Raw genomic sequence first — 230686 nt, 5'->3', positions numbered from 1 at the left:
GCGTACGGCCCCCGCCGGGGTGGCGGGGGCCGTACGGAACAGGCCTGGCGTCAGCCCATGTGGACCGGGGCGCCCTCGGTCTTGCGGCCGGCCTTGACGAACAGGGCCAGGGCCGCCGCGACGAGGGCGACCGCCGTGCTCACGATGAAGCCGAGGTGCAGGCCGTCCATGAAGGACAGGTGCGCCGCGTCGGAGAACGTCTTGGCCACCTGGGCCGGGAGCCCGGGCGGGGCCTGGCCCACCGAGGCCAGGGCCTTCAGCCCCGCCATCTCCGCGGGCTTGACGCCCTGCGCCACCGGGCCGAGGTATCCGGGCAGCACGTCGGCCACCTTCGCGGACACGACCGCGCCCAGGATGGCGGTGCCGAGGGCGCCGCCGACCTGCATCGCGGAGTTCTGCACGCCGCCTGCGACGCCGCTCAGCTCCTCCGGCGCGTTGCCCACGATGATCTCGGTGGCGCCGACGAACACCGGCGACAGGCCGAACGCGAGCAGCACGAACGGGATCGCGCTGTCGGCGAAGGCGGCCTCGACGCTGAGCCGCGACATGAGGAACATCGCGAAGGCGCTGATCACCATGCCGCCCGCGATGGTGATCTTCGGACCGAGCTTGCCGATGAGCATGCCCGCGACGGGCGAGGCGACGATCATGCCGGCGCTCATGGGCAGCATCCGCAGACCGGAGTCGAGCGGCGTGAGCCCGTGCACGCCCTGGAAGAAGAACGTGAGGAAGAACATCGCGCCGAACATCGCGAACGACATGAGGACCATGAGGACGGTCCCGATCGAGACCGAGGCGTTGCGGAACAGGCTCAGCGGCAGCAGCGGCTCGCGCGCCTTCGACTGCCAGAACAGGAACACGGCCCCGAACACCACGGCGCCCGCGAGGAAGAGGATCGTCTGGGCGTCGCCCCAGCCCAACTCGGGAGCCTTGATGATGGCCCACACCAGATCGAACATCACCCAGGTCAGCAGCACAACGCCGAGCCAGTCGACCTTGGACAGCGTCTGCGCCTTGCTCTCCCGCAGCGTCCACAGCCCGAAGGCCAGGGCCGCCGCGCCCACCGGCACGTTGATGAAGAACACGGACTGCCAGCTCACGTTCTCCACCAGGAGGCCGCCGACGATCGGGCCGGCCGCGCTCGACAGGCCGATGATCGCTCCCCAGGCGCCCATCGCCATGTTCAGCTTCTCACCGGGGAAGGCCGAGCGGAGCAACGCGAGCGCGGCGGGCTGGAGCAGCGCGCCGAACAGGCCCTGCAGCACGCGCAGCGCGATCAACACGCCCACCGAGGACGACAGGCCGATGGCGAGCGAGGTCAGCGCGAAGCCGGCGACACCGATCAGGAACACCCGCTTGTGCCCGAAGATGTCGCCGAGCTTGCCCGCGGTGATCAGGAAGACCGCCAGCGCGAGCAGGTAACCGCTGGTCACCCACTGCAGGTCGGACAGCGACGCCTTCAGTTCGACCTGGATCACCGGGTTCGCGATCGCCACGACCGTGCCGTCGAGCATGACCATGATGACGCCGAGCGAGACGGCGAGCAGCGTGAGCCATGGATGCCCCTGGCCTCGTCCTGGAGGCGCGTCGGCGTCCACCGATACGGCTTGAGTCATGGAGATTCCCCCTTAGCACCACTGTGTCGACCGGCAGTAATTTATGTCAGTCGATGACAGATGACAAATCCTTTTATCCGACATACGGTGACATCTGAGAGTTTGTGAACCGACAGTTTCGAGGAGGTGACCGCCGTGGGTCTACGCGAACGCAAGAAGCAGCGGACGCGGGACGCTCTGATCGACGCGGCCCTCGACCTCTTCCTCACCAGGGGCTACGAGGCGACGACCATCGACCAGATCGCCGCCGAGGTGGAGGTCTCGCCCAGGACGTTCTTCCGGTACTTCGCCTCCAAGGAGGACGTGGCGCTCTCGCTGACCGCCGACGAGCAGCGGATGCTCCTCGCGGAGCTGGCTTCCCGCCCCGAGTCGGAGTCGCCGTTCACGGCCCTGTGCCAGGCGATGCGCTCGTTGCTCCAGATCCTACGAGAGGCGGATGAGACGGAGGCAGGCAGGTACCTGCGTTGCCAGAAGGTCGTGCACTCCACGCCCGCCCTGCTCGCGGGGACCATGCGGCTGGTCAAGGAGAACGAGCGCAAGCTGGTCGCCGAGGTGGCCCGCAGGCTGGGAGCGGACCCGTGCGACCTGCAGCCGCAGTTCATCGTGGCCGTCTTCGTCAGCGTGGCCCTCGCCTGCTTCGACGAGCGCACGCAGGACCCCGCCGTACTGGCCCGGCGGCTGGAGGACCTGCTCGCGCTGGCCGAGCGATCCCTGTGTCCCGGCTGGGACCAGCCCGTACGCTCCGGGGCGGCCGAGCCCGCCTCAGCCCCGCGCTGACACCTCGGCGCGTCCTCACAGCAGGACGACGCAGCCGCGCTCACGCAGCGGGCGGACGCAGGCGGGGACCTCGTCGAACTTGATCCAGCGCAGGTCGAGCTTCTCCAGCCGCGGCAGCTCCGCGAGCCCGCCGGGCAGCGTGGAGAGGCGGGTCGCCCGCAGGTCGAGGTGGGTCAGCTCCGTCAGGCGCACGACGGAGCCGGGCAGCCGTTCCAGGGGGTTGCCGCGCAGGTCCAGGTGGCGCAGCGCGCGCAGCCCTCCGATCGCCTCGGGCAGCGCGACGAGGCGGTTGTTCCTGAGGTGCAGCTCGCGCAGCCCGGTCAGGCGCCCGATCGTCTCCGGCAGCGTGGTCAGCCGGTTGTCGTGGGCCCGCAGCTCGTGCAGGCCGGTCATGCCGCCGATCGACGCGGGCAGCGCGGCCAGCCGGTTCTCCGCCAGGTTGAGATAGCCGAGCCGGTCGAGCCGCCCCAGCGAGGCGGGCACCGACGTGAACCCGTTGTCGCTCAGGTAGAGGTAGTCCGTGAGACGGGGCAGGTCGCCGATCTCCGCGGGCACCTCGCGCAGCCGGTTGTGCCCCAGGTCGAGCATGCGCAGCTCGCGAAGGCGGCCGAGGCCGGGAGGAAGGTCGGCGATCTCGTTCTCCGCCAGGTTGAGCGACCGCAGTCGGCTCAGCCCCCACAGTGCGTCCGGCACCGCGGTCAGGGCGTTGCGCCCGGCACTGAGGTGTTCGAGTGAGGCGAGGCGGCCCAGTCCGGGCGGGAGGGCCGTGATCCGGTTGCCGTAGAGCAGCAGGACCCGCAGCCGCTCCAGGCCCCCGATCCAGCCGGGCAGCGTCGTGAGCGCGTTCCCGTCGAGGTCGATGTGGCGCAGCGTCGTCATGTCGCCCACGGCCGCGGGCAGCGACGGCAGCCCCGCACCGGGCGCCACCAGGGCGACGGGCACGCCGCCGGCGAACCGTACGGCGCCCGGGGGCGCCCAATGCGGTTCGGGCACGCTGAGATCGGGCATGGCAGCCGACTCTACAGACGGCCTCCGCACGCCCCGCACAGCGGCCGATCGGTGAACGTTTCATCGGGATGACGCGGCCCAGGTGAGGGCCCGCGACCGGAGATCGCGCTGGTCCGATGGCACGCGCTGCCGAACCGGTTCAGTAGGGGCGTGCCCGTCGGTGCGCGTGCGAGAGCCGTCTCCTGTACGGTCCCGGCTCCCCCTGCCTATGGTGCGTGCGGCGCTTCCATCGGCGCCGAATCCCCCCACCCGAGGTACAGAATGAGAACACGTTTCATCGCCGCGGGCGCGGCCCTCCTCGTCCTCCTGATGTCAGTGGTCGCGACGACCCAGACCGCGCAGGCCGCCACCGGACTCCATGTCAGCGGCACGAAGGTGCTCGAAGCCAACGGAAACCAGTTCATCATGCGGGGCACCAGCCACGCCCACACCTGGTATCCGAGCCAGACGAGCTCGTTCGCGAACATCAAGTCCCTGAGCGCGAACACCGTCCGCGTCGTGCTGAGCGGCGGCCGCTGGACGGCCAACTCGGCGAGCGACGTCGCCAACGTCATCTCCCTGTGCAAGCAGAACCGGTTAATCTGCGTGCTCGAGAACCACGACACCACCGGCTACGGCGAGCAGAGCGGCGCGTACACGCTCGACCAGGCGGTCGACTACTGGGTCGGCCTCAAGAGCGTGCTGACCGGCCAGGAGAACTACGTCGTCATCAACATCGGCAACGAGCCGTACGGCAACAACAACCCGTCCGCCTGGACCAGCGCGACCAAGAGCGCGATCAGCAGGATGCGGGCGGCCGGCTTCCAGCACCTGCTGATGGTCGACGCGCCGAACTGGGGCCAGGACTGGCAGTTCGTCATGCGCGACAACGCCGCATCGGTCTTCGACAGCGACCCCCAGAAGAACACCGTCTTCTCGATCCACATGTACGGCGTCTTCGACACGGCGGCCGAGGTCACCGGCTACCTCCAGGCGTTCCAGACCGCCGGCCTGCCGCTGGTGATCGGCGAGTTCGGCAACATGCACTCGGACGGCGACCCCGACGAGGACACGATCATGTCGCAGGCTCAGTCGCGGGGCGTCGGCTACCTCGGCTGGTCGTGGAGCGGCAACGGCGGCGGCGTCGAATACCTGGACCAGGTCACGAACTTCAACGTCAACCAGCTCACCTCCTGGGGCCAGCGGCTCTTCAACGGCGCCAACGGCGTCAAGCCGACCGCCAAGGAGGCGACGATCTACAGCGGCCAGCCGCCGGTGAGCCCGTCGGCCAGCCCGTCCGCCTCCCCCAGCCCGTCCGCGTCCCCCAGCGCCTCGCCGAGCGCGTCCCCGAGCCCGAGCCCCAGCCCGTCCCCGAGCGGCGGCGCCAAGGGCTGCTCGGCGACGTACAAGGTCGCCAACCAGTGGGGCGGCGGCTTCCAGGGCGAGGTGACCGTCAAGGCCGGCTCCAGCGCCGTCTCCGGCTGGACCGTGACCTGGACGTACGACAACGGCCAGACGATCACCCAGGCGTGGAACGCCACGGTGACGTCGAGCGGATCGTCGATCACCGCCAAGAACGTGAGCTACAACGGCGGCCTCGGCGCCGGAGCGTCCACCTCGTTCGGGTTCCTCGGCTCCTGGAACGGCACCAACGCGGTGCCGGCGGTGAGCTGCACCGCGAGCTGAGACGCCTCACCCATATGGCCGGGCGCGCTCCCCGCGCCCGGCCTCCGCCTGTCACCGCCTGTCACCGCCTGTCACCGCGCGGCCCGGGCGGGGCGTGCCGGGGGGATCAGTTGAGCAGGGGGTCGTCGGGGAAGGTGGCGACCAGTGCGAGGTCCCCCTTCTGCCTGCGCAGCACGGTGCGCCACAGCGTGGCCGGGTTCGGGTGGAAGGTGTCCCCCGGCTCGGAGTCCACGACGTACCAGGCGCCCTCCTGGAGCTCGTTCTCGAGCTGTCCCCCGGTCCAGCCCGCGTAGCCCGCGAAGATCCGCATCTGGGAGATCTCCCCCGCCAGGATCTCCGGGGGCGCGTCGAGGTCCACCGTGCCGAGGCGCGAGACCGCCGCCCTGCCCTGCAGCCGGCGCCAGCCCAGCGGCTCCTCGCCGCTGAGCACGACGGCGAGCGCGAGCGCGCTGTCCGTCTGCACCGGGCCCCCCTCGAACAGCACCGGAGGACCCGTGACCAGGGCGTCCCAGGATGGTAAGACCTGGGTCACGGCGATCTCGCTGGGCCGGTTGAGCACCACACCCAAAGTGCCGCCGTCCTCGTCGTGCTCCAGGACGAGCACCACGCTACGCCGGAAGTTGGGGTCGTCGAGCAGTGGCGTCGCTACAAGCAACCCGCCGACGTAGATCGCCTCCGCCATACATCCCATCATGAGGGAGGATTGCGGATTCGTGTACGCCGACCCCGGTTTGCCGCGTCATATTACTTATCGTGACGACGACGTCACCGATCGGGTGCCGATCATGCCTCGGTGAAGCCGCGCGCCTTGCCCCCGGCCGACTCTCGTACGGCCGCCGCCACCGCGTTGGCCACGTCGGGGTGGAAGACGCTGGGAATGATGTAGTTGGGACCGAGCTCCTCGCTCGTCACGACCGCGGCCAGCGCGCGGGCCGCCGCGAGGAGCATCTCCGGCGTGACGCCGTCCGCCTGGGCGTCGAGCAGGCCGCGGAACACGCCCGGGAACGCCAGCACGTTGTTGATCTGGTTGGGGTAGTCCGACCGGCCCGTGGCCACGACCGCCGCGTGCTCGCGGGCGTCGTCAGGGGAGACCTCCGGCTCGGGGTTGGCCAGCGCGAACACCACCGCGTCCTTCGCCATGGCGGCGACGTCGTCCCCGGTCAGGATCCCCGGCGCGGAGACGCCGATGAAGACGTCGGCGCCCTTGACCGCGCCGCGCAGGTCGCCGCCGTACCCCTCGCTGTTGGTGTGCTCGGCGATCCACCGCAGCGAGTCGTCGAGGTCGTCGCGGCCGAGGTGCACCGCCCCGCGGTAGTCGCAGACGACGACGTTCCTCGCCCCGGCCGCCATCAGCAGGCGCAGGACGGCGGTGCCGGCCGCGCCGGCGCCGGCCATCGCGATCCGCACCTCGGAAAGCTCCTTGCCGACGACCTTCAGCGCGTTGGTCAGCGCGGCGAGCACGCAGATGGCGGTGCCGTGCTGGTCGTCGTGGAAGACCGGGATGTCGAGCAGCTCACGCAGCCGGCGCTCCACCTCGAAGCAGCGCGGCGCCGAGATGTCCTCCAGGTTGATGCCGCCGAAGCCCGGCGCGATGGCCCGCACGGTCGCGACGATCTCGTCCACGTCCTGCGTGTCGAGGCAGATGGGCCAGGCGTCGATGCCGGCGAACCGCTTGAACAGGGCGGCCTTGCCCTCCATCACCGGCAGTGCCGCGGCGGGGCCGATGTTGCCGAGGCCGAGGACGGCCGAGCCGTCGGTGACGACGGCGACCGAGTTCCGCTTGATCGTGAGGCGCCGGGCGTCCTCGGGGTTGCGCGCGATCGCCAGGCTGACCCGCGCCACCCCCGGGGTGTACGCCATCGACAGCTCGTCGCGGTTACGTAGGGGGACCTTCGACTGCATCTCGATCTTGCCGCCGAGGTGCATGAGGAAGGTCCGGTCGGAGACCTTGTGGATCGCGACACCCTCGACCGCGCCGAGGCTGTCCACGATCGCCTGCACGTGGTCGGCGTCCTTGGCCGCGCACGTCACGTCGATGCGGAGCTTCTCGTGACCGGCGTTGGTCACGTCGAGGGCGGTCACCACGCCGCCCGCGTTCTCCACCGCGTGGGTGAGCAGGCTGACCGCCTTGCCCCCTGCGGGCACCTCGAGGCGCACGGTGATCGAGTAGGACACGCTGGGCACGGTGGCCACGTCTATCCGCTCCTTTGCGGTGATGCCTGGCCGTGCTCTCCCGGCTGCTCCAGTGGGGCGCGGCCTCCGCGTGGCGGCCACGCTCGCGCATCCGGCTGGACGGCTCATGGGTGCTATCCATCGTGCCATCCCCGGCGGGGTGTTTCAGCCCGTGCCCGTGCTGTTCCGCCACGCGCCGTGCCCGGCCCGCGCGCCGCCGTGCCCCAGGGGCCGGGCGGGCACGGGCGGGCGCGGGCGGGAACCGGTCAGAAAAGCGCGCTGGCCAGCGCCCTGCGCGCCCGCGTCACGGACGGGTCGTCTGCGGGCAGCGCGTCGAACAGCCCCAGCAGGTGGACGCGCGCCTTGTCCCTGTCGGCGCCCCGGGTGCGCCGCACGAGCGCGACGAGCCGGTCGAACGCCTCGTCCACCTGGCCGTTCACCATCTCCAGGTCGGCGGCCTGCGTCTGCACGTCCACGTCGTCGGTGTTCGCGGCGGCCCGGCGCAGCACGTCGGCCGGATCGAGGTCCTGCGTGCGCCGCAGCAGCCCGACCCCCGCGAGGCCGATCTTCGCGCCCTCGTCCGACGGCGACCTCGCCAGCAGGCGCTCGTACGCCGCGGCCGCGGCGTCCAGGTCGCCCTTCTCCACGGCCTGCTCGGCCGCCAGGAGCTCGGGGTCGAGCGGCGGCTCGGCGGGCTGGTCCTCGCCCGGCGCGGCCGGCTCCATGCCGAGCTGCTCGAACACCTGCGCCAACGCCTGCCGGAGCTGCGACTCCGGCAACGGGCCCTCGAACAGGGGCATGAGCTGCCCCTGGAAGGCCAGATAGACGGTGGGCACGGTGCGCATCCGCAGCGCCTGGGCGAGCTGCGGGTCGGCCTCCACGTCCACCCTCGCCAGCACCCACGCGCCCGCCGCCTCCGCGGCCAGCTTCTCCATAACGCCGCTGAACTGCCGGACCTGCTCGGCCCTGGTCACCGTCGCCTCGACGATCACGGGAACGCTCAGGGAGCGCTCCACCACGTCGGCGTTGAAGGTGGCCGAGGTCACCTCGATGACGTCCGCCGGGGCGGCTCCGGACGGCCCGGCGGCCTCACGCCGCGCCTGGGCCTCGAGTGCCTGCTTGCGCGCGCCGAGGTCCACGGCGCCGTAGAGCGATCCAGGTCGAGAGAACTCCGCTGCCATACCCCCAATCCTGCCGTACCCGCCCGCGTGATCCGTGCGATCCCCGCCGCCTTCCTCCGGCGATCGAGGCGGACCGGCGCCCGCCGTAGGGTGAACGACGCACAAAACGCCATATGGAGGGAGCAGGACATGGCAGTGGAACGCATCGGCCCGCCGACTGTCGCCGGTGAGCGCGAGATGCTGCGGGCGTTCCTCGACTACCACCGGGCCACGCTCGCGCTGAAGTGCGACGGCCTGACGGACGAGGAGCTGCGCCGCAGGTCCATGCCCCCGTCGACGCTCACGCTGCTCGGCCTGGTCAGGCACATGGCCGAGGTCGAGCGCGCGTGGTTCCGCCGCGTGATCGGCAAGGAGGACGTGCCGCTCGTCTGGTCGGAGGAGGGCGACTACCAGGCGGCGTACGACCCGAGCGGGTCCACCGGCGCGGAGGCGTTCGCCGCCTGGCAGGCGGAGGTCGAGCACTCCCGCAGGATCGAGCGCGCGGCGGAGTCGCTCGACGTCACCGCCTACCAGTCCCGGTGGGATGAGGAGGTCTCGCTGCGGCTGGTGATGCTGCACATGATCCACGAGTACGCCCGGCACAACGGCCACGCCGACTTCCTGCGCGAGGGCGTCGACGGGACCGTGGGCGTCTGAGACCGACCGTCCCCGCCCTTCAGCCGACCGGGCCCTGGACGGTCCTGCGCTCGGTCCGGAAGATCAGCGTCGTCTCCAGATGGACGATCTCCGGGCGGACCAGGATGCGCTCGAGGACCAGTCGGTGCAGGTGATCGGCGTCGGGCACCGCGACGTGCACAAGGAAGTCCTGCGGGCCGGCCACGTGGAACAGCGCGATCGTCTCGGGGAGCCCGAGCACGAACGCCCGCAGCGGGTCCACCAGCTGGCTCGTGTGGGGCCGCACGCGCAGCGCCAGCAGGGCCTCCAGCGGCCGTCCGAGCGCCTGGGTGTCGACCTCCGCGCGGAAGGCCGTGATCAGGCCGCGCCGGCGCAGCGACCGCACGCGTTCGAGAGCGGTGGAGGGGGCGACGCCGACCTGCTCGGCGAGATCCTTGTTGGGCAGCCGCGCGTCCTTCTGCAGCAGCTCCAGGATCTTCCTGTCGGTCGAATCCAGTTCGGCGCTCACGCCTTCTTCCCCTCGTCGATTCGGCGTCTATGGCGGATGGTCATCCGCAACGACCATCATCGCGGTATGACGCCGAATCACGCCTGGGACATCGACGACTTCGTCCACGCCGCGGAGGCGACCGTGCAGGGCCTCGCCGCGTACGTCCGGGAGAGCCAGGACGGGGCGGCGCCGGTGATCCGCCGCAGGCCGCCCGGGGAACTGGCCGGGCGGCTCGGGCTCGCCGGCTGGATCCGGGAGGGCGGCATGACCCCGGAGAGCTACCGGGAGTGGCTCGACACCTATCTCGCGGAGAGCACGCGGCTGCATCATCCGGCCTACCTCGCCCACCAGACGGCCGCGCCCGACTTCCCCGCCGCGCTGGCCGACTTCGTCCATGGCGCGATCAACAACCCCATGGCGATCTACGAGATGGGCGCCGCGGCGGCGACCGTCGAGTTCGAGGTGCTGCGCTGGATGCTCGGCAAGGTCGGCTTCCCCGAGGGCGGCGGCGTGCTCACCCACGGCGGGTCGCTGGCCAACCTGACCGCGCTGCTCGCCGCGCGGGCCGCCGCCGCGCCGGACGCGTGGACCGAGGGCGTGCCCGGCGATCTCGCCGTCCTCGCGCCGCCGTCGGCGCACTACTCGATCACCCGGGCGGCGGCGATCCTCGGTCTCGGCGAGCGCGCGGTCGTGCCGCTCGACGTGGACGACCTGGGCAGGATCGACGCGGCCCGGCTGGCCGAGGGGCTCGACCGGGCGCGGCGGGCCGGCCGCCGGCCGATGGCCCTGGTCGCGGCCGCCTGCGCCACCGGCACCGGCCTGTACGACGACCTGCGGCCCATCGGCGAGTTCTGCGCCGAGCACGGCCTGTGGTTCCACGTGGACGGCGCGCACGGCGCGTCGGCGCTGCTCAGCGACGAGCACCGCCACCTGCTCGACGGCGTCGAGCTGGCCGATTCCGTCATCTGGGACGCGCACAAGATGCTGCGCACCTCGGGCCTCGTGGCGGCCGTGCTCGTCCGGCGCGAGGGCGACCTGGACGCCGCGTTCCGGCAGCGGGCCAGCTACCTGTTCTACGGCGACCAGGGGTTCGACCTGATCGGCAGGACCGTGGAGTGCACCAAGGCCGCGCTCGGGCTGAAGGTCTTCCTCAACCTGGCCTGGCGGGGTGAGCGCGGCCTCGGCGAGCACGTGGCGCGGCGGTACGCCACCGCGCGCCGTTTCTGGGAACTGGCCCGCGAACGGCCCGGCTTCCACTGCCCGTACGAGCCGGAGAGCAACATCGTCTGCTTCCGGTACGGCGACGGGGACCAGGCCGCCATTCGCGAGACCCTGCTGGAGGAGGGCTCCTTCCATCTGACCTCGGCCGAGCTCGGGGGCGTCCGCCACCTGCGGGTGACGGTCATGGCCCCGGCCACCGACGACAAGACCCTCGAAGCCCTCCTCGACCGCGTCTCCGCCCTGTCCTGACTCTGGAAACCGCCCTGGCCGGACTTTAGAAAGCGGCGGGCTCGGAGTAGGTGCCCCACTCCTCGCGCAGGACGTCGCAGATCTCGCCCAGCGTGGCCTCGGCCCGTACGGCCTCCAGCATGGGCGGGATCATGTTGTCGTCGCCCTTGGACGCGGCCCGCAGGGCGGCCAGCGCCGCGTCGACGGCCCCCTGGTCCCGCGCGGCGCGCCGCTCGGCCAGCACCCTGCGCTGCTCGACCTCGACCTCGTGGCTGATCCGCAGGATCTCCAGCGGCTGCTCCACGGTCGAGGTGTGGCAGTTCACGCCGACGATCCGCTTGTCGCCCTTCTCCAGCTTGCGCTGGTAGTCGAAGGCCGACTCGGCGATCTCCGACATGAACCAGCCGTCCTCGATGCCCCGCAGGATGCCGGCGGTCATCGTGCCGTCGCCGCCCATCTCCCGGATCCTCGCGAAGGTCCTCTCCGCCTCGGCCTCCAGCCGGTCGGTCAGCGCCTCGACGTACCAGGAGCCGCCCAGCGGGTCGACGACGTTGACGACCTCCGTCTCCTCCATGATCACCTGCTGGGTGCGCAGCGCGATCTCGGCGGCCTTCTCCGACGGCAGCGCGAGCACCTCGTCCAGCGCGTTGGTGTGCAGCGAGTTGGTGCCGCCCAGCACGGCCGCCAGCGCCTCGATCGCGGTGCGGACGACGTTGTTGTCCGGCTGCTGCGCGGTCAGCGACACCCCCGCCGTCTGGGTGTGGAAGCGCAGCCACTGCGCCTTCTCCGTGCGCGCGCCGTACACGTCGCGCATCCAGCGGGCCCAGATGCGCCGCGCGGCGCGGAACTTCGCGATCTCCTCGAAGAAGTCGATGTGCGCGTCGAAGAAGAACGACAGGCCCGGCGCGAACACGTCCACGTCGAGCCCGCGCGACAGGCCCAGCTCGACGTAGCCGAAGCCGTCGGCGAGCGTGAAGGCCAGCTCCTGCGCGGCCGTGGCCCCCGCCTCGCGGATGTGGTAGCCCGACACAGACAGCGGCTTGTACGCGGGGATCTCGGCGGCGCAGAACTCCATCAGGTCGCCGATCAGCCGCAGGTGCGGCTCGGGTGCGAACAGCCACTCCTTCTGCGCGATGTACTCCTTGAAGATGTCCGTCTGGAGCGTGCCGTTGAGCTTCCCCACCGGCACGCCCTGCCGCTCGGCCGCGACCACGTACATGCAGAAGATCGGCACGGCGGGCCCGCTGATCGTCATCGACGTGGTGACCTCGCCGAGCGGGATGCCGTCGAACAGCAGGTCCATGTCGAGGGCCGAGTCGATCGCCACGCCGCAGTGGCCCACCTCGCCGAGCGAGCGGGGGTCGTCGGAGTCGCGGCCCATCAGCGTCGGCATGTCGAACGCCACCGACAGGCCGCCGCCCCCGGCGCCGAGGATCATCTTGTAGCGCTCGTTGGTCTGCCTGGCGTTGCCGAACCCGGCGAACTGCCTGATGGTCCAGGGACGGCCGCGGTAGCCGGTGGCGTACAGGCCGCGGGTGAAGGGGAACTCGCCCGGCCAGCCGATGCGCTCGAACCTGGGGTCCTCCCCGGGCGGCCCGTAGACGGGGTCCACCTCCAGCCCCGACAGGGTCCGGAACTCGCGGTCCCGTTTGAAGGCGGCGTCGTACCGCGCCTGCCAGCGGGCCCTGCCCGCCTCCGTCGCCTCGGCGCTCGTCGCATCCGGCTTCATGTACCCCTCCCCGGGTCTCACTCTCCGAGAAAATACTAGGACGTCCTAATAAATTCGGCCACCACCGCTCCCCCGGCCGACCGGCCGCCTCCCCGCACTCATGTCACACGTTGGTCGCGAATTGTCACGGACCTTTGACAGAGCGAGGAAATCTTCAACCATGGTCAGCGCCCTCGAAGTCCACACGGAGGTGGATGTGAAGCGCTTGACAGTCGTCGCCGCGACCGCGGCGATGGTGGCGGCAACCCTCGTCACACCCGCGCAGGCCGAACCAGCGGCCGCCGGGTCGGCGGCCCAGACCGAATACGTGGTCCTGTACAAGGAAGGCGCGGCCGCCGCGGACGCCCAGAAGGCGATCGAAGCGGCGGGCGGCAGCGTGATCAAGGTGAACACCGAGGTCGGACTGGCCACGGTCAGCACCACCAATGCCGACTTCGCGGCCGCCCTGCAGGGTGCCGCGGCCATCGAAGGTGTCACCCGCAACCGAGTGATCGGCAGCGTGCCGGACGACGCGAAGGCGTCCGCCGCAGCACGGAAGGCCGTTGCGAAGGCGGCCAAGAGCAAGGCCGTGGAGAAGGAGGGCCGGGGCGGCGCCACGGGCCCCAAGTGGGGCCGCGACGTCAAGGACGAGCCGCTCGCCGGCCTGCAGTGGGACATGCGTCAGATCCACGCGGACCAGGCCCACAGGTTCGAGCAGGGGGACAAGGGCGTCCTCGTCGGCATCCTCGACACCGGCGTCGACGGCTCGCACCCCGACATCGCGCCCAACTTCGACCGCGGGCTGAGCCGCAACTTCACGGTCGACGTGCCCGCGGACGCCAACGGCGACAACATCGACGGGAAGTGCGAGGACGACCCCGACGGGTCCTGCACCGACCCGAACGACGTGGACGAGGACGGCCACGGCACCCACGTCGCCTCGTCGATCGCCTCACCCATCAACAAGCTGGGCATCTCGGGCGTCGCACCCAAGGTGACGATCGTGAACCTGCGGGCCGGCCAGGACTCGGGCTACTTCTTCCTCCAGCCGACCGTCGACGCCCTCACGTACGCGGGCGACATCGGCGTCGACGTGGTCAACATGAGCTACTACATCGACCCGTGGCTGTTCAACTGCGCCGACAACCCGGCCGACAGCCCCGAGGAGCAGGCGCAGCAGCGGCTCTACATCGCCGCCACCCAGCGGGCGATCGACTACGCGCACGCGCACGGTGTGACGCTCGTCAGCGCGGCCGGCAACGAGGCGATCGACTACACCAAGACCAACGTCGACGCGGTCAGCCCCGACTATGCCGGCTTCCCGGGCCAGGCGGTCAGGACCCGGACCGTCCCCGCGTCCTGCGTCTCGCTGCCGGCCGAGGCCGAGCACGTGATCTCGGTGTCCTCCACCGGCATCAGCAAGCGGAAGGCCTACTACTCCAGCTACGGCAACGGCTACATCGACGTGGCCTCGCCCGGCGGCGACGTCTACGACACCCCCGGCGACACGAGGGACATCACCAAGGCGACGCTCTCGGCCTATCCCAAGGCGCTCGCCGTCGCCAACGGCGAGATCGACGAGAACGGCGACCCGACGGTGCCGTATGTGGTGAAGGACTGCAAGGGCTCGGCCTGCGCCTACTACCAGTACCTGCAGGGCACCTCGATGGCCTCACCGCGCGCGGCCGGCGTCGCGGCGCTGATCGTCAGCCGGTACGGCAAGCACGACCGCGCCCACGGCGGCCTGACGCTGGACCCCGACAAGGTGGAGGCGATCCTCAAGGGCACGGCCACCAGGACGGCCTGCCCGAACCCGCCCGCCTACACCTACACCCGCCACCTGCCGGACGGCACCACGGCGACCGCCACGCACACCTGTGAGGGCGCCGCCGACAACAACGGCTTCTACGGCAGGGGCATCGTCGACGCCCTGCGCGCCGTCGGCCACTGATACACGCTCGCCGGTGGCGCACCCCGTGTGATAGTGCGCCACCGGCCCACCCGGGCGGCGCGGATCACGAACCGCCGAGACAGGCGAGGACCGCGCCGCGCTGGAGGAGAATTCGGCCGCGCCCGAACTGCCGGCCCTCGTCCGGGGCTCGTTCGGGATGCCGGCGCAGGGCCGCGTCAGGAGCTGAAGTCGCCCGCGGCGACGCGCAGGGTCCTGAGCAGGCCGAACATCTCGTCCAGCTCGGCGTCGTCGTACATGCCCAGGCAGAAACCCGCGTTCATCAGGTCGGCCGTGGCCCGCCGCACGATGTCGCGGCCCTCGTCGGTGATCTCGGCGAGCACACCGCGGCCGTCCCGCGGGTTGCGCATGCGGCGGACCAGGCCGGCCCGTTCGAGGCGGTCCACGGTGTTGGTCACACTCGTCGGGTGCACCATCAGCCGCTCGCCGATCTTCGACAGCGGCAGCGAACCGGCCCGGCTGAACGTGAGCAGCACGAGCGCCTCATACCTGGCGAAGGTCAGGTCGTACGGCTTGAGCAGCGTGTCCAGTTGCGCCAGCAGGATCTGATGGGCTCTCATGATCGAAGTGACGGCGGCCATGGCGGACGACGGCCCGAACGTCGAACGCCAGGTCTCGGCAGCCCGCTCGATCGGGTCGAACGGGAGCTTGAGCGGCCGGGGGCCACCCGTGGGCGGTGGCTCTGAGCTGGGCGGAACGGACACAGCGATATACGGTAGCGCGACGCCCGCCAAGATCGACCGGCGCACCGAGCGTAACCGGATTCATTCCTTGACCCCAGAACTCCCCCCGTACGGGTCACGCTCCGTTATGGTTGCCACGTCGAAAGGTGAGGCGGCGGCAAACCCGGCGGCACGGGGAACCCCGTCTGCTAGAGGACGTCTCGCGGACGGGGGTCCGCGGGGGACGCGTCCGACAGCGGGCGAGGCGAGGCCGACCGGCGAACCAGCGCCACGGGGAACGGCGTGGGTTCGCGCACCGCTCACACAGACACGGGGGAGATTCTCAATGGACAGCATCGCTGTCCCGGCGCCGCATGCGCGCCGGACTTCGGCGGCGTGGCCGGGGGCCGCGCCCCGCTGTGGGTGAGCATAGGGGCGGTTCACGCGGTGAGCTGAGACACGGCGCGCTGGTCGCGGCGACCGTGCTGTTCGTGCTCGCGCTCGTCGCCGCGTGGAGCGTCCTCATTCCCGGTTTCATGGACTGGGACGACATAGTGGCGGCCGTCATCGGCTCGCTGCGCCTGACGGGGCCGCTCGGAGCCGCGTTCGCGGCCTGGGTCGCGCTCCGCAGGCGCCGCGCGGAAAAGGGCCGTGTCCTGACGCCGTGGCGGGCCGCCAGGGCGCCGCTGTCGATCATCGCGGTCGTCACCGGCTCCTTCGGGGCCACCGTGCTGCTGCTCGGGCTGCGCGCCGCGCTGACCGGGCAGGGCGGGCCGCTGCTGCCCGGCGGTCTCGCGATGTCCGTCGCCGGGCTGGGGCTGTACGTCGTGGTCGGCTGGATCCTCGGCTGGCTCGTGCCGGTCGTCGTCGTCCCGCTGATCGCGGGAGCCGGCACGTTCGGGCTGTTCACCTGGCTGGCCACCGGGCCCAACTGGGGCGACCGGCTCGCGCCCGCCACCGGGGAGCCGTACGACCTGCTCTCCGGCGTCAGCGAGACCGCCTACGCGGACCAGACGCTGTGGCTGCTGGGTCTCAGCACCGCGCTGCTCCTCGGATGGGTGGCCCTGGTGACCCGGCGGACGCTGGCGCTGGCCGCCGCGGTGATCGCCGTGCTGGCCGCCGGGACCGGCGCGGCCCGGCTCGTCACCGTGCCGCGGACGATGACGGTGAGCGAACGCCTCGTCTGCCAGGAATGGCCGATCAGCGTCTGCGTGCATCCGGCGCTGCGCGGGGGCCTGGCCGAGCTCGCCAGCGTGTTCACCAGGCTCGCGATAAAGCTGGACGGCACGCCGGCCGCCTTCAAGAGGGTCGAGCAACGGGCACACGGCGAGGAGGACCCGGCGGGGCGAGGAGTGGTCGTCGTCCACATCGACGACCTCGGGTCCGGGTACGCCCAGCGGGCGGCCACCGAGTTCCTCGACCGCCTGGCCCGCCCCTGCCCGGGAACCGTGGCCGCGGGCTACCGGGCCATCGTCGTCGCCTGGCTGCGGGATGTCTCGCTGCCCGGCGGACCGTTGCGCGAGCACCGCGAGGCGGCCATCTGGTTCTCCGAACTGAGCGACGGCCAGCGCCGCGACTGGCTGCGCATGTTCTACTCCGACTTCGTCTCCTGCGGCCTGCAGGCCAAGCACTTCGGCGGCGGCACCCGGCCCGCCGACCCCGTCGCGTCGGGTTATCCGGTGAACCCCACTCCCGCGTACGCGCCGGGCTATCCGGTCGAGCCGTCTCCTCCGGGTGCGGTCGTCGCCACCGGCATGCCGACCGGCCCCGACCCCGGCTGGGAGCAAGGCACGGACCCGCGCGGCGAGACCGGTCCGGGATGGACCGGCCCGAGTCCGGCCGCCCCGGCATGGCCGTCTCCCGCCGCGAGCGCCGCCGGCCAGGATCCGGCGGGTCAGGGCCCGATGGGTCAGGGGCCGATGGGTCAGGGGCCGACGGGCCGCCCGGGTTACCCGGGTCCGTGGGACACGCCGAACGGCGAAGGCGCCCGGAGAGGCGACCCCTGGGCCCCCGGCCCGGGACGGTCGCCGCACCCCTGGCGGCCCGGAAGGACCGGCAGGCCCGGTGACGCCGCATCCCCGGACCGGCCCGGAACACGGGAAAGGCCCGGTGCGCCCGGAACACAGGAAAGGCCCGGAACACAGGAAAGGCCCGGTGCGCGCGGCGCGCAGGAACGGCCCGGCGGCGTCGGCGCGAGCCCCTCACCTGTCCAGGACCACCGGCCCGGCCGTCCGCGGTCCGGCGGCACGGTTCCCGGCCGGAACGGGCACGACGGGCGCCCCGGACACACCGCCCGCCCCGGGGGACGTGACGGCGGTCGAGTCGTCGATCGTGACGGCGACCGTGACGGCGACCGGGCCGGTGGTCGCACGGACCCCGCCCGGCCTGCCACGGACGACGCCGACGCCCGCGACGCGAGCCCCCAGGACGACCCCGGCGTGGCGGGCGTACCCGGCACGCTTCTGGCCCCCGCCGCATAGTCCGCGCCCCGCGCCGGGGCGTGAGCGTGGCGGCGGAGGCCGTCCGGCCATCGGTCCGGACGAAAGACTGGTTTGGGAGGACCGAAGCATGGCCTGTAGACAGAACTGATCTTGTCGAACGTGAGATCGCGGGAATACCGGGAAGATTCTCCCCGTGGACCGTCAGACTCGTCCCTCGTTCGCGCCGGCCGACGCCGGCGCCGCCACCGACGCCACGGCGAGCGCCGGGGCCCCCGCACCCCGCTCCCGGCGCGGCTGGCGGGTGCTCGCCGGCCTGCTGTTCGTGATCCTGCTGCTCGTGGTCGGCGCCCGGTTGACCTGGTCCTGGCTCAACCCGCTCGGCGAGCAGACCATCGACCGCAGCGGCCCCGCGCTGCTCCGGTCGGTGCAGAACCTGAGCCGCTTCGAGGCCGCGACCGGCGACTTCCAGGTCATCGTCGACCTGGAGAAGGACGCGAAGTTCCTCCCAGACGCGATCAAGGGCTCCCGCACGCTCTTCGTGGGCGCCGGCACCGTGGACGCCTACGTGGACTTCTCCACGCTGCCCAAGGACGCCTTCACCGTCTCCCCCGACCGCACGGCGGTGACGGTGCGGCTGCCGCACGCAGAGCTGGAAAAGCCCAACCTCGACAACAAGCGGTCGTACGTGTTCGCGCAGGAGCGGGGCATCTTCGACCGGATCTCCGACTTCCTGTCGTCCTCGCCGCAGAACCAGCAGGAGCTCTACGTGCTGGCCGAAAGCAAGATCGCCGACGCGGCCACCGCCAGTGACCTGCGCTCCCGGGCCGACCAGAACGCCAAGGCCATGATGGAGGGCATGCTGAAGTCCCTCGGCTTCACGACGATCAAGGTCAAGTACAACGGCGAGCCCTGACCCGTCGGCCGCCGCGATGCGAGAGCCGTACGGGCCGGGGCTCGGCCCGGCACCTCGGCCCGGCACCTCAGCCCGAATACTTCAGCCCGAATACTTCAGCGCAGTGCGGCGATGAGGTCGTCGGCGGCGGCGTAGGGGTCGGTCTCCGCGGCGAGCAGCCGCTCGGCGAGCGCGTCGAGGCGGTCACCGTGGAGCACGGCGAAGCGCGACCGTAGCTGGGCCAGCGCGATGGCCTCGATCTCGTCCCGGGCCCTGGCCAGCCGCCGCCTGCGGGCCTCGCCGGACTCCTCCAGGTATGCCTGGTGCTTGTCCAGCGCGGCCAGCAGGTCGTCCGCGCCCTCGCCCTTGGAGGCGACGGTCGTGACGATCGGAGGGCGCCACGGCGTCTCGACGAGGCCCGTCATGTTCCGCAGCTCCCGCACGGTCGTCTGAACGCCATCGCGGTCGGCCTTGTTCACCACCAGCACGTCGGCGACCTCGAGGATGCCCGCCTTGGCGGCCTGCACGCCGTCGCCCATGCCCGGCGCGAGGATGACGACGGTCGTGTCGGCCAGGCGGGCGATCTCCACCTCGGCCTGCCCGACGCCGACCGTCTCGACGAGGATCACGTCGCACCCGGCGGCCTCCAGCACGCGCAGCGCCTGCGGCGTGGCCCACGCGAGCCCGCCCAGGTGCCCCCGGCTCGACATGCTGCGGATGAAGACGCCGGGGTCGGTCGCGTGGTCCTGCATGCGGACGCGGTCGCCGAGCAGGGCGCCGCCGGTGAAGGGGCTGGACGGGTCGACCGCCAGCACCCCCACCGTGCTGCCGCGCCTGCGGAACGCCCGGATGAGCATGCCGGTCGAGGTCGACTTGCCGACGCCGGGAGAGCCGGTCAGGCCGATGACCCTGGCGGGGTGCGGCCGGGCGGCCCCGGTGGCGAGCTCGGCCATCGCCTCGCGCAGCGTACGGCTCGCCGCCGCGGGCGCCGCCGGGTCTCCCCCGGCGGAACCGGCGGCCTGCGCGGCGTTCGCGGCGTTCTCGGCGTGTTCGACGGCGTTCTCCACCAGCGAGATCAGTCGCGCCACGGCGCGCGGCCGTCCCTGTCGCGCCTGACCGACAAGCTCACGGACGTCCACCTGCGGCTCCGATCAGGCGCCGGGCGCGGGAACCCGGATGATCAGCGCGTCGCCCTGGCCGCCACCGCCGCACAGGCCGGCCGCGCCGAGGCCGCCGCCGCGCCTCTTCAGCTCGTGGGCCAGCGTCAGCACGATCCGGGCGCCGGACGCGCCGATGGGGTGGCCGAGCGCGATGCCGCCGCCGTTGACGTTGACCTTGTCGAGCGGGACGCCGAGCTCCTTCGCCGACTGCAGCACGACCTGGGCGAACGCCTCGTTGATCTCCAGCAGGTCGAGGTCGTCGACGGTCAGCCCCTGCTTGGCCAGCGCCTGCGTGATGGCGTTGGCGGGCTGGGACTGCAGCGAGTTGTCCGGTCCGGCCACGTTGCCGTGCGCGCCGATCTCGGCCAGCCATTCGAGGCCCAGCTCCTCGGCCTTGGCCTTCGACATGACGACCACGGCGACGGCGCCGTCGGAGATCTGCGAGGCCGATCCGGCCGTGATGGTGCCGTCCTTGGTGAACGCCGGGCGCAGCTTCGCCAGGGCCTCGGCCGTGGTGTCCTTGCGGATGCCCTCGTCGGCGGAGAACAGCACCGGGTCACCCTTGCGCTGCGGCAGCGGCACCGGGACGATCTCGTCGTCGAACAGGCCCTTCTCGGTGGCCTCGGCGGCGCGCTGGTGCGACCGCGCCGAGAACTCGTCCTGCTCCTCCCGGGTCAGGCCGAGCCTGGCGTTGTGGCGCTCGGTGGACTCCCCCATCGCGATCTGGTCGAACGCGTCGGTGAGGCCGTCGTAGGCCATCGCGTCCAGGATCCCGGCGCTGCCGTACTTCACGCCCTTGCGCAGACCCGGCAGCAGGTGCGGCGCGTTGGTCATCGACTCCATGCCGCCCGCGACGACGATGTCGAACTCGCCCGCGCGGATGAGCTGGTCGGCCAGCGCGATCGCGTCGAGGCCCGACAGGCAGACCTTGTTGATGGTGAGGGAGGGCACGGTCATGGGGATGCCGGCCTTCACCGCCGCCTGGCGCGAGGGAATCTGACCCGCCCCGGCCTGGAGCACCTGCCCCATGATCACGTACTGGACCTGGTCCGGGGAGACGCCCGCCCGCTCCAGCGCCGCTTTGATCGCGATCCCGCCCAGCTCGACGGCGGACAGGTCGGAGAGCGAGCCGAGGAGCCGTCCGATCGGTGTACGTGCTCCGGCGACGATGACGGAACCAGACATTGAGACCCTCCACTACGAGATCGGGGCGACGGTGTCACCATACCCAGGAGTAGTAAGGCCGCCCGGAAGCGGGCGGCGGGACGGGAACGGCGAGGGGAGACGGCGATGCTGCTGCGAATCGACCACGTGGGCGTGGCCTGCCACAACCTGGAAGAGAAAATCGAGTTCTACGAGTCTGTCTTCGGCCTGACCGTCGTCAGCCGGGAGGTGAACGAGGAGCAGGGCGTCCGCGAGGCCATGCTGCACGTGGCCGACGGCGACCAGGGCGCGTCGTATGTCCAGCTCCTCGAACCGCTGCACCCCGACACCGCCGTGGGCAGGTTCCTCGCCAAGCGGGGCGAGGGCGTGCATCATATCGGGTACGGCGTGGCGGACGTCACCAAGGCCCTGGAGGAGATCGGGGCGAAGGGCGTGCGCCTGATCGACGAGCGGCCCAGGCATGGGTCGATGGGAGCCTCGATCGCGTTCCTGCATCCGAAGGACGTGGGAGGGGTTCTCACCGAGCTCGTCGAGACGTCCAGGCGCTAGGCAAACGCAAGAAACGTTCATTCGTAACAAGTCGCGCAGAAAGTCGGAGGGGACCTCCAAGGCGGCAGTACCGGAGTACGCTGGCGTACCACCGGACGTGGACGCCAGACCGGCTTCCTCGCCTCGGAACCGACCCCCCGTCCGGCCCCTGTAGCCGTCTCGACAACCAGGATCGAGCCTCATGCAGTCCGACATCGACGCCCAGCTCAACAACTTCTTCGAGGACGCCCCATCTCGCGAATTCGACGTGGTGCTCCGGGGTTATGACCGGCACCAGGTCCACGACCACCTGAAGACCCTCGACACCGAACTGCGTCAGGCCAAGGAACAGGTCAGCGCCCTCCAGCGGGAGCTGACCGACTCGCAGCGCCAGTTGCAGGAGCAGGAGCGGCCGACCTACTCGGGTCTCGGCGCCCGCATCGAGCAGTTGCTCAGGCTGGCGGAGGAGCAGGCCACCGAGCTCGTCCAGGCGGCCAGGTCGGAGGCGAACGAGATCCGCGCCGCCGCCAAGGTGGACGCCGCCGACCTGCGGGCGGCAGCGGAGAACGAGGCGGCGGAGAAGCGGGCGCTGGCGGCGCGCGAGGCCGAGGAGATGCGCAGCACCGCCGAGCGCGACGCGGAGGAGATCCGGTCGACGGCCAGGCGTGAGTCCGACGAGCTGACCGCCACCACCGAGCGCGAGGTCGCCAAGATCCGCGCCACCGCCGACCACGAGGTCGCGGAGAAGCGGGCGGACGCCGAGCGCGAGATCGCCAAGCTGCGCACCACGACCGAGCGCGAGGTGGCCCAGCTGCGGGCCTCGACCAAGCGCGAGCGCGACGAGGTGCTCACCACGGCCAAGCGTCAGGCGGACGAGATGCGGGCCCAGGCGCAGCGGATCCTGGAGGAGTCGGAGGCCAAGCGCGCCCAGGACGAGGCGGAGTTCGAGATCCAGCTCGCCGCCCGCCGCGAGGAGGCCGAGCGTCAGGAGGCCGAGCGGCACGCCACCGCCCAGGCCAACACCCAGAAGCTGGTCGCCGAGGCCGAGCAGCGCGCCGCCACCGCCGAGCAGCGGGCCGCCAAGGCCACGCAGCAGGCCGAGCAGACCCGCCGCGAGGCCGACACCCACGCCAAGCAGCTGCTGGCCAACGCCCGCAAGAACGCCGACCAGCTCGTGGCCGACGCCAAGACCAGCGCCGACACGATCGTGACCGAGGCGAAGACCGAGGCCGAGCGCACCCGTACGGCGATGCAGCGCCAGGTGGACGAGCTCACCCGCCAGCGCGACAGCATCACCAGCCACCTCGCCCAGCTCCGTCAGCTGCTCGGCGGCGCCCCGCTGCCGGGCATGGACCCGGAGCCGGCGCCCGTCACCGCGGCCCCGCCGAAGCCGGCCCTGTCGGCTCCGCCGGTCGTGGAGAAGCCAGCCGTGCCCGCCACGCCGTCCGTCGAGCCGATCAGCTCCACCAAGAGCGACGACGACGCGGAGTGGTGGCAGGAGTAGTCACTGGCGCATTCGGGGAGTCTGACGGCTGAACGAACGGGGCCCGGCACCGCCGGGCCCCGTTGTCGTGTCCGCGCTCCCGCTTCCCGGCTCAGTCGAGTCCGTCGACGGACTTGACGAACTCCGCGACGACGCGGTTGAACGCCTCTGGCTGCTCGATGGCGGACAGGTGGCCCGCCTTCTCGATGACGGCGAGCCGTGCCTGCGGGATGGCCTCCACCATCGCCTGGGCGTCCGGGAGCGGCGACAGCTCGTCCTCGTCGCCGACAACGACCAGCGCCGGAACGGTCAGGGACTCCAACGTGCCGAACGCGTCGGGCCGCGCGGCCATCGCCCGCTGGGCCCACGCGACGGCCGCGGGTGGCGCCGCCTGGACGAGCCCGCGTACGCGCCCGAGAACCATCCCCCTGCGCTCCCTGGTGGTCGCGCCGAGCATCGGGGGCAGCGACTCGGTCACGAGGATGCCCGTGCCGCTCTCCAGGACCGCGGCGGCGATCCGCTCTCTGTTCGCCCGGGCCGGCTCGGGGTCGGCCTGGGCCTTGGTGTCGGCGAGGACGAGGCCGCGTACGCGGTCCGGGTGGCGGCGGCACAGCGCCATCGCCACGTAGCCGCCCATGGACAGGCCGCCGACCACGGCACGGTCGACGCCCTCCTGGTCGAGCAGGTGCACCACGTCGTCGGCCATGAGGTCGATCGAGGGCTCGTCGTCACCGAGCATCGTTCCGCCGAAGCCGCGCAGGTCCGGGGTGATCACCCGGCAGACGGGCGCGAGACCCTCGCGCTGGGCGAGCCACATCGCGGAGGACAGGGGGAACGCGTGGAGCAGGACGACTGGCAGGCCGCTCCCGGCGGATCGCGAGTAGAGCTGCATCAGGTCACGGTAACGCGCCGCGCGCCCGCCGCCGCCGTTCGTCACCGATTCGCGACCCCAGCCGGCCCGCCCGCCACGCTCAGACCGTGGTCGGCAGCGGCGCGGCGGCCGGGTTCACGCGCTTGACGATCTCGTTCAGCACGATCCGCACGTACGGCTCGCCGACCCACAGGTGCTTGGCCCCCTCCACCCCGACGACCTCCGCCTGCGGCGCCGCCGCGAACCGGCGTGCGGCCTCCTCCGGCCGCAGGTAGTCGTCGTGCTCCGGCACCAGGGCCACCAGAGGGCGGCCGAACTCTCCCCAGGCGACGAGGTCCTTCTCGCCGGCCCGCTTCAGCGGCGGCGACAGCAGGATCGCGCCCCGCACGATCGGGTCGCGGCCCCACTTCAGCGCCAGCTCGGTGCCGAACGACCAGCCGATCAGCCAGGGGTTCGGCAGGTCGTGGAAGTCGGCGTACTCCAGGGCGGCGGCGACGTCCCACCGCTCCCCCTCGCCGCCGTCGAAGGACCCCTGCGAGGTGCCCCGGTCGGAGGTCGTGCCCCGGGTGTTGAAGCGCAGCACGGCGATGTCGGCGAGTGCGGGCAGCCGGTAGGACGCCTTGCGCAGCACGTGGCTGTCCATCATCCCGCCGTGGGTGGGCAGAGGATGCAGGCAGACCAGCGTCGCCACCGGCGGCCGGCTCTCCGGCGACGCCACCTCGCCGACGAGAGTGAGCCCGTCGGCCGTCTGCAGCTCGATGTCCTCGCGCCGGGCAGGCAGCACCGTGGACGCCCTGATGTCCATTCCCACTCCGAAAGCTCGTGTCAGTAACGGCTGCGGCCCGGACCTCGGTTGGCCCGGTTGCGCCAGCACGTGGTGTGCCAGTGCCGCCGCTCGTCCTCTCCCCCGGACCAGGCCGGCCAACTCACCACGTGCGGCAGCCCGGGCCTGATCTCCTGCTCGCACCCCGGGCACCGGTAGGCCTTGCCCTGGGCGGCGCCGGAGACGTTGCGGACGACCCACTCGCCGTCGTGCGCGCTCTCCACGCGGTCCACCCCGGCCACCTGCGGGCCCACCGGCCGTACGGCATGGCCGTCCTGGCGTTCGAACGGGCCGCGGCGGCGGGCACGGCGGGGACTCACGGCGGGCATCCTTCCGGGGGGTTCATGTCAGGCAGAACGGGAGATGACGGCCCATTCTTCCAGCACCGGCTCGGCCGGCGTACGCGCGGATGCCCCGGACGCGGGCCGTGACGGGCCGCCGGACCCGGCGATTTCGAGCGCCCGCGACGTCTATGCCATGCCGGACAGTGTCCCAGAACGCCTCCGGACCTCCGCAACCCCGGTAGGGTTGGCGCACATGCGGCTGGTCATCGCGCGGTGCAGCGTGGATTACGTGGGACGGCTCACCGCCCATCTCCCCATGGCACCTCGGCTCATCCTGATGAAGGCGGACGGAAGCGTGTCGATACACGCCGACGACCGCGCGTTCAAACCCCTGAACTGGATGAACCCTCCCTGCAAGGTCCGCGAGGAGACGATCGACGGGGTTGTCACCTGGTCGGTCGTGCACGGCAAGACCGGTGAGAAGCTCGTGCTGACGATCGAGGAGATCCTGCACGACTCCAGCCACGAGCTGGGCGTCGATCCCGGCCTGCGCAAGGACGGCGTCGAGGCGCACCTGCAGGAACTGCTCGCCGAGCACATCACCACGCTCGGGGACGGCTGGACGCTGGTGCGCAGGGAGTACATGACCGCCATCGGCCCCGTGGACATCCTGTGCCGCGACCACCTCGGCGGCGCGGTCGCCGTCGAGATCAAGCGGCGCGGCGACATCGACGGCGTGGAGCAGCTCACCCGCTACCTCGAACTGCTCAATCGCGACCCGCGCCTGGCCCCGGTCAAGGGGATCTTCGCGGCCCAGGAGATCAAGCCGCAGGCCCGCGTGCTCGCCGCCGACCGCGGCATCGAGTGCGTGACGCTCGACTACGACGCCCTGCGCGGCATCGAGCCGGAGAATCCGACGCTCTTCTGATCCGGGCATGTGGCATCCGCCGGTTGTCCTCCGAAAGGAGGACAACCGGGTCCACCGGCCGTTGGTGTTCCACGAGCCGTACGGACGCGAATCTTGAGTCATGACGACAGCGGTGAGAGTGCGCGGGCTGGCCAAGCGCTACGGCGACGTGCAGGCGGTCGGCGGCATCGACCTCGACATCCAGGCGGGCGAGGTGTTCGCGATCCTCGGCCCCAACGGGGCCGGAAAGTCCACCACGGTGGAGATCCTGGAGGGCTACCGGCGCCGGGACGCCGGTGAGGTGAGCGTCCTGGGCACCGACCCGGGCCGGCCGACGCGCGAGTGGCGGTCCCGGATCGGCGTGGTGCTCCAGACGGCCAACGACGTGGCCGAGGCGACCGTGCGGGAGACGATCCGGCACTTCGCGGGCTACTACCCCAACCCGGCGGACCCGGACGAGGTGATCGAGCGGGTCGGCCTGACCGACAAGGCCGGCAAGCGGATCAGGCAGTTGTCCGGCGGCCAGCGGCGCCGGATGGACGTGGCGCTGGGCGTGATCGGCAACCCGGAGCTGCTGTTCCTGGACGAGCCGACCACAGGCTTCGACCCGGAGGCGCGCCGCCGGTTCTGGGAGCTGATCCAGGACCTGGCCCACCAGGGGACCACGATCGTGCTGACCACCCACTACCTGGACGAGGCCGAGGCGCTGGCCAACCGGGTGGCGGTGGTGGCCCGCGGCCGGATCGTCGCAGAAGGCACGCCCGCGACCCTGGGCGGGCGGGCCACCGCCAAGGCCACGGTCCACTGGGCCGGCGGTTCGGAGGAGACCGACACTCCGACGAAGACCGTGCTGGAGCTGAGCCGCCGCTTCGACGGCGAGATCCCCGAGCTGGCCGTGATCCGGCCCTCCCTGGAGGACATCTACCTCCGCCTCATCGAGGACTGAGCCTCCGCCGGGCACAGCCGCCCGCCCGGCGGCGACTCCCCCGGCACACCCGAGGTATGCGCACTCCCGCGTAGGACGGGCCCCTTCTTCCCTCCCGCCGGTGGTGGACCCCGCCGGCTCCCCCCATACAGCCGAGGACTGCTGACTGCCATGACCGAAATCGCCGCACCGAGGGCCGCGACGGCCGCCCCCGCCCGAATGCCTTCCACCCTCCGCGTGGGACTGTCCCGGGCGGCCCTGGAGACGAGGATGTTCTTCCGGGAGAAGGACGCGGTCCTGTTCACCTTCTCGTTCCCGATCATCCTGCTGGTGATCTTCGGGTCGATTTTCTCCGACCAGATGGAGGGAACCGGGCTGAGCGTCTCCCAGCTCTACGTGGCCGGACTCATCGGCTCGGCCACCATGACCGGTTTCCAGAACCTCGGCATCGGCATCGCCATGGACCGGGAGGACGGCACGCTCAAGCGGCTGGCCGGGACGCCGATGCCGCCCGCGGCGTACTTCATCGGCAAGGCGCTGAACACGCTGCTCGTGTCCTTCCTCCAGGTGGCCATCCTGCTGGCCATCGGGGTGGCGATGTTCGACCTGGAGTTGCCCTCCGCCGCATCGAGCTGGCTGACCTTCGCCTGGGTGTTCGTGCTCGGAGTGCTGGGGTCGTCGCTGCTCGGCGTCGCGGTCAGCAGCCTGCCCAGATCCGGCAAGAGCGCGGCCGCGGTGATCACGATGCCGTTCGTGGTGCTGCAGTTCATCTCGGGGGTGTTCATCCCGCTCAGCCAGCTTCCCGACACGCTGGCGCGGATCGCCTCGTTCTTCCCGCTCAAGTGGATGTGCCAGGGTTTCCGGTCGGTCTTCCTCGGTGACGCCGGTGCCACACTGGAGCTCGCCAAATCGTACGAACCCGGCCGGGTCGCCCTCGTCCTGGGCGCCTGGCTCGTTGGAGGGCTGGTGCTGTGCCTGACGACCTTCCGCTGGAAGGGGCGGCGCGACGGTTGAGCGGACCGGCGGAAGGGCAGCGCCGCCGCGCGCGGCCCATCCGCCTGTTCACCCGTCAGCGCCCGGACCCGGCCGGGCCGCATGTATGGCACCGGCGGCTCGGCTGGGAGCTGCTGCTCGCCGCCTCGACCCTGCTCCCGGCCGTGTTCATCGCGGTGGACGACCTCCCCCCGTGGCAGCGGATCCTCGCCGCCGGGTCACTGGCCGCGATCCCCCTGCTCTACGTGTTGTTCGGCCGGCCCGCGATCAGGAACGGCGACCGGCGCCGGGGCGTCGTCTACATCGTCCTGCTCGTCGCGTTGTTCACCCCGGCCGTGCTCATCGAGCCATCGGCGTCGATAGCGCTCTTCGGGCTCTGCTCGCAGTGCTTCATGGTGCTGCGAGCACGCTGGGCGATCGTCGGCCTGATCACGCTGAACCTGCCTCTGGTGGTGCGCTACCTGGTCCAGGAAGACCAGCGGAGCTCGTTCAACTTCCTGGCCATCATCACCACTGTGATCTTCTTTTCCTCGCTCTTCGGCATCTGGATGGAGCGGATCATGGAGCAGAGCGAGGAGCGGGCCGCGCTCATCCAGGAACTGGAGGCCCAGCGGGCCGAGGTGGCCCGGCTCTCGACCGAGCACGGAGCCATGGCCGAGCGGGAGCGCCTGGCCGGGGAGATCCACGACACCCTGGCCCAAGGGTTCACCAGCATCATCATGCTGCTCCAGGCGGCCGAGGCGCAGCCGGACCCGTCCCGCCACCTGGCGCTGGCCGTACGGACCGCGCGGGAGAACCTGGCCGAGGCCCGAGCCCTGATCAGCGCACTCAGCCCGGCCCCGCTCGACGGCCCGAGCCTGGACGAGGCGTTGCGCCGGCTGACCGACCGGCTCGGTGAGGAGACCGGGATCGAGACGGGATTCTCCGTCACCGGCGAGCCGCGGCCGCTGCCCCGCCCGGCGGAGGTCGTGCTGCTCCGGGCGACCCAGGAGGCCCTGGCCAACGTACGCAGGCACGCGGAGGCGGGCCGGGCCGAGGTCACGGTGGCCTACCGGCCGGAGTCGGTCGCCCTGGAGGTCCGCGACGACGGGCGCGGCTTCGACCCCGCGGCCACCGGCGGATACGGCCTGCGCGGGATGCGCGCTCGCGTCGAGCAGGCCGGCGGCTCCGTGACGGTGACGAGCTCGCCCGGCGCGGGCACCCTCCTGGAGGTCGCCCTGCCGACCGGCCCGGCCCGTCCCTGCGCCGCTCTCCCCGGCGCCGCTCTCCCCGGGGCGACGGCGACGGCGGCGGCGGCCGCCGCGGGACCGGCCTCCGTCCCTCCCGCCCGTACGGCGCCTGCCGTGGTAACAGCCGACGCCCACCCCACCGAGTCCGGAGTGTGACCCGATGCTGCGCCTGATGATCGTCGACGACCACCCCGTTGTGCGCGAAGGACTGCGCGGCATGCTGGAGTCCGACCCCGGGATCACGGTGGTGGGCGAGGCGGCCTCCGGAGACGAGGCGGTGGTCCGGGCCGGGGAGCTCACACCCGACGTGATCCTGATGGACCTGCGGATGCCGGGCGGCGACGGGGTGAGCGCGACCACCCGCATCCTGGCGGACCGGCCGGAGAGCCGGGTGATCGTGCTGACCACCTACGAGGCCGACCAGGACATCGTGCGCGCGGTCGAGGCCGGGGCCGCCGGCTACCTGCTGAAAGACACCTCCCGGGCGGATCTGCTGGCCGCGATCGTCTCGGCGGCGCGGGGCGAGACGGTGCTGTCGCCGTCCGTGGCGACCCGGCTGGTGACCCGGATGCGGGCGCCGGTGACCGAGACGCTGTCCCGGCGTGAGACGGAGGTGCTGGCCCTGGTCGCGCGGGGGCTGACCAACGCCGAGATCGGCAAGGCGTTGTTCATCAGTGAGACCACGGTGAAGACGCATCTGCTGCGGGTCTTCACGAAACTCGGCGTCTCCGACCGCACCGCCGCGGTGACGACCGCCCTGGCGCGCGGGCTGCTGTAATTGCCGATGCAATTGCAGCAAGGTCTGTGTATCTCAATTGGTAAGCGTGCTGACCTCTTGACGGCCTTGTCAAGCTAATGACCGTCTTTGGCATAGCCCGAAAGTGCTTATTTCTCAGCACTTCCGCAAAAAGGATCTTGCGTTCATAATGGGGACTTCTGGGGGGACCATGACAGGGTGAGGTGAAAAGTGGCGGGACGGGACTATCGGGGGATGTCGGCTGCCGAAAGGCTTGCAGACAGGAGGGAAAGGCTCATATCGGCCGCATACACCCTGTTCGCCCAACCCGGCTTCCACGCCACCACCATCGAGAGGCTGTGCGCGACCGCGCGCATCTCCAATCGCGCCTTCTACGAATGCTTCTCCAGCCGTGAGGACCTGATGCGCGCGGTTTACGAGCGGTGCATCGAGGAGACGCTCGCGTCGGTCACCGAGGCCATCGACACGGCCCCGCCCACGCTCGACGACCGGATCGTCGCCGGCATCGCCGAATACATCCGCTTCGTCACCAAGGACGTGCGGCGCGCCCGTCTGATGCACCTGGAGGTACGGCGGGCGGGCAACGTGCTCAGCGGCGCCCGTCAGCAGGCGGTGGCGTCGTTCACCAAGGTCATAGAGTCCTCGGCGCGGGGCGCGGCCCGCATGCCTCCCCTCGACCTCCACCTGCTTGCGCTCGGCCTCATCGGCGCCATCACCGAGTTACTCATCGAGTGGGTGATGACCGAACCGTCCCCACCCACCGAGCAGCTGATCGAGACCGCCGTGTACATCTTCCGCCGCACCTTCTCCTCCGACGGTCCCCTGGCCGCCTCCACCCAGTGACCCGTGGCGGCCTCCGCCCGACGAAGCAGGGCGCACGGCTACGCTGAGCGGCATGACCCGAGCCGACAACGACAAGCCGGTCGTCCTTTCCAAGATCTACACGAAGACGGGCGACGACGGCACGACCGCACTGGGCGACATGAGCCGCACCCGCAAGACCGACCCCCGCCTGGCCGCCTACGCGGACGTGGAGGAGGCCAACGCCGCCATCGGCGTCGCTCTCGCCACAGGCGGCCTGTCCGAGGACGTCACGGCCGTCCTGAGCCGGGTGCAGAACGAGTTGTTCGACGTCGGCGCAGACCTGTGCACCCCGGTCGTCGAGAAACTGGAATTTCCGCCGCTGCGGGTCGAGGAACCGTACGTCGCCTGGCTGGAGGAGCAGTGCGACCGGTTCAACGCGGAGCTGAAGCCGCTGCGCAGCTTCATCCTGCCCGGCGGCGCACCCGCAACGGCCTTCCTCCACCTCGCCCGCACGGTCGTACGCCGGGCCGAGCGCTCGGCCTGGGCGGCGCTGGAGGCGCACGACGACGTGAACCCCCTGACGGCCACATACCTGAACCGCCTGTCCGACCTAATGTTCATCCTCTGCCGCGTGGCCTCCGCCGGCGACGAGATCCTCTGGAGGCCCGGCGCCACCCGCTGAGCGTCACGCGGCGTCGAGGTGGGCGCTGGGCGGGGCGGACTCCAGCCAGGCGAGGAAGCCGGTGAGGGCGTCCTCGCTCATCGCGAGGGACAGCGGGCCGCGCTCCGCGGAGCAGACGACGGTCCAGTAGCCGGCGGGGCCCTCACCCGTGCCGAGCATCCTCCGGCTGGAAACGGTGAGGCCGCGCCTCGCGATCGCGTGGCGCGGCCTCAGGCCGAGTCCCAGGAACGGGATCCAGTGGAGCTCTCCCCCTGCGTAGCGGGCGACCCCGCTCTTCCAGCCCCCCTGGCCGTCCCGTACTCGGCAGACGATCGTGCCCCGGGCCCGTGCCAGGACGAAGCCCCGGATGACGAGGAGCGCGGCCACGGCGAAGACGCCCGTGAGTATCCCAAGCGCCGCCACTGGCCGCCCTCCTCCTGTCGTGTCAGACCTCTTCGCCGGCCGCCCGCAGCCGGGCGGCCGCACGCTTGGCCTGCAGTCGTGCGTCCGCGTCCTCCTGGTCGGCCTCTATCGAGGCCTGAGCACGCTGCAGCGCGTCCTTGGCCCGCGCGACGTCGACCTCGGAGCCGAGCTCGGCCGCCTCCGCCAGGATCGACACGTCGTTGTCGGCGACGGAGATGAATCCGCCGTGCACCGCGGCCACGAGGTCGCCTTCGTCGCCGCGCTTGACGCGCAGCACCCCGCCCTCGACGAGGACACCGAGAACGGGAGCGTGGTTCGGCATAATACCGATCTCGCCGTCTACGGTCTTGGCAATGACCATGTCGGCCTCGCCCGTCCAGATCTCACGTTCCGGCGACACGACGCCCACGCGAAGCTTTGCCACTTCTCAGCTCCCTTTCGACGGACGCCTGTACGACGCGGCCGCTGCCGTGCCGTACAGGCGTCGAAGGCGTCCTAGCGCTCGAGTTCCTTCGCCTTGGCGATGGCCTGCTCGATGCCGCCCACCATGAAGAATGCCTGCTCGGGCAGGTGGTCGTACTCGCCGGCGCACAGGCCCTTGAACGAGGCGATGGTCTCGTCCAGCGGCACGAACTCGCCCGGCTGGCCGGTGAACGCCTCGGCGGCGTACATCGGGTGGGACAGGAACCGCTCGATGCGGCGCGCCCGCTGAACGGTGACCTTGTCCTCTTCGGAGAGCTCGTCGATGCCCAGGATGGCGATGATGTCCTGCAGTTCCTTGTACTTCTGCAGGATTCGCTTGGTCTCCTGGGCGACCGCGTAGTGCTCCTCACCGATGATCTGCGGGTCGAGGATCCGCGAGGAGGAGTCGAGCGGGTCCACCGCGGGGTAGATGCCCTTCTCCGAGATCGGCCGGGACAGAACGGTCTGCGCGTCGAGGTGCGCGAACGCGTTGTGCGGCGCCGGGTCGGTGATGTCGTCCGCGGGCACGTAGATCGCCTGCATGGAGGTGATCGAGTGACCGCGGGTGGAGGTGATGCGCTCCTGGAGCACACCCATCTCGTCGGCGAGGGTCGGCTGGTAACCCACGGCGGACGGCATGCGGCCGAGCAGCGTGGACACCTCGGAACCCGCCTGGGTGAAGCGGAAGATGTTGTCGATGAACAGCAGCACGTCCTGCTTCTGCACGTCGCGGAAGTACTCCGCCATGGTCAGAGCGGACAGCGCCACCCGCAGACGGGTGCCCGGGGGCTCGTCCATCTGGCCGAAGACGAGCGCGGTGTCCTTGAGGACGTCCGCCTCCTCCATCTCCAGCCACAGGTCGTTGCCCTCACGGGTGCGCTCGCCGACGCCCGCGAACACCGAGGTGCCCGAGAACTTCAGCGCGACGCGGCGGATCATTTCCTGGATCAGAACGGTCTTGCCGACGCCCGCGCCGCCGAACAGACCGATCTTGCCGCCCTTCACGTACGGCGTGAGCAGGTCGATGACCTTGATGCCGGTGGGCAGCATCTCCGTACGGGCCTCGAGCTGGTCGAACGCCGGGGCCGGACGGTGGATCGGCCACCGCTCGTTGACCTCGATGGAGGCCTTGGGCGCGTCCAGCGGCTCGCCCAGCGCGTTCCACACGTGGCCCTTGACCGCGTCGCCGACCGGCACCGAGATCGCGGCGCCCGTGTCGGTGACGGCCGCGCCGCGGACCAGACCGTCGGTGGGCTGCATGGAGATGGCCCGGACGATGTTGTCGCCGAGGTGCTGCGCGACCTCCAGCGTCAGGGTCTTGGTCTCGCCGCCGAGCTCGACGTCGACGGTGAGCGCGTTGTAGATGTCCGGCATGGCCTCGACGGGGAACTCCACGTCGACGACCGGACCGGTGACGCGGGCGACACGGCCCACGGTGGTCTCAACAGTCTGTGCGGTCATTTCACTCTTTCCCCGCTGCGGCGTCAGCCAGCGCGTTCGCGCCACCGACGATCTCGCTGATTTCCTGGGTGATCTCGGCCTGACGCGCCTGGTTCATCTGCTGGGTGAACACGCGGATGAGCTCGTTGGCGTTGTCGGTGGCCGACTTCATCGCGCGGCGCCGGGCGGCGTGCTCGGAGGCGGCCGACTGGAGCAGCGCGTTGTAGATGCGCGACTCGATGTAGCGCGGCAGCAGCGAGTCGAGCACGTCACCGGCCGTCGGCTCGAACTCGTAGTAGGGCGGGATGCCCTCCGGGGGCGTCTCCGCCTCCTCGACTTCGAGCGGCAGGATCCGCTTGACGATCACGTTCTGCGTCAGCATCGAGACGAACCCGGTGTAGACGACGTGGATCTCGTCGATCCCGTCCTCCGCCTTGAACGCCGTGATGAGCGCGTCGGCGATCTCCTTGGCGTTGGCGTACGTCGGGTTGTCTGAGAAGCCGTCCCACTCGCCGAACATCTCCCGGCTGCGGAAGCGGTGCCAGGTGAGGCCCTTGCGGCCCACGACGTACGGCTTCACGGTCAGGCCGCGCTCGGTCAGGTGGCCCTTCAGCGCCTCGGCCTCACGGAGGATGTTGGCGTTGTAGCCGCCGGCGAAGCCGCGGTCGCTGGTGACGATCAGGACGCCGGCCGTGGCCGGCTGCTCCTTGGCCACCGTGAGCGGATGGTCGACGTTCGTCGTGTTCGACAGGACCGCCGACACCGCGTGGGTGATCTCCCGCTCGTACGGCACGGCCGCCTGCATCCGCTGCTGCGCCTTGACGATGCGCGACGAGGCGATCAGCTCCTGCGCACGGGTGATCTTCGCGGTGGACTTGACCGACTTGATCCGCCGCCGCAGCTGTCGAAGCTGGGCACCCATGGGTTACTTCGCCTCGGCCTTGCGAACGTGCTTGACGACCTTCTCCTGGCCGACCTCGCTGGCGTCCAGCGCCTCGACCGGCTCGTCGTTGACGAGCAGCTCACCGCTGGAGGTGGTGAAGCCCTTCTTGAACTCCGTGATGGCGTCCTTGAGGGTGGTCACCGTGTCGTCCGTCAGCTCCTTGGTCTCGCGGATGCTGTCGAAGACACCCTTCTGGGCGGTGCCGAGGTAGTCGAGGAACTCGGCCTCGAAGCGGCGGATGTCCTCGACCGGCACGTCGTCCAGCTCGCCGGTGGTGCCGGCCCACACCGAGACGACCTGCTTCTCGACCGGGAACGGGCTGTACTGCGGCTGCTTGAGCAGCTCGACCAGGCGGGCGCCGCGCTCCAGCTGGGCGCGGGAGGCCGCGTCCAGGTCGGAGGCGAAGGCCGCGAAGGCCTCCAGGTCGCGGTACTGGGACAGCGACAGACGGAGCGTGCCGGCCACCTTGCGCATGGCCTTGACCTGGGCGGAACCGCCGACTCGGGAGACCGAGACACCGACGTTGATCGCCGGGCGGACACCGGCGTTGAACAGGTCGGTCTCCAGGAAGCACTGGCCGTCGGTGATGGAGATGACGTTGGTCGGGATGAAGGCCGACACGTCGTTGCCCTTGGTCTCGATGATCGGAAGACCGGTCATCGAGCCGCCGCCCATGTCGGCCGAGAGCTTGGCGCAGCGCTCCAGCAGACGCGAGTGGAGGTAGAAGACGTCGCCGGGGAACGCCTCACGGCCCGGCGGACGGCGCAGCAGCAGCGACACGGCGCGATAGGCGTCGGCCTGCTTGGTCAGGTCGTCGAAGACGATCAGCACGTGCTTGCCCTGGTACATCCAGTGCTGGCCGATGGCCGAACCGGTGTACGGGGCGATGTACTTGTAGCCCGCGGGGTCGGAGGCCGGAGCGGCGACGATGGTGGTGTACTCCAGCGCGCCCGCCTCCTCGAGGCGGCCCCGCACCTGGGCGATCGTGGAGCCCTTCTGGCCGACGGCGACGTAGATGCAGCGAACCTGGCGGCTCGGGTCGCCGGAGAGCCAGTTCTCCTTCTGGTTGAGGATGGTGTCGACCGCGATCGCGGTCTTGCCGGTGCCGCGGTCGCCGATGATCAGCTGACGCTGGCCGCGGCCGATCGGCGTCATGGCGTCGATCGCCTTGAGGCCGGTCTGCAGCGGCTCCTTCACCGGCTGGCGCTGGACCACCGAGGGGGCCTGCAGCTCGAGGGCGCGGCGGCCCTCCGCGGCGATCGGGCCCTTGCCGTCGAGCGGGTTGCCCAGGGGGTCGACCACGCGGCCGAGGAAGTCGTCGCCGACCGGCACCGACAGGACCTCGCCGGTGCGGCGCACCTGCTGGCCCTCCTCGATGCCGCTGAAGTCGCCCAGGACGACCGCACCGATCTCGCGCACGTCGAGGTTCAGCGCCAGGCCGCGGGTTCCGTTCTCGAACTCGAGCAGCTCGTTCGCCATCGCCGAGGGAAGGCCGGAGACATGGGCGATGCCGTCGCCGGCGTCGACGACGGTCCCGATTTCCTCGCGCGCGGCACCTTCCGGCTCGTACGCCTGGACGAAGCGCTCAAGGGCGTCCCGGATCTCGTCCGGCCGGATCGTAAGCTCCGCCATCTGTTTCTTGTCTCCCTATTCGCCTCAGCCGGCCAACCGGCGGCGGACTTCTTCGATACGTCCGGCGATCGTGGTGTCGATGTAGTCGTCTCCGACCCTCACGGAGAACCCACCGAGCACCTCCGGGTCCACCTCGACGTTCAGGTGGACGTCTCGCCCGTAGGTGGTTCGCAGCCAGGCCGCGAGCCGCTGCTTCTGCTGCTGTGAGAGCGGCACCGCGCTGCGGACCACGCCCACCAGGCGCTCGCGCGCCCGCGCGACGATCCAGCCGAACTCCTCCAGTGCCGTCTCCAGGCTACGTCCCCGCGGGTGCACAACAGCCTGCGTGACGAGCCGGACAGTGGAGGGCGCGGCCTTCCCGCCGAGCAGCGTGACCAGCAGTTCGCGCTTGCGCTCGGCCGGGATGGCCGGGTCGCTGAGCGCGCGGCGCAGCTCCGGGTTGGCGGCGAGGATGCGGCTGAAGCGGAACAGCTCGTCCTCGACGTCGTCGAGGCGGCGCTCCGACTCGGCCTCGGCGGCCGCGGACATCACGCCGACGCGCTCCAGGGCGTCCGGCAGGTCGCCGGCCCTGGACCACTTGGCCCTGACCCCGGCGACCGCGATCTCCAGCGCGGCCTCGCCGACCTTCCCCTGCAGCAGGGAGCGCAGGACGCTCTCCTTCTGCTCCGCAGGGCGCGAGGGGTCGGAAAGACCCCGGCGCAGCCCGTGCTCGCGGTCGAAGAGGTCGGCGACGGCGAACAGCTCCTCGGCGAGGGCGCCGAGGTCGGCGGTCGCGGCGGCGGTGTTGAACCGCTCCTCGACCTCCGTGAGGGCGGTCCTGCTGAGGCCGCGCATCAGCGGACCGCCTCCGGACGGCCCTCGAGCTCTTCGAGGAACCGGTCCACGGTGCGACGCTGGCGGGCCTCGTCCTCGAGCGACTCGCCGACGATCCGGCTCGCCAGCTCGGTGGACAGGCGCCCGATCTCACCGCGCAGCTGGGTGAACGCCTGCTGGCGGTCGGCCTCGATCTGGGCGTGAGCCGCCTCGACGATGCGCCGTGCCTCGGCCTGGGCCTCCTCGCGGAGCTCGGCCTTGATCGCGGCGCCCTGCTCGCGGGCCTCCTCGCGGAGTCGAGCCGCCTCCTGGCGGGCCTCCGCGAGCTGCGCCCGGTACTGCTCCAGAGTGCGCTGGGCTTCGGCCTGGGCGTCCTCGGCCTTCTTGATGCCGCCCTCGATAGCCTCGGTCCGCTCGGCCAGCGTCTTCTGGATGCGCGGGGTGAGGATCTTTCCGACGACGAGGAAGACGACGAGGAAGGCGAAGCTGCCGACGACCAGCTCGTAAGCGTGCGGGATGAGGGGGTTCTCCGCCTCCTCGGCCGCCAGGAGCGTAGCTGCCAGAGTCATATGTGCAGCCTTCCTTCAGAGTGGGTACGTCAGCTCTTGGGGTAGATGAAGGGGGCGACGAGGCCGATGAGGGCCAGCGCCTCGGTGAGGACGAAGCCGAGCAGCATGTTCTGCCGGATCAGGCCGTACGCCTCGGGCTGGCGGGCGATGGCCTGCACGCCCTGGCCGAAGATGATGCCCACGCCGATACCGGGGCCGATGGCGGCCAGGCCGTAGCCGATGGCACCCAGGTTGCCGATGACGCCGGCGGCCTCAGCGAGAATGCTCATTGGTCTTTTCCTTTACTGGTCGGCCGGTGAGTGTCGTGTCACCGGTCTGGTCTACGTAAGGGGCGGGTCTCAGGGATCCGTCAGTGGTCCGCGTGCAGCGAGCCGCCGATGTACATGGCGGCCAGCAGGGTGAACAGGAAGGCCTGCAGGAACTCGATGAACATCTCGAAGCCGGTCATCGCGATCGTCATGATCACGCCCACGACACCGAGGCCCGCCCCGAGCGGGGTCGGCTTCTCGAAGAGGAACCAGAATCCGACGGCGCTGAAGAAGGCCAGGATCAGGTGTCCGGCGAACATGTTCGCGAAGAGTCGGACGGCGTGCGTGAAGGGCGCGATGATCAGGTTCGACAGGAACTCGATCGGCGCGAGCAGCACGTAGATCGGCTTCGGCAGTCCGGGCGGGAACATCATGTTCTTGAAGTAGCCGCCGAGACCCTGGTGCTTGATGCCCAGGTAAATCTTGATCACGTAGATGGTGACCGCGAAGACGATGGGGAACGCGATGTGCGACGCGACCGGGATCTGGATCAGCGGGACGACACCGAAGAGGTTCCACAACAGGATCAGGAAGAACAGGCTGAGCAGCAGCGGCATCCACCGCTCCGCGTCCTTGCCCAGGAACGGGCGGGCGACCTGGTCGCGGACGAACTGGTAGCCCATCTCGCCAATGTTCTGCATGCCCCGGGGCACGAGCTTCGGATTGGCGAAGGCGCTCCACGCGAGGGCGGTCACCACGAGGGCGCCGAAGATCGCCATGAGCGCTGGCTTGGTCAGCCAGGACGGGGCACCCTCGTACAGCGGAGGGAAGTCGAAGATGGACGGTCCCGGCGCCGTGAAGTCCTCGGCGACGAGCATGAGGGGGGTCACTTGGCCACCTCGCCTGCCTGCTTGGGGCCGAATGCCCGAAGCATGTGCTTGTTCGTCCGTTCGCTACGCTCGCGCACGGGCGTTCCCTTCAACGATTGGATCAACAGAAGAGCGTGGGAAGCGGGCCGGCTGTCAGCGGCCGTACTTCAGATAGACGAGGTAGGCAGCCAGCCCGACCCCGAGAATGACGCCTATGGGGATGAACGCATGCACGCCGGTCCACCAGCTCAGCAACCAGCCGAGGCCGCCCCATACCAGGATCCCGGACAGCAGATAGCTCGGGACCGACCAGGCGGCGTCGGCGAAGTCGCGGCCGTCGGTCTCGGGCCTGCGCTCCTGTTCGCTCATCGCGCCATGACGATAGCAGGAGCCATGCGGACTAGTCATATCGGGCTGCCCCGTACGCGTGGTCATCCGCGGCCCTGCCCGGGAACCTTCGCCTCAGGCTCCACATAAAGCATCTTCAGTTTCATGAATCCGCGCATCTCACCGATAGTCCAGGCGAGCGTGCACGCGATGACGCTCAGCGCGAACACCCGGGAGTCGAACGCGGTCGTGCCGGAGAAGGCGTTCATCATCGCCATGATCGCGAGGATCTTGACGACATAACCCAGCACGGCGGCCGCCATCATCGCCATGGGCGAGACTCGGCCGGCCCAGGAGACGACGACCAGGCCGACGGTGAAGAAGGCGGCGACGAGGACGAGACCGATGCCGGCGCCCAACGCACCCTTGGCCCCGGTCGTGAACACCGCGACGAGCGCGGCGAGGAGACCGACGATCAAGGTCGGCACGGCGGCGCCCTTGAGAACGCGCACGTCGTTGGCCTGCATGGGACTCCAGATCGGTTGTCAAACGAGCGATTGCTACCTGCTGGGGCGTCGTTGGCCTTGCCCCTTGCTAGTGAAAGCTATCACAAGCCCCGGAGTGCCACCTTTACCTGGTGTTTCGGGTCGTCGCCGACCTGCGGGGACGGCTCAGAGGAAGGTCCCGGTGTCGGCGCGGGAAGTGGTGGGAGGGGCGCCGGGGGAACCGGGGGCGCCCTGCCCGGGGTAGGGATGCCGGCCCGGCGCCGGGAGCCTGGCGGGGACCGCCTGGCCGGAGGCGGCGGGAGCGGCCTGACCCGGGGTGACGGGCGGGGCGGGCGGGGGGACGACGGGGTAGACGAGCGTGTCGCGCTCCGTCGTCCCGCGTCTGGCGGGGCCGGGGCCGGACGAGCGGCTCCCGGCCGGACGCGCTCCGATCTTCTGGTCGTCCTTGGAGTCCTGCGTCGCGGTGCGGCGCGACCGCCACCGCGGCAAACCCATGATCACCAGCACCGCCACCGCGAGCACGATCGTCAGGGGGAACACGATGAGCGGCACGCGGCCGATCGACAGGCCCACGATCGCGAAGGCGAACAGGAACGTCCACGCGTACATGATCAGCACGCTGCGCCGGTGGGAGTGGCCGATGTCGAGCATCCGGTGGTGCAGGTGGCCGCGGTCGGGGGCGAACGGGGACATCCCGGCCGACGTCCGCCGGACGACCGCCATGATCAGGTCGGCCAGAGGGAGCACCACGACCGCGATCGGCAGCACCAGCGGCAGGATCACCGGGAATCGGTTGATCTTGCCGACGACCGCGTCCGGCTCGACCGACGACAGGCTCGTGATCAGCGAGGTGGCGAGCAGCAGGCCGAGCAGCATCGCGCCGGTGTCGCCCATGAAGATCTTGGCGGGGTTGAAGTTGTGCGGCAGGAAGCCCGCGCACATCCCGATGAGGATCGCCGCGATGGCGGCCGTCCCGTTGATCCGCGAACCGCTCGCGGTCTGCTGCAGCACGATCGAGTAGGCGAAGGTCGCCATCGCCGCGATCCCGACGATCCCGGCGGCCAGGCCGTCCAGCCCGTCGACGAAGTTCACCGCGTTGATCACGACGACCACGATCATGATGGTGAGGATCGTGTACAGGGTCTTGTCGAGGGCCTGGGAGCCGCCCATCGACTGCGGCAGCGGGAGGAACTGCAGGTACACGCCGAAGTTGACGAGCAGCCCGCCCGCCGCGATCTGGCCGCCCAGCTTGACGAGCGCGTCCATGCCGAGCCAGTCGTCCAGGAAGCCGGTGACGACGATCAGGCCGCCGGCCGCGAGAAGGCCGATGACCGTCTGGCCCGTCTGGCCGCTGTCGAACGCGCCGCCGACGTACGGCAGATTGCTCGCCACCAGCAGCGCCGCCGCCATTCCGCCGAACATCGCGAGCCCGCCCAGACGCGGGGTGGGCACCTTGTGCACGTCCCGCTCCCGCACCTCGGGCGCCGCGCCGATGCGCAACGCGAACGCCCTGACCGGCGGCACCAGCAGGTACGTCACCGCGGCCGCCACGAGCGCCAAGAGGAGATATTCGCGCACGGACCTAGTTTCCTGGATAGGCGGATCGGTTGTGACGGGCAAAAGACATAGATCGCCCTATCCCTAACGGGGATATGCCGGATGCGTCGCGGTCAGCCCCTTTACCCGTTCGAGGACCGACGTTATCGCACCCGGCTGCCGGATGGCCCGGACGACGAGAGACGCGATCTCCCTCATTTCCGCCGCGCCCATGCCCTGGGTGGTCGCGCAGAGCGTGCCGACCCTGATCCCGGAGGTCACGGTCGCGGGCGCCGGGTCGTACGGGATCGCGTTGTGGTTGAGCAGGATCCCGGCCTCGGCGCAGCGCCGCTCCGCCTCCGCCCCGCTCACCCCGGCGCCGCGCAGGTCGACCAGCGCGAGATGGGTGTCGGTGCCGCCCGACACCGGGCGCAGCCCCTCATCCGCCAGCCCCTCCACCAGCGTCCTCGCGTTGTCCACCGCCGACGCCGCGTAGGCCCGGAACTCGGGGCGCAGCGCCTCGCCGAACGCCACCGCCTTGGCCGCGACCACGTGCATCAGCGGCCCGCCCTGGCTGAAGGGGAACACCGCCCGGTCGATCCCCGACGCCAGTTCGTCCGTGCACAGCACGCCTCCCCCGCGGGGGCCGCGCAGCGACTTGTGGGTCGTGAAGGTCACGACGTCCGCGTACGGCACGGCCGACGGAATGGCCCGGCCGGCCATGAGGCCGATCTCGTGGGCGACGTCCGCCAGCAGCCAGGCCCCGGCCTCGTCGGCGATGTCGCGGAAGGCGGCGAAGTCGATCAGCCGGGGATACGCCGTGGCACCGCAGACGATCACGCGGGGCCGGTGGCGCAGCGCCAGGTCCCTCACCTCGTCGTAGTCGATCGTCTCGGTGTCCCGCCGCACGCCGTAGGAGACGACGTGGAACCACCTGCCGGAGAAGTTGGCCTTGGACCCGTGGGTGATGTGGCCGCCGTGCTCCAGTGCGAGCGCCAGGACGGTGTCCCCCGGCTGCAGAAGGGCCGCGTACGCCGCCAGGATGGCCGTGGTGCCGCTGTAGGGCTGCACGTTGACGTGGTCGGCTTCGAACAACCGCTTGGCCCGCTCTACGGCGATCTGCTCGGCGCGGTCGGCCACCTCGCAACCGCGGTAGTACCTGTGGCCCGGGTAGCCCTCGGCGTACTTGCCGTTGAGCGCCGAGCCGAGCGCGGCGAGGACGGCGGGCGAGGACAGATTCTCGCTGGCGATGAGCTGGAGCCCGCCGCGCAGCCGGGCGACCTCGTCGAGCAGCACCTGGGCGACGTCCGGGTCCTGCGCGGCGAGCCGGGCGAAATCAGGCCCGTAGAACGGCTCCGAACTGTCCATGGAACCGGCTCACAATCCCGTGGCGGTCTTCGCTCCAAGAGTAGACCGCCCGGAGCCCGTCGCGCGGGCGTCGTCGCTGTTCAGAAGGTTGTCAGAGGTCGCCGGTCGTCGCTCAGGAGGTGAAGGCGTGCGGTGCGCCGGCCTTGCCCGGAATCCAGCGCGGCGTGTCCGCCGCCTGGTCGCTGATCGCCGTCAGCACCGCCTGACGGTACATCCCGAGGCGGTTGCGCCATTCGGCCACGTCCTGGACGTACCGTTCGGCGACCGGAGCGTCCCACACGTCCCTGCTCCGCGCCATCTCATACGGTTTGTCCAGAGACTTGGTGAGCTGGTCCATCAGCGGAACCACCTGTAGCCACAGGTCGACGAGCTTCTGGTACTCCGGGTTGAACACCCATCCCGTCGGCTGCCCGCCGGGCGAGAGCAGGTCGGTGCTCGACGGCGCCGGCGGGGTCTCCCCCGGCTGCAGCGGAGTCGGCGCCGGCGGGTCGACATAACTCACGATCACGCCTCCTGTGCGAAGCCGGCCAGCACGCCGGCGTTGGTCGTCGCCTGCCCTGCTCCGAGCACCCCGGGGGGCCGCCGCCCGGCTCTGCGCATCCGGTCGCCCCGCCCCGCACCGTCGTCCGGCCCGGCCGCCCGAGTCGCACGGAGGCGGTCCCTGGGAGGCGGGCCCTGGCGGCGATCCCGCCCGAGCGGGAACGTCACTCGCACGCGTCACTTCTCCGGCTTCTCGATGACGACCTCGACGGCTTCGACGCGGTCGGCGGGCCCGTCGGGCTGGATCTTCCTGGCCACCCAGTCGCCCTTGCCCCACTCCCCTTCCGGGACGCCGACGTCCGGCATGTCCATGGGCTCGATGTCCCGATGGTGGTTCACCAGCATGCGCGGCACGGCCTCGTCATCCGAGTGGCGAGCGGGGTAGGTGAGCACGTCACCGGGCTGCGCGGCGGCGAGTGATCGGGGATCGGGAGCCGGAGCCTGGCCGGTGTCCGGCGTCCCCGCCGCACCGTTGGTCCCCGCGTTGTTCGTTCCCGCGTGATGTGCCGCCGCACCGTGTGCGCCATGACCATGCGTTCCCGCACCGTGCATGCCATGACCATGCGTCCCCGCACCGTACGCGCCGGAGTCATGCGTCGCCGCGCCGTCCCCGGCTGCCCCGATCGCGCCCGTGGCGGCATCGTTGTCGCACGCTCGCCCGTTCGTACCGGCCGCGCCGTCGGCCCTGTCGCTCACACCGGTCGTCCCGGTGTGGCCCGTCGCGCCATCGCCGCCGGCCCCCGTCGCGCCATCGCCGCCGGTCCCCGTCGCGCCCGCGGCCCCCACCGTCCCGGCCACGTGGCCGTCTCCGGCCGCCGTCCCCACCGCGGGCAGGCTGCCGGTCACCGTGCCGGTCGTACCCGCCGCGTGCCCGGTGCCGGGAGCGTCCACCGCCTGCAGGCTGCCCGTCACCGTACCCGTCGCGCCTGATGTCGCGGGCGCCGCGTCGGTCGTGCCCGTGGCACCTGCCGTCCCGGCCACGTGAGCCGCGCCGTTCGCCGCATTCGTCCCCGCAGGTGCCGCGGGTGCCGCGTCGGTCGTGCCCGCCGGGTGAGCGGTCCCGGTCGCCCCGGGCGCCGCATGGGTCGCATCGGCCGTACCGGTGGCACCCGCCGCGGTCGCCGGATGCGTTGTCCCGGTCGCCGTACCGCTTGCGGCCGTGTCGCCCGTGTACGCATGACCGCCGGCGCTCGCCGTCACCGCGCCGTGGCCGGCGGGAGTCCCCTGCACGGCGTTCGGGGTGTCGGCCGCGAGCGGATCACCGGAAAGGTTGTCCGCGGGCGTGCCGACGTAGGCGCCCATGGGATCGCCGGGCGCGAGGCCGGGTTGCGGAGGCTGGTTCGCCGCCGGGTTGGTCGGCTCGGCGGGTGGCACCAACCCGGGCGGCCCGTCCGGGTGCGCACCGGTGGCGCTCGCCGTCTGCGCGTCCACGCCGGGCGTGTCGATCGGCTGGACACCCTGCGGGTGCTCGGCGCTGGGCTGGTTCATCGGGGTGCTGACGACCTTGACCCCGTCGACGACTGTCACCTGCCGACCGGCGGGGTCGATGTCGTCCGGGTGATCCTTGCCGGGGGTGTCGTAAAACGCCGAGTCGTTTCCGCCCGTGGAGGGTCGCTCCCCGGCCGCTTTCGGATCGACCGAAGTCCCCTGCCCCGGGTTCTGGTCCTGCCCCTGGGCGACGGGCTGCGCGTGGTTCGCGCCCTGATCCTGACCCACGATCTGATCTCCGCCGGCAGGCTGACCCGGGCCTGCAGGCTGGTCCTGGCCCACGCCCTGCCCCACACCCTGACCATCGCCGACCGGCTGCCCCTGGCCGGTGGGCTGGTGAACCTGGCCGGGGTCGCCGCGGGTCGCGCCCGTGTCGCCGGTGCCGCCTGCGGCGCCGTCGGCGCCCGCCTGGCCCGCACCGGAGCCGGTCCCCGCACCGGTGTCGCCGCTCGCGCCGGTGGCCGGAGGCGTCCCCGCGCCCGTACCGGTGTCGGCGGGGTGGGCCGGACCGTGTGTCGAGGAGGGCATCTGGGCGAGGGAACCCTCGACGGTGCCGTAGGAGGGCTTGCCCGCGAGCTCCCCTTCGGCCACGCCGCGACCTCCGCCGTTGCCGTTCGCGCGGGTCGCGCCGTCGGCGGCGCTGTGCGCCCGGTGGGAGGCCTCACCCTTCGCTGCCGTGCCGGAATCGCCGGAACCATGCGACGACGTACGGACGGCGTCGTGCTTGTCGTGGGCCGCCTTGCCCTCGAGCTTGGCATCCGGCTTCGCGTCGGACTTGCCGTCGGTCTTGTGCTCGCCGGTCTTCGCGTCGGCCTTGTGTCCAGATGTGCCGTCGGCCTTGTGGTCGGCCTTGTGGTCGGCTTTGTGGTCGGACTTGCCGTCGGACTTGCCGTCGGCCTTGTGGTCGGGCTTGGCGTCGCCCTTGTCGCCCTGCGTGCCGGACTTCGGCGCCGGATCGTCCGCCGGCGCGGTGGTGTCCCTCTCCTCCGTGAAGGAGGCCCCGCGGGCCGTGGGGGCCTTGCCCGTGCTCTGCTGTTTCTCCTTCTTCTCCAGCAGGGTCACGCGGTTCGTGACGTCCTTGACCATCGTCGAGCACGCGTCGGCGACCTGCGACGGCCGGTGGGTCACGTGCACGGAGACGCCTGCCGTACGCGTCAACTGGGTGACCCGGGCCTCGATGCCGTCCATCTGCTTCGCGGCGTGCTGAACCTCCGACAGCAACTCACGGACGAGCTTCGGATCCATCCCGTCGAGCTTGGCCATGGGCGCGCGCCTCCACAGAGATATCGGCGCACTTCACGGTAGCCGGGGTGGCATCAGTAAAGAAGCCCGATAGCCAGACGGCATCGATCGCCCTGATCAGAGCCCCGACGGCGTCTCACCATATGAGACGCACGCTCGGATCGCGGTCACTCCTCGGTCGCGAGGTATCCCACGAGGCCACGGATCTTGTCGACGGGAATCGCGCCCTTGCGCAGCACCCGGGGCACGGCGGTGGTCAGGTCGACGATCGTGGACGGCACGTTGTCGTCGCGGGGGCCGCCGTCGAGGTAGACGTCCACCGACTCGCCGAGCTGTTCTTCGGCCTCGTCGACCGTGGTGGCCGCCGGGTTGCCGGACCGGTTGGCGCTGGAGACCGCCATCGGGCCGGTCTCCTTGAGGAGGTCCAGCGCGACCGGGTGCAGCGGCATGCGGACGGCGACCGTCCCCTTGGCGTCGCCGAGGTCCCACGACAGCGACCGGTTGGCCCTGAGGATGAGCGTCAGCGGCCCGGGCCAGAAGGCGTCCACCAGGTCCTGCCCGTACGTCCCGAGGCTCTCCACGAGGGCGTTGGCGGCCCGTACGGTGCCCACGAGGACGGGCACGGGAATGTCCCTGCCCCGGCCCTTCGCCTCCAGCAGCGCGTTGACGGCGGAAGGGGTGAAGGCGTCGGCGCCGATCCCGTAGACGGTGTCGGTGGGAAACACCACGAGCTCGCCCCGCCGTACCGAGGAGGTCGCCTCGGCCAGTCCGGTCATCCGCTCAGTCTGGTCGGCACAGTCAAACCGTCGGCTCACGAAGCCATCCTTCCACGTGTCCCGCCCGGCTCCGCCGCCGCGTGGCCCCGCCGGGCCGCTGGAGTCAGTCCTGGGTCAGCCGGGCCGTGACGAACCTGTCCCGGCCGGTCAGGTCCTGGCGCAACCGCACGTCGCGCCAGCCGTTCTCCTCGGCGAACAGCCAGTAGACGGCGTTGCCCTGCTGGTCGGCGTGCTCGACCACGGCGAACCCGCCCGGCCGCAGCAGCCGCCGCGCCGTTCGCTCGACGGCTCTCACCTCGTCCAGCCCGTCCTCACCCGACCCGTACAGGGCCCGCGAGGGATCGTAGTCGCGCACCTCGGGGTCGCGCGGGATCGCTCCGGGCGGAATGTACGGCGGATTGGAGATGACCAGGTCCACCTGGCCGTTCAGTTCCGGCAGGCAGTCGGCCAGATCCTCCGGATGCAGGGTGGTGCGGCCCTGGCCGTGTTCGAGGATGTTGCGCTTGGCCCAGCCGTACGCCACGGGGTCGATCTCGACGGCGTGCACCTGCGCCAGCGCGACCTCCTGCGTGATCGACAGCGCGATGGCCCCGGAACCGGTGCCGAGGTCGACCACGATGGGAGAGGCGACGTCCATCTCGCGCAGCCGGTCGATCGCCCAGCCGGCCACGACCTCGGTCTCCGGCCTGGGCACGAACACGCCCGGGCCCACCTCGAGGGAGAGGTAGCGGAAGTAGGCCCGTCCGGTGATGTGCTGCAGCGGCTCGCGTGCCTCGCGCCGGGCGACGCCCTCCCAGAACCGCGCGTCGAAGTCGGCGTCCTTGATCGTGTGCAGCATGCCGCGCGGGACGCCGTGTACGAATGCCGCGATCTCCTCGGCGTCCGTTCGCGGTGACGGCACTCCCGCCTCGGCGAGCCGGGCGGTGGCGAGGGCGATTTCGTCGAGCAGGAAGGTCATGGTCTCTTACAGCACGGTCCTCGCGGCGTGGCCTGGGAATCGTCGGTCATGGGCAGACGGGCCGCCGGGACGGCCCACCGTCGTTCGACGACCCACGTCCATCACCGTTTCTCCCATCGTCCCCTCATCAGGCTCGCGGCGGGCTCACGAATGAGCGGCCAGCTTCTCCGCGAGTTCGGCGTCGAGCAAAGCCTGTATCACCGCGTCGAGATCGCCGTCCAGGACTTGGTCCAGGTTGTAGGCCTTGAAGCCCACGCGGTGATCCGAAATGCGGTTCTCCGGGAAGTTGTAGGTGCGGATGCGCTCGGAGCGGTCGACCGTGCGCACCTGCGACTTGCGCTCGGCCATCGCGGCCGCCTCGGCCTCCTCCTGTGCCATCACCAGCAGCCGGGCGCGCAGGATGCGCAGCGCCGACTCCTTGTTCTGGAGCTGGCTCTTCTCGTTCTGGCAGGAGACGACGACGCCGGTCGGCAGATGGGTGATCCGCACGGCCGAGTCGGTCGTGTTGACGCTCTGGCCGCCGGGGCCGCTGGAGCGGAACACGTCGATGCGCAGGTCGTTGGGGTCGATCTGGACGTCGACCTCCTCGGCCTCCGGATAGACGAGCACTCCGGCGGCCGAGGTGTGGATGCGGCCCTGCGACTCGGTCACCGGCACCCGCTGGACGCGGTGCACGCCGCCCTCGAACTTGAGCCGCGACCAGACGCCCTCCCTGCCCTTGATGGCGACGGTGACGTCCTTGTAGCCGCCGAGGTCGGAGTGCTGCGCGTCGATGATCTCGGTCTTGTAGCCGATCCGCTCGGCGTACCTGAGGTACATCCGCAGGAGGTCTCCGGCGAACAGGGCCGACTCCTGGCCGCCCTCGCCCGCCTTGATCTCCATGATGACGTCCTTGTCGTCGTTGGGGTCGCGCGGGACCAGGAGACGGGTGAGCTTCTCCTCCAGCACCGGGATGCGGCCTTCGAGCTCGGCCGCCTCCTCCGCGAACGCCGGGTCCTCCGCCGCCAGCTCGCGCGCGGCCGTGAGGTCCTGCCGTACGCCTTCGAGCTCCCGGTAGGTCGCGACGATCGGCGTGAGCTCCGCGTAACGCTTGCCGTAGGTCCGCGCCTTGCTCTGGTCGGCGTGCACGGCGGGGTCGGCGAGCCGCAGTTCCAGATCCGCGTACTCACTCATGATCTCGTCGAGGTTCACCGCACGCTCCTTTGCTCAAGCTCCTCGGTAAAGGCCGTAATCACCAAGAACGCCGACCCGGAGACGCCCCAAGAGAGGGGCGCCCCCGAGCCGGCGTCCTGGAGGAGCTACTTGCTCTGGGCCTTCTTGCCGAAGCGCGCCTCGAAGCGCGCCACCCGGCCACCGGTGTCGAGGATCTTCTGCTTGCCCGTGTAGAAGGGGTGGCAGGCGGAGCAGACGTCGGCGTGGAGCACGCCGTTCTTGGCGGTGCTACGCGTGGTGAAGGTGTTCCCGCAGGTGCAGGTCACCTGGGTGACCACGTACTCCGGGTGGATGTCGGGCTTCATGTCTCAGTCCTAACGCTAGGCGCGGTCGCCGGGTCGCTCCGTCTGTCACGGCCTGCGCGCATCGGCACACCTGTGATGCGCGGTGCGGGAACCGGTACCGCTGCGGTTCGGCTACCAGTGTGCCAGATCCTGCAACCATCCCAGGCCATGGGCTATTCCCGGGGCCGGCCACCGTGGTGGCGGGCGGCGGATCGGCGGATCACGCCGACGCCCCGGACGGCGCGGCCGTCCGGGGCGTCGGTCGAAAGGGCGTCAGTCGCGGTCGTTGCTGACCGTGGTCTTCTGCACCTGGAGCAGGAACTCGGCGTTGGACTTGGTCTCCTTCATCTTCTCGAGAAGGAGCTCCAGCGCCTGCTGCATGTCGAGGGCGTGGAGGACGCGGCGGAGCTTCCAGACGATGGCCAGCTCCTCCTTGCCCATCAGGATCTCCTCCTTGCGGGTGCCGGAGGCGTCCACGTCGACCGCGGGGAAGATCCGCTTGTCGGCCAGGGAGCGGTTGAGCTTGAGCTCCGCGTTGCCGGTGCCCTTGAACTCCTCGAAGATGACCTCGTCCATCTTGGACCCGGTCTCGACGAGGGCCGTGGCGAGGATCGTCAGCGAGCCGCCGTTCTCGATGTTGCGGGCGGCGCCGAAGAACCGCTTCGGCGGGTAGAGCGCGGTCGAGTCGACACCACCGGACAGGATGCGGCCGCTCGCGGGCGCCGCGAGGTTGTAGGCGCGCCCGAGACGGGTGATCGAGTCGAGCAGGACGACCACGTCGTGGCCCAGCTCCACCAGCCGCTTCGCCCGCTCGATGGCGAGTTCCGCGACGGTGGTGTGGTCCTCGGCCGGGCGGTCGAAGGTCGAATGGATGACCTCGCCCTTGACCGACCGCTGCATGTCGGTGACCTCTTCCGGACGCTCGTCCACGAGGACGACCATCAGGTGGCACTCCGGGTTGTTGCGCGTGATCGCGTTGGCGATCGCCTGGAGCACCATGGTCTTGCCGGCCTTGGGCGGCGACACGATCAGGCCGCGCTGACCCTTGCCGATCGGCGAGACGAGGTCGATGATCCGCGTGGTCAGGACGTTCGGCTCGGTCTCCAGGCGCAGCCGCTCCTGCGGGTAGAGCGGCGTGAGCTTGTTGAAGTCGGGGCGCTGGCGGGCCTGCTCCGGGTCCATGCCGTTGACGGTGTCGAGGCGGACGAGCGCGTTGAACTTCTCGCGCCGCTCTCCGTCCCTCGGCTGCCGGACGGCGCCGGTGACGACGTCGCCCTTGCGCAGGCCGTTGCGGCGGATCTGGGCGAGCGAGACGTAGACGTCGTTCGAGCCCGGCAGGTAGCCGCTGGTCCGCACGAAGGCGTAGTTGTCGAGGATGTCCAGGATGCCGGCGATCGGGATCAGGACGTCGTCCTCGCCGATGACCGGCTCGTTGCCCTCGAAGCGGTCGCGCCCGCGGCGGCCACGCTCGCGGAAGCGGCCACGGCGCCCGCGGGCGTCCTCGCCCTGCTGGTCGCCCTTGCCGTCGGCGCGGCTGTCCGTACGGCTGTCGCCGCGCCCGTCGGAGCGGCCGTCACGACCGTCACGACCGTCGCGGCCGTCGCGACCGTCACGGCCGTCGGCGCGGTCACCGCGGTTGTCGCCGCGGCCCTGCTGGTCACGACGGCCCTGGCCGCCGTCTCCAGCGTCGGCGGCGCGCTGGTCACCGCGCTGGTCACCGCGGCCGTCGCGGTCGCGTCCTCGCTCGCCCCGCTCGCCGCGCGTGCGGCGCTCGCGGCGGTCGCCGCGCTCGGGCCGCTCGGCGCGGGTCTCGGACTGGGCGGCCTCGGCCTGCGGCTCAGCGACGGCGGCGACGCCGTTCTGCGCGGCCTCGGCGGCCACGGCCGGCGCGGCCTCGACCACGGGACGCTCCTCACGAGCCGCGACGACGGGCTCGGCGGCAGGCGTGGCGGCGGGCGCGGCCTCGGGTGCGGGCGCCGCGGCGGCGCGGGAACGTTCCCGGCGGCCACGGGCGGGTCGCTCGACGACGGCGGGCGCTTCGGCGGCGGCCTTCGGCTCGGCCGCGGCCTCTCCCGATCCGCCCTGCTTCTCCTGGATGGCCGCGATGAGCTGGCTCTTGCGCATCCGTCCGGTCCCCGTGATGCCGAGGCTGGTCGCCAGGGCCTGAAGCTCGGGGAGCACCATGCCAGCCAGGCCGGTGCCGGAGCGACGTCGCGGACGGGCCGGGGCGGAAGTGGGGGTGTCGCCGGCGGCCTGGCCGTCGGAGAGGAGTTCGGTGGTGTCGCTCAACTAAGGGTCCTTCCCAGGGGTCGGGCGCCAGAATCGTGCGTCCAGGCGTCCCGGTGATGCGACCCGGCGGGACAGACCGGGTCGGGCTTCGCGAATCTCATGTGTCGGTGACCCTCGGGATTCGCGAGCGGTAGGTGCCCGGGGGCGATCCCCCGGATTGCCGCCACCGACCAGATGTCTTGGTGGTTCGAACGCGCATGTCTCCGAGAACGCCGCCTCCGGCCATGCCACCCGAAGGTGTGCCGACTGGAGGAAACGGTTTCGGGGAAATCGCCCTGCCCGCGTCGAAGGACGCGAGGCGAAGTGCAGCGATGTGCGAATGACAAGCACGCACCCAACACGGGGGCACCTGGTGCGGCTATCAGCCTAACATCACCAGCGCGCACAGCTATTCCCTGAAGGTCGAAGAAGCATCAGCGTGTCTCGGGAAACCGAACGTACGCACCAAGCGGGTCGACGTTCATTGGCTGGATGTGCCAGTCATTACCCACTTCTGGCGCGATCAAATCCTTGGTATCCCGTGTCGTCAACGCGAGAACCGTCGGACCGGCCCCCGAGACGACGGCGGGCACCCCGGCCTCGCGGAGCCGTCGCACCAGTTCGGCGGTGCGGGGCATCGCGGGCGCGCGGTACCTCTGGTGCAGGCGGTCTTCGGTGGCGGCGAGCAGGAGATCCGGTTCCGGTCTCTGCGTGAGCGCCGCGACGAGCAGAGCCGCCCGCCCCGCGTTGGCCGCCGCGTCCGAATGCGGTACGTCCTTCGGCAGCAGCCCCCGAGCCTCCTCCGTGGACAACCGGAAATCCGGGATCAACACCACCGGCCGGACGTCCTCGTGCGGAGTCAGTTTCACCATACTCGCCGCCCGCGACTGGTCCGTCCAGGCGATGGTGAGACCGCCCGCCAGGCACGGCGCCACGTTGTCGGGATGCCCCTCCAGCTCCGTGGCCAGCGCGAACACCTCGGCGTCCGGCAGATCCCCCGCGCCCCGCCCGCGCGCGAGGGCGCGGGCCGCGAGGATGCCGGCGCAGATCGCCGCCGACGACGAGCCGAGCCCCCGCGCGTGCGGAATGCGGTTGTGGCAGCGCAGCGCGATGCCGTCCGGCTGGGCGAACCCCATGCGGTCGAACGTCGCGCGCATCGTCCTGACGACGAGGTGACCCTCGCCCTCGTCCAGCTCACCGGCGCCCTGGCCCTCCACGGAGATCCGCACGCCGGGCGAGCCGGAGATCTCGGCCTCCACCTCGTCGTACAGGTCGAGCGCGAGGCCGAGGCTGTCGAAACCGGGGCCGAGGTTGGCGCTCGTCGCCGGCACGCGGACGACGACGCCGTGACTGTCCGTCAATTCGTCACCTGAACCCTTTGATGGGCGGGAATGAGAGGGCCGGTCAGGCGAGTCCCAGCGCGGCCGCGGCGGCGTAGGCGTCGATCGGGATCGTCACGGGCGCCGGAGCGCCGGAGATGGCCCAGTCGGGGTCCTTCAGGCCGTTGCCGGTCACGGTGCACACGACCCGCTGCCCCGGCGTGAGCAGGCCCTGCTCGTGTGCCTGGAGCAGGCCGGCGACGCTCGCGGCGGAGGCGAGCTCGACGAACACGCCCTCCTCCTGCGCGAGCAGCTTGTACGCCGCGGCGATCTGGCGGTCGGTCACGGCCTGGATGTCGCCGCCGGACTCGTCGCGCGCGGCCTCGGCGAGCCGCCACGAGGCGGGGTTGCCGATCCTGATCGCCGTGGCGATCGTCTGCGGGTGGGTCACGGGGCTGCCGCCGACCAGCGGCGCCGCGCCGCTCGCCTGGAATCCCAGCATGCGCGGCCGCTTGGTGGCCACGCCGTCGTCGGCGTACTCCTTGTAGCCCATCCAGTAGGCCGAGATGTTGCCGGCGTTGCCGACCGGGATGCAGTGGACGTCGGGCGCGTCGCCGAGCGCGTCGACGATCTCGAAGGCCGCCGTCTTCTGGCCCTGCAGGCGGTGCGGGTTGACGGAGTTGACCAGCGCGATCGGGTAGGTCTCCGCGAGCTTCCTGGTCATCTCCAGGCAGTCGTCGAACGAGCCCTCGACCTGGAGCAGCCTGGCGCCGTGCACCAGGGCCTGGGCGAGCTTGCCCATCGCGATCTTCCCGCGCGGCACGAGGACGGCGCAGGTCAGCCCGGCCCGTACGGCGTAGGCGGCGGCCGAGGCGCTGGTGTTGCCGGTGGACGCGCAGATGACCGCCTGGGCGCCCTCCTCCACGGCCTTGCTGATCGCCACGGTCATGCCGCGGTCCTTGAAGCTGCCGGTCGGGTTGAGGCCCTCGACCTTGAGATGGACGTCACAGCCCGTGATCTGGGACACCCGCCTGGCCGGGACGAGCGGCGTACCTCCCTCGAGCAGGGTCACCACGGGCGTCGTCGTGGAGACCGGCAGACGGTCGCGGTACTCCTCGATCAGGCCACGCCAAGCCCTGAACATTGGTCGCTCCTCCCACGCGCGCACACGCGTGTCACCAGGGGTATCGGTCACCGAGTCTACGGCCAACCGTTTGACGTGCGGACTCCGTTGTCCACCAAATGGACATATTGGGCGTCACCATAGGGAACCGTCAGCGGGTTTCGCTAGTGTGGACCAGCCCTTTGACCATCGCTGTAGAGGACGAGGATTGGCCCACCTGACGGGCGTGGAGCCCCGGCCGAGGATTCGCCACAACGACTACTCTCCGCTCACGCCGCCACCCATCGGCGGCTGGACGCCCACACTCGGCGCGAGTGTCGTCATCCCCGCGCACGGCGGGCAGCACCGCCTCGACCTGACGCTGGCCGCGCTGGCCGCGCAGACCTATCCCGCGCACCTCACCGAGGTGATCGTGGTGGACGACCGCAGCGACCCTCCGCTGCGCCTGCCCGATCTGCGGCCGGAGAACACCCGTGTCGTGGTCGTCCCACCCGGCGGATGGGGCGCCGGGCACGCGATGAACGCCGGCATCGCGGCGGCCGAGGGCGAGATCGTGCAGCGTCTCGACGCCGACATGGTGATCTCGCGGGAGCACCTGGAGGCGCTGTTCCGCTGGCATCACCTCACCGACTACCTCGTCACCATCGGCGGCAAGAAGTTCGCCGAGGAGCCGGCCCTCACCCCCGGGCAGGTCCACGAGGCCGTACGGCACGGCTCACCCGAGGACCTGTTCGATCCGTCGGCGCTGGTGTCCAGTTCCACCGAGGAGACCATCCGCCGCCTCGACGGCCTGCGGGCCAGCAAGAACCCCTACCAGGTCTGCACCGGCCCGACGGTCTCCCTGCGGCGGGCCCTGCTCGACGAGGTCCGGGGCTTCGACCCCGAGGTGGTGCGCGGCCAGGACACCGAGTTCGCCTACCGGCTCGCCCAGGCGGGGGCGGTGTTCGTCCCCGACATGGAGGCCCGCGCCGTGCATCTCGGCCTGCCGGCCCAGCGCGGTGAACACGGCAAGTCGATCGTCCGGCTCGTCGAGGCCCACCTGGCGCACCGGGTCCCGCTCCGCCGCGACCTGCGCAAGGAGCCCGGCCGGCGCTGGCTCGTGCCGTACGTCGAGGTCGTCTTCGACGTGACGGGGGCGGACGAGCGGCGGATCGTCGCCGCGGTCGACGCGGTGCTGCGCGGCACACTCACCGACGTCGTGGTGACGCTGGCCGGCCCCTGGTCGTCGCTCGAAGGCGGACGCAGGTGGGCGCCGGGGACCGGCGCGTTCGACCTCGCCCTGGTCAGGGCGGCGTTCGGGCACGACGCGCGGGTGCGGTTCGCGGAACGGGCTGCGCCGACCGCCGCGCCCGTCCCCTTCCGCTACACGGCGCCCGTCGACGCCCCGCCGGCTCCGGCGCTGCTGGAGCGGGCGGTCAAGGCGATGTCGGAGGAGCGGATCGGCCTGCTGGTCCTGGATCTGCCCGGTGGGGGCACGGCCACCCTGGAGCGGACCGAGGCCGTCGCGCGCGCCCGCCGGCTCGCCACGCCGGGCGAGGACCGGGCCGACGTGATCGCCCAGACCCACGGCGTGCGGCACGGCGCGGCGAGCGAGTTCGAGGAGCTTCCCAGGACGCCCGCGAAACCGGCCGTGTCCGCCGCGCCGCGGACCGCCCCGGAACCGGCCGCGGCCCAAGCCCCGCAACCGGCGTCGGCTCATGCCCCGCAACCGGAGGCCACACCGGCACGCCGCCGCGGCCTGTTCCGCCGCTCCTGACAGGACGGGGCGGTCAGGTCTTCTTGAACGTGAAGGGCCGGCTGAAACCCCGGGCGATGCCACGCAGGCCGCGGGCGCGGTGCAGCGCCGAGAGCTGCCCGCGCAGCGCCGAGACCTGCCGCCGCAGGGTGCCGATCTCCCGGCGGAACTCGACGGCGGACTTGCGCCACCGCGCCGCCTCGTCGCGCCATCTGGTCACCTGTCCGCGAAGCCGCTCGACCTCCTTGGTCAGGCGCTCGACCTCGGCCTGCGCCTGCACCCGCTTGCGATAGGCGGTGCGCGGATTCACATAGGCCGGGGCCTCCGCGGCGGCCCGGAAGCCGAAGGTCTCGCCGTCGACCCAGTATGTGCCGAACATCTCGTCGACGGCGTCGTCGAGGTCCTCGCCCTCCTCGGCGACGAGGGCGGCGCGGGAGAACGCCTCGGTGCGTTCCAGGCGGGCGGCGGTGACACCTTCGGGGTCCTCGGCCAGGAGCACGCTCACCAGTCCGCGTTCCCGCCCGCGCAGCACGTCGAGCAGCCGTCCGAGGCTGTCCTCCTCCGGCACCCAGCCGGGCGGGACGCGCAGGCGGTACGGCGACTGGGTGTCGGACGCCGTCGTGGCCAGCCGCACCCGGCCCTCATGGGTGTAGTGGGCCCGCAGTAGCACGAGGTCGAGGCGCGGGTCCTTGAGCGGCGCGCGCTGCTCGGGCGCGAGCTCGTCCCATGGACCGGTCAGCACCACGGCGAGGTCGGTCAGCGTGCCCGCCAGCACGCCGTCCACGGTGGCCCTGACGTCGTCGTACGACCCCGCGGTGGCGTCCACGAGGACCTCCACCTGCGGGACCTTCCACTGCCGCGAGGGATGGGTGCGCAGCCACCGGTAGCCGGGGACCCGGTCGGTGACCAGGGCGTGGCTGACCCGGCTGATCGGCGCGCTGTCGCGCATGCGCATGGACGGGCCGAGATGGTAGGCCCTGGCCTGCGGGTCGGGGATGAAGACCGCGCCCGCCTGCGCGAGCCGGTAACCCATCTCGGTGTCCTGGCCGAGGATCATCGCGGGGTCCATCGGCCCGGCCCGCTCGAACAGCCGGGCGGAGACGGACGACGCGCCGCCGATGTGGATGCTGAACGGCCGCGGCGAGCGGAGCAGCCCGTCCGACCGCTGCACCAGGTCCTCGATCCAGGCGTGCGGCTCCGCCGGCTCGAAGAGCTTCGCCAGGTCGTCCGTTCCCGCGACGTCCGCGGGGCAGGGCAGCGGGGCGGTGGTGAAGCGCAGGTAGGAGGTGACCGACAGATAGGGCGCGAGGTGGTGCCAGCGCATGTGCGCCTCCACCTCCTCCGGTTCGGGAACGACGTCGGAGTCCATCCAGTGGATGACGTCGCCCGTCGCGGCGGCCAGCCCGGCGTTGCGCGCCCTGGCCCGGCCCGGCGCCGCGCAGACCAGCAGCCGCGTGTCGCGAGGCCGGATCTCCGGCAGGCGCAGCGGCGGCTCGCTGCCGTTGTCGACCACGATCACTTCGAGCAGGTCGGCCGGGTACGTCTGCCTGGCCAGCCCGGCGAGCGTGAGATCGAGCTTGACCTGGTCAGCGTAGGCGGGGATCACCACGCTGACCCGCAGGCGGGGCGTCCAGGACGACCCGAGGGCGGGCGGCTGGAGGACGGTGTAGTCGTTTCCCCTGATGCGTGGCGTCATCGTGCTTCCAAAATCACACTCGGGCGAAAGCCGCGCCACTGGTTCGCGGCGACTCGCAGGAAGTGGGCAAGAGGAAGGTTCCAGGTGTGGTCGGCGCCGACCGATCGCCGCAGGACGTAGCCCAGGCCGTGGGTGCGGTAGACGCGGCCGCCGGCCGCCTCGACCGCGCGCAGGAGGTGCGCGTCCTCCCCGCGGTCCCGCGGCCCGAAGCCGCCGGCCTGCTCGAAGATCTCGCGGCCGAGCAGGATCGTGCCGCCCGCGACGTGGTCGGCCCACACCTCGCTGCTGTAGTCGACGCGGCGGATCGTCGTGTGGAGAGGTTGGAGGTAGAAGAACTCCGGCGCGGTCCCGACCAGCTCCGCCCCGGAATAGGCCATGGCCAGCAGCAGGTCGGCCAGGTGCTCGGGGCCGTACCAGTCGTCGTCGTCCCATTTGGCGACGATGCCGGTGGACGCCCGTGCCGCCGCCATGTTGAGCACCGTCCCGAGCGGCGCGTCCGGCTCGGCCTCGATCACCGTTATCGGGTGGGGGAACTCCTCGACCGCCTCGCGCACCCGCGCGGCCGGGAACCCGTGCAGGGCGACGATCGCCTCCAGACCGACGCCGCGCTGGCGGGCGAGCTGCCGCAGCGCGTGGCCTACGTAGTGGGGCCGCCGCGTGGCCATGACGACGGTCACCGGGGCGAGGCCGGTGCCGACACCCCTGGCCCGCAGCGCGTGCCTGCGCAGACGCACGCTGTGCTCTTCCCTGCGCAGGTCGGCGACCGAGTCGGGCCTGCCGTCGTCGGCCTCGGGGGTCCAGGCCGCGGCCAGGCCGGCGAGCACGGGATCGGCCTCGCGCACCCACCTCGGCGGATCACGAAAGGTGAGCGGCACCCCCGCGGCGGCCAGGCCGCCGACCGCGTCCAGCGCCTCGGCGGCGGGCTCCTCCGGCCACTCCACCCGAAGCCCGCGCAGCGGCCGGAGGGCGGCGACGTCGACGGCCTGCGGGGGGACGGCCAACGGCCGGCCTCCCATCGTCCACCGGCCGTCGCTCCAGGACAGCGTCGCGGTCTCCTCGGTGGGACTGCGCGTGAAGCCGTACGGCGAGCACATGCCGGTCGTCACCGTCACGGTGTCCCTCCCGCGCGTCCGTTTTTACAGGCTGGTGAACTTTTATCAGCCGAACCTTGTGAATCCCTGTGACCCTTGCGGTCAACCTGACGACTCGCTGTGGCCTGGCGCGGCAGCCGAGATCACGGAACGGGCGACACGCCCCCGCCGACGAGGTCGCCCAGCGTCCTCACGTCGATCTTCTTGGCTTTCCGCTGCCGGGCCACCCAGTCGATGAAGGCGGCGAACTCCTTGGGCGCCGTCGCGTACTTGTCCCCCGGCTCGTCCTTGATCTCGTGGAACACGAAGGTCACCATGCCTGGGCCGCCCTCCCGCTGGGCGCGCGTGACGAACTCACGCAGCGTGCGGGCCGTGCGCGGCAGGCGGGTCTGGCTCGTGACGCGTACGGCGGCGAGGTCCGCGGGCGGAATCGTCTCTGTGACCGGGCAGGCGCTGCAGCTGTCCGGCCGGTACAGGCCGTTGATGTCGCGCGCGCTGTTGTAGCCGCAGCTCATCGCGATCCGCTTGCTCGACTCGTCCGAGGCACCGAACGGATAGGCGAACGACCGCACGGCGAAGCCCATCTTCAGCAGCGCCCGCCTGTCGTCGCAGATCTCCGTCTGCTGCGCCGCGTCGAACATCTCCGGCAGGTGCGGATGCTGAAGGGTGTGGCCGCCGATCTCGTGGCCCTCCTTCGCGATGGCCCGCAGCGCGGCGACGCTCAGGAAGCCGCGCTTGCCGAGGCGGCCGCTGTTGACGTAGAAGGTGCCCTTGAGGCCGCGCCTGCTCAGCATTCCGGCGACGGCGAGGTGGTCGGCCGTGCCGTCGTCGAAGGTGAGGACCACGGTCGGCACCTTGGCCGCCCGCGCTTGCTGTCGAGCCACGTGCGCGGGGGCCGCCGCCTGCCCGAGGACGGCCGATCCGGCCGTCGCCGCGGCCGGATGCTGGAGTCCCGCGATCGACGCCGCGGTTAGGAGACAGGCAGGCAGAAGTCTCTTCACCGTAAGTCGCATGAAGAGAAACTTTACTCACATTTGGCAATTACTCTTTCGCGCGATGTCCAACCGTGATGAAACGGTCCACAAATCTCAGCCCTTGCCGCGCACGCGCTCGAACAGTGCGACGGTCAGGCCGGGCAGCTCCGCCGAGTGCCAGGCCGTCGAGAGCCGATATCCGGCCGCGCGCACGGCGGCCACCTTGGGAATCTTCTTCCCCGTCAGCCCGGCCTGCTTCGTCCCTCGCCAGACCACCCAGACCCGGCGGCGCCCCGCCAGGGCCTCGGCGAGGTCGTCCCGCTCCGCGTACTCGAAGGCCGGGCCCGGCCCCCTGAGAAGCACGTCCTCGGGGAGGCCCTCGCGGCCGTAGTAGACGAAGCCGGTACGCAGCCGGCTCTGGCCGTACACGATGGCGTCGCCGGGGCGCTCCCGCGCCCGGATCACGCCGACCGCGCCGGGGAAGTCGTCGTAGTGGCCGTTGCGCTGCCGGTAGTCGGCCTGTGCGGGCAGCCCCAGCAGCGCGACGGCGAGGACGACGGGCGCGCAGACCAGCGCGAAGGGGACGGGGGCCAGGCGGACCGAGGCCAGGGCCACGCCTCCCGCCAGGGCCAGGGCGGGCGCCGCGACGAACACATAACGGTCCACGTACGCCGGGGTCACCAGCGCGTCGATCACGAGCAGCAGCACGGGCGGGAGGACGAGCCAGCCGCCGGCGAGGACGCCCCAGGGGACCGACCTGCGCAGCAGGATCACCACCCCCACGACGGCGAGGGCGAACAGCGGCGGCCCGGCGAGGTCGGAGCCCGCCGCGTGCTTGGGGAACTTCAGCAGCACGTCGGGCCCGTGCGGCTGGATCCAGCTGATCGCGTGGCGCTCGCCCCAGCCCACCAGGGCGAGGATCGCGAGGGGGACGCACCCCACCGCCGTCGCGGGGACGATCCTGGTCAGGAACGTACGGCGGGGCAGGACGAGCAGGGCGGCCAGGAACTGGGCCGGAAGCACCAGGACCGAGAACAGGTGCGTGCAGCCGAGCAGCGCCACCGACGCCGCGTACCAGCGGATCCGGGAGCCTGTGGGCGCCTCGGCCACCCGGTGCAGCGCCCAGGCGGAGACGACGGCAGCCGCCGCCGCGAACGCGTACGGCCGGGCGTTGGCGCCGTGGTAGGACACCGACGGCAGGACGGCGAACAGCGCCGCGGCCGGCACGCCCGCCCGAGGACCGGCCAGCCGGCGGCCGAGGTCGGCCAGGAAGCCCGCCGCCACACCGGCCGCGAGGGCCGAGGGCAGGCGCAGCCACCACTCGGCCTCCCCGAGCCATGACCAGACATGGATGAGCAGGTAGTAGGGCAGAAAGTGGCCGTCGATCTGCTGGACGAGTCCCCACAGCCCGCTCAGCGGCCGGGCCACCGCGGCGCTGTAGGTCGCCACCTCGTCGCCCGACAGCGACGCCGTGGTGCCGGAGATGGCGACACAGGTGGTCAGCAGGCCCGCGAGCAGCGGGGTCCAGCGGGGCCAGTCCTTCGCGTCCGCACCCGTCCTCCGGCCGGACGTCCGGACCGCCTCGCCCGTAACCACGCTTCCCCCAAAGAACTGATCATTTCAGGCCGCATCAAGGACATCGAACACGCACGGACGCGCGGATCGGCGGGCCGTTATCCGATCGAGTCGTTGCCCGCGACCACCCCGCGCTTCCGGACATGCCGGGCTCCACCGTACGAGATCTCAATGGGGACTCCTCGCGGAACTGCAGTGGCGTCCGTCGCCATGTTCATGCACTACGGGCGCTGGCCGGAGTTGCAGCGCTGGGTGACCGCGAGTTCCCTGGCCATGGGCGTCTCCATGGGGGCGTCGAACGGTTTCGCGGTGACGGCGCTGATCGACGCCGAGCACCCGGTGCCGCGACAGGTGTGGGCGACTCCGGCGGAGATCGCGCCCAGTCAGCGGGCCGTCTACGCCGTGACCACCTGGCACCGCGCCCCGCTGCTCCAGGGCACGGCGTTCCTCGCCCTGGCCTGGTTCTGGGCTCCCGACTTCTCGTCATCCTGGCAGCCGCCCACGATGGCGGCGATTCTCGGGGTCTTCCTGATCCTCCAGGCCCGCACCCGGCTCCGGGTCGACGGCCGGGGCGTGGAGGTGAGCCTGCCCTGGCTCGGCGGTCTGCGCCGGACCCTGCCGTACGATGCGGTGCAGTTCGCTTCGGCGCGGCCGAGAGGACCCGGGATGGGCCCCGGCGGCCTGATCGGCGGCGGTAAGGGGTGGGGATACGTGAGCGGCCGTGGTCCGGTGCTGGCCCTCCGGCTCACCGACGGCCGGGAGTTCCTGTACTCGACCCGGACCGCCGATACGGCCGCCGCGCTGGTGAACGCGTCACTCGCCTGTGTCAGGGGAGCCGCCGGGTGCTGATCGTCGTCGATCCGTCCTCCGCTCAGCCCCTGGCCGACCAGGTGGCGGCCTCGGTGCGCGCGGCGGTCGCCAGGGGCGCGGCCGCCCCCGGCGACAAACTGCCGTCGGCGCGCGCCGTCGCGGCGGCGCTCGGCATCAACCTGCACACCGTGCTACGCGGCTACCAGCAGCTTCGCGACGAGGGCTTGGTCGAGTTGCGCCGGGGTCGCGCGGCGACGATCACCGATCTCGCCGCGCAGGGCGGTCGCCTGCGCCTGCGCAAGGCCGCCGAGGAGTTCGCCGGCGCCGTGCGACACCTCGGGGCCTCCGAGGATGAGGCCCTCGACGCGGTCCGCAGGGCTCTGGCGGAGCACTGATCCGCCCCTCGCCGGGTGTGGTGCCCGTACGGGCCGGGCCGGCGAGCGGGTCAGGCCGCCTCGCCGTCCAGAGGGCGGCGGCGGAACCGGCGCAGGTTCACGACCAGGAGGACCGCGGCGGCGAGGGCCGCGGCGGCGCAGGCCGCGAGGACCGGCACACTGGGGTCGCCCTCCGCCGCCGCCCGTTCTCCGGCCGGGGGGAAGGTGATCGTCCCGCCGGTCGTACGGCTGACGCGGCCGCTGCGCAGGGTGAGCCGGAACCTCCAGGGCCCGGCGGGCAGGTCGTGGCCCAGCAGCACGGTCACCTGACCGTGGCCGCCGGGAGGCAGGGTGGTGGCGCGGGTGCTGCGGAACGGCCCGGCGCTGAGCGCGCTCGGCCCCTCCGACAGCCGCACCTCGCCCTCCAGGTCGACGGCGCGCTCCCCCGTGTTGCCGACCTCGGCCACCAGCCGCGGCTGCCCGCCGTCGGTGCGCCCGGCGGTCACCTCGCCGATCCGGAAGCTCGTCGGCGGTTCGCCGCCCGGGCCCACGTCCAGGTAGGTGCGGACGCCGATCCGGTTGACGAGCGCGACGTTGCCCGACGGGCCGGGCGAGGCCGAGGAGATCTCCGCCCAGATGACGGCGTAACGCTCGCCCTTGGAAGCCGTGGGCGGCACCGCGACGGTGGCCGTCACCGGGACGTGACCGTGCGGCGGCAGGTCCACCGCCGAGCGGTCGAGCGTGATCCATGAGGTCAGCTCGTTGCCGGTGCGCGCGGGGGCGAACGTGAAGCCCGCGTCGCCGACCCGGGCCGCAGCGGGATACACGTTCACGTGCTGCCGCTCCGACGAGGTGCTGAAGACCTCGAGACGCCGGGTGAACGTGGTGCCGGGATTCACGTGGTCGACGATGAACGCGTGCGAGCGCGGATCGTCCAGGCGGTTCTCGGGAATCTCCAGCAGCCGGATGCCGAACCTCTCCGGGCGGTGCCGGCGCGGGTCGCCGGCAGCGGCCGCCGGTGCGACGGCCGCCGCGTGCAGCACGATCGCGAACAGGCCGGAGGCGATGGCCCTGCGGGCCGGGCGGTCAGGCAACGGAGTGGTTCACCGTGCCGGTGTAGGTGCCCGCCACGGCCTGGGCGGGGACGTTGACGACGATGGTCGGGTTCCACGTGGCGGAGTTGTCGCCGGAGCCGCTCGTCTTGCTGAACGCGGTGCGCGACACGTCGAGCGACTGGGCGTCCGCGGCGGTCGCCTGTCCCGGACTGAAGTCGGCGGGGACACCGCCGGTGGTGGCCGTCGCCGGCCCGGACCAGTAGAGGACCGCGGTGTTGGGAACGGTCTCCGCTGGGGTGCCGCCGCCGGTGGTGAAGCCTCCCGCGGCGGCCGACACCGTGGCCACCCACGTCGCGGTGAGCGCCGCGCGCTGGTCGGACACCGTCACCGGGCCCAGGAGGCCGCTGATCTGGCCTCCCGGCGCACCGCTGCCGATGTTGACGGGACCGTCGGGCACGCTGATCGTCAGGCCGTCGGGGGCGTTGACGGTGAAGGTGACGGTCGTGGGGCAGGTGGTGGAGGCGGGGCACGTGCCCGCCAGAGCGGGCTGCGCCGCCGGCGTCATCGTCAACGCCGCGACCAGCGCCAGTCCTGCGGCACCCGCCGACGGCGCGGCGACACTCCTCTTGCCCATCTGCCGATCTCCTCCCTCGCTGCGATGCCCCGTCCGGGCCTCGGTCGGTGACATCCTGGCCGGTCAGAGGCGTACGACACGGTTCTTCCGCCGGCGTCTGGAGACCCTTTGTGATCAGATGACGACCGGCGGAGACGTGCCGCCCGATGTCCACGGTTGCGGCTGGTCTCGGCGTGGCGACGGCCGGACGCCGCTTCGGCGCCCTAACCTGCCGTGGGTCGTTCACGGGCGAGATCGGCCGCGTGGCGGCGGAACGACGGCAGGGCGACGAGGAAGGCCACACATGCGGCAGGTCGGTGCGGGCATGGTCGTGACGGCGACGCTGGCCGCGTCGATCGCTGCGCCGGTCGCGCTGCCCGCCTCGCTGCCCGCCGTGCCCGGCCTTGCGGCGGCGGCGCGGGCCGACACGGGAACGGCGCTGGTCCCCCTGCGGGCCGACCCGCTGACGATCACCGTGCCCGGCTCGGTGAACCTCGGCAGCGTCGCGCAGGGCGGCACGATCAGCGCGTCCATGGGCACGGTGACCGTGGCCGACTCCAGGTCGGGAATCCCTCCCTGGACGGCGACCGTGTCCGCCACGAACTTCACCACCGGCAGCGGCACGCCCACGCAGACGATCACGACGGCGAACGTCTTCTACTGGTCGGGACCGGTCACCGCGTCGTCCGGGGTGGGCACCCGCAACCCCGGTCAGCCCACCGCGGCCAGCCGGGTGGCCCTCACCTCGCCGGTCACCGCGTTCAGCGGGCGCAAGCAGGCGACGCCGATGTCGACGAGCTGGCAGCCCACCTTGGTCATCGCCATCCCGTCCAACGCGGCGGCCGGTGTCTACACCGGGACCATCACCCACTCGGTCGCCTGATCGTCCTCGGTCGATACAGGAGTTGGCGGTCTCGTGACCCGCCACGGACGCGGCGGGTCGGCGCCCGGTCAGGCAGGTCGGCCATAGTGAGGCCCGCCGGGCCGGCGGCGCGGCTTCCGATCCGGCGTCTCGTGTCGCTCCTCAGCCGAAGGGATGCCATGCCCCGCTTCTCACGACACCTCCGCCGCCCGCTCGCGGCGATGGCGCTGGCCCTGGCGACGGCCGCGCCCCTGTTCACCGGCCTGCCCGCCGGTGCCGCCGCCGGGCCGGGCGAGCGTCCGAAGCCGCCACCGCCGTGGGTGCGGATCTGCCAGAAGCTGAAGCGGATGCCGGAGCACCGGCACATGCGGTGTCCCGCCCACCGGCCGCGCCCGCTCGCCAGGTCGTCCGGCTCCGGCGACGCGGCGCGGGTTCCCACGGTCTCGGAGATGGACACCCCGACCCATACGTCCGGGCCCGTCGGCATCACCTCGGGTCCCGACGGCGCGCTGTGGTTCACCGAGAACTACGCCGGCAACATCGGGCGCGTCACCACCGGCGGCGACTTCACCGAGTTCGCCGTGCCGACGGACGACGCCGAGCCGGGGCACATCACCACCGGGCCGGACGGCGCCCTGTGGTTCACCGAGGCGACCGGCGACAAGATCGGCCGGATCACCACCTCGGGGACCATCACGGAATACGCCCTGCCCAGCGCGGGGTCCTACCCCTGGGGCATCACCGCGGGCCCCGACGGCGCCCTGTGGTTCGTCGAGACGATCGGCAACAAGATCGGCCGGATCACCACCTCGGGGACCATCACGGAATACGCCCTGCCGACCGCCGACGCCTATCCGATGCGGATCACGGCCGGTCCCGACGGCAACCTGTGGTTCACCGAATCGTTCGCCGGCAAGATCGGCCAGATCACCCCGGACGGGGACATCACCGAGTTCGCCATCCCCTCCTCGGGGGCGACGCCCATAGGGATCACCACCGGGCCGGACGGCGACCTGTGGTACGCCGACGCCAACGGGAAGGTCGGCTCCGTCACCACGGACGGCGACTTCACCGAGTACTCAGTGGACGATTCCAACGCCTTCCCCTGGGGCATCACCAGCGGCTCCGACGGCAGGCTGTGGGTGACCGAGCAACTCGGCAACGCGGCGGCCAGCGTCACCACCTCGGGAATCATCATCGAGTACAACATGCCGACCAGTCTCGCCGGACCCTTCGACATCACCAGCGGGCCCGACGACAACGTCTGGCTCACCGAGAACTACGTCGACCAGATCGCGAAGGTCGCCCTCTAGCTCGACCGATGCGGCAGCGGGCACTCCCGGGCAGAGCATCCGGGAGTGCCTTCGACGTCAGGCGAAGCCGCCGCCCTCGGTCTCAGGGCGTGTCGTCGCCCTCGACCCGCATCACGCTCGCGACCGCGCGGACGATGTTCAGGTCGCGCAGGTCCTTGATCGTGCCCGACAGGGCGGCGTCGCTGGCCCGGTGGGTCACCAGCACGAGCTGGGCGTCGTCGCCGCGGCCCTCCTGCCGCACCGTCTGGATCGACACATCGTGGCCGGCGAAGATCTCGGCCACCCGGGCGAGCACACCGGGCTTGTCCGCGACGTCCAGCGACACGTGGTAGCGGGTGACGCTGTCGCCCATCGGGTGGACCTTGAGGTCGGCGTACGTCGACTCCTCCGGCCCGCGGGTGCCGGCGATGCGGTTGCGCGCCACGGCGACGATGTCGCCCAGCACGGCGCTGGCGGTGGGCGCGCCGCCAGCGCCCGCGCCGTAAAACATCAGCCGCCCGGCCGACTCCGCCTCCACGAAGACGGCGTTGTACGCCTCGCGCACACCGGCCAGGGGGTGCGACCTCGGGATCATGGCGGGGTGCACCCGGACGCCGACCGACCGGCCGTCGTCGGAGCGGGCGCAGATGGCCAGCAGCTTGATGACGTACCCCATGCCCTTGGCCGAGGCCACGTCGGCCGCGGTGATCTCCGTGATGCCCTCGCGGTGCACGTCGGCGGCCGTCACCCGGCTGTGGAAGGCGATGCCGGCCAGGATCGCCGCCTTGGCGGCGGCGTCGAAGCCCTCGACGTCGGCCGTGGGGTCGGCCTCGGCGTATCCGAGCGCCTGGGCCTCCTCCAGGGCGTCGTTGAACGAGGCGCCGGTGGAGTCCATCTTGTCGAGGATGTAGTTGGTGGTGCCGTTGACGATGCCCAGCACACGGCGCACCCGGTCGCCGGCCAGCGACTCGCGCAGCGGGCGCAGCAGCGGGATCGCCCCGGCGACGCTCGCCTCGAAGTACAGATCGGCGCCGTTCTCGCGGGCGGCCCGGTGGATCGTGGCGCCGTCCTCGGCCAGCAGCGCCTTGTTGGCGCTCACCACGGACTTGCCGTGCGCCATCGCGGCGAGGATCAGCGACCTGGCCGGCTCGATGCCGCCGATCACCTCGACGACGATGTCCACGTCGTCGCGGGTGACCAGGGCCTCCGCGTCGGTCGTGAGCAGGGCGGGGTCCACGTCGGTGTCCCGCTTGCGGCCCATTCTGCGTACGGCGACGCCGGCCAGCTCAAGCGGGGCGCCGACGCGGGCGGCCAGGTCGCCGGCCTGTTCGTGGAGCAAACGCACGACCTGCGACCCGACGACGCCGCAGCCCAGCAGCGCGACCCTGAGCGCCGGTTTGGCTTTACTCACGACCCCTCCTCGCTTCGCCGCCGGACTGTCCGGGACGGCCTGTCACAGCTGCCCCCTGAGCAGGTCGTCCTCGGTCTCTCTGCGGATGATGACCCGCGCCTGGCCGTTGGACACCGCGACGACGGCGGGCTTGGGCAGATAGTTGTAGTTGTTGGCCAGCGACCGGCAGTAGGCCCCGGTGCCGGCGACGGCGATCAGGTCGCCGGGGGCAAGGTCGCCCGGCAGGTACAGGTCGCGCACGACCATGTCGCCGCTCTCGCAGTGCTTGCCGACCAGGCGCGACAGCATCGGCGCCGCCTGGCTCACGCGGGAGGCGAGCACGGCCGTGTACTCGGCGCCGTACAGGGCCGTGCGGATGTTGTCGCTCATGCCGCCGTCGACGCTCACGTAGGTGCGCAGGCCCTCCACGTCCTTGACCGTACCGGCCTCGTACAGGGTCACGCCGGACACTCCGGCGATCGACCTGCCCGGCTCGACCGTGAGGCGCGGCACCGGCAGCCCGGCCGACTCGCACACCTTCGTGACGATCTCCCGCAGGCCGTCCGCGATGACCTTGACGTCCAGGGAGTCGTCGCCCACGACGTACGGGATGCCGTATCCGCCGCCGAGGTCCAGCTCGGGGAGCACCACGTCGTGCTCCTCCTTGATCTCGACCAGCAGGCGGGCCAGGCGGCGGGCCGCGACCTCGAAACCGCCGGTGTCGGTGATCTGCGACCCGATGTGGGAGTGCAGGCCAACCAGTTCGAGCTGCGGCAGCGCGAGGATGCGCCGCACCGCCTCGGCGGCGGCGCCGCTGCTCAGCGACAGGCCGAACTTCTGGTCGTCGTGAGCGGTCGCGATGAACTCGTGGGTGTGCGCCTCGACGCCCACGGTCACCCGGATCATCACCTTCGGCCGCACGCCGTGCTCGTCGGCGAGGAAGCCGAGGCGGGCGATCTCCTCGTACGAGTCGACCACGATGTGGCCCACGCCGGCCTGGACGGCCTTCTCCAGCTCGGCGAGCGACTTGTTGTTGCCGTGCATCGTGATCCGCTCGGGCGGGAAGCCCACGCTGAGCGCCACGGCGAGCTCGCCGGCGCTGCACACGTCGAGGCCGAGGCCCTCCTGGTCGATCCAGCGGGCGACCTCGCGGCACAGGAACGCCTTGGCGGCGTAGTGGACCTCGCCGTCGTGGAAGGCGGACCGGTACTCGCGGCAGCGTGAGCGGAAGTCCTCCTCGTCGATGACGTACAGAGGCGTGCCGAACTCCTTCGCCAGGTCGCGCACGTCGATTCCGCCGATCGTGACGGCGCCGTCGGCCCGGCCGGACGTTCGCGGCCAGATGGCCGGTTCGAGCGCGTTGAGGTCGGCGGGCACGTGATGCGGACGCTCCTCGGGCAGTCCGGCGGTCACGGCGACGATCGTTGAGGCGGCGTGCAGGTCGCCGGCGGGGTGGGCGAATCGACTCACCCGAACGAGGCTAGCCGACCCGGCGATTCACTCGCGCCCGCTGTTCATCCTGCGAGACGGCCTCGGCGGAAGATATCCACATCCGCAGGTCATAGGCGACAGCACTTTCAGCCAACCGCTGGTTTTGTTCAGATTTTGCCGGGCGGGGCGACGCCGAGCTCCGCCAGTCCCTCTCCGAGAACCCGGCGCACCGCCTCCCCCATCCGCACCCGGGCCGCGTGGACCTCCGTCGGCGCCTCGTCGCCCCTGGGGATCGGGGACGCGCGCTCGACGGCGGTGTGGTAGACCTCGGCCAGCCGTTCGAGGTACGCCGCCCATCCCGGATCGCGGCTGTCCCTCCTGCTCGGCAGTTCGGCCAGGACCCGCAGCACGGCCCGGTCGAACGGGCCGTCGAGGAGTTCGGGCCGTGCCGCCGCACCGGCCGGCACGCCGAGGTCGCGCGCCCACCGCTGTACCGCCCCCGCCCGCACGTACGCGTACCGCACGGCGAAGCCCGGGTTGTCCCACGTGCGGGGAAAGTCGGGCCACGGCGCCGCGGAGCCCGCCTCGGGGCCAGTCTCCGGGCCAGTGTCCGGCGGGGACACGGCGGGCGGGGCGGTGAGGATGTCGTGGACGATCTCTCCCGGCGTGGCGATCCCGATGACCAGGAAACCGTTGGGCCGCACGTCCACGTGCCGCACCCCCGGCACCGCGCGCAGCCGTGCGGCCAGCCGCTCCGCCGCCTCGGCCGCGGGTTCGGCCTTCCCCCGCAGCGCCGCGGTGGAGACGAACCGCGCCTCCCGCTCCCACGACCCCTGCGGCACCGGCGGCGCGCCGAGGACGCCGCGGAGCGCCTCCATGATCATGGCGCGGCCGGGCCGTCCTCGGGCGCGGCGGTCAGCGTGAGGCACCCGGGGATCGCGGCGAACGCCTCGCGCGGGCACGCGGCCGGATCCGCGGACGTGGGCTCGCCCGGCCTGGACGTCCTGGAGTCGAGAGCGCCGTGCCAGGCCGCGACGAGCAGGTCGAGCACGAGCCTCGTCCGCAGGCCGTCCACGCCACCCAGGTCGAGACGGCGGCGCAGGATCGCGAGCGCCTCACGGGTGGTGCGGTCGCAGAGGTGCAGGCCGTAGGCCCCCATCGAGGGAGTGCGCGCGACCAGCCGCTCGGGGAGCTCGTCGGCCGGGACGGCTGTGGTGGTCATCGCGGCCAGTCTAGCTCCGGCCCGAGACGCGCCTTGATCGCATATGCCACTGGGTGACATGGTGAGCCCCGCCGCGGGACCCCCGTGGTAGCGCTCCTCATCGGCCGCCGCCTCCACGGCAAGGCCGTGCTCGACCTCGGCCCCGCGGTCTGAAGCCTCGGCCCCGTGGCCTAAAGCAGGGCGAGGGGCTCGGCCGGGACGTATCCCTCCATGCGCGCCGAGCCGAGCAGCGAGCCCTCCGCCGAGTCGCGGACACAGACGTAGGAGTACCGGTCGGCCGAGTAGACCCGCACCCCGTCCGTACGGCACTGCCGCATCAGGACCTCGCCCCACTCCTCGGAGACGTCGGCGAAGCCGAGGTCGGTGAGGATCTGGCGGCGGGCCAGCACGGTGCCGCCGGCCACCTCGGGCAGGAACCGGTGCTCGGCCCCCGGCTGGCGCAGCAGGGTCGCGCCGGTCTCCGGCAGGTGGGCGTAGAACGACGCCTTCCCCAGCACCTCGGCGTCGGTGGAGGCGAAGTGCCGCACGAGGTCGGCCAGGTAGTGCTCGCCGTACAGGTCCCTGGCGTCGAGCACGGCCACGTAGTCGCCGTCGGCGAGCCTGATCGCGCGGTCGAGGGCGGCGCCCCGGGTGACCGGCTCCTGCGTGGCGCGGACCACGACGTCGAGGTCCGGGCACGCCTGGCGGACCGTCTTGTCCACCAGGCCCGCGTCCAGGCCGTCCGACACGATCACGATCTGGCCGGGCCGTTCGACCTGGCGGGTGACCTGGGCGAGCAGGCGGTCCAGCTCCGCCGGGTCCGAGACGGCGGTGATCGCCGTGATCACGCCGCTGTTCCGCACGCTCGGCACGCCGAGGGTGTCGAGGACCGGGTCGAGCAGCGGGGTGACGCTGGTGCGGGCCCGCCAGGCGAGATGGGCCTCCCTGGCCAGCCGTCCGGCGTCGGCCATGAGGATCTCGGCCGCCGCGAGGATCTCCTCGCCCTTGGCCCCGGCCCGCACCTGGAGCACCGGGGTGCCGCAGGCCGCGACCTCCCCTATCACCCTCGGCTCGGCGTCGGCGCCCGCGATCACCAGGGCCGGCTGCCGGTAGGCCGTCAGCACGTCGTCGTACGCCGTCGTGTCGTCGTCCTGCCCCGCCAGCGGCTGCCAGGCCGCGCCGCCGGACGGAGGGGTGACCGTGCCGAGGGTGACGATCTCCCCGGTCCTTCCGCCCTCGGCGGGGATGGGGTTGTGCACGCGGGGCTGGATCGCGTGCGGGAGCACGCCGACCCGGTCGTGCCGCAGCGCCGAGCGCCACTCGCGGGCCCGGGCCTCGGTGGTGGCCAGCACGTACTCGAAGTGCTCGGCCGCCGGAAACGCCCGCGACACCGCGCCGCCGGAGTGCCAGAAGACCGTCTTGACCCCCCGCTTGTGGCAGGCCGCCACCAGGTCGCGCAGCGCCCGCGTCTCCCCGGCCAGCGCCTCCAGCCAGCGTCCGCCGTTGCCCTGCCGGGGGCCGGGCCGTACGGACTCGACGAACAGCACGTGCGGCCGCTGCTGGTCGAGCATGGCCTCCCAGTTGTCCGGGCCGAAGTTGGTCACCAGCCGCCACTCGTACCGCAGCAGCGCCTCGGTCTGCCGGTCCACGATCGCGGCGACCGTCATGTACGGCCGGGCCGTCGGGCCCTTGGGGACCACGAACGACTCGGCGAGCGGCGCGGAGACCTGCGGGGCCTTGGGCTCGGGCGCGGCGGGGGCCGCCTTCACCTCGGGGACGGCGGGGATCTCGGGCTTGAAGTCCGAGCGCTTGGGCGCGGGGCGCTTCCTGATCGGCGCCTTGAGGGTCCTGGCCACCGAGCCGGGGTTCTTGCTGTGGATCGCGTCGCCGAGTTTGCTCCACCGGCTCTCCTGGAGCGAGGCGAGCTTCCAGTTGGCGACCTCGGTCTGGTACTTCTGCTCCGCGAGCTGCTTGGCGAGCTGCGCGTTCTGCCGCTCGACCGTCTTCAGCCGCGCCTCGGCCTCACGCATCTTCGTCAGCGCCTCGGCCTCCGAGCGCGCCACCTCCTCCAGCCGCCGCTGGTAGTCGCTGATCAGCCGGGCGAGCTCCGCCGCGCCGGAGGCCCGCTCCACCGCCTCCGCCAGCGCCTGCCGCAGCGCCGCCGGGTCGCTCCGCTCGGGCTGTCCGGCTGCCGGCTCGCTTACCTCGCTCATAGGGGGTGACTCCGCGGTAGACCTTCAGGACCAGAGTCACAATATTCGCAGAACGTCCTGATCGCTCTCAGGCAGAGCCGAGACCTCCTCCACCTCGTCCGCCACATCCCCCGGCGACCGACACCCCGGCCGCTCCGTGACCAGCTCGCCACGAGATCGGCGACCGAGTCGCCGCCGATCATGCGACCGTTGCCCTGCAGAGGCAGCTTTACCTGGAATTTCGATCCGATTCACGATCCGGGAGACACGACACTTGCCTTCCTTATAACGTCCGTGTTATGAGTCGGGGGAAAGGCGGAGTTGGAACCCGAGATCGACGAGTGGTTCGACTCGCTCAGTCAGGACGACCAGGAGACTGCCGTCTTCTATGTCGATCTGCTGGCCGAGCGCGGCGTGCTTCTCGACGAGCCGTACACCCGGCAGCTATGCGGCAAGCTTCGGGAACTGCGATTCCACCTCTCTCGAGACGCGGTCCGCATCACCTACTGGATCGCGCCGGGAAGACGCATCATTCTGCTCACGGTCTTCCGCAAGCAGCGGATGCGGGAAACGGCCGAGATCGAGCGAGCTGTGCGGGCAATGCGGCGATGTATCGCGGAGGCGCACACGGCGGACGAGGAGTGATCGACGTGGACGAGCGTAGGGCATGGTCGGACAAACGCGCCGAGATCATGAATCGTCCTGGTGCCGGAGCCGCTTACGAGGCCGCTCGCCTCCGCTTCGAACTCGGCGACGCGGTGCGGCGACGTCGCGAGGAACTCGGCCTGACACAGACGGAGCTGGCCGAACGCGCGGGTCTCAAGCAACCTGCGGTCGCCCGCTTCGAAGCCGGCGGCACCATGCCCACCCTTCCCATGCTGGAACGCCTCGCCGAAGCCCTCGAGGTCCGGCTCAGTGTTCAATTCCAGCCCCTCCAGGAGGCAAGTTAGCCCGCCCCCCACCTACTGGGCGCCAACGCTCGGACCTTCGAATGCGAGAGACGCGTACGGGTCATGTGGAGGCGGGGCCCGGAGCAGGACCGCACCCCGGTGGCGGACGACGCGGAGGCGCGGGGGTCCGTAGACTCGGCTGCGGTTCAAGGGAGGGCAAACCGTGCGCAAGGGTGAGTGGCCGCGATTCCAGGCCAGACCGTACGTCTGCGGGGCCGTCGGGCCCTTCGAGCAGGCAACGCTCGACCTGCTGGCACGGTCGGGGCCGGCCGTCCAGGCCGTGCACGCCGCTCCGGAGGCCGCGCTGCTCGCGTCGGCCGCCCTGGCACCGTACGCCACGGGAGCCCGGACGACCGCGCACGCGTGGGGCGGCCGGCGGCCGGAGACCGGGGGCGAGCCCCGGGCGAACGCGTGGCTGCGCGTCGCGGAGACGTACGAAACCCCGGGCCTGGTGGACGAGCCCGACGCGGTGAGCCTGCACACGGGCGGTCTCGGCCTGGTCGACGTCTACTACCTCCAGGACGGCGACGCCGTCTACTTCTCCTCGCTGATCGAGCCGCTCCTCGCGCTGGCCCGGCGGCCCTACGAGGTGAACTGGGAGGCGTGGGCGGCGATCCTCACGCTGACCTACCCGCTGCTTGAGGACACGCCCTACCGCCAGATCCGGCGCCTGCCCGGCGCGACCGCGCTGACCTGGTCGCGGCGCGAGCGCAGGCTGCGGGCCGACCGGCGGGCCCCGCGCTGGGTGCGGGAGGAGCCGGTGGACCGGGGCGTGACGGGCGGCGACCTGGTCGCGCTGCTGCACGACGCGCTCAAGCCGTACGAGCGGGTGCTGGTGCCGGTGAGCGGCGGGTATGACTCGCGGCTGCTGGCCAGCGTGGCGGTGGACAGGAAGATGGACGTCGAGTCGTGGACCACCAGCCCCGACGACGGGCTGGACAACGACATCGACTTCGCCCGCTACATCACCCGCGAGCTGGGCATCCCCCACCGGATCATGCCGCAGGACCCGGCCGCCTACCCACAGGAGGCGCTGTGGGCGGCCCGGCGCCTGGAGTTCCTCACCAGCCACCACGCGTGGTACTCCCCCTTCGCCCGCGAGGTGCACGGCGCCGGCCGGGCGCTGGTGGACGGCCTGGCGGGCGGCCCGCTGATGAAGAACTTCCTGATCACGGCGGACGCCGTGGGCGCGGGGACGGGCGCGTCCCGCCGCGAGGCGCTGCTGAAGGCGCTGGCGACCGGCGACGCCCACATCCCCGTGCTCGGCGAGGCCGCCGCCGCATGGATGGACGACCGGGTCCGTACGGCGTTCACCCGGGCGACCTCGATGCTGCACGGGCACCGGGCCGAGCTGCCGTTGAGCGTGCTCCACACCCGGACCGTGCGGGGCATCGCCCGGTCGCCGGTCAACCTCGTCGGCCCCGAGGCGACCCCGGTCTTCCCGTTCCTGCACCCGGAGTTCTTCGACGCGGCGCTGTCTGTGCCGGTCGCCCGCAAGGAGGGCGGCAAGTTCTACCGGGAGGTCCTCCGGGCCGCCAACCCCCGCGTGGCGGCGCTGCCCTCGACCAACACCCCGCTGCTGCCGAACCGCCGGGTGCCGTTGCGCTCGAACGGGCCGGTCGCCCGCGAGTGGAACCATCGGATGCTGGTCAAGGCCGCGGGGATCCCCGGGCTGATGTCGCCCCAGATGCTCGACGCGATCGCCGGCGGGCCGGACGCGCTGACCGCCTTCGGGTCGTGGAACTCGCGGTTCTGGCTGCGCGCCCTGGCGGCGTTCGGGGCCTGGCTGGCCGACTACGAGGACGTGCTCGGCGACCTCACCCCGCCCTGGCCTGCGCAGTCGGGAGGGTAGCCCCCGCACAGTCCTGGGGCGCGTGTGTGCGGTAGCAGTCCGTGATCACCTGAAAACAGGTAAAAACTGCATGTCAGACCGGCGTCAGCCTTTTCGGTCAGGCCACTTCTAGTGGTAGTTTTGGTCAAATAGAGCCAAACATCGTGGCGAGAGCTTCAAAGCTCGGGTGTGACCTGACAACACGCTCCTTCTTTCCTCAAGCGAGAACCAGATGAACGCTGCTGCGCCCTGCCCTGACCCGGTTCCCGGGTCGTTCGGCGCCACCACCGGCGATCTCCCGGAGATCACCGATTTCACCTCCCAGGACCCACGCTGGTACAAGCGCGCGGTCTTCTACGAGGTACTGGTCCGCGGCTTCAAGGATTCCAACGGCGACGGCACCGGCGACCTGCGCGGGCTGATCGAGAAGCTCGACTACCTCAACTGGCTCGGGGTCGACTGCCTCTGGCTGCTGCCGCTCTACGAGTCCCCGCTCAAGGACGGCGGCTACGACATCTCCGACTACCTCAAGATCCTTCCGGAGTTCGGCGACCTCGGCGACTTCGTGAAGCTGATCGAGGCCGCGCACGAGCGCGGCCTGCGGGTCATCACCGACCTGGTCATGAACCACACCAGCGACCAGCACCCGTGGTTCCAGGCGTCCCGCACCGACCCGGACGGTCCGTACGGAGACTTCTACGTCTGGTCGGACGACCCGGACAAATACTCGGGCGTTCCCATCGTCTTCGTGGGCTCCGAGGAGTCGAACTGGACGTACGACCCGGTGCGCAAGCAGTACTACTGGCACCGGTTCTTCCACCACCAGCCCGACCTGAACTACGACAACCCGGCCGTCCAGGACGCGATGATGGAGGTCATCCGCTTCTGGCTCGACCTGGGCGTCGACGGCTTCCGGCTGGACGCGGTGCCCTACCTGTTCGAGCGCGAGGGCACCTCCTGCGCCGGGCTGCCGGAGACGCACGACTACCTCAAGAGGATCCGCGCCGAGGTGGACCGGATCTACCCCGACCGGGTGCTGCTCGCCGAGGCCAACGGCTGGCCCGAGGACGTGGTCGAGTACTTCGGCGACCCCACCGTGGGCGGCGACGAGTGCCACATGGCCTTCCACTTCCCGCTGATGCCGCGCATCTTCATGGCCGTGCGCCGACAGAGCCGCGAGCCGATCTCCGAGATCATGTCGCGCACCCCGAAGCTGCCGGAAAGCGCCCAGTGGGGCATCTTCCTCCGCAACCACGACGAGCTGACGCTCGAGACGGTGACCGAGGAAGAGCGCGACTACATGCACGCCGAGTACGCCAAGGACCCGCGCATGCGCGCCTACCTCGGCATCCGGCGGCGCCTGGCCCCCCTGCTGGAGAACGACAGGGACCAGATCGAGCTGTTCACCGCGCTGCTGCTCAGCATGCCGGGCTCGCCGGTCATGTACTACGGCGACGAGATCGGCATGGGCGACAACATCTGGCTGGAGGACCGCGACGCGGTCCGCACGCCGATGCAGTGGACCCCGGACCGCAACGCCGGGTTCTCCGAGGCCGACCCCGGCCGGCTCTACCTGCCGGTGGTCATGGACCCGGTGTACGGCTACCAGTCGGTCAACGTCGAGGCCCAGACCAAGAGCGAGTCGTCGCTGCTGCACTTCACCCGGCGGATGCTGCAGATCAGGCGCGAGCACGCGATCTTCGGCACCGGCGACTACACCGAGCTGTGGTCGCCGAACCCCAGTGTGCTGACCTTCCTGCGGGAGGAGGGCGACGACGTGGTCCTGTGCGTCAACAACCTGTCGCGCTTCGCCCAGCCGGTCGAGCTCGATCTGCGGCGCTTCGCCGGGGTCACCCCGGTCGAGTGCCGGGGCGGCGTCTCCTTCCCGACGGTCGGCGACCTGCCCTACCTGCTCACGCTGCCGGGCTACGGCTTCTACTGGCTGTCCCTGCGCAGGTCCCCGGACACCTGAGGGGCCGCACGCCTCAGCGGGCGGTGACGGGCACCCGCGCCCGTGCCGCCCGCCTGGCGGGGATCAGCGCCACCAGCAACGCCGCGCCGATCGCGATCAGGAGGGTCGCGGCGAGCATGCCGGGCGTCGGGGCCCGGCCGATGCCGGCGCCGACGCCGCTGCCGCGGCCCTCCAGGTCGATCAGCCACCGCGACCAGGACGCCCCCGCCGCGGCCCCCAGCACGACCCCCACCGCCGCGGGCAGGCCGGTGGCGGTGACCAGCGTGGCCGTCACCTGACGGGGAGTCAGGCCCATCGCCTTGAGCACGGCCAGGTCGAAGACGTGGTCGCGCAGTCCGAGCGCGCTGGCCGTCAGCAGGCTGGCCAGCCCGATCAGGGCCAGCACGGCGACCAGCGCGACGATGATCACGCGGATGACCGCGAGCCGGTCGGCCGGGTTCACCGCCTGGGCCACCTCCAGCCCCTGCCCCTGCAGGCGGGCCCGCACCTGGGCCGCGTCGGCGCCGGGCCGCAGCACCAGGGCGTAGAACTGGGGCGGCAGCGCGTCCTTGGCCGCCAGGCTGTCCACCCCGAACGACAGCACCTCGCCGTCCTGCTCGGGCTCGACCACCCGGCCCACGATCCGCACGATCAGCGGGGTGCCCCCGATCGTCATGCGGACCCGGTCGCCGATCCGTACGCCGAGGAGGTCGAGCAGGCCCTGCCCGGCGACCGCCTCGCCCCGGTCGGCGAACATCCGGCCCTCGACGACCGGGAAGGGGTACGGGTCGGAGGACAGGCCGAGCGCCCTGGTCCGCACGGTCCTGGTCTGCCAGGGGACGAGCGCGTCGAGTTCGGCGCCCGGGTAGGCCGCGACCACGTCCTGATCGGCCATCGCGCGCTGGCGCGCCTCCTCGGCGGTCAGCTCGCCCGGCCGGACGGTCAGGGCCGCCGCCTGGCCCACGCTCTCCGGGTGGCGGATGAAGTCGTCCAGGGTCGTCCAGCAGCCGAGCCCTATCGTGATCATCATCATCGGGATGGCGACGCCGCACACCGTGAGCGCGGCGGGCGTCCTGCGGGTGAAGGCGTCCCTGGCGCCGAGGACGAGAGCGGGCGGCAGCCGTACGAGCAGGGCGACCCGGGCCAGCCGCGACAGGTGCCCGCGCGGCGGCGCCGCCGGGGCGGCCGGGATCGGCGGGGTGCGCCCGCCGCGCCAGGCCGGGATCAGCACCGCGATCAGCACCGTCAGCGACGTCCCCACGATGATCGCGGCGAGCGGGCCGGCCGACAGCGGCACGACGACCGTCTCCCCCATGGCGTACGCCGTGATCAGCCGGGCGACGACCGCGCCGGCGGCGATGCCGAGCAACCCGAGCGTGCCGTGCTCGGTGACGAGCATCCGGACCACCTGGCCCCGGGTGAAGCCGAGCGACTTGAGCGTGGCGATGTCGCGCAACTGCATCAGCACCCGGCCTCCGGCGGCGTTGGCGAGCGCCAGCGCGGCGGCGGCCAGGCCCGCGCCGCCGAACAGCGCGAGCAGCAGGCCGAGCAGCCGGTTGTCCAGCTCCATGGAGGCCCGCACCTCGCGCCAGGTCGTCACCCGCTGCACCTGGTTGCGCATCGTGAAGACGGCCCGCTGGACGACGAGATCGGTGGTGGCGGGATCGGCGAGGCGCAGCCCGGTCACGGTCTCGGTGCGGCCGGGCGCGGGCTCGACCACGTTCAGCGTCTGCCCGAGCGTCCAGGCCAGGCCCGGGGTCCACTCCGGATAGAACCCCTGGTCGCCGCTTTCCGCCAGCCCGGCGACGGTCAGCGCGTGGGTCGCGCCGTTCAGTCCGGTGACGGTGAACGGGCTGCCCGGCCGCAGGCCGAGAGCGCGGGCGAACGACCGTTCGACGACCACGCCGTTCGGGGTGCGCACGTCGAGCCAGCGGCCCTCACGCAGGAGTGGGCGGGCCACGGCGGGGAAGGCCGCCGGCGTCTCCTGCAGGGTGATCGGCACCCGCCGGCCGCGGGTGACCAGCGTGGCGGGCGCGCTGTGGTAGGGCCCGGCGACGTCGGTCACGCCGTTCAGGCGGCGCAGCGCGGACACGTCGGGGACGTCCTTGCTGTGGATCCAGATGTGCGCGCCGTTGCTGCGCTCGAACAGGCCGCGCCAGGGGTTGGTGCCGTCCTCCAGCAACGTGGCCGCGATGATCAGGGCGGTGACGATCCCCGCCACCGCGAGGACCGTGAGCGCGGCCTGGCCCCGGCGCGCCCGCAGGTCCGCGCGGATCCACCGCAGCTCCGCGGTCCTCGTCGTGATCAAGCGGCCCCCTCGTGCCGGTCCGGGCTCTGCGAACTCTTCGGGCGTGTGGCCGGGGGAGCATGGTGGCCGGACGATCTCAACTGCGCAGCTCCACGACGTCTCCGGCCGCTCCCAAGGGGCGCCGGCGCGACTTCGGGATCGCGCCGTCGTCGACGATCTGGCCGTCCAGCAGGCTGACGACGCGGTCGGCCATGCTCGCCACTCGTGCGTCGTGGGTGACCAGCACGATCGTCTGGCCCTGCCCGTGCACCTTGCCGAGCAGGCGCAGCACGTCGCGGGTGTTGCGGCTGTCGAGGTTGCCGGTCGGCTCGTCGGCCAGCAGCAGCCGAGGCTGGTTCGCGAGCGCGCGGGCCAGCGCGACCCGCTGCTGCTCGCCCCCGCTGAGCTGCGCGGGGGACGCCTCGGCGCGGTCGGCCAGGCCGAGCTCGCCGAGGAGATAGTCGCGCCGTTCCTTGGCCTGCCGGGGCGAGACGCCGCCCAGCAGCGCGGGAAGCTCGACATTGTCGGCCACGGTCATGTTGGCGACCAGGTTGAAGAACTGGAAGACGAAGCCGATCTTCTCCCGGCGGAGCACCGCCCACCCGCTCTCGGAGAGCGTGTCCGCCCGCCTGCCGTCCAGCCAGATCTCGCCGCTGGTGCGCGTGTCCAGGCCGCCGAGCATGTGGACGAGCGTGGATTTGCCCGACCCGGACGGGCCCATGATGGCGACGAACTCCCCCGCCTCGACGGTCAGGTCGACCCCGCGTACGGCGGGCACGGGCAGCCCGCCGGTCTGGTAGATCTTCACCACGTTGACGGCCCGTACGACGGGAGCGTCGGCGGTCATGGCAGGTCCTCCTGGCAGCGTTCGAGCCAGTCGAGGTCGGCCTGCAGGTGGAGCATGGCTCCCTCGATGAGCAGCAGCGCGACGCGATTGGCCGGGTCGGTGCGCTCGGCCAGCTCGCGGAGGTCTCTCATGAGCGCAAGGTAGTGCCGTCGCTGCCGGTTCACCAAGGCCATGCGATCGGACAGCCCGGTCATCGGAGCCAGCACGAGCTTCATGAAGAACTCGTCACGCACCCGGGGACCCTCGGTGGGCTCCTCGACCCAGGTCTCCAGCGCCTCCCGGCCGGCGGCGGTGATGTAGTAGACCTTCTTGTTCGGCCGGTTGGCCTGCTCGACGTCGACCGACCGGACGTACCCGTCCTTCTCCAGCCGGCCCAGGGTCACGTAGATCTGGCCGATGTTGGGCGACGGGTAGGCCCCACCGAAGATCGTTTCGAGTGCCTGTTTCAGCTCGTATCCGTGGGCAGGTTCCTTCGCAAGGAGCGCCAGCAGCGACTGCCGCACGCGCCCACCCCCAAGCCGTATCGAGCAGTTATCGGAGCGTTACGAGCTCATCCGTTGACGCTCACATTATCGCTATGCATAACATGCATGCACCTACCTAACACGTATGTAACCGGCTTTTCATACGGAGGCCACATGGTTCGCCGAGCCCTCGCCGTTCTGGCCACCTTCCTGGTGGCCGGGTGCGCCGGGCTCGCCGACACCGGCACCGAGTCCGCTGTGGGCAGCGACGGCACCGGGCCGATCACTCTGGCGATCGGCAGGGACACCACCGCGTATCTCCGCCCACTGCTGGACCGGTGGAACCAGGCGCACCCGGACGAGCCGGTGTCGCTGCTCGAACTGCCCGAGGCGGCCGACGAGCAGCGCGCCCAGATGGTGGCCAACCTGCAGGCGCACAACGCCGTCTACGACGTGCTCGCGCTCGACGTGATCTGGACGGCGGAGTTCGCCGACGCCGGCTGGATCGTGCCGCTCGACCGTAGCCTGTTCCCCCTGGACAAGCTGCTCAAGGGCGTCGCGGACACCGCCATCTACCGCGACAGGCTGTGGGCCGCGCCGTACACCAGCAACGCCGGCCTGCTCTACTACCGGTCGGACATCCTGAAGAAAGAGCACCTGAAGCCGCCCAAGACCTGGGCGGAGCTGCGCGAACAGGCCTCCCGCCTGAGCGCGAAGTATCACATCGGAGGATATGCCGGGCAGTTCCTGCCGTACGAGGGACTGACCGTCAACTTCGCCGAAGCCGTCCAGTCGGCGGGCGGGTCGATCCTCGGCCCGGACGCCCGCACGGTCACGATGGACCTCGGCAGCGCGCGGGCCGCGCTCGACTTCCTCGTCGGCGGCGTCAAGGAGGGGTGGATCCCCCGCGAGGCGCTGACGTACAAGGAGGAGGAGTCCCGGCTCGCCTTCCAGGAGGGGCGACTGCTGTTCGCCCGCAACTGGCCCCACGCGTACGGACCGGCCGCCCACTCGAAACTGGCCGGGAAGTTCTCGGTCGCCCGGCTGCCCGGCCTGAACGGGCCCGGATCCAGCTCGCTGGGCGGCTACAACCTCGCCGTCAGCGCCTTCTCGAAGCGGCAGAAGTCGGCACTCGACTTCATCCGCTACTTCACCGGCCTCGACAACGAGCGGCTCGTGCTCACCGAGGGCTCGTTCCCGCCGGTGTGGGCGGAGCTGTACGACGACCCGGAGCTCATCGAGCGGTTCCCCTACCTGCCCGCGCTCAAGGAGGCGATCGTCTCGGCCCGGCCCAGGCCGGTCACCGCCGACTACAACCAGGTCAGCCTGCTGATCTCCAGCGCCGTCTCCGGCGCGCTCACTCTCGCCAAACCCGTAGACGAGACCGTCGCCGACCTGAAACAGGGGCTCGGCGAGGTCATCCAGTTCGGAGGATAGATATGCGGAAACTCCCCCCCATCATGGTCGCGTGCCTCGCTCTCGCCGCCGCCGCCGCGTGCGGCAGCGACACCGGCGGCCAGCCTGCGGCCTCGGGCAGCGCCCCGGCCGCCGGCGGCGGCGCCGCCAAGCCCTTGGAGGGTATGAAGGTCGAGGTCGCCGCGAAGTGGACCGGCGACGAGCAGGCCAACTTCGAGAAGGTGCTCAAGGCGTTCGAGGAGAAGACCGGCGCCAAGGTCACCTACGCCTCCACCGGTGAGGACACCGGCGCCTACCTCGGCCCCCGCATCCAGGGCGGCAACCCTCCGGACGTCGCGATCCTGCCGCAGCCGGGCCTGGTGCAGCAGTACGCCGACGAGAACGCGCTCAAGCCGCTGTCCGCCGAGGTGCAGGCGCAGATCGACCAGAACTACACGCCGTACTGGAAGGAGCTCGGCTCCGCCAAGGGCCAGGTGTACGGCGTGCTCGTCAAGGCGGCGCACAAGTCGCTCGTCTGGTATCGCCAGTCGGCCTACGACGACGCCGGCGCCCAGCCCGCGTCCAGCTGGGACGACCTGATCAAGAACGCCCAGACGCTGTCCGACTCCGGCGTCTCGCCGTTCGCGCTGTGCGCCGCCTCCGGCTGGACGCTGACCGACCTGTTCGAGAACGTCTACCTGTCCACCGCGGGCCCGGAGAACTACGACAAGCTCTCCAAGCACGAGATCCCGTGGACCGACGCCTCGGTCAAGACCGCCCTGGAGAAGCTGGCGCAGGTCTTCGGCAAGAAGGAGTTCATGCTCGGCGGCTCGTCCGGCGCGCTGCAGACCGACTTCCCGACCTGCGTCACCCAGGTGTACGCCCAGAAGAAGGCCGCGATGGTCATCGAGGCCGACTTCGTCGCCGCCTCCCTGGGCCAGTCGGGCGCCAAGGTCGGCGAGGAAGCCAAGATCATGCCGTTCCCGAAGGCCGGCGACACCGCTCCGGTCATCCTCGGCGGCGACGTCGCGGTGGTGATGAAGGACAACAAGGGCGCGCAGGCGCTCGTGGAGTACCTGGCGTCCAAGGAGGGCGGCGAGGTCTGGGCCAAGCAGCCCGGCTACCTGTCCCCCAACCGCAACGTCTCCCCCGACAACTACCCCGACGACCTGACCAAGCAGCTCGCCCAGACGATCATCTCGGCCGGTGAGTCGGTGCGATACGACATGTCCGACCTCGCCCCCAGCGCCTTCGGCGGCACCGACGGCAAGGGCGAGTGGAAGGACCTGCAGGACTTCCTCCGCAACCCCTCCGACGTGAAGGGCGCGCAGGAGAAGCTCGAGGCGGACGCCGCCAAGGCCTTCAAGAAGTAAAGGAAGGACGGCCGTGACCGAACGGTTGGACGGCCCGCAGGCCGCCGGCGGCGGAGAATCCGCCGCCGGGGCCTCCTCCGGCCCGAGCGAACCCCCCGCAGATCCTTCCTCCGACTCCCCCCAGCCGGGAGCGCCCCTCTCCGGCTCCGACACCCCGGCCGCCTCCGACACCCCGGCCGCCTCGGACTCCCTGACCGCTTCCGAGGAGTCGCCGGCGGGTCCGGCGGCGGCGGGGTACGCGACGGCGGCCCCGCCCGGCGCGGTCGCCACGGCGGGCGCGGCGCAGGCGCCCGCGCGCCTCGGCCCGTCGCCGAGACTGGCGGTGACGTTCCTGCTGCCGGCGGTGCTGCTGCTCGTCGCTTGGATGATCTATCCGGTCGTCTACTCGATCTGGCGCAGCCTCTTCGACGCCACCGGCGACCGCTTCGTCGGACTGGGCAACTACGTCTCGATCTTCACCGACTCCTCGACGCTCACCACGATCAGGAACAACGTCATCTGGGTCGTGGTGGCCCCGATCGTCGTCACCGCGCTCGGCCTGGTCTTCGCGGTGCTCACCGAGCGCATCCGCTGGTCCACGGCGTTCAAGCTGGTGCTGTTCATGCCGATGGCCGTCTCCCTGCTCGCCGCCGGGGTCATCTTCCGCCTGGTGTACGAGCAGGACCCGGACAAGGGCGTGGCCAACGCCATCATCACGACCGTCCACGACGCGTTCTCCTCCAGCGCGGGTTATCCCGGGGCCCGGCCACGGGAGAACGATCAGGCGCCCGCGGTCGTGCAGGGCGGCGCGGTGGTGACGAGGCAGCAGGCGCAGGCCGGCACTCCGGTGCTGATCCCGCTCGTCGGCCTGACCCAGGACGCGGTGAAGGACGCCGCGCCCGCCAAGGCCGCCCCCGGCGGCGACGGCCTGAGCGGCACGGTCTGGCTCGACGTCGTCCGCGGCGGCGGAGGCACGCTGAACCAGATCGACCCGCAGGAGAAGGGCCTGGCCGGCGTCACGGTCGAGGCGGTCTCCGGCGGCGCGGTCAAGGCGACGACCGAGACGGCCGCCGACGGCACGTTCCGCTTCTCCGGCCTCCCCGCCGGCTCCTATGTCGTACGGCTGCCGCAGTCGAACTTCACGGCGCCCTTCAACGGGCTCACCTGGCTGGGGCCGTCGCTGATCACTCCCGCGATCATCGGCGCGTACATCTGGGTGTGGGCCGGGTTCGCGATGGTGCTGATCGCGGCCGGGTTGTCGGCGATCCCCCGTGACGCCCTGGAGGCGGCCAGGATCGACGGCGCGACCGAGTGGCAGGTGTTCCGCCGGATCACCGTGCCGCTGCTGTCGCCGGTGCTGCTCGTCGTCTTCGTCACCATGATCATCAATGTGCTGAAGGTGTTCGACCTGGTGTTCATCATCGCCCCCGGCTCGGTGCAGCCGCAGGCCAACGTGGTCGCGCTGGAGATGTGGCGCGTGTCGTTCGGCGGCGGCGGCAACCAGGGCCTGGGCAGCGCGCTGTCGATCTTCCTGCTCGTGCTGGTGGTGCCGTTCATGATCTTCAACATCCGCCGGTTCAGGAGGGACGAGGGATGACGACCCTGGCCGAACCACGGCACGCGCAGCCGATGCGGCGCGGCCTGTTCACGCGGGCGGTCGACCGCCTCGGCGGCGGCCTGGTCCAGGTCTTCATGATCCTGGTCGCGCTCTTCTGGCTGCTCCCGACTCTCGGGCTGCTCGTCGTCTCGCTGCGCGGCGAGACCGACAACAACTCCTCCGGCTGGTGGACGCTGTTCACCAAACCCGCGCAGCTCACGTTCGACAACTACTCGAACCTGCTCGCGTCGGGCTTCGGCTCGTCGTTCTGGAACACCGTCCTCATCACGGTGCCGGCGACGCTGCTGGTGATCGGCATCGCGGCCATGGCGGGGTACGCGTTCGCCTGGATCGAGTTCCCCGGCAGGGACCTGGTGTTCCTCGTGGTCATCGCCCTGCTGGTCGTCCCGGTGCAGATCGCCCTGATCCCCATCGCCAAGCTGTACGGATTCCTCGGGATCTTCGGCTCGATTCTCGGGGTCGTGCTGTTCCATGTGGCGTTCGGCCTGCCGTTCGCCATCTTCCTGCTGCGCAACTTCTTCGTGGGCATTCCGCGCGAGCTGCTCGAGGCGGCGCGGATGGACGGCGCGCCGGAGTGGCGGATCTTCGCCACCGTGGTGTTCCCGCTGGCCAAGCCCGCGATCGCGTCGCTCGGCATCTTCCAGTTCCTGTGGGTGTGGAACGACCTGCTCGTCGCGCTGGTGTTCGCCGACACCGAGAACCAGCCGATGACGAAGGCACTGCAATCCCAGATGCGACAGTTCGGCACGAACGTGGACATCCTCGCGCCGGGCGCGTTCCTGTCGCTCATCATCCCGCTGGTGCTGTTCTTCGCCTTCCAGCGGTATTTCGTGCAGGGCATGCTCGCGGGCTCGGTCAAGTGACCGGCCGGAGGCCCCGAATCGTCCGGGGCCTCCGGCATCACCGCGGTCGACACGGGAAATGTCCCGTGTGTGGCAAGCCGTGCCGGAAGGGCGTCGGATGCCCGCTTCACGGGGGTAAGCGGGCATCCGATCTTTCCGCCGCAGGGCCGTACGGGGGCCGAAAAGCCGATAGAGTGCGCGGACATGTCAGGACGTCCGTTGCACGAACTCGTGGAAGCCGGGTGGGCCGAGGCCCTCGCACCCGTGGCCGGGCGGATCGCCGCCATGGGCGACTTCCTCAGGCAGGAGATCGCGGAAGGCCGCCAGTATCTCCCGGCGGGGGACAACGTCCTCCGCGCGTTCCAGCAGCCGCTGAGCGAGGTCCGGGTGCTGATCGTCGGCCAGGATCCCTACCCCACCCCCGGACACCCGGTCGGGCTGAGCTTCTCCGTGGCCCCCGACGTACGGCCGCTTCCGGGCAGCCTGGTCAACATCTTCAAGGAGTACATGGCCGACCTCGGCCACCCCACGCCGCCCTCGAACGGCGACCTCACCCCGTGGACCGAGCAGGGCGTGCTCCTGCTCAACAGGGTGCTGACGGTGATGCCCGGCAAGCCCGCCTCCCACCGGGGCAAGGGCTGGGAAGAGGTGACCGAGCAGGCCATCAAGGCGCTGGTCGAGCGGGGCGGGCCGCTCGTGGCGATCCTGTGGGGTCGTGACGCCCGCAACCTGCGGCCCATGCTGGGGGACGTGCCGTGCGTCGAGTCGGCCCACCCCAGCCCGCTGTCGGCGCGCAGCGGGTTCTTCGGCTCCCGTCCGTTCAGCCGGGCCAACGCCCTGCTGGAGCAGCAGGGCGCGGCGCCGGTCGAGTGGAAACTGCCGTGACGGCTTGCCGATAGGATCACCACCATGAGCGATGGAACGGACACCGGTCGCTACCTGCGGCTCACCGTCGACCTGGTGGTCGAGGTCCTCGATGTCGACGCGCTGCAGGCGGCGGCGCTCGCCGAGATCCGCGACCCCCAGGCCGAGCTGGACGACGCCGAGCGGCAGGAGCAGATCGAGCTGGTCAACTCCGACGAAACGGGCGCGGCGGCCCTGCAGTGGCTGATCGAGCCCGACCACGTGCTGGGCCTGGTCGAGCACGTCGCCGAGGTCGAGCCGCGGGAGGCGATGCTCGGCGTCGAGCCGTCGGAGGGCGTCCTGGAGGACGAGGACGACCACGACCACGACCACGACGAGCCGGGCCACATCCACTGAGGCCGCGCCGAGGCCGGTCCACGAGAGGGCGTCGGGCCGGCCCCGTCGGCCGGGCCCTCACACGGGCCGGCCGATCGTGCGCTGGTAGTGCGCCGCGATCTCGTCGCTGGTGGTGAGCCAGACGTCGGGCTGCGCGGCGAGATAGGCCAGCGCCTGATCGAGATACTTGGCCCGGAACGCCTGCCCGATGACGAAGGGGTGCAGGGCCAGCGCCATGACCCTGCCGCTGTGTTCGGCGTCGGCACGCAACTGCTCGTACTGGTCCCTGACGATCTGGACGAACTCCGGCCCCGTGACACCCCTGTCGAACAGGAGCAGGTCGTTGAGCTCGACCGAGTAGGGGACGCTGATCATCCCGGGCACGTTCAACGGGTATGGCTGGTCGTCATTGGTCCAGTCCAGCAGGTAGCCGAACCCCAGCTCGGCGAGCAGCGTCGGCGTGTCGAAGGTCTCGGTCAGGCCGGGGCCCATCCAGCCGCGTGGCCGCCGGCCGGTGGCCTCCGCGACGGTGTCGGCCATCTCCGTGAGGAGACGGCGTTCCTCCTCCAGGGACATGCCGGCGTGCAGGATCGAGTTGGTCCGGCCGTGCAGGAGCCAGGCCCAGTCGCGGTCGAGGCCGGCCTTGACGATCTGGGGGTAGTGCTCGGCGACGGCGGAGTTGAGCAGGACGCTGGCCCTGATGCCGTGCCGGTCCAGGATGTCGGCGACCCGCCAGATGCCGACCCTGGCCCCATAATCGCGCCAGCCGTAGTTGAGCGCGTCGGGGACGAGGTCGGCCGTACCCGGCCAGATGCTGGTGGACGGGCGGTCGACCAGGAAGTGCTCGACGTTGAGGCCGATATAGACGGCGACCCTGGCGCCGCCCGGCCAGCTGATCGTGGGGCGTTCGGTGATCGGGCTGTAGTCGAAAAGCGTGTTCTCCATACCCCGACGGTAGGATCTAACATCGATGTCAGGTTCAAGCCCGCGGGGGTGATGCGATGCGGATCGGCGAGCTGGCGCGGCGCACCGGAGTGAGCGAGCGGTCGCTGCGCTACTACGAGCAGCAGGGGCTGCTGGTGGCCGAGCGTACGCCCGGCGGCCAGCGGGAGTATCCCGAGCAGGCGGTCGATCGCGTCATCCGGATCCAGGAACTGTTCGCGGCGGGCCTGCACAGCAAGAAGATCGCACAGCTGCTGCCCTGCATGCGTGACGCCGACGGCGGCCCCTCCGCGGTCGCCACGCCCCGGCTGGTCACCGACCTTGTCGCCGAGCGGGCCCGCATCGACCGCATGATCACGGATCTGGTCAACTCGCGCGACGTCCTCGACGAGGTGATCAACGCGGCCTCACAGGCCCGCGGGTAGGCGTCACGACGCCCAGGCGTCACAGGACCGCGCAGGCGTCGCAGGACCGCAGGCAGGCGCCTGCCTCGCTCATACCGGCCGAAGAGGCTGGTGGGGTCCGGCCGGCGGCTCTACCCGAATGGGGTCGCCGGGCCGGACCTCGCCGCCCGCGACGACGACGCCCATGACCCCGGCCTTGCGCACCAGATTGCCCTCCTCGTCCCGGTCCAGCACGGCCTTCATCAGCCCGTCCTGGAAACCGTCGAGTTGCACGCAGGGGTTGCGCAGGCCGGTCACCTCGACGACGGCCGCCTCTCCGAGGTGCAGCCGGGTCCCGGTGGGCAACGCGAGCAGATCGACACCCCTGGTGGTGACGTTCTCCCCCATGTCCCCCTCCCGTACGGCGAAGCCCGCCTCGCGCAGTTCGTCGTGCAGCTCCGCCTGGACCAGGTGCACCTGGCGCAGGTTCGGCCGGCTGGGATCGCGGGCGACCCGCGACCGGTGCTTCACGGTCACCCCGGCATGGGCGTCCCCCTCGACGCCCAGGCCCGCCAGCAGCCGGATCGACTCCAGCGGAGTCTTGCTGAAGGTATGGGTGGCGCTGCGGCTCACCGCCGTCACTCTGCTCGTCATGTCTCCTCCTCTTGGGGCGATGGCTCCATTCCGCGCACGAGGGCGAGGAGGCGGTCAAGCAGATATTCGTCACACGGGGCCTGCTCGCTGACCCACGCGATCGCGTTGACCAGCGTGAGGAGGTCGCCGATCTCGATGTCGCCGGGCACCGCGCCGTTTCGTTGCGCGCGTTCGAGCAGGGCGGCCCCGGTGGCCCGGATCCGCTCGTGGCACGCCGCGAGCGCCGCGTCGGCGTCCGGCGCGGGCGGTACGGCCATCCGGGCGGCCACCAGGCCCCGCATCGCGGTCGCGTGCTCGGCCACGGCCCGCAGCCAGGTGCGCAGCGCCTCCGCCGGCGACGCGTGGTCGAGCAGGTCACGCCCCTTTTCGCAGAGCACCGCCACGTCGTCCCCGATGATCGCCACGAGCAGGGCTCCGAGGGTGGGGAAATGGCGATACAACGTGCCCGGGCCCACCCCCGCGCTCTGCGCGATCTTGTTGAGCGACGCCTGGGCTCCGTGCTGGGCGAAGGCGGCTCTGGCGGCGCGAAGCACGCGTTCGCGGTTGCCCCTCGCGTCGGCCCGCATCCGCCGGCTCCCGGGAGCATCGGCCGGTGAGCTCGGGTCGCCCGCCGGCCCAGCGGCCGGTGACCCCGCGTCGCTCGCCGTCTGGTTCGCCTGCCGCCGACGGGCCCTGGCACTCTCGGTCGTCATTTCACCCTCACATTGCCATCCGGAGAGGTTCTCCGTATTCTAGCCGCGCCTCAGCCGGAGAGGTTCTCCGGTTGCGATCGTGGAAGTGAGGTGTTCGATGAGGATCGGTGTTCTCGTCGGGGAGGTGCGGGGAGCCGTGACGGCGGAGGAATTCGCCGGCCAGGTGCGTGCGGCGGCGGACGCCGGTTTCGCCACCGCCTGGTCGGCCCAGGCGCTCGGATGGGACGCGCTGACCGCGCTGGCCATGGCGGGCGCCCAGGTGCCGGGCATCGCGCTGGGCTCTTCCGTCGTGCCGGTGCCCGCGCGTCATCCACTGGTGCTGGCGAGCCAGGCCCTGAGCGTCCAGGCGGCGACGGGGAACCGGCTCACCCTCGGCATCGGCGTGGGGATCGCGATGATGACGCGGACGATGTTCGGCCTTTCCGCCGAGGGGCCCGTCGCCCGGATGCGCGAATACCTGTCGGTGCTCCGTCCCCTGCTCAGGGGCGAGCAGGTGAGTCATCGGGGCGAGACGTTCACAGCGGAGGGCGCGGTGAACGTTCCCGGCGCCGCGCCGCCGCCCGTGCTGCTGGCCGCGCTCGGCCCCGCCATGCTGCGCCTGGCGGGCGAGCACGCGGACGGGGTGGTGACCTGGATGACCGGCCCCCGCACCCTGGCCGGCCACATCGTCCCGACGGTCACGCGGGCGGCCCACTCCGCCGGGCGCCCATCTCCCCGCGTCGTCGCCGGGCTGATCGTCTGCGTGACGGACGACGAAGAGGGCGTCCGGCGGCGGATCGCCGGGGAGTTCGGGCTGGCGGGCCAGGTGCCCGAGTATCGGGCCGTGCTCGACCGGGAGGGCGTGGACGGCCCGGAAGACGTCGTGATCGTCGGCGACGAGCAGGCGGTCGTCCGCCGGATCCGGCGGCTCGCCGAGGCGGGTGTCACCGAGTTCGCCGCGTCGCCCTACGGTGACGCGCGCGAACAGGAACGCACCCTGGCGGTGCTCGCCGGCCTCGCCCGATCAGCCGGTCACTCGATGTGAGAGCCGGGCGGGACCGGTCAGGAGCTCAGGACCTCCTGGCGCCGCCGGGCGAGGGACTCCTGCTGACGGGTCAGCTCTCCACAGCGGGCGGACACCTGGTTGACCATCGCCGCGACCCACTCGGCGACCTCACGCACCGCCTCCGCCGTACGGGCGATCCGCTGGTGCTTGATGGCGTCGGTGATGATGTTGTCGAAGAAGACGTCGGCGAACCAGCGCGTGTCCACCTTCGGCAACTGGGGCGCGGCGCCGGCGCCGATGTCGGCCAGCTCGCGGGAGAACCGGTCGAGGGCACCCTGCGCGTGCCAGGCCGCCTCGTCGGCCTGGCGCAGGTGCCCGTGCTCGACCATGTCGGCGAAGCCGCCGCCGTTGCTGAACATGTCCCAGGTAGAGGCGCCGCGGGCGCTGCCCAGATGCCGCAGGACATAGCCGACCGCCTCGCCCGCGGCGACCCCGGCCTGCTGCGCCTCCTGGTGCTCGCGCAGGTCGGCGCTCACGCTCGACAGCCGGGCGGCGATGTCGGCCAGCTCCCGCCCGCGCGGATCGCCCGACTCGACCAGCATCCGTTCCTTGCGGGCGAGCAGCGCCTCCAGCTCGTGATGCGGGTCGCCGAGGTCCGCGAGGCCCTGGTCGGTGGTTCGCAGATCCCCGGTGAGCCACTCCAGGCGGGTGCGCTGACCGGTGACCCGCTGGCGGGCCGCCACCGCTTCGGCCCGTTCCCGCGCCAGGCGCTCCTCCTTGCTCCCGGTCAGACCCGCCAGGAAGGCGGCGAAGCCGCCCTGTTCCAGCTTGGCGACGTCGCGATCCTCCTTGGCGAGCTGCCGCTCCAGATCGGCGAGCATGCCACGGACCTCCTCGATCTGAGTCAGGAGAGTGGCACGCTGCCGGGTGAGCTGGTCCCGGCGTCTGGCGCGGTCCCGCGCGTCCCGGATCTCGTCATCGACAGCAGCGAAAGGGGTCACACTTCACAGACGTCCGACAGCCGCCCGAACGTTCCCGCCGCGCCGCCTGATCACCTGCTCAGGGGACCAGCACGATCTTGCCGGTGATTCTGCCGCTCTGCCCCGGAAGCCGACTCAGGCGACCAACAGGCCCGGGGAATGACGGGGGTGGGGGTTTCCGTCGTGACCGCCCGGCAGGCGGAGCCTGAGACAGGAGCGGGTGGCGGCGGCCGGCGTGAGACGTACGCGCAGGAGCCCGCTCTCCTCGTCCGGCGTGCCGGGCGGGGACCCGTCCTCGGCACCGGGAATGTGGGAGGGCCCGCTTTCCAGGTCCGCTCCGCCCGACAGCACGGCGTAGTCCATTCCCGCCACCCGAAGGCGGCGGGCCACGCCGCGGCAGGGCGTCAGAAGGCCGGTGGACAGCCAGGCGAGGTGGCCCGCGAGCAGCGACTCGGCCACGGTGCGCAGGACCGTGACCGCGCACAGGCTGTGGGCGCAGGCGAGGCCGGTCAGCGTGATCTCCGGCAGACCGAAACGCCGCAGGCCGCGCGAGGTCGTGACGAGGCACGAGCAGCTCCCGTCGATATCGGCTCCCACAGGTGCGGCAGCGCCGAGGCCGCAGGCGTGTTCCTCGCCGGCGCACGAGACCCGCCAGCCCAGCCAGTCGTCGCCGAGGCGGAAGTCACGCCGCTCCCCCGGGCACTCGGCGCAGTGGTAGACGGCCGCTCCCGTGAGCGGGTCGTACAACCCGCCGTGGTAGGCCTCCGCGACCCCGCGCGCGGCCGCCCGTGCGACCTGGGCGGCCTCGGGTTGTTCCTCCACGGGGGCGATGCTCGTCACCACCACGTGATGACGGGCCCGTCTCACCCGTCTGAGGTCCTCGGCGTCCAGGTCCATCCGCCGCCATGGGGACCGCGCCGACCGGAACACCTCCAGCGTCAGCCGGGGCGTGCCGAGCGCGTCCCTGGCGGCGCGCCGGTGGGACGGCCCCATCCGCCAGGGGACGATCGACGAGAGATCGGTCGGCGTGCGGTCCGTGACGACGACGAAGACCGACGAGGTCTGCGCGGGCACGGGATAGGTGATTCGCATGGCTCCTCCTCCGCGACGTGCTGCACCTGCAACCGCCGAAGCGGCCGCGGGAAGTGCGGCAGGAGCAGGCGGCCTCGCACCTACCGCTCCTCGCACTTCCGCAGGGCCACAGCCTGCGCGAATCCGCCGTCGCCCGTCCCACCCGAACGCCGCTCTGTGGACAGCCGGCGAACAGAACGGGCGAATCTCCGCGCCACATCGCCCTGGTCCACAGGTCGCCGGTCAACGGGCCTGCCCGGCGACCACCTAATCGACCTTGCCGAAGATCAGGAGCCGATGGGACTCCAGGGTTCCTTCCGGCAGGTCGGCCGGCGCGAACCACCGCGCTTCCAGGATCTCCTTGGGGTCGATCTTCATCGTGCCGCCCGCGAACTCGGCCTCGTACGCCACCTCGACCCGCAGCCGGTAGCCGCTCTTGAGCTGGACGAGCTCACCGACACGCACCTTCAAGCCGGTCTCTTCGCGCACCTCCCGGACGACCGTCTCCTGGAACGTCTCCCCCTTGACGGCACAGCCGGTGGGCAGCCCCCACTGCCTGCCTTCCGGCCACAACCGATGCCGGAGCAACAGCACCCGCCCGTCTCCGTCGCGAACGATCCCCGTGACGCCGACCATGAACTTCGCCTGCGAAAGCCACAGCAGTCGCCACTGCACCGAACCGCCGATGCTCCGCCACAGCCGGGCGACCAGATCGTTCACGTTGAATCCCTTCGTCCACGGTGACCCCAGCAGTGAGAAGGACATCATCACAGGCCGGGCCGCCGACGCCGGGTCACTTCCTGCCAGAGGGACGCCCACTGTCCGGCGGTCAGGTCCTTGGGCAGCGCGTGCGGCGTCACCCGCGCGTCACGCGCCCAGGAGCGTACGGCCTGGCGGTCCAGGCTCCCCGTGCGTTCGAGGATCTCCGTGAGGCCGCGACCGCGCCCGGTGAAGACCCGGCGCACGAGATCCTGGTACGGGCCTCGCTCGGCGACGAGGGGTACGGCTCTGCGCGTCATGGTGAGCAGGCCGCCGTCGACCGAGGGGGCGGGCCGGAACGAGCGGGCCGGCACCCGCGCATGCACCTCGAACGCGTACCACGGCCACCAGGCGGCGGTCAGCATGCTGGCGCCGCCCACGCCGGCCCGCCGCCGGGCGACCTCCCACTGGACCAGCAGCACCGCCGTCCTCCAGTCGGACGCCGCGAGGAGCCGCCGCATGATCGAGGTCGTGAGATGGAACGGCAGGTTTCCGGCGACCACGTGAGGATGCCGGGGAAACCGGAACCGCAGGATGTCGGCGTTGACGACGGTGACGTTCGCGGGAACGCGCCGGGCCAGCCGGCGTGCCCGCCCGGAATCGACCTCGACCGCCGTCACCGGCCTGCCGTACCGGCTCAGGGGAAGCGTCAGCGCCCCGTCCCCCGCGCCGACCTCGACGATCGGGCCGGCCGTCCCGGCGACAAGTCTCCCGATGTGGGCGATGACCGTGCGGTCGACGAGGAAGTTCTGGCCGAGCTCGTGCCGTCCGCTCTGATGAACCATGGAAGTGCTCCGCGAGTGCGCGATCGGAGCCGGGCAGCGCGAAGCGCCGCACCGGCGAGGACACCGATGGCGGCGGAGCCGTACAAGAGGAAGGATCCGCCGCTACGAGCGGCGGATCCTCGTGAAGCATGCGAAGCAGCACATGGGCGTCACCCTAGCGAGCACGACGGGAGGAGCCGCAAACCGTTTTTCGCGCGTGTCCTCTGCGCCACTCTCGCGGGAGCCACCGCCCTACTGCGGCCCGCCCTCACTCCAGGTCATGTCGATGCGCTGCCCGATGAGCTCGTATCCGGCGCGGAGGAACGCCCGGGCCATCGGGACGTTCCCGACGTCGGTGGCGGCGCGGACTCGCGGGACGCCCTGCCCGGCGAGGATGCGCGTCCCCTCGGCCAGCAGGTCGTCGATGTAGCCCTTGCCGCGGTGGGCGGGCACGACCCCGATGTACGCGATCATCGCGTTGTATTCGTTGCGCGCGGGGATGACGAATCCCACCGGTTCGCCCTCGGGTGATGTGCCGATCCGCCACCACTCCCGTGGGCTCCGATAGTGGGCGAGCTCGTCGTCGTAGTGCTGGGCCGCGGCCCGCGCGGCGGGCATGCGGGCGAGGTCGGCGCGGCTGTGGGCGTCGAGCGTGCCGTCGAGGACGAGAGTCATCAGGGCGACCAGTTCCTCCCTGCCGGCCACGGGCCGGAAGGAAAGCCGCCTGCCCGGCGGCGCGATGGGAGTGCCTGGACGCCACTCCAGCCGCAGCCGTTCGACGAGCAGCCGGGCGCCGGCCCGCTCCAGCACGGCCATGCGGTCCTCGACGGCAGGCCTCGCCTTCGCGTCGTCACGCCACCGCGGGGGGACGAACGCGTTGTATTCCGGCGGACGTACTCCGACCGGCAGCACCGCGGCGCTCGCGGTTTCGAACAACCGGACCCCGGCGTCGACGCTCGCCGGTCCGGGCGTGGTGTCGTCGAGGTCGAGGATGTCCAGCAGCGCCGGCGCCTCGCCCGCACGCGGAGCCCACCAGGCCAGCCTGGCGACGAGACGGTCGCCGCGCAGCGCCATCCACATCCACTCAGGCCGCCGGCGGCCGGCGGCGAGGTCGTCGTCCAGCTCGCCGTTCAGCACGTAGGGCAGGCGGCGGAAAAGGTCGAGTTCCTCACGCCCTGCGATGGGGCGCATGATCATGTTTTCGGGGTTCACTGCACTTCCTCAGGTGAGGCGTGCCCGCTCACGCCCAGGGGTCAGCGTGCGGCCGTACCCCGGGAAGGAACCGGCACGACGTTCTTGGCACACATCGGCTCGTCCCTCCTCTCGTCGTCGTGGGTCTGTCTGCACCTGTTCTATCGGACGCGCCGCTCGGCCGGCCAACCCTTTTCCGCCGCGGGACCGGCCGGACGGTGGCCCTCCGGCTCCTCCCCCGAGCGCCGCCGGGGCGCCGCCAGAGCGGCCAGCGCGGTGGTCACGGGGACGGCCGCGATGAGTCCCAGCGTGCCGACGATGCTGCGGATGATCTCCTGCGCGAGGACGGGATTGCGCAGCACGTCTCCGAGCGGCTGATCGCCGACGCTGAACAGCAACAGCAGGGGCAGCGCGGCTCCGGCGTACGCGAGGACGATCGTGTTGATCACGGAGGCGATGTGGGCCCGGCCGACGCGGGCGGCGGCGCGGTAGAGGCGCCCGAAGGTGTAGCCGGGGTTGGCCACGGCCAGCTCCCCCACGGTGGCGGCCTGGGTCACGGTGACGTCGTCGAGGACGCCGAGCGCGCCGATGATGATTCCCGCGAGCAGCAGGCCCTGCCCGTTGATCCGGTAGTTGCTGTCGAGCAGGAACGAACTGTCGTCGGTGACCCCCGCGAGGTGCGCGACGTCGATGGCGAACGCGGACAGCAGACCGGTGAGGGTGAGGCTGACCAGCGTGCCCAGCACCGCCATCGAGGTCGCGATCGTGAAACCGTGGGTGAGGTAGAGGACCGCCAGCATGATCGCGGCGGAGCCCACGATCGCCACCAGGGCCGGTGGCTCACCGGCGAGGATCGCGGGGACGACGAAGGTCAGCAGCAGGACGAAGGTCACGGCCAGCCCGATCAGCGCGGTCAGTCCGCGCCAGCGCCCGAAGGCGACCACCGCGAGGGCGAACGCGGCGACGAACAGCCACAGCGGAGCGGACCGGTCGTGGTCCGACAGCAGATACTCGGGTGCGTCGAGCGCGCCGTCCGGCATATGGACCAGCACGACGTCCTCACCCACCGCGAACCGCTGCGCGCCGGGACCGGTGGGCAGATCGGTGGTGACGGTCCGGCCCTCCTCGGGCCCACCGGTGATCGTGACGCGGGCGTCCCCGCAGGCATCGGAGCCCGGGGCCGCGGCCGGTCCGGCCGCCCGCTCGTCCGGTGCGGCGGGGCACGGCTCGGGGACGATGTCGACGATCGTCCCGCTGACCTGCCGGAGCGAGGACGAGGACGGACCGGATGGCCGGCCGTCGCCCGGCCACAGCCATATCAGGGCGGCCACCGTCACCAGAGCGACGGGAACGACGACGGCCAGCGTCGCCAGCACGGTCCGGCGGGAAACGGGCAGGGCGGTCGTGCCGTGACTGTGATTGGCGCCCATCTGGACGTACGTCTCCTCGCATCAGGGTCGTGCCGCACCGATGCTAGGGCAGCGGGCAGGCTCGCCCGGCTGGGGCGCGGTGTCCCGAGGGAGGCGGCCGGGGCCTGCTCCCGGTGGGACCTGCCCGCACCGGGAGCCTGTCGCCGTCCGGCGGCTGTCCGCCGGAGGCGCCGCCCGGCGCCGGCCGGGCGGCCCCTGTGTCCGGCCCTACCGGGCCGTGGTGGGGACGTCCGAGGTCACTTGCAGTTGCCCCAGGTCAGGCGGCCACCGCTCGCGATCTCTCCGTCGACGCGCGTGTCGGCGACCGTGCCGTAGTACTTCACACACTTGCCCTTGGCGTTCAGCTTCACCGGACCGGCGTAGTACTTGTACTTCTTCAGGTGGTCGATCTTCTCGACCGTCCTCCCGTTGGGCAGCCGCACCATGAGCTGGGCGGAGGTCCTGGTGGGCGTGCCGACGTACGCCGACTTGATGGTGACGACGCAGTTCTGTCCCGTCGAGCGGTTGTAGAGCAGGTAGACGCGCCCGAAGACCTGCCCCGAAGGGGTCTTCACCGCCCGGCTGCCGTCGTGAGCCACCCGGCCGAAGCCGGAGCCGCACACCCCCTCGGGGGTGTAGCCGGCGGAGATCGCGTATGCCGGGTTGGCGACGAGCCCTCCGACGGCCAGCGCCGCTGCGACGACGACCGTACTCGCGGACCTGCGCATACGTTGTCCTTTCCCAACCGCCGCCCTCCGTCCGGGCGGCGTCCTGTCGATCATCCTTGCGGATCATCAACCAAAAGATGACCGAAACAGTCAATTTGGGCAAGACGGATCACATGCGGACGCCATTCGGCTCGCCGCCAGGCCGCAGGAGGGTCTGACGGAGCATCACCCGTCGCTCACCGGTCCGGCGGCTGAAACATTCAGCCCGGAACGCCCTCATCGGCCCCTGAAGAGGCGAACGGCGGGGCTCTTCCACCGAAGGCTTGACCCTGCCCGCGTCGACCGTTGACGCTTCCTCCGGCGGCGCACGACCAAAGAGAACAAGCCGCTCTCGCATGTGGGGCCACACTGACGGCGGTCTTCGCGGCTGCTCCTGTTAACGCGCACATGACGGAGGTCGAATGCTCGGCAGAGGAAGCAGCCATCGCCAGGCGACACAGCGCACGCGGGTCCGAAGCGGAATCCGGACGCACGGCTCGCGTGTGCGCGCCCGCATGCGCACGGTCGTCGCGTGCTCCGTGGCCGCCCTCACCGGAGTGATCGGCACGGTGTCCCACCAGGCCGTGGCCGGGGCGGCCGCCGCCGGTTGCCGGGTCGACTACACCGTCACGTCGCAGTGGTCCGGCGGGTTCACCACCGCCGTCACCGTGACGAACCTCGGCGACCCCGTCTCCGGCTGGAAGCTGGCGTGGTCCTTCACCTCGGGTCAGACGGTCACTCAGGCGTGGAACGCCACCGTCACCCAGAGCGGGGCCCAGGTCACCGCGGTCGACGCCGGATACAACGCGGCCCTCGCCACCGGCGGCTCCGCCGCGTTCGGCTTCAACGGCTCCTGGAACAACTCCGCCAACCCCCCGCCCCCATCGTTCACGCTCAACGGCACCCCCTGCACGGGCTCCGCGACCTCCACGCCGAGCCCCTCCGCCAGCCCCTCCGCGAGCCCTTCCGCCAGCCCTTCCGCGAGCCGGACACCGAGCCCCACCCCCACTCCGACCCCGCCCGGCGGCGACGGCAGCCCGGCCGACCCCCGCATCACCTACGTCGGGCGGTGGGACACCGGATCGAGCACCGGCTACGTGCCGAACTGGACGGGCGCCTACTTCGTGACCGCGTTCACCGGGACCACGGTGAAGATCAAACAGCGGGACGCCGTCAACATGTACGTCAGCATCGACGGGGGCGCGGACGTGTTCTACGCCGGCGTCAGGGGCACCGTGAACCTGACCCCGACCCCGCTGCCCGCCGGCACGCACACGCTGCGCGTGTCCTACCGCTCAGGGGACACCATCTTTCAGGGGCTGGTGCTCGATCCGGGGGCGACCACCGCGGACCCGCACCCGTCCACCAAGCTCATCGAGTTCGTCGGCGACTCCATCACCGCCGGATACCTCGATTCGAAGCTCGCGCTGTCCGCGTACGGCTGGGTCCTGGGCGAGAGGCTCCACGTCCGGCACACCCAGATCGCCCGCGCCGGCTACTGCCTGGTCGCGCAGGAGGGGTGTGTCGGGCAGAGCACACAGTATTTCAAGCTCGGGAGCACGGGCACCACGGACTGGGACTTCTCCCGCTACACCGCCGACGCCGTGGTGATCAACCTCGGCACCAACGACATCGGCCATCACGTCACCGGCTCCACCTTCCAAGCGGCCTACACCTCCTTCCTGAGTGCCATCCGAGCGAAGTACCCGAAAGCGGCCCTGTTCGCGATGGAGACGTTCAAGCAGCGCTACGTCGCCGAGACCAAGGCGGCGGTGGCGGCTCGCAACGCCTCCGGCGACGCCAACGTCTACTACATCGACACCGAGGGCTGGCTGACCCCGGGTGTCGATTACGCCGACGGCGACGGGCACCCCAGCGACGCCGGACATATCAAGATCGCCAACCGTCTCGCCCCCGTCATCGCACCCAAGATCGGTGTTTCCGTCCCCTAGCGGAGGCCGTCCGTGCCCTACCCCACGAGAGGGGCGCTTCGCTCCTCGCTCGCCGCCACACTGGCCGCGGCCCTCGCCGCGATCTCGATCACACTGCCTCACCGTGCACACGCCGCCACCGGCGACGGCTCGCCGACCGATCCCAACATCTCCTTCACCGGGCGGTGGGACACCACCGACCCCACCGCATACACGCCGCACTGGGCCGGCGCCTACGTCACCACCGGCTTCACCGGCACCACCGTCAAGCTCAAGCAGCGCAACACCATCGACCTGTACGCCAGCATCGACGGAGGGCCGTACACCTACTACACGAACGTCAGCGGCACGGTGAACCTGACCCCGACCCCACTGAGGGCCGGCACCCACACCCTGCGCGTGTCCTATCGAGTCGTGGCAGGGTCCTATCACGGCGACGCCGTCTTCCGGGGGCTCGTCCTCGATCCCGGCGCCGGTACGGTCGCCCCGCCGGTTCCGCGCAAGCTCATCGAGTTCGTCGGCGACTCGATCACCGTGGGTACGACGACTTCGAAGAACGCGCTCACCGCGTACGGCTGGCTCATCGGCGAGCGGTTGAGCGCGCGGCACACCCAGATCGCCCAGGGAGGCGCCTGTCTGGTCGCCACCGCCGACGGCTGTGTCGGTCTGGAGAAGCAGTTCGTCAAGCTCGACCCCAACACGCCCACCCCCGACTGGGACTTCTCCCGATACACCGCCGACGCCGTGGTGATCAATCTGGGCACCAACGACTCCGGCCATGGGGTTCACACACCGGAGTTCCAGACCTCCTACACCAACCTTCTCCGGCAGGTGCGGGCGAAATACCCCAAGGCAGCCATCTTCGCGCTCGAGACCTTCAGCAAACGGTTCGCCGCCCAGACCCAGGCCGCGGTCAAGACTCTCAACGACGGCGGCGACGCCAACGTGTACTACGTCAACACCGAGGGATGGCTGACCAGCGCGGACCTCAGCGACTCCGTGCATCCCAACGACGCCGGTCATCAAGCGATCGCCGACCGCCTGACCCCGATCATCTCCGCCAAGCTCGGCGGGGCCCCCTCGCCGTCGCCCAGTCCGTCGCCCAGTCCGTCGCCCAGTCCGTCACCCAGTCCGTCCCCTACTCCGTCCCCCACTCCGTCGCCCAGTCCGACTCCCACCCCCACGCCGACACCGACCACGGCGGGAAGTTGCACGGTGACCTACAGCGTCACCAACCAGTGGCAGGGCGGTTTCCAGGGCGATGTGACGATCGGGAACACCGGCAGCGCGGCGGTCGGCGGCTGGAGGCTGACCTGGTCCTTCCCCGATGGGCAGCAGATCAGCCAGGCGTGGAACGGCGCCTACAGTCAAAGCGGCAGCACCGTGACCGTAACCGACGCCGGCTGGAACGCCACCATCCCGGCCGGCGGCACGGCGGCGTTCGGCTTCATCGCCAGCCAGTCCGGCGCGAACGGCGAGCCGACCGCCTTCGCCCTCAACGGCATGCCCTGCGCCGTCCGCTGACCGCGACCGGCCCGGGCCGCGGCGGCGCCTGGCCAGGGAGCCGGGCAGCGACGGTCAGGCCGCGCCGTCAGGCCGCGCCGTCAGGCCCGTGACGCGAAGACGGCCTCCGCGAGCGCCCGCGCGGCCAGGGCGGGACGGGCGCCGGGCCGGGTGACGGCGTGGGCGAGCACGCCGTCGATGAGCACGAGGAGCTGGTCGGCGCCCGCGTCGGGAGCGGGGTGCCCGTGGCGGGTCAGCTCCGCCGCCATCAGCCGATGCAGTCCCTCCTTGAAGGCCCGCACCTCCGCGTGCGCCGGATGTCCGGGGTCGGTGAGCGTGAGCTCGGCCGCGGTGTAACGGCACCCCCGGAACGAGGGCTGCGAGGTGATGGCGTCGAGCTCGTCGAACACGGCCAGCACCCGCTCGCGCGGGTCGTCCCCGGCCTCGTCCATGACCTGGCGGTAGCGGTCCAGTCCGCCGTCGCTGCGCAGCACCTCGGCCACGAGGCCGTCCTTGCCGCCGAAGTGCTGGTAGAGCGAGCGTCTCGCGACATCGGCCTGCTTGAGGATCGCGTCGACGCCCACCTGAACGCCCTGGCTGTAGGTGAGCTCCCTGGCGGCGTCGAGCAGCCGCTCGCGGGGGCCGGGTCTCGTCGTCACGTGACGATTCTGGCACGTGCTTGACAGTAGATCAATCGGTCTATCTAATTGGGCGGCATATACCGATCGTTCTATCTATCTCGGGAGTGCCAATGGGCCGCGCGGGGACTCTCCCTACCGTGCTGACCGGCGTCTTCGTCGCCATCCTCGATTTCTTCATCGTCAACGTGGCGATCCCCACCATGCAGCGGGACCTGCGCGCCGGGCCGGCCGCGATCGAATGGATGGTCGCCGGATACGCCCTGGCGTACGGCTCGGGGCTGGTCCTGGGCGGACGCCTCGGCGACGTGTTCGGCCGGCGCCGGATGTTCGCCCTCGGCCTCGCCCTGTTCACGCTCGCGTCGGTCGCCTGCGGGCTGGCCCCCGACGCGGGTTCGCTGGTGGCCGCCCGCGTCGTCCAGGGGGCCGCGGCCGCCGTCCTCGCCCCACAGGTGCTCGCCATCATCCGCACCGAGTACAGCGGCGCCGCCCAGGCCAGAGCCGTCAACGCGTACGCGCTGACCATGGGGCTGGCGGCGGTGTTCGGCCAGCTGGCCGGGGGCCTGCTCATCCAGGCCGACCTGTTCGGGCTCGGCTGGCGGGCCTGCTTCCTGATCAACCTGCCGATCGGCGCCGCCGCTCTCGCGGCGACCTGGCGGGTGATCCCGGAGAGCCGCGCGGCCGGTGCCGTACGGCTCGACCTCGGCGGGGCCGCCCTGGTCACGCTCGCGCTGGCGGCCACGCTGCTGCCGCTGATCGAGGGCCGTGAGCAGGGGTGGCCGGTGTGGACCTGGATCTCGTTCGCCCTGGCCGTCGCACTGCTGCTGGCCTACGCCCGGCGGCGGCACGACTCACCGCTCATCGACCTCGCCCTGTTCCGCGAGCGCGCCGTCACGGCGGGGCTGCTCACCAACCTCGCGTTCTCGATGGGCATGGCGGCGTACTTCTTGATCTTCGCCGTGTACTCCCAGGAGGGCCGGGGCCTGGACGCCCTGCACGCCGGTCTGGTCTTCACGCCGATCGGTGCGGGCTACCTCGCGGCGTCATTGCTGGCACCGCGCCTGGCCGCGCGCTTCGGCCGCCAGATCATCGCGTTCGGCGGCCTGACCAGGGCGGTCAGCCTGGCCGTCCTGCTGGTCGCGGTCGCGGGGAACGCGCCGATCGGCTGGCTGGTGCCCGTGCTGGCCGTCGACGGGGCCGGCATGGGGCTGGTGCTGTCTCCCATCATGGGCACCGTCCTGTCGAGGGTCGCCCCGCACCACGCCGGCGGCGCCGCGGGCGCCCTCACCACCGCCCAGCAGGTCGGCGGCGCGCTGGGCGTCGGCATCATCGGCATCGTCTTCTACGGCGCCCTGTCCGGCGGCGTCACCGTGGCGTTCCAGCACGGGCTCGTCTACCTCATCGTCATCACCCTGGCCATCGCCGCTCTCGTCCAGTGGCTCCCGCGTGCCAGGGCCACGGCCTGACCACCGCACGTCCTGGGCCGCCGGACCCATTGGCGGTGTGTCAGGGGAAATCTCAGGGTGATCCCGGACGACACGGTGATCGATCTGGCTAGAGTTACGAAGCATTGATCGCGAAGCGGGCGACTACGACGGCTCCGGCTTCCGGGTCGGTCAATAACCCGATCCCGCTCGACGGGCGGGGCAAGTGCGTAAGCCTTCGACGAGGTCCGGCAGTATCTGAGCAGCACAACGAGCTTTCAGGAGTAAGGGTGGCCGGTTCGGAACGGAAATTCAGCCACTTCGCCAACACGCGGCACAGAAACTGGACGATCATCGGAGTCGCCGATTCGCCGGATGACGCGAATGTGCGGTCGGTCGAGATCTTCCAGGGCCCGGACGGCAACGAACCGCGGCTGGTGCTTGCCCCCGAGGAAGTGCCCCAATTCGTCGCGGGCCTCATCGCCACGGTCATGCCCGGCGACCTGACAGCGGAAGCAGACTGAGCGACGTCATCGGGGCCCCCGCTGATGGACGACCGCCTGCCGGTCACCGGGCACGTAGTGCACCTCCGCCTCGGAGTCGGCGCAGCCGCAGGGCCGGCCCGCCCCATGGAGCGAGTGGAGAACTAGTCCGCGGTCAGCGGAGGAGCCTTCCTGGCGGAACCGCGATAGGTCTCGGGGTCGTACCGGCGTTCGCTGTCGTCCAGCTTGGCGTTCGCGGCCTCGGCGAGGTCGATCCCCAGTGCGTCGGCCAGCCTGACCAGGTACAACGTCACGTCCCCGAGCTCGGCCCGGACCCTGCGCAGGGCGTCCTCGTCGAGGTCGCGCGACTCCTCGGCCGTCAGCCACTGGAACTCGGCGACCAGTTCCCCCGCCTCTCCGGCGAGGGCCATCGCCAGGTTCTTGGGCGTGTGGAACTTCTCCCAGTCCCGGGCGCGTACGAACTCGCGCAGCCGGGCGGCCAGGTGCTCCAGTTCACCGCTCACGGCACCCGACCCTACTCGTGCGGCCGTACCGCGCCGTGGGTGAGGCCGTCGGCCACCAGCCTGGCCAGGTCGTCGCCGAGCACCGCCGCCTCGCGCAGGGCCGACCGGAAACCTGCCAGACGCCGGAACGCCGCGCCGTATCTGCGTTGCTCCTCCATCGGCAGCAGCGGCAGCTCCGCACGCCGTACATCCACCCGATAACGCGAGGACATCGAGGTGTAGTGGCGGACGTTGACGGACGCGCAGAGGAAACCGGCGAGGAAGTCGGGGTCGAGCACCTCGGGATCCGGCCGCAGCAGGGACAGGTAGGGGCCGAGCAGGGCGTCGCCCTTCGTCAGCACCCGCGCGACCGGGGCGGTCACGACCTGCGGCACCACGACGTCGCCGGGCCGCGTCACGATCGGCCTCGCCCCGGCGTGCTCGGAGGATCCCGTCGCGGGCCGGTCTTCGAGCACGTCCTCGACGGTGAGCACGGGCGTCCCCAGAGGAGGCTCCTCCCCCGGCCGGGCCGGCGTCTGCTGCTCCACGACGAGCATGCCGCGCCGCACCAGCTCGGGCAGCGGGACGAGGGCGAGCTCGTCCGGTGGTGCCGCCGCGACGGACGGCAGCAGCCCGGCGACGGTCCCGAACAGCTCGGCGAGCCGCGAACGTGCTCCGGCGATCCGCTCCGGTGACAGGCCGTCGGCGGCCGTGGACAGGTAACGGGCGGGGGTGAGGTCCACGTCCTCGTCGAGCAGATCGACGAGCGGGACCGACCTGCTGACGCCCGGCTCGTCCAGCTCGCACCCCGCGCCGAACTCCCGCCATGCCGCGACGGCCACCCCGGCGTAGTCGTCCGGCCTGCCGGAGGTGTCGACCATCAGCACATGGCTCGGCGTGCCGCCCTCGGACGGCTGGCACAGGATCCACAGCGTCAGGCCGACCGCCACGTTGGGCACCGCGCCCTGCGGGAGCGTGATGACCGCGCGCAACGCGCCGCGCCGCAGCAGCTGGGACCTGATCCGGCGGCCCGACCTGCGGCTGGCGACGGCCGGGGGCATGAGGAGCACGGCCACTCCTCCCGGCGCCAGGTGGGCGAGCGCGTGCTGCACCCAGGCCAGCTCGGGCTCCACGCGCGGTGGCAGGCCGTACTCCCACCGGGGGTCGGCCGTCAGCTCCTCGTAGCCCCAGTTGCGGTCGTTGAACGGCGGGTTGCACACCACCGCGTCCGCCAGCTCGCCGGGGAAGGCGTCCGCGCGCAGGGAGTCTCCCGGTCTGATCCGCGCGTTGTCGCAGCGCAGCGCGAGCCGTACGGCGGTGAGCCGGGCGGCCACCGGATCGACGTCCTGGCCGAGCAGCCGGGCCCCGGGCGAGCGCTCGAGCGCCCGGCCGAGGATGCGGCCCGAGCCGCAGGCCGGGTCGAGCATGGAGCCGAACCCGTCGCCCACGAGGTCGAGCGTGAGCGTGACGATCTCGGCGGGAGTGGAGTAGACGCGCCGGGTGTGCACCTCGAAGTACCGCTCACGCAGGAACTCGAAGGTGTCGCGGACGCCGCGTTCCACGGCCAGCCGGGCGATGGAGCGGACCAGCGGCACCCTGGTCACCGGGACGGACTCGGGGAACGCCTCCGCGCTCACGGTCTTCGCGCACGTCGCGCGCACCCGGGCCGGAAGTCCCCGCGCCACCTCCTCGTCGGTCCCGGCCGAGAGCCCGCGCCAGTCGTCCGCCTCGTGCTGCACGTACACCAGGAAGGCCCCGAGGTCGGCGATCAGGTCGGCGAGGTCGTCGTCGTCGACGGTGGTCCGCAGGTCCTGCCAGAGCCACTCGTCCGGAGGGAGGTCCCTGCCCTCGGCGTGGCCGCGCAGCCACTCCCGGATCTCCGCGAGTGAGAACGCCGGACTGGTGGACGTGCCTCCCACGGGCTCGGGGAAGTCGTCGTGCCTGCGCCGCCAGTTGCTGACCGCCGCACGTCCCACGCCGGCCAAGCGGGCGATGTCCGCCGCGGTGACGTGTACGTCTCGCCGCACGACGCTCCGCCTTCCGCCAGTTCTTCGATCAGACCGGACCATATCCGATGGCTCGGACATGGGCAACGTCGCACCAAGGGCTGGTTGATTGTGTCAACACATGCTCTAATGGACGCCAGAAGTCGGCATGGAAGGGAGCAAGGATCGTGAGCACCCCCATAACTCGCCTCAGGTCACTTCGCCGCGGCCGCGCGATCCATCTCCTGGACATCGAGAACCTGACCGGATCCCCCCTTCCGACCACCCCCGACGTACGGCAGGTGATGAGCGCCTACCAGCGCACGGTGCCGGTCGGGCCGCTGGACCAGTTCATCGTGGCGGTCAACCACAACGCGCTCGTCTCCGTGGGGATCGCGCTGCGCGGGGTGCAGTTGCTGGCCCGTTCGGGACCGGACGGCGCCGACCGCGCCCTCGACGAGGCGGCCCGCACGACCCGGGTGGACCTGCGGTTCGAGCGGGCGGTGATCGGGTCGGGCGACGGCTACTTCGCCGACCTGGCCCTCTGGCTGGCGGGCTGCGGCCTGCACGTCACCGTCGTCTCCCAGCGCACCTGCCTGAGCTGGCGGCTCTACACCGCGGTCCCCGACACCGTCACCTTCGAACTGCCCGTCCCCCAGGCCGCTTGAGGCCTACCCTCGCCGGAGCGGCGTGGGCACGCCGAAGCTGCTGCGGTCGCCCGGCGTCGGCCCCGCGGAGGTGCTGCGGGCGGCCGGTGTGGAGGTCCGGCTGGACCGGCCGGACGTGGCACGCCGCGGACCTCGTCCGCGGCGCGGCCTGACCGCTCAGACCTCCGCGACGGCCAGGGAGCGGCCCGGCAACTCGAGCACGTCGCCGGCCAGGCGGGCGGACTCGTCGGAGGCGAGCAGGAGCCGCGACGCGGCCAGCCGTACGGGCACCGGGCCTTCGGCGAAGTTGGCGGCGATCCGCAGCGCACCGCGTTCGATCACCACGACGCGCCGGTCCTCGTCCACTTCGACCCGCACCCGGTCCAGGCGGGGATCGGTGAGATCGGGATGAGACTTGCGGAGCGCGATGAGGTCGCGATACCAGCCCAGCAGCGAGGCGTGCTCGTCCTTGGCCGTCTCCTCCCAGTCGAGCTTGGAGCGCAGGAAGGTCGTCTCCTCGCCCGGTTCTGGGGCCTTCCAGTCGTAGCCGAAGCCCTCGAACTCCTTCCTGCGCCGTTCGCCCTCGCCCTCCGCGAGGTGCGGCTCGAAGTGGTCGGTGAAGAAGTAGAACGGGGTGGTCGCCCCCCACTCCTCGCCCATGAACAGCATCGGGGTGAACGGCGAGGTCAGCAGCAGCCCGGAGGCGAGGCGGAGCTGCTCGGGCCGCATGCGGTCGCCCTCGGGCCGGTTGCCGATCTGGTCGTGGTTCTGCGCGCAGCAGACGAAGCGGTGGCCGGGAATCCCGGTCGCCGGTCGGCCATGCGAGCGCCCCCGGAACGACGAGTAGGTGCCGTCGTGGAAATAGCCGGATGTCAGCACCTTGGCCAGGGACGACAGGGTGGCGAAGTCGCCGTAGTAGGCGTTGGTCTCCCCCGTGACGTTCGCGTGGATGGCGTGGTGGACGTCGTCGTTCCAGCTCGCGTGCATGCCGAGCCCGCCGGCCTCGCGCGGGGTGACCATGCGGGGGTCGTTGAGGTCCGACTCGGCGATGAGCGTCAGCGGCCGGCCCACGGCGGCGGACAGCGCGTCGACCTCGGCCGACAGCTCCTCCAGAAGGTGGACGGCGCGCTTGTCGTGCAGGGCGTGCACGGCGTCGAGGCGCAGCCCGTCGATGTGGTAGTCGCGCAGCCACTGCAGGGCGTTCTCGATGAAGTAGCGCCGCACCCCGTCCGAGCCGGGCCCGTCGAGGTTGACCGCGTCGCCCCAGTAGGACCCCTTGGCGTCGTGGAAGTAGGGCCCGAACTTGGCCAGGTAGTTGCCCGAAGGACCGAGGTGGTTGTAGACGACGTCGAGGATGACGCCGACACCGGCCCGGTGGCAGGCGTCCACCAGGCTCTTGAGCCCGTCCGGCCCGCCGTACTCCTCGAAGACCGCGTAGAGGTCCACGCCGTCGTAGCCCCAGTTGCGCTTTCCCGGCACGGGCGGCACCGGCATGATCTCGACGAAGTCGACCCCGAGGCCGACCAGGTGGTCGAGCCGGTCGGCCACTCCCCGGAAGGTGCCTTCGGGCGAGAACGTGCCGACGTGCAGCTCGTAGATCACCCCGCCGCGCAGGTCGCGGCCGTGCCAGTCCTGGTCCGTCCAGGCGAACCTGTCGTGGTGGTAGACGCGGCTCGGGCCGTTCACCCCGTACGGCTGCCGCCGCGTCCGGGGGTCGGGGAACGGCCCGTCGCCGTCCACGAAGAAGGCGTAGTCGAGGTCGTGCTCGTCGCCGGGGGCGGTCCACCGGCCGCCCGCGCCCCGCGACATCTCATGCCGGGCGCCCCCGTGCTCGACCTCGACCCGCGCCGCCTCGGGCGCCCACACCTCGAACATGCGCATATCCCCCTATCGGACGAAGCCGTCAGCCTTCGAGAATCGCGACCGGATACGCGGACAGCAGGTCGGCCATCCGCACCTCACCCTCGTGCTCGGCGCCGGTGAGCAGGTCGCGCCAGCGCCCCTGCGGCAGGGTGATCGTGTCGCTCCCCCATCCGCCCCTGCGCTCCAGCCCGACGGGCAACCGGGTCGCGACCACGACGGCGGCGGTCCCGTGCCCGGGGACGCCCCGCGTGAACGCGACCGCGTGCTCCCCCGCCTCGATCGGCGCGTACGGCGCCTCGGGGTCGAGCCGCTGCCGCAGGCCGAGCGCGGCGGCGGTGACACGGATCTTCTGGCCGTCCCAGCTGTCGTCGGGCTCGGCCAGCAGCCGGCGGCGCCGCTCGAAGTCCACCGGCCGGCGGTTGTCCGGGTCGACCAGCGAGAAGTCGGTGATCTCGTTGCCCTGGTAGACGTCCGGGATGCCCGGCATGAGGAGCTGGACGGCCTTCTGCCCCAGCGAGTTGACGCGGGCATACCGGTCCACGACCTCGGTGAACGAGGCGACCGAGTAGCCGCAGGCGTCGATGGCCCGCCGGGCGAAGTCCCTGATCCCCTCCTCGTACGCCGGGTCGGGGTTCAGCCAGGAGATCGACGTCTTGGCCTCGCGCGCCGCCTTGAGCAGGTAGTCGGTGAAGCGGTCGAGGGGGATCGGCCAGGCCGCCGTCAGCGACTGCCAGGCGAGGTAGTCGAGCTTGGGGTCGAACGACACGGCCGCCGCCCAGGAGCCGACGGCCATCGCCCACTCCTCGGGCAGCTCCGACAGCACCGCGAGACGGGCGCGCACGTCCTCCGACCGCTTCGTGTCGTGGGTGGACAGGGTGGTCATCGTCCGCGGCGGCAGCCCGGCGCAGAACTCGTGGAACTCGGCGGGCGACACTCCGAACCTGTCGGGCTCCCCGCCCACCTCGTTGAGGCAGGCCAGCGGATACCACCGGTAGAGCGCGGTGTCCTCGACGCCCTTGGCCATGACCGGCCCGCAGGTCTGCTGGAAGCGGGTGACCGCCTCGGGCGGGCCGTACAGGACGAGGTTGGCGGCCTTGGCCACCATGTCGGGGTCGGTCCTGGTGGCCGCCCGCCCGGCCGCCTCCTGGACGATCGCCTCGGAGTCGGCGGGCGGCTGCTCGCCCGGGTTCACGTACGCCCGGTAGACGGGCATCGCGGCCAGCAGCTCCACGACGGCCTCGCGCAGCTCCGGGTCGCCGAGATCGTCGGTCAGCCGGTCGACCTCTCCCCCGAAGAACAGGTCGATGACGTACTTCTTGGAGTCGTGCCGCACGGTCTCGTAGTCGTCGCGTACGCCGGTGTGGCGGCCGAACGTCTCGATCAGCGCGTCGCGGCCGGCCGGGTCGACGAACAGCCGGGTGATCATGTTGAGCGCGTCGTATCCGGTGGTGCCGTCGCACGGCCAGTCGGCGGGCAGTCGCTCACCGTCGATGAGGATCTTCTCCACCCACAGGGGACCGGGCACGTGCGGGCGCAGCCGCCGGAGGTAGCCGCGAGGGTCGGCCAGGCCGTCCGGGTGGTCGACGCGCAGCCCGTGGAGCACGGCTTCCTCGATGAGGCGGAAGGTCACGGCGTGGGTGGCCTCGAAGATCTCGGGGTCCTCCACGCGCAGGCCCATCAGCGACGACACGTCGAAGAACCGCCGGTAGCCGGGGCTCTCCCGCCAGTGGGCCAGCCGGTAGTGCTGGGCCTCCAGCAGTTCCGGCAGCGGCAGGTGCTCGGTGCCGGGCCTGATCGGGAACGCGTGGTCGTGGTAGCGCAGCACCCGACCGTCCACGCGGAGCGCCTCGTCGGCGTCGTCGCCGAGCAGCGGCAGGGTGACCGGCCACTGGAAGTCGAACCATCGGGAGGCCGGCGACCCCGGGCCGTCCCGCAGCGCCGCCCACAGCTGGGCGTTGTCCGACTCCGGCACCGGCACGGTCATGTGGTTGGGCACGATGTCGGAGACCAGCGGCATGCCCTTGGCCGCCAGCGCCCGGAGGCCCTCCTCACCGCCGAACTCCTCGCGTACGCGGCCGTGGTCGGTCACGTCGTACCCGTGCTGGGACTCCCTGCACGCCTGGAGGATCGGCGACAGGTAGAGGTGGCCCACCCCCAGGTCACGGAGGTATCCGACGAGGCTCGCGGCCTGGGCGAATCCGAAGTCAGGCGTCAGCTGCACCCGATAGGTAGAAGTCACCGAACCGCCTTTCGCAGCGCGTTTCCGGAGGTCGTGTCCATAGTGCACGTCACGAGCGCGCCCCTGCCAGCACCGCGACGGGCAGGAGGAGCGCAGGACCGGCTCCCCTCCTGCCCGATGTGACACGGACTAACGCCGAAGCGCACTCTATTCGCGCATCGGTGCTGGTCAGGACCCCAGCACAGGCCGGACTCTACGCAGCACCCGCACCGACCGGCCGCTCACGGGCACGGCCTCGCCGGCCCGGCACACGCGCGACTCGCTCAGCACCGGCATCGCCGTGTCCAGCTCGGTCGCCCACAGCTCGCCGTAGTCGTCGGGGATCGTGAACTTGATGACCTCGTGGTGGGCGTTGAACAGCAGCAGGAACGAGTCGTCGCTGATCCGCCTGCCGCGCCTGTCGGGCTCGGTGATGGCGTCGCCGTTCAGGAACACCGCCAGTGCCTTGGCGTAGCCGTTCGTCCAGTCGGCGTCGGTCATCTCCGTGCCGGACGGCGTGAGCCAGGCGATGTCGCTCAGCTCGTCGTGCGACCCGCGTACGGGCCGGCCGTAGAAGAAGCGGCGGCGGCGGAAGACCGGGTGGTCGCGGCGCAGCCGGGCCAGGCGCCGGGTGAAGTCGAGAAGCTGGCGCTTCTCCCTGGTTCCCGCGTCATCCCTCGCACCGGCCTCCAGGATCGTGCCCCAGTCGACCCAGCTGATCTCGTTGTCCTGGCAGTAGGAGTTGTTGTTGCCCTGCTGGGTGCGGCCGATCTCGTCGCCGTGCGACAGCATCGGCACGCCCTGCGACAGGAACAGCGTGGCCAGGAAGTTGCGCTTCTGCCGTTCGCGGAGCTGGGCGACCGGACCGGTCGCCGGGCCCTCCACCCCGCAGTTCCAGGAACGGTTGTCGTCCGCGCCGTCGCGGTTGTCCTCGCCGTTGGCCTCGTTGTGCTTGTCGTTGTACGACACCAGGTCCTGCAGCGTGAAGCCGTCGTGGCAGGTGACGAAGTTGATCGACGCGGCCGGGCGGCGGCTGTCGTCCTGGTAGAGGTCGCTCGACCCGGTGAGACGGCTGGCGAACTCCGGCAGCGCGGCGGGCTCGCCCCGCCACATGTCGCGGATGGTGTCGCGGTAGCGGCCGTTCCACTCGGTCCAGCGGGCCGGGAAGTTGCCGACCTGGTAGCCGCCTGGGCCGACGTCCCACGGCTCGGCGATGAGCTTGACCTGCGACAGCACCGGGTCCTGCTGGACGAGGTCGAAGAACGCGCTCAGCCGGTCGACCTCGTGCAGCTCGCGGGCGAGGGAGGCCGCGAGGTCGAAGCGGAAGCCGTCCACGTGCATGTCGCGCACCCAGTAGCGCAGCGAGTCCATGATCAGCTGGAGTGCGTGCGGGCTGCGCATCAGCAGGCTGTTGCCGGTGCCGGTGGTGTCCATGTAGTAGCGCCGGTCGTCCTCGACCAGCCGGTAGTAGTTGGCGTTGTCGATGCCGCGCATGGACAGGGTCGGGCCCAGGTGGTTGCCCTCCGCCGTGTGGTTGTAGACGACGTCGAGGATCACCTCGATGCCCGCCTCGTGCAGGGCCTTCACCATCGCCTTGAACTCCAGCACCTGCCCGCCGCGCTGCCCCGAGCTGGAGTACGCGTTGTGCGGCGCGAAGAAGCCGATCGTGTTGTAGCCCCAGTAGTTGGACAGCCCCCGCTTCTCCAGCATGTGGTCGGTCACGAACTGGTGGACCGGCATGAGCTCGATCGCGGTGACGCCGAGCGAGGTGAGGTGGTCGATGATCTCGGGGTGGCCCAGGGCGGCGTACGTGCCCCGGATCCGCTCGGGGATCTTCGGATGGCTTGTCGTGAGGCCGCGCACGTGCGCCTCGTAGATCACCGTGTCGTGGTAGGGCGTGGCCGGCGGCCGGTCGTGTCCCCAGCCGAAGAACGGGTTGACGACGATCGACCTCGGCACGTACGGCGCCGAGTCGCTGTCGTCCCGGCTGTCCGGCTCGCCGAAGCGGTAGCCGTACACCGCCTGGTCCCAGTTGACCGAGCCCTCCACCGCCTTGGCGTACGGGTCGAGCAGCAGCTTGTTGGGGTTGCAGCGCAGGCCGTCGGCGGGCGAGTAGGGCCCGTGGACGCGGTAGCCGTACCGCTGGCCCGGCCCCACACCGGGCAGGTAGCAGTGCCAGACGAAGCCGTCCACCTCGCTCAGCGAGACGCGCTCCTCGTTGCCGTCGTCGTCGAACAGGCACAGCTCTACGCGCTCGGCCACCTCGGAGAAGAGCGCGAAGTTGGTGCCCGCTCCGTCGTACGTCGCCCCGAGCGGATAGGAATCCCCCGGCCAGATCTCCCTCACTGGACCTCCTCGCCCTCCGGCTCGGCGGTCACGCCGGGAAGGTCCCGGAGCCCACCGGCTCTATGGTCGCACTCGCCCACGGTCCGTACCCTTCCCGGAACCCCGCGTGCGAGATCGTGGTGCTGACTGTCGTTCACAAGACATCGTGCCTGCCCAGAAAAGGCTTCGACAGTCTCGCCACGTTAACTGCGTGTATGGCAACGGGGTGAACCGGCCATCAGCGAGCAAAGCACCGGTGACCTGGACCGACTCGCCGAGAACGGACGCGGGGCGCCCGTCCCGTCCGTCACGGAGCGCAGCCGCCCGGCTGTGACTCACCCCGGATCAGGCGCCCCGGCGAGACCGCGTACGGCGCCGATCACCCCGGCGACGCGGTCCCCGGTCGCGGTCGGCCCGTGGGCCGAGGCGATCGCGATGATCTCCATGGCCGCGAGCCGGTCGACGTGACGGCCGAAGATCCGCGGGTCGAGCCAGCGGTGCCAGGGGCTGAGCCCCGCGCCGAAGGCGCGCACGGCCTTCAGATAGTCCTCCAGCGGGAGCTCCCCCGCGTCGGCGGTCGCGACCGGCACCTCGGCCCCGAAGCAGTCGGCCGCCCAGTAGACCCCGCTGCGGTCGTCGTACAGCCCCCGGGTCGCCGGGGCGTCGTAGAGCGGGGGCCGCACCGCGGTCAGCCGCCGGTCGCCCGCGTCGAACGACTCGTCGTCGGCGATCCGGCGCGTACGGCCCGGCGGCGGCGCGAAGCCGCGCCCCGGGCGCGGGGGCGAGCCGGTGACCAGCGTCGCGGCCGGGCACATCTCCAGGGCGACCTCCAGGTTGCCCGCGTGGTCGGGGTCGTCGTGGCTCAGGAAGATCCATCGCACGTCGCGCGGCTCCACGACCGCGAAGACGTCCTCGGTCCAGCGCTCGCGGTGCTCGGCCGCGCCGGTGTCCACGATCACCGGCTCGCGTCCGGTGATGACCATCGAGTCGATGTGCGCGTACCCCGCCGCCGCGGGTTCGATCATCGGGACGAGCACCACGTCGGGCGCGATCCGCCAGGGACCTGTCGGCTGTGTGTCCATGCTCCACAGGCTCGGCGGACGGTCTTGTTCCGAACTTGGCGCGGGCTTGCCGGGGGTTCAGCGTTCCTCGTGGCGCTCCCGGGCGGCGACGACCTCGGGCATGCGCTCCTCCGTCCAGGCGAGGAGCGGAAGCAGGCGCTCGGCGGCCTCGCGGCCGAGCGGGGTGAGGCTGTATTCGACCCGGGGCGGGATCGTGTGCTCGGCCTCCCGCAGCACCATGCCGTCGCGTTCCAGTGCCTGGAGGGTCTGGGACAGCATCTTCTCGCTCACCCCGTCCACGCGGCGGCGCAGCGCGTTGAAGCGGTAGGGCCCTTCGTGCAGGGCCGCAATCGCCAGGATCGCCCATCGGCCGGTGATGGTCTCCAGCACGGTGCGCGAGGTGCACTTCCGTGAGAAGACGTCGGCGACGAGCTCCTCGAACTCCTCCATGGCCGTCAGCTTACGCTCTCGAAGTACTTTCTGATAGAAAGCACTAACCAAAGGAAAGCACTGTGGAGGAGAAACCATGATTGTCGTGACCGGAGCCACCGGACACCTCGGCAGGCTGGTCGTCGAGGAACTCGCCGGGCGCGTGCCCGCCTCGCGGATCGTCGCGGCGGTGCGCAGCCCGGAGAAGGCGGCCGACCTGGCCGAGCGGGGCATCCAGGTGCGCGAGGCGGACTACGACCGTCCCGCCACGCTGGGACCGGCGCTCGAGGGCGCCACCAGGGTCCTGCTCGTCTCCGGCAGCGAGCCCGGCCGGCGGGTCGACCAGCACAAGGCCGTGGTGGACGCCGCCCGGGCGGCCGGCGTCGAGCTGCTCGCCTACACGAGCATCCCGCGCGCCGACACCACCCCGCTGGGCCTCGCGCCCGACCACAAGGCGACCGAGGAGTACATCCGCGCGAGCGGGCTGCCCTTCGCCTTCCTGCGCAACGGCTGGTATCACGAGAACTACATCGCGGCGGCCCGGCAGGGCGCGCAGAGCGGCGTCATCCCGGGCAGCGCCCGCGACGGCCGCGTCGCCTCGGCGGCGCGCGCCGACTTCGCCGCCGCCGCGGCCGCCGTCCTGGCTGGTGAAGGACACCGCGACGCGGTGTACGAGCTGACGGGCGACGTCGCCTGGAGCATGCCCGAGCTGGCCGCCGTGGTCTCCGAAGTGTCCGGCGCGCCGGTCGAGTATCGGGACCTGCCCGTCGCGGAGTACGCCAGGGCGCTGGAGGCGAACGGCCTGCCCGAACCGGTCGCGGCCCTGTTCGCCCAGGTCGACGCCGACATCGCCGACGGCTGGCTCGGCGGCACCCCCGGCGACCTGTCCCGCCTCATCGGCCGGCCGACCACGCCGCTGCGCGACACCCTCGCCGAAGCCCTGAAGAACGGGTGATCACACGCTGTTGAGCAGGGCCAGGATCGGCTTCTCGTAGAGGGCGACCCCGGAGCGGCGGACGAGAGCGAGCGCGGCGCGCAGGCGGGGGCCCGCCGCATCGCGGTCGTCCCGCGCGAGCGCCAGGCGGGCCAGGCACAGGTCGGTCACCGACCAGCCGAGCAGGCGGCCCTGATGCGGCAGGAGCAGGTCGTGCAGCGCCGCCGCCGCGGCCCTGTCGCCCAGGGCCAGGCACACCTCACTCAGCAGGTCGGGGATGAACCGGTAGGCGATGTCGCCCCGCATGCCGGCGAAACCGCCGTGGGCCAGCTCCGCGAGGACCTCCGCGGCCTCGTCCCTCCTGCCGAGGTCGAGCAGGGCCGCGCAGCGCAGCACCCGCCATCCGGGCTGGCCGGGCCGCCGCGCCAGCGCCTCCTCCGCCAGCGCCAGCGCCGCCGTCGCGTCACCCCGCATCCGCGCCGCCAGGCAGCGGAACACACGGGCCCGGCTCTCGGCGTGGTCGCGGCCGAGCGCGCCCTCCGGATGGAGCCGGACCGACTCCTCCGCCTCCGCCAGGGCGCGGCCGGGGTCGCCGCGGAGATAGGCGTGGATCGCCGACAGCCAGGCGGCGAGGCTGAGCAGGGCGGGCTGCCTGATCCTGCGCGCGGTGTCCGACAGCCAGGTCAGCAGCCGGTCCGCCCGCTCCAGCTCGCCCTGTTTGACCAGCTCGACGTGCTCGGCCTCCAGAGCCAGCCATTCGGCCACCAGGTCGCCGGTCCGGCGGGCCACCTCGGTCATCTCGTCGATGGCCGCCTGCCTCTCGGCGTGCCCGGCGACCCCGCGCGAGAGGATCTCGTACGCGCTCAGCGCCCGCAGCAGCGAGCCGTCGTCCCCGCGCAGGCGGGCCTCCCGTACGGCTTCGGCCGCGAGCGCGCAGCTCTCCTCGACCGGCCGGGTGAAACAGCCCGTGACGGCGAAGGCCGCCAGGAGCTGGGACCGCCAGGGCGAGCCCTCCCCCTGGCTTCGCAGCGCCCGCTCGATCCGCCCGGTCAGCGCGCCGCCCGCCGCCCATTCCTCGTACATCGCCCACGACAGCGGGTCGGAGAACCCGAGCGCGGCGCGGGCCAGCCGGTCGTCGTCCCCGAGAGCGTCGGCGATCTCGGCCGCCTCCTCCAGCGAGGCGTGGACCTGCGTGCTCATCCCGGCCGCCGACTGCGCCTCCGCGAGGCCGAGCAGCAGGTCGCACCGCAGCACAAGGCTCTCACTCGAGGCGGCCACCGGCAGCTGGCCGGTGAGGGCGACGGCGTGCCGCAGGTGCTCGACGGCGTCCTCGTAGGCGAACTGGGCCATGGCGTGAGCGGCCGCCTGCCGGGCGTACTCGATCGCCTTGGCCGCCATGCCGGAGATGACCAGGCCCTCGCGGTAGTGGTGCGCCAGCTCGGCCAGGTGCGTGCCGCGCCGTTCGAGCACGGCCGCGATGCCGGCGTGCAGGCGGCGCCTGCGCAGCGGGGCGAGGCCGTCGCGCAGCACGTCGCGGACGATGTCGTGGGCGAACCGGTAGACGAGGTCGTGCTCGGTGAGCAGGCGCGCCCGGACGGCCGCGTCGAGCACGTCGAGCACCTCGTCGCGCGGCACGTCCATCACGTCGTGCACGACGTCGAGCAGCACGTCCAGCGGGGCGTCGCGGCCCAGCAGGGCCGCCGCCGACAGGACGCCGGGGGCGCCCGGCGGCATCGCCGCCATCCTGCCGCGCAGCACGTCCGCGACCGCGCCCGGCACCTCGCCGCCGTCCAGGTGGACGAGTTCGCCCAGGAAGAAGGGGTTGCCGCCGGTCCGCCTCGCCACCTCGGCCGCCCGCGTCGCGTCCGCGCCCGCCCGCCGCAGATACTCGGCGATGGCGTCCTCGCCGAGGCCGCCCAGCGTGACCCGCTCGACGTGCGGGAGCCGTACGAGCGTGGCGAGCGTGCGGGCCAGCGGCCCGCTCACCTCCGTGTCGCGGTAGGTCGCGATCACGGTCAGCTCCTGGCACGCCCGCGTGGTGGCGAGGAACTCCAGCAGGCGCAGGGACGAGGCGTCGGCCCACTGGAGGTCGTCGAGGACGACGAGCACCCTGCCGTGCGCCGCGGCGTGCTCCGCGACGAGCCGGGCGAACGCCTCGTACAGCGCGAACTCCCCGGTCGCGCCGAGCATCTCGGCCAGTTCGCCGTGCCGTCCGGTGAGCCGGCGTACGGCCTGGGCCCAGGGCCAGAACGGCGGCGCGCCCGTGCCGTCCCAGCAGCGGCCGAAGACCGCCACAGGCGCGTGCGCCGCGGCGTCCTCCGCCAGGCTGGTCTTGCCGATGCCCGGCTCGCCCGCCACGAGCACGATCAGCGGGCCGTCCGCGGTGACGGCGCGGCGCAGGACGCGCGATTCGGCGGCCCGCCCGATGAGCGCGCCCTCCCGCCGTCCGGGACCGTCGGTGTCCGCCTCGGGCACAGGGGTCGCGGTGGGGGCGGGGGTCGCGGTGGGGGCGGGGTCGTGGGCAGTCGCGGGCGGGGGCGGTGGCGGGGGCGGTGGCGTCAGCGCGGGGTCCTGCTCCAGGATCCGCCGCTCCAGCTCGCGGGAGCGCGGATCGGGGTCCAGGCCGAGTTCGCCGACGAGCAGCCGGCGGCCCTCGGTGAGCAGGGCGAGCGCGTCCGCCTGACGGCCGGCCTGGTAGAGGGCGTGCGCGCCGAGCCTGCGCAGCCGCTCGCGCAGGGGATGCGCCGCCACGAGCCTCGTCAGCTCGGGCACCCGCGCCGGCCCGAGCCCGAGCGCGAGCTCGGCCTGGGCCACGTCCTCGACGACCGAGAGCCTGAGCTCCGCCAGATGGGCGATCTCGTCGCGCGCCCAGGGCTCGTCCTCGAACCCCGCCAGCGGCTCGCCCCGCCACTCCTTCAGAGCCAGGCGGAGCTGCCCGGCGGCTCCCGCGTGGTCGCCCGCCTCCAGCAGCCGCCTGCCCGCCGCGACGGCCGCCGCGGCACGACCGAGGTCGAAGCTCTCGGGTGGCAGCTCGATCGCGTACCCGCCCGGCCTGCTCAGCAGCACCGACGGCTTCGCCCTGCGCACCCGGCCGGGTTCGAGCACGCGCCGCAGCTTCGACACGTACGCCTGCACGGTGTTGACCGCCCCCGGCGGCGGCTCCCGCTCCCACAGCGCGTCCACGATCCTGGCCGTGCTCACCGGACGCGGCGCCGCCAGCACGCACAGGGCCAGCACCGCCCGCTGCTGAGACGGCCCGATGTCGAGCGGCGTCCCCCCGTCGTCGAGCACGACGACCGGGCCGAGCACGCGGAACTCCAACACGATCCCCTCCGGTTGCGGTCCCCCGAATGTATCCCGCCGCAGTAGGAGTTTTCGGACGATCAGCAGCAAAGTGTCAGCGAGGGTCAGTGGCGCGAGCCGCGGACGCGGGTGCGCCGCAGCAGACGGCGACGCGGGCCGACCGCCCGGCCGTCGGTGTGCAGCCACAGGTTGACGCCGGTCCCTCCGAGCGCCGAGGGCTCGACGCGCACCCCGCCGCCCGTCGACTCGGCCAGGCGCCGGGCGATGTCGAGGCCGAGCCCGGTGGAGCCGGCCCCGCTGTTGCCCCGCCGCAGCGCCTTCTCCGGATCGGGGATGCCCGGGCCCGCGTCCGCGACGAGGATGCCCACCATGCCGCTCCCCCGATGCAGGGTGACGCGGAAGGCCGTGCCCTGCGGCGTGTGGCGGAAGACGTTGCCGAGCAGCGCGTCGACCACCGCGCCGAGGTCGGCCGCGGCGACCGGCACCGGGCTGGGCTCGTCGGCGCCGACGAGCTGCCAGGGCCGCGCCTGGTCCTCGGCCAGCGCCGACCAGAAGGCGAGCCGTTCCCGCAGCACGAGCGCGGCGTCGCAGCCCGCCGGCACGGCCCGGGACGGCCGCCGGGCCGCTTCGATGATCTCGTCCACGGCCTGCTCGAGCCGGTCGATGGCGAGCCTGCGCTGCTCGGCCTCGGGGCCGGTGCCGCCGAGGTTGAGCCGCAGCGCGGTCAGCGGGGTGCGCAGCCGGTGCGACAGGTCGGCGGCGAGCTCGCGCTCGGCCGCGAGCAGTCCCGCCACCTGGTCGGCCATCGCGTTGAACGCGCGCCCGGCGGCCACCAGCTCGGGCGGGCCGTCCGGGACGATGCGCACCGTCAGGTCGCCCGCCCCGAGGGCCGCCGCCGCCTGCCCGAGCCTGCGGGCCGCCCGGACCACCCGGGCCCCGAGCCGGTCGGCCACCACCACCGACCCCACCACCAGGGTGACCGCGACGCCGGTCAGCACGGCCCAGGAGGTGGACACGCCCTTCCTCGCGTCCGCCTCGGGCGCGTACGCCTCGATGACGGCCCGCCGTCCGCCGCCCAAAGCGACCGGTCTGAGCAGCACGTATCCCTTGCTGACGGGCACGGTCCTGGCGCTTTCCGCCGCGCTCGCGACGTCGGCGGCCGTGACCCGGGAGCGGCCCACCGTGCGTCCGCCGGGGAGGTGGACGGCCAGGCGGGAGGTCCCCGCCGGGGTGCTGGCCAGCGCGCGCTCCAGCGCGGCGGCGTCGTCGGTCACCACGAGGGCGGGCACGATCGTGGCGGCCTGGCGTTCGGCGTCCGCGAGCGCGCGGCTCTCGGCGATCTCCTTTACCGCGACGGCCAGCGGGATGAGGAAGGCCAGCGCGACCATCGCCGTCACGGCCACCGCCACCAGGGCCAGGCTCCGTCTCACCGCCGCTCCCGCTCCGGACCTCGTGCCGTTGTCGCGGTTCCCGCTTCGGGGCTCAGCCCTCGGCAGGGGGGCTGAGGCGTACGCCGACACCCCGCACGGTGTGCAGATATCGGGGGCGGGACGCGCTCTCGCCGAGCTTGCGCCGCAGCCAGGACAGGTGGACGTCGATCGTCTGGTCGTCCCCGTACGACTGCCGCCACACCTCGGCCAGCAGTTCCCTGCGCGAGATCACGCGGTCGGGACGGGCGGCGAGGTAGGCCAGCAGGTCGAACTCTCGGCGGGTGAGGTCGAGCGGCGCGCCGTCCAGGCGGGCCTCCCTGCGATCGGCGTCGACGACCAGGCCGCCGACCCTGGCGACCGGCGACGGCGCGCCGGGCCTGGCCCGGCGCAGCACGGCCTCCAGGCGGGCGTTGAGGTGGTCGCCGGAGAACGGCTTGACCAGGTAGTCGTCCGCGCCGTCGCGCAGCAGGCGGACGATCTCGGCCTCGTCGTCCCGCGCGGTGGCCACGATGACCGGTACGTCGGAGATCGCCCGGAGCATCTTCAGCGCCTCCGCGCCGTCGAGGTCGGGCAGCCCCAGATCGAGGACGACCACGTCGGGGGCGACGTGGGCGATCTCCCGCAGGGCGTCGAGCGCCCGGCCCGCGCTGCGGACCGCGTGGCTGCGCCCGGTCAGGTCGCGAATGATCGCGGACCGGACGAACTCGTCGTCCTCAACCACCAGAACGGTCGCCATGGGGCAGAAACGTACACTCCCGGTTGGTACGGCGTCCCGAGAAGAGCGATCCGAAACACGGGGATTTGCGGCTATTTAAGGCATGCACAAATCCGTAGAGGTTGACCGAAAAGGACCGAGCGGCAATTCGGGTCGCGGGATAGAGTGAGCGGCCACATGAGAAGGGCCGCCGGTTACTTGATCGCCTGGTGCGGGGCCACCGCGCTCGCCGTCGGCGTGTCCTGGCTCGGGGTGCGCGACGTGCTGCGCAGCGCGATCCTGGACGAGGCGCCCCTCGCTCCCGTCGTGGCCGTCGCCGCGCCCCTGTCCGCCTCGCCGGGCGTCCCCGCCCCCACCCCGCAGGGCACCCCGGACGGCGGAGCCTCCGGCGGCACGTCCGAGGACCCTTCCGCGGAGCCGCCCGGCCATCGGTCCCCCTCCCGGCCCACCGCCACTCCGGTGCGGACCGCGCGGACCTCCCCGGCACCGCGCCCGGCCCGCGCCACGCGGCCGGCGAGATCGGCGGAGCCCTCGCCCACCGCCCGGCAGCGCAAGGCCGGCGACGGGGAGAGCCTGCACACGTTCACGCTGAAGGGCGGCCGGGCGACGATCGCGGTGACCTCCGCGGACTGCCGCGTGGTGACGGCGACCCCGAACGACGGCTACGAGGTCAAGGTCTGGGAGGCCGACCAGTGGCTGCGGGTCGCGTTCCTCCGGGACACCCATGAGTCGTCGGCGTTCTGCACGTGGAACGCCCTGCCCCCCAGGCTCGACACCTACGAGAACTGAGGGGCCCCGGCCCGGCCGTCCGTCAGGAGAACTCAGTCCAGGAGGGCGCGGTACTTCTTGAGCTCCTTGACCTCGGCGCCCAGCGAGGTGACGGTGGCGACGGCCAGCGCCTTGGCTCCCTCGAAGGCGCCGCCGGCCTGCTCGGCCCGGGCGAGCTTGATCGCGCCGTTGTCATGCTCGATCATCAGCGTCACGTACTTCCGGTCGAAGGACGAGCCGTTCAGCTTGGCGAGCGCCTCGATCTCGGCCCGTTTCTGCATGCCCGGCATCGCATGGTCGCGCGGCAGCGGCTCCGCACCCCACATGTCGAGCCAGTCCTTGAACGTGCGGATGTCGGTGTCGCGGGCCGTGGCGACCTTCGCCGCGAACTCGCCGACCCACGGGTCGCCCGCCCGGGTCTGCGCGAGCCTGGCCAGCTCCAGGGCCTGGAGGTGGTGCGGGACCATCTGCCGGGCGAACACCACGTCGGCGGCGTTGGTCCCGGCGGACGGCTTCGCCGCGCCCGTCTCGTCCGGCGTGGCGCTGAGCGCGGACCCGGGGGTCTGCGTGGCCTCGGGGCTCGGCGTGGCCTCCGAAGTGAGGGGCGTCTCGACGGTGGTGGCGGGTGAGGCGGCTACCGGAGCGGGCGAGGCGGCCCCGCCCGCCGGGTCCGGCGTGCCGCATCCGGCGAGCAGGGCGGTCGCGAGCACGCCCGTTAACGCTCCCGGTAACGCGGCCGTCACACGAGCCGTCACAGCGGGAAGCCGGCGGATAGTGGTCGTCACTGGAGGGCCTTTCCGGTTCTGACTGACGGACGGACGCGACGGCCGCCGGGGCCGGGCGCGTTCGGATCCATCCGTGATCCCTTGCCGCAGGACCCTACCGCCGGGCGGCGACTCCGGCCGCCCCCGCATGGCGTTTCGGCATATTTACGGTGATTATCGGACAAGCTGGGCATCACGTGTCAAAATTCCCATTCGCTTCCCTGGATCACCCCTGTGCTCTAGCCTCCAACTGTGCCAAAGCGGAGCGAAACTCTACGAAAGGTTTCACACCGAGGAAACCTCTGTTGACACGAGCGAAACAGTGATACTTTCGCTTGGGAGCGCTCCCAAGCCGTGTGAACCTTCGGGCCGAGGAGACCGGATGGCCGATCTTCCCACCCTCGCAGAGGTAGCCGCCGCAGCCGGCGTCTCCCCGGCAACAGCTTCCCGGGTCTTGACCGGCTCGGTACGCGTGACCACGTCGACCCGCCGACAAGTCCACGACGCGATGTCGCGTCTGGGCTATGTACGGCGCCGCGCCCCCAGGGGATCCGCGGGCAGGCGGGCCGAGCAGATCATCGCCGCGGTCGTCTGCGAGCACAGTCCACGCCTTTTCACCGAGCCGTTCTACGCCAGGCTCCTGTCCGCCTGCGAGGAGGTGCTGACGACGCACGGGGTCCCCATGGTCGTGATGACCGCGACCCCTGCGACCGCCTCCATCGCCGCGCCGCCGCTGGTCGCGGGCGCCGTCGACGGCGTCCTTCTGATCGGGGCACGCGCGCGGCACCCCCTCGCGGTCACGCTGGCGGCCTCGGGCGTCCCGGTGCGCTGTGCCGGGCGGCCGCCAGACGGCATCGACCTCCCGTTCGTCGACATGGACAACCGTGACGGCGGACGGCAGGCGGCCGAGCACCTGCTGCTCAACAACCGCAAGCACATCGCCACCATCGCCGGGCCGCCGACCCTGCCGGCCGCCCGCGATCGGCTGGAGGGCTTCCGGCAGACGCTCCGCGACGCCGGTGTGCTCGACATGCCCGTGGCGTACGGCGACTTCACCCACGCGTCGGGCGCGCACGCCATGCAGTGGCTGCTGCAACGGGCGCCGCACCTCGACGCCGTGTTCGCGGCGTCGGACGTGATGGCGGCCGGGGCGATGCAGACGCTGCGCCGCGCCGGGCGGAAGGTGCCGGACGACGTGGCCGTCATCGGATACGACGACGCGCCCGTGGCCAGGCACACCTCGCCGACGCTGACCACGGTCAGGCAGCCCGTCGAGGAAATGGCCACGCTCGCCGCACGACTGCTTCTCATGACACTCGGGGACGGGGACAATCCCAAGGGCAATCCGGTGCTGCCCACGGAACTGGTGGTTCGTGAATCGGCCTGAGCTTCGAGAAGGCGACGTCCTGACCCGTCGTTATCTGCTCCAGGAGCGGATAGCGACGGGCGGGATGTCGGTCATCTGGCGCGCCTTCGACCAGTCACTTCAGCGCATGGTCGCGATCAAGGTGCTGGACGGCTCGCTCGACGACGACAACCCCGGACGGGAACTCATGCGCCGGGAGGCCAGGGCCACCGCCCGGCTGATCCACCCGGACGCGATCGAGGTCTACGACTACGGCGAGACGGTCACGAACGGCGGCAGGCTGGCGTCCTTCGTGGTCATGCGCCTGTTGGAGGGCCGGTCGCTGGCCGACCGGATCATCGAGGGCCCGCTGCCCTGGGCCGAGGCGGTGGAGATCGCCGCCGGGCTGGCGAAGGTGCTGGCGGCGGCCCATGACCGGGGCATCGTCCACCGGGACGTCACCCCGGAGAACGTGCTGCTCGCCGACGACGGGCCCAAGCTGCTCGACTTCGGCATCGCCGCGTTCATCGGCGAGGCCGACGACCAGCTCGTCGCCGACTTCGGCACTCCGCCGTACGTCGCGCCGGAGCGGCTGAAGGGGACGACGGCCGACCCGGCCGTGGACGTCTACGCGCTCGGCGTGCTGCTGTTCGAGATGCTCACGGGCGCCCTGCCCTACCCGGAGAAGACCTGGGAGGCGATCGAGACGGCGCGGCGGGAGGGACCGCCGCCGGCGCCCGAAGGGGTGCCGGGCCTGCCGCAGGAGGTCGCCGACCTGTGCCGGCGCTGCCTGTGCCCCGACCCCGTGGACCGGCCGAGCGCGCGGGCGGTCGCCGCCGCCCTGACCACGGTGAGGAAGCCGCCAGGACCACGCGGGGCCGGCTGGGGCGCCGCCGCCGTCGGGGCCGCGGCCCTGGGCGGCATCCTCTGGTTCACCCAGACGCACGGCCCGGAGGTCGGAGCCGTCGCCCTGCTGCCCAGCCCTTCACCCGTGCACGCGCAGGCCACCGCCTCGCCGCCGCCGCAGGTCGAAGCCGTCGCCGTACCCCGGCATACGGTCGCGCCGGTTGCGGACCCCTTACGCACGGCCGCGCCGGCCCCGCGTCACCCCTCCCCCTCGATCAGTGTCAAGGCCGTCAAGAAGGACCGGCACGCCGGGGACACCGTCAGGCGGCCGAAGACCTCGGCCACCCGTAAGTCCGGCGTGGCGCCGTTGCCGCTGGCCACCACGGCCGCGCCGCTGCGGGTCGACACCGCGGTCCGGCAGTTCAACCTGCTCGTGGACGGCGCCGAGGCCACTCACGACATCGACGACGACGTCGCGCTCGACCTCAAACAGGTGCTGCGCAACGCCGTCGCCAACGGCGAGGGGCTGTCGGCCATACGCACCAAAATCGAGGTCCGGTATCAGGAGGGACGGCTGCCGTCCACGCTGAAGGAGGAACTGCTGGCCGCGCTCGACCGGGTCGAAGCCGCCCTCACCGAGGCCAGCGACACCTGATATGGGAGCGCTCCCAGAACAACCCTCTGTTGAGTTCGGTCAGGACCGAAAGTCCGAGCGCGTCCGTTAAGCGTTCAGCTCGCGACCGAAATTATCTTCTACTGGCGTGTGGTCGGCCGACGACGTCCCGCCTCCGCTCGACGGTCAGATCCGTCTGATCGTCGCGAGCCAGGCCGGTGCACCGTCGTCGTGGTATCTCGTCCGAACCCGGTCCGGTTCGATGGTGGCGACATTCCACCCGTCGGCGGGATCGAACGCCGCTCTCAGCTCCTCCCGGCTGACGGGGTGCGGCCCGGTGTCGGGACCGTCGTCGCTGAAGCACAACACGTACAGCGTTCCGCCGTGTTCTGTCACCGACGCGAGACTCGTCACGTATCCGGATCGCTCGTCGCCGTCGAAGGTGTGGAACAGCCCGCAGTCCAGCACCGTCTCGAACCTGCGCCCCAGCCGATCCAGACGGAGGGCGTCAGCCACGGCGAACTCCACCTGGACCCGACGGTCGCCGGCCTTCTCCCGGGCGATCGTCAACGCCGTCTCGGCCACGTCGACGCCCAGAACCGGCAGCCCCAGCGAGGCGAGGTGAAGAGCGTTCTCGCCGGTCCCGCAGCCCGCGTCGAGAACCGCTCCGGCGAATCCGCCTTCGGATGCCAGACGCTCTATCGCCGGCTGCGGCCGTCCGATGTCCCAAGGCGCGGGACCGTCGTGGTACGACGCGTCCCACGGCAGTCCCGTCATCCGTTCATGACTGGTGGGACGCCGCCCGCCGTACGGATCGTCGGCGAGGCTTTTCGATCGCTCCGGCAACTTCTTCCCCTTCCTTGTTCTGATCTTCTCGAGTCCGCCGTCCGGGTCACGCTCTTGCATAGCAAAGACAAAACCGGATAGGTCATTGCCCCATGAGCGGATTCAAGAAGTTCCTCATACGGGGCAACCTGGTGGAGCTCGCCGTCGCCGTGGTCGTGGGCGCGACGTTCAGCGGGCTCATCCAGGCCCTCGTGCAGGACCTGATCACCCCCCTGATCGCGGCCGTCACCGGCGGGAAGCAACCCGACTTCTCCAGCTACAAGTTCACCGTCAACGGCGCCGTGTTCAAGTACGGCGACTTCGTCAACCACCTGCTGACGTTTCTGATCGTCGCCGCAGTGGTCTACTGGCTGGTCGTCCTGCCGATGACCCGCTTCCTGAGCCTCTTCGACACCAAGAAGGAGGCCACAGAGAAGAAGTGCCCCGAGTGCCTGTCGGACATCCCCCTCGACGCCCGCCGCTGCGCCTTCTGCACGGTCGAACTGTCCACCGTCCCCGCCGCCGAGAAGCCCCCTGCCTGACCTCTCCGCGGGCCCGTCCTCCTCGTCAGGGCCGGAACCGGGTCAGCGTCCGCTCCCCGGCTTCCGGCGGCTCCTGGGAAACGGGGCGGCCGGCGCGCCGCAGCACGTCCACGATGACGAGCGACGTCCGGTGCGGGTCCCTGGTGATCCGCACCCCGTGGGCCAGCCAGCACGCGGCGGCGATCATGTCCCGGGCCCGTTCGAGGTCGCTCGGGCTGGTCCCCGCCCTGCACCACACCCACAGGCGCTCGCCGAACGGCTCGGGCCTCGTACGGAGGATCACGGGCAGCTTGCCCCGCCGGTTGACGATCAACGCCTCGGCGCAGGCCTTCCGTACGCGGTGGGGCGTCACCACGCACCAGAAGCGGGCCGCCACCTCCCGGCGGGCCTGCGGCCACAGCAGAACGAGCAGGCAGACCAGAGAACCGGTGACGATCGTGACGGCCGGGCCCGCCGTCCGCACGGCGATGACCACGACCGCCGGGCCGCCCACCACCAGCACCGCCTCGTAACGCCACCTCCACAGCACCAGCAGCGGTCCCGGCCGCGCGACGGGAGAGGTCTCCCGCTCGATGAAGCGCAGGACCAGGTGCGGGTTCCGCCTGACCGGGTGCCTCATGCCCGGCCACCCGAGGGTCGCTCGGGCCTGCGGGAGGCCGGCGGTTCGAGCAGGTTGACCCGCCCGGTGCCCCGGCATCGGCGGCACGGCAGCCCCGTCGGGCACCGCCCCTTCGCGGAGCAGATCGTGCAGGCGGCGAGAGCGTCGAACCGCGTGTCACGGTAGGCGTGCGTGTGCCAGGTGCGCCGGACCTCCCAGCGCTGCACCCACGCGAACGCGTCGATCTCGGCGAACGCCTCGCCGCTGAGCTTCCACAGGAGAGCGACGATGCGCATCCGTAATGCGATTGGTGGACGATTACGGGTGTTCTGGTGGTTGTATCCCATGGGATCATTCCTTCGCCGAGCAGCGGGTCGGGTGGTTCCTCCGCTGGGTCGATGTGCCACCATCGGCCCAGCGACGTTTTGAACGAGAGGGCCGCGATCTGAAGCCCTCCGGGTGCCGTCGGGACGCGATGCCGCATCCTTCGGGAACTGCCTGGTGCAGCCACCACGTTGAGGCTTATGCCGTGTTCGTACCCCTTCTTTGCCGCTGGCAATCGTGTTTTGGCAATTGCCAATGGCATTCCCCGGCGGCACATGCCAGCCGCGTGATAACGTGCGGATCCAGAAGCTTCACGGGCCCAGAAGGTGACCGCACATGGCCGGGACGAACGTGACACTTCGCCGGCGCCAGCTGGCCAACCGGTTGAGAGAACTGCGGCACGCCGCCGATCTCACGGTGGAGCAGGCGGCCGAGGAGCTGCTGTGCAGCCCAGCCAAGATCAGCCGGATGGAGACGGCGCAACGGGGCGTCAGCCAGCGAGATGTGCGCGACCTGTGCCGCATTTACGGGGTGACGGACGAGAACCTGGTCCGGCAATTGATGAATTGGGCGAGGGAATCCCGCCTTCCCGGCCTGCGCCAGGAGTACGGCGACCTCGGCTACGACGCGATCTACACCTTCATGGATCTGGAGGCGGCCGCGTCCTCGATCACCGAGTTGCAGATCACCTACCTGCCCGCCCTGTTCCAGACCGAGGAGTATGCCCGCGCCCTGATCCGCGGCCTGCTCCCGGGCATCGAGCAGGAAGTGCTGGAACGACGGGTCGAAGCCCGCATGAATCGTCAAAAACTCCTGCTGGGCACCGATCCACCTCGCTACTGGACCTTCATCGACGAGGCGGCACTGCGCCGGGTGACGGGAGATCCCGCGATCATGGAGGCGCAACTGGAGCGCCTGCTCCTCCTGGGACAGGCGCCGCATGTGACGGTGCAGGTGATCCCGTTCACCGCCGGGCCGTACATGTGCGCGGACGACCCGTTCGTGATGTTCAAGTTCAAGGACCAGAGCCTGTCGGACGTCGTCTACCGGGAGTCGCTGGACCGGGTCGAGTACCTGGAGAGGCCGAACGAGTTAGCCATTTATCGGGAAGCGGTCGACCGCCTGCGCGCGGTGGCGCTCTCCCCCAACGAGTCCCTCAAGCACATTGCCGGTGCGAAAACGGACTTCAGCACCACCTGAAATATTGACCACTCAGGAGCGCCTACGTCTCTGCGGACACTCTAGCCGAGAGACATGAACAGATGAAACCATCCGACGAGTTGCCGGCCACCGAGCCGGAATGGCGTATCTCCTCGCGTTGCAGCGGCGGGAACTGCGTACAGTTTGCCGAGGTCAACGGAGGAATCGCAGTGCGGGATTCGAAGAATCCCGGCGCGGGCACGCTCTTCTATTCGCCGCAGGAATGGCGCGCTTTCCTGACGGCCGCGAAGGCGGGTGCCTACGACGTGACGAGGTGACGTGGCTCACTCGCCACTATCCGCGCAAGGCCTCCGAAGGTACATTTAGCGTAACTAGGTACTTTCACGGTTAATCACGCAGCCTGCGGGTGAGCATTCGGGAGGGTGAATGGCCGGCCGACCCACGTTCAGCGAGGTGACATGGCGGCGGGCATGCGGCGGCGGGAACTGCGTCGAAGTGGCCTTCCAGGATGGACACGTGGGCGTACGTGACGGAAAGGGAGGCGGCGAGGGCCCGATCCTCACCTTCACGGCCGAGGAATGGCAGACCTTCGTCGAGCACGTCAAGGACGGCCGCTTCGACCTGCCCTGACGTTCCGCGCGCGAACGGACGAAGGGCTTCCCCGGACGAATGGCCGGGGAAGCCCTCTACCTCTACGAGTGTTCCGTCACCAGGGGGACGGGGCGGGTGGGGGGACGACCGGTGGGCGGTCGTCGCAGGTGATGGTGTTGGGCAGCATCCAAGGAGCGAGCCAGCCGCCGTCGTTGCCGCCGAGGTCGGCCAGGGAGAACTCCGACCCCGTGGGCGGGAAGTTGAAGGACCCGCAGTTGTTGACGCCCACAGCGCCGACGTTGCGGGCGTCCACGTTCTCGAAGGACGCCGAGCCCTTCACACGGGCGCTGACCACGGAGGTGCCCGTGCCGTCGACCCGGATGTCCGTGAAGCGGACCTTCGGGATCGCGTACAGGTCCTTCACCGACCACTCGCTGACCAGCATGATCGCGTTGTACGTGCTGTCCAGGTAGTGGTCGCCGCTGACCTCGATGTCGGCGTCGATGTCCTTCTCCAGGGCGTAGAACCAGATCGCCCCCAGACCGATCTTCCAGTTCAGCTCGAACGTGCCGGCCCGTACGGTCGTGTTGCCGTCGATGCGGAGCTTGCCGGCGAACGACTGGGCGCCGAACCGGGAGCCGACCTGGATGGCGCTGCCCTCCCTGATGGGGTCGGCGATCAGGTTGTTCGAGACCGTGTTGTCCGTGCCGCCGTAGATCGCGATGCCGTTCGCCAGCACGGGCGTCTGGATCGTGTTGTGGTCGAACGTGTTGCCCGCGTCGGCGGTCTTCTCGGACCACATGGCGAGGGCGTCGTCACCGGTGTTGCGGAAGAAGTTGTTCGACACGACGGAGCCCGTCACTCCGGTGTGGAAGTTGAGCCCGTCCGCGATCTGGTCGACGATCACGTTGTTGGTGATCTTTATGTTGCGCATCGGGCCGTCGAACCACATGCCGACCTTGGTGTGGCGGATGTAGAGCCCGTCGATGGTCGAGTCGCTCATCGCGCCGCCGACGCCGTTGACCTGGTCGGTGTCGATCCGCTCGCGGACGTCGCCCTCGATGGCGAAGCCGGACAGGTGGACGTTGCGGCTGCCGCCGGCCGAGGCGTCCTTGCCGTAGAAGCCGGCACCGGTGTGCACCGAGCCGTCCGGGGCCGGGGTGTCGAGGTCGACCTGGCGGCCCTTGACGGTCGTGTACCAGCTTCCGGCACCCGTGATCGTCACGTCGTCCACGACGATGTGACGGTTCACCTGGTAGGTGCCCGGCGGGATGTAGACCTTCAGGTGCGCCCGTCTGGCGAAGGCGACGGCCTTGTCGATCGCCCCGGCGGAGTCGCGCCTGCCGGTGGGGTCGGCGCCGAAGCCCAGCACGTTCGCCGCGACGACCTCGACGCGCGGCGGGCCGACGAGGTGCGAGTCGAGCAGGTCGACGACCGTCCACGCGGCGCCGCCGCCCGCCGGGACCGTCAGCCGCACCGTGTCGCCCGCCCGGTACGTACGACCGAGCAGGAGGCGCTGCTCGTCGTAGAAGTGGTTCGGGCGGAACGGCTTGGCGACCTCCGGGGCCGGCGTGGTGGCGTTCGGCACGCAGGAGCACTCGGTGATCCACCAGTCGGGGTGCAGCAGCCCGGCGTTCGGATCGTTGGAGAACGGATATTGGTTGTAGAGCCAGGCGTACTGCGATGTGAGGGTCATGGTGGCCCGCTTGTGGCCGTTCACCGCGACGTCGAGCGGCGCGGTGATGCCGCCGCCCCCGGGAGCGTCCGGGATGCTGTACCGCACGGTGATCGCGTTGGCCGCCTTGGGCAGCGTGAACTCGACATACTGCCCAGGGGTCAGCTTGACCGCCTTGCGGCCGGACGCCTCCGCGGGCAGCGTGTACGCGTCGCGGCCGGGGCCGATGACCGTGCCGTTCGTCGTCGCGTTCTCCGCCTCCTGCTCGGCGAAGTCGACGTCGGCCCCGCGCCCGGCGACGAGCGCCGGGTCGAGGGCGGCCCGCGTCACGACGGGGGGCTTCGCCGAGGCGGACGCGGGCGTCTGCAAGACCGCGAGCCCGGTGGCGGCCAGGGCCGCCGCCAGCAGGACTCTCATCGGGCCTCCATGATCCAGACCGCGGTGTCGGATGGGAGCAGGTCGCCGTCGAGGGGACCGCTGGCCAGCAGCACCGAACCCGACTCCGGGAGCGCGGCCGGCTCGGCGCCGAGGTTGACCAGGCAGACCAGGCCGGAATCGCGGCGGAACGCGATCACCTCGTCCCCGTACGGCAGCCAGGTCAGCGTGCCGTCGCCGAGCAGCTCGCGGCGCAGGCGCAGGGCCGAGCGGTAGAGGCAGAGCATCGAGCCCAGGTCGGCCTCCTGAGCCTCCACGGTGAGGTCGCGCCAACCGGCCGGCTGCGGCAGCCAGGGCTCGCCGGTGCTGTATCCGAAGGGCGGCTCGGTGCCCGACCACGGCAATGGCACCCGGCAGCCGTCACGGCCGCGGACCGTGTGGCCGGAACGCTCCCACATCGGGTCGTCGATGAGCTCCTCGGGGATGTCCTCGACCTCGTTCAGGCCGAGCTCCTCCCCCTGGTACACGTAGACGCTCCCGGGCAGCGCCATCGCGAGCAGCGCCGCCGCCCGCGCCCGGCGGCGGCCGAGCTCCAGGTCGGACGGCATGCCGTCCCGGCGTTCCGCGTTGTCCCAGGACGTGACGGCCCGGCCATAGCGGGTGACCGGACGGGCGACGTCGTGGTTGGACAGCACCCAGGTCGCGGGCGCGCCGATCGGCACGTGCGTGGCGAGGGTCAGGTCGATGCTGGCGCGCAGCGCGGCCGGCTCCCACGCACTCGACAGGAAGTCGAAGTTGAACGCGGTGTGAAGCTCGTCGGGGCGCAGGTAGTTGGCGAACCGCTCCTGGTCGGGCAGCCACACCTCGCCGATGAGGATCCGCCCGCCGTAGGAGTCGGACACCCGCCGCCACTCGCGGTAGATCTCGTGGACCCCGTCGTGGTCGGTGTACGACTCCTCCACGCTGTCGAGGTCCTTGACGAGCACGGCCGCCGAGTCGATGCGTACGCCGTCCACGCCCCGGTCGAACCAGAACCGCAGCACCTCGAGGAACTCCTCGCGTACGACCGGGTTGTTCCAGTTGAAGTCGGGCTGCTCGGGGGCGAACAGGTGGAGGTACCACTCGCCGTCCGGCACCTGCGTCCACGCCGGGCCACCGAAGATCGACTGCCAGCCGTTGGGCGGGCCGTCGCCGACGCCGGGGCGGAACCAGAACCGCTCCCGGGCCTCCGAACCGGGACCGGCCGCCAGCGCCTCCTGGAACCAGGCGTGCTGGTCGGAGGCGTGGTTGGGGACGACGTCGACGATCGTGCGGATGCCCAGGTCGTGGGCTTCCTCGATCAGCTTCTCCGCCTCGGCCAGGGTGCCGAAGACCGGCTCGATGCTGCGGTAGTCGGCGACGTCGTAGCCGCCGTCGGCCATGGGAGAGGGATACCACGGGTTCAGCCAGATGGCGTTGACGCCGAGATCAGCCAGGTAAGGCAGGCGTGACCGCAGCCCCGCCAGGTCACCCGTCCCGTCGCCGTTCCCGTCGGCGAAGCTGCGCAGGTAGACCTGGTAGATCGCGGCCCCGCGCCACCAATCGGGGGTCGAGGTGTTGCCGGGCATGCTGAATACAACTCCTTACGGGTGACGAGTGAAGAGCGACGGGGAGGGTCGGTCAGCCCTTGAGGCTGCCGGCGGTGAGACCGGCCATGATGTGCCGCTGGAACAGGAAGAAGACGACGATGGTCGGGATGCTCGCGATCACCAGGGAGGCGACCAGCACGTTCTGCGGCATCTGGGAGGAGAGCGAGGCGATGCCGATGCTCACCGACATCTTGTCGCTGTCCGGCAGGACCAGCAGGGGCCAGACGAAGTCGCGCCAGACGTTGACGACGGTGAGGATGGAGACCACGCCGAGGATGGGCCGGGAGATCGGTATCACCACCGACCACAGGATGCGGCCCGGTGACGCGCCGTCGATCTCGGCGGCTTCGAGCAGCTCCCTGGGGATCGAGTCGAAGAACCGCTTGAGCAGGAAGACGTTGAAGCCGTTGGCCGCCGCCGGCAGCCAGATCGCCCACGGCGTGTTGAGCAGGTTCCAGCCGAAGATCGGCACGTCCTTCACCGTCAGGTACGCCGGGAGCATGATGACCATGGGCGGAATCATCAGCGTCGACAGCATCAGGGCCAGCACGACCTTGCCGAGCGCCGGGCGGAGCTTCGACAGGGCGTAGGCCGCCGAGACGTCCACCGCGAGTGTCAGCAGCCAGGCGCCCCCCGCGTACAGGGCGGTGTTGCCGAGCAGCGTGCCGAGGCCCAGCAGGTCCCACGCCTCCAGGTAGCCGTCCAGGGAGAAGTGCGACGGCAGGAAGGTCGGCGGGATCGCGTTGAGTTCCTCGGTGGACTTCATCGCACCGGTGACCATCCAGTAGAGCGGGAAGACGAACGCGGCGGTGAAGCTCACCACCACGATCACCAGCACGATCCAGTAGACGATCCGGCCGCGGGTGGTGTTGAGCTGGTGCGGCGAGACGGCGGTGCGGAACTGCGTGTTGATCGGCTTGCGGGGCCGCCGCTGCCCGCGGCGCTCGTGCCGGGTGGAGGTGGCCGGCGTCCCGGCCGAGCGGTCGGGCATGACCGTGGTGTTGGACATGGTCGCTCCCCTCACACCGTGTTGTCGCGCGAGACGCGCAGGTAGATCGCGGAGAACACCATGAGCACGATCATGAGCATCAGGCCGAGCGCGTTGCCCGCGTTGAGGTTGCCGAAGTTGAAGGCGTACTGGTACATGAGGTAGACGACGCTGACCGTGGCGTTCTCGGGGCCGCCGCCGGTGAGCAGGTAGGGCTCGATGAAGACCTGCATGGTCGCCACGATCTGGAGCAGCAGCATCACCAGCAGGATCAGCTTGGTCTGCGGGATCGTGACGTGCCGGATCCGCTTGAACAGGCCGGCGCCGTCGAGCTCCGCGGCCTCGTACAGCTCGCTCGGGATCGTCTGCAGGGCGGCGAGGTAGATCAGCGTGCCGCTGCCCATGTTCATCCAGGTCGAGACGATGACCAGCGAGATCAGCGCGGTGCTCGTCGAGTTGAGCCACTGCAGGCCGGGCAGGTGGAACAGGTCCAGGACCTGGTTGAACAGCCCGTAGTCGGGGTTGTAGAACCACTGGAACAGCAGGACGCTCACCGCGGGCGGCAGCATGACCGGCAGGTAGACCACGAAGCGCAGGTAGGCGCGGGCGTGCCGTAGCTCGTTCAGGACGATCGCGGTGACGAAGGGGATCCCGTAGCCGCACAGCAGGGCGAGCACCGTGAACAGCGCGGTGTTGACCCAGGCCGGTCCGAAGGCCGGGTCGTCGACGATGGTGCGGAAGTTCTCCAGCCCCACCCATTTGGGCGGGTCCACGAAGTTGGTCTTCTGGAAGCTGAGGATGACCTCCCGGACCATCGGATACCAGGAGAAGAACCCGAAACAGATCAGAGCGCCGCACAGGAAGCCGTAGGCGGTCACGTTGCGCCGCACGGCGCGCCGGAGTCTCGTCGGCTGCCGCCGCCTGCCGCCCGCTGCCGGGATGCTCGCTGTGGTCATCGTTGTGAATCCGATCTCGACGTGATTGCCGGGGCGCCGGCCGCGTGAAGGTCACGACCGCGGGCGGCGCCCCGGATTAGGCCCGGATTATCAGGGCGGTCAGCCCTTCGAGGCCAGCAGGGAGTTGACCTTCGACTCGGCGTCGGAAAGGAGCTGGTCGATGTTCGCGTCCTTGCGGGTCAGCACGGCCGACATCGGAGTGTCGAGGATCTTGTAGATCTCCTGGGCGTACGGCCCCGGCTCCGCCTTCGGCGGGATGCCCTTGGAGCCTTCCACCCATCCGGCGAACTGCGCGGCGTCGATGTTGGCGTTCGCCTTGCGCAGGTCGTTCACGGCCTGGCCGGACGGCGTGTCCGCGCCGTACAGGTCGGGGTACGGCTGGCCGACGGTGAGGTTCGCGCCCTTGGCCCGCACGTAGTCGAACTGTCCCTTGCCGGGGGTGAGGAACTTGTACTCGATCCACTTGAGGCCGGCCTTGATCTGCTCGGGCGTGGCCTTCGGGTTGATCATGTAGCCGGCGCCGCCGTTGAACAGGGCCTTGGCCTCGGGCTGGGCGGTGATGGAGTAGTTCTCGAACTTGCCGCCGAAGTCGTTGCGGAGCGAGATGAGCACGTCGGGCGCGCCCAGCATCATGCCCATCTTGCCGCCGGCCATGGCCTTCATCAGGGCCGGCCAGTCGATGTAGAGCTGGGAGCCCATGCTGTTGTCGACCCACCGCATCTGGTGGAGGTTCTCCAGCACGGCCTTGCCCTCGGGGGTGTTGAAGGCGGCCTTCTTGCCGTCGTCGGTGATGACCGATCCGCCGCGGCCGTAGATGGAGGCGGTGAAGTGCCAGCCGCCGACGTTGTTGCCGCTGTACTCGCCGTATCCGACGTAGCCGGGACCGAGCCCCGCGATCTTCTTGGCGGCGGCCTGCACGTCGGCCCACGTCTTGGGCGGGTTGTTCGGGTCGAGACCGGCCTTGGTGAAGACCTCCTTGTTGTAGACGAGGCCCATGCCGTAGCCGTCGGTCGGCAGCCCGTAGATCTTGCCGTCCTTCTTGAACAGGTCGATCGAGCTGTTGTAGTCAGCGAATGTCTTGATCTCGTCGACGTACGGCGTGAGGTCGGCGGCCTGGCCGCTCTCGATCAGGCGGCCCACGTTGGGGAAGTTGACGTAGAACACCGTCTCCAGCTCGCCGCTGGCCAGCTTGGGCTCGAAGGTGCGCGGGTCGTAGCAGGGGAACGCGTCGGTGACCTTCGAGACCTTGATGGTGGGGTTCAGCTTCTGGAAGGCCGCCAGGTCCTCCTCGAAGGTCGCACGCTCCGCCTTGTTCGTCTTCGGCGGCTCGCAGTTGACCGAGATCGACACCGGCCCGGCACTGCCGGGCGCCGCGCCGGCCTTGTCACCGCCGTTACCGCTGTCGTCGGTGCCGCACGCCGCGGCCGCTGCAATGGCAAGTCCCGAGACCAGCAGTATCGAGAGCTTGTGGGATTTCATCCTCGTTCCCTTCTGGAACCGCGCACCACGACCCGTCGAAGCACACGGCTCGGGGCCGACTGGAGCGCCCCGATCCGCTCGGTTGCGAGAAACATACAGAGGCATGCAGGACTGAGCAATAGTTCGTCATTAACTCTGCAAAAAAGTGACAGTGATCGGTCTGTCGCAGGCGCGCCATCGCTGTGCACAGGACTCGAACGGCACGACGGCGTGGGGAGCAGGGATGTGGGACGGCATGGAGGAGCAGGTATGCGCGACTGCATGGGGAGCAGGGACGTGGGACGGCCTGGAGGAGCAGGGCCGCGCTCAAGCGCGGGCGGGTGCTCCGGCCGGCCGTGATAGTCGCGGTCTGGTGAGCCTCGGGAGCGGCCATCGCGGGCGCGGTGGTACAGGGCACGGTCTTACGCCGGCCTCCGCACCCGCCCGCCCCCGGCGCTCCGCGCCGACGGCGAGGCGGGCCGACGGCGAGGCGGGCCGGAGGCGAGGCGGGCCGGAGGCAGAGCTCTTCCCTGAGCAAGCGAGGCCCGAAAGCAGCAGCGATCTCGAAGAATGGGGATTCAGGAGCGGGGCGCGGGGGCGGTCGAGGCGCGCACGACCAGCTCGGGCTCGAACAGCAGCTCGTCCCCCGGCACCACGGCCGCGTCGATCTGGGCCACCAGCAGCTCGACGGCCGCCCTGCCCATCGCGTCGATGGGCTGGCGGACCGTGGTCAGCGGCGGGTCCACGCAGTTCATCAGCGCCGAGTCGTCATAGCCGATGACGGAGACGTCCTCGGGCACCGACAGCCCCGCCCGGCGGGCCGCCCTGATCGCACCGAGGGCGAGCACGTCGCTGGCGCAGATGATGCCGGTCACGCCCGCGGTGACCATGCGTGTGGCGGCGGCGTGCCCGCCTTCCAGCGAGAACATCGTGTGCTCGACGTGGTCGGGGCCGAGCTCCAGTCCGTTGGCGGCGGCGTACGCGCGGAACGCGGCGAGCTTGCGCTGGGACGGCACGTGGTCGGGCGGGCCGAGCAGCATCGCGACCTGGCGGTGCCCGAGCGCCATGAGGTGGGCGAGCGCGATCTCGGCCGCGGCGACGTCGTCGCACGACACCTGCGGGAACCCGAGATGCTCGACCGCGGCGTTGACGAGCACGGTCGGCAGCTTGCGTTCGAGGACCCTGCGGTAGTGGCTGTGGGAGGCGTCTCCCTGGGCGTACAGGCCGCCGGCGAAAACCATGCCGGAGACGTGCTGCTGGAGGAGCAGGTCCACGTAGTCGGACTCGGAGACGCCGCCCACGGTCCGGGTGCACAGCACGGACGTGAACCCCTGCTGGGCCAGCGCGCCCCCCACTACCTCGGCGAACGCCGGGAAGATCGGGTTCTGCAGTTCCGGGAGGACCAGGCCGACGAGCCGGCCGCGGTCGCCGCGCAACTGGGTGGGCCGTTCGTATCCCAGCACGTCGAGCGCGGTGAGCACCGCCTCTCTGGTGGCGTCGGAGACCCCCGGCTTGCCGTTGAGCACGCGACTCACTGTCGCCTCGCTCACGCCCACCTTCTTGGCCACTTCCGCAAGCCGTCGTGTCATGCACGCAACTATACGACAGCGAGCGCAAACATTTTCATCCGCTTGCGCATGCGCTCACGAACAGCACGTCAGGCCCCTACCGCGCTCCGGAGCGGGACCGGCGGGCCCTTCGTGCCGATCGCGATCGGCACGGTGCGCCCCCGCTCCTCCTCGGGCCGATGTGCGGAGCGGTCGAGAGAGCCCGGGGCTGGGGTTATGTGACGTCGTAACGCGCATGTCATCTTGCGATTTCTCGTCGCAATATTGCAGAAGGATGTTCACCAACTTATCGTGTGGGCCACTCACCTTCTTCGGAGGTGTGGCGGTTCAGCGTCCACGCCGCATCTCCCGGGTCTCGCATGCAGAAAGGAACCTCATGAGAAGATCCGGAGCCGCCGTCGCGGTGGCGGGGGCGCTGATCGCTGTGGGGAGTGTGGTGGCGTTGCCCGGCACGTCGTCGGCCGCGACCTCGCCGTCGCCCTTCTCCGTCCCGGGAAGAGGCGCGACCGTGCCGTTCACGGAGATCGAGGCCGAGGCCGCCGCGACCAACGGCGAGCAGATCGGCCCGGACCGCGTCTACACCCACCTGCCGTCCGAGGCGTCGGGCCGCCGGGCCGTACGCCTCGACGCGCCGGGAGAATACGTCGAGTTCACCCTGTCCAAGCCCGCCAACGCCATGACCGTGCGCTACAGCGTGCCGGACAACGCGGCCGGAACGGGCATCACGGCACCGGTCGATCTGAGGATCAACGGGATCAAGCTCAAGGACCTGCAGTTCACCTCCCGGTACGGCTGGTTCTACGGCGGCTACCCGTTCGGCAACACGCCCGGCGACAAGCCGCACCACTTCTACGACGAGACCCGGACGATGTTCGGGTCCACCCTGGCGGCGGGGACGAAGGTCAGAATCCAGGTGGCCTCCACCTCGGTCGCGCCGTGGGTCGTCGTGGACCTCGCCGACTTCGAGCTCGTGCCGGACGCGATCCCCCGGCCCGCCGGGTCGCTGTCGGTCGACGACTTCGGCGCCGACCGCGACGGCGCGAGCGACTCGACGGCCGCCTTCCAGGCCGCCGTCGACGCCGGGAAGGCCCAGGGCAAGGAGGTCTACATCCCGGCCGGGACGTACACCCTGTGGGACCACGTGGTCGTGGACGGGGTCACGCTGCGCGGCGCCGGGCCCTGGTACAGCGTGCTGACCGGCCGCCATCCCACCCAGCGCGACCGGGCCGTCGGCGTCTACGGCAAGTACGTCAGCGGCGGCGGCTACACCGGCGGGATCCGGCCGCACGAAGCGGGCGGGCCGAGCCGCAACGTCACCCTGCGGGACTTCGCGATCATCGGCGACATCACCGAGCGGGTGGACGACGACCAGGTCAACGCCCTCGGGGGCGCGATGACCGATTCGGTGGTCGACAACGTGTGGCTCCAGCACACCAAGGTCGGGGCCTGGATGGACGGCCCGATGGACGACTTCACAATGAAGAACAGCCGCATCCTCGACCAGACGGCCGACGGCGTGAACTTCCACACCGGTGTCACCAACTCCACGGTGACCAACACCTTCGTCCGCAACAGCGGTGACGACGGCCTGGCGATGTGGCCCGACCGGATGGCCAACGTGAACAACGCGTTCACGTTCAACACCGTGGTCGCGCCGGTCCTGGCCAACAACATCGTGACGTACGGCGGCCGAGACATAAAGATCACCGACAACGTAGTGAGCGACACGGTCACCAACGGCGGCGGCATCCACGTCGCCAACCGCTATCCGGGGGTGAACTCCGGCCAGGGCACTGCGGTCGCCGGCACGATCACCGTCGCCCGCAACACCCTCATCCGGGCCGGCAACAGCGACTACAACTGGAACTTCGGCGTCGGCGCGATCTGGTTCGACGGCCTCAACGAGCCGATCAACGCGACGATCGACGTGACCGACACCGACGTCGTCGACAGCTCCTACGAGGCCATCCAGTTCATCGAGGGCAGCACCCAGACCGTCAACTTCTCGAACGTGAACATCGACGGCACCGGGACGTACATGATCCAGGCGCAGGCGGCGGCGAAGGCGAGCTTCACCGGCGTCCGGGCGGCCCACATCGGCGCGGGCGTCGCGATCCACAACTGTGTCGGCACCGGATTCGCCCCCGCGTACGGCACGGGCAACTCCGGCTGGAGCCCGGACTCCACCGTCTGCACCGGCCAGTGGCCCGCGCCGAACTACATCTACGACGGCAGCGGCCCCAGCCCGAGCCCGTCGCCGTCCACCTCGCCGTCCACCTCCCCCTCGCCCAGCCCGACGGCGTGCGCTCCCGGCAGCGGCGACCTCGCCCGGGGCAAGACGGTCACGGCGACGAGCAGCACCCAGTCGTACGTCGCGGCCAACACCGTGGACGGCGACGCGAACACCTACTGGGAGTCGGCCGGCAACGCCTTCCCGCAATCGATCACCGTGGATCTGTGCGCGGTGACCCCGGTCCAGCGGGTGGTGCTCAAGCTGCCGCCCAGCGCGGCCTGGGCCACCCGCACCCAGACGCTGACGGTCCTCGGCAGCACGGACGGGACGAATTACACCACCTTGTCCCCCTCGGCGGGCCATACGTTCGACCCGGCCACGGGGAACACGGCGAGCATCTCCTTCACCAGCGCGAGCGTCCGCCACGTCCGGGTGACCGTCACCGGCAACACCGGCTGGCCCGCCGGGCAGCTGTCGGCCTTCGAGGTGTACGGCACCGGCGGCACACCCAGCCCGTCACCCAGCGTCTCCCCCAGCCCGCCGCCCACGGGGAACCTCGCCCGGGGCAAGGCCGTCACGGCGACGAGCAGCACCCAGACGTACGCCCCGGCCAACACCGTGGACGGCGACGCGAACACCTACTGGGAGTCGGCCAACAACGCCTTCCCGCAGACGCTGACCGTGGACCTCGGCGCGTCCGTCACAGTCGGCAGGGTGGTGCTCAAGCTGCCGCCGAGCACCGCCTGGGGCGCCCGCACCCAGACGCTGTCGATCCTCGGCAGCACGGACGGCACGAACTACACCACGATCGCCGGACCCGCGGGCTACACGTTCGACCCGGCGACCGGCAACACCGTCACCGTCGCCGTGCCCGCCGCCGCCCGGCGCCACCTGCGGCTGAACGTCACCGGTAACACCGGCTGGCCGGCCGCCCAGATCTCCGAGTTCGAGGCGTACGCCTCGTAACCCGGAACGGGACGCCCGGAGGAGGAGTGGACGCCTCCTCCTCCGGGCTCCCCCACACAGCATGACCCCCTCAGCAGGCCGTCAGGTGACGGGGACGCCGACGCGGCCGGTGGAGGAGCGGACGACCAGCTCCGGCTCGAACAACAGCTCGCCCGTCGCGACCGCGGCGCCCTCGATCTGGCTGACCAGCAGCTCCACCGCGGCCCGGCCCATCGCCTCGATCGGCTGACGCACCGTTGTCAGCGGCGGGTCCACGCACGTCATGAGCGCGGAATCGTCGTATCCGACGACGGACACGTCCTGGGGCACGCGTCTGCCGGCCCGCCGCGCCGCGCGGATGGCCCCGAGGGCCAGCGGGTCGCTGCCGCAGATGATCCCGGTGACGTCCTGCCGCACGAGCTTCAGCGCCGCCGCGTGGCCGCCCTCCAGCGAGTGCATCGTGTGCTCGACCAGCTCGCCGCCCGCGGCCCGGAACGCCTCCAGTTTCCGTATGGACGGCATGTGGTCGGCGGGGCCGACGACGAGGCCGATCCGCTGGTGGCCCAGCGCCCGCAGGTGGCCCAGCGCCTGCTCCACCGCGATCGTGTCGTCGCAGGAGACACGGGGGAAGTCCCAGTGCTCGGCGGCCGCGTTGACCAGCACGGTCGGCAGCCGCCGCTCGACCAGCCGCACGTAGTGCTCGTGGACGACGCCGGTCTGCGTGTAGAGCCCCCCGGCGAAGACCACACCGGACACCTGCTGCTGCAACAACAGGTCCACGTAGTCGGCCTCGGAGATCCCGCCGACCGTACGCGTGCACAGCACGGGGGTGAACCCCTGCTGGGCCAGCGCCCCGCCGACGACCTCGGCGAACGCCGGGAAGATGGGGTTTTGCAGCTCGGGCAGGACGAGCCCGACCAGGCGGGCGCGCTCGCCGCGCAGCTGTGTGGGCCGCTCGTAGCCGAGCACGTCGAGAGCCGTGAGCACGGCCTCCCGGGTGGCCTCGGAGACCCCGGCCTTGCCGTTGAGGACGCGACTCACCGTGGCCTCGCTGACCCCGACCTTCTTCGCAACCTCCGCAAGCCGTCGCGTCATGGCGGCAAGCATACGACGCGGAGCGGCCGGGCCAAGGATCTTCGACGACACGGTTGCAAGCGGGCTGAAAGCACCGTGAAAGAGGCGATTCCTAGTGTCTGCCACGTTGCAGATCTCCCAGGAAGGCATCATGAACATCCTCAGGAACAGCCTCGCCGTCGTCGCGGCGTCCGCCCTTCTCGGTCTGACCGCCGCCTGCAGCGGGAGCCAGACGGCCGTCTGCGAAGAGGCGACCAAGGCGTTCACCGACTACAGCTCCAAGGCCGCCGCCGCGGCCGGCGACATCAAGGGCATCAACACCGCGACCGGCGACCTGGCCGCGCAGCTCAAGGACCTGTCCGGCAAGGCGGACGGCGACCTGAAGGTGGCGCTCGCCGGCATGGCCGACTCGTGGGCGTCCTTCAAGATCGACCTGTCGGACCCGGCCTCCGCGACCAAGCTCGCCGAGTTCGGGCAGAAGGCCACCCAGGCGACGCAGCAGCTCGCCTCCGCCTGCTCCTGACCTCCCCCGGCCTCACGGCCCGCCTCGCCGCCGGCGCCGAGCGTCGGGGGCGGGCGGGTGCGGAGTCCGGCGTAAGACCGTGCCGGATATCACCGCGCCCGCGACGGCCGCCGGTTCACAGCACCCTGCCACGCCTGGCGGCTCGGGCGTAGTCGCGCAGGGATCCGCCGATTGCCGGCCGCTGACGCAGGAACTCCTCGACGATGCTCTCGACCACGTCCGAGTAGGTGACGTGCCAGTGCCCCAGCCCGTGCAGAGCGCTCTCGACGCAGGCGACGTTCTCACTGGGCAGCGTGTCACGCATGACCCCGAGCAGCACCTCGTCGACCCTGCGCGCGACGGGGTCACCCGGCCTGCCCCAGGTGGGAAAGACGTCCCACCACATGTAGCAGATGCTGTTCAGGGGATTTTCCACTGAGTAGCCGTTATCGCCGTGACTCAACGAGTTCCGACACAGACGTTCGAACAACTGGGCGTACAACTGCCTGATCGCCGCGGCGCACCGGACTCGCAGGTTCTCGGGCACGGACGGGTTGTACAGCTCGCGGAACAGCCCGGAGTCGTCGGCAAGGAACCACAGGCCATCCGCGATCCGCTGGGTCGAGTACGTCTCCGCCACCCGGCCGGCAGCGGTGAGGAATTCCGTCAGCGAGAGCACGCTGTCGAGGGGATCGTCCAGGAAGTCGCCGCCGTCCCGTAGGACGAACAATCGCTGAGTCCACGCTTCGAGATCGATTGCCACTTCCGGACTGTCTCACCCCACCGAGGGCGTGCATAGCCGCCGGCGGCCTTGGCGCCCACGGTGGCGAGAATCAGCACGACGACACGGCGATAGCCGGCTTTCGACCCGCTATCGCCACTGGCCGTTCCATCGCTGCTCAAGCCCGCCGAGGGACCTGGGCCACCCGCCGTCCCCCTCTAACGGCTCGTCTCAAGCCACCCGCCCGGCCGGGCCGGAGCGCCGCTCTTCCGCGCCCGGCCCCGCCGTCAGTACTCGAGGCCCCAGTCGTGGGTGCCGAGGGTGTAGGCGTCCCCCTTGGGCACCAGCCTGCCGCCCTCGGCCAGGCTGTGGAGGCACCGCCGTACGTCGTCCTCCGGAAGATCGGTCATCGCGGCGACCTCGGCGGCGGTCGCGGGCCGTTCCTTCGTGTTCAGGGCGGCGACGGCCTCGTAGACCGTCATGTCCGCCGCCGTCATCTCCTGGACGTCTTCCAGGCTCTCCTCGTCAGGCACTGCGCTGTCTCGCCCCCTCACGCAGCCGCTCCGGATCGACCTGCCGGTCCGGGTAGCGTTCGAGGTACTCGCCTTCCAGCTCCTGCGTCCGCGAGGTGTGGCGCTCCAGCGCGTCGTCCGATCCGTGGAAGAACGTCTCCGAGCGGGTCTCGTGCAGGTGGCGCAACTCGCGGATCAGGTCCTCGTCGCCCAGGTCCCGCGGGTCGACTCCCATGGTCATGGCGGTCCTCCCTCACACCTCTGTCGGCTTGTCCCAGCGTTCGTCGGGGTTCTTGTCGTCCGGCTCCGCGTTCGGCGGATCGGTGGCGGACGGGGTCCACTCACCGGCGATATCCGGCTCGTCCTCGGTATCGATGTATCGGTCGTCTTCCCTTCGCATGCCAGGTCTCCTGCCCGGTGGAGCGCCCGCCATTCCGGACCGGCCGCACCGGACCGCTCCCGGAATGCCATACGGCCCGCCCCCTTCGCGACGGTGCGCGACGGGGACGGGCCGTGCGGGGACCGGAAGGTCTCAGGACAGGTCGAACTCCCCGCCCTTGACCCCTTCGACGAACGCCTCCCACTCGCCGGGGGTGAACATCAGCCGCGGCCCCTGGGGATCCTTCGAGTCGCGTACGGCGACGCCGTCGCGCAGGCGCGCGACCTCCACACACTGGTTGCCGACGGTGTTCGAGCGCGCCGCCTTGCGCCAGATCGCGCAGGCCAGGTCGTCCGCCGGTACAAGTCCCCTCATCGTCCCGCCATCTCCTTCTCGACCGAAATGATCATTTCCATGGACTTCTCCGGGCCGAGCGCGGCGGCACGAAGATGATCGAAGACCTGGACGTATCCGCGGATCTCCGCCGGATCCTCCAGGTAGAGCTCGCCGCTCATGTTCTCCAGCAGCACCACGTCGGCGTCGCCGGGATCGGGGAAGGCCAGGATCGCCGTCGAGTTGCCCATGCCGAGGTAGGCGCCCGCGTCGAACGGCAGCACCTGCACGGTGACGTTCGGCTGGACGGCCATCTCCCGCAGCCTGCGCAGCTGCTCGGCCATCACGGGCGGGCCGCCCACGGGCCGGCGCAGCGCCGCCTCGTCGAGGACGGCCCACAGCTCCAGTGGGGCGGGCCCGGTCAGGCGCCGCTGGCGCTCCATCCGGGCGGCCGCCCGGCGCTCGATCTCCGCCGGGTCCTTCACCAGGGCGGCGCCGATGACCGCGCGGGCGTAGTCCTCCGTCTGCAGCAGCCCGGGGACCAGCAGCGGCTCGTAGTTGCGCACCGACGACGCCTCGGCCTCCAGCCCGACGTACGGCCCGGGCAGGACGTCGTCGTAGGCGCGCCACCATCCCCGCCGGGCGGCGTCCCTGGCCAGCGCGATCAACGCGTCCCGTTCCGAGCCCTCGACGCCGTAGAGGTCGAGCAGGTCGCGGATGGTCCGGGTGTGCGGGCGGGTGTGGCCCGCCTCGATCCGGTAGACGGTGGAGACCGCCACGCCGAGCCGTCGCGCGACCTCCTCGCGGACGAACCCGGCCTCTCGCCGCAGACGCGTCAGCTCACCGGAAAGCCGGCGGAGCCGGACTGTAGGGCCGCCCACTCCCCTCATGAACCGAACTCTCCCTTTCGCCGCAAAAGGAAACTATGCAATCGTGCATTCGCCATATTGCGTAGCCGTTTTGCAAAGTGCAGGATGAACGAAGTCTTGCACGGACCTCGAATCGCCATCCGCAGGCGGGTGCACAGGGAGTTATCACGGGATGACAATTCTCAACCTCTCGGGGAGAATCGCGATCTCACGCCCCTTCTCGGGAGACCCGTCCCAGGTGCGGGCCGCCCGGCGGTTCGTGGCGAGCCGACTCGGCGACGGCCACCCCTGCCGCGACGACGCCGTGCAACTGATCGGCGAGCTGGTCGCCGAGTCGCTCCGGCACGCCGCCTCCTGCGGACGCCCGCCGGGATACGGCGTGTCGGTCCTGGCCACGCCCGCCGCGGCACGCGTCACGTTGTCGACTCAGGGCTGCGGGTGCTGGACGTCTCCCGAGCTGACACCGGGCCGCGGCGTCCACCTCGTGCACCTGTTCACCCGCCGGTGGGGCGTGTCGGCGAGCCGCACCGGGGTCTGCGTGTGGTTCGAGCTCGGGCACGACGCCGCCGTACCGCCGCCCAGGGGCGTCGAAAGCGAGAGCACGAGGACGGCCTGAACGCCGGTCCGCACCGCCACGGGCCGAGACCGGTGAGAAGCGGAACGAATTTCTGGCCGGATCCGGGGTAGACGGGCGCCATATCTTCCGGAGAAGGGGACGATATGGCGCAAATAAGCACCGACATTCCCGCGCGGCTGGATCGGCTCCCCTGGGCCCGTTGGCACTGGCTCGTGCTCATCGGACTCGGCACCGTCTGGATCCTCGACGGGCTCGAAGTGACCATCGTCGGGGTCATCGGCCCCCGGATCACGGACCCGAGCAGCGGGCTGGGACTCACCGACAGCGAGGTCGGGATCGCCGCCGGCGTGTACGTCGCGGGAGCCTGCCTTGGCGCTCTCTTCTTCGGCCACCTGACGGACCGGTTCGGGCGCAAGAAGCTCTTCCTGGTGACGCTCGCCCTCTACCTGGCCGCCACCGTGGCCACGGCGTTCTCGCACGACGCCTGGTACTTCTACCTGTGCCGGTTCTTCACCGGCGCCGGCATCGGAGGCGAGTACGCCGCGATCAACTCGGCGATCGACGAGCTCATCCCGGCCCGCGTACGCGGCACGGTCGACCTGGTGGTGAACGGCTCCTTCTGGCTCGGCACCGCGCTCGGCGCGCTCATCGCGATCCCGGCGCTCGACACGAGCCTGCTGCCGGCCGGTCTCGGCTGGCGCCTGCTGTTCGGCCTGGGCGCCGTCCTCGGCGTGGCGATCCTGCTGGTCCGCAGGACCGTGCCGGAGAGCCCGCGCTGGCTGTTCATCCACGGCCGCGGAGAAGAGGCCGAGGAGATCGTGCGGGAGATCGAGACGAAGGTCCGCGAGGAGAGCGGCAAGACGCTCGAACCGGCGCACGGGGAGATCAGGATCAACCAGCGGACGCACACCCCGCTGTCGGAGGTGGCGGCCACGCTGCTGCGCCGCTATCCCAAGCGCACGACCGTCGGCCTGTCGCTGTTCATCGGTCAGGCGTTCCTCTACAACTCGATCTTCTTCACGTACGCGCTGGTGCTGTCGAAGTTCTTCAAGGTGCCGGACGGCAGCACGCCGTGGTATCTCGTCCCGATCGCGATCGGGAACTTCCTCGGCCCGGTCCTGCTCGGCCGATTCTTCGACACGGTCGGGCGCCGGACGATGATCGCGGGCAGCTACGTGCTGTCGGGCCTGCTCCTACTGGGCACCGCCGTGCTGTTCAACGCACACGTGCTGACCCCGGTGACCCTCACGGCCTGCTGGATGGTGGTGTTCTTCTTCGCCTCCGCGGGAGCGAGCAGCGCCTACCTGACGGTCTCGGAGATCTTCCCGATGGAGACCAGGGCCCTGGCGATCGCGCTGTTCTACGCCGTCGGCACCGGGCTCGGCGGCATCATCGGGCCCGTGCTGTTCGGCCGCCTGGTGGAGAGCGGGGTCGTCGGCAACGTCGTGGTCGGCTACGTCATCGGCGCCGTCCTGATGATGGCGGCCGGGCTGGTGCAGTGGTTCATGGGCGTGGAGGCGGCCCGGCGTTCGCTGGAGGACATCGCCGCACCACTCAGCGCCGAGCAGCACCAGATGGTCTGATCGCGCCAAGTCTTCGGCACAGGCACCTGCCCCCGGCAGGTGCCTGTGCGCGTTTCAAAGTGGTTGTACCCCTCTCCGCGGCCTGCCCGGTAACAGCCGTCGATGCCGGGTTCGAACCCGGCCTCAGGGTGCGGGGTAGGCTCACCCGCCCGGCCTCACAACCCATTGACGCCACTTGTGGCGTTCGTTACTGTTCCGCCCAGAATCACCATTCTAGATCTCGAATTCTAGAGTGCTCTCCCCGGGGTGCCCTCAAGCGGCACCCGATCCCATCTCAGGGAGGAGAAGGGAAATGGCAGCGGTAGGAGTCTTCGACACCCTGAAGACCAGGAAGATGTCGGCGATGCAGTGGTGGGTGGTGGCCACCGGTCTCTTCCTCGTCCTGATGGACGGCTATGACATCTCGTTGACGTCGTTCGCGTCGCCCTACATCGCCGACGACTTCGGGATCACCTCCAAGGAGCTCGGCATGGCGATGTCGGGCGCCCTGGTCGGTCTGTTCATCGGAGCGGTCGCGCTCGCGCCGCTCGGCGACAGGATCGGCCGCCGGGCCACCGGCCTTCTCGGGGCCTACATCGTGGCGATCGGCATGGCGATCTCCACCTTCGCCGACGGCGTCGCGTTCCTCGCCCTCGGCCGCATCGTGACGGGCGCGGGGATCGGCACCCTCATCGCCGTCGTGGCGGTTCTCTTCTCCGAATATGTCAACGCCCGCGTCTACCCGATCGTCATGACCGGGTATGCCGCCGGCATCCCCATCGGAACGTTCCTCGGCTCGACCTTCATCGGCCCGACGCTGCACGAGCATGGGTGGCGTTTCGCCTTCGGCATCGGTTCGGGAGGCGCGCTCCTCAGCATCGTCCTCGTGCACCTGCTGATGCCCGAGTCCCTCGCCTACATCGCCTCCTCCCGCAAGCGCGGTGCGATCGAGCGCTTCAACAGGCTCCTCGGCCGCATGGGTCTCGAGTCCGTGAGCGCCCTCCCCCAGGAGGAGAGCCTCACCAGGACGAAGGCCCCGTTCGCCGAGGTCTTCAGGGGCAAGCTCCTGCGCAACACGATGCTGTCGAGCCTCGCCTACTTCCTCTTCATGGTCGGCTTCTACTTCACGACGAACTGGGCCGCCAAGTACATGGCCGACGTCACGCACGACCGCAGCGTGGCAGCGGACACCATGTCCTGGTACGGCATCGGAGGAGTGATCGGCGTCCTCCTCTTCGGTGCCGTCATCGCCCGGCGCGACATCTACCGGATGACCGCGATCGTCATCGTCCTGAGCGGTGTCTTCCTTGTCGTCTTCGGCCAGGCGGCGACCGTTCAGACGCTTCCCTTCCTCGCCATCGCCGCCACCTCGTTCTTCCTGAGCGCCTCGACGACAGGTTTCTACGCCGCCGTGCCTCTGCTCTACCCGGAGAAGGTCCGCTCGACCGGCTACGGACTGGTCATGGGAGTGGGGCGCATCGGCGGCATCATCGCCCCGACCCTCGGCGGCGCCTTCTTCGACGCCGAGGTGGCACCGCGCCTGACCTTCGCGTTGTTCGCGCTGCCGCTCGTCCTCTCGGCCATCGTGCTGCTGTTCCTGCACGGCCACGTGCGGCGCGTCCGCACCGGTGTCGAGGCGGCGACGGCACTGAACGCGGCCTGAGGAACACGAGACACGACATCTCACATCAGGAGGATCACAATGATCGGGGGAAAGAGGGCCGCGCTGGTCATCGCCGCGAGCAGCGGGATCGGCGCGGCGACGGCCCGCGAGCTCTCGACGCGCGGCCACCGCGTCGCGGTGATGGCCCGCGGGGAGGCGGTGGAGAGTCTCGCCCGTGAGATCGGCGGCCTGGCCGTCCGCGGGGACTACACCGCGCGGGGAACGATCGAGTCCGCCGTGGAGCGGGTGACCGGCGAGTGGGGACGTCTCGACGTCGTCGTGAACAGCGCCGGTCACGGGCCGAAGGGCACTCTCGAAGAGCTCACGGACGAGCAACTGGCCCTCGGCTTCGACCTGTATTTCTACAACGTGGTGCGTGCCTGCAAGGCGGCGCTCCCCGTCATGCGGTCCCGGGGTGGCGGTGCGATCGTCAACATCTCCAGTGCCGCCCCCACCGAGCCCTCGCCTCGCTTCCCGACGTCCATGGTGGCGCGGGCCGCGATGACGACCTGGGTCAAGCTGTGGTCCGCCGAGGTGGCCGCGGACGGGATCAGGGTCAACAACGTTCTCCCGGGATACACCGTGGCCGACCCGGCGACGGTCCCGAGCGACTGGGTCTCGAACATCCCGATGCGACGTCCGGCCAGCTATGCCGAGATCGCGCGTACCGTGGCGTTCCTAACGTCGGACGACGCCGCGTACATCACGGGCCAGAACGTGCGCGTCGACGGAGGCGTGACCCGGAGCGTCTGACTTCCGCCGGCGGCCGATCAGCCGGCGGCGGTGGAGATGGATTTGCGCTCGCGCGCGAGTTTCACGTACCGGTCGACCAGTCCTTCGAGTGCCAGGGCGGCGAGGTCGGCATATTCGGCGAAATCAATGCGAATGGCCGAGTTGGCGTGCACATAGAAGCCGTCGGTAAGGGCGAGACTGAGCACCGCCAACTTCTCCGGCAATTCGGGAAACGCCTCGACCACGTCGCCGGGCAGCGAATCCGCGAGATGCCTGACATTGACCTCGAACATCTTGGACCGGATCCTTATATACGTCCGGCGGACCTCGCTGTCTTCACCGAGGCCGCCGAGACGTTTGTCGAGAGCCAGGATCATCGCGACCTTCAACAGCGCCTCTTCGCGTGAGTAACCGCCGGGGTCCTCGCGGACCTGGCCGGCGATGCCGCGCGTCACCTTGTCGCGAACCGCGATCGGGCCCGAGTGAATCTTGAGCCATTCGGCGTGGCAGTGCTCGAGCAATTCGACGAAGAGCTGCTCCTTGTTCTTGAAGTGCCAGTACACGGAGCCGATGGGCAGGCCCGACTCCGCGCTGACGTCCGCCATCGTCGTGCCCTCGTAACCCCGCTCGACGGCGAGGCGCAGCGCCGCCTGAAGGATCTGCTCCTTGGAGTTCTCTGATCTCGCCCGCCGTGAAGTGCCTTGCGCCATAGGGGGAGTGTACGCGAGGCAAGGGCCGCCACGAGGTCCTCCCCGGCCCCCGCTTCCCGCCTCCGCACGGGGTGCCACGCCGCCCCCCGCACCGTCCGAGCAGGAATCCGGCGGGGGGGCTCGGGGGGTTGCGGGAGCATCTCCCCGCTAGTACGTTGATTCTGGAACCGCGATTCTAGTGAGAGGGCGAGGACCCGTGAGCTTCGCGTTGGCGGCTATGAGCCATGCTCCGACCCTGGGCAGGGTCGATCCCGGCGGGACGATCCACGAAGAGATCCTCGAGGCGATCGAAGGCGTCAAGGAGTTCGTGGCCGAGTTCGACCCGGAAATCGTGGTCTCGTTCGGCCCCGACCATTTCAATGGCGTGCTGTACGAAATGATGCCGTCGTTCTGCATCGGCGCCCAGGCCGAGGGCATCGGCGACTGGGGAACGCGGGAAGGGCCTCTTCCCGTCGACTCGGAAACCGCGCGCCGTCTTCACGCCGGCGTACTGGCCCAGGGCATCGACGTGCCACGCTCGGAGCGGCTGAAAGTCGACCACGGAATGCTCCAGACGATGGAGTTCATCTTCGGCGAGGAATTCACCAAACCCTTTGTGCCGATCTTCGTGAACTGCGTGGGCCTTCCGCTCGGCCCCATGGGGCGGATCCGCCTCTTCGGCGAGGCGGTGGGCAGGACGGCGGAACAGCTCGGCGAGCGGGTGCTCTTCCTCGCCTCCGGGGGCCTGTCCCACGACCCGCCGATCGCGGTGTTCGACACCGCCCCCGAGCCGGTGCGTCAGCGGCTGACGAGCGCCGTCGTCACCTCCGAGCAGCGCGCCGAGCGCGAGGCCATGATCATGCGGGCCGCGCACGCGCACGCCCGCGGCGAGGGCGACTGCAAGCCGGTCAACGAGGCCTTCGACCGCGAGATCCTGCGCGTCCTGGGGTCGAACGACCTGGCCCAGGCCGACGAGTGGCGCAACGACTGGATCACCCGCGAGGGCGGATCAGGGGCGCAGGAGGTGCGCACGTGGCTGGCCGCGTTCTCGGCGCTGTCGGCCTTGGGCGAGTACAAGACGGTGGACGAGGGCTACTGGTCCTCCGTCCCCTGGGGCGCCGGCTTCGGCGTGGTCACGGCGAGGTCGCTCGCATGACGATCCGCGGCGTTCACCATCGCACCCTGTGGTCGCAGATCGCCGATCTGCCCCACGTCCTGGAGTTCCCGGAGATCGGGGGGATCCGCACCCGCGTGCTTCGCATGGGGCGGGGCGACCAGACCATCCTCATGCTCGCCGGCACGAGCGGGCACATCGAGGCGTACACGCACAACCTGCGCGCGCTCGGCGAGCACTACCAGATCATCGCGTACGACTACCCGGGCCACGGCTACTCGACCCTGGTGAAGGGCACGCTCGAGATCGCCGACTACATCGAGCACCTGCTCGCGCTCATGGACCACTACGACCTGGACAGGCCCCACCTGTGCGGGGAGTCCCTCGGCGGCTGGATCGCCCTCAAGGTGGCGCGGCGGCACCCCGAGCGCTTCGCCTCGCTGATCCTGAGCGCGCCCGGCGGGCGCATGATCCCGGCCGACCGGATGGCCCGCGCCCAGAGCATGTCGCGCCGTTCGGTCGAGGACCCCTCCTGGGAGAACGTCAAGGCACGCCTCAACGTCGTCATCCACGACGCCGAGGCGATCAGCGACGAACTCGTCGCGGTGCGCCAGGCCATCTACGCCCAGCCCGGGTTCGTCGACTCGATGAACGCGATCCTCGCCCTGCAGGATCCCGAGATCAGGCGGCGCAACAGCGTCACGGACGCCGACTACGAGAACCAGCCGCTGCCGGCGTTGCTGGTCTGGACCGACCACGAGCCGTCGGGCGACCCCGGCGTAGGGCGCGCTCTGGCCGAGAAGATGCCGCACGGCCGGTTCGTGCTCGTCGAGGGCGCCGCCCACTGGCCGCAGTGGGAGGAACCCGAGCAGTTCAACGCGGCGGTCCTTCGGTTCCTGCGGGAGCAGGCGTCATGAGCGGGGTCCTCGACACGGTGACCGACCTCCTCTGGGAGGCGAACGTCCACCGGACCCGCATGCCGTTCGTCCGCGAGTTCATCGCCGACGACGACGTCGACTCGGCGTACGAGATCCAGCGCAGGATCGTCCAGCGCAAGATCGCTTCGGGACGGACCCGCGCCGGGCGCAAGGTCGGCCTCACCAACCCCCTGGTCCAGGCCAAGGCGGGCGTGAACGAGCCCGACTACGGAACGATCATGGACGACATGGTCTTCCACGACGGAGCCGTGTTCGACCCGAAGGACTACGTCAAGCCGAAGATCGAGGCCGAGGTCGCCTTCGCCCTCAAGAAGGACCTGCACGCCTGGGACATCCCCACGATCGAGGACGCGATCGACTTCATCGCGCCGGCGTTCGAGCTGGTCGACTGCCACTACGAGAACTACGGCATGAAGATCGTCGACACGATCGCCGACAACGCCGCCTGCGCCGGGATCATCCTGGGCGACAGGCAGCCCTACGGGAGGGTGGACCTCCGGGACGTCCGCCTGTCCCTCACCCGGGACGGGGTGGAGATCACCTCTGGCATCGGCAGCAACGTCATGGGTAACCCGATCAACGCCATCGCCTGGCTGGCCCGCACCGCGTGCGAGCAGGACGTCCCGTTGCAGGCCGGCGAGCTTCTCCTGCCCGGCTCGATCGGTCTGATCATGGACTTCGATTTCGGGCCGCTCTACCGGGCCGACATCACCGGCGTGGGGTCGGTGACCGCACGCTTCGCCAAGGAGTGAACCGATGACCAGAGTGAGCACCGAGGACCGCCTGGCCGTGATGGCGCTGCTCGCCGAGCACGCCTACCGCAACGACCACGGCCTGACCGACACCCTCTGGGAGCTGTACAGCGAGAAGTGCCGCTCCGAGGGGCCGATGGGCACCATGGTCGGACGCGACGCCATCAGGCAGTGGGGCGTCCGGCGCCTGAGCGACCCCAGCAAGGTCCGCCACGTGCTGAGCAACGTCCGCGTGTTCCGGAGCGAGGGGCGGCTGTGCTCCACCTCCTACTATGTGGCGTTCCGCGACACCCACGCCAGTCCGGCGACCCCCGCGAGCGTGGGCGAGTATCACGACACCTTCGAGAAGGCCGGCGACGAGTGGCTGCTCGCCGAGCGACGTGTCGTGCCGGTGTTCACCAACGCCGACGCGCCGAGGCCCGTGGTCGCGAGCCCGGAGGTCGCCGGCACGGAGGACGAGGGCAGGTGAGCGCGCCCGCGTTCCTGCACCTGAGCGTCGCATCGCAGCTGATCGCCGAGCACGCGGTGGCCAACGGGTTCACCGGCGTCGTCGTGGACATGCAGCACGGTGAGCACGACCTCGGCTCGGCGACCCGGATCATCCGCTCGGTGCCCGGCTCCCTGAGCCGCACGCTGGTGCGGGTGCCCGGCATCGACGCGGGCGTCATCGGCGCCGTCCTCGACGCGGGCGCGGGAGGGATCATCGCCCCCTGCGTCGAGAGCGCCGAGCAGGCCCGCGCCGTGGTGGCCGCGACGAAGTTCGCACCGGTCGGAGCCCGGAGCCTCGGTCCGCAGCGCCCCGGGCTCTACCAGGGGCCGGACATGTGCGCCTCGGCCAACGCGAGCGTGCGCGCGTACGTCCAGATCGAGTCGGCCCTCGGGGTCGAGCGGCGACGCGAGATCCTCACCGTCGCCGGCCTCGACGGCGTCTACATCGGCCCCGCCGACCTGGCCCTGACCATGGGCCACCCGCCGCGCCTGGACTGGGAGGACGGCCCGGTCAAGGACGCCATCGACCTGGTCGTCGCCGCCGCCCGCGAGGCCGGCGTCGAGGTGGGCGTCTTCTCCGTGTCGGGCGAGTACGCCCGCCGTATGACCGGCTCCGGGCAGGCCGACTTCGTCGGGCTCGGCAGCGACGTGGGCCTCGTGGCCCGGGCAACCCAGCTTCTGATCGGGAGTTATCGAGCATGAGTGCCGCTGATTACCAGGTCGTCATCGTCGGGGCCGGCCCGACGGGCCTGATGCTGTCCAACCTGCTCGGGCGTTACGGCGTGCGAACGCTGATCATCGAGCGGCTCCACGAGCTCATCGACTATCCGCGGGCGATCGGCATCGACGACGAGGCCCTGCGCTCGATGCAGGCCGTCGACCTCGTCGACAAGGTCCTGCCGCACACGGTCCCGCACCACATGGTGCGGGCGGTCAACTCCCAGGGCCGGGTCATCGCCGAGATGGCTCCCCAGACCGACGAGTTCGGCTGGTCGCGCCGCAACGGCTTCATCCAGCCTCTCGTCGACCGGGTGCTGCTCGCCGGTCTCGACCGCTTCCCGCACGTCGAGGTGCGGCTCGGGCACGAGCTCCTCAAGATCGAGCAGACCTCCGAGCAGGTCGCCTGCACGATCCAGGACGTCGGCTCCGGCCAGGTGACCCGGGTCACCGCCGAATACATGGTCGGGGCCGAGGGCGGCCGCTCGTTCACCCGGGAGTGGCTGGGCGCCAACTTCGAGGGCGTCACGCTGCCCGACCGCTGCCTCGTCGTCGACGTCGCCGACGACCCGCTCGGCACGCCGAACGCGATCTTCGGAGCCGACCCCGTACGGAGCTGGGCGACCTTCGGGCTGCCGCACGGCATCCGCCGCTGGGAGTTCATGCTCGGCGACGACGAGGACAACGAGCTGGCCGAGTCGGACGCCTTCGTGCGCGGCCTGCTCACCGACCACGTGCGCAGTCCCGAACGGCTCAACATCATCCGCCGGCGGGTCTACACCCACAACGCGCGGATCGCCTCGGCCTTCCGTCGTGGCCGCGTCTTCATCGCGGGCGACGCGGCGCACGTCATGCCGGTGAACGCCGGCCAGGGCTGGAACTCCTGCATCCGGGACGCCGTGAACCTCGGGTGGAAGCTCGCCGCGGTGCTGAACGGCACCTCGTCGGCCGCGCTGCTCGACACCTACGAGGTCGAGCGTCGTGACCACGTGCGCGGCATGGTCGAGCTCTCGGTCGGCATGGGCAAGGCCTTCGCCTCCCGCGGCCGGCTGCGCGAGGTGGCCCGCACCGTCGTCGGGACCGCGGTCGAGTATCTCCCGCCCGTCAAGCGCTACGTCGCCTCGATGCGCTTCAAGCCGATGCCGAGCTACACCCGCGGCGCCGTGGTGACGACCGAGATCCACAGATCGAAGTCGATCCTCCCGGCGCACGGCGTGAACCGTTCGGCGGGCAGGCTGTTCATCCAGCCGAAGGTGTCCGCACCCGACGGAGCCGTGAAACTGCTCGACGACGTCATCGGCCTGCGGTGGGCCGTTCTGGCCTGGAACAACGACCCACGCCGGCTCCTGTCCGAGAAGTCCGTCGAGGCGCTCGAACGTCTCGGTGCGGCCTTCGTCCAGGCGGTCCCCGAAGTGCAACGCGAGTGGACCGCCGCCAACGCCTCCGACGGCGTCACGGTCATCGGCGACGCCCTGGGCCGGGTCAAGAAGTGGTTCGACGACAAGCCGTACTCGGTCCTCTTCCTCCGCCCCGACCGTGTGATCGCGGCCGAGTGCCTGGCCGTCGAGGCGGACCGGACCACAGAGAAGCTGCTCGACGCCATCTCTTACCTGGCCTGACGCGCACCCTGCGGATCTCCGCTCACATCACCATCGCCCCATCGAAGGAACACCTGTGTACCACGCCAGCTTCGCCGCCCCTGACGGATCGCCCACCTGGGGAGTGATCGTGGAAGGGGCCGCCTACGATCTCGGCCCCTCCGGGCTCGGCCTCGCGACCGACCTGCGCGACGCGGTGGGGTCGGGCGTCTTCGGCCAGGTCGGGGACCGCTACCTGAACGCCCCGGCCCGGCCGGAGGCCGAGATCGAGTTCCTGCCGGCGATCACCAACCCGTCCAAGATCATCTGTATCGGTGTCAACTACCGCAGCCACCAGCAGGAGACGGGCCGCACCGAGCAGAAGGCCCCGACGGTCTTCACCCGCTTCGCGGACACCCAGATCGGCCACCTGCGGCCCGCGCGCATGCCCGCGTCGACGACCCAGTTCGACTACGAGGGCGAGCTGGCGCTGGTGATCGGCAAGGAGGCCTTCCACGTCGATGAGGCCGACGCCTGGGACCACGTCGCCGGATACGCCGCCTACAACGACTTCACCGCCCGTGACTGGCAACGCGCCACGAGCCAGTGGATCCCGGGCAAGAACTTTCCCGGGACGGGCGCGTTCGGGCCCTATCTCGTGTCCGCCGCGGACCTCGGGAACGTCGGCGAGCTCGTGCTCGAGACGAGGGTCAACGGCGACGTACGGCAGAAGGCCTCCGTCGGGGACCTGTACTTCGGCATCCCCGAGCTGATCGCGCACGTCACGGGGTTCACCCGGCTGGCTCCCGGCGACGTGATCGTCACCGGCACACCGGGCGGGGTGGGCATGTTCATGGACCCGCAGGGTCTGCTCTCCGAGGGCGACGTCGTCGAGGTGGAGATCACCGGTCTCGGCATCCTGCGCAACACCGTCCGGCGCGAGCGCTGAGGCGAGTCCACCCGGTATCCAGCGTCGGGAGTTAGACAGTCGATGCACTCTGTCATGGACACGGATGTCCTGATCATCGGGGCCGGGCCCACCGGGCTGACCGCCGCCGGCCTCCTCGCCGACCACGGCGTGCGCGTCGTGGTCGTGGAGAAGAATCCGGGCACCAGCGACGAGCCGCGGGCGATCAGCGTGGCGGACGAGACGCTGCGGGTGATGCAGCAGATCGGCATCCTGGACCGTCTCGTGCCGGAGATGCTGACGGACACCGGGGCGCGTTATTTCGGCCGGCACGGGCAACTGCTGGCCGAGGTCCGCCCGGCGAGCTCCCGGCTCGGGCAGCCGGGGAAGTCCCAGTTCGACCAGCCGGTGCTGGAGGAGCTGCTGCTCGACGCCGTCCGCGGCCGCGACCGCGTCGAGCTCCGCTTCGAGACGGAGGCCTTCTCCGTCCGGGACACCGGCGACCACGTGGAGACGACGGTCCTGGGCCCGCGGGGCAGGACGGTCGTGCACGCCAAGTGGGTCATCGCCTGCGACGGCGGACGCAGTCCCGTCAGGTGCCGGCTGGGCATTCCGATGGAGGGCTCCACGCAGGTCGAGGAGTGGATCGTCGTCGACCTGCTGGGCACCGGCGAGCACGAGAGGTTCGCCGAGTTCCACTGCAACGGCACCCGGCCCGCCGTGGTCGTCCCGGGCGTCAAGGGACGCTGCCGGTTCGAGTTCATGCTCCTGCCCGGTGAGACCGCCGAGCAGGTGACCACCCCGGACATGGTGGCGACGCTCATCGAGCCTTACCTGCGCCGCCGCGTCGCCCCCGAGGACATCCGGCGAGCGAGGGTCTACGTGGCGCATCAGCGCGTCGCGCTGCGTTATCGCCAGGGCCGGGTCCTGCTCGCCGGCGACGCCGCGCACATGATGCCTCCGTTCGCGGGACAGGGGATGAACGCCGGCATCCGCGACGCCGCCAACCTCGCCTGGAAGATCGCCGCCGCCGTCCACGGCACCGGGACGGACGCGCTGGTGGCGACGTATGAGACCGAGCGGCGCCCCCACGCCGAGCAGATGGTCAAGCTGTCGCGGCGGATCGGGCAGATCGTCATGAGCACCGATTCCAGGGTCACCCTGGCACGCGACCTGCTGCTGCGCGGCACCGGCCTGGTGCCGTCGCTGAAGAGCTGGATCACGGCGATGAAGTTCCTCAAGCAGCCGCACCACACCCGTGGCTGCATCGCCCCGGTCCCCGACGGCCTGCCCAAGACGGTCGCCGGCCTTGTCGGCCGTTCCCTCTCCCAGCCGGCGGTGCGTCTCCCCGGGGGCGATACCGCACCGCTGGACACGATGCTCGGCTCGGGGTGGAACGCACTGCGGTTCGCTGGGGGCGCCGGCATCGAGGTCATCCCGCTCGACGCGACACCCGGCGCCGCGGACGGCCGGGTCGTCGTCGCGGACCTGTCCGGCTCCTTCGCCGGGCTGCGCGCCGAGCCGGTGACCCTCCTCGTCCGCCCCGATCGATACGTGGCGGCCGCGGCGCCCGCCGGCCGGGAGTCCGAGGCGTTCGCGGCCCTCGTGGAATTCGTCCCGTGGCTCGCCGACGCCTGGCGGCGGCACCAGGAGCGCCTCCAGCCCCCGATCCCGAGCTGACCGTCCCGCTCTCCGAAAAGGGCGTCGGCCCGGCCCCCTGACTTCCTCCCACCCACCGAAGGACGCACCATGGACCAGGTTGCCGCCGACCGAGTCACCGCACCGGCGCCCGACCACGCCGAGTGGAGCGACGAGAGACTCGAAAGCGCCGTCGCGACCGCCGACCTTCCCGCCCTCCTCACCACCCTTGCTCAGATCCTGGACGACGACGCGTTCATCGACCCCGCCCTGCGCCCCGACTCGGTGATCCCGCCTGCGGGCGCCCTGCACCAGGGCGGCCTCGACGAGGAGCGGCAGCGGCGGGCGCGCGAGCTCTGCCTCGACGGGCTGCGGCGCTTCCGCGACTCGGGGTTCACGACGGGGCCCGAGCCGGCGCCGGCCCGCCTGACCCGGCTGCTCGACTTCATCGCCCACGAAGCGGACGAGTCCTACCTTCCGCTGCTCGCGCACGAACTCGACATCCCGCACGACAGCGGCGCCCCCGGCTGGGAGCTGAAGGCTCTCGACCCCGAGCGCGATTTCCGCGTCGCCGTCATCGGCGCTGGTCTGTCCGGGCTCGTCGCCGCCCACCGGCTCAGGCAGGCCGGGGTGGATGTCGTGGTCTTCGACAAGAACCCGGACATCGGCGGAACCTGGTACGAGAACACCTATCCGGGATGCCGGCTCGACACGCACAACTACGCCTACAGCTACTCGTTCGCGCAGAAGCCGGACTGGCCGTGCTACTTCTCGAGCCGCGAGTCCATCCAGGCCTACCTCGTGAAGTTCGCCGAGGACGCCGGCCTGGCCCCGCACCTACGGCTCTCGACGCATGTCGTCGCGCTCGACTTCCAGGAGCCGGACGCGAACTGGCGGGTGCGATACCGCGCAGGCGACGGGGCCGAGGCCGTCGAGGTCTTCGACGCCGTCGTCAGTGCCGTGGGGCAGCTCAACCAGCCGCTGATCCCGAGGTTCGAGGGCCAGGAGCTGTTCCGGGGCGAGACCTGGCACACCGCGCGCTGGCGTCACGACGTCGACCTGACGGGTCTGCGCGTGGGCGTCGTCGGCACCGGCGCGTCGGGCTTCCAGGTCGTCCCGGCGATCGCCGAGCAGGTGGAGCACCTGACCGTCTTCCAGCGCAACCCCCCGTGGACGCTGCCGACCCCGCGATACACGGACGAGATCGAGGAGGAGCTCATCTGGCTCTTCCGCCAGGTGCCGTACTACGCGCGGTGGTATCGGTTCTTCCAGTTCTGGACCTCGGTCGAGGGCCGTCGCCGCTTCGCCGAGGTCGATCCCGGCTGGACCAAGGAGGGCTCGGTCTCCGAGCAGAACGAGGTCCTGCGAGTGGCCCTGACCGACCACCTCACCGCGCAGTTCGCCGACCGCCCGGACCTGCTCGACCACGTGATCCCGGCGTACCCGCCGGGCGCGAAGCGGTTGCTGCGGGACAACGGGAGCTGGGCGCGGGCCCTCAAGCGGGACGACGTCGCCCTCGTGACGGACCGGATCCGCGAGTTCACGGCGAACGGGATCCGCACCGAGGACGGGACCCTGCACGAGCTCGACGCCGTCATCTACAGCACCGGCTTCAGGGCCTCGGAGTTCCTGTCGGCGATGCGGGTCACCGGCACCGGGAAGCGGGACCTCCAGGACTTCTGGGACGGCGACGCGCGGGCGTATCTCGGCATCACCGTTCCGCACTTCCCCAACCTGTTCCTCGTCTACGGCCCCAACACCAACCACGTAGTCAACGGCAGCACCGTGCTGTTCACAGAGCTCGCCGTGGAATACATCGTCGAGGTTGTCGAGAGCCTGGTGCGCGACGGCGACGCGGCGCTCGACTGCCGCGAGGACGCCTACCTGAGCTACAACGACGCCGTCGACGCCGAGAACGAGCGGATGGTCTGGGGCGCGGCCAAGGTGAGCAGCTGGTACAAGAACAGCAGGGGGCGCGTGTCGCAGTGCTGGCCGTTCCCACTGCTCGACTACTGGAACGCGACCCGCGAGGTCGACCCGGAGGCGTACCGCCGGATCCCACGTCCCGGACCGTACACATCGGCGTGAACCCGATCAAGAAGTCGCACCGGACGTTGGCGGCCCGCCTCGCCGGTGTGACGAGTCATGCCGGATGGCACACGGCTCTCTTGGGTATCAACCCCCTCAGATGTGCACATAAGGCGCATCCTCATACATTCGGGGGAATCATGGCTGACGACGGTCAGAAGAAGAAGCCCGCGAAGTCCACCGGCAAGGCGAAGAGGACGGCCATCAAGGAAGCCCGCTCGGCGAAGCAGGCGAAGAAGGCCAACCGCCCCGCCGAGGGCGCGAGCGAGTGACGGCCGCACGGCCGGTGCCACCATGATCCGGGCCGGGCCCACCGTGGCCCGGCCCTCCTCCTTCACCCGCACCTTCGCCCCCGCCCCCGTGTGCGACGCCTCCCACTGTCCTGGATACTCGGAAGCCGTAGAGCCGATCTCGCTTGTTCTGGAGGGCCGCCCGTGAGGCTTGGAGTCGTCTTCGACCGCGACCTGCCGCCGGAGTCGCTTCCGTCGTTCGCCGGGGAACTCGACGGCACGGCGGTCTCCGACCTGTGGGTGGTGGAGGACCTCGGCTGGACGGGCGCGATCTCCTCGGCGGCCACGGCACTGGCCGCGACCTCGCGCCTGCGCGTCGGCATCGGCATCACCCCCGCGCCCCTGCGCAATCCGATGCTGCTGGCTATGGAGCTGGCCAACCTGGCCCGCCTCCACCCCGGGCGGCTGGCCGCGGGGATCGGCCACGGCGTGCAGGCGTGGATGCGTCAGGTGGGCGCCGCCGCCGCGTCGCCGCTGTCGCTGCTTGAGGAGACGATCACGTCCGTACGGGCGCTGCTGCGCGGCGAGACCGTCACCCTGCACGGACGCGAGGTGAGCCTGGACGGCGTCCGCCTCGTCCACCCGCCGGCCGAGCCGCCGCCCGTCCTCGCCGGAGTGGTGAACCCGCGCTCGCTGGCACTGTCGGGACGGGTGGCCCAGGGGACCATCCTTCCCGAGGGTCTCGCCCCGGAGCGGTTGCGGTCGATGATCGAGGGGATCGGCGCGACCGACGATCACGAGGTGGTGGCGTTCATCCACCTCTACGTCGGCGACGACGCGCGCGCGGCCATGCGGCGGGCGGCGGAGGAGCAGGCAGGATTCCTGCAGGTGGCGCCGGAGGAGGTCGTCATGGCGGCGGGTTCGCCGGAGGAGGCGTCCGCGCAGGTCAGGGCGTTGTGGGAGGCGGGCGTGTCCACGGTCGCCGTCCGCCCGGTGGGCGCCGACCCGCTCTCCCACGTCCACGAGCTGCTGTCGGCCCTCTGACCCGTCGTACGGCGCCGGGACATGACATTTGTCCTGGGGATAACAGGATCGGGCCCACTACGCCGGGACACGCAGGATCGGGCAGAGTTGAGGCGTGGACACCCCGACCCTCCGATCTCCTCAGCACCGCGTGAGCCGTACCGCCGTCTGGTACTGGGCCGCGCGGGCCGCCCTCGGCTGGCTGGTCCTCCTCGCCGCCCAGGTGGCCTGGCTCGTGGCCGACAGCGACGGGAGCGCCCTGCCCGTCACCGCGCACGTGGCCGGTCTCGTCGTCACCGCCGTCGTCGCGGTGGCACACGTCACGGTCATGCCGCAGTGGCGTTATCGGGTGCACCGCTGGGAGGCCACGTCCGCGGCCGTCTTCACCCAGTCGGGCTGGTTCAAGCAGGAGTGGCGCATCGCACCCGTCTCCCGCATCCAGACCGTGGACAGCGAGCGCGGCCCGCTGGAGCAGATCTTCCGCCTGGCCAACGTCACCGTCACCACCGCCTCCGCCGCCGGCCCGATCAAGGTCAGCGGCCTCGACCGGGACACGGCCCAGCGCCTGGTCGCCGAGCTCACCGCGACCGCGCAGGCGACGGCGGGTGACGCCACGTGATCGACGTCGTCGAGACGACCTTGACCTGGCGGCGGCTGAGCCCGCGCATGCTGGTGATCCACCCGTTCCAGGAGGTCGTACGGGCCGCCCCGGCGCTGCTCGGCCTGCTGGTCGCGGGGTCGAGCAGCGGCGGGCAGGGGCACCTGTGGAGCGTCGCGGGCGTCGCCCTCATGGTCGTGCTCGGCATGCTCCGCTGGTTCACCACGACCTACCGCATCACCCCCGAGCACGTGCAGGTCCGCCGCGGCCTGCTGACCCGCAAGGTGGTGACCGTGCCCCGCGACCGGGTCCGCACGGTGGACGTCACCTCCCACGTGCTGCACCGCGTGCTCGGCCTGGCCCGGGTGGAGGTGGGGACGGGCACGTCGGAGCGCAGGCACGAGGGCCGGCTCAAGCTCGACGCGCTGACCGCCGCCGAGGCCGCCCGCCTGCGCGTGGAGCTGCTGCACCGCTCCCCCGCCGCTCCCGCCACCGCGTCCACCGTGTCCCCTACTGCGTCCCCCACCGTGTCCCCTCTGGCGCCCCCCGCCGGGAGCACGCCGGCCGCGGAGACCGAACTCGCGCGCATGCGTCCCGAGTGGGTGAGATTCGGGCCGTTCACGATGTCCGGGCTCGTCACCGTGGGCGTCGTCGCCGGCTTCGTGTCCCGCCTGGTCTCGGAGGGCAACGTCGACCTCGGCAGGGTCGGGCCCGTCCAGGAGACCTGGCGGTGGTTCAGCGCGATGTCGCTTCCGCTGGAGATCGCGACGGTGGTGCTCGTGCTGGTGGTGTTCGTGAGCGTCGCCTCCACGCTCGGCTACGTCCTGGCCTTCGGCAATTTCCGGCTGACCCGGCACGCCGAGGGCACCCTTCACGTGACCCGGGGGCTGCTGACCACCCGGGCCATCACCATCGAGGAACGGCGGCTGCGCGGGGTCGAGGTGAGCGAGCCGCTGCTGCTGCGTGCCGTACGCGGGGCCCGGCTGTCCGCGGTGACGACCGGGCTGCGGGCGGCCCAGGGCTCCCAGCGCGGCGGGTCGTTGCTGCTGCCGCCCGCGCCGCGCGCGGCCGCCGTGTCGGTGGCCCGGCTCGTGCTCCCCTCTGTCGCCGGCGCCTCCTCCGCCTGGGAAGCCTCGCCGGTCACCGCGGACCTGACCGCGCACGGCCCGGCCGCGCTGCGCCGCAGGTTCACCCGGGCGTACGGCGTGCACGCGCTGGTGCTGGCCGCGCTGCTCGCGCTGTGGTGGTGGGCCGGGCTGCCCTCGTGGACCTGGCTCACCGCCGCCGCCCTGCTGCCGCTGACCGCCCTGCTGGCCGCCGACCGCTACCGCTCGCTCGGCCACGCTCTGACGTCCGGCTATCTGGTCACCCGCTGGGGCTCGCTCGCACGCCGCCGGGTGGCACTGGAGTGTGACGGCGTCATCGGCTGGAACATCGAGCGATCGTTCTTCCAGCGCCGGGCCCGCCTGGCGACGCTGACGGCGACCACGGCGGCGGGCAAGCAGGGCTACCAGGTGCGCGACGTGGACCTCACCGAGGCGCTGCGCCTGGCCGCGGCGGGCACCCCGGGCCTGCTCGACCCGTTCCTCGTCGAGGCGCAGCATGTCAGCTAATAGCATGTGATGCCCGATAAGACCGGTTTGACCTCAGGAGTTGGATTGTCCCGCTACGGCCAGATGTTCGGCCCCGACATCACGTTCCTCGGCGTCGAGCGGTGCGACCTCGACGACCCGGCCGGCTACGCGGACGCCGACGTCGTCATCCTGGGCGCGCCGTTCGACGGCGGCACCTCCCACCGCCCGGGCGCGCGCTTCGGCCCGAACGCCATCCGCCAGACCTGCTACCTCCCCCACGACGGCTCCCGCCCGAGCCTGGCGCTGCGCGTGGACGCCCTCAAGGACCTGCGGGTGCTGGACGCCGGAGACGTGGAGACCTACGCCGGGGACATCGAGGGCAGCCTGCGCGCGATCGAGGACGCTGTCGCCAGGATCGCGGCCTCCGGGGCGATCCCCGTCGTCCTCGGCGGCGACCACACGATCGCCCTGCCCGACGCGACGGGCGTGGCCCGCCACCACGGCTTCGGCCGGGTCTCGATGCTCCACTTCGACGCGCACGCCGACACCGGCGACATCGAGTTCGGCCACCTGCACGGCCACGGGCAGCCGATGCGGCGGCTCATCGAGTCGGGGGCCATCCGGGGCGACCGCTTCCTGCAGATCGGCCTGCGCGGCTACTGGCCGGGGCCGGAGATCCTCGACTGGATGGCCGGGCAGCGCATGCGGTCCTACGAGATGACCGAGATCGTCACCAGGGGCCTCGACGAGTGCCTCACCGAGGCGTACGCGATCGCGCTCGACGACTGCGACGGGGTCTACCTGTCGGTCGACGTGGACGTCTGCGACCCGGGCCACGCGCCGGGCACCGGCACGCCCGAGCCGGGCGGCCTGTCGGCCCGTCAGCTCCTCGACGCCGTGCGCAGGACCTGTTACGAGCTGCCCGTCGTCGGGTTGGAGATCGTCGAAGTGGCCCCGCCGTACGACCACGCGGACATCACGGCGTACCTGGGCAACCGGGTCGTCCTGGAGGCGCTGTCGGCGATCGCCCGTCGCCGCAGGGACGCCGCCGACGGCACTCGCTGGGACCCCGCGCGGCCCCTCCTCGACGGGCGCTGATCCACACCGCCCGACCGTACGGTCCCGGCCTAGACGCAGGCCTTCTGCTCGACGTCGCACAGCCGGACTTCGGGGTAGCGCGTTGACGGCTTGTCCAGCAGGGGCTGGGACCTGTGGCGCAGATGCAGGTCGAAGAAGGCCGCGACATGGCTGCGGGTGATCTCCACGGCGCGCGCCCCGGGCAGGCCGGGATTGCGGTAGATGCCGAGTTGCTCCACCAGCAGCGCGGTGTCGGTGAAGGAGACATGCTCTGCCCCTGACACCACGAGCCAGCGCTTCCATCCCGTCAGACGGGCCCAGTCGCGGTCCCACGTGGTGTCTTCGCCTCCCGGGCTGTGCATGGCCTGCGTGCCCAGGAAGAGGAACGGCCGGGACAGTCCGCTGCCCGGGATCGGGGCGAATGTGGTGCCGTCCATGTCGATCCCGGCACGTATGCGGGTGTCCTGCAGCATGGCGGCGATGGTGCTCGCGCCTCCTGCCGAGTGCCCGGCCATCGCGATGCGGGAGCGGGCGATCAGTGAGGCGCCCTTCCATTTGGGGTGCGCGCCGGTCAGTTCATCGAGGACGAAGGAGACGTCGGCCGCCCGGCTCCGGCCCACCGTGTTCCAGAACTCCTGGTCCTTGGGTGCCTCACATGCGACGCAGGTGGTGACCCGGCCGTCGGGGAAGGTCGTGGCCAGGCTCTCATAGGTGTGGTCGATGCCGGCCACCACATAGCCCCTGCTCGCCAGTTCCTCCGCCAAAGCGGTGAGCGAGCTGCGGGGTTCGGTGAAGCCCGGGGAGAGCACCACCAGGGGCAGGCTGTGTTCGCGTCCGGCCGGTTCGGCGTCGCTGAGGGCGTTGGTCCGCGTTCTGCTCAACGCGTCGTACGGCACGCCGGTGATCTCTCCGCCTTTCAGGATGAGCTCCGACTCCTTGGCCGTCATGTACGGGGCTCGCTTCCCCTTGCGGGATTTCGCCGGGTACCACAGGGAGACCATGAGTTCCCTCGCCTTCACACCGGGGACCCACGGATCGACGCGGGAGCTGTCCTCGAGGTGGAGGGACGTGGTGCCGACCGGCCGGGATCCGGTCGGTTCGGGCAGCCGGGGCATGCCGATCCGGGCGGATGCCGGACCGGCGGCGGATGCGGTGGAGCCGGGCGACGCGTTGCGCGGCGGGGCGCCGGACACGACCGAACCGGACGCGGAGGCGCAGGAGGTGGCGGCCACGAAGGCGAGCAGGGCCGCGACGGTGATGGCGCCTCGGCTGATCCGGCGGGGCGGCGTCGACGCACCACCGCCGACGCCTGCGCCGGGTCCCGAGACGGGGCCGGGCATGCTCTCCCTCTCCATCGCATGATCCATGAACTGTCCTTCCGGGTGGGGGCCGCCTCGACGGGGCCCGTGCGGGCGGCCGGTGGCGGCAACGACGCTAGGGACCGGGCAGGCCCGTCCGCGTCGGCTGCCATGCCGATATCGATCCCTTCGCAGGGAGGAGCCCGCCGCGGGGTCGTCCTTCCGATGTACTTCTGGCGGAGGTCGGATCCGGTCATCGGGGCTGATGCGGGACGTGCCGTGCGGTCGGGACAATGCATCGGTGACAGCGAGCGAACGACGTGGATGGCGGCGGTTCGGGCTGGATGTGCTCCGCCCAGTGTGGAAACCCGCCCGGGCCTCGCGCCGGTCGCTCCTCGCCGACCTGCTGCTCGCGATCGCCTTGACCGTTGCCGCAGTGGCCGCGACGGCGGGCGCGACAGACGATGCCCATCGCGTCGACGAGCAGCCGCCCTCCCTGCTGGAGCCCTTGCGACTGCGGCCCTCACCACCGCCGCGAAGCAGCGACGCCGCTCCCGACCGCCTGGAACGGCCCCTGGTCACCGCCGACGACCAGCAGGATTCGGGCCCGCTTCCGCTCCTGGTGGTTCTGACGGCCCTGCCGCTGGCGATGCGACGGTTGTACCCGCTGATCACCTTCTGGGTGGTGCTGGCCGCGGCGTTGGGCACCCGTGACGACGCGACGTGGATCACCGTGCTGACGTTCGCCATCGCCGCCTACGGGGCGGTGGCCCACAGCACGCACCGGGCGCCGGCCGTCGGGGGACTCGTCCTCGCCACCGTGCTGGCGGGCGTCGCCTTCCGGGACTCCGTCCCGGCGTTGCCGAGCTGGCTGGGGCCGTTCGTGGTACTGATGAGCGCCGGAGTCGCCGCCGCTTTCGTCCGATCCTGGCGGCGGCAGCTCGACGCCGGCCGGCGCCGGGTCGCCGAACTACAGCGCGCCCAGGAGGAGGCCATGCGCGAGGCCGTCCGGGGAGAGCGCTCCCGGATCGCCGGCGAACTGCACGATGTCGTCACCCACAATGTGAACGTGATGGTGATCCAGGCCGGTGCGGCACGCGCGGTGATGGACACGGCTCCGGCTCGGTCGAAGCAGGCCCTGCTCGCGGTCGAAGCCGGCGGCCGCGCCGCCATGGCGGAACTACGCAACGTCATGGGACTGCTGGCCGGGCCGGAGAGCGAGCGGGCGGGCGGCAGTGCCGACGGGCTCGAACCGCAACCGGGACTCGACCAGCTCGATTCGTTGATCGAACGGGTTCGCGCAGCCGGAGTGCGGGTCGGCGTCGAGATCTCCCCGCCGCCCGGTCCGCTGCCGCCCGGGGTGGAACTGGCCGTCTATCGCGTCGTCCAGGAGGCCCTGACCAACACGATCAAGCACGCGGCCGGTGCGGCGGCGTCCGTCGCCATCGGCCACCGCGGCGGCTGGCTGGAGATCGAGATCACCGACACCGGCGGCAGGCTGACGGCCCGCGCGGGAGACGGCCAGGGCCGGGGCCTGATCGGGCTGCGGGAGCGGCTCGCCCTCTACGGCGGCACCCTGCAGGCCGGACCGCGGAGCGACGGCGGCTATCGAATCAAGGCGCGGGTTCCGTGGGCCACTACGTGAACGGGCCGACGCGCGTGGTCATCGCCGACGATCAAGCACTGGTACGCAGCGGGTTCGGGATGATCCTCGCCGCCGACGGCATCGAGGTGACGGCCGAGGCGGCCGACGGAGCGGAAGCCGTCGCCGCCGTCCGGCGTACTCGGCCGGACGTCGTGCTGATGGACATCCGGATGCCGCGGATGGACGGCCTCGAAGCCACCCGGCAGATCATGGCTGCCGACCCGGGCGAGACGCGCGTTCTCATCCTGACCACCTACGACCTCGACCACTACGTCTACGCCGCACTCACCGCAGGGGCCAGTGGCTTCCTGCTCAAGGACGTCACACCGGAGCACCTGGTGGCCGCGGTGCGTCTGGTGCGCGCAGGGGACGCCCTGCTCGCACCGACGATCACCCGCCGTCTGGTCGAGCGGTTCGCCCGCCGTGACGAGACCAGAGCAGCCGTACACCGGGATCTGTCGGAGCTGACGCCCCGGGAGCTGGAGGTGTTGCGCCTGCTCGCCACCGGGCTGAGCAACGCCGAGCTCGCTGACCGGCTGAGCCTCAGCCCGACGACGGTGAAGACTCATGTCGCGCGCATCCTGTCCAAGCTCGGCCTCAGGGACCGGGTTCAGGCCGTCGTGCTCGCCTACGAGACCGGTTTGATCACCCCGGGCTCGCTCGCCGACCGGCCGCCGGGGAGTACGCCTGCCTGAGCCGTCCCGCATCGACCCCGAGAGGCAAAGGGACAGCCGCACCTGACATTTCCGCACATCGGGCGACAGGCGATCTGGTAGGCATGGTCGGGTGACGCGATCGAGAACCGCCGCCGTCCTGGCCGTCGCCGCCGCGCTCCCGGCGCTCCTGACCGGCTGCTCCTCAGACGGCCGCGGCGCGGGCCCGGCAGGGACGACGGCGGCGCAGGCGCCAGCCCCCTCCTCCGATCCGACCGGCTCCGATCCGACCGGCTCCGGCGGCCGCGGCGCGACGGCAGCGGCGAGCGGGCCGGCGATCAGGGACGCGTCGGCCGCCCGTCCGGTCCGGTCCCCCGCGAAGCCCGTCCGGGTGCCGGCCGGGGTGACGGCGGGGTACGCCGTGGTCGACGTGACCACGGGCAGGACGGTCGCCCAAAGGCAGGCGCACCACCGGTTCCGGTCGGCGTCGGTGGTGAAGATCCTCATCGCCACCGACTACCTGGAACGGCGCAGGGGGACGATCCCCGCCGGGGACATGGCGCTGCTGACGCCCATGCTCCGCGGCAGCGACGACGACGCGGCGACGGCCCTGTGGCGGCGCGGCGGCCAGGGCGAGATCGTGCGACGCATGGCGCGCAGGATCGGCCTGACCGAAACCGCACCGCCACCCGCCGCCAAACCCGGCTTCTGGGGCTACACCGCCATCAGCGCGGCCGACATCGCGCTCGTCTACCGGTATCTGCTGCGGCGGGCCGAGCCCCGCGTCCGCGACTTCGTCCTCGGCAATCTGCGCAAGGCGTCCCAGTGCGCTCGCGACGGTTTCGACCAGTTCTTCGGCATCCCCCGCGCTGTTCCCCGACCCTGGGCGATCAAGCAGGGCTGGTCCGGGTATGGCGCGGTTCCTCCCGTCAAGTGCACCCGCGCGAGGGCGACGTCGTACCGTATCGGGGCAGTCACAATGGGCGGCAACCCGGTTGATTTCGGCCGTCCGGTGCTCCACACTACTGGCGTGATCGGCGACCGGCTGATCATGGTGGTGCTCACCCTGCAGCCCTCGGGGGCGTCCTTCACGCAGTCGGCCGAGCGGGTGACGAAGCTGGCGAGAGACCTCTATCTCAGCGTCGCCTAGCGGTCCGGTTCGTACGGGGAGGGACCGTTCTGTTTAGAGGCGGGGCCGCCGGGCAGCGATCACGCGTGCTCTCCCTCCTCTCTGAAAGCTGGTCGGCGATGGGTTTCCCGTGGGGATTGCTCGGCCGGGACATGGCGGTCGATCTCGGCACGGCCAACACGCTCGTGTACGTGCGCAAGAAGGGCGTCGTCCTCGACGAGCCGTCGGTGGTGGCGATCAACCTGCACACGGACAGGATCGTGGCGGTCGGGACCGCGGCGAAGGAGATGATCGGGCGGACCCCGCCCCACATCGCCACGCTGCGCCCGCTCAAGGACGGCGTGATCGCCGACCTCGACGCGGCCGAGCGCATGCTGCGGCATTTCATCCAGGTGGCGCACAAGAGCCGCTACCTGGCCAGGCCCCGGGTCGTCGTCGCCGTGCCGAGCGGCACCACGAGCGTGGAGCAGCGCGCGGTCAGGGAGGCGGCGTACGAGGCGGGCGCCCGCCGCGTCCACATCATCGAGGAGCCGATGGCCGCGGCGATCGGCGCGGGACTCAACGTGGGCGACACGACCGGCAACATGGTCGTGGACATCGGCGGCGGCACGACGGAGGTCGCGATCGTCTCGCTCGGCGGGGTGGTCGTGTCGAAGTCCGTGCGGGTCGGCGGCGACGAGCTCGACGAGGCGATCGTCAACTACGTCAAGAAGGAGCACTCCCTGATGCTCGGCGAGCGCACGGCCGAGCACGTCAAGATCAAGCTGGGCAGCGCGCGGCCCGGCGGCGACGACACCACACCGCTGCCGATCCGGGGCCGCGACCTGGTGACCGGCCTGCCCAAGACCGCGACGATCAACCGGGCGCAGGTCAGGGAGGCGATCGAGGACCAGGTCCAGACGATCGTCGACGCCGTGCAGACCACGCTGGACCAGTGCCCGGCCGAGCTGGCGGGCGACCTGATCGACAACGGCATCGTGCTGACCGGCGGCGGCGCGCTGCTCGACGGGCTCGCCGGACGGCTCGAAAAGGCCGTCGGCATGCCGATCCACCTCGTCGACCAGCCGCTCCAGTCGGTGGTGCTGGGCGCGGGCCGGTGCGTCGAGCGCTTCGACGACATGCAGGACGTGTTCCTCCCCGAAACGCGACGATGAGGGCCGCCGGTCGCCGGGCGCCCGCGCTGCTGGCGCTCGTCTCCGCCGCCCTGATCGCAGCCGACACCGTCACACCACTCGAGCCGCTGCGGGCGTTCGGGTCGGCCGTGTACGGCGGGCTGGAGGACGCGGCGTCCGCCGGCGTCCGCTGGGCGTCGGGCGAGCGGCGCCTGGAGGAGCTCGAACGCGAGAACGCCCGGCTGCGCGCCGACCTGCTGGCCGCCCGCCGCACGACCCCGTCCCCCGCTCAGGCGGACGGCTACCGGGTCGCGTCGGCCCACGTCATCGGCTTCGGCCGGGACGGCACGGTCACCGTCGACACCGGCTCCGACGGCGGCGTGGACCGCGACATGACCGTGTTCGACGGTGACGGGCTGGTCGGCCGGATCCTGCGATCCGGTCCCGGCACGGCGACGGTCCAGCTGGCCACGGCCTCCGGCGCCTCGATCGGGGCCCGGCTCGAGGGCTCCCGGGAGGTCGGCCTGGTGACCGGCGTCCCCGAGCGCGGCCTGCTGCGGCTGAGCCTGCTCAACCCCTCCGCGGAGGTGAAGCCCGGCGACCGGGTGGTGACGCTGGGCTCGCGCGACATGCGGCCGTACGTGCCGGACGTGCCGATCGGCACGGTGGTCACGGTGGAGCCCGCGCCGGACGCGCTGACCAGGACGGCGCTCGTGCGTCCCTTCGCCCGATTCACCGCGCTCGACCTCGTCACCGTGGTGCTGGGACCACAGCCGGACGGCGCGGCGGCGGACGCGTCCGCCGGCGAAGGCGAGGCCGGGGGCGGGGATACGGACGCCGCGAAGAGCGGCTCGAAGAAGGCGAAGGGGGCGTGATGAAGGCGGTCGTCCTGTCCGTGCTCGTCGTCCTCGTCGCACCGGTGCTCCAGGTCGCCGTGGTCAACGGGCTGTCGCTGCCCGGCGGCCACCCCGACGTCGTGCTGGTCGCGGTCGTCGCGCTCGCGCCGCGTCTGCGGCCCAGGCCGGAGACCAGGGGGTTGCCTGAGCGGGGCGCCGCGGGGGGAGGAGCGGGCGCGTTCCTGGGGTTCGCCGCGGGCCTGGCCGCCGACATCGCGCCGCCCGCCGACCACACCATAGGGCGGCTCGCCCTCGTCATGTGCCTCGCCGGGTGGGTGTGCGCACGGGTCGCCGCGGACGGCACGGCCGGGCGGCGCGCCGCCGTCGCCGCCGCCGTGGCCCTGGGCGCGACGCTCGCCGGGGGCGTGCTCGCGGCCCTGCTCGACGGCACGCCGTGGGGCACGGCCCTCGCGCCCGGCGCCGTCGCCTGGACCGTCGGCCTGGCCGCGCTCGTGGCGGCGGCGCTCGCCCTGCTGCCCCGCCGCCGGTCGTTCGGGCGGGTGCCCAGATCACGGGACAGTTCACGTGATCCGTACGCGCGAGGGAGGCGGCTTGCGTAGGAGCGTCAAGCAGCGCCCTCTCAACCGGGGTCGCAACCGGCCCCAGGGCCGCCTCACGCTCGTGTTCGCGGTGGTGACCGCGCTCATGCTGACCCTGCTCGGGCGGCTGTGGTACCTGCAGATCGTCACCGGCCCGTCGTACGTCAGGGCGGCCACGGAGTCGCGGGCGCGCTCGGTCGTCCTGCCGCCGGTGCGGGGGCGGATCCTCGACGTACGCGGCCGGCCGCTGGTGGCCAACGAGACCAGACCGCAGGTGTCGGTGGACTACATGGCCCTCATCCACCAGCCCGACGGCGGGAAGGACGTGCTGGCCCGGCTCGCCCGGGCCCTTGGCCGGCCCTACCAGGAGATCGCCGACCGGGCCCGGCTGTGCGCCGGGGACGTGCCCCGGCCGTGCTGGCCCGGCTCGCCGTATCAGCCGATCGTCATCGCGGACGACGTGAGCGTGCGCACGGCGCTGTGGATCGCGGAGCGGCAGGACGAGTTCCCCGGTGTCAGCACCGCGCTGCGGCCGGTCAGGACCTACCCCCTCGGCTCGGCCGCGGCGCACGTGCTCGGCTACCTGCAGCCGCCCTCCCCCGACGACCCCGAGGGCGGCCCGGAGCTGATCGGCCGCGACGGCCTCGAAGCGCAGTACGACCGCGAGCTGGCCGGGCGCACCGGGATCAGAGAGGTGGCGGTGGACAGCACGGGCAAGATCACCGGCCTGATCCGCGAGGAGGCCGCCGTGGCCGGGGACACGCTGGTGACCAGCGTCGACGCGCGCATCCAGGAGGTGGCTGAGCGGGCGCTGGCCCGGGCCGTGACCGCCGCGCGCAAGCGGGGCGAGCCCGCCGACAGCGGCGCGGCGGTGGTGCTGGAGGCGAAGACCGGGCGGGTGACGGCGATCGCCGACTATCCCACCTACGACCCGGGCGTGTGGACCGGGGGCATCTCGCAGCACGACTACGAGGACCTGCCGCTGGTCAGCGCCGCCGTGCAGGGGCAGTGGCCGCCGGGCTCCACCTGGAAGGTGACCTCGACGGCCGCGGCGGCGAAGGCGGGCTACTCGCTGCGGGCCTCCTACGACTGCCCGGGCGGTTACAAGATCGGCGGCCGGGTGTTCCACAACTTCGAGAGCGCCGAACTGGGCCGGATGGACATGCACCGGGCCCTGGTGGTGTCCTGCGACACGATCTTCTACCGTTTCGCGGAGAAGATGTGGCGGCACGACGGGGGGCTCAAGCCGGTCAAACACCCCAAGGACCCGATGCAGGCGATGGCCAGGGAGTTCGGGTTCGGCACGCCCACCGGCGTCGACCTGCCGCACGAGGCTCAGGGAAGGGTGCCCGACCGCGCCTGGAAGAAGGCCAACTGGGAGCGGACCAAGGCGGACTCCTGCCGTCGCGCCAAAACCGGCTATCCGGAGATGTCCGACCGCAAGCGGGCGGCCTACCTCAAGGCGCTCGCCGCCGACAACTGCCGCTCCGGCGGGGTCTGGTGGGCCGGCGACGCGGCCAACTTCTCGATCGGCCAGGGCGACGTGCTGGTGACGCCGCTCCAGCTCGCCCGCGGGTACGCCGCGCTCGCCAACGGCGGCACGGTCTTCAGCCCCAGGATCGGCAAGCAGGTCGTGCGCCCCGACGGCACGGTGGTCCGCACGATCACCCCGCCCGTGGTGGGGAAGATCGACGCCTCGCGCAAGACGCTGCGGTTCATCCGCGACGCACTCGCCGGCGTGCCGCGCACGGGCACAGCCGCGGGCGCGTTCGAGGGGTACGCGTTCACGCGTCTGCCGGTCGCCGGGAAGACCGGCACCGCCGAGGCGTACGGCAGGAAGGACACCTCGTGGTTCGCCTCCTTCGGCCCGGTGAAGAAGCCCAAGTATGTCGTGGTGGTCGTCGTCTCGCAGGGTGGCACGGGCGGGACCACGGCGGCCCCCGCCGCCCGCGAGATCTGGGAGGGCATCGCCGCCCTGACCCATAAGGCGAAGAAGCACGACGGAAAAAAGCACGGCAAGAAGGACAAGAAGGACGCCAGGGGGACGCGGTCCGCCTCCCTGCCTCCCGTCGCGTTCGCCGGGACGGGTGGCGCGCGGTGACGGGCAGGGCTCAGACAGGCAGCGGTCGGACGGGCAGCGGTCGGACGGGCAGGGCTCAGCCGGTTGGAGGCACGCGGTGACGGCACTCGGTCCCCTGTCCGTACGGCTGCCGGCGAGCCGGGCGACCAGGCGCAGGGGGTGGGCGCGTCTCGCCTTCCTCCCCGCCTGGGGGCTGGTGCTGCCGGCGGCCGCGTTGTCGGCGATCGGGCTGCTGCTCGTGTGGTCGGCCACCCGCAACGAGCCGGGCTCGACGCTGCCGCAGCGGCAGGCGCTCAGCGTGGGCATCGGCTTCGTGCTCATGTGGGCCGTCTCGCGGATCGACCTGCGGGTGCTGCGGGCCTACGTCCCGGTGCTGTACCTCCTCGGGCTGGCCGGGCTGGTCGCCGTGCTGACCCCGCTGGGCCGCACGATCAACGGCTCGCACGCCTGGATCGTGCTCGGTGACGGGCTGCAGTTCCAGCCGTCCGAGTTCGCCAAGGCGGCCACGGTGCTCGCGCTCGCGACGGCGCTGGGCGAGCCGCGCGACGGCGAGCGCAGGCCGGGCGCCGGGGCCGTGCTGCTCGCCCTGGGCCTCGCCGCGCTGCCGGTCGGGCTGATCGCGCTGCAGCCCGACCACGGCACCGCGCTCGTCTTCCTAGTGCTGACCACCGGGATGATCGTGGTGTCCGGCGCGCCCAAGAGGTGGTTCGCGGCGTTCGCCGCAGCCGGGGCCGCCGGACTGCTCCTGGTGTGGCGGCTCGACCTCATCCGGCCCTACCAGCTCCAGCGCCTGATGGTGCTGGCCGACCCGGACGCCGACCCGATGGGCATGGGCTACAACGCCACCCAGGCCAGGATCGCGATCGGCTCCGGGGGCCTGCTCGGCAAGGGCCTGTTCCACGGCGAGCAGACGGCGGGCCATTTCGTGCCCGAGCAGCACACCGACTTCATCTTCACGGTCGCGGGCGAGGAGCTCGGCTTCCTCGGCGCCGCCTGCGTGATCCTGCTGATGCTCGCCCTGCTGTGGCGCGGCCTGTGGATCGCGGCCAGGAGCCCCTCGCCGTTCGGCAGGGCGGTGGCCGGCGGGGTGGTGTGCTGGCTTGCGTTCCAGACGTTCGTGAACGTGGGGATGACCATGGGCCTGCTGCCGGTCGCGGGGCTGCCGCTGCCGTTCGTGTCATACGGCGGGTCGGCCACGATCTCCAGCCTGGCGGCCGTGGGGCTGCTGGCCGCCGTGAACCGGCGTACGCGCACGCCGGCATAGGGCAGGCTTGGAGGAATGCGCAGCAAGCTCGGCGGACGGGTGGCCCAGGCGGCGGAGATCGCCCTGGCCACCCGCAAGTACGTGACCCCGATCGACGTCCTCACCGGCCTGCGGTGGCTGCACGACCGCCATGTGGAGACCTGGCGGCAGGGCCGGGCCGACAGCCTGGAACGGCTGGCCGCCGTGGACACCGGCCGGATGGCCGAGGCCCTGTCGCATCTGCGCGCCTGGGCTCTGTCCCGCGACCTGGTGGAGAGCGAGGCGGCGTACACGGCGGGCACCCGCGACCGGCGGCCGCTGCGCTTCACGGCGGCGGGCGACGAGGACCTGGAGCGCGCCTTCCGCGTCCACTGGCTCTCACCGGAGCTGAGCGAGGCGCGGCGGCGGCAGATCACCGAACGGCACAGCAAGGCCCCCGACCTCGTGGCCGTGGCGTCGCCGGACGCGTGGACCTGCGCCGGATGCGGGGACACCGGGCCTTATCTGATCGTGGAGGACGACCGGCCACACTGCCTGACCTGCGCCGACATGGATCACCTGTGCTTCCTCCCGGCGGGGAACGCGGCGCTGAGCCGCCGCGCCAAGAAGGAGAGCGGCCTGTCTGCCGTGGTGGTCCGCTTCAACCGGCGGCGCAAGAGATACGAGCGGCTCGGCGTCCTGGTCGAGGAGGAGGCGCTGACGCGGGCCGAGGAGCAGTGCCTGGCCGACGAGGAGGCGCGGCTGCGCCGCCGCGAACGCGACCGCGAGCGCCGCGCCGATGAGGACGCCGAGTTCCAGACGAGGATGGCGGCGCAGATCCGCCGCCTGTTCCCCCGCTGCCCGGCCGAGCGGGCCGAGGCCATCGCCGCGCACGCCGCCGTACGCGGCAGCGGGCGGGTGGGCCGCACCGCCGCCGCCCGCGTGCTGGACGAGAACGCCATCACGCTCGCCGTGATCGCGAGCGTGCGCCACCTCGACACCGACTACGACGAGCTGCTGATGGCCGGGACGCCGCGGATGACGGCCCGCGAGCGGATCCGCCCCCGGGTCGAGGAGGTCCTGACGGCCTGGCGCGCGTGAGCGCTTCCGGCGAACCCCTTCAGCGGACGCGGCCGACCATCTGGGCGTACATGCGCCCGGGGCTGGGGACCGACGACGGGTTGAGGAAGCCCGGCAGCGGGGGCAGGTCGACCGCGAACGGCTGCAGCCGCTCGAACAGCGTGTGCGCGTCGGGCGGCCGGTTGTCCGGCTCCTTCTCCAGCAGTTCGGCGATGAGACGGTCCAGCTCGGCGGGGACCCCGGTAACCCGGGGCGGCCGTTCCTTCACCTGCTTGTCGAACACGGCGTACTCCGTCGGCCCGGTGAACAGCTGGTTGCCGGTCAGCATCTCGTGCAGCACGCAGCCGAGGGAGTACAGGTCGCTCTTCGGCCCGGCGACACCCCGCTGGATCTGCTCGGGGGACATGTACGCCGGAGTGCCGAGGATCTGCCCGATCCGGGTGAACTGCGCCGTCAACCCCGCGACGTCCGCCTCGCGCAGCATGGCGAGCCCGAAGTCGAGCAGCTTGACACTGCCGTCCGGGCAGAGCATGAGGTTGGTCGGCTTGAGGTCGCGGTGGCAGATCGACAGCTCGTGGGCGGCGGTCAGCACGGCGCACGCCTGGGCGGCGATCGCCGCGGCCCACGGCACCGGCAGCGGGCCGTGCTCGCTCAGCAGGTCGGCGACCGTCACGCCCTCGATGAACTGCATGACCTGGAAGAGCCGCTGCTCGTAGGTGCCGAAGTCGTACAGCACGGGCGCGCCCGGATGGTCGAGCTTCGCGAGGATCCGCGCCTCGCGGATGAACCGGCGCTGCAACTCCTCGTCCGGGCCGTCGGGCAGCCGCAGGAACTTCACCGCCACCTTGCGGTCGAGCCGCCGGTCGTGCCCGCCGTACACGGCGCCCATACCGCCCTGCCCCAGGGGGAGGTCGTCCAGCTCATACCGGTCGCCGATGACCATGCGCCCCTCCCGTCGGCCTATCGGGGAAAAAGCTACCGGATTCGTCCGCGATGCTCGGGCTCAGCGGCCGGGTGGACAGGACTCTCTCAGCTGGGAAGCTCCACGCCGCGTCACCCATGAGGGCGGAGGCGTCCGTCGATCAGCCCATCGACGCCGAGGCGGGCGAGCGCCTCCCCCGCGGCGGCCGCCTCGCGCAGGCCGTCCTCCAGGGCGAGCAGCCGCCGGAAGGCCGTGCCGTACGTCCGCTGGACGGCCAGGGGAAGCTGGGGGACGCGGGCCCGGCGGGCCTCCACGCGGCTGCTGCCCAGATGCGGCCGGCCGCCGCCCGCCGCGTAGCGCAGGAACCCGGCCAGGAACTCGGGATCCACCTTGTCTGGATCGACGCGGAAAAGGCTGAGATGGGGGCCCAGGACCGCCCCCTCCCCCGCGACCACCCGCGCGGTGACGGCCGACGCCACGACGTCTCCCGGTCGTACGGCGACCAGGCCGGGGGCACGCGGGATCCGCCGCGACGGCGCCGTCCCGGCCGCGACGTCGTCGGCCGTCAGCACGGGCACCCCACCCTCGGGCACCCCGCCGTCGGGCACCCCGCCGTCAGACGCCTCGCCTTCGGAAGCATCGGCGGGCAGCGCCCGCAGCGTCGAGTGCCTGATGGTGACCAGCCCGGATCTGGCCATCTCGGCCACGGTCGCCCACGACGCGTCCCAGCCCGCCGCGCCGCCGGTGAGCACCTCCAGGTCGGGCACGTCGTCGGCCAGCTCCGCGACCGCCTCCAGGAAGCGCTCCCTGGCCGCGGGAAAGCCCCGCGTGTCGACCCGGGGTGACAGGTGCCGCGCCGGGCTCACGTCCACCTCGTCGTCGAGGATGTCGATGATCCTGACCGTGCGGCCACCGCGCGGGAGTTCGCTCTTCGCGAGGTGGGCCCGCCAGACCGCCTCGACGGAGGCCGGGTCGTCTCCCGCGTCGGCCACCAGGATCGCGCCGGGCTGCCGCTCCCCGGGCTCGGGACGGCGCAGCAGCCACAGGTCGGGACCACCGGGCGCCAGCGTGAAGACCGCGCGCAGCGCGCCCGTCCGCAGCAGGTTCGCCCGGATGCGGCGTCCCGGGCGGCGGCTCGCGGCGGCGCCCGGCATCAGGACGGCCGCCAGCCCGCCGGGCCGCACGTGGGCGAGGCAGTGCTGCACCCAGGCCAGCTCCGGCTCACCCCGGGGAGGCATGCCGTACTGCCAGCGCGGATCGCCGACGAGATCCTCGTGGCCCCAGGCCCGCTCGTTGAACGGCGGGTCGCACACCACCGCGTCCGCGAGCGCGTCCCCGAGCCCGTCCATCGGCCGGTCCAGAGGGAACGCGTCGTGCCGCAGCGCGTCCCCGGGGAGGACCCGGGCGTCCCGCCCGCGCAGCAGCAGCCGCAGCGCCGCGAGCAGCGCGACCGTCTCGTTGGCGTCCTGGCCGAGCAGCCGCACCTCGTCTCCCGCCCCACCGGCCCCGGCGGCGTCCAGCAGGAGGGTGCCCATGCCGCACGCCGGGTCGAGCACCGTGCGCGCCCCCGCGCAGGCCAGCCGGGTCATCAGGGCGGCCACGTCGGGCCGGGTCAGTGCCAGCCTGCGGCTGTGCGCCTCGGCGTACCGCTCGCAGAGGAACTCGAACGTGCCGGCCACGCCGTTCCGCTCGGCCATCCCGGCGACCAGCCGGAGCAGGCCGGGCTCGACCGGCGTCGCGTCCCCCGCACGCGGAGGCAGGTCGGTTGTCGTCTCGGCCACCGCACCCGGGAGCCCTACGGCGAAGTCGGGGGCGGCGGACAGCCGCTTCCAGCCGTCGGGGTCGCGGAGCGTGTAGAGCAGGAACGCCCCGACCTCCCCCAGCACCTCGCCCAGGCGCAGGTCGTCGGCCGACGCCCGCAGCCGCTGCCAGACGCGGTCGCCCTGGGACACCTCGAACGACTTGCCGTTCCTGCGTAGCCACGCCTCCACTTCGGGAAGCGAGAAAAGCGGGCTGGAGGCGGTACCTCCGACCGGTTGGGGGAAGTCCTCGTACCGGCGGCGCCAGTTGCTGACCGCGGCCCTGCCGACGTCGGCGAGCCGGGCGATGTCGCCCGCGTTCACGGTCGCTTCGACCGCCGCTTCGACGGCGGCCTCGAGCGGGCTGACGGCCGGGCGCGCCGTCGTGTCCGCCGGGTTGTCGGCCTGGGCGTCGTGGCTCATGAACATGAGACTAGCACCGTGCTTGTGAAGTCACTCAACCAATGGTTTACTCAAAACCATGACGCACAACCGTATTCGGTACGCCGCTGGGTCGGACGTCGGGCGTTCGCGTGCCAACAACGAGGATTCGGTGCACGCCGGCGAGCGCCTGCTCGCCATCGCCGACGGGATGGGCGGGCACGGACACGGCGAGGTCGCCAGTGCGGCCGTCATCTCCACACTGGCCGGGCTGGAGGACGGTCCGGGTCCCGCCGACGTCGTCGCCGCCCTCGCGGACGCCGTACGGGAGGCGGGGCAGCGCCTGGGCGACCTCGCCGCGCAGGACCCGGCGCTCGAGCGGATGGGCACCACGGTCACCGCGATGCTGTGGGACGGCCACGGGAAGTTCGCCCTGGCCCATGTGGGCGACTCGCGGGCGTACATGCTGCGTGACGGCGCGCTCTACCAGATCACGCGCGACCACACGCTGGTGCAGTCGCTGGTGGACGACGGGCGCATGAGCCCCGACCAGGCCGCCCGCCATCCGCGCCGCTCCCTGCTGCTGCGGGCGCTGGAGACGAGCGGCCTGGCCGAGCCCGACCTGTCGCTGCGCGAGGCGTTCCCGGGCGACCGCTACCTGTTGTGCTCCGACGGGCTCACCTCCGTGCTCGAACCCGAGGTGCTGCACCACGTGCTCACCACCGTGGCCGATCCGCAGGAGACGGTCCACCGGCTCATCGAGCTGGCCAACGAGGGCGGCGGACCCGACAACATCTCGTGCGTGATCGCCGACGTCGAAGCCGCCGACGCCTGACACCTCACCTCCCCGTCCCGCGGCCGTCAGCGGGCCGGGCCCCCGCCCGAGCGGTGCGCCCGGACGGACGTCAGACGGCCCAGCCGCCGTCGACGTTGATCGTCGCGCCGGTGACGTAGCGCCCGCCGTCGCCCGCCAGGTGGGCCACGGTCTCGGCGATGTCGTCCGGCTGCGCGTAGCGGCCGAGGACCGTCAGCCCCCGGACCGTGTCGGCCATGGGGCTGTCCGCCGGGTTCGAGGCGGTGTCGGTCGGGCCGGGGTTGACGAGGTTGACGGTGATGCCGCGCGGCCCGAGGTCGCGGGCGAGTCCCTTGGTCATTCCGGTCATGGCCGTCTTGCTCATGGCATACAGGGCGAAGCCCGGGAAGACGGTCCGCTCGGCGACGTTGCTCCCGATCGTGATGATCCGGCCACCCTCGGTCATGTGGCCCGCCGCCGCCCGCGCGGCCAGGAACGGCCCCCGCACGTTGGCCGCGAGCGTACGGTCGACCTCGTCCGGCCCCAGTTCCTCGATCGGCGCGACGTGGAAGACCGCCGCGTTGTTCACGAGGACGTCGAGCCGGCCGAACTCCGCGGCGGCCTCGTCCACGGCCGCGGCGACCGCCGCGGCGTCGCCGTTGTCGGCCCGGATGACCAGCGCCCGCCGGCCCATCCCCTTCACCTTCTCGGCCACGGCGGCCGCGCTGTCCTCGTCGCGCTCATAGGTCAGCGCCACGTCCGCGCCGCGCTCGGCCAGTTTGAGGACGACCGCCGCGCCGATTCCCCGGCCACCCCCGGTGACCAGGGCCGCCTTGCCGTTCATGTCGTTGATTTCGTTCATGTGTCGAGCATGGCGACAACGGCGCCGGGAGGTCCGGCGGCGATCGGACCTGGCGTTCGGGCCTCGCCGTCAGGCGCCGCGCGCCCGGAACGCGGCCGTCTTGACCCGGTTCTGGCAGGCCGTGGAGCAGAAGCGACGGGTGCCGTTGCGGGAGGTGTCCACGTACACGCGGTCGCAGTGCGGCGCGGTGCACACACCGAGCCGGTCGTGCAACTCGCCGCCGAGCACCACGGCGAGGCCGGTCGCGCAACTGGCCGCGTAGTTTCCGGCCAGGGTGCCGCCCGCGCCGTGGAAGTGCAGGTGCCAGGGCTCTCCGTCGTGCCGGTCGAGGTGCGGGCGCGCGTCCGTCTCCGCCAGCAGTCCGTTCACGGTGAGCGCCGCCGCGTCCACGTCGCCTCGCGTCACCGCCTCGAACACGCCGCGCAGCCGCCCCGCGACCTCGGCGAGCGCGCCCGCCTCCGCCTCGGTGACCGTGGGCGCCCGCCTGTCGCCGGTCGCGAGAACGCCGGCGACCGCGGCGGCCCGCGCCTCTCCCGTCGGCGGCTCGTACGACCGGCCCCGCGCCTCACCTTCGGTCAGCGCGTTGACCAGGCCGACGGCGACCGCCACCACGCCATCAGTGTGACTGTTGAAATTCACTTGACCAGTTACGCCCTTGCGCTCTACGTTGTAACTGCCGAAAGCATACACGCCAGTTACAAGGAGACGGCATGCTCACGTTCGACGTGGCCACCCGGTGGATCGATCGTTGGGACCGCCAGCAGGAGGGCTACCTCCCCGACCGGGAGGAGCGCTTCACCGCGCTGATCGACGCCGTCGAGGGCGGTGTGGGCCGCCCGGATCCCCTGGTGATCGACCTCGGCTGCGGCCCCGGCTCGCTGTCGGCCCGCCTGCTGGACCGCCTTCCCCGGGCCAGGATCGTCGCGGTCGACGCCGATCCTCTGTTGCTGTCGCTCGCCCGGGCGGCGTACGGCGACCGCGACGGCCTGCGCCTCGCCGACCTGGACCTGCGCGAACCCGGATGGAGCCAGGCGCTCGGCCTCGACCGCCCGGCGGACGCGGCGGTGAGCACGACCGCGTTGCACTGGCTGGCCGAGCAGGACCTGCGCGCCATGTACGCCGAGCTCGCGACCGTGCTGCGGCCGGGTGGGCTGTTCCTGAACGGCGACCACTTCAGCTCCGAGGACACCACTCCTGAACTGGCGCGGCTGGAGCGGGCCGTCCACGAGAGCGAGGAGCGGCGGCGCTTCGCCGACGGCCGTCCCGAGGACTGGCGCCAGTGGTGGGACGCGATCGCCGCCGACCCCGAGCTCGCCGGTGTCGCGGCGCCCCGGCCGGCCACCGCGGCACACCACGGCTCGGAGTCGCTCCACCTGTCCACCCACGTCGAGGCCCTCCGCGCGGCGGGCTTCGCCGAGATCGGGACGCTGTGGCAGCGCGGCGACAACCGGCTGCTCTGCGCCGTGCGTCCGTAGTCTCCCCCGCCCGCCGACCTCCACGACCGCTCTGTCCGGCGGCCTGCCGGGGTTTGCCCGCCGGGTCGCCGGAAAGACGGACGCCATGACACCGACCGTGCTCACCGTCAACGCGGGTTCCAGCAGCCTCCAACTGCATCTGGTGCGGGACGGCCGCGTGCTGCGCACCGAGCACAGCGAGCACAGCCCGGACCCCGCGGCGGCGGAGCATACGCTGTCGGACTTCCTGTCCGGGGCGGACGCCGAGGTGACCGCGGTCGGTCACCGGCTCGTCCACGGCGGCGAGGCCGTCCGGGCGCCGGCGGTCGCCGACGACGACGTGGTGAAGGCCGTGCGCGGATACGCCGACCTCGCGCCGCTGCACGTGCCGCCCGCGCTCGCGCTGGTCGAGGCGGCCCGGCGGGTGCTGCCGTCCGTGCCGCACGTGCTGTGTCCCGACACCGCCTTCCACGCCGGCCTGCCCGCCGCCGCCGCGACCTACGCCCTGCCCGCCGGGTGGCGGCGCCGGTGGGGCCTGCGCCGCTACGGCTTCCACGGGCTGTCGTACGCGTGGGCGACCCACCGGGCGGCCGAACTGCTCGGACGCCCGGCCGGGCAGGTCAACCTGGTCCTCACGCATCTCGGCGGCGGATGCTCGGTCTGCGCCGTGCGGAACGGCCGCAGCGTGGACACCTCGATGGGGTTCACGCCGTTGGAGGGCGTGCCCATGAGCAAGCGTTCCGGCAGCGTCGATCCCGGCATGCTCCTGTGGCTGCTGTCCGGCTCACGCCTCACGCTGGAGGAGCTGCGCGACGGGCTGGAGCACGACTCGGGCCTGCTCGGGCTCTCCGGCGGCCTGTCCGGCGACACCCGCGACCTGGTCGCCTCGTCCGAGGAGGCCGCCGCCTTGGCGCTCGACGTGTTCGCCTACCGGGTGAGCCGGGAGATCGCCGCCTCGACCGCCGCCCTCGACCGGCTCGACGCGCTCGTGTTCACCGGCGAGATCGGCTGGGACCAGCCCGAGGTGCGCGAGGCCGTGTGCGGCAGGCTGTCGCTCCTCGGCGTCGAGCCGCCCGCCGTCGACGACGTGGACCGGGATCGCGTCGTCAGCCCGCCGGACGCCCGGCTGCCGGTCCTCGTCGTACGGCCCCGCGAGGAGCTCCAGGTCGCCCGGGAGACCCTCGCCGCGCTCGGCCGTCCCGCTGGTGAAGGTATGCGGCCGTAGAATCCGCAGACATGCGCATCTTCACCGTGGACTCCTTCACCGACCGGCCGTTCCGGGGCAATCCCGCCGCGGTCTGCCTCCTCGACGACACCGTGCCGGACGAGTGGATGCAGGCGGTGGCCGCCGAGATGCGCCATTCGGAGACGGCCTTCGTGCTGGGGCGGGACGAGGGGCCGCGCTCGCTGCGCTGGTTCACCCCCGCGGTCGAGGTCGCGCTGTGCGGGCACGCCACCCTGGCCACCGCGCACGTCCTCTACTCCCTGGGGGAGTCGGGCCGGCTGGAGTTCGACACGAAGAGCGGCGTGCTCGCGACCGAGCAGGCGGACGGCGGGCTGATCGCAATGGACTTCCCGGCGAAGCAGGCCACGCAGTGCCCGCCGCCGGACGGCCTCGCCGAGGCTCTCGGCGTCACGCCGGTGTGGACCGGCCGCAGCGAGTTCGACCTGCTGGTCGAGGTCGGTTCGGCCGAGGAGGTCCGGACCGCCGACCCCGACATGGCGCGGCTGGCCGAGGTCGAGGCCCGGGGCGTCATCGTGACGGCGCCCGGCGAGGGCACCGCCGCCGACTACGTCTCCCGGTTCTTCGCCCCCCGGGTGGGCGTGCCGGAGGACCCCGTCACCGGTTCGGCCCACTGCGTGCTCGCGCCGCACTGGTCGGGCAGATTCGGCCGGGACGCGCTCGTCGGGGAGCAGGTGTCGCGGCGCGGCGGGACCGTGCGCACGACCCTGCGCGGCGACCGCGTCGAACTCGCCGGGCACGCCGTGACCATATGGTCCGGCGAACTGGAGGTCTGACCTCCTCCGCCTGCGGTCGTCCGCTCGTCGCACCCTGACCGTGGCCGCCCGATGTCAGGAGGCCGGCACGGCGAGGGCCGCCTCGATCCGCCGGACGGCGGTGATCGCCCCGAACGCCAGCAGCCGCACGAGGTCGGCGTCGGACCGTCCGCCCCCGGCCTCCCGCCAGGCGGCGACGTCGGCGTCGGTCACCCGATAGGGCGCGAGGGCGGCCAGCAGTGCGAGCCTGGCCGCCGGGCGCTGTGCGGGTGCGACGTCCGCCAGCGGACCGGACGGCCAGCCGGACAGCGCAGGGTGTTCGCCGTCCCAGTCGGCGACGGCCTCCACGACCGCCTCCCTGGCCGTGTCGCCCAGCAGATGGACTCCCTCCCCCGCCGCGGCCAGCAGCGCGGCGAACGCGGTCCCGGCCGGGGTGCCCGCCGCCCAGGCCGGGACCGGGCCCGACGGCAGCCCACGCAGCAGCGGCAGCGCCTCGCCCTGCGGCAGCCTGCGGCGTACCGTCCTGGCGAGGGCCCTGCCGCCCAGGCCACGTACGAGCCGGGACCGCTGCAGGCCGGCGGGCAGGAGGTCGTCGGTCAGCAGCGACGACACCATCCGGTTGATGAAGTGGAAGGCGAGGGCCGTGCCGATGAGCTCGGCCGCGTGACCCGGCGGGCACGGCGGCGCCTGCCCGGACGTGGCCGTGCCAGTGGCCCAGGCGAACAGCCGGGCGTGCTCCGGATCGGACGGCTTCTCCCCGCGCGCGACGGTCTCGGCCAGCTCGTGCTCGCCGGTCGCATGCAGGAGCACGGTGTGCGCGTCGACACAGAACGGGCACTTGTTGGCGAGGGAGACCCCGGTGGCGACGACCTCCTTGGCCGCCCTCGGGGCCTGCCCGGCGAGCAGCGACTCACGCAGCATCGCCCATGTGGGAGCGAGCACCTCGGGAGCCGGGGACAACGTCAGGAACAGCGGCATGCGGGCCATGCCGAAATCACTGGCGATCTGGGCGTAGACCTGGGCGATCAGCCCGGCCGCCGCCTCCGTGGGCACCGGGGTCACATAGCGATAGGGCGTCGGCATCTCGGCCTCCTCATCGGTCGTGCTGTCATGGGGACCGATCCTGCCGAGCGCGGCCGCTCCCGTCGTCGTACGGCGGAAGGCGTTTCGAGCCGCTCCCGGCGCGGCTGCGAGGCGGCGGCCGTACTACGGCGGGAGTAGCGCAGGATCGGTCCGCCGGGAGGAGGCGGCGCGAAACGGCTCGGTCTACCCTTCTGACATGGACGGCGATCGCGGACGGCAGGCGTCCCCCAGCCCATTGGCGTCCCCTGACTCACCGGTGATCGTGGACGCACCGGCGTCGCCCGGCCCGCGGGCGTTCGCGGACTTGTTGGCCTTCCCCGACGGAGCGGCCCTCTCCGACGACCGGACGGAGGCCGGGTCCCGCCGCCTTCCCCGGTTCTACGCCTCGGATGCCGCGATCGCGGCTGTCGTGGCGGTGCTGCTGGCGGTCGCCACCCTGCTTCCGGGCTCTCCGAGCGGCCCCGCGCAGCTGGGGGTGGTGGGCTACCTGCTCCTGGTGGGCGGGTCCGCCGCCCTGGCCGTGCGGCGGACGGCGCCCGTGACGGCGCTCGTCGTCGCCGCGGCCTGCATGCTGGTCTACGCCCTGCGGGTGCATCCCGAGACCGCGACCGTCTTCCCCCTCCTGATCACCGTGTTCTCCGCGGCCACCGCGGGCCGGCGCTTGTGGGCGGCGTCGGTCAGCGCCGCCTACCTCGCCGGTGTCCTGCTGGTGGAGCTGTCGGACCTCGGCACGCGGACCCCGCGCGAGGTGGCGGACCGTGTCGGCCTGCTGGTCGGCTGGTTCGTCGCCGCCAACGTGGCGGGGGTCGTCTCCCGGCAGCGGCGGGCGTACCTGCGCCAGGCCGAGCAGCGCGCCGTCGAGGCGGAGCGCACCCGCGAGGAGGTCGCGCTGCGCCGCGCCGGCGAGGAGCGGCTGCGCATCGCCAGGGAGCTGCACGACTCGCTCACCCACAGCATCTCGATCATCAAGGTGCAGGCCGGCGTGGCCGTCCATCTGGCGCGCAAGCGGGGCGACGACGTGCCGGCCGCGCTGCTGGCGATCCAGGACGCGAGTGCGGACGCCATGCGGGAGCTGCGCGCGACGCTGGAGGTGCTGCGCGAACCCGGCCCTGACGACGCGCCCGACACGGCCCGGGCCGACAGGATCGGCGAGCTGGTCGAGCGGGCGCGGTCGGCGGGCGTGCCGGCCACGCTGGCGATCAGCGGTACGCCGCGCGCCCTGCCGCCCGAGGTCGACCTGGCCGCCTACCGGATCGTGCAGGAGTCGCTCACCAACGTGGCGCGGCACGCGGGCCCCGCCTCGGCGTGCGTGCACGTCCGCTACCTGCCCGACACCCTCGTCGTACGAGTCGAGGACGACGGCAGGGGTCTGCCCGCCGCGGCGACGCCGCGACACGGATCGAACGGGACCTCCGAGGCGGGCACCATGATCCGGCCCGAAGCGGTTCGTGTGGGCGTCGGGCTCACCGGCATGCGGGAGCGGGTGTCCGCGCTCGGCGGGCGGCTCCAGACCGGTCCGGGGGCGGACGGCGGTTTCACCATCCACGCCGAGCTGCCCTTGCCGACTGCGGAGGGAGCGGCGTGATCAGGGTGCTGCTGGTGGACGACCAGGCGCTCATCCGGGCCGGATTCAAGGCGCTGCTCGACGCCGAGGACGGCGTGGAAGTGGTCGGCGAGGCGGGCGACGGCAGCCAGGGCCTGGCGCTGGCCGAGCGGCACGTCCCCGACATCGCGCTCGTGGACATCCAGATGCCGGTGATGGACGGCATCGAGACGACCCGCCGCATCGCGGCCGATCCCCGCCTGGCCGCCACCCGGGTGGTGATCCTGACCAACTACGGGCTCGACCGCTACGTGTTCGACGCGCTGCGCGCGGGCGCGAGCGGCTTCCTGCTCAAGGACACCGAGCCGGTGGAGCTTCTCCAGGCGATCAGGGTCGCGGCGCGCGGCGACGCCCTGCTGTCCCCGGCGGTCACCCGGACGCTCATCAGCGAGTACGTCTCCCGCCCGCCGGACGCCGTGCCGACGGCCGCTCTCGAGGAGCTCACCAACCGCGAACGGGAGGTCGTCGCCCTGGTCGCGCGCGGCCTCACCAACGAGGAGATCGCCGCGCACATGGTGATCAGCCCGTTCACCGCCAAGACCCACGTGAGCAGGGCGATGACCAAGCTCGGCGCGCGGGACCGTGCCCAGCTCGTCGTCTTCGCCTACGAGTCCGGCCTGGTGGTCCCCCGGAGTTCCGCCAAGCGCGGCTGACGGGGCGATCTAAGATCGCGCTCATGGGTCTGCGTACGCCCGCGGCCGTGGTGCTCGCCCTGCTCTCGCTCGCGGCCTGCTCCCCCGGCGGGCCGCCGGGGCAGGAAAACCCGGCCGCACGCGTCAACCCGCTGCCCGCCGGCGTCGAGGGACACGGTGGTGAAGGGCGCGGTGGTGAAGGGCGCGGTGGTGAAGGGCGCGGTGGTGAAGGGCGCGGCGCGGCCGTCTTCCTCGCCCGCGTCCCCGACGAGACGCGGGACGACATGCTCGGCCTGATCCGGGTGGGCCGGTTCGGCGACGCGCTGGCGAAGGGCACGTGGGTCCGCCGGCACGTGGAGGTCGCACTGGGCGACCCGGCCGCTCCCATCGCGGTACGCGACCTGGCCGGGGATCCCCGCGACGCCGTCCTGGTCTCCGGCGACGTGGTCGACGCCACGCTTCCCGCTCACGTCTTCGTCGAGGGGACGTTCCCCGTCGGCCCCACCGTGTCCGCGACCACCGGGCGGTGCCTACTCGTCCGTACGGACGGCCGGATCGAGCAGCCGGGGCCCGAGGCGCAGTGCGAGCGCGCCCCCAACGGGGGCGTGTACTGGTACGGCCCGGGATCGACCGACGCCGGCGGCGTCGACCTGCGCGACGGCACCGCGACTCCGAGGACCTCCGTGCCGGCGTTTCCGGTGGCCGTCTCCTCCGACGGGCGCTACCTGGCGTCGCTGCGGGACGACGCGCTCGTCATCACCGACACCCGGGACGGCACCGCGGTGACCGTGGACCGGTCGAGCCGCGGCGCCCCCGGCGCCTTCACCGGCGACGGGTACGCGACGACCCTGCGGCAGGACGACGGCGCGTCGGTGCTGGCCGTCGCCGGTTTCCACGGCAAGGTCCGCCGGCTGGTGGACGATGTCGGGCCGGCCGCCTTCACGCCGGACGGCCGCCGTGCCCTCGTGATGGCGGGCCGTGCCCGGCCGCGCCTGGTCGTGGCCGACCTGCGGACGGGCACTCTCACTCCGGTCAAGGGCTTCCCTGCGGGCGACGGCAGCGTGAAGATCGCCGTCGCGGGCGAGCACGCGCTCGTCGCGGTGCTCGCCCGGAACGCGGACATCGGTGACCCGAAGCCCGCCGAGGTGTGGGAGGTCGACCTCCGGCAGGCCCGGGCGCGCCGGGCCGTCACCATTCCGCGGGCCCGGCAGGCCGTGCCGCTCCCCGCCACCCCAGCGGGAGGGCAGCCGGCCGGCCCAGGGACGGCCACCCCGGGCGTGACGGGCATCCGCCTCGCGCCGGACGGCGTCGTGGTCGCCCTCACGTCCGAGGGGGTCACCGCGGCCGGACCGGCCGGAGCGTTCCCGGTCACGGCCCTTCCCGGGCGCCGGATCCTGTTCTCCGGTGACACTCGCGATGCCGGCGACAGTGGCGGCGACAGTGGCGGCGACAGTGGGGATGACGGCGATGACGGCTCGCTCACGGTGGTGAGCGAGCCGGGCGCCGCGGTCCGGATCGCGACCGGAGCGCGGAAGGGCCAGGCGGTCGCCCGCGTGCTGCCCACCGCCGACGGGCGACACCTCATCGTCTCCCTGCGCCCCCGAGACAGCCTGCGCTCCGGTCCCGGCCCCGACGATGAGATCGTCCTGGCCCGCCTCGACGGCGGCGCCCCGCTCGTCCTCTATCGGGGCGTCGTCCTGGCCAGCGCCGGCCTTTAGCCGAAGTCGCGGAACAGCGACCGGATCGCTCCCCTCGGGGACCCCACTCGCGCTTGCGGGACGGTCCGCGTACCGCCGGCCGGCCCGGGGCCCGCTCCGGACGCGTACCGGTCCGGGTCAGGCGTATCGCTCGCGCAGGCGGGCCGCCGCCTCGACCACGTTGGCGAGCGCCGCCTCGACCTGCTCGTACGAGCGGGTCTTCAGCCCGCAGTCGGGGTTGACCCACAACCGCTCGGTGGGCACCGTCCGCAGCGCCTCCGTGAGCAGGCGCTCCACCTCGTCGGCGCCCGGCACCCGCGGCGAGTGGATGTCGTACACGCCCGGCCCCAATCCCCTGGGGAACGCGCCGACCGCGCCGAGCAGGCGCCCCCGCGAGCGCGCCGACTCGATGCTCGTGACGTCGGCGTCGAGGGCGTCGATCGCGGCGAGGATCTCGTCGGCGTCCGAGTAGCACAGGTGCGTGTGGATCTGCGTGTTCTCGCTCGCGCCCGAGGTGGCCCATCGGTAGGCCGCGACGGCCCACTCCAGGTAGGCGGCCTGCTCGGCGCGCCGCAGCGGCACCAGCTCGCGCAGCGCGGGCTCGTCGACCTGGATGACGCGGATGCCCGCCTCCTCCAGGTCGCCCACCTCCTCCCGCACGGCGTCGGCGACCTGGAACACCACCTCGCGCAGCGGCAGGTCGTCGCGGACGAACGACCACGCCACGATCGTCACCGGGCCGGTGAGCATGCCCTTGACCGGCTTGCTCGTCAGCGACTGGGCGTACCGCGCCCAGCGGACGGTGATCGGCTCCGGCCGCCGCACGTCGCCGTGCAGGATGGGCGGGCGGGTGCAGCGCGAGCCGTACGACTGGACCCAGCCGTGCCGGGTGACGGCGAAGCCGTCGAGGTGCTCGGCGAAATACTGCACCATGTCGTTGCGCTCGGGCTCGCCGTGCACGAGGACGTCCAGCCCCAGCCGCTCCTGCAGCGCGATGACCTGCTCGATCTCCGCGCGGACCATGCTCTCGTACGCCGCCTCGCCGATCTCCCCGGCCGCCAGGGCCGCCCGGGCCCGGCGCAGCTCGCCCGTCTGGGGGAAGGAGCCGATCGTGGTGACCGGGAGAAGCGGCAGCTTCAGGTGCTCGGCCTGCGCCGCGGCCCGTACGGCGTAGGGGGCGCGGCCCTCCGCCGTCCGGACCCGGGAGGTGTGCGGACGTTCTTGTGCCGCGAAGTGTTCGGGCAGGTGACGGCCGGGTGTGGCCGCGAGCAGAGCCGCCAGTTCGACCACCTCGGCGACCTTCTGCTCGGCGAACGCCAGCCGCCGCCGCAGCGCGGGATCGAGGCCGGTCTCCCGTTCCACGTCGTAGGGCACGTGGAGGAGCGAGCACGACGTGCTCACCACGACCCGCCCGGCGCGCTCCCGCACGGCGCGCAGCGTGGCCAGCGCGCGGTCCCGGTCGGCGCGCCACACGTCCCGGCCCGACACCACGCCGGCGACGACCGTCTTGCCGGCCAGGGCGTCCACACCGTGGGCCGTGCCCCGGACGAGGTCCAGGCCGACGGCCTCGACCGGCGTTCCGGCCAGCACGGGCAGCGCGTCGCCGAGATCCCCGAAATAGGAGGCGACCAGCAGCGAGGGCCGGTTCTCCAGCCGTCCCAGCCGTCCGTACGCCGCCTCGACCGCAGCCGGATCGGCGGCGGTGCGGTCGGCGACCAGGGCGGGCTCGTCCAGCTGCACCCAGCCGACGCCCTCCGCGGCCAGTTCGGCCAGCAGGCGCGCGTACACCTCGACCACGTCGTCCAGCCGGTCGAGCGGGGCGAAGCCGTCAGGACTGTCCGGCGTGGCCTGCGACAGCAGCAGGAACGTCACCGGCCCGACCAGCACCGGCCGGGTCTCCAGTCCCAGCGCGCGGGCCTCGCGTACCTCTGCCAGCGGCTTGGCGGCGTCGAGGGAGAAGACCGTGTCCGGGCCGATCTCGGGAACGATGTAGTGGTAGTTGGTGTCGAACCACTTGGTCATGCGCAGTGGGGCGATTCCCTCGGCGCCCCGGGCCATCGCGAAGTAGGTCGCCAGGTCGTCGTCGTGCCGGTAACGCCCGGGCACCGCGCCCAGCAGCACCGCCGTGTCGAGCACCTGGTCGTAGTAGGAGAAGGTGTTCGACGGGAGGCCCTCCAGGCCGAGCGCGGCGAGCCGCCGCCAGGTGTCCTCCCGCAACCGCCGCGCGGTCTCCTCCAGGTCCGCCCGGCTGGAACGCCCCTCCCAGTACGACTCCAGCGCCCGCTTCAACTCCCGATCCGGCCCGATCCGCGGATACCCCAGCACGGTCGATGCGGGAAAAGACGACGTCATCACCACTCCTCATGCGTCGAACAGGACGTCCCGCATCCTCCCCGCACCCCGTCCCACATGCGGGGATCTATTGACAACGCTTATGGATCAACTCGACGGTTGACCAGGGTCGTTCAGCGGGGGGCGTCCATGCGCTGTGTACCGATGACCGACAGCAGCCGTAGCGCCTCGTCGGACGGCGAACCGGGGACGGCGGTGTAGATGACCACCTGCTGGTCGCGGTCGGTGATGTCGAGGACGTCGCAGTTGACGGTGATCGGGCCGACCATCGGGTGCTGGAAGGTCTTGCACAGCGTGGGCCCGTCCGACACGTCGTGGGAAGCCCACAGCCGCGCGAACTCCGGGCTCTTCGCGAGAAGTTCGGCCACCAGCCCGGTCACCTCGGGCGCGTCGGGATAGCGGGCGGCGGCGGCGCGCAGGCGCCGGGCCGCGTGCTGGGCGAACTCGCCGGCGTCGGAGACCCCGTACAACCGCCGTCCCTCGCGGTGCGGGCCGAGGAACACGCGGCGCACCAGGTTGCGATCGCGCCGGGACAAGGCCGAGAAGTCCTCCATGAGGGCGGCCGCCAGCTCGTTCCAGGCGAGCACCTCGAGCGTCGCGGACGTCACGAACGCGGCGGCCTGCGGCAGCCGCGCCAGCAGGTCCAGGATGCTCTGCCGCACCTCGCGCGAGGGCCCTGGCGGCGGGGCGGGCGGGGCTCCGGCTAGATGATGGAGATGGGCGCGCTCGGCGTCCGACAGGCGCAGGGCCCGGGCCAGCCCGGCCAGCACCTCGCGCGACGGGCGCGGACCGCGGGCCTGCTCCAGCCGCGTGTAGTACTCGGTCGAGATGAACGCCAGCTGCGCCGCCTCCTCACGCCGCAGCCCGGGGGTACGGCGCCGGGGCCCGGCGGGCAGCCCCACGTCGGCAGGGCTGATCCGTTCGCGCCTGCTGCGCAGGAAGTCGGCCAGTTCTCGTCGGTCCACACCTCCAGTGTGCGCGAAGCGCGGAGGCGATCCAGGTACTGCCGATGCCTGGATAGGCCGCGCCCACCGGCGCAGGCTCACTGCCATGGACAACACAATCACCACCGGCACATCCACCCCCGCCACGCCCGGCGCTGATGGTCTGCTGGCCGGCAAGGTCGCCTTCATCAGCGGCGCCGGACGCGGTATCGGAGCCGCGGCGGCGCGGCTGTTCGCCCGGGAGGGCGCCCGGGTGCTGCTCGCGGCCCGGACGGAGGCCGAATTGAAGGCGGTGACCGAGGAGATCCGCATGGCGGGCGGCACCGCGGACCACGTGGTGTGCGACCTCGCCGACGCGGCGAGCGTGCGGGCCGCCGTGAGCCGCGCGGTGGACCTGTACGGTCGGCTCGACGTCGCCTTCAACAACGGGGCGACCGGCCAGCGGCCCGGCCCGATGGACCGGATGCCGGAGGCCGGCTTCGACCGCATCTACGCCGTGAACCTCAAGGGCGTCTGGCTGGCCATGGTCGCCGAGGTGGAGGCGATCCGGGCCACCGCGGGCACGGGCGCCATCGTCAACAACTCGTCCGTCGGCAGTTGGGGAGGCAACCCGGAGCTACCGGCCTACGGTGCGATGAAACGGGCGGTCAACAGCCTCACCGAGTCGGCCGCCGTCACCTACGGCCCCGAAGGCATCCGCGTCAACGCCATCGCTCCCGGCAACACGCTCACCGAGATGATCCGCGCCTGGGAAGCGGAGTCCCCCGGTCTCCAGGAGCGGCTCACGGCGCGGACACCGCTGCGCCGCGGGGCCGACCCGGCCGAGATCGCCGAGGCCGCCGCCTGGCTGCTGAGCGACCGCTCCTCCTTCGTGACCGGTGCCGTCCTGCGGGTCGACGGCGGCGCCGGGGTCTGAGCCGGGGCAGAGATCCTCCCTCGCGGGGTTCGGGTCTACTGTCCCGGCTAGCAGATTCGTCCGCAGCCCTCCGGCCCCTCGTCTGGTTCGGAGCGGATTCATCGGCCGTGCTTATGGACCAGGGCGGCCGGCACTGGGATCCGTACGTGATGCTCGCGCCGGACGCCCCGGGGTGACGGGGGGCTGGGCGGTCAGGTCGCGTCGTATGCGGCGGCCACTCGTTTGGGCACGACCATGCGCCAGGCGTCGACGATGAGCTCCCGCATCTCGGTCTCGTCGATGGCCGCCATCCTGACCCGAACCCACTGGTAGCGCTCGTCCGAAGGGAGGGGCATGAGGAACTTCTCCGGCTCGGAGGCCACGAGGGCCGCCCGTTCCTCCTTGGGGAACGCGAAGCCCATCAGGGTCTCGTCCGGAGAGATAGAGGCGTACACGATGCCCCTGATCCGGAACTTCACATGGTCGCGCACCAGCGCTTCCTCGGTGCGGGGCAGTGCCAGCGCGACCCGCCGCACGTCGTCCACCGTGACCATCAGGCGCCTTCCTCGACGTGGACGGCTCCCGCCGTGGCCGGCAATGAAAGATCGAACATCGTCACCGGACGAACGGTAGCCGCGGCCACCGACATTCCGGCCGATCCGTCACCCGGCGGGGCCGCCCTCGGCAAGCCGTACGCTCACGGGCGGCGGGCGGCGGCCAGGAACATGGGCACGGCGAGGAACAGCCTGCCCCGCCGCGCGCGGCCGGTCTGCTCCGCGATCCAGTCGTCGGCCTGCCGCCGGGTGACCGCCCCCGCCGCGTACGCGCCCTCGGCGATGCCGGTGACCATCGGCAGGAGCGAACCGTCCGTGAAGACGCCCGTACGGACCTCGGCGGTGACGTCCGCGAAGCCCGCGTCGAGCAGGAGGTTGCGGTGACGGCGGGCCGCGTGCGGGCTGGGAACGGCGTCCGCCCTCGCCCGCACCATGACCCGGGTGAGGGCGGGGTCGTCCGAATCGATCACGAACGTGTCCCAGTCCTGCCCCACCAGCACGATCCGTCCGCCCGGGGCGAGCACCCGCCATGCCTCGGCCGCCGCCCGCGCCGGATCGGCCAGGGCATGGTAGACCTTGTCGGCCCGATAACCGGCCAGCTCGCCGTCCCCGAACGGCAGGTCGCAGGCGTCCGCCCGGCGGAACTCCAGGCCCGGGTGCCGGGACCGGGCGACCTCGATGACCTGCTCGTCCGCGTCCAGGCCGATCGGTTCCGCGCCCAGGGCGGCCATCTCCGCGACGGCCGGTCCGGCGCCGCAGCCGACGTCCGCCACACGGCTCCCGGCGGCCAGGCCGAGAAGTTCGTACGAGCGGGCACGCAGCGCCACCTGGCCCGGATGCCTGTCCACGCGGTCGAGAAGGGCGATGAGGGTGTGGTTCGACATGGAGGACAGCCTCCGACTTAATGTCGACATGAAGTCAAGTGCGACCATCGGCATCGGCGAGGCGGCCGCCCGGTTCGGCCTCGCGGCGCCCGTCGCCGGCTCCCGCGCCGCTCACCGACGCCCGATGACGGGAACGGTCATCCGGCTGCGTCCCGGTCCTCAGGGCCCGGCACCGTACGGAGGGTGATGACGATCGCGGCGATCCACAGCAGGGCCGACAGGCCACCCGCCCATCGCAGGCCGGCGGTGAACCTCACGGCGTCGGCGGGGTCCTGCACGATGGCGCCGAGGACGGCGACGCCGAGCGCACCGCCCGCCTGCCGGGCGGTGTTGTTTACTCCCGAGGACAGGCCGGGGCGGGAGGGGGGCCCGGCGCGCAGCGCCGCCGCGACCACGGACGCGGTGAGCAGGCCCATGCCGAGGCCGAGGCCGAGGAGCGCGGGGAGGAGCGCCGCGTAGGGGCCGGTGGGGGTGACCAGCGACAGGCAGGCGGCGCCGGCCGTGCCGAGCGACAGCCCGCCCAGCATCGGGAGCCGGGGCCCGTGGCGGGCTGCGAGCCGCCCGGTGATCGGCGCGCACAGCGCGAGGGGGGCGAACAGCGGCAGCAGCATGGCGCCGGCGGACAGGGCGTCGTGGTGGCGGACGCCCTGCAGATACAGGGTGACGACGAAGACGAAGCCGATCCCGGCGAAGTTCATCAGGGCGGCGACGGCGTTGGCACCGACGAAGCGGGAACTGCCGATGACGGACGGCGGGAAGAGGGGCTCGGCAGCCCGGCGCTCCCACCAGGCCAGGGCCGCCGTGCCGAGCACGGCGACCACGGCGGCCCCCGCGGTCTGGGCGGAGACCCCCGAGTGGCCGTAGGCGATGGCGCAGTAGGTGAGGGCGAGCAGGGCGACGGCCGCGGCGAGCACACCCGGGACGTCCAGCCGCCGGTCGGGTGCGGGCTCGTCCCTGCCGACCCGGCGGAGGGTGAGCACGACGGCGACCGCGACGACGGGCAGGTTGACGAGGAAGACCGAGCGCCAGCCGGCGAGGGTGACGAGCAGGCCGCCGAGCACCGGGCCGCAGGGCAGCGCCAGGGCGGACACCCCCGCCCAGACACCGAGGGCGCGGGCCTGTTCCGCGCGTTCGGGGAAGGTCGTGTTGACCACGGCCAGGGTGCTGGGCAGCAGCAGCGCGGCGGCGAAGCCCTGCAGGGCGCGGGCCGCGACCAGCGTGCCGACGCCGGGGGCGAGGCCGCACAGCAGGGAGGCGGCGCCGAAGAGGGCGAGCCCGGCGACGGCGACGGCACGGTGTCCCAGCCGGTCTCCCACGACGCCTGCGGCGAGCAAGCACGCGGCGAGGACGACGGTGTAGGAGTCGACGACCCACTGCATGCCGGGCAGGCCGGTGCGGAGGTCCGAGCCGATGTGCGGCAGGGCGACGTTGACGACGGTCACGTCGAGTTGCACGAGGAACATGCCTGCGCACATCACGACGAGGATCGTCCGGCGTCTCCGGCGCGCCGCGGCCGGGTCGGGGCCGGGGATGGTAGGGGAAGTTCTCGTCGACGACATACGTCATCGCTGCCCGCGATGAGTTCGGTCAACGCCGAAGCGTGGCGGGCACCTCGGCCGGGGACTGTCGGGCGTGGAGCGCGAGCGTTCCGAGCACATCGGTGAGCCGGGCGCGGAACTCCGCGTCGGCGACCGATCCGTCCGCCCCGACCGCGTCCCTGGCGACCGGCAGGCGCACGCAACACTCGTCGACGATCACGGCGTCCACGTAGCCCAGGACCTTCGCCAGCTCCGCGTAGGCGGCATCCCCACGCCCCGGAGCGGCGACGTTGATCCAGGCCACCGGCTTGCGGTTGAGCTCGCCGCCGCCCACCGTCCAGTCGAGCAGGTTCTTGAAGCTGCCCGGCAGGGCTCCGGCGTACTCGGGCGTGCTGAACACCACGGCGTCGGCCGCGGTGATCCGCTCCCGCAGCACCCGCACCGCTGGATGCGGATGCCCGGGATCCTCGTCGGGGGTGAAAGCGGGCAGGTCGGCCAGCCCTTCGTACAGCACGGCCTCCACCTCGTCCGGCGCCGCCAGGACGGCGGTCCGCAATGCCGCGGTGTTGGTCGAGGAACCCCTGGTGCTCCCCGAGACGAGCAGCACACGCACCGCCTGACGCGACTCACCCAGGAGGGCCGCCCCTTCCTGATCGACGACCGCAATGTACATGCCGCTCTTCCGCACCCGTCGCGCGAGGGGTCGCGCTTCGAAGACATGCTCGCCGCGCTCTGGCGTGCCGTCCCGCCGGCCGGACGCGCGAGCGGGACGGTCGTCATCGGGATTCCGGACTTCAGGGGTGGGCGCGAAGGGCGGCGAGGAGCCAGGCGAAGTCGTCCGCGTGGGACGGCTTCGGCTCCCGGCCGTTGATCACGGCCATGAGATGCCGGTAGCGCTCGGCCTCGGCGAACAGGCCGGCCTCCAGGCGCTCCCTGACTGCCGCCCGGCCGTCGGCGTCCATGTCGCCGAGCAGGCGGCCGACGACCTCGGCGGCCTCGGGCGAGTCGGGGCGCATCCCGTTCTCCCGGGCCTGACCGACCTGCCAGGCGACCTTCTTCGCGAACCACATGAAGGCCCCCGGCTCCTGCCCGGCGCGGTTGCGCGTGTTGTGCTCCACCATGTCGCGCATCCGCCGCCGGAAGCCCGGGTCGCGGACGAGCTCGGCGAGCTCCACCCAGGCGTCCACCTGCTCGGGCGTGGGGTCGTCGGGCAGACCGATCTCGGTGTGCCGCAGCCGGTTCCTGAGCTCCGGATCGGCGTCCAGGCCGCCGAAGACCTCGTCCACGAAGTTCTCGATGATGCGCCGCCGTTCCTCGGCGGACAGCCGTGCCAGATCGTTCAACAGTTTCGTCTCCTCCGTGCCGGACCGCCGCCTCGCGACGGTGCTGAGCACCGCGCGCCTGATCCGCAGGGTGCGGATCTGCGCGTCCAGTGCGTCCACATGGACGGCGGCGACGTCGGCCAGGGTGACCTTCCGCTCCAGCACCCGCCGTACGTCGTCCAGGCCGAGACCGAGATCCCGCAGCGTCCTGATGAGCTCCAGCCTGGCCACGGCGCCGGCGTCGTAGAGCCGGTAGCCTCCCTCGCTCCGCTCCGCGGGCGGCAGCGCGCCGACGTCCGACCAGTACCGGATCGTGCGCACCGGCATCCCGGTGCGGCGGGAGAGCCATCCGATGGTGAACAGCCCCTCGTCGTCCATGACACCGAGTCTGGTCTCTCCACCGGCTGGAGACTCAAGGGCCGGTTCTCACGGCTATGCCGCGGGCCCGCGAGTCTCTAAGGTGGGGCATTGATCACGTGACCGCAGGAGGACCGGGTGAGCGAAGGCACGGCGGACGGCCCAGGCGAGGAGCACCGTCCCAAGCTCGACACGAGCGTGCCGCACTCGGCACGCATCTGGAACTACTTTCTGGGCGGCAAGGACCACTTCACCGTCGACCGCGAACTCGGCGAGCAGATCCGGCAGGCGTACCCGGGCATCGTCGACATCGCCCGGCAGTCGCGCGGCTTCCTCGGCCGGGCCGTACGGCACCTGGCGGGCGAGGTGGGCATCCGGCAGTTCCTCGACATCGGCACCGGCCTGCCGACCGCCGACAACACCCACCAGGTGGCGCAGCGGGTGGCGCCGGAGTCCCGGGTCGTGTACGTCGACAACGACCCCCTCGTGCTGGTGCACGCGAACGCCCTGCTGATCAGCAGCCCGCCCGGCGTGACCGACTACATCGAGGCCGACGTACGCGAACCTGACAAGATCTTGAACGCCGCGTCGAAGACGCTCGACTTCGGCGAGCCGGTGGCGCTCATGCTGCTGGGGATCATGGGCCAGGTGCTCGACGACGAGGAGGCGTACGCGATCGTGCGTCAGCTCATGGACGCCCTGCCGTCCGGGAGCCACCTGGTGTTCGAGGACGGCACGAAGGTCGTCCTGCCCGAGGCGGCCGACGAGGCGGAGCGCATCCGCGCCGAGGGCGGCGACCCCTACCGGTTGCGGACGCCCGAGCAGATCGCGCGCTTCTTCGACGGCCTCACGCTGCTGGAGCCGGGGGTGGTGTCGGTGTCGCGGTGGCGGCCCGCCCCCAGCCAGTTCGGGGAGGCGTCCGAGGTCGACGCGCTGTGCGGGGTCGGCCGCAAGGACTGACCTCCGACGCACACCCCTGCGCGCCGTGCGCCTGCGTCACCGCCCGTTGCCGGGGGTAGGAGTTCCAGGACGGGGGACGGGAGGCGCATGGCTGAGATCGGCGCGCTGCTCGACGCGCTCACGGACGCGATCAGCTCGCAGGACGAGGAGCGGGTGGTCCGCTGCTTCACCACGAGGGCCGTCTTCGTCACGCCCGCGGGAGTGATGGAGGGCCACGAGCAGATCGGCTGGTACTTCCGGCAGCTCTTCACGGCGTTTCCCGACATGCGCAACGAGATCACCGCACGCGCCGTCCTCGACGACACCATCATCACGGAGTGGACGTTCAGCGGCACCCACACCGGGGTGCTGCTGCTGCCGGGCGGCACGGAGGTCATGGGCACCGGCCGCCGCGTGGTCTTCCCGGCGGCGGGTGCCTACACGATGGGCGACGACGGCGTGTTCGCCAGCGGGCGGGTCTACTACGACCAGTGGGCGTTCTACCGGCAGACGGGCTGCGACCTGCGTCTGCGCAGGACCGCCTGATCTCCCCATACTGGAGCGTGGACTCCGGCCCGCCGCTGCGCGACATCGGCTGCTTCGCCCTCGTCGCCCGGCACCTCAGCTTCTCCCGCGCCGCCGCCGAACTGGGCGTCTCCCAGCCCGCCGCGAGCCAGGCCGTCGGCCGTCTCGAGCGCGCGCTCGGGGTCCGCCTGTTCGAGCGGACCAGCCGGGAGGTCCACCTGTCGCCGGCCGGCAAGACGCTGCTGCCGTACGCCGAGGCGTTGCTGGAGTCGGCGGCCGCCTTCTCGGCCGAGGCGAGGCGGCTCACGGCGCCGGAGGGCGCCGGTGTCCGCCTGGCCTATCCCCCGCCGGCGGGCGGCCTCGCGGCGCGGATCGCCCGCCGGATGGCACGCCGTGATCCCCCGGCCGAGGTGGAGCTGTGCCCGGCCGGCCGGGCCGCCGCCGTCGCGGCCCTCGCCGTCGGCGAGGTGACCGCGGCCATCCTCGCCGCCCCCTTCCCGCGGGAGCTGACCACCGCCGCCCGTTTCCACGTGCCCGTCGGGCATCTGGCCGTACCGGCCGGGGACCCGCTCGCCGGCCTGCCCCGCCTGCAGCCCGAACGGCTCGCGCGGCACCGCGTCCTGCTGCCGCGCGAACGCCCGCCCGGCGGGATGTGGGCACGGCTCGCCGCCCGCGTCGGGCCGCACCGGCAGCACGTGGTGGCCGACGAGATCGACGACTTCGCCGCCGCGCTCGACCTGGTCGCGGCCGGCGTCGGCCTGCTGCCCACACCCTCCCTGGTCGTCACGTCCGTCCGCAGGGACGACGTCGCCTTCGTCCCCCTGGACGCGGGTGACCTTCGCCTGACGTACGCGCTCGCGTGGCGGGGCGAACGGCTGTCGGCCGGGTTGATGGCACTCGTGCGGACGGCGCAGGAGTGCCTCTGGACGAGGTAGCCCGCAGGGTTCCCGGCGGTGATGCGAGAAAGTTTCACGCCCCCTGCCGGGGCGGGACCGTCCGCGTCCCCGGAGAATCGGCAGGTGACCGGGGTGACGTCACGGATTTGCCGACATGGTGTCGCCATTTCCTCTCGGAGAATTACTTGAACTCTTGACTATGAGTACTTCTGTGAGCATTCTTGGGGTAACGCCGCCCCGCGCGTATTCGCCGTCGAATAAGCGAGGCGCGGCCGCCGTGGTCCACAGCCGAACCGCCGAAGCCGCCAGCGACGATGCTGCTTATTTCGGGCTTTGACCAGTGGTTCTGGGGCTTTTGCTCGCACCTCCGCGCGGCTTCACGCCGCCGGACGTCCAATTCGCCGACAATGTGAGCCACGGAGCACAGGAAATCACGGCCGATTTACTTCGCCATGACTGCGAATAGGCGACGGCCGGAGTTTCCAGTTTCACTTCCGCCGGATCTCGGCTTTTCCGGCGCGTTCCCATCGGCCGGCCCGGATCGCGCCGCGCGCACGCGGCGCGGCCCGTCCGGCAGGCACGACAAGAAGGTGATCACATGAAAACGGACCAGATCAGGGGCCCAGTCCTCTCGCTTTTCCGCATCGTGACGGGGCTGCTGTTCGTCTGCCACGGCGTGGCGACGATCTTCGGCGTGCTGGGCGGCAACCGCGGCACCGGTCACGCCCTGGCCTTCGGCACGTGGCCGGGCTGGTGGGCGGCGGCCATCCAGCTGGTCTTCGGGACGCTCGTCCTCGCCGGGCTGTTCACCCGCGTCAGCGCGCTGCTGTGCTCCGGCTCGATGGCGTACGCGTACTTCACGGTCCACGCGCCGCAGGGCCTGTTCCCGATCCGGAACGGCGGCGAGGCGGCGGCGATGTTCTGCTGGTCGTTCTTCCTCATCGTGGTCTTCGGGCCCGGCGCCTGGGCGCTGGACACGCTGATCCACCGGATGCGGCACCACGAGATCGACACGTACGCGCCCGCCCCGGCGCGGGCGTAGCCACACCGCGCCGCCGCCCGTAGGGCGAACTCCAGCGCCGGGTCCGGCACGACCCGTGCGGGTGGCGCCTCGCGGCCGGACGTCCTCGGCGTCCGGCCGCGAGGCAGGCGGGCCGCTTCCGATGGCACACAATCCGAAACTCATTCACCGCCGGTTCGGCAGGACGGCGCTGCCCGTGGCGACCCTGGTCGTCGCCGGACTTCTCCTCGCGGGTGTGCTCATGCCGCTGCTCCGAGCGCCGCGCCGAGCTGAAAGTTTCAGCTCCGCGACGTGCCCTCGGCCGTCCTGACCTGGACGTACTGCTCCGTGACCGGAGCGTGCTTGGATCGCGCCGCCTCGCGTACGCACGATCCGGGCGGGAGCTCTCCCGAGATCGTCCCGCCCGTTTCCGGGGCGGCCCCGCACGGCGGGGCCGGCCCGTCGTCCTTTCCGAGGGGCACGTGATGCGACTACCGCGACGGCTGCTGAGCGCGAGCACGGCGACCGCACTGGCCGGCGCCCTGCTGGCCGTCACCTCGACTTCCGCCCCCGTTGCGGCTGCCTCCTTCAACTACGGGGAGGCGCTGCAGAAGTCGTTCCTGTTCTACGAGGCGCAGGAGTCGGGGCACCTCCCGTCCACCAACCGGGTGACCTGGCGGGCCGACTCGACGGTCAACGACGGCAAGTCCGCCGGGGTGGACCTGTCGGGCGGCTTCTACGACGCGGGCGACCACGTGAAGTTCGGCTTCCCGATGGCGGCCATGACCACGACGCTGGCCTGGGGCGGCGCGGACTACCGGGCGTCCTACGAGCGCTCGGGCCAGTTGCCATACCTGCTGAACACGCTCCGGCAGGCGGGCGACTACTTCATCCACGCCCACCCGGAGCCGAACGTCCTGTATGTCCAGGTCGGCGACGGCGGTGAGGACCACTCCTACTGGGGGGCGCCGGAGACCGTCGAGGCCAAGGGCCACAAGCGGCCGGTCTACAAGATCACCGCGTCGTGCCCGGGCACCGACGTCGCCGCCGAGACCGCCGCCGCGATGGCCGCCTCGTCGATCGTCTTCCGGCCGACCGACCCGTCGTACGCCGACACGCTGCTCACCCACGCCAAGCAACTGTTCACGTTCGCCGACACGACCAAGGGGACGAACGGCCGCGACACGGCGTACGTGAACTGCGTCAGCGCCGCGCAGGGGTTCTACAACTCCACCGGCGAGGGCGGGCAGGTCGAGGGCGCCACGAAGATGTACTGGGACGAGCTGGCCTGGGCCTCCGTCTGGCTCTACCGGGCCACCGGCACCGCGGGCTACCTCGACCGGGCGCGCGAGTTCTACCCGAAGATGGGCGCCCAGGAGGACCCGGGCAGCAACGGACAGCAGGTGCCGGTCTTCAACTTCGGCTTCGGCTGGAACGACAAGCAGTACGCCGTCTACGAGCAGATGGCCGAGCTGACCGGCGAGCAGAAGTACAAGGACGACGTCCAGCGCTACCTGGACTACTGGACCGTCGGATACAAGGGCAAGAAGGGCACGATCACGCCCGGCGGCCTGGCGTACATCTTCTACTGGGCCTCGCTGCGCATGGCCGCCAACACGGCCTTCGTCGCGATGAAGTACGCCGACTTCCTCGGCTCGGGCGACCCGCTCTACGCGCGCTACCACGACTTCGGCAAACGGCAGATCGACTACGCGCTCGGCGACAACCCCCGGCACTCCAGCTACATGATCGGCTTCGGGACCAATCCGCCGCGCAACCCGCACCACCGCGGCGCGCACGGCTCCTGGACCAACGCCGGTCCCGACGGCGAGCCCGTCGTCAGCAGGCACATCCTGTACGGCGCGCTGGTCGGCGGCCCGGACGGCGCCGACGCCTACACCGACAGCCGCGGCGACTACGTCAAGAACGAGGTCTCCCTCGACTACAACTCCGGCATCACCAGCTCGCTCGCCGTCCTCTACGGCGAGTACGGCGGCTCGCCGCTGGCCACGCTGCCCCGTGAGACGCCCGACGGCCCGGAGTTCTACCTGGAGCCCACGATCACCCACACGACGCGGGAGACGGCGGCCAAGACCTTCGTCGTCAACAAGTCGGCCTGGCCGGCGACCGTGCTGGACAAGGCGAAGTTCCGCTACTACTTCACCCTGGACGGCTCGACGACGGCGAGCCAGGTCACGGTGAGCACGTCCTACACGCAGTGCAAGCAGCCCACCGGGCCACATCTGCTGGAGGGGCGCACCTACTACGCCGAGGTCGACTGCACCGGCACGCTCATCTTCCCCGGCGGCCAGTCGGAGTACCGCCGCGAGGTGCAGCTCCACATCGGCGTCGCCGACGGCGCGACGTGGGACCCGTCCAACGACTGGTCGGCCAAGGGCGCGGACCACATGACCCTGTACGGCAACGACGGCCGCCTCATCTGGGGCACGCCGCCCGGCGCCGAGCCGTCGCCCAGCCCCAGCGTCTCCCCGTCCGCGTCGCCCTCGGCGTCCCCTTCGGCGTCGCCGTCGCCCAGCCCGTCGGCTTCGCCGAGCCCGTCCCCCTCGCCCAGCCCGTCACCGTCACCGTCTCCGTCTCCGTCGGCCGGTGGCGGGTGCAAGGTGACCTATGGCACGAGCGACTGGGGCGGCGGGTTCACCGCGACCGTGACCATCGCCAACACCGGCACGACCGCGATCAGCGGCTGGACACTGAAGTTCACCTTCCCCGGCACCCAGAAGATCACCCCGCCCGGCTGGTCGGCCACCTGGACCCAGACCGGCACCACCGTCACCGCCGCCAACCTCGACTGGAACACGACCATCACCCCCGGACAGTCCATCCAGATCGGCTTCAACGGCACCTACACCGGCAGCAACCCCAAACCCACCGCCTTCACCCTCAACGGCACCACCTGCTCCTGAGACGAGGCCATCCATGAGACTCCTGTCCCTGGGCGGGGTGGCCGCCGTACTGGCCGCCCTGCTCGTCCCGGGCCCGGCGCCCGCCCAAGCGGCGAGCTCGTACAACTACACCGAGGCCCTGCAGAAGTCGATCTACTTCTACGAGGCGCAGCAGTCGGGCAGCAAGCCCGCCTGGAGCCGGGTGGAGTGGCGCGGCGACCGCACGCTGAACGACGGAAAGGCCGCAGGGGCGGACCTGTCCGGCGGCTGGTACGACGCGGGCGACCACGTCAAGTTCGGCTTCCCGATGGCGTTCACCACGACCATGCTGGCCTGGGGGCTGGTCGAGAACCGCACCGGCTACGGGACCCAGCTCACGCCCATGCTGAACAACCTCAAGTGGGCCACCGACTACCTGATCGCCGCCCATCCCGATCCGGAGACGTTGTACGTCCAAGTGGGCGACGGCAGCGTGGACCACGCGTACTGGGGTCCGCCCGAGATGATCGACATCAAGGGCATGTCGCGGCCGGTCTACAAGATCACGCCGACGTGCAAGGGCACCGACGTCGTCGCCGAGACGGCGGCGGCCATGGCGGCCTCCTCGATGGCCTTCCGGCCGGCCGACCCGGCGTACGCCGACACCCTGCTCACCCACGCCAGGCAGCTGTTCACGTTCGCCGACACGACCAAGGGCTCCAACGGTCAGGACACGGCGTACACGAGTTGTGTGCCGGGCATCTCCGGCTACTACAACTCGACCTGGGAGGGCGGCTCCGACCACCCGGGCGCGACCAAGATGTACTGGGACGAGCTGGCCTGGGCGGCCGTGTGGCTTTATCGGGCCACCGGAACCGGGAGCTACCTGGACAAGGCCCGCGAGTTCTACCCGAAGATGGGCAGCGAGCCCGACGTGGGCCAGGGCGCGGGCGGAACCACCGTCCCCGCCTACAGCTTCGGCCTCGGCTGGAACGACAAGGAGTACGGCGTCTACGCGCTGATGGCCGCGCTCACGGGCGAGCAGCGATACAAGGACGACGTCCAGCGCTACCTCGACTACTGGACCACGGGATACAAGGGCAAGAAGGGACCTGTCACCCCCGGCGGCCTGGCGTACGTCTTCAACTGGGCGTCGCTGCGCATGGCGCTGAACACCGCCTGGGTGGCCCTCGTCTACGCCGACCACCTCGGGCCCGGTGACCCGCTCTACGCCCGCTACCACGACTTCGCCAAGCGGCAGGTCGACTACGCCCTCGGGGACAATCCCCGCCACTCCAGCTACATGGTCGGCTTCGGGACCAACCCGCCGACGCACGTCCACCATCGCGCGGCCAGCGGCCAGTACCTCGGCTACATGAGCGACACCACCGGCCCGAACCTGCACGTCCTGTACGGCGCGCTCGCCGGCGGCCCGGACCAGACCGACGCCTACACCGACAGCCGCACGGACTACGTCCGCAACGAGGTGGCGATCGACTACAACTCCGGCATCACCAACGTGCTCGCGCGGTTCGCCGAGGAGTACGGCGGGACACCGGTGGCGGGCTTCCCCGCCCCTGAGCAGAAGTACGAGGAGATCTACGCCGAGACCGGCAACGTCTACAGCGGTGTGGACGGCACCTCGCTGACCGTCACCATCACCAACACGTCGAACTGGCCGCCGCGCGTCCTCCAGTCGGGCAAGGCGCGCTACTACTTCACGCTCGACGGCTCGACCTCCGTCTCCCAGGTGAAGGTGACCGGCGGAGACAGCAACGGCTGTGCCGTGACGGGGCCGACACTCGCGCAGGACCGCACCTACTACGCCGAGGTGGACTGCACGGGCAGGCCCATCTATCCCGGCGACGCCCAGCTCTACCGGCGCGGCACGCAACTGCGGATCTCGGTGCCGAACGGCGCGGCCTGGGACCCGGCCAACGACTGGTCGGCGTCGGCGGCGTCGCACGTGCCGGTGTACGACGGGAACACGCTGGTGTGGGGCACGCCGCCCGGCGGCACGTCCAGCCCGTCTCCCTCGCCGTCCCCCTCTCCCTCGCCCTCGCCGTCGTCCTCGCCTTCGCCCTCTGTGGACACCACGCCGCCGAGCGCGCCCACCGGGCTGTGGGTCTGCGGGGCGGACTTCGTCAACGCCGTCCCGATGTGCTGGACGGCCTCGACCGACGACACCGGGGTCACCGGCTACGACGTCTACATGAAGCAGGGCTCCGGCTTCACCAAGATCGGCTCGTCCACGTCCACGCTGTACGTCGCGGACAAGCTGGTGGCCGGGACCAGCTACACGTTCTACGTCGTGGCCAGGGACGCGGCCGGCAACACCAGCCAGCCCTCGGCCACGCTCACCGCGACCGCCCAGTCCGGCCTGCCCAGCCCGTCGCCCAGCCCGCCGGTTTCGCCGAGCCCGTCCCCCTCGCCCAGCCCGTCTCCGTCACCGTCGGTCGGTGGCGGGTGCAAGGTGACCTATGGCACGAGCGACTGGGGCGGCGGGTTCACCGCGACCGTGACCATCGCCAACACCGGCACGACCGCGATCAGCGGCTGGACACTGAAGTTCGCCTTCCCCGGCACCCAGAAGATCACCCCGCCCGGCTGGTCGGCCACCTGGACCCAGACCGGCACCAGCGTCACCGCCGCCAACCTCGACTGGAACACGACCATCACCCCCGGACAGTCCATCCAGATCGGCTTCAACGGCACCTACACCGGCAGCAACCCCAAACCCACCGCATTCACCCTCAACGGCACCACCTGCTCCTGATCCCCCACTCGCGGTCCGGCGCACTCCGGCGCGCCGGACCGCCCGCGCAGAGAGGTGACTCCACATGTCCGTCCAGGGTTTCCGCAGAGCCTCCATGGGTGTGCGCACCGGTCTCCTGGGGGCCGGCTTCACCGGCGCAGCGCTCGCCCTCGCCGCCGCGGCCCTTCCACCGGCCTCCGCGGCGGCCGAGGACACCACGCCGCCCAGCGCACCGGGGACACTGCGGAACTGTCCCCTGCCCGCGGCCCCCGGATCGAGCCTCGGCATCGGCGTGTCGCTGTGCTGGAGCGCCGCGACCGACGACGTCGGCGTGACCGGCTACGACATCCAGGTGAAGCAGAGCGGCGCCTTCACCACCGTCCGCACCACGAGCGGCCCCGGTTCCATCGTCAGCGGACTCACCCTGGGGCAGTCGTACACGTTCCGGGTGATCGCCAGGGACGCGGCGGGGAACGCGGGCCCGCCGTCCAACGAACTGACGGAGACCGCGAACTACCTCAGCGGCATGCCGCCCTCAAGTCCCCCGCCCAGCCCGTCGCCGATCGACCGGACCCCGCCGTCCCGCCCCGAGGGCTTGGCCACGCAGAGCGTCTACGTCAACGGCGCGGTCGGGCTGGTCTGGACGCCGTCCACGGACGACATCGGGATCTCCACCTACGAGGTCCACGTGTGGGCCGACGGCGCCTTCCCGCGCGCGCAGGCCACGATCGACATGCGGGCCGACCAGGTCACCGCGGTCGTCACCGGCCTCACGGCGGGACGCGACTACCTGTTCTACGTGGTGGCCCGGGACCGCGCGGGCAACCTCAGCGAGCCCTCCGACCTGGTCCGCGCCCGGGCCATGGTGGAGCCGCCCGCCGCCAGCCCGAGCCCCGGGACGGACACGACGCCGCCCGGCACCCCGACCGGGCTGACCTCCGTGACCGGGATGGACATACCCGGTGGAATCTTCCTCGCCTGGTACTCCGTCAGCGACGACAGCGGAGTCCCGCCCCGTTACGACCTGTTCCGGCGGACCCTCGACGGCTACGCGTACGAGGGCGAGAACGGCCTGCCCCGTGACATCGTCACCGGCCTCGAAGGAGGCAAGCCGTACACCTTCCAGGTCGTCGCCCGCGACGGTGCCGGCAACCTGAGCAACCCGTCGGCGCCGTACACGGCCATCGCGCAGCCCGGGGCAACGTCCTCACCCACCCCGTCGCCGTCCCTCGGCCTGTCGCCGTCCCCCAGCCCGTCGCCGTCCCCGTCGGCCGGGTCCGGATGCAGGGTGACGTACGCGACCACCACCTGGGACGGCGGCTTCACCGCCGCCGTCACGATCACCAACACCGGCACCGCCGCCATCGAGGGGTGGAAGCTCGGCTTCGGCTTCCCGCTCGCCTCCCAGCGGGTCACCAACGGATGGTCGGCCGTCTGGACCCAGTCCGGCACCGCCGTCACGGCCGAGAACTACGAATGGAACAAGACCATCAAGCCGGGCCAGTCGCTGTACCTCGGCTTCAACGGCGCCTACACCGGTGGGAATCCCAAACCGGCCGCCTTCACCCTCAACGGAAGCGCCTGCACGACGACGTGACACGCCGCGACACGACGCCGTCTCCGTCACCGCTGGGCGAGCGCACCGTCCGACTTTCCCGATCAGCCTGGAGGTGCCTGAGATGATGGCGGGATGACCGACGCGCTGCCCGGACTTGAACCGGGCACTGACTCCGCGCTCGCCCTACCGCCGCGGCGGGCGGCCGGATACGAGATCGAGGACGAGCTGCGTGCCGCGGGGGCGGTCCACATCGCGGGCGTGGACGAGGTCGGCCGCGGCGCGTGGGCGGGCCCGGCGGTGGTGTGCGCGGCCGTCACCGCCTTCGGCCCGCCTCCCGAGCTGCCGGGACGCGGGGAGCGCACGGTCCGCCTGACCGATTCCAAACTGCTCGGCCCGGCCCAGCGCGAGGCGTTCGCGGCGGTCCTGCCGGATTGGCTCACCTGTCACGCGTACGGCGAGGCCGGACCGGAGGAGATCGACGAGGTCGGCATGACCGAGGCGCTGCGCCGGGCCGCGTGCCGGGCGCTGGAGGCCCTGCCGCTGCGGCCCGACATGGTGCTCCTCGACGGCGCGCACGATTTCCTCGGCCGGCCGTGGCGGGTGCGGTGCGAGGTCAAGGCCGACCAGCGATCGGTGTCGGTGGCCGCCGCGTCGGTGCTGGCCAAGGTCCACCGCGACCGCCTGATGGCGGAGATCGGCGAAGAGTATCCGGCGTACGGCTTCGCCGCCAACGCGGGCTACCCCTCCCCCGTCCACCAGCAGGCGCTGGCGGAGATGGGGCCGACCCCGCACCACCGGCTCTCGTGGTCGTACCTCGACGACCTCCCCCAGTGGCGGCACCTACGCAAGCACCGCGACCCCCTCGCCGGCTCCGGTCAGATGACCCTCCTCTGACGCCCCGGCGGCAGGCCGGTCGCGGCTGGCGGCGAGGTCGGCGACCGCCTTCCTCGCCCGTTCGTCTCCGCTCAGGGCCACGGCGACCGACTCGACCCGCTCCGCCGCTCCGTAGGGGCGCGGGTTTGTGTCGGTGCGGCCCAATAGATTCCTCTGGCATGACCCGGACCACCCCGCCGCGCCCTGTCGACATCGCCGCCGTCTTTCCCGAGATCGCACCGCTCGCCCGGACGGCCACACGCCTTCATCCGCGGCCCGGAACGCCCGGCGTGCACGACAGTTCGATCGGCGGCCCCCTGCTCTGGCCCTCCGACGAGCCCTGGCCGGTGTGCGAAGAGTCGCACGAGAACGGGGGCGACTTCACCCGCCTGGACGCCGAGCGGCACCGCAGGCGCATTCTCTCCGCGGCCTGGGGCCGGACCCGCAAGGGCGAGCGGTTCGCCGTCACGCCTGAGGAACGGGCCGAACTCGACCGTCTCGACGAGGAGTACGCCGACCCTGACACCGCCACCACCATGCTGGCCGTCGCCCAGCTCTACCTGCGGGACGTGCCCGGCCTGGCGGGACCGCCCGGTGCCGATGTTCTCCAGCTCCTGTGGTGTCCGCGCGACCACGGGCCCCACTACTGTCCCTCGCTCATGCTGCGCTGGCGGCGTTCGGCCGACGTGACCGACCTGCTCAGCGAGCAGCCCGAGCCCGAGGTGATGGAGTACGACACCTATCTGCCCGTGCCCTGCGTTCTGCATCCCGAGCAGGTCGTCGAATATCCCTACGAGGACTTCCTTCCCGGCGATCTGGAGGAGCGGATCCGGATCTGGGAGGAGTCGAGTGGCTACGACTACTTCCCCGGGCTCTCGATCGCCGATGGCTGGAAAGTGGGCGGTTACGCGGCCTGGAACCTCACCGGCCCCTACCCGATGCTCTGCGAGGACTGCGGCACCGACATGGACCTGCTGGTGAAGGTCGACGGCGGAGAGTGGGACGGGACGGAGAGCTGGCGGCCCCTGGAGGACGCCGGGCCCGAGAGCGAGTTCCACGAGCACCCGAACCGATGGCAGCCCACGGGGATCACGATCGGCCGTGGATATGCACTGTGGATCTTCACCTGCCCGGTCTCGTTCGACCACCCGCACGGAGTGAGCATGCAGTAGCCAGGTCGTGGCGCGTGCGGGGGTCACACACCGAATAACCGATCTCCTACGCTACGTGGTCGCCGGGGGTCAGGCCCATGCCGTCGGGTACGGCGGCGGGGTCGGACCCCACGTGCAGCGGCTTGTTGTCCTTGTCGACGAAGACGACGCGGGGCTTGAGCGCCTTGACCTCCTCCTCGGCGACCAGCGCGTACGCGATGATGATCACGAGATCGCCGACCGAGATGAGGCGGGCGGCGGCGCCGTTGATGCCGATCACTCCGGAGCCCGCCGGGCCCTCGATGACGTACGTGGACAGCCGGTTGCCGTTGTCGATGTCGACGACGTCGACCTTCTCACCCTCGACGAGGTCGGCCTCGGCCATCAGGTCCGCGTCGATCGTCACCGAGCCGACGTAGTGCAGATCGGCCTGCGTGACGGTGGCGCGGTGGATCTTCGACTTCATCAGCGTGCGGAACATGATCTCCCACCGGGGTATGGACGGCCCTCCTCACGAGCGTCCTCGATGGTATGTCACGCCCAGAAATGTCCGGTCGGCAGCCTTCCACGGCGCGCGCATCGGCCCAGCGAGGTGCGAACCCGACGGGCCGATGCGGATCGTGAGCAGCCGCTCATCCGCCGGCCACGTACTCGGCGGACACGTCGAGCAGCCACTCCGCGACGTACCCCGCGAAGGACGAGCGGACCAGCAGGCGGAAGCCGTCCTCACCGGCGACCAGGACGACTCCCGCCCTGGCCAGCATGGTCTGGGCGCACCGGCCCGGGCCGAACACGCGGGGGTGCAGGTCCAGCGCGCAGCCGTGGGCCAGCACGTCCCGCGCCCGGTCCCCGGCGACCACCAGGGTGGTGCGCTGGGCCGACACGTCGACGACCGAGACGTGCTCGCCGTCCGCCGCCTCGATGAGCCGCTCCACCAGGCCGGGGCCGGCGCCGTCGGGGCCGACCACCAGCCACTCATCGGGCCCGAGCCACAGCACCTCCAGGTCGCCGCCGCCCGCCGCGGTGCCGGGCTCCACCGGCAGCGGCACGCCGATCGCCGTCCCGATGCGCTCCGCCGCCGGGCTCTTGGGGTCCACCCGGAGGTTGATCTGGGTCAGGAACGGGATCTCGGCCAGGCGCAGGCCGCCGCCCGCGCTCGCCGCCTCGAACCTGGCCGCGAACGCCGCGGCCGGACTCCTGCGCTCAGCCGTCGACTCAGCCGCCGAATCAGCCATCGCGGCGCGCTCCTTCCGGGTCGTACAGGACGTGGGAGGTCACGGTGACGGGCACCAGGTCCGCCCCGACCGGCGCGTACAGCCGCTCGCCGACCCGCTCGCGCCCGCCGCTCACCAGCGCGAGCGCGAACGTACGGCCCAGCGCGGCGCTGCGGTAGCTGGAGGTGACGAAGCCGAGCGTGGGCACCGGCGGCTCGGGCAGCGCCGAGGTCTCCACGAGGTGGGCGCCCTCGGGCAGCAGCACGCCGGGATCCTCGGGCAGCAGGCCGACCAGGTGTTTGCGGTCGGGCCGGGAGGTGTCCGCCCTGGCGAAGGACCGCTTGCCGACGAAGTCGGGCTTCTTCTTCGAGACGATCCACTCCATGCCGAGGTCCTGCGGGGTGACCGTGCCGTCGGTGTCCTGGCCGACGATCGGGAACCCCTTCTCGGCGCGCAGCACGTGCATGGTCTCGGTGCCGTACGGCGTGACCTCGCCGGACGCCATGACCGCCTCCCACAGGGCGAGCCCGAACCAGGAGGACACGTTGATCTCGTAGGCCAGCTCGCCGGAGAAGCTGATCCGGCAGACCCGCGCCTCGATCCCCGCGACCTCGGCGTCCCGCCACGTCATGAACGGGAAGCTGTCGTTGTCCACCGCGAGGCCGGGCGCGAGCCGCGCCAGCACCTCGCGGGAACGCGGCCCGACGAGCGCCACGGTCGCCCACTGCTCGGTGACCGAGGTGCAGCAGACCCGCAGGTCCGGCCACTCGGTCTGCAGCCACTCCTCCATCCAGTCGAGCACCGCCGCCGCGTTGCCGGTGGTCGTGGTGACGAGGAAGCGGTCGTCCGCCAGGCGGATGACGGTGCCGTCGTCGAAGACCATGCCGTCGGGCCGGCACATCACGCCGTAGCGGATGGAGCCGACCTTGAGCGTGCTCATCATGTTCGTGTAGAGCCGGTCGAGGAACACGGCCGCGTCGGGCCCGATCACGTCGATCTTCCCGAGCGTGGAGGCGTCCATCGCGGCCACGTCCTCGCGTGCCGCCCGGCACTCGCGCAGCACGGCGGCCTCCATGTCCTCACCCGGGCCCTCGCCCTGCCGGGGGTAGTACCAGGGCCGCTTCCACTGTCCGACGTTCTCGAACAGCGCCCCGCGCGCCGCGTGCCACTCGTGCATGGCGGTGACGCGCACCGGGTCGTGCAGCGGCCCCCGGTCGCGGCCCGCCAGCGCGGCGAACGAGACCGGCGTGTACGGCGCGCGGAACGTCGTGGTCCCCAGCTCGGCGACGTCGACGCCGAGCGCGTGCGCCACGACGCCGCCGGTCAGCAGTCCGGACGTCTTGCCCTGGTCGTGGGCCGTGCCGGCGGTGGTGTAGCGCTTGACGTGCTCGACCGAGGTGAGCCCCGCACCGGTCGCGCGCAGGACCTCCGCCACGGTGACGTCCCGCTGCAGGTCCACGAAGTGCGTGCCGTAGTCGCCGTCGTTCTCGGGGGCCTCGACGAGCCACAGGTGCTCGGCGGGCGCGGCGGCGGGCTCCTCCTCGGCGGACGGCACAGCGATCTCGGCCGGCATGGCGAAGCCCGCGGCGGCCAGCGCGCGGCGGCCCGCCTCGGCGCCGTCCTCCAGGCAGGCCCGCAGCGTACGGACGCCCGTGCCCCCGACACCCCTCGCGAACCCGGCGGCCTCCACCGCCTGACGGGTCTCGCCGGGCGTGAACGCGCCCAGCTCCTCGTCGTACCGCAGCGTGCCCCCGGCCTGGCTGAACAGGTGCACCACCGGCGTCCAGCCGCCCGACACGAGCAGCAGGTCGGCGGGGACCTCCCGCGCGCCGCCACCCACACGCGGGGTGATCTCGACCGAGGAGACCTCGCCCTCGCCCTTCGCCGCGGTGACGACGTGGCCGGTCAGGACCTCGATGCCGCGCTCGGCGCAGCGGGCGGCCCACGCCTCGCCGGGAGCCTGCCGCACGTCCGCGATCGCGGCGATCTCGACGCCGGCGCCCGCGAGGTCGAGCGCCGCGGCGTACGCGCTGTCGTTGGTGGTGAACACGACCGCCCGGCGCCCGGGCAGGACGCGGTAGCGGTTCGCGTACGTGCGGGCCGCGCCGGCCAGCATCACGCCGGGCAGGTCGTTGCCGGCGAAGGCGACGAACCGCTCGTGGCCGCCCGTCGCCAGCACCACGCGCCTGGCCCGGATCCGCCAGACGCGCTCGCGCGCCATCCCGGCGGGCGCCTGGGCGCCCAGGTGGTTGGTCCGGCGTTCCACCGCGATGACGTAGTTGTCGTCGTAGTGGCCGAGGACCGTGGTGCGGCGCAGCACGCGCACCTCCGGCAGAGCGGCCAGCGCGACCACCTCCTCGGCCGCCCACTCACGGCCCGGCCTGCCGTCGAGCGTCTCGGCCGTGCCGAGCAGACTGCCGCCCGGCTCGGGCCGCTCGTCGGCGAGGATCACCCGCGCGCCGGCCCGCGCGGCCACGCTCGCGGCCGCGATGCCGGCCGGTCCCGCGCCGACCACGAGCACGTCGCAGTGCGCGTGCACGGCGTCGTACCGCGCCGGGTCGGGCCGGTCGGCCAGCCTGCCCTGTCCCGGCAGGCCCGTGGCGACCAGGCCGTCGTACAGCTCGACGGTCGTCGCCTGGAGCATGGGCTCGGGGAAGGGCTCCTCGATCTGGACGAGCGCGTTCGGCTCCTCGCAGCCCGCGGCGTACACGCCGCGCGGGCGGCCGAGCTTGACGCTGCTCGCCACCGCGCGCACGCCGTTGGCGAGCAGGGCCGAGGCAAGCGTGTCGCCCTCCAGGCCCTCGTACTCCCGGCCGTCGAATCGGAAGCGCAGCACTCGCCCGCTCGCCCCCTCGCGGCGGTAGGGCTGAACACTCATGCCGTCACCGGCCGCGGCTCGCCCACCCGGTAGACGGCGTGGATCTCGTTGGTTGCGGTGTCGCGTACGGCGTTGAACCAGCGGCGGCATCCGGCGGTGTGGCTCCACCGCTCCGCGAACAGGCCCTTGGGGTTGTCGCGGAAGAACAGGTAGCGGGCCCACTCCTCGTCGGAGAGGGCGGCCGGGTCCTCCGGATAGGCGACGTGGGCCTGCCCCCCGTAGTGGAACTCGGCCTCGTCCCGCGGCCCGCACCACGGGCAGGGAATCAGCAGCATTGGCACTCCGAGACAATCAGTGGGCGACGGCGGCGGCGCCGTGCTCGTCGACGAGCTTGCCGGTGGTGAACCGGTCGAGCGAGAAGGGGGCGTTGAGCGGATGGGGCTCGCCGGTGGCCACGGTGTGGGCGTAGCACCAGCCGACGCCCGGGGTGGCCTTGAACCCTCCGGTGCCCCAGCCGCAGTTGACATACAGGTCTTCGACGGGGGTGAGGCCGACGACGGGCGAGGCGTCGGGGGTCACGTCCACCACGCCGCCCCAGGTCCGCAGCACGTGCGCCCGGGCGAAGACCGGGAACAGCTCCAGCGCGGCCGCCATCTGGCGCTCGATGATGTGGAACGCGCCGCGCTGGCGGTAGGAGTTGGCCGCGTCGATTCCCGCGCCCATGACCAGCTCGCCCTTGTGCGCCTGGCTCACGTACACGTGGACCGCGTTGGACATGACCACGGTCGGGTGCACCGGCTCCAGCAGCTCCGACACCAGGGCCTGCAGCGGGTGGCTCTGCAGCGGCAGCGACACCCCCGCGTACCCGGCGACGACCGAGGAGTGCCCGGCGGCGGCGAGCGCGACCTTCCTGGCCGCGATCGGGCCGCGGGTGGTCCGGACGCCGGTCACCCGGCCGTCGCGCACGTCGAGGCCGGTCACCTCGCAGTGCTCGATCATGTCGACCCCGAGGTCGGCCGCCGCCTTCGCGAAGCCCCACGCCACGTAGTCGTGCTTGGCGATGCCGGCCCGGGGCTGGTAGGTGCCGCCGAGCACCGGGTAGCGCACGTCCGGGGAGATGTCGACGATCGGGCAGACCTCCTTGACCTGCTCCGGCGTCAGCCACTCGGCGTCCACGCCGTTGAGCCGGTTGGCGTTGACCCGGCGCACGCTGTCACGCACGTCCTGCAGGCTGTGCGCCAGGTTGAGGACGCCGCGCTGGCTGAACAGCAGCGGGTAGCCGAGGTCCTCCTCCAGCTCCTCCCACAGCTTCAGCGCGTGCTCGTAGATGCCCGCGCTCTCGTCCCACAGGTAGTTCGACCGGATGATCGTGGTGTTGCGGGCCATGTTCCCGCCCGCGAGCCAGCCGCGCTCCAGCACCGCGACGTCGGTGATCCCGTGGTTCTTGGCCAGGTAGTAGGCCGTGGCCAGGCCGTGGCCGCCGCCGCCGACGATCACCACGTCGTACGCGCGCTTCGGCTCGGCCGAGCGCCACAGCCGGTCGGGGTGGTCGGGCAGGTCGGCGCCCGGCGTCCTGTGCCCCCGAGTGCCGGGGCTCATCGGGCCTCCCCGATACCCGGGTAGAGGGGGTGCTTGGCGGCGAGGGCCTCGACTCGGGCGCGCAGCGCCGTCAGGTCCGCGCCGGGACGCAGCGCCTGGGCGATCACGTCGGAGACCTCCTCGAACTCGGGGCGGGCGAAGCCGCGGGTGGCCAGGGCCGGGGTGCCGATCCGCAGCCCCGAGGTGACCATCGGGGGCCGGGGGTCGAACGGCACCGCGTTGCGGTTGACCGTGATCCCGGCCTCGTGGAGCCGGTCCTCGGCCTGACGGCCGTCCAGCTCGGATTCGCGCAGGTCCACCAGCACCAGGTGGACGTCCGTGCCGCCGGACAGCACCCGTACGCCCGCCTCGGCGGCGTCGGGGGCGAGCAGCCGGTCGGCGAGGGTCCGCGCGCCCTCCAGCGTGCGGCGCTGCCGGTCGCGGAACCACTCGCCCGCCGCGATCTTGAACGCGACGGCCTTGGCCGCGATGACGTGCTCCAGCGGGCCGCCCTGCTGACCCGGGAACACCGATGAGTTGATCTTCTTGGCCAGGTCCTCGGTGGACATGATCACGCCGCCCCTGGGCCCGCCGAGCGTCTTGTGGGTGGTCGTGGTGACGACGTGCGCGTGCGGGACGGGCGACGGGTGCAGCCCCGCCGCGACCAGCCCGGCGAAGTGCGCCATGTCGACCATCAGGTAGGCCCCGACCTCGTCGGCGATGCGCCGGAAGGCGGCGAAGTCGAGGTGGCGGGGGTAGGCCGACCAGCCCGCGATGATCAGCTTGGGCCGGTGCTCGCGGGCGAGCCGCTCGACCTCCTCCATGTCCACGAGGCTGTCGCTCTCACGGACGTGGTAGGCCACGACGTTGTAGAGCCGGCCGGAGAAGTTGATCCGCATGCCGTGGGTGAGGTGGCCGCCGTGCGCGAGGTCGAGGCCGAGGATCGTGTCGCCCGGCTCCAGCAGCGCGGACATGGCCGCCGCGTTGGCCTGCGCTCCCGAGTGGGGCTGCACGTTGGCGGCCTCCGCGCCGAACAGCGCCTTGACCCGGTCGATCGCCAGCCGCTCGATCACGTCGACGTGTTCGCAGCCGCCGTAGTAGCGCCTGCCCGGGTAGCCCTCGGCGTACTTGTTCGTCAGCACCGACCCCTGGGCCTGCATGACGGAGACGGGCGCGAAGTTCTCCGACGCGATCATCTCCAGCGTGGACCGCTGGCGTTCCGTCTCCGCACCGATCGCCGCCGCGACCTCCGGGTCGGCCTCGGCGAGCGGCGCGTTCAGCACCGATTCGTGCACTTCTTCAGTCCTTTCGGGTGCCACTAGCTGCGCAGCCGTTCCATGGCGGGGTCGAACAGGGGCTCCTCGGCGACCACGGCGGTCACCCGCCGGTCGAAGTAGCCGATCTCCAGCCTCCGTCCCGGGGTCGCGAGCTCGGCGGGCAGCCAGGCGTAGGCGATGCCCTTGCCGATCGTGTAGCCGAAGGCCGCGCTGGTGACGTAGCCGACGCTCGTGCCGCCGTCGTAGACCGGCTCCCTGCCCATGACCACCTGCGTGGGGTCGTCGACGGTCAGGCAGGTGAGGCGGCGGCGCACGTTCTCCTTGCGCCGCTCCAGCGCCTCGCGGCCGATGAAGTCGCCCTTGTCCATCTTCACCGCGAACCCGAGCCCGGCCTCGTACGGGTCGTGCTCGAAGGTCATGTCGGTGCCGAAGGACCGGTAGCCCTTCTCCAGCCGCAGGCTCGCGAAGGCGCCGCGCCCACCGGCGAGGATGCCGTGCCGCTGCCCGGCCTCCCAGAGCGTGTCCCACAGCTTGGCGCCCAGGTCGGCGGTGGTGTAGAGCTCCCAGCCCAGCTCGCCGATGTACGACAGCCGCAGCGCGGTGACCGGCACGGTGCCGATGTACGCCTTCTTCGCCCGGAAGTAGCGGAAGCCCTGGTTGGAGAAGTCGGCGTCGGTCAGCGGCTGGACGAGGTCGCGGGCGCGAGGGCCCCAGACGCCGAGGCAGCAGGTGCCTGCCGTGATGTCGCGGACCATGACCGAGCCGTCCGCGGGCAGGTGGCGGTGGAACCAGTCGAGGTCGAGGTTGCCGTTGGCGCCGACCTGGAACACGTCGCGGCCCAGCCGGGCGACGGTCACGTCGCTGCGGATGCCGCCGTCGGTGTCGAGCAGCAGGCAGTAGGTCACCGAGCCGACCGACTTGTCCATCTGGCCGGTCGTCAGCCGCTGGAGGAAGGCGAGGGCGCCGGGACCGGCGACCTCCAGCCGCTTCAGCGCCGTCATGTCGTACAGCGCGACGGACTCGCGGGACGCCTGGGCCTCCGCGCCGACGATCGGCGACCAGTAGCGCGCCGCCCAGTCGTTGGGCGTGGGGATGTCGCGGCCCTCCAGCAGGCGGGCGTTGGCGCCGTACCACTGCGGCCGCTCGTAGCCGACGGCCTCCAGGAAGAAGGCGTCCAGCTCGCGCTGCCGGGTGTGGAAGGGGCTGAGGCGCACCGGCCGCGGCTCCTCCATCGGCTGGAGCGGGTGGATGATGTCGTAGACCTCGACGAAGTTCCGGCAGTCGCGGGCCAGCACATACTCGGGCGCGAGCTGGTGCGGCTCGAACCGGTTGACGTCGCACTCGTGCAGGTCGAACGACGAGCAGTGACCGTCGACCAGCCACTCGGCCATCGCCTTGCCGACGCCCGCGGAGTGGGTCACCCAGACCGCCTCGGCCACCCAGAAGCCCTTCACCTCGGGGGACTCGCCCATCAGCGGCATGTGGTCCTGGGTGAAGGAGAACAGTCCGTTGATGCCCTCGTCGAGCTTGGCCGCGCGGGTGCCGGGCAGCAGCCGCTGCGTCTCGGTCCAGGCGTCCTCGAAGTCCTCGGGGGTGAACGTGAGGACCGACGGCATGACCTCGGCCTCGTCGACCGACAGCAGCTCCTCGGGGCGGATCGGCATCGGCCGGTGGCCGTAGTAGCCGATGCCGATGCCGTCGAACCGCTGGCGGTAGTAGAGGTCGGCGTCCTGGTGCCGCAGGATCGGCAGCGTCGCCTCCTCCTCGCGTCCGGCGAGGTCGGGCACCTGGCCGGTCCAGGCGAGCTGGTGCGCGAGCGGGGTCAGCGGCAGCGGCATGCCGACCATCCCGGCGACCTTCGGACCCCAGATGCCGGCGCAGCAGACCACGACGTCGGCGGGAATCTCACGCTGGTCGGTCACCACGCCCGCCACCCGGCCGTCCTCGGTGCGGACGTCGAGCACCTCGTGCCGCTCCAGCACCCGCACGCCACGCGACCGCGCCCGCCTCAGCTGGGCGTCGACCGCGCGTACGGCCTTGGCGAGGCCGTCGGTGGGGATGAGCAGGCCACCCAGCACGGCATCGGGGTCGACCAGGGGATGGTGCTCGGCGCACTCGGCGGGGGTGAGCAGGCGCGACTCGACGCCCCAGGACGTCGCCCAGCCGTGCCGCCGGTGCAGCTCGGCGAGCCGTTCCGGGCTGGTCGCGACCTCGAGCCCGCCGACCTGGAGGAAACAGGGCTCGCCGTCGAGGTCGAGGGAGCAGAGCTTCTCGACGGTGTAGCGCGCCATCTCGGTCATCGTCTTCGATCCGTTGATCTGGAAGACCAGTCCCGGGGCGTGTGAGGAGGAGCCCCCGGTCGCGGGCACCGGGCCCTGGTCGACCACGGTGACGTCCGTCCAGCCCCGGGCCGACAGTTCGTCGGCGAGCGCAGCACCGACGACGCCTGCTCCGATGATGACGACGCGCGGGCCCGTCATACCCACCTCCGTTGCTGCATATATTGTTGCGCAATTCGCAACGTTATGCGTTTAACGCAACAAGCGTGACGCGTCATATTGCGGGTGTCAAGCATCAAAAACAGGACAAAACCACGCCCTTGCCGGGAGCGTAGTGGCGCGGACCCGGCGCGGTATCCGAGCGTCAGCCGACCTGCTGCTCCTCGATGCTCCAGCGAATCCCGCGCCGGGCGAGATATTCAAGGAAGTCCAGGGAGTCGAACGCCTGGGCGGGGGCGAGGAGCTGGGCCGGCAGGCACGCCTGTCCCGCGCCGCCTTCGCCCGCCGCTTCACCCAGCTGGTCGGGCGGCCACCGCTGACTTACCTGACCTGGTGGCGTCTGATGGCTTTCCCGCCTTTTTTACGCTTCCGACCCAAACCATCCCATTCGGGCAGATACCTCTCGGGCTGTCGCCATGATCTGCTCGGCTACCGCGGCGATCGCCGTTTCGGGCATCCGGAAGGTCGGGCCGGACGCGCTGAGCGAGGCGATGACGGAGCCGTCCGCGCCGAGGACGGGCGCCGCGACCGCGCTCAGGCCGTCCTCCAGTTCATCCACCGCCGTCGCGTACCCGCGAAGGCGCACCTCGGCGAGTTCCGCGCGCAGCCGGCCGGGATCGGTGACGGTCCGGACGGCGAGGACGGGCAGCCCGGCCGCGATCACCTCCTCGCACAGCGCGGCGGGCGCGTGCGCGAGCAGCACCTTGCCGTTCGACGTGGCGTGCAGGGGGATCCGCCGGCCCACCCAGTGATGGAGCTGGAGTGCCGACGGCCCGGCGACCTGGTCGACGTACAGGGCCTCCCGATCGGCGAGGACGGCCACGTTGACGGTCTCCCCCACCGCGCGGGCGAGCGCCGGCGTGACGGCGCGGCTCTCACGCACCAGGTCGAGCCGCGCGCTGGTCGCCCCGGCGAGCCTGACCACGCCCACACCGAGCCGATATCTGCCGCGGTCGCTGTCCTGCTCGACCAGATCGTGGCTCTCCAGCGTCGCCACCAGGCGGAACGCGGTGGACCTGTGCACGCCGAGGCTGGCCGCCAGCTCGCTGACGCCGAGCTCGCCGTCCCGGGCGAGCAACTTCAGGATGGTGAGCGCGCGGTCGACGGACTGTACGGCCGCCCCGTCACCCGAGCCGTTGCTCATGGCACAACTCTACGCGGATTACGCATCATGCTCTTGACCTGCCCCACCCGACGGGTCACTCTGTTGCGTATAGGTCACCATGTTGCGCATGACGCACTCAGGAGGCTCCATGTCCGCTCGCCCGGGTCGCGAGTTCGTCCTCACGTTCTCCTGCGTCGACCGGCCGGGGATCGTCTACGCGGTGAGCGGCTTCCTCGTCCAGCACGCGGGCGACATCCTGCAGAGCCAGGAGTTCAACGACCGGACGAACGGCCACTTCTTCATGCGGGTCCACTTCGCGGTGCCCGAGGGCCGCGGCGACATCGAGGAGCTGCGCCGCGGCTTCTCCTACGTCGGCGACTCCTTCCACATGACCTGGCAGCTCAAGGACGCCGTGACGCCGACGAGGACCCTCGTGCTCGTGTCGAAGTTCGGCCACTGCGTGAACGACCTGCTCTACCGCCAGCGGGTCGGCGCGCTGAACGTCGAGATCCCCGCGATCGTCTCCAACCACCGGGACCTCGAACCGCTGGCCGAGTTCTACGGCGTGCCGTTCCACCACGTGCCCGTCACGTCGGGCACCAAGCCCGAGGCCGAGCAGCGCATCCTTGAGCTGGCCGAGGAGCTCGACACCGATCTGGTCGTGCTCGCCCGCTACATGCAGATACTGAGCGACGACATGTGCAAGCGCCTGGAGGGCCGGGCGATCAACATCCACCACTCGTTCCTGCCGGGGTTCAAGGGCGCCAAGCCGTACCACCAGGCGCACGAGCGCGGCGTCAAGCTGATCGGCGCGACCGCGCACTACGTCACCGCCGACCTCGACGAGGGGCCGATCATCGAGCAGGACGTGGCGCGCGTGGACCACTCGCTCGACCCGGGCGAACTCGTCACCGTGGGCCGCGACGTGGAGGCGCAGGTGCTGGCCAGGGCCGTGCGCTGGCACAGCGAGAACCGCGTGCTCCTCAACGGCGACCGCACCGTCGTCTTCCGCTAGACCTCTTTTCACCGGCCCCGGCATGGTCTTGCCGGGGCGTCTTGGCTTTCCGCCTGACCGGTGAGTCGCCAAACCTCAATGCGGCCCAAAATGACAATTCAGATGGAAGGGGGCGCATGATCACTGTAAGTTCATACCCCACATGTCGTCCCTATACAGGAACAGATAATGACGGAAACCCCCCAGCAGCCCTCGACATACGGCCAGAAGGCCGCAGGCGCGGGCAAGGTCTTCGGTAAGCGCCTCGTCGCCTATGCCGTCGGCGCCGCCGTTCTCGCCGGTGGCGGCTTCGCGTACAAGCAGCTGACCGGAGCTCCCGAGATCGCCAAGGCCGGCGACTGCATGTCCGGCGCCACGGCCGACGAGCTCAAGGTCGTCTCGTGCACCGACCCGGCCGCCACACTCACTGTCGAAGGCCGCATCGAGGGCAAGACGGAGCAGGAGTGGGACGCGGACAAGGACGGGAAGATCTGCGCGGCCTACTCGAAGGCGGACCAGACTTTCTGGGAAGGCGAGGAGGGCAAGGCGGGCTATGTGCTCTGCCTGGCGCCCAAGAACTGAATACGCCTCCCTGCCTGAATTGAAGGCCGGAGCACTCGGGACGAACCCGGTATAGCAGGACCGGCGTCCGTTCGGCACGCTCGGCCGGGGTCTTCCCGGCCGAGCGTCCCGCACAAACCGAGACGACCCCTCAGGCCGTGCTGTGACGCGCCGCCTCAAGTGCGCCATCGAAGAGGGAAGATTCGACGCCTGACGTATCGGTAGCCGCATCGAGTTGCGTCACTCGCGACGAAAGATCTCCCTGCGGAATCCCGATGACGCCCCAGCTCAGCGTTGCGTCACGCGCTACAGTCCCGCTATGAGCAACGACGCTTCCGCCGCCAGGCCCGAGGCCAACGGCGGCGGCGTGCAGTCCGTGGACCGGGCGATCAGCATCATGGAGATCCTCGCCAGCCGTGGAGAGGCAGGGGTCACCGAGATCGCCGCCGAGATCGAGGTCCACAAGTCGACCGCGTTCCGCCTGCTGGGCGCCCTGGAGGCCCGCGGGCTCGTGGAGCAGACCGAGGACCGCGGCAAGTATCGCCTCGGCTTCGGGCTCGTCCGCCTCGCCGGCAGCGTCTCCATGCGGATGGACGTCACCCAGCAGAGCAGGCCCGTCTGCCAGCGCCTGGCGGAGGAGATCGGCGAGACGGTGAACATCGCCGTCCTGCGTTCGCACTACGCGGTCAACCTCGACCAGGTGCGCGGCCCCTCCGCCGTCACCGCCTACAACTGGGTGGGTCAGCTCACGCCCCTGCACGCGACGTCGAGCGGCAAGGTCCTGCTGGCGTACGTGGACCGGCAGCGCCGCGACGACCTGCTGCGCGTCTCCGGCCTCCAGCGCTACACCCCGAACACGGTGACCTCGGTGGAGGACCTGGAGCGCGAGCTTGCGGAGGTGCGCGAGCGCGGCTACGCACTGACTCGCGAGGAGCTGGAGGTGGGCCTGAACGCGCTCGCCGCCCCCGTCCGCTCCTTCGGCGGAGAGGTCGTGGCGGCGGTCAGCGCGTCAGGGCCCGCCTACAGGTTCAGCGAGAGTCGCATGCGCGAGCTGGCCCCCGTCCTCGTCAAGGGAGCCGAGGAGATCAGTCACCGCCTCGGCGGATAGCCGTCGCCTCGGCGGCGCGGCGCAGCCGTACGACGACGCTCTTGGACGTGGGCGTGTTCGACGTCTCCGCCACCGAGTCCAGGGGCACAAGCACGTTGGTCTCCGGGAAGTAGGCCGCGCAGCAGCCTCGCGCCGTCGGATAGGCGACGGCCCGGAACCCCTCGGCCACGCGCTCGCCGTCCGGCCACTCGCTGATGAGGTCGAGCATGTCGCCGTCGGCGAGACCGCGCTCGGCCAGGTCGTCGGGGTGGACGAACACCACCCGCCGCCCGTTGGCGATGCCGCGGTAGCGGTCGTTCAGCCCGTAGATCGTGGTGTTGTACTGGTCGTGGCTGCGCACGGTCTGCAGCAGGAGGCGGCCCGGGGGCACGCGCAGCACCTCCAGCGGGTTGACCGTGAAGTTCGCCTTCCCCGTGGCCGTGGGGAAGCGGCGCTCGTCGCGCGGCGCGTTCGGCAGCAGGAAACCGCCCGGCCTGCGCACCCTCGCGTTGAAGTCGTCGAACCCGGGCACCACCCGCTCGATGCGCTCCCTGATCGCGTCGTACCCGCCCTCGAACTCGGCCCACGGCACGTGCGGGTCGTCGCCGAGCAGCTCACGGGCCAGCCGGCACACGATGGCCACCTCGGACAGCAGCGCGTCCGACGCCGGGCGCAGCCGCCCGCGCGAGGCGTGCACCGCGCCCATCGAGTCCTCGACCGTGACGAACTGCTCGCCGCCGGCCTGGACGTCCCGCTCGGTGCGGCCGAGCGTGGGCAGGATGAGCGCCTGCTCGCCGCACACGGCGTGCGACCGGTTCAGCTTGGTCGACACCTGCACGGTGAGCCGGCAGCGCCGCAGGGCCGCCTCCGTCGCGGCGGTGTCCGGCGTCGCGGAGACGAAGTTGCCGCCCATGGCGAAGAACACCCTGGCGTCCCCGTCGCGCATGGCGCGGATGGCCTCCACGGTGTCGTGGCCGTGCTCGCGCGGCGGCGGGAAGCCGAACTCCTTCTCCAACGCATCGAGGAACTCCGGTTTGGGCTTCTCGTAGATGCCCATCGTCCGGTCGCCCTGCACGTTGGAGTGCCCGCGTACGGGACACACGCCCGCGCCGGGCCGTCCCACGTTGCCGCGCAGCAGCAGGAAGTTGACGATCTCCCTGATCGTCGGGACCGACTTGCGGTGCTGGGTGAGGCCCATCGCCCAGCAGACCACGACCGAGCGGGCGGCCAGCACGTCGCGGGCCGTCTCCTCGATCTCGGCGCGGGTCAGCCCGGTCGCCTCCAGCACCTCGGCCCAATCGAGCCCGCGTACGTGCCTGTCCCAGGCGTCGAACCCGTGCGTGTGCGCCTCGACGAACTCGCGGTCCACCACCGTGCCGGGCGCGGCGTCCTCGGCCTCCAGCAGGAGCAGCGACAGCGCCTGGAACAGCGCCAGGTCGCCGCCGAGGCGGATCTGCAGGAACCGGTCGGACAGCGCCGTGCCGCCGCCCACGACTCCGGACAGCCGCTGCGGGTTGCGGAAGCGCATCAGCCCCGCCTCCGGCAGCGGGTTGACCGCCACGATCCGGGCGCCGTTCCGTTTGGCCCGCTCCAGCGCGGTGAGCATGCGCGGGTGGTTGGTGCCGGGGTTCTGGCCGACCACGAAGACGAGGTCGGCCCGGTGCAGGTCCTCCAGCAGCACCGTCCCCTTGCCGATGCCGAGCGTCTCGGTCAGCGCCGAGCCGCTCGACTCGTGGCACATGTTGGAGCAGTCGGGCAGGTTGTTGGTGCCGAAACGGCGGACGAGAAGCTGGTAGGCGAAGGCGGCCTCGTTGGAGGTGCGGCCGGAGGTGTAGAAGACGGCCTGACCGGAGTGGTCGAGCGCGCGCAGTTCGCGCGCGACGACGCCGAAGGCGTCCTCCCACGAGATCGGCTCGTAGTGGTCCGAGCCCGCCGGCTTGTACATCGGCTCGGTGAGCCGGCCCTGCTGGCCCAGCCAGTAGTCGCTGCGCCGGGCCAGCTCGTCCACCGGATGCTCGGCGAAGAAGTCGCGGGTGACCCTGCGGACCGTCGCCTCCTCGGCCACCGCCTTCGCGCCGTTCTCGCAGAACTCGGCGGGACTGCGGTGGCCGTCGCCCTCGGGCCAGGCGCATCCCGGGCAGTCGAAGCCGGACTTCTGGTTGACCCGCAGCAGGGTCAGCACCGTCCGCCCCGCGCCCATCTGCCGGTATGCCGTGCCGAGCGCGTGGCCGACCGCCGGGACCCCGCCCGCCCAGGTCTTGGGTGAGCCGATCTCCAGACGTTCGTCTCCGACGTCCTCCCGAGGCGCCTCATGTGTCACGCCGCATCTCCTCCGAACTCACTCGCCGAGCTTGCCACGGACCCAATCATGGAACATGCCGATGTGGTGCTCGCTCGGCACCAGCACGCCGCCCTTGGCGTACGTGCGCGAGCTCATCGAGGGCTGGGTCCGCTCGCAGGCGTCGAAGTCCTGCTCGTTGACCCGGTGGAACAGCTCCACCGATCGGCTGATGTCCTTGCCCGAGGCCACGACCTCCGGCAGGTAGAGCCAGTCGCACTCCACCACCGTGCGGTCGACCGCCAGCGGGAACATCCGGTGGATGATCACATGGTCGGGCACCATGTTGACGAACACCTGCGGCTTGATCGTGATCGCGTAGTAGCGCCGGTCCTGATCCTCGCTGATGGTCGGGATGCGGTCGAGCCCCTCGGAGCCGTCGACCGTGAACCCCTGGATGTCCTCGCCGAACAGCGCGCCGTGGCCGACGTAGTACTGCGCCGCGTAGCCGTCGGCGAACTCCGGCAGCACCTCGGTCAGCTCGGGGTGGATGGTCGCGCAGTGGTAGCACTCCATGAAGTTCTCGACGATGAGCTTCCAGTTCGCCTTCACGTCGTACACGATCCGGCGGCCGAGCGCCAGGTTGGCGACGTCGTAGTTGTCGAGGGAGGCCACGTCGCCGAGACGCGTGCGCACCTCGCCGAGCACGGTGTCCTCGAACGAGGGCGGCTCGTCGGCCAGGCACACCCACACGTAGCCGAGCCACTCCCGCACCGCCACGTTGACGAGGCCGTATTCGACCCGGTCGAGGTCGGGCATCTTGGTGAGGTTGGGGGCGGCGATGAGCTTGCCCTCCAGGTCGTACGTCCAGGCGTGGTACGGGCACTGGAAGGCCCGCTTGACCTCGCCGGAGTCCTCCGTGCAGATCCGGGCGCCGCGGTGGCGGCAGACGTTGTAGAACGCGCGGATCGAGTTGTCCCGCGCCCGCGTGATCAGGATGCTCTCCGTGCCGACCTGGACGGTCCTGAACGCCCCGGGCTTGGGCAGGTCGGCGGCCCGGACCGTGCAGAACCACATCGACTCGAAGACGCGCTTCTGCTCCAACGCGAAGACCTGGGGATCGGTGTAGTGCTCGCCCGGCAGCGTGGCCATCAGGCTGGGGGGCAGGCTCGTGGTGCTCACTTGGGCTCCTGGTGGTCGTGCACAGTGATCGTGCGTAGCGCGTCGCGGATCTGAGATGGTCAGGGGAAGCCGGTCACGCCGGAGAGCCGGCCGGTGTCGAGAGCAATCAGAGCACCACGACGGAGCGCAGCACCTCGCCGCGGTGCATCTTGTCGAAGGCCGCCTCGACGTCCTCGAGCGCGATCGTCTCGGTGACGAACGCGTCCAGGTCGAGCCTGCCCTGCTGGTAGAGAGACACGAGCATGGGGAAGTCGCGGCTGGGCAGGCAGTCGCCGTACCAGGAGGACTTGAGCGCGCCGCCGCGGCCGAAGACGTCGAGCAGCGGCAGTTCCAGCGTCATCTCCGGCGTCGGCACGCCGACGAGCACGACGGTCCCGGCCAGGTCGCGGGCGTAGAAGGCCTGCTTGTACGTCTCGGGACGCCCGACCGCCTCGATCACGACGTCGGCGCCGAACCCGCCGGTCAGCTCGCGGACGGCCTCCACCGCGTCGGTCTCGCGGGAGTTCACGGTGTGCGTGGCGCCGAAGCGGCGGGCCCATTCGAGCTTGGTGTCGTCCACGTCCACCGCGATGATCGTGGTCGCGCCGGCCAGATGCGCGCCCGCGACGGCCGCGTCGCCGACGCCGCCGCAGCCGATGACGGCGACCGAGTCGCCGCGGGTCACCCCGCCGGTGTTGATGGCCGCGCCGAGCCCCGCCATGATCCCGCAACCGAGCAGGCCGACCGCGACCGGCGACGCGCTCGGGTCGACCTTGGTGCACTGGCCGGCCGCGACGAGCGTCTTGTCGGCGAACGCGCCGATCCCGAGCGCCGGGGACAGCGGGGTGCCGTCGGCCAGCGTCATCTTCTGGGTGGCGTTGTGGGTGGCGAAGCAGTACTGCGGGCGTCCGCGCAGGCAGGCGCGGCAGGCGCCGCAGACCGCGCGCCAGTTGAGGATCACGAAGTCGCCGGGGGCGACGTCGGTCACCCCCTCGCCGACGGCCTCGACCACTCCGGCCGCCTCGTGCCCGAGGAGGAACGGGAAGTCGTCGTTGATGCCGCCCTCGCGGTAGTGCAGGTCGGTGTGGCACACCCCGCAGGCCTGCACGGCCACGAGCGCCTCACCCGGGCCCGGGTCGGGGACGACGACGGTCTCCAGGCTGACCGGCTGTCCCTTGCCCCTCGCGACGACCCCGCGGACTTCGTGCGCCATGGTCTCTCTTTCCCTCGATCAGTCAGCGTGCGTTAGTTGTGCAAGACGAAACACATAGCACTATGCGCAACAGATTGAGGCCGTACAGGGCCAGTGTCAAGGGGCGAAGTAAGTTGTCGCCCTGCGGTCAGACGGCGCGCGGCCGGTCAACGCAGGCCCTGCTCCAGTTGGGTGACGACCGGGGCGATCAGGTCGTTCAGCTCGCGTACGAGGACCACGAGCGCGCGGTGCGCCGTCTCCGCCAGGTCGTGCGCGGGCCCGTCCGGCGCGGCGGGCAGGTCGTCCAGCGGCACCGGGGCGTCCACGACCAGGGTCGGACGCAGATAGGGAACTTTCGCGAGGTCCTGCTCGGCTGGCTCGACGAACTGGCCGAAGATCTCCGGCCAGTCCCGCCAGCCGCGGTCGCGCCACCAGTCACGCGACACCGTCAGCGCGGCCGGCGGCGGAGAGACGATCGTGACGTGCGCCGTCAGCGACCCGTCCCAGGTGTTGCGCTCGCAGGAGGCGGACAGGATCCGCCGGTGCCAGCGCACGAACCCCGGCGAGGTCAGGGGTGGGGTGGCGATCCGCCAGGCCGCGCACGCGAACGCGACCGGGGCGATGTCACCCCACACCCCCTCGAACTCGCCGATGTTCTCCCACACCCGCTCGGAGTAGTGGCTGACGCCGCTGTAGCGGACGCGCTCCCGGTCGGATCGGCCGTCGATCCAGAACGCCTGCTGGCCGGCCATACGCCGGGATCAGCCGTTCGACGCGGTGGTGGTCGGCGCGGCGACGGCGGCAGGCGCGGTCTCGCCGGTGAAGACGAACTTCGCGGCGTCGCCTTCGCCCTCGATGTCGATCTTTACGACCTGGCCCGGCCGCAGCTCGCCGTAGAGGATCTTCTCCGACAGCGTGTCCTCCAGCTCCCGCTGGATCGTGCGCCGCAGCGGACGGGCGCCCATCACCGGGTCGTACCCGCGGTCGGCCAGCACCTGCTTGGCCGCCGGAGACACCTCCAGGCCCATGTCGCGGTCCTTGAGCCGCTCGGCCACCTGGGCGAGCATCAGGTCCACGATCTGGATGATCTCCTTGGGCGTCAGCTGGTGGAAGACCACGATGTCGTCGACGCGGTTGAGGAACTCCGGCCGGAAGTGCTGCTTGAGCTCCTCCTGCACCTTGACCTTCATCCGCTCGTAGGTGCTCTCCTCGTCGTTGGACTTCGCGAAGCCCAGCCCCACCGCCTTGGAGATGTCCCGGGTGCCGAGGTTGGTCGTCATGATGATGACGGTGTTCTTGAAGTCCACCACCCGGCCCTGGGCGTCGGTCAGCCGACCGTCCTCCAGGATCTGCAGCAGCGAGTTGAAGATGTCCGCGTGCGCCTTCTCGATCTCGTCGAACAGGACCACCGAGAACGGCTTGCGCCGCACCTTCTCGGTCAGCTGGCCGCCCTCTTCGTACCCGACGTAACCGGGCGGGGAGCCGAACAGCCGCGAGACGGTGTGCT

The 230686-nt window shown here is 71.4% G+C and carries 210 protein-coding genes and 1 pseudogene; 96 read left to right on the top strand and 115 right to left on the bottom strand.

Annotated elements, in window-relative coordinates; all coding sequences use genetic code 11:
* Positions 1-50 precede the first annotated feature (50 nt).
* Complete coding sequence (locus FH610_RS19310; RefSeq protein ID WP_139575904.1) at positions 51-1616, bottom strand: DHA2 family efflux MFS transporter permease subunit; 1566 nt, start codon at positions 1614-1616, stop codon at positions 51-53.
* A gap of 135 nt (positions 1617-1751) precedes the next feature.
* Between FH610_RS19310 and FH610_RS19305 the strand changes: the two genes are divergently transcribed.
* Positions 1752-2393, top strand: a complete 642-nt coding sequence (locus tag FH610_RS19305; protein WP_161628031.1) for a TetR family transcriptional regulator — start codon at positions 1752-1754, stop codon at positions 2391-2393.
* Positions 2394-2408: 15 nt separating this feature from the next.
* Here FH610_RS19305 and FH610_RS19300 read toward each other — a convergent pair whose 3' ends face one another.
* Complete coding sequence (locus FH610_RS19300; RefSeq protein WP_205825890.1) at positions 2409-3401, bottom strand: leucine-rich repeat domain-containing protein; 993 nt, start codon at positions 3399-3401, stop codon at positions 2409-2411.
* Between the two features lie 261 nt (positions 3402-3662).
* Here FH610_RS19300 and FH610_RS19295 point away from each other — a divergent pair, with 261 nt between their 5' ends.
* The gene (locus FH610_RS19295; RefSeq protein WP_139575902.1) at positions 3663-5066 is read left to right on the top strand and encodes a cellulase family glycosylhydrolase; all 1404 of its coding nucleotides are present in this window, start codon (positions 3663-3665) and stop codon (positions 5064-5066) included.
* Between the two features lie 106 nt (positions 5067-5172).
* Here FH610_RS19295 and FH610_RS19290 read toward each other — a convergent pair whose 3' ends face one another.
* From FH610_RS19290 to FH610_RS19280, 3 genes are all read right to left on the bottom strand, one after another.
* A complete protein-coding gene (locus FH610_RS19290; RefSeq protein WP_139575901.1) occupies positions 5173-5748 on the bottom strand; it encodes a YqgE/AlgH family protein in 576 nt (191 codons plus the stop codon).
* A 101-nt stretch (positions 5749-5849) separates the two neighbouring features.
* On the bottom strand, positions 5850-7259 hold the full coding sequence (locus tag FH610_RS19285) for an NAD-dependent malic enzyme (RefSeq protein ID WP_139575900.1): 1410 nt from the start codon (positions 7257-7259) through the stop codon (positions 5850-5852).
* 245 nt (positions 7260-7504) lie between these two features.
* Positions 7505-8419 carry a tetratricopeptide repeat protein gene (locus FH610_RS19280; RefSeq protein WP_139575899.1) on the bottom strand — a complete coding sequence of 305 codons (915 nt, stop codon included), beginning with the start codon at positions 8417-8419 and terminating at the stop codon, positions 7505-7507.
* A 129-nt stretch (positions 8420-8548) separates the two neighbouring features.
* Between FH610_RS19280 and FH610_RS19275 the strand changes: the two genes are divergently transcribed.
* Positions 8549-9055: a DinB family protein gene (locus tag FH610_RS19275; RefSeq protein ID WP_139575898.1), complete on the top strand. Its 507-nt coding sequence runs from the start codon at positions 8549-8551 to the stop codon at positions 9053-9055.
* A 19-nt stretch (positions 9056-9074) separates the two neighbouring features.
* On the opposite strand, the gene FH610_RS19270 is transcribed toward FH610_RS19275, so the two are convergent.
* A complete protein-coding gene (locus tag FH610_RS19270) occupies positions 9075-9542 on the bottom strand; it encodes an Lrp/AsnC family transcriptional regulator (RefSeq protein WP_139575897.1) in 468 nt (155 codons plus the stop codon).
* Between the two features lie 66 nt (positions 9543-9608).
* Here FH610_RS19270 and FH610_RS19265 point away from each other — a divergent pair, with 66 nt between their 5' ends.
* A complete protein-coding gene (locus tag FH610_RS19265) occupies positions 9609-10994 on the top strand; it encodes a pyridoxal phosphate-dependent decarboxylase family protein (RefSeq protein ID WP_139575896.1) in 1386 nt (461 codons plus the stop codon).
* 25 nt (positions 10995-11019) lie between these two features.
* Here FH610_RS19265 and FH610_RS19260 read toward each other — a convergent pair whose 3' ends face one another.
* On the bottom strand, positions 11020-12702 hold the full coding sequence (locus tag FH610_RS19260; protein WP_139575895.1) for a coenzyme B12-dependent isobutyryl-CoA mutase large subunit: 1683 nt from the start codon (positions 12700-12702) through the stop codon (positions 11020-11022).
* A gap of 196 nt (positions 12703-12898) precedes the next feature.
* On the opposite strand from FH610_RS19260, the gene FH610_RS19255 reads away from it, so the two are divergent.
* Positions 12899-14632 carry a S8 family peptidase gene (locus FH610_RS19255; protein ID WP_167538741.1) on the top strand — a complete coding sequence of 578 codons (1734 nt, stop codon included), beginning with the start codon at positions 12899-12901 and terminating at the stop codon, positions 14630-14632.
* Positions 14633-14808: 176 nt separating this feature from the next.
* On the opposite strand, the gene FH610_RS19250 is transcribed toward FH610_RS19255, so the two are convergent.
* A complete protein-coding gene (locus FH610_RS19250) occupies positions 14809-15354 on the bottom strand; it encodes a MarR family winged helix-turn-helix transcriptional regulator (protein ID WP_139575893.1) in 546 nt (181 codons plus the stop codon).
* 377 nt (positions 15355-15731) lie between these two features.
* On the opposite strand from FH610_RS19250, the gene FH610_RS19245 reads away from it, so the two are divergent.
* Entirely contained in the window at positions 15732-17792 is a 2061-nt protein-coding gene (locus FH610_RS19245; RefSeq protein ID WP_139575892.1) for a collagen-like domain-containing protein, read from the top strand.
* Positions 17793-17946: 154 nt separating this feature from the next.
* The gene (locus FH610_RS19240; protein WP_205825889.1) at positions 17947-18666 is read left to right on the top strand and encodes a DUF4230 domain-containing protein; all 720 of its coding nucleotides are present in this window, start codon (positions 17947-17949) and stop codon (positions 18664-18666) included.
* A 95-nt stretch (positions 18667-18761) separates the two neighbouring features.
* Here the strand turns inward: FH610_RS19240 and meaB are convergent, their stop codons facing one another.
* Both meaB and FH610_RS19230 read right to left on the bottom strand, forming a co-directional pair.
* Complete coding sequence (gene meaB, locus FH610_RS19235; protein WP_205825888.1) at positions 18762-19784, bottom strand: methylmalonyl Co-A mutase-associated GTPase MeaB; 1023 nt, start codon at positions 19782-19784, stop codon at positions 18762-18764.
* A gap of 12 nt (positions 19785-19796) precedes the next feature.
* Positions 19797-20990, bottom strand: coding sequence for an acetyl-CoA C-acetyltransferase (locus FH610_RS19230; RefSeq protein ID WP_139575890.1), 1194 nt, complete (start codon positions 20988-20990; stop codon positions 19797-19799).
* A gap of 105 nt (positions 20991-21095) precedes the next feature.
* On the opposite strand from FH610_RS19230, the gene mce reads away from it, so the two are divergent.
* Both mce and FH610_RS19220 read left to right on the top strand, forming a co-directional pair.
* Positions 21096-21518 (top strand): methylmalonyl-CoA epimerase, encoded by a 423-nt coding sequence (mce, locus tag FH610_RS19225; RefSeq protein WP_139575889.1) that lies wholly within the window; start codon positions 21096-21098, stop codon positions 21516-21518.
* 181 nt (positions 21519-21699) lie between these two features.
* Complete coding sequence (locus FH610_RS19220) at positions 21700-23001, top strand: DivIVA domain-containing protein (RefSeq protein ID WP_139575888.1); 1302 nt, start codon at positions 21700-21702, stop codon at positions 22999-23001.
* 91 nt (positions 23002-23092) lie between these two features.
* Here FH610_RS19220 and FH610_RS19215 read toward each other — a convergent pair whose 3' ends face one another.
* From FH610_RS19215 to FH610_RS19205, 3 genes are all read right to left on the bottom strand, one after another.
* Positions 23093-23872 (bottom strand): alpha/beta fold hydrolase, encoded by a 780-nt coding sequence (locus FH610_RS19215; protein ID WP_139575887.1) that lies wholly within the window; start codon positions 23870-23872, stop codon positions 23093-23095.
* Positions 23873-23951: 79 nt separating this feature from the next.
* The gene (locus tag FH610_RS19210; RefSeq protein ID WP_139575886.1) at positions 23952-24656 is read right to left on the bottom strand and encodes an alpha/beta hydrolase; all 705 of its coding nucleotides are present in this window, start codon (positions 24654-24656) and stop codon (positions 23952-23954) included.
* A gap of 20 nt (positions 24657-24676) precedes the next feature.
* Entirely contained in the window at positions 24677-25003 is a 327-nt protein-coding gene (locus FH610_RS19205; protein ID WP_220505850.1) for an ATP/GTP-binding protein, read from the bottom strand.
* Between the two features lie 208 nt (positions 25004-25211).
* Between FH610_RS19205 and nucS the strand changes: the two genes are divergently transcribed.
* The 7 genes from nucS to FH610_RS19170 all read left to right on the top strand — a co-directional run bounded on the left by nucS (position 25212) and on the right by FH610_RS19170 (position 31255).
* Entirely contained in the window at positions 25212-25886 is a 675-nt protein-coding gene (gene nucS / locus FH610_RS19200; RefSeq protein WP_139575885.1) for an endonuclease NucS, read from the top strand.
* 100 nt (positions 25887-25986) lie between these two features.
* Positions 25987-26811 (top strand): ABC transporter ATP-binding protein, encoded by an 825-nt coding sequence (locus FH610_RS19195; protein ID WP_139575884.1) that lies wholly within the window; start codon positions 25987-25989, stop codon positions 26809-26811.
* Between the two features lie 150 nt (positions 26812-26961).
* Complete coding sequence (locus tag FH610_RS19190; protein WP_139575883.1) at positions 26962-27804, top strand: ABC transporter permease; 843 nt, start codon at positions 26962-26964, stop codon at positions 27802-27804.
* Positions 27801-29168 (top strand): sensor histidine kinase, encoded by a 1368-nt coding sequence (locus FH610_RS19185; protein ID WP_205825887.1) that lies wholly within the window; start codon positions 27801-27803, stop codon positions 29166-29168. Before FH610_RS19190 ends, FH610_RS19185 begins: the two co-directional genes overlap by 4 nt.
* A 4-nt stretch (positions 29169-29172) precedes the next feature.
* Entirely contained in the window at positions 29173-29790 is a 618-nt protein-coding gene (locus FH610_RS19180) for a response regulator (RefSeq protein ID WP_139575882.1), read from the top strand.
* 213 nt (positions 29791-30003) lie between these two features.
* Complete coding sequence (locus FH610_RS19175) at positions 30004-30612, top strand: TetR/AcrR family transcriptional regulator (RefSeq protein ID WP_139575881.1); 609 nt, start codon at positions 30004-30006, stop codon at positions 30610-30612.
* 52 nt (positions 30613-30664) lie between these two features.
* On the top strand, positions 30665-31255 hold the full coding sequence (locus FH610_RS19170) for a cob(I)yrinic acid a,c-diamide adenosyltransferase (RefSeq protein WP_139575880.1): 591 nt from the start codon (positions 30665-30667) through the stop codon (positions 31253-31255).
* A gap of 3 nt (positions 31256-31258) precedes the next feature.
* On the opposite strand, the gene FH610_RS19165 is transcribed toward FH610_RS19170, so the two are convergent.
* The 23 genes from FH610_RS19165 to thrC all read right to left on the bottom strand — a co-directional run bounded on the left by FH610_RS19165 (position 31259) and on the right by thrC (position 53601).
* Positions 31259-31657, bottom strand: a complete 399-nt coding sequence (locus FH610_RS19165; protein WP_139575879.1) for a DUF2550 domain-containing protein — start codon at positions 31655-31657, stop codon at positions 31259-31261.
* 22 nt (positions 31658-31679) lie between these two features.
* Positions 31680-32081, bottom strand: a complete 402-nt coding sequence (locus FH610_RS19160; protein WP_079320504.1) for a F0F1 ATP synthase subunit epsilon — start codon at positions 32079-32081, stop codon at positions 31680-31682.
* Between the two features lie 71 nt (positions 32082-32152).
* Positions 32153-33580, bottom strand: coding sequence for a F0F1 ATP synthase subunit beta (gene atpD / locus FH610_RS19155; RefSeq protein ID WP_139575878.1), 1428 nt, complete (start codon positions 33578-33580; stop codon positions 32153-32155).
* Position 33581: 1 nt separating this feature from the next.
* Complete coding sequence (locus tag FH610_RS19150) at positions 33582-34481, bottom strand: F0F1 ATP synthase subunit gamma (protein ID WP_139575877.1); 900 nt, start codon at positions 34479-34481, stop codon at positions 33582-33584.
* A 3-nt stretch (positions 34482-34484) separates the two neighbouring features.
* On the bottom strand, positions 34485-36134 hold the full coding sequence (gene atpA / locus FH610_RS19145; protein WP_139575876.1) for a F0F1 ATP synthase subunit alpha: 1650 nt from the start codon (positions 36132-36134) through the stop codon (positions 34485-34487).
* Positions 36135-36158: 24 nt separating this feature from the next.
* The gene (locus tag FH610_RS19140) at positions 36159-36968 is read right to left on the bottom strand and encodes a F0F1 ATP synthase subunit delta (RefSeq protein WP_139575875.1); all 810 of its coding nucleotides are present in this window, start codon (positions 36966-36968) and stop codon (positions 36159-36161) included.
* Positions 36968-37516: a F0F1 ATP synthase subunit B gene (locus FH610_RS19135; protein ID WP_139575874.1), complete on the bottom strand. Its 549-nt coding sequence runs from the start codon at positions 37514-37516 to the stop codon at positions 36968-36970. The genes FH610_RS19140 and FH610_RS19135 overlap by 1 nt, the downstream gene beginning before the upstream one ends.
* Positions 37517-37545: 29 nt before the next feature.
* Positions 37546-37785: an ATP synthase F0 subunit C gene (gene atpE, locus FH610_RS19130; protein WP_139575873.1), complete on the bottom strand. Its 240-nt coding sequence runs from the start codon at positions 37783-37785 to the stop codon at positions 37546-37548.
* 80 nt (positions 37786-37865) lie between these two features.
* Positions 37866-38654 (bottom strand): F0F1 ATP synthase subunit A, encoded by a 789-nt coding sequence (gene atpB / locus FH610_RS19125; protein ID WP_139575872.1) that lies wholly within the window; start codon positions 38652-38654, stop codon positions 37866-37868.
* A 132-nt stretch (positions 38655-38786) separates the two neighbouring features.
* Entirely contained in the window at positions 38787-39002 is a 216-nt protein-coding gene (locus FH610_RS19120; protein WP_079320510.1) for a hypothetical protein, read from the bottom strand.
* Positions 39003-39064: 62 nt separating this feature from the next.
* Positions 39065-39487, bottom strand: a complete 423-nt coding sequence (locus tag FH610_RS19115) for a Cg1360 family ATP-synthase-associated protein (protein ID WP_139575871.1) — start codon at positions 39485-39487, stop codon at positions 39065-39067.
* A 144-nt stretch (positions 39488-39631) separates the two neighbouring features.
* Positions 39632-41044, bottom strand: coding sequence for an MraY family glycosyltransferase (locus FH610_RS19110; protein WP_205825886.1), 1413 nt, complete (start codon positions 41042-41044; stop codon positions 39632-39634).
* 63 nt (positions 41045-41107) lie between these two features.
* Complete coding sequence (locus FH610_RS19105; protein ID WP_139575870.1) at positions 41108-42370, bottom strand: serine hydroxymethyltransferase; 1263 nt, start codon at positions 42368-42370, stop codon at positions 41108-41110.
* 112 nt (positions 42371-42482) lie between these two features.
* A complete protein-coding gene (locus tag FH610_RS19100) occupies positions 42483-42872 on the bottom strand; it encodes a hypothetical protein (RefSeq protein ID WP_139575869.1) in 390 nt (129 codons plus the stop codon).
* A 2-nt stretch (positions 42873-42874) separates the two neighbouring features.
* On the bottom strand, positions 42875-43084 hold the full coding sequence (locus FH610_RS19095; protein ID WP_139575868.1) for a hypothetical protein: 210 nt from the start codon (positions 43082-43084) through the stop codon (positions 42875-42877).
* 3 nt (positions 43085-43087) lie between these two features.
* Positions 43088-45661: a hypothetical protein gene (locus FH610_RS19090; protein WP_139575867.1), complete on the bottom strand. Its 2574-nt coding sequence runs from the start codon at positions 45659-45661 to the stop codon at positions 43088-43090.
* A 146-nt stretch (positions 45662-45807) separates the two neighbouring features.
* Entirely contained in the window at positions 45808-46455 is a 648-nt protein-coding gene (locus tag FH610_RS19085) for an L-threonylcarbamoyladenylate synthase (protein ID WP_139575866.1), read from the bottom strand.
* Positions 46456-46519: 64 nt separating this feature from the next.
* Positions 46520-47374 carry a peptide chain release factor N(5)-glutamine methyltransferase gene (gene prmC, locus FH610_RS19080; RefSeq protein ID WP_139575865.1) on the bottom strand — a complete coding sequence of 285 codons (855 nt, stop codon included), beginning with the start codon at positions 47372-47374 and terminating at the stop codon, positions 46520-46522.
* A 144-nt stretch (positions 47375-47518) separates the two neighbouring features.
* Positions 47519-48565 (bottom strand): peptide chain release factor 1, encoded by a 1047-nt coding sequence (prfA, locus tag FH610_RS19075; protein WP_240809058.1) that lies wholly within the window; start codon positions 48563-48565, stop codon positions 47519-47521.
* Positions 48566-48672: 107 nt separating this feature from the next.
* Entirely contained in the window at positions 48673-48891 is a 219-nt protein-coding gene (rpmE, locus tag FH610_RS19070; protein WP_139575864.1) for a 50S ribosomal protein L31, read from the bottom strand.
* 252 nt (positions 48892-49143) lie between these two features.
* Positions 49144-51159: a transcription termination factor Rho gene (gene rho, locus FH610_RS19065; protein WP_139575863.1), complete on the bottom strand. Its 2016-nt coding sequence runs from the start codon at positions 51157-51159 to the stop codon at positions 49144-49146.
* Positions 51160-51572: 413 nt separating this feature from the next.
* Positions 51573-52499 (bottom strand): homoserine kinase, encoded by a 927-nt coding sequence (thrB, locus tag FH610_RS19060; protein ID WP_139575862.1) that lies wholly within the window; start codon positions 52497-52499, stop codon positions 51573-51575.
* A 43-nt stretch (positions 52500-52542) separates the two neighbouring features.
* Entirely contained in the window at positions 52543-53601 is a 1059-nt protein-coding gene (gene thrC, locus FH610_RS19055; RefSeq protein WP_139575861.1) for a threonine synthase, read from the bottom strand.
* 187 nt (positions 53602-53788) lie between these two features.
* On the opposite strand from thrC, the gene FH610_RS19050 reads away from it, so the two are divergent.
* Entirely contained in the window at positions 53789-55336 is a 1548-nt protein-coding gene (locus FH610_RS19050; RefSeq protein ID WP_240809057.1) for a glycosyltransferase family 2 protein, read from the top strand.
* Positions 55337-55349: 13 nt separating this feature from the next.
* Here the strand turns inward: FH610_RS19050 and FH610_RS19045 are convergent, their stop codons facing one another.
* The 4 genes from FH610_RS19045 to FH610_RS19030 form a co-directional block, all read right to left on the bottom strand.
* Positions 55350-57011, bottom strand: coding sequence for a glycosyltransferase family 2 protein (locus FH610_RS19045; protein WP_139575860.1), 1662 nt, complete (start codon positions 57009-57011; stop codon positions 55350-55352).
* Positions 57008-58123: a glycosyltransferase family 2 protein gene (locus tag FH610_RS19040; protein WP_240809056.1), complete on the bottom strand. Its 1116-nt coding sequence runs from the start codon at positions 58121-58123 to the stop codon at positions 57008-57010. The genes FH610_RS19045 and FH610_RS19040 overlap by 4 nt, the downstream gene beginning before the upstream one ends.
* Before the next feature lie 122 nt (positions 58124-58245).
* Complete coding sequence (locus FH610_RS19035) at positions 58246-59115, bottom strand: polysaccharide deacetylase family protein (RefSeq protein ID WP_139575859.1); 870 nt, start codon at positions 59113-59115, stop codon at positions 58246-58248.
* Between the two features lie 75 nt (positions 59116-59190).
* The gene (locus FH610_RS19030; protein WP_240809055.1) at positions 59191-60672 is read right to left on the bottom strand and encodes a glycosyltransferase family 39 protein; all 1482 of its coding nucleotides are present in this window, start codon (positions 60670-60672) and stop codon (positions 59191-59193) included.
* Positions 60673-60846: 174 nt separating this feature from the next.
* Between FH610_RS19030 and FH610_RS19025 the strand changes: the two genes are divergently transcribed.
* The gene (locus FH610_RS19025) at positions 60847-61500 is read left to right on the top strand and encodes a hypothetical protein (protein WP_139575858.1); all 654 of its coding nucleotides are present in this window, start codon (positions 60847-60849) and stop codon (positions 61498-61500) included.
* Positions 61494-61856, top strand: a complete 363-nt coding sequence (locus tag FH610_RS19020; protein ID WP_139575857.1) for a GntR family transcriptional regulator — start codon at positions 61494-61496, stop codon at positions 61854-61856. Before FH610_RS19025 ends, FH610_RS19020 begins: the two co-directional genes overlap by 7 nt.
* A gap of 50 nt (positions 61857-61906) precedes the next feature.
* Here the strand turns inward: FH610_RS19020 and FH610_RS19015 are convergent, their stop codons facing one another.
* On the bottom strand, positions 61907-62929 hold the full coding sequence (locus FH610_RS19015; protein ID WP_139575856.1) for a peptidase: 1023 nt from the start codon (positions 62927-62929) through the stop codon (positions 61907-61909).
* Complete coding sequence (locus FH610_RS19010; protein ID WP_139575855.1) at positions 62922-63524, bottom strand: hypothetical protein; 603 nt, start codon at positions 63522-63524, stop codon at positions 62922-62924. The genes FH610_RS19015 and FH610_RS19010 overlap by 8 nt, the downstream gene beginning before the upstream one ends.
* A gap of 283 nt (positions 63525-63807) precedes the next feature.
* Here FH610_RS19010 and FH610_RS19005 point away from each other — a divergent pair, with 283 nt between their 5' ends.
* Both FH610_RS19005 and FH610_RS19000 read left to right on the top strand, forming a co-directional pair.
* Positions 63808-64386 (top strand): hypothetical protein, encoded by a 579-nt coding sequence (locus FH610_RS19005; RefSeq protein WP_205825885.1) that lies wholly within the window; start codon positions 63808-63810, stop codon positions 64384-64386.
* Between the two features lie 158 nt (positions 64387-64544).
* Positions 64545-65678 (top strand): Vgb family protein, encoded by a 1134-nt coding sequence (locus FH610_RS19000; protein WP_205825884.1) that lies wholly within the window; start codon positions 64545-64547, stop codon positions 65676-65678.
* An 82-nt stretch (positions 65679-65760) separates the two neighbouring features.
* On the opposite strand, the gene FH610_RS18995 is transcribed toward FH610_RS19000, so the two are convergent.
* The 5 genes from FH610_RS18995 to FH610_RS18975 all read right to left on the bottom strand — a co-directional run bounded on the left by FH610_RS18995 (position 65761) and on the right by FH610_RS18975 (position 71892).
* Complete coding sequence (locus FH610_RS18995) at positions 65761-67068, bottom strand: homoserine dehydrogenase (protein ID WP_139575854.1); 1308 nt, start codon at positions 67066-67068, stop codon at positions 65761-65763.
* A 42-nt stretch (positions 67069-67110) separates the two neighbouring features.
* Complete coding sequence (gene lysA / locus FH610_RS18990; RefSeq protein ID WP_205825883.1) at positions 67111-68517, bottom strand: diaminopimelate decarboxylase; 1407 nt, start codon at positions 68515-68517, stop codon at positions 67111-67113.
* A gap of 128 nt (positions 68518-68645) precedes the next feature.
* Positions 68646-69362: a DALR anticodon-binding domain-containing protein gene (locus tag FH610_RS18985; RefSeq protein ID WP_139575853.1), complete on the bottom strand. Its 717-nt coding sequence runs from the start codon at positions 69360-69362 to the stop codon at positions 68646-68648.
* On the bottom strand, positions 69359-69700 hold the full coding sequence (locus FH610_RS18980; protein ID WP_139575852.1) for a hypothetical protein: 342 nt from the start codon (positions 69698-69700) through the stop codon (positions 69359-69361). Before FH610_RS18980 ends, FH610_RS18985 begins: the two co-directional genes overlap by 4 nt.
* A gap of 170 nt (positions 69701-69870) precedes the next feature.
* Positions 69871-71892 carry a glycosyltransferase gene (locus FH610_RS18975; RefSeq protein ID WP_139575851.1) on the bottom strand — a complete coding sequence of 674 codons (2022 nt, stop codon included), beginning with the start codon at positions 71890-71892 and terminating at the stop codon, positions 69871-69873.
* Positions 71893-72192: 300 nt separating this feature from the next.
* Here FH610_RS18975 and FH610_RS18970 point away from each other — a divergent pair, with 300 nt between their 5' ends.
* From FH610_RS18970 to treS, 4 genes are all read left to right on the top strand, one after another.
* On the top strand, positions 72193-72516 hold the full coding sequence (locus FH610_RS18970) for a type II toxin-antitoxin system RelE/ParE family toxin (protein ID WP_139575850.1): 324 nt from the start codon (positions 72193-72195) through the stop codon (positions 72514-72516).
* Positions 72513-72821, top strand: coding sequence for a helix-turn-helix domain-containing protein (locus FH610_RS18965; RefSeq protein ID WP_420813727.1), 309 nt, complete (start codon positions 72513-72515; stop codon positions 72819-72821). Before FH610_RS18970 ends, FH610_RS18965 begins: the two co-directional genes overlap by 4 nt.
* Positions 72822-72984: 163 nt before the next feature.
* The gene (locus FH610_RS18960; RefSeq protein ID WP_139575849.1) at positions 72985-74673 is read left to right on the top strand and encodes an asparagine synthetase B family protein; all 1689 of its coding nucleotides are present in this window, start codon (positions 72985-72987) and stop codon (positions 74671-74673) included.
* A 211-nt stretch (positions 74674-74884) separates the two neighbouring features.
* Positions 74885-76624, top strand: a complete 1740-nt coding sequence (gene treS, locus FH610_RS18955; RefSeq protein ID WP_139575848.1) for a maltose alpha-D-glucosyltransferase — start codon at positions 74885-74887, stop codon at positions 76622-76624.
* A gap of 13 nt (positions 76625-76637) precedes the next feature.
* On the opposite strand, the gene FH610_RS18950 is transcribed toward treS, so the two are convergent.
* The 3 genes from FH610_RS18950 to FH610_RS18940 all read right to left on the bottom strand — a co-directional run bounded on the left by FH610_RS18950 (position 76638) and on the right by FH610_RS18940 (position 80240).
* The gene (locus FH610_RS18950) at positions 76638-78911 is read right to left on the bottom strand and encodes an FtsX-like permease family protein (protein WP_139575847.1); all 2274 of its coding nucleotides are present in this window, start codon (positions 78909-78911) and stop codon (positions 76638-76640) included.
* A gap of 76 nt (positions 78912-78987) precedes the next feature.
* Positions 78988-79737: an ABC transporter ATP-binding protein gene (locus FH610_RS18945; RefSeq protein WP_139575846.1), complete on the bottom strand. Its 750-nt coding sequence runs from the start codon at positions 79735-79737 to the stop codon at positions 78988-78990.
* Entirely contained in the window at positions 79734-80240 is a 507-nt protein-coding gene (locus FH610_RS18940) for a PadR family transcriptional regulator (RefSeq protein WP_139575845.1), read from the bottom strand. The genes FH610_RS18945 and FH610_RS18940 overlap by 4 nt, the downstream gene beginning before the upstream one ends.
* A 135-nt stretch (positions 80241-80375) precedes the next feature.
* Here FH610_RS18940 and FH610_RS18935 point away from each other — a divergent pair, with 135 nt between their 5' ends.
* The 6 genes from FH610_RS18935 to FH610_RS18910 all read left to right on the top strand — a co-directional run bounded on the left by FH610_RS18935 (position 80376) and on the right by FH610_RS18910 (position 86668).
* On the top strand, positions 80376-81638 hold the full coding sequence (locus FH610_RS18935) for an ABC transporter substrate-binding protein (protein WP_139575844.1): 1263 nt from the start codon (positions 80376-80378) through the stop codon (positions 81636-81638).
* Between the two features lie 2 nt (positions 81639-81640).
* Positions 81641-82969, top strand: coding sequence for an ABC transporter substrate-binding protein (locus FH610_RS18930; protein WP_139575843.1), 1329 nt, complete (start codon positions 81641-81643; stop codon positions 82967-82969).
* A 13-nt stretch (positions 82970-82982) separates the two neighbouring features.
* Positions 82983-84545, top strand: coding sequence for an ABC transporter permease (locus FH610_RS18925; RefSeq protein ID WP_240809054.1), 1563 nt, complete (start codon positions 82983-82985; stop codon positions 84543-84545).
* On the top strand, positions 84542-85429 hold the full coding sequence (locus FH610_RS18920; protein WP_139575842.1) for a carbohydrate ABC transporter permease: 888 nt from the start codon (positions 84542-84544) through the stop codon (positions 85427-85429). Before FH610_RS18925 ends, FH610_RS18920 begins: the two co-directional genes overlap by 4 nt.
* 183 nt (positions 85430-85612) lie before the next feature.
* Positions 85613-86293 carry a uracil-DNA glycosylase gene (locus FH610_RS18915; RefSeq protein WP_139575841.1) on the top strand — a complete coding sequence of 227 codons (681 nt, stop codon included), beginning with the start codon at positions 85613-85615 and terminating at the stop codon, positions 86291-86293.
* A 24-nt stretch (positions 86294-86317) separates the two neighbouring features.
* Positions 86318-86668, top strand: coding sequence for a hypothetical protein (locus tag FH610_RS18910; protein ID WP_139575840.1), 351 nt, complete (start codon positions 86318-86320; stop codon positions 86666-86668).
* A 57-nt stretch (positions 86669-86725) separates the two neighbouring features.
* Here the strand turns inward: FH610_RS18910 and FH610_RS18905 are convergent, their stop codons facing one another.
* On the bottom strand, positions 86726-87592 hold the full coding sequence (locus FH610_RS18905) for a polysaccharide deacetylase family protein (protein ID WP_139575839.1): 867 nt from the start codon (positions 87590-87592) through the stop codon (positions 86726-86728).
* A 56-nt stretch (positions 87593-87648) separates the two neighbouring features.
* Here FH610_RS18905 and FH610_RS18900 point away from each other — a divergent pair, with 56 nt between their 5' ends.
* Positions 87649-88014, top strand: a complete 366-nt coding sequence (locus tag FH610_RS18900) for a MerR family transcriptional regulator (protein ID WP_139575838.1) — start codon at positions 87649-87651, stop codon at positions 88012-88014.
* A 69-nt stretch (positions 88015-88083) separates the two neighbouring features.
* Here FH610_RS18900 and FH610_RS18895 read toward each other — a convergent pair whose 3' ends face one another.
* Both FH610_RS18895 and FH610_RS18890 read right to left on the bottom strand, forming a co-directional pair.
* The gene (locus FH610_RS18895) at positions 88084-88626 is read right to left on the bottom strand and encodes an MOSC domain-containing protein (protein ID WP_139575837.1); all 543 of its coding nucleotides are present in this window, start codon (positions 88624-88626) and stop codon (positions 88084-88086) included.
* The gene (locus FH610_RS18890; RefSeq protein WP_139575836.1) at positions 88623-89192 is read right to left on the bottom strand and encodes a TetR/AcrR family transcriptional regulator; all 570 of its coding nucleotides are present in this window, start codon (positions 89190-89192) and stop codon (positions 88623-88625) included. Before FH610_RS18890 ends, FH610_RS18895 begins: the two co-directional genes overlap by 4 nt.
* Positions 89193-89415: 223 nt before the next feature.
* Between FH610_RS18890 and FH610_RS18885 the strand changes: the two genes are divergently transcribed.
* Complete coding sequence (locus tag FH610_RS18885; protein ID WP_139575835.1) at positions 89416-90342, top strand: TIGR03564 family F420-dependent LLM class oxidoreductase; 927 nt, start codon at positions 89416-89418, stop codon at positions 90340-90342.
* 17 nt (positions 90343-90359) lie between these two features.
* Here FH610_RS18885 and FH610_RS18880 read toward each other — a convergent pair whose 3' ends face one another.
* The 7 genes from FH610_RS18880 to FH610_RS18850 form a co-directional block, all read right to left on the bottom strand.
* Positions 90360-91184, bottom strand: coding sequence for a hypothetical protein (locus FH610_RS18880; RefSeq protein WP_139575834.1), 825 nt, complete (start codon positions 91182-91184; stop codon positions 90360-90362).
* Between the two features lie 234 nt (positions 91185-91418).
* On the bottom strand, positions 91419-92375 hold the full coding sequence (locus FH610_RS18875; RefSeq protein WP_139575833.1) for a hypothetical protein: 957 nt from the start codon (positions 92373-92375) through the stop codon (positions 91419-91421).
* Between the two features lie 246 nt (positions 92376-92621).
* Positions 92622-93074, bottom strand: a complete 453-nt coding sequence (locus FH610_RS18870; RefSeq protein WP_139575832.1) for an NUDIX domain-containing protein — start codon at positions 93072-93074, stop codon at positions 92622-92624.
* Positions 93075-93121: 47 nt separating this feature from the next.
* Positions 93122-93898 (bottom strand): 23S ribosomal RNA methyltransferase Erm, encoded by a 777-nt coding sequence (gene erm / locus FH610_RS18865; protein WP_139575831.1) that lies wholly within the window; start codon positions 93896-93898, stop codon positions 93122-93124.
* A gap of 231 nt (positions 93899-94129) precedes the next feature.
* Positions 94130-95089 carry a GNAT family N-acetyltransferase gene (locus tag FH610_RS18860; RefSeq protein WP_240809053.1) on the bottom strand — a complete coding sequence of 320 codons (960 nt, stop codon included), beginning with the start codon at positions 95087-95089 and terminating at the stop codon, positions 94130-94132.
* A gap of 140 nt (positions 95090-95229) precedes the next feature.
* Entirely contained in the window at positions 95230-96498 is a 1269-nt protein-coding gene (locus FH610_RS18855; RefSeq protein WP_139575830.1) for a YibE/F family protein, read from the bottom strand.
* Positions 96499-96734: 236 nt separating this feature from the next.
* Positions 96735-97205: a hypothetical protein gene (locus FH610_RS18850; protein WP_139575829.1), complete on the bottom strand. Its 471-nt coding sequence runs from the start codon at positions 97203-97205 to the stop codon at positions 96735-96737.
* Positions 97206-97699: 494 nt separating this feature from the next.
* On the opposite strand from FH610_RS18850, the gene FH610_RS18845 reads away from it, so the two are divergent.
* On the top strand, positions 97700-99136 hold the full coding sequence (locus FH610_RS18845; protein WP_139575828.1) for a cellulose binding domain-containing protein: 1437 nt from the start codon (positions 97700-97702) through the stop codon (positions 99134-99136).
* A 12-nt stretch (positions 99137-99148) separates the two neighbouring features.
* Positions 99149-100639 (top strand): cellulose binding domain-containing protein, encoded by a 1491-nt coding sequence (locus tag FH610_RS18840; RefSeq protein ID WP_139575827.1) that lies wholly within the window; start codon positions 99149-99151, stop codon positions 100637-100639.
* Positions 100640-100719: 80 nt separating this feature from the next.
* On the opposite strand, the gene FH610_RS18835 is transcribed toward FH610_RS18840, so the two are convergent.
* Complete coding sequence (locus FH610_RS18835; RefSeq protein ID WP_139575826.1) at positions 100720-101277, bottom strand: TetR/AcrR family transcriptional regulator; 558 nt, start codon at positions 101275-101277, stop codon at positions 100720-100722.
* Between the two features lie 119 nt (positions 101278-101396).
* Here FH610_RS18835 and FH610_RS18830 point away from each other — a divergent pair, with 119 nt between their 5' ends.
* The gene (locus FH610_RS18830) at positions 101397-102722 is read left to right on the top strand and encodes an MFS transporter (protein ID WP_205825881.1); all 1326 of its coding nucleotides are present in this window, start codon (positions 101397-101399) and stop codon (positions 102720-102722) included.
* 248 nt (positions 102723-102970) lie between these two features.
* Positions 102971-103204, top strand: coding sequence for a hypothetical protein (locus FH610_RS18825; protein WP_139575824.1), 234 nt, complete (start codon positions 102971-102973; stop codon positions 103202-103204).
* A 122-nt stretch (positions 103205-103326) separates the two neighbouring features.
* Here the strand turns inward: FH610_RS18825 and FH610_RS18820 are convergent, their stop codons facing one another.
* A complete protein-coding gene (locus FH610_RS18820; RefSeq protein ID WP_205825880.1) occupies positions 103327-103686 on the bottom strand; it encodes a nucleotide pyrophosphohydrolase in 360 nt (119 codons plus the stop codon).
* Between the two features lie 11 nt (positions 103687-103697).
* Positions 103698-105692 (bottom strand): N-6 DNA methylase, encoded by a 1995-nt coding sequence (locus FH610_RS18815; protein ID WP_240809052.1) that lies wholly within the window; start codon positions 105690-105692, stop codon positions 103698-103700.
* A 146-nt stretch (positions 105693-105838) separates the two neighbouring features.
* Between FH610_RS18815 and FH610_RS18810 the strand changes: the two genes are divergently transcribed.
* Positions 105839-106318 (top strand): hypothetical protein, encoded by a 480-nt coding sequence (locus FH610_RS18810; RefSeq protein ID WP_139575822.1) that lies wholly within the window; start codon positions 105839-105841, stop codon positions 106316-106318.
* Between the two features lie 156 nt (positions 106319-106474).
* Here the strand turns inward: FH610_RS18810 and treZ are convergent, their stop codons facing one another.
* The 5 genes from treZ to FH610_RS18785 form a co-directional block, all read right to left on the bottom strand.
* A complete protein-coding gene (gene treZ / locus FH610_RS18805) occupies positions 106475-108172 on the bottom strand; it encodes a malto-oligosyltrehalose trehalohydrolase (protein WP_139575821.1) in 1698 nt (565 codons plus the stop codon).
* Between the two features lie 28 nt (positions 108173-108200).
* Positions 108201-110399 (bottom strand): malto-oligosyltrehalose synthase, encoded by a 2199-nt coding sequence (treY, locus tag FH610_RS18800; RefSeq protein ID WP_139575820.1) that lies wholly within the window; start codon positions 110397-110399, stop codon positions 108201-108203.
* A 168-nt stretch (positions 110400-110567) separates the two neighbouring features.
* Entirely contained in the window at positions 110568-112724 is a 2157-nt protein-coding gene (gene glgX, locus FH610_RS18795; RefSeq protein WP_139575819.1) for a glycogen debranching protein GlgX, read from the bottom strand.
* 314 nt (positions 112725-113038) lie between these two features.
* A complete protein-coding gene (locus FH610_RS18790; protein WP_139575818.1) occupies positions 113039-113785 on the bottom strand; it encodes an oxygen-binding di-iron domain-containing protein in 747 nt (248 codons plus the stop codon).
* A 57-nt stretch (positions 113786-113842) separates the two neighbouring features.
* Positions 113843-114214, bottom strand: coding sequence for a winged helix-turn-helix transcriptional regulator (locus tag FH610_RS18785; RefSeq protein WP_205825878.1), 372 nt, complete (start codon positions 114212-114214; stop codon positions 113843-113845).
* A 76-nt stretch (positions 114215-114290) separates the two neighbouring features.
* Here FH610_RS18785 and FH610_RS18780 point away from each other — a divergent pair, with 76 nt between their 5' ends.
* Positions 114291-115148 (top strand): SDR family oxidoreductase, encoded by an 858-nt coding sequence (locus FH610_RS18780; protein WP_139575817.1) that lies wholly within the window; start codon positions 114291-114293, stop codon positions 115146-115148.
* On the opposite strand, the gene FH610_RS18775 is transcribed toward FH610_RS18780, so the two are convergent.
* The 3 genes from FH610_RS18775 to FH610_RS18755 all read right to left on the bottom strand — a co-directional run bounded on the left by FH610_RS18775 (position 115149) and on the right by FH610_RS18755 (position 120596).
* Positions 115149-118451 (bottom strand): ATP-binding protein, encoded by a 3303-nt coding sequence (locus tag FH610_RS18775; RefSeq protein WP_205825877.1) that lies wholly within the window; start codon positions 118449-118451, stop codon positions 115149-115151.
* Positions 118452-118534: 83 nt separating this feature from the next.
* A complete protein-coding gene (locus FH610_RS18760) occupies positions 118535-119860 on the bottom strand; it encodes a sensor histidine kinase (RefSeq protein WP_139575815.1) in 1326 nt (441 codons plus the stop codon).
* 52 nt (positions 119861-119912) lie between these two features.
* The gene (locus FH610_RS18755) at positions 119913-120596 is read right to left on the bottom strand and encodes a response regulator transcription factor (protein ID WP_139575814.1); all 684 of its coding nucleotides are present in this window, start codon (positions 120594-120596) and stop codon (positions 119913-119915) included.
* Positions 120597-120752: 156 nt separating this feature from the next.
* Between FH610_RS18755 and FH610_RS18750 the strand changes: the two genes are divergently transcribed.
* Positions 120753-121364, top strand: coding sequence for a hypothetical protein (locus tag FH610_RS18750; RefSeq protein WP_139575813.1), 612 nt, complete (start codon positions 120753-120755; stop codon positions 121362-121364).
* A 32-nt stretch (positions 121365-121396) separates the two neighbouring features.
* Here FH610_RS18750 and FH610_RS18745 read toward each other — a convergent pair whose 3' ends face one another.
* Complete coding sequence (locus FH610_RS18745) at positions 121397-122053, bottom strand: DUF305 domain-containing protein (RefSeq protein ID WP_161628030.1); 657 nt, start codon at positions 122051-122053, stop codon at positions 121397-121399.
* Positions 122054-122489: 436 nt separating this feature from the next.
* Here FH610_RS18745 and FH610_RS18740 point away from each other — a divergent pair, with 436 nt between their 5' ends.
* Positions 122490-123494, top strand: a complete 1005-nt coding sequence (locus FH610_RS18740) for a LacI family DNA-binding transcriptional regulator (RefSeq protein WP_030510556.1) — start codon at positions 122490-122492, stop codon at positions 123492-123494.
* Complete coding sequence (locus tag FH610_RS18735; protein WP_139575811.1) at positions 123481-124953, top strand: serine/threonine-protein kinase; 1473 nt, start codon at positions 123481-123483, stop codon at positions 124951-124953. Before FH610_RS18740 ends, FH610_RS18735 begins: the two co-directional genes overlap by 14 nt.
* 144 nt (positions 124954-125097) lie before the next feature.
* On the opposite strand, the gene FH610_RS18730 is transcribed toward FH610_RS18735, so the two are convergent.
* A complete protein-coding gene (locus FH610_RS18730; RefSeq protein ID WP_139575810.1) occupies positions 125098-125688 on the bottom strand; it encodes a class I SAM-dependent methyltransferase in 591 nt (196 codons plus the stop codon).
* A 161-nt stretch (positions 125689-125849) separates the two neighbouring features.
* Here FH610_RS18730 and mscL point away from each other — a divergent pair, with 161 nt between their 5' ends.
* The gene (gene mscL, locus FH610_RS18725; RefSeq protein WP_139575809.1) at positions 125850-126278 is read left to right on the top strand and encodes a large conductance mechanosensitive channel protein MscL; all 429 of its coding nucleotides are present in this window, start codon (positions 125850-125852) and stop codon (positions 126276-126278) included.
* 25 nt (positions 126279-126303) lie between these two features.
* Here mscL and FH610_RS18720 read toward each other — a convergent pair whose 3' ends face one another.
* Together FH610_RS18720 and FH610_RS18715 are read right to left on the bottom strand one after the other, a co-directional pair.
* Positions 126304-126897, bottom strand: a complete 594-nt coding sequence (locus tag FH610_RS18720; protein ID WP_139575808.1) for a hypothetical protein — start codon at positions 126895-126897, stop codon at positions 126304-126306.
* Positions 126894-127172: a hypothetical protein gene (locus FH610_RS18715; RefSeq protein WP_139575807.1), complete on the bottom strand. Its 279-nt coding sequence runs from the start codon at positions 127170-127172 to the stop codon at positions 126894-126896. Before FH610_RS18715 ends, FH610_RS18720 begins: the two co-directional genes overlap by 4 nt.
* 364 nt (positions 127173-127536) lie before the next feature.
* On the opposite strand from FH610_RS18715, the gene FH610_RS18710 reads away from it, so the two are divergent.
* The 3 genes from FH610_RS18710 to FH610_RS18700 all read left to right on the top strand — a co-directional run bounded on the left by FH610_RS18710 (position 127537) and on the right by FH610_RS18700 (position 128991).
* Positions 127537-128400, top strand: a complete 864-nt coding sequence (locus tag FH610_RS18710; RefSeq protein ID WP_139575806.1) for a helix-turn-helix domain-containing protein — start codon at positions 127537-127539, stop codon at positions 128398-128400.
* A 62-nt stretch (positions 128401-128462) separates the two neighbouring features.
* A complete protein-coding gene (locus tag FH610_RS18705; RefSeq protein WP_139575805.1) occupies positions 128463-128678 on the top strand; it encodes a DUF397 domain-containing protein in 216 nt (71 codons plus the stop codon).
* Between the two features lie 109 nt (positions 128679-128787).
* Positions 128788-128991, top strand: coding sequence for a DUF397 domain-containing protein (locus FH610_RS18700; protein ID WP_139575804.1), 204 nt, complete (start codon positions 128788-128790; stop codon positions 128989-128991).
* Positions 128992-129067: 76 nt separating this feature from the next.
* Here FH610_RS18700 and FH610_RS18695 read toward each other — a convergent pair whose 3' ends face one another.
* The 6 genes from FH610_RS18695 to FH610_RS18670 all read right to left on the bottom strand — a co-directional run bounded on the left by FH610_RS18695 (position 129068) and on the right by FH610_RS18670 (position 137621).
* Positions 129068-131044, bottom strand: a complete 1977-nt coding sequence (locus FH610_RS18695; RefSeq protein WP_139575803.1) for a glycosyl hydrolase family 28-related protein — start codon at positions 131042-131044, stop codon at positions 129068-129070.
* A complete protein-coding gene (locus FH610_RS18690) occupies positions 131041-132609 on the bottom strand; it encodes a glycoside hydrolase family 13 protein (protein WP_139575802.1) in 1569 nt (522 codons plus the stop codon). Before FH610_RS18690 ends, FH610_RS18695 begins: the two co-directional genes overlap by 4 nt.
* A gap of 52 nt (positions 132610-132661) precedes the next feature.
* Positions 132662-133639: a carbohydrate ABC transporter permease gene (locus FH610_RS18685; RefSeq protein WP_139575801.1), complete on the bottom strand. Its 978-nt coding sequence runs from the start codon at positions 133637-133639 to the stop codon at positions 132662-132664.
* Positions 133640-133650: 11 nt separating this feature from the next.
* Positions 133651-134574: a carbohydrate ABC transporter permease gene (locus tag FH610_RS18680; RefSeq protein WP_139575800.1), complete on the bottom strand. Its 924-nt coding sequence runs from the start codon at positions 134572-134574 to the stop codon at positions 133651-133653.
* A gap of 99 nt (positions 134575-134673) precedes the next feature.
* Positions 134674-136053 carry an extracellular solute-binding protein gene (locus tag FH610_RS18675; RefSeq protein WP_139575799.1) on the bottom strand — a complete coding sequence of 460 codons (1380 nt, stop codon included), beginning with the start codon at positions 136051-136053 and terminating at the stop codon, positions 134674-134676.
* A gap of 557 nt (positions 136054-136610) precedes the next feature.
* Positions 136611-137621, bottom strand: coding sequence for a LacI family DNA-binding transcriptional regulator (locus tag FH610_RS18670; RefSeq protein WP_139575798.1), 1011 nt, complete (start codon positions 137619-137621; stop codon positions 136611-136613).
* Positions 137622-137976: 355 nt separating this feature from the next.
* Here FH610_RS18670 and FH610_RS18665 point away from each other — a divergent pair, with 355 nt between their 5' ends.
* Positions 137977-140799, top strand: a complete 2823-nt coding sequence (locus tag FH610_RS18665; RefSeq protein ID WP_139575797.1) for a discoidin domain-containing protein — start codon at positions 137977-137979, stop codon at positions 140797-140799.
* Between the two features lie 81 nt (positions 140800-140880).
* On the opposite strand, the gene FH610_RS18660 is transcribed toward FH610_RS18665, so the two are convergent.
* Entirely contained in the window at positions 140881-141873 is a 993-nt protein-coding gene (locus FH610_RS18660; RefSeq protein ID WP_139575796.1) for a LacI family DNA-binding transcriptional regulator, read from the bottom strand.
* Positions 141874-142003: 130 nt separating this feature from the next.
* Between FH610_RS18660 and FH610_RS18655 the strand changes: the two genes are divergently transcribed.
* Entirely contained in the window at positions 142004-142375 is a 372-nt protein-coding gene (locus tag FH610_RS18655) for a hypothetical protein (RefSeq protein ID WP_139575795.1), read from the top strand.
* A 115-nt stretch (positions 142376-142490) separates the two neighbouring features.
* Here the strand turns inward: FH610_RS18655 and FH610_RS18650 are convergent, their stop codons facing one another.
* The 6 genes from FH610_RS18650 to FH610_RS18630 form a co-directional block, all read right to left on the bottom strand.
* Positions 142491-143117 carry a hypothetical protein gene (locus FH610_RS18650; RefSeq protein ID WP_139575794.1) on the bottom strand — a complete coding sequence of 209 codons (627 nt, stop codon included), beginning with the start codon at positions 143115-143117 and terminating at the stop codon, positions 142491-142493.
* A 245-nt stretch (positions 143118-143362) separates the two neighbouring features.
* On the bottom strand, positions 143363-143608 hold the full coding sequence (locus FH610_RS18645) for a helix-turn-helix domain-containing protein (protein WP_139575793.1): 246 nt from the start codon (positions 143606-143608) through the stop codon (positions 143363-143365).
* Positions 143601-143828, bottom strand: a complete 228-nt coding sequence (locus FH610_RS18640) for a DUF6158 family protein (protein WP_079319741.1) — start codon at positions 143826-143828, stop codon at positions 143601-143603. The genes FH610_RS18645 and FH610_RS18640 overlap by 8 nt, the downstream gene beginning before the upstream one ends.
* Before the next feature lie 12 nt (positions 143829-143840).
* Positions 143841-143987 (bottom strand): hypothetical protein, encoded by a 147-nt coding sequence (locus FH610_RS42890; RefSeq protein ID WP_159454895.1) that lies wholly within the window; start codon positions 143985-143987, stop codon positions 143841-143843.
* A gap of 132 nt (positions 143988-144119) precedes the next feature.
* The gene (locus FH610_RS18635) at positions 144120-144341 is read right to left on the bottom strand and encodes a DUF397 domain-containing protein (protein ID WP_139575792.1); all 222 of its coding nucleotides are present in this window, start codon (positions 144339-144341) and stop codon (positions 144120-144122) included.
* The gene (locus FH610_RS18630; protein WP_139575791.1) at positions 144338-145189 is read right to left on the bottom strand and encodes a helix-turn-helix domain-containing protein; all 852 of its coding nucleotides are present in this window, start codon (positions 145187-145189) and stop codon (positions 144338-144340) included. The genes FH610_RS18635 and FH610_RS18630 overlap by 4 nt, the downstream gene beginning before the upstream one ends.
* Positions 145190-145340: 151 nt before the next feature.
* On the opposite strand from FH610_RS18630, the gene FH610_RS18625 reads away from it, so the two are divergent.
* The 4 genes from FH610_RS18625 (at position 145341) to FH610_RS18610 (ending at position 149723) form a co-directional block, all read left to right on the top strand.
* Positions 145341-145784, top strand: coding sequence for an ATP-binding protein (locus FH610_RS18625; protein WP_139575790.1), 444 nt, complete (start codon positions 145341-145343; stop codon positions 145782-145784).
* Between the two features lie 104 nt (positions 145785-145888).
* The gene (locus tag FH610_RS18620; protein ID WP_205825875.1) at positions 145889-147328 is read left to right on the top strand and encodes an MFS transporter; all 1440 of its coding nucleotides are present in this window, start codon (positions 145889-145891) and stop codon (positions 147326-147328) included.
* 292 nt (positions 147329-147620) lie between these two features.
* On the top strand, positions 147621-148970 hold the full coding sequence (locus FH610_RS18615; protein WP_139575789.1) for an MFS transporter: 1350 nt from the start codon (positions 147621-147623) through the stop codon (positions 148968-148970).
* Between the two features lie 39 nt (positions 148971-149009).
* Positions 149010-149723: an SDR family oxidoreductase gene (locus FH610_RS18610; RefSeq protein ID WP_139575788.1), complete on the top strand. Its 714-nt coding sequence runs from the start codon at positions 149010-149012 to the stop codon at positions 149721-149723.
* 17 nt (positions 149724-149740) lie between these two features.
* Here the strand turns inward: FH610_RS18610 and FH610_RS18605 are convergent, their stop codons facing one another.
* Positions 149741-150412 (bottom strand): TetR/AcrR family transcriptional regulator, encoded by a 672-nt coding sequence (locus FH610_RS18605; protein WP_139575787.1) that lies wholly within the window; start codon positions 150410-150412, stop codon positions 149741-149743.
* 178 nt (positions 150413-150590) lie between these two features.
* Between FH610_RS18605 and FH610_RS18600 the strand changes: the two genes are divergently transcribed.
* The 14 genes from FH610_RS18600 (at position 150591) to speB (ending at position 165134) form a co-directional block, all read left to right on the top strand.
* A complete protein-coding gene (locus FH610_RS18600; protein WP_338104556.1) occupies positions 150591-151547 on the top strand; it encodes a 3-carboxyethylcatechol 2,3-dioxygenase in 957 nt (318 codons plus the stop codon).
* Positions 151544-152422 carry an alpha/beta fold hydrolase gene (locus FH610_RS18595; RefSeq protein ID WP_139575785.1) on the top strand — a complete coding sequence of 293 codons (879 nt, stop codon included), beginning with the start codon at positions 151544-151546 and terminating at the stop codon, positions 152420-152422. The genes FH610_RS18600 and FH610_RS18595 overlap by 4 nt, the downstream gene beginning before the upstream one ends.
* The gene (locus tag FH610_RS18590; RefSeq protein ID WP_139575784.1) at positions 152419-153195 is read left to right on the top strand and encodes a 2-keto-4-pentenoate hydratase; all 777 of its coding nucleotides are present in this window, start codon (positions 152419-152421) and stop codon (positions 153193-153195) included. Before FH610_RS18595 ends, FH610_RS18590 begins: the two co-directional genes overlap by 4 nt.
* Before the next feature lie 4 nt (positions 153196-153199).
* Positions 153200-153664 carry a nuclear transport factor 2 family protein gene (locus FH610_RS18585; RefSeq protein WP_139575783.1) on the top strand — a complete coding sequence of 155 codons (465 nt, stop codon included), beginning with the start codon at positions 153200-153202 and terminating at the stop codon, positions 153662-153664.
* Entirely contained in the window at positions 153661-154386 is a 726-nt protein-coding gene (locus tag FH610_RS18580; RefSeq protein ID WP_161628029.1) for an HpcH/HpaI aldolase family protein, read from the top strand. Before FH610_RS18585 ends, FH610_RS18580 begins: the two co-directional genes overlap by 4 nt.
* Positions 154383-156020 (top strand): bifunctional 3-(3-hydroxy-phenyl)propionate/3-hydroxycinnamic acid hydroxylase, encoded by a 1638-nt coding sequence (locus FH610_RS18575; protein ID WP_139575781.1) that lies wholly within the window; start codon positions 154383-154385, stop codon positions 156018-156020. The genes FH610_RS18580 and FH610_RS18575 overlap by 4 nt, the downstream gene beginning before the upstream one ends.
* Positions 156021-156075: 55 nt before the next feature.
* Positions 156076-156927 carry a fumarylacetoacetate hydrolase family protein gene (locus FH610_RS18570; RefSeq protein ID WP_139575780.1) on the top strand — a complete coding sequence of 284 codons (852 nt, stop codon included), beginning with the start codon at positions 156076-156078 and terminating at the stop codon, positions 156925-156927.
* 42 nt (positions 156928-156969) lie between these two features.
* Positions 156970-158565 (top strand): FAD-dependent monooxygenase, encoded by a 1596-nt coding sequence (locus FH610_RS18565; protein ID WP_139575779.1) that lies wholly within the window; start codon positions 156970-156972, stop codon positions 158563-158565.
* Positions 158566-158634: 69 nt separating this feature from the next.
* On the top strand, positions 158635-160611 hold the full coding sequence (locus FH610_RS18560; protein WP_139575778.1) for a flavin-containing monooxygenase: 1977 nt from the start codon (positions 158635-158637) through the stop codon (positions 160609-160611).
* 140 nt (positions 160612-160751) lie between these two features.
* Positions 160752-160883 carry a hypothetical protein gene (locus FH610_RS45240; RefSeq protein ID WP_259405367.1) on the top strand — a complete coding sequence of 44 codons (132 nt, stop codon included), beginning with the start codon at positions 160752-160754 and terminating at the stop codon, positions 160881-160883.
* A 162-nt stretch (positions 160884-161045) separates the two neighbouring features.
* Complete coding sequence (locus tag FH610_RS18555) at positions 161046-161885, top strand: LLM class flavin-dependent oxidoreductase (RefSeq protein ID WP_139575777.1); 840 nt, start codon at positions 161046-161048, stop codon at positions 161883-161885.
* 94 nt (positions 161886-161979) lie between these two features.
* Positions 161980-162483, top strand: a complete 504-nt coding sequence (locus FH610_RS18550) for a PH domain-containing protein (RefSeq protein ID WP_139575776.1) — start codon at positions 161980-161982, stop codon at positions 162481-162483.
* Entirely contained in the window at positions 162480-164075 is a 1596-nt protein-coding gene (locus FH610_RS18545) for a PH domain-containing protein (RefSeq protein ID WP_205825873.1), read from the top strand. Before FH610_RS18550 ends, FH610_RS18545 begins: the two co-directional genes overlap by 4 nt.
* 45 nt (positions 164076-164120) lie before the next feature.
* Positions 164121-165134: an agmatinase gene (gene speB / locus FH610_RS18540; protein ID WP_139575775.1), complete on the top strand. Its 1014-nt coding sequence runs from the start codon at positions 164121-164123 to the stop codon at positions 165132-165134.
* 29 nt (positions 165135-165163) lie between these two features.
* Here speB and FH610_RS18535 read toward each other — a convergent pair whose 3' ends face one another.
* Positions 165164-166480: an alpha/beta hydrolase family protein gene (locus FH610_RS18535; protein WP_240809051.1), complete on the bottom strand. Its 1317-nt coding sequence runs from the start codon at positions 166478-166480 to the stop codon at positions 165164-165166.
* A gap of 289 nt (positions 166481-166769) precedes the next feature.
* Between FH610_RS18535 and FH610_RS18530 the strand changes: the two genes are divergently transcribed.
* The 9 genes from FH610_RS18530 (at position 166770) to FH610_RS18490 (ending at position 176788) form a co-directional block, all read left to right on the top strand.
* A complete protein-coding gene (locus FH610_RS18530) occupies positions 166770-168056 on the top strand; it encodes a sensor histidine kinase (protein WP_240809050.1) in 1287 nt (428 codons plus the stop codon).
* Positions 168041-168751 (top strand): response regulator, encoded by a 711-nt coding sequence (locus FH610_RS18525; RefSeq protein WP_276607689.1) that lies wholly within the window; start codon positions 168041-168043, stop codon positions 168749-168751. Before FH610_RS18530 ends, FH610_RS18525 begins: the two co-directional genes overlap by 16 nt.
* 91 nt (positions 168752-168842) lie before the next feature.
* Positions 168843-169859, top strand: a complete 1017-nt coding sequence (locus FH610_RS18520) for a serine hydrolase (RefSeq protein WP_205825872.1) — start codon at positions 168843-168845, stop codon at positions 169857-169859.
* 98 nt (positions 169860-169957) lie between these two features.
* A complete protein-coding gene (gene mreB, locus FH610_RS18515; RefSeq protein WP_240809049.1) occupies positions 169958-170992 on the top strand; it encodes a rod shape-determining protein in 1035 nt (344 codons plus the stop codon).
* A complete protein-coding gene (gene mreC / locus FH610_RS18510; RefSeq protein WP_139575773.1) occupies positions 170989-171825 on the top strand; it encodes a rod shape-determining protein MreC in 837 nt (278 codons plus the stop codon). Before mreB ends, mreC begins: the two co-directional genes overlap by 4 nt.
* Entirely contained in the window at positions 171825-172406 is a 582-nt protein-coding gene (locus FH610_RS42885; RefSeq protein WP_161628027.1) for a hypothetical protein, read from the top strand. Before mreC ends, FH610_RS42885 begins: the two co-directional genes overlap by 1 nt.
* Positions 172399-174486, top strand: coding sequence for a penicillin-binding protein 2 (gene mrdA / locus FH610_RS18500; RefSeq protein WP_205825871.1), 2088 nt, complete (start codon positions 172399-172401; stop codon positions 174484-174486). The genes FH610_RS42885 and mrdA overlap by 8 nt, the downstream gene beginning before the upstream one ends.
* Before the next feature lie 76 nt (positions 174487-174562).
* Positions 174563-175729, top strand: coding sequence for a rod shape-determining protein RodA (gene rodA / locus FH610_RS18495; RefSeq protein ID WP_139575772.1), 1167 nt, complete (start codon positions 174563-174565; stop codon positions 175727-175729).
* Positions 175730-175744: 15 nt separating this feature from the next.
* Positions 175745-176788, top strand: coding sequence for a DUF2293 domain-containing protein (locus FH610_RS18490; RefSeq protein WP_139575771.1), 1044 nt, complete (start codon positions 175745-175747; stop codon positions 176786-176788).
* 19 nt (positions 176789-176807) lie between these two features.
* Here the strand turns inward: FH610_RS18490 and FH610_RS18485 are convergent, their stop codons facing one another.
* A complete protein-coding gene (locus FH610_RS18485; protein WP_139575770.1) occupies positions 176808-177710 on the bottom strand; it encodes a serine/threonine-protein kinase in 903 nt (300 codons plus the stop codon).
* 110 nt (positions 177711-177820) lie between these two features.
* Positions 177821-179911, bottom strand: a complete 2091-nt coding sequence (locus tag FH610_RS18480; RefSeq protein WP_139575769.1) for an N-6 DNA methylase — start codon at positions 179909-179911, stop codon at positions 177821-177823.
* A 58-nt stretch (positions 179912-179969) separates the two neighbouring features.
* Here FH610_RS18480 and FH610_RS18475 point away from each other — a divergent pair, with 58 nt between their 5' ends.
* Positions 179970-180704, top strand: coding sequence for a PP2C family protein-serine/threonine phosphatase (locus FH610_RS18475; protein WP_139575768.1), 735 nt, complete (start codon positions 179970-179972; stop codon positions 180702-180704).
* A 70-nt stretch (positions 180705-180774) separates the two neighbouring features.
* On the opposite strand, the gene FH610_RS18470 is transcribed toward FH610_RS18475, so the two are convergent.
* Positions 180775-181524 carry an SDR family NAD(P)-dependent oxidoreductase gene (locus FH610_RS18470; RefSeq protein ID WP_139575767.1) on the bottom strand — a complete coding sequence of 250 codons (750 nt, stop codon included), beginning with the start codon at positions 181522-181524 and terminating at the stop codon, positions 180775-180777.
* Between the two features lie 69 nt (positions 181525-181593).
* Positions 181594-182136 (bottom strand): CGNR zinc finger domain-containing protein, encoded by a 543-nt coding sequence (locus FH610_RS18465; RefSeq protein WP_310739273.1) that lies wholly within the window; start codon positions 182134-182136, stop codon positions 181594-181596.
* Positions 182137-182234: 98 nt separating this feature from the next.
* Here FH610_RS18465 and FH610_RS18460 point away from each other — a divergent pair, with 98 nt between their 5' ends.
* The 3 genes from FH610_RS18460 (at position 182235) to FH610_RS18450 (ending at position 184997) form a co-directional block, all read left to right on the top strand.
* Positions 182235-182999, top strand: coding sequence for a class I SAM-dependent methyltransferase (locus FH610_RS18460; protein WP_139575765.1), 765 nt, complete (start codon positions 182235-182237; stop codon positions 182997-182999).
* An 85-nt stretch (positions 183000-183084) separates the two neighbouring features.
* Positions 183085-184203 (top strand): acetate/propionate family kinase, encoded by a 1119-nt coding sequence (locus FH610_RS18455; RefSeq protein WP_139575764.1) that lies wholly within the window; start codon positions 183085-183087, stop codon positions 184201-184203.
* A gap of 11 nt (positions 184204-184214) precedes the next feature.
* Positions 184215-184997 (top strand): PhzF family phenazine biosynthesis protein, encoded by a 783-nt coding sequence (locus FH610_RS18450; RefSeq protein WP_139575763.1) that lies wholly within the window; start codon positions 184215-184217, stop codon positions 184995-184997.
* A 54-nt stretch (positions 184998-185051) separates the two neighbouring features.
* Here the strand turns inward: FH610_RS18450 and FH610_RS18445 are convergent, their stop codons facing one another.
* Positions 185052-186059 (bottom strand): carboxymuconolactone decarboxylase family protein, encoded by a 1008-nt coding sequence (locus tag FH610_RS18445; protein ID WP_139575762.1) that lies wholly within the window; start codon positions 186057-186059, stop codon positions 185052-185054.
* Between the two features lie 196 nt (positions 186060-186255).
* Here FH610_RS18445 and FH610_RS18440 point away from each other — a divergent pair, with 196 nt between their 5' ends.
* From FH610_RS18440 to FH610_RS18430, 3 genes are read left to right on the top strand one after another with little or no spacing between them, the layout of a single operon-like run.
* Positions 186256-187644, top strand: a complete 1389-nt coding sequence (locus FH610_RS18440; protein WP_205825870.1) for a sensor histidine kinase — start codon at positions 186256-186258, stop codon at positions 187642-187644.
* Positions 187641-188315 (top strand): response regulator, encoded by a 675-nt coding sequence (locus tag FH610_RS18435; protein ID WP_139575761.1) that lies wholly within the window; start codon positions 187641-187643, stop codon positions 188313-188315. The genes FH610_RS18440 and FH610_RS18435 overlap by 4 nt, the downstream gene beginning before the upstream one ends.
* Before the next feature lie 23 nt (positions 188316-188338).
* Entirely contained in the window at positions 188339-190012 is a 1674-nt protein-coding gene (locus FH610_RS18430; protein ID WP_139575760.1) for a TolB-like translocation protein, read from the top strand.
* Positions 190013-190129: 117 nt separating this feature from the next.
* Here the strand turns inward: FH610_RS18430 and metE are convergent, their stop codons facing one another.
* Positions 190130-192343: a 5-methyltetrahydropteroyltriglutamate--homocysteine S-methyltransferase gene (metE, locus tag FH610_RS18425; protein ID WP_139575759.1), complete on the bottom strand. Its 2214-nt coding sequence runs from the start codon at positions 192341-192343 to the stop codon at positions 190130-190132.
* 113 nt (positions 192344-192456) lie between these two features.
* Positions 192457-193308, bottom strand: a complete 852-nt coding sequence (locus FH610_RS18420) for a helix-turn-helix transcriptional regulator (RefSeq protein WP_139575758.1) — start codon at positions 193306-193308, stop codon at positions 192457-192459.
* Positions 193309-193393: 85 nt separating this feature from the next.
* Here FH610_RS18420 and FH610_RS18415 point away from each other — a divergent pair, with 85 nt between their 5' ends.
* Positions 193394-194203: an SDR family NAD(P)-dependent oxidoreductase gene (locus tag FH610_RS18415; protein WP_139575757.1), complete on the top strand. Its 810-nt coding sequence runs from the start codon at positions 193394-193396 to the stop codon at positions 194201-194203.
* 191 nt (positions 194204-194394) lie between these two features.
* On the opposite strand, the gene FH610_RS18410 is transcribed toward FH610_RS18415, so the two are convergent.
* From FH610_RS18410 to FH610_RS18390, 5 genes are all read right to left on the bottom strand, one after another.
* On the bottom strand, positions 194395-194736 hold the full coding sequence (locus tag FH610_RS18410) for an MmcQ/YjbR family DNA-binding protein (protein WP_139575756.1): 342 nt from the start codon (positions 194734-194736) through the stop codon (positions 194395-194397).
* Positions 194737-194879: 143 nt separating this feature from the next.
* Positions 194880-195620 carry a methyltransferase domain-containing protein gene (locus FH610_RS18405; protein ID WP_139575755.1) on the bottom strand — a complete coding sequence of 247 codons (741 nt, stop codon included), beginning with the start codon at positions 195618-195620 and terminating at the stop codon, positions 194880-194882.
* 137 nt (positions 195621-195757) lie between these two features.
* Positions 195758-197083, bottom strand: a complete 1326-nt coding sequence (locus FH610_RS18400; protein WP_139575754.1) for an MFS transporter — start codon at positions 197081-197083, stop codon at positions 195758-195760.
* A gap of 124 nt (positions 197084-197207) precedes the next feature.
* Entirely contained in the window at positions 197208-197831 is a 624-nt protein-coding gene (locus FH610_RS18395; RefSeq protein ID WP_139575753.1) for an NADPH-dependent FMN reductase, read from the bottom strand.
* A 121-nt stretch (positions 197832-197952) separates the two neighbouring features.
* Positions 197953-198858 (bottom strand): helix-turn-helix domain-containing protein, encoded by a 906-nt coding sequence (locus tag FH610_RS18390; RefSeq protein ID WP_139575752.1) that lies wholly within the window; start codon positions 198856-198858, stop codon positions 197953-197955.
* A gap of 117 nt (positions 198859-198975) precedes the next feature.
* Here FH610_RS18390 and FH610_RS18385 point away from each other — a divergent pair, with 117 nt between their 5' ends.
* The 9 genes from FH610_RS18385 (at position 198976) to FH610_RS18345 (ending at position 211437) form a co-directional block, all read left to right on the top strand.
* Positions 198976-199797 carry an SAM-dependent methyltransferase gene (locus tag FH610_RS18385; protein ID WP_139575751.1) on the top strand — a complete coding sequence of 274 codons (822 nt, stop codon included), beginning with the start codon at positions 198976-198978 and terminating at the stop codon, positions 199795-199797.
* Between the two features lie 87 nt (positions 199798-199884).
* Positions 199885-200322: an ester cyclase gene (locus FH610_RS18380; protein ID WP_139575750.1), complete on the top strand. Its 438-nt coding sequence runs from the start codon at positions 199885-199887 to the stop codon at positions 200320-200322.
* Positions 200323-200339: 17 nt separating this feature from the next.
* Complete coding sequence (locus FH610_RS18375) at positions 200340-201236, top strand: LysR family transcriptional regulator (RefSeq protein ID WP_139575749.1); 897 nt, start codon at positions 200340-200342, stop codon at positions 201234-201236.
* A gap of 559 nt (positions 201237-201795) precedes the next feature.
* The gene (locus FH610_RS18370; RefSeq protein ID WP_139575748.1) at positions 201796-202239 is read left to right on the top strand and encodes a DoxX family protein; all 444 of its coding nucleotides are present in this window, start codon (positions 201796-201798) and stop codon (positions 202237-202239) included.
* A gap of 443 nt (positions 202240-202682) precedes the next feature.
* Positions 202683-205121: a glycoside hydrolase family 9 protein gene (locus FH610_RS18365; RefSeq protein ID WP_139575747.1), complete on the top strand. Its 2439-nt coding sequence runs from the start codon at positions 202683-202685 to the stop codon at positions 205119-205121.
* A 13-nt stretch (positions 205122-205134) separates the two neighbouring features.
* Positions 205135-207855: a glycoside hydrolase family 9 protein gene (locus FH610_RS18360; protein ID WP_139575746.1), complete on the top strand. Its 2721-nt coding sequence runs from the start codon at positions 205135-205137 to the stop codon at positions 207853-207855.
* Between the two features lie 64 nt (positions 207856-207919).
* Entirely contained in the window at positions 207920-209431 is a 1512-nt protein-coding gene (locus tag FH610_RS18355; RefSeq protein WP_139575745.1) for a cellulose binding domain-containing protein, read from the top strand.
* 93 nt (positions 209432-209524) lie between these two features.
* Entirely contained in the window at positions 209525-210286 is a 762-nt protein-coding gene (locus FH610_RS18350; RefSeq protein WP_139575744.1) for a ribonuclease HII, read from the top strand.
* 158 nt (positions 210287-210444) lie between these two features.
* Positions 210445-211437, top strand: coding sequence for a hypothetical protein (locus FH610_RS18345; protein WP_139575743.1), 993 nt, complete (start codon positions 210445-210447; stop codon positions 211435-211437).
* A 46-nt stretch (positions 211438-211483) separates the two neighbouring features.
* Here FH610_RS18345 and panD read toward each other — a convergent pair whose 3' ends face one another.
* The 7 genes from panD to FH610_RS18315 all read right to left on the bottom strand — a co-directional run bounded on the left by panD (position 211484) and on the right by FH610_RS18315 (position 220783).
* On the bottom strand, positions 211484-211897 hold the full coding sequence (panD, locus tag FH610_RS18340; protein ID WP_139575742.1) for an aspartate 1-decarboxylase: 414 nt from the start codon (positions 211895-211897) through the stop codon (positions 211484-211486).
* 151 nt (positions 211898-212048) lie between these two features.
* A complete protein-coding gene (locus tag FH610_RS18335; protein WP_139575741.1) occupies positions 212049-212651 on the bottom strand; it encodes a sarcosine oxidase subunit gamma in 603 nt (200 codons plus the stop codon).
* Positions 212644-215508: a 2Fe-2S iron-sulfur cluster-binding protein gene (locus tag FH610_RS18330; protein WP_205825869.1), complete on the bottom strand. Its 2865-nt coding sequence runs from the start codon at positions 215506-215508 to the stop codon at positions 212644-212646. The genes FH610_RS18335 and FH610_RS18330 overlap by 8 nt, the downstream gene beginning before the upstream one ends.
* On the bottom strand, positions 215505-215783 hold the full coding sequence (locus FH610_RS43720; RefSeq protein WP_205825868.1) for a sarcosine oxidase subunit delta: 279 nt from the start codon (positions 215781-215783) through the stop codon (positions 215505-215507). The genes FH610_RS18330 and FH610_RS43720 overlap by 4 nt, the downstream gene beginning before the upstream one ends.
* Positions 215784-215799: 16 nt before the next feature.
* Complete coding sequence (locus FH610_RS18325) at positions 215800-217047, bottom strand: sarcosine oxidase subunit beta family protein (protein ID WP_139575740.1); 1248 nt, start codon at positions 217045-217047, stop codon at positions 215800-215802.
* Entirely contained in the window at positions 217044-218321 is a 1278-nt protein-coding gene (gene glyA / locus FH610_RS18320) for a serine hydroxymethyltransferase (protein WP_139575739.1), read from the bottom strand. Before glyA ends, FH610_RS18325 begins: the two co-directional genes overlap by 4 nt.
* Before the next feature lie 23 nt (positions 218322-218344).
* Positions 218345-220783 carry a GcvT family protein gene (locus FH610_RS18315; protein WP_139575738.1) on the bottom strand — a complete coding sequence of 813 codons (2439 nt, stop codon included), beginning with the start codon at positions 220781-220783 and terminating at the stop codon, positions 218345-218347.
* Positions 220784-221042: 259 nt separating this feature from the next.
* On the opposite strand from FH610_RS18315, the pseudogene FH610_RS44505 reads away from it, so the two are divergent.
* Positions 221043-221144, top strand: a pseudogene (locus tag FH610_RS44505) (helix-turn-helix transcriptional regulator); the annotation flags it as partial.
* Positions 221145-221162: 18 nt separating this feature from the next.
* On the opposite strand, the gene FH610_RS18310 reads toward FH610_RS44505, so the two are convergent.
* Complete coding sequence (locus FH610_RS18310; protein ID WP_139575737.1) at positions 221163-221945, bottom strand: IclR family transcriptional regulator; 783 nt, start codon at positions 221943-221945, stop codon at positions 221163-221165.
* Between the two features lie 109 nt (positions 221946-222054).
* Here FH610_RS18310 and purU point away from each other — a divergent pair, with 109 nt between their 5' ends.
* The 3 genes from purU (at position 222055) to FH610_RS18295 (ending at position 224569) form a co-directional block, all read left to right on the top strand.
* Positions 222055-222921 carry a formyltetrahydrofolate deformylase gene (purU, locus tag FH610_RS18305; protein WP_139575736.1) on the top strand — a complete coding sequence of 289 codons (867 nt, stop codon included), beginning with the start codon at positions 222055-222057 and terminating at the stop codon, positions 222919-222921.
* 168 nt (positions 222922-223089) lie between these two features.
* Positions 223090-223482 carry an LppU/SCO3897 family protein gene (locus FH610_RS18300; protein WP_139575735.1) on the top strand — a complete coding sequence of 131 codons (393 nt, stop codon included), beginning with the start codon at positions 223090-223092 and terminating at the stop codon, positions 223480-223482.
* Between the two features lie 298 nt (positions 223483-223780).
* Positions 223781-224569, top strand: a complete 789-nt coding sequence (locus FH610_RS18295; protein WP_205825867.1) for an IclR family transcriptional regulator — start codon at positions 223781-223783, stop codon at positions 224567-224569.
* Here FH610_RS18295 and FH610_RS18290 read toward each other — a convergent pair.
* The 5 genes from FH610_RS18290 to FH610_RS18270 all read right to left on the bottom strand — a co-directional run.
* The gene (locus FH610_RS18290) at positions 224547-226868 is read right to left on the bottom strand and encodes an FdhF/YdeP family oxidoreductase (RefSeq protein WP_139575734.1); all 2322 of its coding nucleotides are present in this window, start codon (positions 226866-226868) and stop codon (positions 224547-224549) included. The genes FH610_RS18295 and FH610_RS18290 overlap by 23 nt on opposite strands.
* Before the next feature lie 18 nt (positions 226869-226886).
* Positions 226887-227978 (bottom strand): aromatic ring-hydroxylating oxygenase subunit alpha, encoded by a 1092-nt coding sequence (locus FH610_RS18285; RefSeq protein ID WP_205825893.1) that lies wholly within the window; start codon positions 227976-227978, stop codon positions 226887-226889.
* Between the two features lie 136 nt (positions 227979-228114).
* A complete protein-coding gene (locus FH610_RS18280; RefSeq protein ID WP_139575732.1) occupies positions 228115-229200 on the bottom strand; it encodes an S-(hydroxymethyl)mycothiol dehydrogenase in 1086 nt (361 codons plus the stop codon).
* 146 nt (positions 229201-229346) lie between these two features.
* On the bottom strand, positions 229347-229931 hold the full coding sequence (locus FH610_RS18275; protein WP_139575731.1) for a hypothetical protein: 585 nt from the start codon (positions 229929-229931) through the stop codon (positions 229347-229349).
* A 9-nt stretch (positions 229932-229940) separates the two neighbouring features.
* Positions 229941-230686 (bottom strand): AAA family ATPase (locus FH610_RS18270; protein ID WP_152313701.1); only part of this gene is annotated, 746 nt, incomplete at its 5' end.

Origin of the sequence: Microbispora catharanthi (genome assembly GCF_006334915.2) — a bacterium.
GTDB lineage: Bacteria > Actinomycetota > Actinomycetes > Streptosporangiales > Streptosporangiaceae > Microbispora > Microbispora catharanthi.
This window is presented reverse-complemented; position numbering and strand designations above follow the sequence as displayed.

Coding starts and splice junctions, on each gene's coding strand:
- FH610_RS19310 (WP_139575904.1), bottom strand. CDS start 1,616: ATGACTCAAGCCGTATCGGTGGACGCCGACGCGCCTCCAGGACGAGGC.
- FH610_RS19300 (WP_205825890.1), bottom strand. CDS start 3,401: ATGCCCGATCTCAGCGTGCCCGAACCGCATTGGGCGCCCCCGGGCGCC.
- FH610_RS19295 (WP_139575902.1), top strand. CDS start 3,663: ATGAGAACACGTTTCATCGCCGCGGGCGCGGCCCTCCTCGTCCTCCTG.
- FH610_RS19290 (WP_139575901.1), bottom strand. CDS start 5,748: ATGGCGGAGGCGATCTACGTCGGCGGGTTGCTTGTAGCGACGCCACTG.
- FH610_RS19280 (WP_139575899.1), bottom strand. CDS start 8,419: ATGGCAGCGGAGTTCTCTCGACCTGGATCGCTCTACGGCGCCGTGGAC.
- FH610_RS19275 (WP_139575898.1), top strand. CDS start 8,549: ATGGCAGTGGAACGCATCGGCCCGCCGACTGTCGCCGGTGAGCGCGAG.
- FH610_RS19265 (WP_139575896.1), top strand. CDS start 9,609: ATGACGCCGAATCACGCCTGGGACATCGACGACTTCGTCCACGCCGCG.
- FH610_RS19260 (WP_139575895.1), bottom strand. CDS start 12,702: ATGAAGCCGGATGCGACGAGCGCCGAGGCGACGGAGGCGGGCAGGGCC.
- FH610_RS19230 (WP_139575890.1), bottom strand. CDS start 20,990: ATGTCTGGTTCCGTCATCGTCGCCGGAGCACGTACACCGATCGGACGG.
- mce (WP_139575889.1), top strand. CDS start 21,096: ATGCTGCTGCGAATCGACCACGTGGGCGTGGCCTGCCACAACCTGGAA.
- FH610_RS19220 (WP_139575888.1), top strand. CDS start 21,700: ATGCAGTCCGACATCGACGCCCAGCTCAACAACTTCTTCGAGGACGCC.
- FH610_RS19215 (WP_139575887.1), bottom strand. CDS start 23,872: ATGCAGCTCTACTCGCGATCCGCCGGGAGCGGCCTGCCAGTCGTCCTG.
- FH610_RS19210 (WP_139575886.1), bottom strand. CDS start 24,656: ATGGACATCAGGGCGTCCACGGTGCTGCCTGCCCGGCGCGAGGACATC.
- FH610_RS19205 (WP_220505850.1), bottom strand. CDS start 25,003: ATGCCCGCCGTGAGTCCCCGCCGTGCCCGCCGCCGCGGCCCGTTCGAA.
- nucS (WP_139575885.1), top strand. CDS start 25,212: ATGCGGCTGGTCATCGCGCGGTGCAGCGTGGATTACGTGGGACGGCTC.
- FH610_RS19195 (WP_139575884.1), top strand. CDS start 25,987: ATGACGACAGCGGTGAGAGTGCGCGGGCTGGCCAAGCGCTACGGCGAC.
- FH610_RS19190 (WP_139575883.1), top strand. CDS start 26,962: ATGACCGAAATCGCCGCACCGAGGGCCGCGACGGCCGCCCCCGCCCGA.
- FH610_RS19180 (WP_139575882.1), top strand. CDS start 29,173: ATGCTGCGCCTGATGATCGTCGACGACCACCCCGTTGTGCGCGAAGGA.
- FH610_RS19175 (WP_139575881.1), top strand. CDS start 30,004: ATGTCGGCTGCCGAAAGGCTTGCAGACAGGAGGGAAAGGCTCATATCG.
- FH610_RS19170 (WP_139575880.1), top strand. CDS start 30,665: ATGACCCGAGCCGACAACGACAAGCCGGTCGTCCTTTCCAAGATCTAC.
- atpD (WP_139575878.1), bottom strand. CDS start 33,580: ATGACCGCACAGACTGTTGAGACCACCGTGGGCCGTGTCGCCCGCGTC.
- FH610_RS19150 (WP_139575877.1), bottom strand. CDS start 34,481: ATGGGTGCCCAGCTTCGACAGCTGCGGCGGCGGATCAAGTCGGTCAAG.
- atpA (WP_139575876.1), bottom strand. CDS start 36,134: ATGGCGGAGCTTACGATCCGGCCGGACGAGATCCGGGACGCCCTTGAG.
- FH610_RS19140 (WP_139575875.1), bottom strand. CDS start 36,968: ATGCGCGGCCTCAGCAGGACCGCCCTCACGGAGGTCGAGGAGCGGTTC.
- FH610_RS19135 (WP_139575874.1), bottom strand. CDS start 37,516: ATGACTCTGGCAGCTACGCTCCTGGCGGCCGAGGAGGCGGAGAACCCC.
- atpE (WP_139575873.1), bottom strand. CDS start 37,785: ATGAGCATTCTCGCTGAGGCCGCCGGCGTCATCGGCAACCTGGGTGCC.
- FH610_RS19120 (WP_079320510.1), bottom strand. CDS start 39,002: ATGAGCGAACAGGAGCGCAGGCCCGAGACCGACGGCCGCGACTTCGCC.
- FH610_RS19115 (WP_139575871.1), bottom strand. CDS start 39,487: ATGCAGGCCAACGACGTGCGCGTTCTCAAGGGCGCCGCCGTGCCGACC.
- FH610_RS19105 (WP_139575870.1), bottom strand. CDS start 42,370: ATGGACAGTTCGGAGCCGTTCTACGGGCCTGATTTCGCCCGGCTCGCC.
- FH610_RS19090 (WP_139575867.1), bottom strand. CDS start 45,661: ATGGCCAAGCTCGACGGGATGGATCCGAAGCTCGTCCGTGAGTTGCTG.
- prmC (WP_139575865.1), bottom strand. CDS start 47,374: ATGACCTTCCTGCTCGACGAAATCGCCCTCGCCACCGCCCGGCTCGCC.
- rpmE (WP_139575864.1), bottom strand. CDS start 48,891: ATGAAGCCCGACATCCACCCGGAGTACGTGGTCACCCAGGTGACCTGC.
- thrC (WP_139575861.1), bottom strand. CDS start 53,601: ATGTTCAGGGCTTGGCGTGGCCTGATCGAGGAGTACCGCGACCGTCTG.
- FH610_RS19045 (WP_139575860.1), bottom strand. CDS start 57,011: ATGACGCCACGCATCAGGGGAAACGACTACACCGTCCTCCAGCCGCCC.
- FH610_RS19035 (WP_139575859.1), bottom strand. CDS start 59,115: ATGCGACTTACGGTGAAGAGACTTCTGCCTGCCTGTCTCCTAACCGCG.
- FH610_RS19010 (WP_139575855.1), bottom strand. CDS start 63,524: ATGGGCAAGAGGAGTGTCGCCGCGCCGTCGGCGGGTGCCGCAGGACTG.
- FH610_RS19005 (WP_205825885.1), top strand. CDS start 63,808: ATGCGGCAGGTCGGTGCGGGCATGGTCGTGACGGCGACGCTGGCCGCG.
- FH610_RS19000 (WP_205825884.1), top strand. CDS start 64,545: ATGCCCCGCTTCTCACGACACCTCCGCCGCCCGCTCGCGGCGATGGCG.
- FH610_RS18985 (WP_139575853.1), bottom strand. CDS start 69,362: ATGATCATGGAGGCGCTCCGCGGCGTCCTCGGCGCGCCGCCGGTGCCG.
- FH610_RS18980 (WP_139575852.1), bottom strand. CDS start 69,700: ATGACCACCACAGCCGTCCCGGCCGACGAGCTCCCCGAGCGGCTGGTC.
- FH610_RS18975 (WP_139575851.1), bottom strand. CDS start 71,892: ATGAGCGAGGTAAGCGAGCCGGCAGCCGGACAGCCCGAGCGGAGCGAC.
- treS (WP_139575848.1), top strand. CDS start 74,885: ATGAACGCTGCTGCGCCCTGCCCTGACCCGGTTCCCGGGTCGTTCGGC.
- FH610_RS18945 (WP_139575846.1), bottom strand. CDS start 79,737: ATGACCGCCGACGCTCCCGTCGTACGGGCCGTCAACGTGGTGAAGATC.
- FH610_RS18935 (WP_139575844.1), top strand. CDS start 80,376: ATGGTTCGCCGAGCCCTCGCCGTTCTGGCCACCTTCCTGGTGGCCGGG.
- FH610_RS18930 (WP_139575843.1), top strand. CDS start 81,641: ATGCGGAAACTCCCCCCCATCATGGTCGCGTGCCTCGCTCTCGCCGCC.
- FH610_RS18920 (WP_139575842.1), top strand. CDS start 84,542: ATGACGACCCTGGCCGAACCACGGCACGCGCAGCCGATGCGGCGCGGC.
- FH610_RS18915 (WP_139575841.1), top strand. CDS start 85,613: ATGTCAGGACGTCCGTTGCACGAACTCGTGGAAGCCGGGTGGGCCGAG.
- FH610_RS18910 (WP_139575840.1), top strand. CDS start 86,318: ATGAGCGATGGAACGGACACCGGTCGCTACCTGCGGCTCACCGTCGAC.
- FH610_RS18905 (WP_139575839.1), bottom strand. CDS start 87,592: ATGGAGAACACGCTTTTCGACTACAGCCCGATCACCGAACGCCCCACG.
- FH610_RS18900 (WP_139575838.1), top strand. CDS start 87,649: ATGCGGATCGGCGAGCTGGCGCGGCGCACCGGAGTGAGCGAGCGGTCG.
- FH610_RS18895 (WP_139575837.1), bottom strand. CDS start 88,626: ATGACGAGCAGAGTGACGGCGGTGAGCCGCAGCGCCACCCATACCTTC.
- FH610_RS18890 (WP_139575836.1), bottom strand. CDS start 89,192: ATGCGGGCCGACGCGAGGGGCAACCGCGAACGCGTGCTTCGCGCCGCC.
- FH610_RS18885 (WP_139575835.1), top strand. CDS start 89,416: ATGAGGATCGGTGTTCTCGTCGGGGAGGTGCGGGGAGCCGTGACGGCG.
- FH610_RS18880 (WP_139575834.1), bottom strand. CDS start 91,184: ATGCTCGCCGATCTGGAGCGGCAGCTCGCCAAGGAGGATCGCGACGTC.
- FH610_RS18875 (WP_139575833.1), bottom strand. CDS start 92,375: ATGCGAATCACCTATCCCGTGCCCGCGCAGACCTCGTCGGTCTTCGTC.
- erm (WP_139575831.1), bottom strand. CDS start 93,898: ATGGTTCATCAGAGCGGACGGCACGAGCTCGGCCAGAACTTCCTCGTC.
- FH610_RS18855 (WP_139575830.1), bottom strand. CDS start 96,498: ATGGGCGCCAATCACAGTCACGGCACGACCGCCCTGCCCGTTTCCCGC.
- FH610_RS18850 (WP_139575829.1), bottom strand. CDS start 97,205: ATGCGCAGGTCCGCGAGTACGGTCGTCGTCGCAGCGGCGCTGGCCGTC.
- FH610_RS18845 (WP_139575828.1), top strand. CDS start 97,700: ATGCGCACGGTCGTCGCGTGCTCCGTGGCCGCCCTCACCGGAGTGATC.
- treZ (WP_139575821.1), bottom strand. CDS start 108,172: ATGTTCGAGGTGTGGGCGCCCGAGGCGGCGCGGGTCGAGGTCGAGCAC.
- FH610_RS18790 (WP_139575818.1), bottom strand. CDS start 113,785: ATGGACACACAGCCGACAGGTCCCTGGCGGATCGCGCCCGACGTGGTG.
- FH610_RS18785 (WP_205825878.1), bottom strand. CDS start 114,214: ATGGAGGAGTTCGAGGAGCTCGTCGCCGACGTCTTCTCACGGAAGTGC.
- FH610_RS18780 (WP_139575817.1), top strand. CDS start 114,291: ATGATTGTCGTGACCGGAGCCACCGGACACCTCGGCAGGCTGGTCGTC.
- FH610_RS18755 (WP_139575814.1), bottom strand. CDS start 120,596: ATGGCGACCGTTCTGGTGGTTGAGGACGACGAGTTCGTCCGGTCCGCG.
- FH610_RS18750 (WP_139575813.1), top strand. CDS start 120,753: ATGAGAAGGGCCGCCGGTTACTTGATCGCCTGGTGCGGGGCCACCGCG.
- FH610_RS18740 (WP_030510556.1), top strand. CDS start 122,490: ATGGCCGATCTTCCCACCCTCGCAGAGGTAGCCGCCGCAGCCGGCGTC.
- FH610_RS18730 (WP_139575810.1), bottom strand. CDS start 125,688: ATGACGGGACTGCCGTGGGACGCGTCGTACCACGACGGTCCCGCGCCT.
- mscL (WP_139575809.1), top strand. CDS start 125,850: ATGAGCGGATTCAAGAAGTTCCTCATACGGGGCAACCTGGTGGAGCTC.
- FH610_RS18720 (WP_139575808.1), bottom strand. CDS start 126,897: ATGAGGCACCCGGTCAGGCGGAACCCGCACCTGGTCCTGCGCTTCATC.
- FH610_RS18715 (WP_139575807.1), bottom strand. CDS start 127,172: ATGCGCATCGTCGCTCTCCTGTGGAAGCTCAGCGGCGAGGCGTTCGCC.
- FH610_RS18710 (WP_139575806.1), top strand. CDS start 127,537: ATGGCCGGGACGAACGTGACACTTCGCCGGCGCCAGCTGGCCAACCGG.
- FH610_RS18705 (WP_139575805.1), top strand. CDS start 128,463: ATGAAACCATCCGACGAGTTGCCGGCCACCGAGCCGGAATGGCGTATC.
- FH610_RS18700 (WP_139575804.1), top strand. CDS start 128,788: ATGGCCGGCCGACCCACGTTCAGCGAGGTGACATGGCGGCGGGCATGC.
- FH610_RS18695 (WP_139575803.1), bottom strand. CDS start 131,044: ATGAGAGTCCTGCTGGCGGCGGCCCTGGCCGCCACCGGGCTCGCGGTC.
- FH610_RS18690 (WP_139575802.1), bottom strand. CDS start 132,609: ATGCCCGGCAACACCTCGACCCCCGATTGGTGGCGCGGGGCCGCGATC.
- FH610_RS18685 (WP_139575801.1), bottom strand. CDS start 133,639: ATGTCCAACACCACGGTCATGCCCGACCGCTCGGCCGGGACGCCGGCC.
- FH610_RS18680 (WP_139575800.1), bottom strand. CDS start 134,574: ATGACCACAGCGAGCATCCCGGCAGCGGGCGGCAGGCGGCGGCAGCCG.
- FH610_RS18675 (WP_139575799.1), bottom strand. CDS start 136,053: ATGAAATCCCACAAGCTCTCGATACTGCTGGTCTCGGGACTTGCCATT.
- FH610_RS18670 (WP_139575798.1), bottom strand. CDS start 137,621: ATGACACGACGGCTTGCGGAAGTGGCCAAGAAGGTGGGCGTGAGCGAG.
- FH610_RS18665 (WP_139575797.1), top strand. CDS start 137,977: ATGAGAAGATCCGGAGCCGCCGTCGCGGTGGCGGGGGCGCTGATCGCT.
- FH610_RS18660 (WP_139575796.1), bottom strand. CDS start 141,873: ATGACGCGACGGCTTGCGGAGGTTGCGAAGAAGGTCGGGGTCAGCGAG.
- FH610_RS18655 (WP_139575795.1), top strand. CDS start 142,004: ATGAACATCCTCAGGAACAGCCTCGCCGTCGTCGCGGCGTCCGCCCTT.
- FH610_RS18640 (WP_079319741.1), bottom strand. CDS start 143,828: ATGACCATGGGAGTCGACCCGCGGGACCTGGGCGACGAGGACCTGATC.
- FH610_RS42890 (WP_159454895.1), bottom strand. CDS start 143,987: ATGCGAAGGGAAGACGACCGATACATCGATACCGAGGACGAGCCGGAT.
- FH610_RS18635 (WP_139575792.1), bottom strand. CDS start 144,341: ATGAGGGGACTTGTACCGGCGGACGACCTGGCCTGCGCGATCTGGCGC.
- FH610_RS18630 (WP_139575791.1), bottom strand. CDS start 145,189: ATGAGGGGAGTGGGCGGCCCTACAGTCCGGCTCCGCCGGCTTTCCGGT.
- FH610_RS18625 (WP_139575790.1), top strand. CDS start 145,341: ATGACAATTCTCAACCTCTCGGGGAGAATCGCGATCTCACGCCCCTTC.
- FH610_RS18620 (WP_205825875.1), top strand. CDS start 145,889: ATGGCGCAAATAAGCACCGACATTCCCGCGCGGCTGGATCGGCTCCCC.
- FH610_RS18615 (WP_139575789.1), top strand. CDS start 147,621: ATGGCAGCGGTAGGAGTCTTCGACACCCTGAAGACCAGGAAGATGTCG.
- FH610_RS18610 (WP_139575788.1), top strand. CDS start 149,010: ATGATCGGGGGAAAGAGGGCCGCGCTGGTCATCGCCGCGAGCAGCGGG.
- FH610_RS18605 (WP_139575787.1), bottom strand. CDS start 150,412: ATGGCGCAAGGCACTTCACGGCGGGCGAGATCAGAGAACTCCAAGGAG.
- FH610_RS18595 (WP_139575785.1), top strand. CDS start 151,544: ATGACGATCCGCGGCGTTCACCATCGCACCCTGTGGTCGCAGATCGCC.
- FH610_RS18590 (WP_139575784.1), top strand. CDS start 152,419: ATGAGCGGGGTCCTCGACACGGTGACCGACCTCCTCTGGGAGGCGAAC.
- FH610_RS18585 (WP_139575783.1), top strand. CDS start 153,200: ATGACCAGAGTGAGCACCGAGGACCGCCTGGCCGTGATGGCGCTGCTC.
- FH610_RS18575 (WP_139575781.1), top strand. CDS start 154,383: ATGAGTGCCGCTGATTACCAGGTCGTCATCGTCGGGGCCGGCCCGACG.
- FH610_RS18565 (WP_139575779.1), top strand. CDS start 156,970: ATGCACTCTGTCATGGACACGGATGTCCTGATCATCGGGGCCGGGCCC.
- FH610_RS18560 (WP_139575778.1), top strand. CDS start 158,635: ATGGACCAGGTTGCCGCCGACCGAGTCACCGCACCGGCGCCCGACCAC.
- FH610_RS45240 (WP_259405367.1), top strand. CDS start 160,752: ATGGCTGACGACGGTCAGAAGAAGAAGCCCGCGAAGTCCACCGGCAAG.
- FH610_RS18535 (WP_240809051.1), bottom strand. CDS start 166,480: ATGGATCATGCGATGGAGAGGGAGAGCATGCCCGGCCCCGTCTCGGGA.
- mreB (WP_240809049.1), top strand. CDS start 169,958: ATGGGTTTCCCGTGGGGATTGCTCGGCCGGGACATGGCGGTCGATCTC.
- mreC (WP_139575773.1), top strand. CDS start 170,989: ATGAGGGCCGCCGGTCGCCGGGCGCCCGCGCTGCTGGCGCTCGTCTCC.
- FH610_RS42885 (WP_161628027.1), top strand. CDS start 171,825: ATGAAGGCGGTCGTCCTGTCCGTGCTCGTCGTCCTCGTCGCACCGGTG.
- FH610_RS18490 (WP_139575771.1), top strand. CDS start 175,745: ATGCGCAGCAAGCTCGGCGGACGGGTGGCCCAGGCGGCGGAGATCGCC.
- FH610_RS18485 (WP_139575770.1), bottom strand. CDS start 177,710: ATGGTCATCGGCGACCGGTATGAGCTGGACGACCTCCCCCTGGGGCAG.
- FH610_RS18480 (WP_139575769.1), bottom strand. CDS start 179,911: ATGAGCCACGACGCCCAGGCCGACAACCCGGCGGACACGACGGCGCGC.
- FH610_RS18475 (WP_139575768.1), top strand. CDS start 179,970: ATGACGCACAACCGTATTCGGTACGCCGCTGGGTCGGACGTCGGGCGT.
- FH610_RS18470 (WP_139575767.1), bottom strand. CDS start 181,524: ATGAACGAAATCAACGACATGAACGGCAAGGCGGCCCTGGTCACCGGG.
- FH610_RS18460 (WP_139575765.1), top strand. CDS start 182,235: ATGCTCACGTTCGACGTGGCCACCCGGTGGATCGATCGTTGGGACCGC.
- FH610_RS18455 (WP_139575764.1), top strand. CDS start 183,085: ATGACACCGACCGTGCTCACCGTCAACGCGGGTTCCAGCAGCCTCCAA.
- FH610_RS18450 (WP_139575763.1), top strand. CDS start 184,215: ATGCGCATCTTCACCGTGGACTCCTTCACCGACCGGCCGTTCCGGGGC.
- FH610_RS18445 (WP_139575762.1), bottom strand. CDS start 186,059: ATGCCGACGCCCTATCGCTATGTGACCCCGGTGCCCACGGAGGCGGCG.
- FH610_RS18440 (WP_205825870.1), top strand. CDS start 186,256: ATGGACGGCGATCGCGGACGGCAGGCGTCCCCCAGCCCATTGGCGTCC.
- FH610_RS18430 (WP_139575760.1), top strand. CDS start 188,339: ATGGGTCTGCGTACGCCCGCGGCCGTGGTGCTCGCCCTGCTCTCGCTC.
- metE (WP_139575759.1), bottom strand. CDS start 192,343: ATGACGTCGTCTTTTCCCGCATCGACCGTGCTGGGGTATCCGCGGATC.
- FH610_RS18415 (WP_139575757.1), top strand. CDS start 193,394: ATGGACAACACAATCACCACCGGCACATCCACCCCCGCCACGCCCGGC.
- FH610_RS18410 (WP_139575756.1), bottom strand. CDS start 194,736: ATGGTCACGGTGGACGACGTGCGGCGGGTCGCGCTGGCACTGCCCCGC.
- FH610_RS18405 (WP_139575755.1), bottom strand. CDS start 195,620: ATGTCGAACCACACCCTCATCGCCCTTCTCGACCGCGTGGACAGGCAT.
- FH610_RS18400 (WP_139575754.1), bottom strand. CDS start 197,083: ATGTTCCTCGTGCAACTCGACGTGACCGTCGTCAACGTCGCCCTGCCG.
- FH610_RS18395 (WP_139575753.1), bottom strand. CDS start 197,831: ATGTACATTGCGGTCGTCGATCAGGAAGGGGCGGCCCTCCTGGGTGAG.
- FH610_RS18390 (WP_139575752.1), bottom strand. CDS start 198,858: ATGGACGACGAGGGGCTGTTCACCATCGGATGGCTCTCCCGCCGCACC.
- FH610_RS18380 (WP_139575750.1), top strand. CDS start 199,885: ATGGCTGAGATCGGCGCGCTGCTCGACGCGCTCACGGACGCGATCAGC.
- FH610_RS18370 (WP_139575748.1), top strand. CDS start 201,796: ATGAAAACGGACCAGATCAGGGGCCCAGTCCTCTCGCTTTTCCGCATC.
- FH610_RS18365 (WP_139575747.1), top strand. CDS start 202,683: ATGCGACTACCGCGACGGCTGCTGAGCGCGAGCACGGCGACCGCACTG.
- FH610_RS18360 (WP_139575746.1), top strand. CDS start 205,135: ATGAGACTCCTGTCCCTGGGCGGGGTGGCCGCCGTACTGGCCGCCCTG.
- FH610_RS18355 (WP_139575745.1), top strand. CDS start 207,920: ATGTCCGTCCAGGGTTTCCGCAGAGCCTCCATGGGTGTGCGCACCGGT.
- FH610_RS18350 (WP_139575744.1), top strand. CDS start 209,525: ATGACCGACGCGCTGCCCGGACTTGAACCGGGCACTGACTCCGCGCTC.
- FH610_RS18345 (WP_139575743.1), top strand. CDS start 210,445: ATGACCCGGACCACCCCGCCGCGCCCTGTCGACATCGCCGCCGTCTTT.
- panD (WP_139575742.1), bottom strand. CDS start 211,897: ATGTTCCGCACGCTGATGAAGTCGAAGATCCACCGCGCCACCGTCACG.
- FH610_RS18335 (WP_139575741.1), bottom strand. CDS start 212,651: ATGGCTGATTCGGCGGCTGAGTCGACGGCTGAGCGCAGGAGTCCGGCC.
- FH610_RS18330 (WP_205825869.1), bottom strand. CDS start 215,508: ATGAGTGTTCAGCCCTACCGCCGCGAGGGGGCGAGCGGGCGAGTGCTG.
- FH610_RS43720 (WP_205825868.1), bottom strand. CDS start 215,783: ATGCTGCTGATTCCCTGCCCGTGGTGCGGGCCGCGGGACGAGGCCGAG.
- FH610_RS18325 (WP_139575740.1), bottom strand. CDS start 217,047: ATGAGCCCCGGCACTCGGGGGCACAGGACGCCGGGCGCCGACCTGCCC.
- FH610_RS18315 (WP_139575738.1), bottom strand. CDS start 220,783: ATGACGGGCCCGCGCGTCGTCATCATCGGAGCAGGCGTCGTCGGTGCT.
- FH610_RS18310 (WP_139575737.1), bottom strand. CDS start 221,945: ATGAGCAACGGCTCGGGTGACGGGGCGGCCGTACAGTCCGTCGACCGC.
- purU (WP_139575736.1), top strand. CDS start 222,055: ATGTCCGCTCGCCCGGGTCGCGAGTTCGTCCTCACGTTCTCCTGCGTC.
- FH610_RS18300 (WP_139575735.1), top strand. CDS start 223,090: ATGACGGAAACCCCCCAGCAGCCCTCGACATACGGCCAGAAGGCCGCA.
- FH610_RS18295 (WP_205825867.1), top strand. CDS start 223,781: ATGAGCAACGACGCTTCCGCCGCCAGGCCCGAGGCCAACGGCGGCGGC.
- FH610_RS18285 (WP_205825893.1), bottom strand. CDS start 227,978: ATGGCCACGCTGCCGGGCGAGCACTACACCGATCCCCAGGTCTTCGCG.
- FH610_RS18280 (WP_139575732.1), bottom strand. CDS start 229,200: ATGGCGCACGAAGTCCGCGGGGTCGTCGCGAGGGGCAAGGGACAGCCG.
- FH610_RS18275 (WP_139575731.1), bottom strand. CDS start 229,931: ATGGCCGGCCAGCAGGCGTTCTGGATCGACGGCCGATCCGACCGGGAG.